The sequence below is a fragment of the Burkholderia sp. BCC0044 genome (assembly GCF_902832955.1).
In the GTDB taxonomy this organism is placed as follows: Bacteria; Pseudomonadota; Gammaproteobacteria; order Burkholderiales; family Burkholderiaceae; genus Burkholderia.
Window position 1 is genome coordinate 1,604,549 of record NZ_CADFDO010000002.1, and the last position, 230,686, is coordinate 1,835,234.

212 protein-coding genes and 11 pseudogenes (2 of these 223 cut by a window edge) are annotated in these 230,686 nt (G+C 61.7%); 118 read left to right on the forward strand and 105 right to left on the reverse strand.

Going from position 1 to position 230,686, the window contains the following annotated elements; genetic code table 11:
• The 4 genes from HWX14_RS15610 to fliE form a co-directional block, all read right to left on the reverse strand.
• On the reverse strand, positions 1–606 hold the 5' portion of the coding sequence (locus tag HWX14_RS15610; protein WP_175883518.1) for an SDR family NAD(P)-dependent oxidoreductase. Its footprint begins 243 nt before the window's first position; the window shows 606 of its 849 coding nt (coding positions 1–606); it begins with the start codon at positions 604–606; its stop codon lies beyond the left edge, outside the window.
• Positions 607–962: 356 nt separating this feature from the next.
• A complete protein-coding gene (locus HWX14_RS15615; protein WP_175883519.1) occupies positions 963–1,991 on the reverse strand; it encodes an AraC family transcriptional regulator in 1,029 nt (342 codons plus the stop codon).
• A gap of 44 nt (positions 1,992–2,035) precedes the next feature.
• Complete coding sequence (locus HWX14_RS15620) at positions 2,036–2,866, reverse strand: oxidoreductase (protein WP_175883520.1); 831 nt, start codon at positions 2,864–2,866, stop codon at positions 2,036–2,038.
• A gap of 471 nt (positions 2,867–3,337) precedes the next feature.
• Positions 3,338–3,673, reverse strand: coding sequence for a flagellar hook-basal body complex protein FliE (fliE, locus tag HWX14_RS15625; protein WP_175883521.1), 336 nt, complete (start codon positions 3,671–3,673; stop codon positions 3,338–3,340).
• Between the two features lie 765 nt (positions 3,674–4,438).
• Here fliE and HWX14_RS15630 point away from each other — a divergent pair.
• The 6 genes from HWX14_RS15630 to HWX14_RS15655 all read left to right on the forward strand — a co-directional run bounded on the left by HWX14_RS15630 (position 4,439) and on the right by HWX14_RS15655 (position 12,640).
• Complete coding sequence (locus tag HWX14_RS15630) at positions 4,439–4,909, forward strand: DUF2147 domain-containing protein (protein WP_175883522.1); 471 nt, start codon at positions 4,439–4,441, stop codon at positions 4,907–4,909.
• A 294-nt stretch (positions 4,910–5,203) separates the two neighbouring features.
• The gene (locus tag HWX14_RS15635; RefSeq protein WP_244130234.1) at positions 5,204–6,196 is read left to right on the forward strand and encodes a patatin-like phospholipase family protein; all 993 of its coding nucleotides are present in this window, start codon (positions 5,204–5,206) and stop codon (positions 6,194–6,196) included.
• 6 nt (positions 6,197–6,202) lie between these two features.
• Positions 6,203–6,934 (forward strand): NAD(P)H-binding protein, encoded by a 732-nt coding sequence (locus tag HWX14_RS15640; RefSeq protein WP_244130235.1) that lies wholly within the window; start codon positions 6,203–6,205, stop codon positions 6,932–6,934.
• 785 nt (positions 6,935–7,719) lie between these two features.
• Positions 7,720–9,393, forward strand: coding sequence for a hypothetical protein (locus tag HWX14_RS15645; protein ID WP_175883523.1), 1,674 nt, complete (start codon positions 7,720–7,722; stop codon positions 9,391–9,393).
• 47 nt (positions 9,394–9,440) lie between these two features.
• Positions 9,441–9,587 (forward strand): hypothetical protein, encoded by a 147-nt coding sequence (locus HWX14_RS15650; RefSeq protein WP_175883524.1) that lies wholly within the window; start codon positions 9,441–9,443, stop codon positions 9,585–9,587.
• Positions 9,584–12,640 carry a TrlF family AAA-like ATPase gene (locus HWX14_RS15655; protein ID WP_175883525.1) on the forward strand — a complete coding sequence of 1,019 codons (3,057 nt, stop codon included), beginning with the start codon at positions 9,584–9,586 and terminating at the stop codon, positions 12,638–12,640. The genes HWX14_RS15650 and HWX14_RS15655 overlap by 4 nt, the downstream gene beginning before the upstream one ends.
• Positions 12,641–12,767: 127 nt before the next feature.
• On the opposite strand, the gene HWX14_RS15660 is transcribed toward HWX14_RS15655, so the two are convergent.
• Positions 12,768–13,661 (reverse strand): TraB/GumN family protein, encoded by an 894-nt coding sequence (locus tag HWX14_RS15660; protein ID WP_175883526.1) that lies wholly within the window; start codon positions 13,659–13,661, stop codon positions 12,768–12,770.
• Positions 13,662–13,730: 69 nt separating this feature from the next.
• Here HWX14_RS15660 and HWX14_RS15665 point away from each other — a divergent pair, with 69 nt between their 5' ends.
• Together HWX14_RS15665 and HWX14_RS15670 are read left to right on the forward strand one after the other, a co-directional pair.
• Entirely contained in the window at positions 13,731–14,405 is a 675-nt protein-coding gene (locus HWX14_RS15665) for a hypothetical protein (protein WP_175883527.1), read from the forward strand.
• Between the two features lie 111 nt (positions 14,406–14,516).
• Positions 14,517–15,209, forward strand: a complete 693-nt coding sequence (locus tag HWX14_RS15670; protein ID WP_175883528.1) for a UPF0489 family protein — start codon at positions 14,517–14,519, stop codon at positions 15,207–15,209.
• Positions 15,210–15,529: 320 nt separating this feature from the next.
• Here the strand turns inward: HWX14_RS15670 and HWX14_RS15675 are convergent.
• A pseudogene (locus HWX14_RS15675) lies at positions 15,530–16,051 on the reverse strand (hypothetical protein); the annotation flags it as partial.
• 127 nt (positions 16,052–16,178) lie between these two features.
• A complete protein-coding gene (locus HWX14_RS15680; RefSeq protein WP_062911871.1) occupies positions 16,179–16,505 on the reverse strand; it encodes an H-NS histone family protein in 327 nt (108 codons plus the stop codon).
• 287 nt (positions 16,506–16,792) lie between these two features.
• On the opposite strand from HWX14_RS15680, the gene HWX14_RS15685 reads away from it, so the two are divergent.
• The 4 genes from HWX14_RS15685 to HWX14_RS15700 all read left to right on the forward strand — a co-directional run bounded on the left by HWX14_RS15685 (position 16,793) and on the right by HWX14_RS15700 (position 19,719).
• Positions 16,793–17,128: a hypothetical protein gene (locus tag HWX14_RS15685; RefSeq protein ID WP_151062582.1), complete on the forward strand. Its 336-nt coding sequence runs from the start codon at positions 16,793–16,795 to the stop codon at positions 17,126–17,128.
• Positions 17,129–18,365: 1,237 nt separating this feature from the next.
• Entirely contained in the window at positions 18,366–18,671 is a 306-nt protein-coding gene (locus tag HWX14_RS15690) for a hypothetical protein (RefSeq protein WP_151062580.1), read from the forward strand.
• Positions 18,672–18,999: 328 nt separating this feature from the next.
• The gene (locus HWX14_RS15695; protein WP_151062579.1) at positions 19,000–19,296 is read left to right on the forward strand and encodes an H-NS histone family protein; all 297 of its coding nucleotides are present in this window, start codon (positions 19,000–19,002) and stop codon (positions 19,294–19,296) included.
• 237 nt (positions 19,297–19,533) lie between these two features.
• Positions 19,534–19,719: a hypothetical protein gene (locus HWX14_RS15700; RefSeq protein WP_151062577.1), complete on the forward strand. Its 186-nt coding sequence runs from the start codon at positions 19,534–19,536 to the stop codon at positions 19,717–19,719.
• A gap of 543 nt (positions 19,720–20,262) precedes the next feature.
• Here the strand turns inward: HWX14_RS15700 and HWX14_RS15705 are convergent.
• Together HWX14_RS15705 and HWX14_RS15710 are read right to left on the reverse strand one after the other, a co-directional pair.
• Positions 20,263–20,550 carry a helix-turn-helix domain-containing protein gene (locus HWX14_RS15705; protein ID WP_151062575.1) on the reverse strand — a complete coding sequence of 96 codons (288 nt, stop codon included), beginning with the start codon at positions 20,548–20,550 and terminating at the stop codon, positions 20,263–20,265.
• Positions 20,543–20,857: a hypothetical protein gene (locus tag HWX14_RS15710; protein WP_012464916.1), complete on the reverse strand. Its 315-nt coding sequence runs from the start codon at positions 20,855–20,857 to the stop codon at positions 20,543–20,545. Before HWX14_RS15710 ends, HWX14_RS15705 begins: the two co-directional genes overlap by 8 nt.
• A gap of 455 nt (positions 20,858–21,312) precedes the next feature.
• On the opposite strand from HWX14_RS15710, the gene HWX14_RS15715 reads away from it, so the two are divergent.
• Complete coding sequence (locus HWX14_RS15715; protein WP_265096721.1) at positions 21,313–22,407, forward strand: XRE family transcriptional regulator; 1,095 nt, start codon at positions 21,313–21,315, stop codon at positions 22,405–22,407.
• Positions 22,408–22,416: 9 nt separating this feature from the next.
• Complete coding sequence (locus HWX14_RS15720) at positions 22,417–22,932, forward strand: hypothetical protein (RefSeq protein WP_175764485.1); 516 nt, start codon at positions 22,417–22,419, stop codon at positions 22,930–22,932.
• 18 nt (positions 22,933–22,950) lie between these two features.
• On the opposite strand, the pseudogene HWX14_RS15725 reads toward HWX14_RS15720, so the two are convergent.
• The 5 genes and pseudogenes from HWX14_RS15725 to HWX14_RS15745 form a co-directional block, all read right to left on the reverse strand.
• A pseudogene (locus HWX14_RS15725) lies at positions 22,951–23,632 on the reverse strand (IS3 family transposase); the annotation flags it as partial.
• Positions 23,630–28,561, reverse strand: a pseudogene (locus HWX14_RS15735) (hemagglutinin); the annotation flags it as partial. The pseudogenes HWX14_RS15735 and HWX14_RS15725, both read right to left, overlap by 3 nt.
• Before the next feature lie 201 nt (positions 28,562–28,762).
• Positions 28,763–29,914, reverse strand: a pseudogene (locus tag HWX14_RS36880) (ESPR-type extended signal peptide-containing protein); the annotation flags it as partial.
• Positions 29,915–30,024: 110 nt separating this feature from the next.
• On the reverse strand, positions 30,025–30,336 hold the full coding sequence (locus tag HWX14_RS15740; protein ID WP_170297399.1) for an H-NS histone family protein: 312 nt from the start codon (positions 30,334–30,336) through the stop codon (positions 30,025–30,027).
• A gap of 420 nt (positions 30,337–30,756) precedes the next feature.
• Positions 30,757–31,821, reverse strand: a complete 1,065-nt coding sequence (locus tag HWX14_RS15745) for an EAL domain-containing protein (RefSeq protein WP_170297398.1) — start codon at positions 31,819–31,821, stop codon at positions 30,757–30,759.
• A gap of 334 nt (positions 31,822–32,155) precedes the next feature.
• On the opposite strand from HWX14_RS15745, the gene HWX14_RS15750 reads away from it, so the two are divergent.
• Positions 32,156–32,743, forward strand: a complete 588-nt coding sequence (locus HWX14_RS15750; RefSeq protein WP_151062569.1) for a recombinase family protein — start codon at positions 32,156–32,158, stop codon at positions 32,741–32,743.
• Between the two features lie 402 nt (positions 32,744–33,145).
• Here HWX14_RS15750 and HWX14_RS15755 read toward each other — a convergent pair whose 3' ends face one another.
• The 6 genes from HWX14_RS15755 to HWX14_RS15775 are packed head-to-tail and all read right to left on the reverse strand — an operon-like array spanning position 33,146 to position 39,361.
• Entirely contained in the window at positions 33,146–34,345 is a 1,200-nt protein-coding gene (locus tag HWX14_RS15755) for an arsenic transporter (RefSeq protein ID WP_244130237.1), read from the reverse strand.
• Positions 34,236–35,021 (reverse strand): cupin domain-containing protein, encoded by a 786-nt coding sequence (locus tag HWX14_RS36510; protein ID WP_151062567.1) that lies wholly within the window; start codon positions 35,019–35,021, stop codon positions 34,236–34,238. Before HWX14_RS36510 ends, HWX14_RS15755 begins: the two co-directional genes overlap by 110 nt.
• Positions 35,018–36,010, reverse strand: a complete 993-nt coding sequence (locus tag HWX14_RS15760) for a succinylglutamate desuccinylase/aspartoacylase family protein (protein ID WP_174904701.1) — start codon at positions 36,008–36,010, stop codon at positions 35,018–35,020. Before HWX14_RS15760 ends, HWX14_RS36510 begins: the two co-directional genes overlap by 4 nt.
• Positions 36,011–36,012: 2 nt before the next feature.
• Positions 36,013–37,491 carry an NAD-dependent succinate-semialdehyde dehydrogenase gene (locus tag HWX14_RS15765; RefSeq protein ID WP_151062565.1) on the reverse strand — a complete coding sequence of 493 codons (1,479 nt, stop codon included), beginning with the start codon at positions 37,489–37,491 and terminating at the stop codon, positions 36,013–36,015.
• 55 nt (positions 37,492–37,546) lie between these two features.
• Positions 37,547–38,470: a glyoxylate/hydroxypyruvate reductase A gene (locus HWX14_RS15770; protein ID WP_151062564.1), complete on the reverse strand. Its 924-nt coding sequence runs from the start codon at positions 38,468–38,470 to the stop codon at positions 37,547–37,549.
• 6 nt (positions 38,471–38,476) lie between these two features.
• Entirely contained in the window at positions 38,477–39,361 is an 885-nt protein-coding gene (locus HWX14_RS15775; RefSeq protein WP_151062563.1) for a GNAT family N-acetyltransferase, read from the reverse strand.
• Between the two features lie 269 nt (positions 39,362–39,630).
• On the opposite strand from HWX14_RS15775, the gene HWX14_RS15780 reads away from it, so the two are divergent.
• The 9 genes from HWX14_RS15780 to HWX14_RS15820 all read left to right on the forward strand — a co-directional run bounded on the left by HWX14_RS15780 (position 39,631) and on the right by HWX14_RS15820 (position 49,340).
• Positions 39,631–40,245 carry a cupin domain-containing protein gene (locus tag HWX14_RS15780; protein ID WP_151062562.1) on the forward strand — a complete coding sequence of 205 codons (615 nt, stop codon included), beginning with the start codon at positions 39,631–39,633 and terminating at the stop codon, positions 40,243–40,245.
• Between the two features lie 348 nt (positions 40,246–40,593).
• A complete protein-coding gene (locus tag HWX14_RS15785) occupies positions 40,594–42,087 on the forward strand; it encodes an aldehyde dehydrogenase family protein (RefSeq protein ID WP_151062707.1) in 1,494 nt (497 codons plus the stop codon).
• Positions 42,088–42,222: 135 nt separating this feature from the next.
• Positions 42,223–43,029 carry an ABC transporter substrate-binding protein gene (locus HWX14_RS15790; RefSeq protein ID WP_151062561.1) on the forward strand — a complete coding sequence of 269 codons (807 nt, stop codon included), beginning with the start codon at positions 42,223–42,225 and terminating at the stop codon, positions 43,027–43,029.
• Positions 43,030–43,261: 232 nt separating this feature from the next.
• Positions 43,262–43,918, forward strand: a complete 657-nt coding sequence (locus HWX14_RS15795; RefSeq protein ID WP_151062560.1) for an amino acid ABC transporter permease — start codon at positions 43,262–43,264, stop codon at positions 43,916–43,918.
• 8 nt (positions 43,919–43,926) lie between these two features.
• Positions 43,927–44,703 carry an amino acid ABC transporter ATP-binding protein gene (locus tag HWX14_RS15800; RefSeq protein WP_151062559.1) on the forward strand — a complete coding sequence of 259 codons (777 nt, stop codon included), beginning with the start codon at positions 43,927–43,929 and terminating at the stop codon, positions 44,701–44,703.
• 36 nt (positions 44,704–44,739) lie between these two features.
• Complete coding sequence (locus HWX14_RS15805; protein WP_151062558.1) at positions 44,740–46,068, forward strand: FAD-binding oxidoreductase; 1,329 nt, start codon at positions 44,740–44,742, stop codon at positions 46,066–46,068.
• A 213-nt stretch (positions 46,069–46,281) separates the two neighbouring features.
• Positions 46,282–47,694 carry a threonine synthase gene (gene thrC, locus HWX14_RS15810; protein ID WP_151062557.1) on the forward strand — a complete coding sequence of 471 codons (1,413 nt, stop codon included), beginning with the start codon at positions 46,282–46,284 and terminating at the stop codon, positions 47,692–47,694.
• Positions 47,695–47,723: 29 nt separating this feature from the next.
• On the forward strand, positions 47,724–48,701 hold the full coding sequence (locus HWX14_RS15815; protein ID WP_151062556.1) for a homoserine kinase: 978 nt from the start codon (positions 47,724–47,726) through the stop codon (positions 48,699–48,701).
• Between the two features lie 156 nt (positions 48,702–48,857).
• On the forward strand, positions 48,858–49,340 hold the full coding sequence (locus HWX14_RS15820; RefSeq protein ID WP_151062555.1) for an Lrp/AsnC family transcriptional regulator: 483 nt from the start codon (positions 48,858–48,860) through the stop codon (positions 49,338–49,340).
• A gap of 71 nt (positions 49,341–49,411) precedes the next feature.
• On the opposite strand, the gene HWX14_RS15825 is transcribed toward HWX14_RS15820, so the two are convergent.
• From HWX14_RS15825 to HWX14_RS15850, 6 genes are all read right to left on the reverse strand, one after another.
• Complete coding sequence (locus HWX14_RS15825) at positions 49,412–50,116, reverse strand: ABC transporter permease subunit (protein ID WP_151062554.1); 705 nt, start codon at positions 50,114–50,116, stop codon at positions 49,412–49,414.
• Positions 50,116–50,832, reverse strand: coding sequence for an ABC transporter permease subunit (locus HWX14_RS15830; protein ID WP_151062553.1), 717 nt, complete (start codon positions 50,830–50,832; stop codon positions 50,116–50,118). The genes HWX14_RS15825 and HWX14_RS15830 overlap by 1 nt, the downstream gene beginning before the upstream one ends.
• Positions 50,833–50,917: 85 nt before the next feature.
• Positions 50,918–51,724, reverse strand: a complete 807-nt coding sequence (locus tag HWX14_RS15835) for a transporter substrate-binding domain-containing protein (protein WP_151062552.1) — start codon at positions 51,722–51,724, stop codon at positions 50,918–50,920.
• A gap of 60 nt (positions 51,725–51,784) precedes the next feature.
• Entirely contained in the window at positions 51,785–52,552 is a 768-nt protein-coding gene (locus HWX14_RS15840; protein WP_151062551.1) for an amino acid ABC transporter ATP-binding protein, read from the reverse strand.
• 72 nt (positions 52,553–52,624) lie between these two features.
• Entirely contained in the window at positions 52,625–54,016 is a 1,392-nt protein-coding gene (locus HWX14_RS15845; RefSeq protein ID WP_212139451.1) for an aminotransferase, read from the reverse strand.
• 51 nt (positions 54,017–54,067) lie between these two features.
• Positions 54,068–55,495, reverse strand: a complete 1,428-nt coding sequence (locus tag HWX14_RS15850; protein WP_208455057.1) for an NAD-dependent succinate-semialdehyde dehydrogenase — start codon at positions 55,493–55,495, stop codon at positions 54,068–54,070.
• A gap of 104 nt (positions 55,496–55,599) precedes the next feature.
• Between HWX14_RS15850 and HWX14_RS15855 the strand changes: the two genes are divergently transcribed.
• From HWX14_RS15855 to HWX14_RS15880, 6 genes are all read left to right on the forward strand, one after another.
• Positions 55,600–55,830, forward strand: a complete 231-nt coding sequence (locus HWX14_RS15855; protein WP_151062549.1) for a hypothetical protein — start codon at positions 55,600–55,602, stop codon at positions 55,828–55,830.
• Positions 55,831–56,079: 249 nt separating this feature from the next.
• The gene (locus HWX14_RS15860; RefSeq protein WP_151062548.1) at positions 56,080–56,433 is read left to right on the forward strand and encodes a cupin domain-containing protein; all 354 of its coding nucleotides are present in this window, start codon (positions 56,080–56,082) and stop codon (positions 56,431–56,433) included.
• 84 nt (positions 56,434–56,517) lie between these two features.
• Positions 56,518–57,873: an FAD-binding oxidoreductase gene (locus HWX14_RS15865; RefSeq protein ID WP_151062547.1), complete on the forward strand. Its 1,356-nt coding sequence runs from the start codon at positions 56,518–56,520 to the stop codon at positions 57,871–57,873.
• Between the two features lie 116 nt (positions 57,874–57,989).
• Positions 57,990–58,373: a transposase gene (locus tag HWX14_RS15870; protein ID WP_012337400.1), complete on the forward strand. Its 384-nt coding sequence runs from the start codon at positions 57,990–57,992 to the stop codon at positions 58,371–58,373.
• Positions 58,370–58,708, forward strand: a complete 339-nt coding sequence (gene tnpB, locus HWX14_RS15875; RefSeq protein ID WP_012337401.1) for an IS66 family insertion sequence element accessory protein TnpB — start codon at positions 58,370–58,372, stop codon at positions 58,706–58,708. The genes HWX14_RS15870 and tnpB overlap by 4 nt, the downstream gene beginning before the upstream one ends.
• A 63-nt stretch (positions 58,709–58,771) precedes the next feature.
• Positions 58,772–60,325: an IS66-like element ISBcen19 family transposase gene (locus HWX14_RS15880; protein WP_012337402.1), complete on the forward strand. Its 1,554-nt coding sequence runs from the start codon at positions 58,772–58,774 to the stop codon at positions 60,323–60,325.
• A gap of 76 nt (positions 60,326–60,401) precedes the next feature.
• Here HWX14_RS15880 and HWX14_RS15885 read toward each other — a convergent pair.
• From HWX14_RS15885 to HWX14_RS15905, 5 genes and pseudogenes are all read right to left on the reverse strand, one after another.
• Positions 60,402–60,607: pseudogene (locus tag HWX14_RS15885) on the reverse strand (ubiquinone-dependent pyruvate dehydrogenase); the annotation flags it as partial.
• Between the two features lie 96 nt (positions 60,608–60,703).
• Positions 60,704–61,833, reverse strand: a protein-coding gene (locus HWX14_RS15890) for an IS3 family transposase (RefSeq protein ID WP_151062544.1) whose coding sequence is annotated in 2 segments (ribosomal slippage) — positions 60,704–61,572 and positions 61,572–61,833 — 1,131 coding nt in all. Because the reading frame shifts where the segments join, the coding sequence is not laid out codon by codon here.
• 78 nt (positions 61,834–61,911) lie between these two features.
• The gene (locus tag HWX14_RS15895) at positions 61,912–62,304 is read right to left on the reverse strand and encodes an aldehyde dehydrogenase family protein (RefSeq protein WP_151062543.1); all 393 of its coding nucleotides are present in this window, start codon (positions 62,302–62,304) and stop codon (positions 61,912–61,914) included.
• 111 nt (positions 62,305–62,415) lie between these two features.
• A complete protein-coding gene (locus HWX14_RS15900) occupies positions 62,416–63,006 on the reverse strand; it encodes a thiamine pyrophosphate-dependent enzyme (protein ID WP_151062542.1) in 591 nt (196 codons plus the stop codon).
• On the reverse strand, positions 63,006–63,539 hold the full coding sequence (locus tag HWX14_RS15905) for a thiamine pyrophosphate-binding protein (RefSeq protein WP_151062541.1): 534 nt from the start codon (positions 63,537–63,539) through the stop codon (positions 63,006–63,008). The genes HWX14_RS15900 and HWX14_RS15905 overlap by 1 nt, the downstream gene beginning before the upstream one ends.
• 117 nt (positions 63,540–63,656) lie before the next feature.
• Between HWX14_RS15905 and HWX14_RS15910 the strand changes: the two genes are divergently transcribed.
• The 3 genes from HWX14_RS15910 (at position 63,657) to HWX14_RS36520 (ending at position 65,401) form a co-directional block, all read left to right on the forward strand.
• Positions 63,657–64,658 (forward strand): LysR family transcriptional regulator, encoded by a 1,002-nt coding sequence (locus HWX14_RS15910; RefSeq protein ID WP_151062540.1) that lies wholly within the window; start codon positions 63,657–63,659, stop codon positions 64,656–64,658.
• Between the two features lie 111 nt (positions 64,659–64,769).
• The gene (locus HWX14_RS36515; RefSeq protein WP_233629362.1) at positions 64,770–65,054 is read left to right on the forward strand and encodes a hypothetical protein; all 285 of its coding nucleotides are present in this window, start codon (positions 64,770–64,772) and stop codon (positions 65,052–65,054) included.
• Entirely contained in the window at positions 65,015–65,401 is a 387-nt protein-coding gene (locus tag HWX14_RS36520; protein WP_233629361.1) for a hypothetical protein, read from the forward strand. The genes HWX14_RS36515 and HWX14_RS36520 overlap by 40 nt, the downstream gene beginning before the upstream one ends.
• Before the next feature lie 205 nt (positions 65,402–65,606).
• On the opposite strand, the gene HWX14_RS15920 is transcribed toward HWX14_RS36520, so the two are convergent.
• The 7 genes from HWX14_RS15920 to HWX14_RS15950 form a co-directional block, all read right to left on the reverse strand.
• Positions 65,607–66,752: a branched-chain amino acid ABC transporter substrate-binding protein gene (locus HWX14_RS15920; protein WP_151062539.1), complete on the reverse strand. Its 1,146-nt coding sequence runs from the start codon at positions 66,750–66,752 to the stop codon at positions 65,607–65,609.
• A gap of 264 nt (positions 66,753–67,016) precedes the next feature.
• The gene (gene ansP, locus HWX14_RS15925) at positions 67,017–68,519 is read right to left on the reverse strand and encodes an L-asparagine permease (RefSeq protein WP_151062705.1); all 1,503 of its coding nucleotides are present in this window, start codon (positions 68,517–68,519) and stop codon (positions 67,017–67,019) included.
• A gap of 53 nt (positions 68,520–68,572) precedes the next feature.
• Entirely contained in the window at positions 68,573–69,379 is an 807-nt protein-coding gene (locus tag HWX14_RS15930) for an alpha/beta hydrolase (RefSeq protein ID WP_151062538.1), read from the reverse strand.
• Between the two features lie 78 nt (positions 69,380–69,457).
• Positions 69,458–70,675, reverse strand: a complete 1,218-nt coding sequence (locus tag HWX14_RS15935; RefSeq protein ID WP_151062537.1) for a pyridoxal phosphate-dependent aminotransferase — start codon at positions 70,673–70,675, stop codon at positions 69,458–69,460.
• Positions 70,672–71,316, reverse strand: coding sequence for a dimethylmenaquinone methyltransferase (locus HWX14_RS15940; protein WP_151062536.1), 645 nt, complete (start codon positions 71,314–71,316; stop codon positions 70,672–70,674). Before HWX14_RS15940 ends, HWX14_RS15935 begins: the two co-directional genes overlap by 4 nt.
• A 3-nt stretch (positions 71,317–71,319) precedes the next feature.
• Positions 71,320–72,000, reverse strand: coding sequence for an RraA family protein (locus tag HWX14_RS15945; protein WP_151062535.1), 681 nt, complete (start codon positions 71,998–72,000; stop codon positions 71,320–71,322).
• 27 nt (positions 72,001–72,027) lie between these two features.
• On the reverse strand, positions 72,028–72,687 hold the full coding sequence (locus HWX14_RS15950) for an RraA family protein (protein ID WP_151062534.1): 660 nt from the start codon (positions 72,685–72,687) through the stop codon (positions 72,028–72,030).
• A gap of 191 nt (positions 72,688–72,878) precedes the next feature.
• Here HWX14_RS15950 and HWX14_RS15955 point away from each other — a divergent pair, with 191 nt between their 5' ends.
• Complete coding sequence (locus HWX14_RS15955) at positions 72,879–73,793, forward strand: LysR substrate-binding domain-containing protein (RefSeq protein WP_151062533.1); 915 nt, start codon at positions 72,879–72,881, stop codon at positions 73,791–73,793.
• 115 nt (positions 73,794–73,908) lie between these two features.
• Here HWX14_RS15955 and HWX14_RS15960 read toward each other — a convergent pair whose 3' ends face one another.
• A complete protein-coding gene (locus HWX14_RS15960; RefSeq protein ID WP_151062532.1) occupies positions 73,909–74,817 on the reverse strand; it encodes a LysR family transcriptional regulator in 909 nt (302 codons plus the stop codon).
• 397 nt (positions 74,818–75,214) lie between these two features.
• On the opposite strand from HWX14_RS15960, the gene HWX14_RS15965 reads away from it, so the two are divergent.
• The 8 genes from HWX14_RS15965 (at position 75,215) to HWX14_RS16000 (ending at position 82,020) form a co-directional block, all read left to right on the forward strand.
• Positions 75,215–75,862 (forward strand): DUF4286 family protein, encoded by a 648-nt coding sequence (locus tag HWX14_RS15965; protein WP_151062531.1) that lies wholly within the window; start codon positions 75,215–75,217, stop codon positions 75,860–75,862.
• Positions 75,863–75,930: 68 nt separating this feature from the next.
• On the forward strand, positions 75,931–77,190 hold the full coding sequence (locus HWX14_RS15970) for an MFS transporter (RefSeq protein WP_233629366.1): 1,260 nt from the start codon (positions 75,931–75,933) through the stop codon (positions 77,188–77,190).
• A 68-nt stretch (positions 77,191–77,258) separates the two neighbouring features.
• Complete coding sequence (gene pxpB / locus HWX14_RS15975; protein ID WP_151062529.1) at positions 77,259–77,966, forward strand: 5-oxoprolinase subunit PxpB; 708 nt, start codon at positions 77,259–77,261, stop codon at positions 77,964–77,966.
• On the forward strand, positions 77,966–78,943 hold the full coding sequence (locus HWX14_RS15980; RefSeq protein WP_200076937.1) for a biotin-dependent carboxyltransferase family protein: 978 nt from the start codon (positions 77,966–77,968) through the stop codon (positions 78,941–78,943). Before pxpB ends, HWX14_RS15980 begins: the two co-directional genes overlap by 1 nt.
• A 43-nt stretch (positions 78,944–78,986) precedes the next feature.
• The gene (locus HWX14_RS15985) at positions 78,987–79,760 is read left to right on the forward strand and encodes a 5-oxoprolinase subunit PxpA (protein WP_151062527.1); all 774 of its coding nucleotides are present in this window, start codon (positions 78,987–78,989) and stop codon (positions 79,758–79,760) included.
• Positions 79,761–79,767: 7 nt separating this feature from the next.
• Positions 79,768–80,220 carry a biotin/lipoyl-containing protein gene (locus HWX14_RS15990; RefSeq protein WP_175883529.1) on the forward strand — a complete coding sequence of 151 codons (453 nt, stop codon included), beginning with the start codon at positions 79,768–79,770 and terminating at the stop codon, positions 80,218–80,220.
• Between the two features lie 7 nt (positions 80,221–80,227).
• Positions 80,228–81,592, forward strand: a complete 1,365-nt coding sequence (accC, locus tag HWX14_RS15995; RefSeq protein ID WP_151062525.1) for an acetyl-CoA carboxylase biotin carboxylase subunit — start codon at positions 80,228–80,230, stop codon at positions 81,590–81,592.
• A complete protein-coding gene (locus tag HWX14_RS16000) occupies positions 81,589–82,020 on the forward strand; it encodes an acetyl-CoA carboxylase biotin carboxyl carrier protein subunit (protein WP_151062524.1) in 432 nt (143 codons plus the stop codon). The genes accC and HWX14_RS16000 overlap by 4 nt, the downstream gene beginning before the upstream one ends.
• A 23-nt stretch (positions 82,021–82,043) precedes the next feature.
• Here the strand turns inward: HWX14_RS16000 and HWX14_RS16005 are convergent, their stop codons facing one another.
• The 6 genes from HWX14_RS16005 to HWX14_RS16030 form a co-directional block, all read right to left on the reverse strand.
• Positions 82,044–82,637: a TetR/AcrR family transcriptional regulator gene (locus HWX14_RS16005; RefSeq protein WP_151062523.1), complete on the reverse strand. Its 594-nt coding sequence runs from the start codon at positions 82,635–82,637 to the stop codon at positions 82,044–82,046.
• Positions 82,638–82,718: 81 nt separating this feature from the next.
• On the reverse strand, positions 82,719–84,503 hold the full coding sequence (locus tag HWX14_RS36765; protein WP_175883530.1) for an amino acid ABC transporter permease/ATP-binding protein: 1,785 nt from the start codon (positions 84,501–84,503) through the stop codon (positions 82,719–82,721).
• A gap of 59 nt (positions 84,504–84,562) precedes the next feature.
• Positions 84,563–85,921: an LLM class flavin-dependent oxidoreductase gene (locus tag HWX14_RS16015; RefSeq protein ID WP_151062521.1), complete on the reverse strand. Its 1,359-nt coding sequence runs from the start codon at positions 85,919–85,921 to the stop codon at positions 84,563–84,565.
• A 7-nt stretch (positions 85,922–85,928) separates the two neighbouring features.
• The gene (locus HWX14_RS16020; RefSeq protein WP_151062520.1) at positions 85,929–86,987 is read right to left on the reverse strand and encodes an LLM class flavin-dependent oxidoreductase; all 1,059 of its coding nucleotides are present in this window, start codon (positions 86,985–86,987) and stop codon (positions 85,929–85,931) included.
• A 48-nt stretch (positions 86,988–87,035) separates the two neighbouring features.
• Positions 87,036–87,974: an ABC transporter substrate-binding protein gene (locus HWX14_RS16025; protein WP_174904699.1), complete on the reverse strand. Its 939-nt coding sequence runs from the start codon at positions 87,972–87,974 to the stop codon at positions 87,036–87,038.
• 66 nt (positions 87,975–88,040) lie between these two features.
• Positions 88,041–88,595, reverse strand: a complete 555-nt coding sequence (locus HWX14_RS16030) for a GNAT family N-acetyltransferase (protein ID WP_151062519.1) — start codon at positions 88,593–88,595, stop codon at positions 88,041–88,043.
• A gap of 344 nt (positions 88,596–88,939) precedes the next feature.
• Between HWX14_RS16030 and HWX14_RS16035 the strand changes: the two are divergent.
• Positions 88,940–89,050, forward strand: a pseudogene (locus tag HWX14_RS16035) (IS3 family transposase); the annotation flags it as partial.
• A gap of 12 nt (positions 89,051–89,062) precedes the next feature.
• Positions 89,063–89,195: pseudogene (locus HWX14_RS16040) on the forward strand (transposase); the annotation flags it as partial.
• Between the two features lie 60 nt (positions 89,196–89,255).
• Here the strand turns inward: HWX14_RS16040 and HWX14_RS16045 are convergent.
• From HWX14_RS16045 to HWX14_RS16060, 4 genes and pseudogenes are all read right to left on the reverse strand, one after another.
• Positions 89,256–89,933, reverse strand: a pseudogene (locus HWX14_RS16045) (IS3 family transposase); the annotation flags it as partial.
• Positions 89,864–90,355, reverse strand: a complete 492-nt coding sequence (locus tag HWX14_RS16050) for an efflux RND transporter permease subunit (RefSeq protein ID WP_235349550.1) — start codon at positions 90,353–90,355, stop codon at positions 89,864–89,866. The gene HWX14_RS16050 and the pseudogene HWX14_RS16045, both read right to left, overlap by 70 nt.
• Entirely contained in the window at positions 90,352–91,482 is a 1,131-nt protein-coding gene (locus HWX14_RS16055) for an efflux RND transporter periplasmic adaptor subunit (protein WP_151062518.1), read from the reverse strand. The genes HWX14_RS16050 and HWX14_RS16055 overlap by 4 nt, the downstream gene beginning before the upstream one ends.
• Complete coding sequence (locus tag HWX14_RS16060) at positions 91,479–92,288, reverse strand: efflux transporter outer membrane subunit (RefSeq protein WP_151062517.1); 810 nt, start codon at positions 92,286–92,288, stop codon at positions 91,479–91,481. Before HWX14_RS16060 ends, HWX14_RS16055 begins: the two co-directional genes overlap by 4 nt.
• Before the next feature lie 118 nt (positions 92,289–92,406).
• Here HWX14_RS16060 and HWX14_RS16065 point away from each other — a divergent pair, with 118 nt between their 5' ends.
• Positions 92,407–93,537: an IS110 family transposase gene (locus tag HWX14_RS16065; RefSeq protein ID WP_048984156.1), complete on the forward strand. Its 1,131-nt coding sequence runs from the start codon at positions 92,407–92,409 to the stop codon at positions 93,535–93,537.
• Positions 93,538–93,751: 214 nt separating this feature from the next.
• Here HWX14_RS16065 and HWX14_RS16070 read toward each other — a convergent pair whose 3' ends face one another.
• The gene (locus HWX14_RS16070) at positions 93,752–94,516 is read right to left on the reverse strand and encodes a TolC family protein (protein ID WP_151062516.1); all 765 of its coding nucleotides are present in this window, start codon (positions 94,514–94,516) and stop codon (positions 93,752–93,754) included.
• A 167-nt stretch (positions 94,517–94,683) separates the two neighbouring features.
• Between HWX14_RS16070 and HWX14_RS16075 the strand changes: the two genes are divergently transcribed.
• Both HWX14_RS16075 and HWX14_RS16080 read left to right on the forward strand, forming a co-directional pair.
• A complete protein-coding gene (locus HWX14_RS16075) occupies positions 94,684–95,370 on the forward strand; it encodes a response regulator transcription factor (protein WP_151062703.1) in 687 nt (228 codons plus the stop codon).
• Positions 95,371–95,373: 3 nt separating this feature from the next.
• Positions 95,374–96,450: an ATP-binding protein gene (locus HWX14_RS16080; protein ID WP_151062515.1), complete on the forward strand. Its 1,077-nt coding sequence runs from the start codon at positions 95,374–95,376 to the stop codon at positions 96,448–96,450.
• Between the two features lie 118 nt (positions 96,451–96,568).
• Here HWX14_RS16080 and HWX14_RS16085 read toward each other — a convergent pair whose 3' ends face one another.
• Complete coding sequence (locus tag HWX14_RS16085) at positions 96,569–97,456, reverse strand: LysR family transcriptional regulator (protein ID WP_151062514.1); 888 nt, start codon at positions 97,454–97,456, stop codon at positions 96,569–96,571.
• A gap of 112 nt (positions 97,457–97,568) precedes the next feature.
• Here HWX14_RS16085 and leuC point away from each other — a divergent pair, with 112 nt between their 5' ends.
• The 3 genes from leuC to HWX14_RS16100 all read left to right on the forward strand — a co-directional run bounded on the left by leuC (position 97,569) and on the right by HWX14_RS16100 (position 101,035).
• Positions 97,569–98,981, forward strand: a complete 1,413-nt coding sequence (gene leuC, locus HWX14_RS16090) for a 3-isopropylmalate dehydratase large subunit (RefSeq protein ID WP_151062513.1) — start codon at positions 97,569–97,571, stop codon at positions 98,979–98,981.
• Positions 98,974–99,612 carry a 3-isopropylmalate dehydratase small subunit gene (gene leuD, locus HWX14_RS16095; protein WP_151062512.1) on the forward strand — a complete coding sequence of 213 codons (639 nt, stop codon included), beginning with the start codon at positions 98,974–98,976 and terminating at the stop codon, positions 99,610–99,612. The genes leuC and leuD overlap by 8 nt, the downstream gene beginning before the upstream one ends.
• 100 nt (positions 99,613–99,712) lie before the next feature.
• A complete protein-coding gene (locus tag HWX14_RS16100) occupies positions 99,713–101,035 on the forward strand; it encodes a 2-hydroxycarboxylate transporter family protein (protein ID WP_151062511.1) in 1,323 nt (440 codons plus the stop codon).
• A gap of 281 nt (positions 101,036–101,316) precedes the next feature.
• On the opposite strand, the gene HWX14_RS16105 is transcribed toward HWX14_RS16100, so the two are convergent.
• From HWX14_RS16105 to cyoA, 5 genes are all read right to left on the reverse strand, one after another.
• The gene (locus tag HWX14_RS16105; protein ID WP_151062510.1) at positions 101,317–102,762 is read right to left on the reverse strand and encodes a carotenoid oxygenase family protein; all 1,446 of its coding nucleotides are present in this window, start codon (positions 102,760–102,762) and stop codon (positions 101,317–101,319) included.
• Positions 102,763–102,996: 234 nt separating this feature from the next.
• A complete protein-coding gene (gene cyoD, locus HWX14_RS16110) occupies positions 102,997–103,329 on the reverse strand; it encodes a cytochrome o ubiquinol oxidase subunit IV (RefSeq protein ID WP_006759069.1) in 333 nt (110 codons plus the stop codon).
• Entirely contained in the window at positions 103,330–103,938 is a 609-nt protein-coding gene (gene cyoC / locus HWX14_RS16115; protein ID WP_151062509.1) for a cytochrome o ubiquinol oxidase subunit III, read from the reverse strand.
• On the reverse strand, positions 103,938–105,944 hold the full coding sequence (cyoB, locus tag HWX14_RS16120) for a cytochrome o ubiquinol oxidase subunit I (RefSeq protein WP_174904698.1): 2,007 nt from the start codon (positions 105,942–105,944) through the stop codon (positions 103,938–103,940). Before cyoB ends, cyoC begins: the two co-directional genes overlap by 1 nt.
• A 3-nt stretch (positions 105,945–105,947) precedes the next feature.
• Complete coding sequence (gene cyoA, locus HWX14_RS16125) at positions 105,948–106,835, reverse strand: ubiquinol oxidase subunit II (RefSeq protein ID WP_151062702.1); 888 nt, start codon at positions 106,833–106,835, stop codon at positions 105,948–105,950.
• A 202-nt stretch (positions 106,836–107,037) separates the two neighbouring features.
• Here cyoA and HWX14_RS16130 point away from each other — a divergent pair, with 202 nt between their 5' ends.
• Entirely contained in the window at positions 107,038–108,033 is a 996-nt protein-coding gene (locus HWX14_RS16130; RefSeq protein ID WP_151062701.1) for an AraC family transcriptional regulator, read from the forward strand.
• A gap of 244 nt (positions 108,034–108,277) precedes the next feature.
• Here the strand turns inward: HWX14_RS16130 and HWX14_RS16135 are convergent, their stop codons facing one another.
• From HWX14_RS16135 to HWX14_RS16155, 5 genes are all read right to left on the reverse strand, one after another.
• Entirely contained in the window at positions 108,278–109,291 is a 1,014-nt protein-coding gene (locus tag HWX14_RS16135) for a transporter (protein WP_151062700.1), read from the reverse strand.
• A gap of 124 nt (positions 109,292–109,415) precedes the next feature.
• Positions 109,416–110,309 carry an acetoacetate decarboxylase family protein gene (locus HWX14_RS16140; RefSeq protein WP_151062699.1) on the reverse strand — a complete coding sequence of 298 codons (894 nt, stop codon included), beginning with the start codon at positions 110,307–110,309 and terminating at the stop codon, positions 109,416–109,418.
• A 30-nt stretch (positions 110,310–110,339) separates the two neighbouring features.
• Positions 110,340–111,797 carry an aldehyde dehydrogenase gene (locus HWX14_RS16145; RefSeq protein WP_151062698.1) on the reverse strand — a complete coding sequence of 486 codons (1,458 nt, stop codon included), beginning with the start codon at positions 111,795–111,797 and terminating at the stop codon, positions 110,340–110,342.
• Between the two features lie 45 nt (positions 111,798–111,842).
• The gene (locus HWX14_RS16150; RefSeq protein WP_151062697.1) at positions 111,843–112,706 is read right to left on the reverse strand and encodes a fumarylacetoacetate hydrolase family protein; all 864 of its coding nucleotides are present in this window, start codon (positions 112,704–112,706) and stop codon (positions 111,843–111,845) included.
• Between the two features lie 35 nt (positions 112,707–112,741).
• Positions 112,742–113,671: a VOC family protein gene (locus tag HWX14_RS16155; RefSeq protein WP_151062696.1), complete on the reverse strand. Its 930-nt coding sequence runs from the start codon at positions 113,669–113,671 to the stop codon at positions 112,742–112,744.
• A 199-nt stretch (positions 113,672–113,870) separates the two neighbouring features.
• On the opposite strand from HWX14_RS16155, the gene HWX14_RS16160 reads away from it, so the two are divergent.
• From HWX14_RS16160 to HWX14_RS16175, 4 genes are all read left to right on the forward strand, one after another.
• On the forward strand, positions 113,871–114,614 hold the full coding sequence (locus HWX14_RS16160; RefSeq protein WP_151062695.1) for an FCD domain-containing protein: 744 nt from the start codon (positions 113,871–113,873) through the stop codon (positions 114,612–114,614).
• A 142-nt stretch (positions 114,615–114,756) separates the two neighbouring features.
• Positions 114,757–116,001: an MFS transporter gene (locus HWX14_RS16165; RefSeq protein WP_151062694.1), complete on the forward strand. Its 1,245-nt coding sequence runs from the start codon at positions 114,757–114,759 to the stop codon at positions 115,999–116,001.
• Positions 116,002–116,057: 56 nt separating this feature from the next.
• Positions 116,058–117,659 carry a bifunctional 3-(3-hydroxy-phenyl)propionate/3-hydroxycinnamic acid hydroxylase gene (locus HWX14_RS16170; protein WP_151062693.1) on the forward strand — a complete coding sequence of 534 codons (1,602 nt, stop codon included), beginning with the start codon at positions 116,058–116,060 and terminating at the stop codon, positions 117,657–117,659.
• Positions 117,656–118,060 carry a DUF4440 domain-containing protein gene (locus tag HWX14_RS16175; protein ID WP_151062692.1) on the forward strand — a complete coding sequence of 135 codons (405 nt, stop codon included), beginning with the start codon at positions 117,656–117,658 and terminating at the stop codon, positions 118,058–118,060. Before HWX14_RS16170 ends, HWX14_RS16175 begins: the two co-directional genes overlap by 4 nt.
• 8 nt (positions 118,061–118,068) lie before the next feature.
• On the opposite strand, the gene HWX14_RS16180 is transcribed toward HWX14_RS16175, so the two are convergent.
• Positions 118,069–118,938, reverse strand: a complete 870-nt coding sequence (locus HWX14_RS16180) for a ribonuclease activity regulator RraA (protein ID WP_233629274.1) — start codon at positions 118,936–118,938, stop codon at positions 118,069–118,071.
• Positions 118,939–119,011: 73 nt separating this feature from the next.
• Between HWX14_RS16180 and HWX14_RS16185 the strand changes: the two genes are divergently transcribed.
• The 7 genes from HWX14_RS16185 (at position 119,012) to HWX14_RS16215 (ending at position 125,834) form a co-directional block, all read left to right on the forward strand.
• Positions 119,012–120,595, forward strand: coding sequence for an IclR family transcriptional regulator C-terminal domain-containing protein (locus tag HWX14_RS16185; protein WP_151062691.1), 1,584 nt, complete (start codon positions 119,012–119,014; stop codon positions 120,593–120,595).
• Between the two features lie 36 nt (positions 120,596–120,631).
• A complete protein-coding gene (locus HWX14_RS16190; protein ID WP_151062690.1) occupies positions 120,632–121,582 on the forward strand; it encodes an aldose 1-epimerase in 951 nt (316 codons plus the stop codon).
• A gap of 90 nt (positions 121,583–121,672) precedes the next feature.
• Complete coding sequence (locus tag HWX14_RS16195; protein WP_151062689.1) at positions 121,673–122,125, forward strand: nuclear transport factor 2 family protein; 453 nt, start codon at positions 121,673–121,675, stop codon at positions 122,123–122,125.
• Positions 122,122–123,564, forward strand: a complete 1,443-nt coding sequence (locus tag HWX14_RS16200) for an aldehyde dehydrogenase (NADP(+)) (RefSeq protein WP_151062688.1) — start codon at positions 122,122–122,124, stop codon at positions 123,562–123,564. The genes HWX14_RS16195 and HWX14_RS16200 overlap by 4 nt, the downstream gene beginning before the upstream one ends.
• Positions 123,561–123,854 carry a Dabb family protein gene (locus tag HWX14_RS16205; RefSeq protein WP_151062687.1) on the forward strand — a complete coding sequence of 98 codons (294 nt, stop codon included), beginning with the start codon at positions 123,561–123,563 and terminating at the stop codon, positions 123,852–123,854. The genes HWX14_RS16200 and HWX14_RS16205 overlap by 4 nt, the downstream gene beginning before the upstream one ends.
• 85 nt (positions 123,855–123,939) lie before the next feature.
• Entirely contained in the window at positions 123,940–124,740 is an 801-nt protein-coding gene (locus tag HWX14_RS16210; RefSeq protein WP_151062686.1) for an NAD(P)-dependent oxidoreductase, read from the forward strand.
• On the forward strand, positions 124,737–125,834 hold the full coding sequence (locus HWX14_RS16215) for a mandelate racemase/muconate lactonizing enzyme family protein (protein ID WP_151062685.1): 1,098 nt from the start codon (positions 124,737–124,739) through the stop codon (positions 125,832–125,834). Before HWX14_RS16210 ends, HWX14_RS16215 begins: the two co-directional genes overlap by 4 nt.
• 100 nt (positions 125,835–125,934) lie before the next feature.
• Here HWX14_RS16215 and HWX14_RS16220 read toward each other — a convergent pair whose 3' ends face one another.
• The 6 genes from HWX14_RS16220 to HWX14_RS16245 form a co-directional block, all read right to left on the reverse strand.
• A complete protein-coding gene (locus HWX14_RS16220) occupies positions 125,935–126,894 on the reverse strand; it encodes an alpha/beta hydrolase (protein WP_151062684.1) in 960 nt (319 codons plus the stop codon).
• A 99-nt stretch (positions 126,895–126,993) separates the two neighbouring features.
• Positions 126,994–128,274, reverse strand: a complete 1,281-nt coding sequence (locus tag HWX14_RS16225) for an MFS transporter (RefSeq protein ID WP_244130238.1) — start codon at positions 128,272–128,274, stop codon at positions 126,994–126,996.
• A gap of 144 nt (positions 128,275–128,418) precedes the next feature.
• Complete coding sequence (locus HWX14_RS16230) at positions 128,419–129,588, reverse strand: porin (protein WP_151062716.1); 1,170 nt, start codon at positions 129,586–129,588, stop codon at positions 128,419–128,421.
• Between the two features lie 738 nt (positions 129,589–130,326).
• Entirely contained in the window at positions 130,327–131,868 is a 1,542-nt protein-coding gene (locus HWX14_RS16235; protein ID WP_244130239.1) for an altronate dehydratase family protein, read from the reverse strand.
• Positions 131,869–131,932: 64 nt separating this feature from the next.
• Positions 131,933–133,108 (reverse strand): UxaA family hydrolase, encoded by a 1,176-nt coding sequence (locus HWX14_RS16240; RefSeq protein ID WP_170297409.1) that lies wholly within the window; start codon positions 133,106–133,108, stop codon positions 131,933–131,935.
• A gap of 136 nt (positions 133,109–133,244) precedes the next feature.
• Positions 133,245–134,288: a LacI family DNA-binding transcriptional regulator gene (locus tag HWX14_RS16245; RefSeq protein ID WP_170297408.1), complete on the reverse strand. Its 1,044-nt coding sequence runs from the start codon at positions 134,286–134,288 to the stop codon at positions 133,245–133,247.
• A 273-nt stretch (positions 134,289–134,561) separates the two neighbouring features.
• Between HWX14_RS16245 and HWX14_RS16250 the strand changes: the two genes are divergently transcribed.
• The 4 genes and pseudogenes from HWX14_RS16250 to HWX14_RS16265 form a co-directional block, all read left to right on the forward strand.
• Positions 134,562–135,938: an MFS transporter gene (locus tag HWX14_RS16250; protein ID WP_151062681.1), complete on the forward strand. Its 1,377-nt coding sequence runs from the start codon at positions 134,562–134,564 to the stop codon at positions 135,936–135,938.
• Between the two features lie 22 nt (positions 135,939–135,960).
• The gene (locus HWX14_RS16255) at positions 135,961–137,148 is read left to right on the forward strand and encodes a mandelate racemase/muconate lactonizing enzyme family protein (RefSeq protein WP_151062680.1); all 1,188 of its coding nucleotides are present in this window, start codon (positions 135,961–135,963) and stop codon (positions 137,146–137,148) included.
• 222 nt (positions 137,149–137,370) lie between these two features.
• A complete protein-coding gene (locus HWX14_RS16260) occupies positions 137,371–138,357 on the forward strand; it encodes an amidohydrolase family protein (RefSeq protein ID WP_170297407.1) in 987 nt (328 codons plus the stop codon).
• Positions 138,358–138,509: 152 nt separating this feature from the next.
• Positions 138,510–138,722: pseudogene (locus tag HWX14_RS16265) on the forward strand (transposase); the annotation flags it as partial.
• A 695-nt stretch (positions 138,723–139,417) separates the two neighbouring features.
• Here HWX14_RS16265 and iolG read toward each other — a convergent pair.
• The 4 genes from iolG to HWX14_RS16285 form a co-directional block, all read right to left on the reverse strand.
• Entirely contained in the window at positions 139,418–140,404 is a 987-nt protein-coding gene (iolG, locus tag HWX14_RS16270) for an inositol 2-dehydrogenase (RefSeq protein WP_151062678.1), read from the reverse strand.
• Positions 140,405–140,484: 80 nt separating this feature from the next.
• Positions 140,485–141,315 (reverse strand): TIM barrel protein, encoded by an 831-nt coding sequence (locus tag HWX14_RS16275; protein ID WP_151062677.1) that lies wholly within the window; start codon positions 141,313–141,315, stop codon positions 140,485–140,487.
• Between the two features lie 36 nt (positions 141,316–141,351).
• A complete protein-coding gene (locus HWX14_RS16280; protein WP_151062676.1) occupies positions 141,352–142,386 on the reverse strand; it encodes a xylose isomerase in 1,035 nt (344 codons plus the stop codon).
• 141 nt (positions 142,387–142,527) lie between these two features.
• Positions 142,528–143,592, reverse strand: a complete 1,065-nt coding sequence (locus HWX14_RS16285; RefSeq protein WP_151062675.1) for a LacI family DNA-binding transcriptional regulator — start codon at positions 143,590–143,592, stop codon at positions 142,528–142,530.
• A gap of 238 nt (positions 143,593–143,830) precedes the next feature.
• Between HWX14_RS16285 and HWX14_RS16290 the strand changes: the two genes are divergently transcribed.
• Genes HWX14_RS16290 through HWX14_RS16300 form a run of 3 tightly spaced genes read left to right on the forward strand, consistent with a single transcriptional unit; the run spans position 143,831 to position 146,453 of the window.
• Positions 143,831–144,853 (forward strand): fatty acid desaturase family protein, encoded by a 1,023-nt coding sequence (locus HWX14_RS16290; protein ID WP_233629511.1) that lies wholly within the window; start codon positions 143,831–143,833, stop codon positions 144,851–144,853.
• A gap of 36 nt (positions 144,854–144,889) precedes the next feature.
• Positions 144,890–145,198: a non-heme iron oxygenase ferredoxin subunit gene (locus HWX14_RS16295; protein WP_011657860.1), complete on the forward strand. Its 309-nt coding sequence runs from the start codon at positions 144,890–144,892 to the stop codon at positions 145,196–145,198.
• Between the two features lie 4 nt (positions 145,199–145,202).
• A complete protein-coding gene (locus HWX14_RS16300; RefSeq protein ID WP_151062673.1) occupies positions 145,203–146,453 on the forward strand; it encodes an FAD-dependent oxidoreductase in 1,251 nt (416 codons plus the stop codon).
• A gap of 25 nt (positions 146,454–146,478) precedes the next feature.
• On the opposite strand, the pseudogene HWX14_RS36535 reads toward HWX14_RS16300, so the two are convergent.
• Positions 146,479–146,684, reverse strand: a pseudogene (locus tag HWX14_RS36535) (aquaporin family protein); the annotation flags it as partial.
• 343 nt (positions 146,685–147,027) lie between these two features.
• Complete coding sequence (locus HWX14_RS16310; RefSeq protein WP_151062672.1) at positions 147,028–147,990, reverse strand: D-glycerate dehydrogenase; 963 nt, start codon at positions 147,988–147,990, stop codon at positions 147,028–147,030.
• 313 nt (positions 147,991–148,303) lie between these two features.
• On the opposite strand from HWX14_RS16310, the gene HWX14_RS16315 reads away from it, so the two are divergent.
• The 4 genes from HWX14_RS16315 to HWX14_RS16330 all read left to right on the forward strand — a co-directional run bounded on the left by HWX14_RS16315 (position 148,304) and on the right by HWX14_RS16330 (position 152,197).
• Positions 148,304–149,062 carry an SDR family oxidoreductase gene (locus HWX14_RS16315; protein ID WP_151062671.1) on the forward strand — a complete coding sequence of 253 codons (759 nt, stop codon included), beginning with the start codon at positions 148,304–148,306 and terminating at the stop codon, positions 149,060–149,062.
• 89 nt (positions 149,063–149,151) lie between these two features.
• Positions 149,152–150,438: an MFS transporter gene (locus HWX14_RS16320; protein WP_151062714.1), complete on the forward strand. Its 1,287-nt coding sequence runs from the start codon at positions 149,152–149,154 to the stop codon at positions 150,436–150,438.
• 58 nt (positions 150,439–150,496) lie between these two features.
• Complete coding sequence (locus HWX14_RS16325) at positions 150,497–150,889, forward strand: VOC family protein (protein WP_151062670.1); 393 nt, start codon at positions 150,497–150,499, stop codon at positions 150,887–150,889.
• Positions 150,890–150,949: 60 nt separating this feature from the next.
• Entirely contained in the window at positions 150,950–152,197 is a 1,248-nt protein-coding gene (locus tag HWX14_RS16330) for a citrate synthase (protein WP_151062669.1), read from the forward strand.
• Positions 152,198–152,740: 543 nt separating this feature from the next.
• On the opposite strand, the gene HWX14_RS16335 is transcribed toward HWX14_RS16330, so the two are convergent.
• The 8 genes from HWX14_RS16335 to HWX14_RS16370 all read right to left on the reverse strand — a co-directional run bounded on the left by HWX14_RS16335 (position 152,741) and on the right by HWX14_RS16370 (position 162,584).
• On the reverse strand, positions 152,741–153,742 hold the full coding sequence (locus tag HWX14_RS16335; RefSeq protein WP_151062668.1) for a LysR substrate-binding domain-containing protein: 1,002 nt from the start codon (positions 153,740–153,742) through the stop codon (positions 152,741–152,743).
• Between the two features lie 313 nt (positions 153,743–154,055).
• On the reverse strand, positions 154,056–155,549 hold the full coding sequence (locus HWX14_RS16340; RefSeq protein ID WP_151062667.1) for an aldehyde dehydrogenase: 1,494 nt from the start codon (positions 155,547–155,549) through the stop codon (positions 154,056–154,058).
• Positions 155,550–155,565: 16 nt separating this feature from the next.
• A complete protein-coding gene (locus tag HWX14_RS16345) occupies positions 155,566–156,897 on the reverse strand; it encodes an FAD-binding oxidoreductase (protein WP_151062666.1) in 1,332 nt (443 codons plus the stop codon).
• A 6-nt stretch (positions 156,898–156,903) separates the two neighbouring features.
• Positions 156,904–157,791, reverse strand: a complete 888-nt coding sequence (locus HWX14_RS16350) for a dihydrodipicolinate synthase family protein (RefSeq protein ID WP_151062665.1) — start codon at positions 157,789–157,791, stop codon at positions 156,904–156,906.
• Positions 157,792–157,953: 162 nt separating this feature from the next.
• Entirely contained in the window at positions 157,954–159,249 is a 1,296-nt protein-coding gene (gene glyA, locus HWX14_RS16355; RefSeq protein ID WP_151062664.1) for a serine hydroxymethyltransferase, read from the reverse strand.
• A 126-nt stretch (positions 159,250–159,375) separates the two neighbouring features.
• Positions 159,376–160,257 (reverse strand): glycine betaine ABC transporter substrate-binding protein, encoded by an 882-nt coding sequence (locus tag HWX14_RS16360; protein WP_151062663.1) that lies wholly within the window; start codon positions 160,255–160,257, stop codon positions 159,376–159,378.
• Positions 160,258–160,410: 153 nt separating this feature from the next.
• Positions 160,411–161,298, reverse strand: a complete 888-nt coding sequence (locus tag HWX14_RS16365) for a proline/glycine betaine ABC transporter permease (protein ID WP_151062662.1) — start codon at positions 161,296–161,298, stop codon at positions 160,411–160,413.
• A complete protein-coding gene (locus HWX14_RS16370) occupies positions 161,295–162,584 on the reverse strand; it encodes a glycine betaine/L-proline ABC transporter ATP-binding protein (RefSeq protein WP_151062661.1) in 1,290 nt (429 codons plus the stop codon). The genes HWX14_RS16365 and HWX14_RS16370 overlap by 4 nt, the downstream gene beginning before the upstream one ends.
• Before the next feature lie 608 nt (positions 162,585–163,192).
• Between HWX14_RS16370 and HWX14_RS16375 the strand changes: the two genes are divergently transcribed.
• The gene (locus tag HWX14_RS16375) at positions 163,193–163,783 is read left to right on the forward strand and encodes a dimethylsulfonioproprionate lyase family protein (RefSeq protein WP_151062660.1); all 591 of its coding nucleotides are present in this window, start codon (positions 163,193–163,195) and stop codon (positions 163,781–163,783) included.
• Between the two features lie 448 nt (positions 163,784–164,231).
• Here the strand turns inward: HWX14_RS16375 and HWX14_RS16380 are convergent, their stop codons facing one another.
• The 4 genes and pseudogenes from HWX14_RS16380 to HWX14_RS16400 form a co-directional block, all read right to left on the reverse strand.
• Entirely contained in the window at positions 164,232–164,624 is a 393-nt protein-coding gene (locus HWX14_RS16380) for a colicin immunity protein (protein ID WP_233629285.1), read from the reverse strand.
• On the reverse strand, positions 164,591–164,932 hold the full coding sequence (locus HWX14_RS16385) for a colicin E5-related ribonuclease (protein ID WP_151062659.1): 342 nt from the start codon (positions 164,930–164,932) through the stop codon (positions 164,591–164,593). Before HWX14_RS16385 ends, HWX14_RS16380 begins: the two co-directional genes overlap by 34 nt.
• Positions 164,933–165,691: 759 nt before the next feature.
• Positions 165,692–166,594 (reverse strand): annotated as a pseudogene (locus HWX14_RS16395) (nucleotidyl transferase AbiEii/AbiGii toxin family protein); the annotation flags it as partial.
• On the reverse strand, positions 166,578–167,399 hold the full coding sequence (locus tag HWX14_RS16400; RefSeq protein ID WP_151062658.1) for a type IV toxin-antitoxin system AbiEi family antitoxin domain-containing protein: 822 nt from the start codon (positions 167,397–167,399) through the stop codon (positions 166,578–166,580). The pseudogene HWX14_RS16395 and the gene HWX14_RS16400, both read right to left, overlap by 17 nt.
• 683 nt (positions 167,400–168,082) lie before the next feature.
• Between HWX14_RS16400 and HWX14_RS16405 the strand changes: the two genes are divergently transcribed.
• From HWX14_RS16405 to HWX14_RS16415, 3 genes are all read left to right on the forward strand, one after another.
• Positions 168,083–170,218 carry a phage integrase family protein gene (locus HWX14_RS16405; RefSeq protein WP_151062657.1) on the forward strand — a complete coding sequence of 712 codons (2,136 nt, stop codon included), beginning with the start codon at positions 168,083–168,085 and terminating at the stop codon, positions 170,216–170,218.
• Positions 170,219–171,285: 1,067 nt separating this feature from the next.
• Positions 171,286–171,945 (forward strand): AAA family ATPase, encoded by a 660-nt coding sequence (locus tag HWX14_RS16410; RefSeq protein ID WP_151062656.1) that lies wholly within the window; start codon positions 171,286–171,288, stop codon positions 171,943–171,945.
• Positions 171,942–172,973 (forward strand): ParB/RepB/Spo0J family partition protein, encoded by a 1,032-nt coding sequence (locus tag HWX14_RS16415; protein ID WP_151062655.1) that lies wholly within the window; start codon positions 171,942–171,944, stop codon positions 172,971–172,973. Before HWX14_RS16410 ends, HWX14_RS16415 begins: the two co-directional genes overlap by 4 nt.
• Positions 172,974–173,090: 117 nt before the next feature.
• Here the strand turns inward: HWX14_RS16415 and HWX14_RS16420 are convergent, their stop codons facing one another.
• Positions 173,091–173,972 (reverse strand): replication initiation protein, encoded by an 882-nt coding sequence (locus HWX14_RS16420; RefSeq protein ID WP_151062654.1) that lies wholly within the window; start codon positions 173,970–173,972, stop codon positions 173,091–173,093.
• Positions 173,973–176,035: 2,063 nt separating this feature from the next.
• On the opposite strand from HWX14_RS16420, the gene HWX14_RS16425 reads away from it, so the two are divergent.
• From HWX14_RS16425 to HWX14_RS16490, 14 genes are read left to right on the forward strand one after another with little or no spacing between them, the layout of a single operon-like run.
• A complete protein-coding gene (locus tag HWX14_RS16425; protein WP_062911797.1) occupies positions 176,036–176,752 on the forward strand; it encodes a type IV secretion system protein in 717 nt (238 codons plus the stop codon).
• Positions 176,749–177,624 carry a TrbG/VirB9 family P-type conjugative transfer protein gene (locus HWX14_RS16430; protein WP_151062652.1) on the forward strand — a complete coding sequence of 292 codons (876 nt, stop codon included), beginning with the start codon at positions 176,749–176,751 and terminating at the stop codon, positions 177,622–177,624. The genes HWX14_RS16425 and HWX14_RS16430 overlap by 4 nt, the downstream gene beginning before the upstream one ends.
• 6 nt (positions 177,625–177,630) lie before the next feature.
• Complete coding sequence (locus HWX14_RS16435) at positions 177,631–178,905, forward strand: TrbI/VirB10 family protein (protein ID WP_151062651.1); 1,275 nt, start codon at positions 177,631–177,633, stop codon at positions 178,903–178,905.
• Positions 178,902–179,708, forward strand: a complete 807-nt coding sequence (locus HWX14_RS16440; RefSeq protein WP_151062650.1) for a transglycosylase SLT domain-containing protein — start codon at positions 178,902–178,904, stop codon at positions 179,706–179,708. The genes HWX14_RS16435 and HWX14_RS16440 overlap by 4 nt, the downstream gene beginning before the upstream one ends.
• The gene (locus tag HWX14_RS16445) at positions 179,705–180,970 is read left to right on the forward strand and encodes a TrbG/VirB9 family P-type conjugative transfer protein (protein WP_151062649.1); all 1,266 of its coding nucleotides are present in this window, start codon (positions 179,705–179,707) and stop codon (positions 180,968–180,970) included. The genes HWX14_RS16440 and HWX14_RS16445 overlap by 4 nt, the downstream gene beginning before the upstream one ends.
• 26 nt (positions 180,971–180,996) lie before the next feature.
• Positions 180,997–181,392: a lytic transglycosylase domain-containing protein gene (locus HWX14_RS16450; protein ID WP_062911873.1), complete on the forward strand. Its 396-nt coding sequence runs from the start codon at positions 180,997–180,999 to the stop codon at positions 181,390–181,392.
• Between the two features lie 2 nt (positions 181,393–181,394).
• Positions 181,395–181,952: a toxin co-regulated pilus biosynthesis Q family protein gene (locus HWX14_RS16455; protein WP_151062648.1), complete on the forward strand. Its 558-nt coding sequence runs from the start codon at positions 181,395–181,397 to the stop codon at positions 181,950–181,952.
• A gap of 5 nt (positions 181,953–181,957) precedes the next feature.
• Positions 181,958–183,562: a type II secretory pathway protein gene (locus HWX14_RS16460; protein ID WP_151062647.1), complete on the forward strand. Its 1,605-nt coding sequence runs from the start codon at positions 181,958–181,960 to the stop codon at positions 183,560–183,562.
• A 2-nt stretch (positions 183,563–183,564) separates the two neighbouring features.
• On the forward strand, positions 183,565–184,893 hold the full coding sequence (locus HWX14_RS16465; protein ID WP_151062646.1) for a hypothetical protein: 1,329 nt from the start codon (positions 183,565–183,567) through the stop codon (positions 184,891–184,893).
• Positions 184,880–185,458 carry a hypothetical protein gene (locus HWX14_RS16470; protein WP_151062645.1) on the forward strand — a complete coding sequence of 193 codons (579 nt, stop codon included), beginning with the start codon at positions 184,880–184,882 and terminating at the stop codon, positions 185,456–185,458. The genes HWX14_RS16465 and HWX14_RS16470 overlap by 14 nt, the downstream gene beginning before the upstream one ends.
• Positions 185,455–187,761 carry an ATPase, T2SS/T4P/T4SS family gene (locus HWX14_RS16475; RefSeq protein WP_151062644.1) on the forward strand — a complete coding sequence of 769 codons (2,307 nt, stop codon included), beginning with the start codon at positions 185,455–185,457 and terminating at the stop codon, positions 187,759–187,761. Before HWX14_RS16470 ends, HWX14_RS16475 begins: the two co-directional genes overlap by 4 nt.
• Entirely contained in the window at positions 187,758–188,891 is a 1,134-nt protein-coding gene (locus HWX14_RS16480) for a type II secretion system protein (protein WP_151062643.1), read from the forward strand. Before HWX14_RS16475 ends, HWX14_RS16480 begins: the two co-directional genes overlap by 4 nt.
• A gap of 11 nt (positions 188,892–188,902) precedes the next feature.
• A complete protein-coding gene (locus HWX14_RS16485) occupies positions 188,903–189,496 on the forward strand; it encodes a type 4 pilus major pilin (RefSeq protein ID WP_151062642.1) in 594 nt (197 codons plus the stop codon).
• A gap of 10 nt (positions 189,497–189,506) precedes the next feature.
• Positions 189,507–190,709: a hypothetical protein gene (locus tag HWX14_RS16490; protein ID WP_151062641.1), complete on the forward strand. Its 1,203-nt coding sequence runs from the start codon at positions 189,507–189,509 to the stop codon at positions 190,707–190,709.
• A gap of 877 nt (positions 190,710–191,586) precedes the next feature.
• Here HWX14_RS16490 and HWX14_RS16495 read toward each other — a convergent pair.
• From HWX14_RS16495 to HWX14_RS16520, 6 genes are all read right to left on the reverse strand, one after another.
• On the reverse strand, positions 191,587–192,600 hold the full coding sequence (locus HWX14_RS16495) for a CAP domain-containing protein (RefSeq protein ID WP_151062639.1): 1,014 nt from the start codon (positions 192,598–192,600) through the stop codon (positions 191,587–191,589).
• Between the two features lie 222 nt (positions 192,601–192,822).
• Positions 192,823–193,188, reverse strand: a complete 366-nt coding sequence (locus tag HWX14_RS16500) for a hypothetical protein (RefSeq protein ID WP_151062638.1) — start codon at positions 193,186–193,188, stop codon at positions 192,823–192,825.
• A gap of 7 nt (positions 193,189–193,195) precedes the next feature.
• Positions 193,196–193,393 (reverse strand): hypothetical protein, encoded by a 198-nt coding sequence (locus HWX14_RS16505; protein WP_062911812.1) that lies wholly within the window; start codon positions 193,391–193,393, stop codon positions 193,196–193,198.
• Positions 193,383–194,582, reverse strand: coding sequence for a FlhC family transcriptional regulator (locus HWX14_RS16510; protein WP_062911813.1), 1,200 nt, complete (start codon positions 194,580–194,582; stop codon positions 193,383–193,385). The genes HWX14_RS16505 and HWX14_RS16510 overlap by 11 nt, the downstream gene beginning before the upstream one ends.
• A 52-nt stretch (positions 194,583–194,634) precedes the next feature.
• Positions 194,635–195,870: a hypothetical protein gene (locus tag HWX14_RS16515; protein ID WP_062911814.1), complete on the reverse strand. Its 1,236-nt coding sequence runs from the start codon at positions 195,868–195,870 to the stop codon at positions 194,635–194,637.
• Positions 195,871–196,100: 230 nt separating this feature from the next.
• The gene (locus HWX14_RS16520) at positions 196,101–196,802 is read right to left on the reverse strand and encodes a nuclease-related domain-containing protein (protein WP_151062636.1); all 702 of its coding nucleotides are present in this window, start codon (positions 196,800–196,802) and stop codon (positions 196,101–196,103) included.
• 425 nt (positions 196,803–197,227) lie between these two features.
• On the opposite strand from HWX14_RS16520, the gene HWX14_RS16525 reads away from it, so the two are divergent.
• From HWX14_RS16525 to HWX14_RS16550, 6 genes are all read left to right on the forward strand, one after another.
• Positions 197,228–197,590, forward strand: coding sequence for a hypothetical protein (locus tag HWX14_RS16525; protein WP_062911816.1), 363 nt, complete (start codon positions 197,228–197,230; stop codon positions 197,588–197,590).
• A gap of 112 nt (positions 197,591–197,702) precedes the next feature.
• Positions 197,703–198,152 carry a hypothetical protein gene (locus HWX14_RS16530; protein ID WP_062911817.1) on the forward strand — a complete coding sequence of 150 codons (450 nt, stop codon included), beginning with the start codon at positions 197,703–197,705 and terminating at the stop codon, positions 198,150–198,152.
• A 2-nt stretch (positions 198,153–198,154) separates the two neighbouring features.
• Positions 198,155–198,979: a hypothetical protein gene (locus tag HWX14_RS16535; RefSeq protein WP_333975574.1), complete on the forward strand. Its 825-nt coding sequence runs from the start codon at positions 198,155–198,157 to the stop codon at positions 198,977–198,979.
• 11 nt (positions 198,980–198,990) lie between these two features.
• The gene (locus tag HWX14_RS16540) at positions 198,991–199,545 is read left to right on the forward strand and encodes a single-stranded DNA-binding protein (protein WP_151062634.1); all 555 of its coding nucleotides are present in this window, start codon (positions 198,991–198,993) and stop codon (positions 199,543–199,545) included.
• A 435-nt stretch (positions 199,546–199,980) separates the two neighbouring features.
• The gene (locus tag HWX14_RS16545) at positions 199,981–201,123 is read left to right on the forward strand and encodes a toprim domain-containing protein (protein ID WP_151062632.1); all 1,143 of its coding nucleotides are present in this window, start codon (positions 199,981–199,983) and stop codon (positions 201,121–201,123) included.
• Positions 201,124–201,217: 94 nt separating this feature from the next.
• A complete protein-coding gene (locus tag HWX14_RS16550) occupies positions 201,218–201,445 on the forward strand; it encodes a hypothetical protein (protein ID WP_211195073.1) in 228 nt (75 codons plus the stop codon).
• A gap of 46 nt (positions 201,446–201,491) precedes the next feature.
• On the opposite strand, the gene HWX14_RS16555 is transcribed toward HWX14_RS16550, so the two are convergent.
• From HWX14_RS16555 to HWX14_RS16570, 4 genes are all read right to left on the reverse strand, one after another.
• Positions 201,492–201,746, reverse strand: a complete 255-nt coding sequence (locus HWX14_RS16555) for a hypothetical protein (RefSeq protein WP_062911821.1) — start codon at positions 201,744–201,746, stop codon at positions 201,492–201,494.
• A complete protein-coding gene (locus HWX14_RS16560; protein ID WP_170297405.1) occupies positions 201,743–201,892 on the reverse strand; it encodes a hypothetical protein in 150 nt (49 codons plus the stop codon). Before HWX14_RS16560 ends, HWX14_RS16555 begins: the two co-directional genes overlap by 4 nt.
• Before the next feature lie 118 nt (positions 201,893–202,010).
• Positions 202,011–202,349, reverse strand: coding sequence for a hypothetical protein (locus HWX14_RS16565; protein ID WP_062911822.1), 339 nt, complete (start codon positions 202,347–202,349; stop codon positions 202,011–202,013).
• 9 nt (positions 202,350–202,358) lie between these two features.
• A complete protein-coding gene (locus HWX14_RS16570) occupies positions 202,359–203,363 on the reverse strand; it encodes a PRTRC system protein D (protein ID WP_062911823.1) in 1,005 nt (334 codons plus the stop codon).
• 1,467 nt (positions 203,364–204,830) lie between these two features.
• Here HWX14_RS16570 and HWX14_RS16575 point away from each other — a divergent pair.
• On the forward strand, positions 204,831–205,973 hold the full coding sequence (locus HWX14_RS16575) for an integrase domain-containing protein (RefSeq protein ID WP_151062631.1): 1,143 nt from the start codon (positions 204,831–204,833) through the stop codon (positions 205,971–205,973).
• Between the two features lie 88 nt (positions 205,974–206,061).
• On the opposite strand, the gene HWX14_RS16580 is transcribed toward HWX14_RS16575, so the two are convergent.
• Positions 206,062–206,433 (reverse strand): hypothetical protein, encoded by a 372-nt coding sequence (locus HWX14_RS16580; RefSeq protein WP_151062630.1) that lies wholly within the window; start codon positions 206,431–206,433, stop codon positions 206,062–206,064.
• A gap of 924 nt (positions 206,434–207,357) precedes the next feature.
• Here HWX14_RS16580 and ltrA point away from each other — a divergent pair.
• Positions 207,358–208,647 carry a group II intron reverse transcriptase/maturase gene (gene ltrA / locus HWX14_RS16585; protein ID WP_170297404.1) on the forward strand — a complete coding sequence of 430 codons (1,290 nt, stop codon included), beginning with the start codon at positions 207,358–207,360 and terminating at the stop codon, positions 208,645–208,647.
• Positions 208,648–208,725: 78 nt separating this feature from the next.
• Here the strand turns inward: ltrA and HWX14_RS16590 are convergent, their stop codons facing one another.
• The 7 genes from HWX14_RS16590 to HWX14_RS16620 form a co-directional block, all read right to left on the reverse strand.
• Positions 208,726–209,307 carry a cold shock domain-containing protein gene (locus HWX14_RS16590; protein ID WP_151062628.1) on the reverse strand — a complete coding sequence of 194 codons (582 nt, stop codon included), beginning with the start codon at positions 209,305–209,307 and terminating at the stop codon, positions 208,726–208,728.
• 81 nt (positions 209,308–209,388) lie between these two features.
• Positions 209,389–210,060: a Lar family restriction alleviation protein gene (locus tag HWX14_RS16595; RefSeq protein WP_151062627.1), complete on the reverse strand. Its 672-nt coding sequence runs from the start codon at positions 210,058–210,060 to the stop codon at positions 209,389–209,391.
• A gap of 110 nt (positions 210,061–210,170) precedes the next feature.
• A complete protein-coding gene (locus tag HWX14_RS16600) occupies positions 210,171–210,590 on the reverse strand; it encodes a hypothetical protein (RefSeq protein ID WP_151062626.1) in 420 nt (139 codons plus the stop codon).
• Positions 210,591–210,643: 53 nt separating this feature from the next.
• Positions 210,644–211,873, reverse strand: coding sequence for a DUF1173 family protein (locus tag HWX14_RS16605; protein WP_151062625.1), 1,230 nt, complete (start codon positions 211,871–211,873; stop codon positions 210,644–210,646).
• Complete coding sequence (locus HWX14_RS16610; RefSeq protein WP_151062624.1) at positions 211,870–212,205, reverse strand: hypothetical protein; 336 nt, start codon at positions 212,203–212,205, stop codon at positions 211,870–211,872. The genes HWX14_RS16605 and HWX14_RS16610 overlap by 4 nt, the downstream gene beginning before the upstream one ends.
• A 66-nt stretch (positions 212,206–212,271) precedes the next feature.
• Positions 212,272–212,592, reverse strand: a complete 321-nt coding sequence (locus HWX14_RS16615) for a hypothetical protein (protein WP_062911832.1) — start codon at positions 212,590–212,592, stop codon at positions 212,272–212,274.
• Between the two features lie 24 nt (positions 212,593–212,616).
• The gene (locus HWX14_RS16620; protein ID WP_151062623.1) at positions 212,617–213,069 is read right to left on the reverse strand and encodes a hypothetical protein; all 453 of its coding nucleotides are present in this window, start codon (positions 213,067–213,069) and stop codon (positions 212,617–212,619) included.
• A gap of 449 nt (positions 213,070–213,518) precedes the next feature.
• Here HWX14_RS16620 and HWX14_RS16625 point away from each other — a divergent pair, with 449 nt between their 5' ends.
• The 19 genes from HWX14_RS16625 to HWX14_RS16710 form a co-directional block, all read left to right on the forward strand.
• Entirely contained in the window at positions 213,519–214,307 is a 789-nt protein-coding gene (locus tag HWX14_RS16625) for a hypothetical protein (RefSeq protein ID WP_151062622.1), read from the forward strand.
• A gap of 70 nt (positions 214,308–214,377) precedes the next feature.
• Positions 214,378–217,509, forward strand: coding sequence for an SNF2-related protein (locus HWX14_RS16630; RefSeq protein WP_233629406.1), 3,132 nt, complete (start codon positions 214,378–214,380; stop codon positions 217,507–217,509).
• 507 nt (positions 217,510–218,016) lie between these two features.
• Positions 218,017–219,690, forward strand: coding sequence for a PRTRC system ParB family protein (locus HWX14_RS16635; RefSeq protein ID WP_151062621.1), 1,674 nt, complete (start codon positions 218,017–218,019; stop codon positions 219,688–219,690).
• A gap of 77 nt (positions 219,691–219,767) precedes the next feature.
• Positions 219,768–220,202 carry a PRTRC system protein E gene (locus tag HWX14_RS16640; protein WP_062911835.1) on the forward strand — a complete coding sequence of 145 codons (435 nt, stop codon included), beginning with the start codon at positions 219,768–219,770 and terminating at the stop codon, positions 220,200–220,202.
• An 8-nt stretch (positions 220,203–220,210) separates the two neighbouring features.
• Positions 220,211–220,429: a PRTRC system protein C gene (locus tag HWX14_RS16645; RefSeq protein WP_046424183.1), complete on the forward strand. Its 219-nt coding sequence runs from the start codon at positions 220,211–220,213 to the stop codon at positions 220,427–220,429.
• A 99-nt stretch (positions 220,430–220,528) separates the two neighbouring features.
• A complete protein-coding gene (locus HWX14_RS16650; RefSeq protein ID WP_151062620.1) occupies positions 220,529–221,671 on the forward strand; it encodes a PRTRC system protein F in 1,143 nt (380 codons plus the stop codon).
• Between the two features lie 11 nt (positions 221,672–221,682).
• Complete coding sequence (locus HWX14_RS16655) at positions 221,683–222,411, forward strand: PRTRC system protein B (protein ID WP_062911837.1); 729 nt, start codon at positions 221,683–221,685, stop codon at positions 222,409–222,411.
• Positions 222,408–223,043: a PRTRC system protein A gene (locus HWX14_RS16660; protein WP_151062619.1), complete on the forward strand. Its 636-nt coding sequence runs from the start codon at positions 222,408–222,410 to the stop codon at positions 223,041–223,043. The genes HWX14_RS16655 and HWX14_RS16660 overlap by 4 nt, the downstream gene beginning before the upstream one ends.
• Entirely contained in the window at positions 223,043–223,870 is an 828-nt protein-coding gene (locus HWX14_RS16665) for a PRTRC system ThiF family protein (RefSeq protein ID WP_151062618.1), read from the forward strand. Before HWX14_RS16660 ends, HWX14_RS16665 begins: the two co-directional genes overlap by 1 nt.
• Positions 223,871–224,138: 268 nt before the next feature.
• Positions 224,139–224,600, forward strand: a complete 462-nt coding sequence (locus HWX14_RS16670; RefSeq protein WP_151062617.1) for a hypothetical protein — start codon at positions 224,139–224,141, stop codon at positions 224,598–224,600.
• Positions 224,601–224,686: 86 nt separating this feature from the next.
• On the forward strand, positions 224,687–225,079 hold the full coding sequence (locus tag HWX14_RS16675; RefSeq protein ID WP_151062616.1) for a hypothetical protein: 393 nt from the start codon (positions 224,687–224,689) through the stop codon (positions 225,077–225,079).
• Positions 225,080–225,087: 8 nt separating this feature from the next.
• Positions 225,088–225,561 carry a hypothetical protein gene (locus HWX14_RS16680; RefSeq protein WP_124680441.1) on the forward strand — a complete coding sequence of 158 codons (474 nt, stop codon included), beginning with the start codon at positions 225,088–225,090 and terminating at the stop codon, positions 225,559–225,561.
• Entirely contained in the window at positions 225,558–225,689 is a 132-nt protein-coding gene (locus HWX14_RS36770) for a hypothetical protein (RefSeq protein WP_257737063.1), read from the forward strand. The genes HWX14_RS16680 and HWX14_RS36770 overlap by 4 nt, the downstream gene beginning before the upstream one ends.
• Before the next feature lie 88 nt (positions 225,690–225,777).
• Positions 225,778–226,173: a hypothetical protein gene (locus HWX14_RS16685; protein ID WP_151062615.1), complete on the forward strand. Its 396-nt coding sequence runs from the start codon at positions 225,778–225,780 to the stop codon at positions 226,171–226,173.
• Positions 226,174–226,251: 78 nt separating this feature from the next.
• Positions 226,252–227,772 carry a hypothetical protein gene (locus HWX14_RS16690; RefSeq protein ID WP_151062614.1) on the forward strand — a complete coding sequence of 507 codons (1,521 nt, stop codon included), beginning with the start codon at positions 226,252–226,254 and terminating at the stop codon, positions 227,770–227,772.
• A 14-nt stretch (positions 227,773–227,786) separates the two neighbouring features.
• A complete protein-coding gene (locus tag HWX14_RS16695; protein WP_151062613.1) occupies positions 227,787–228,251 on the forward strand; it encodes a hypothetical protein in 465 nt (154 codons plus the stop codon).
• Between the two features lie 256 nt (positions 228,252–228,507).
• Entirely contained in the window at positions 228,508–228,759 is a 252-nt protein-coding gene (locus tag HWX14_RS16700; RefSeq protein WP_151062612.1) for a DUF3717 domain-containing protein, read from the forward strand.
• Between the two features lie 119 nt (positions 228,760–228,878).
• On the forward strand, positions 228,879–229,904 hold the full coding sequence (locus tag HWX14_RS16705) for an ATP-binding protein (protein WP_151062611.1): 1,026 nt from the start codon (positions 228,879–228,881) through the stop codon (positions 229,902–229,904).
• A gap of 99 nt (positions 229,905–230,003) precedes the next feature.
• Positions 230,004–230,686, forward strand: the 5' portion of a protein-coding gene (locus tag HWX14_RS16710) for a hypothetical protein (RefSeq protein WP_151062610.1). Its footprint extends 247 nt past the window's final position; the window shows 683 of its 930 coding nt (coding positions 1–683); it begins with the start codon at positions 230,004–230,006; its stop codon lies off the right edge, out of view.

Here is a 230,686-nt window from a genome sequence, read left to right on the forward strand (position 1 = left end):
CGCGTATGCGTCGATGCCTGCTGCAAGCTTTAGCGATGCCTGGCTCGAGAAAGCGGTCGCGTATGGGCCGGGTTCTAGCAGCGTGACCTTGATCCCGAATTCCTTGACCTCTTTCGCGAGACTCTCATGCATTGCCTCGAACGCCCATTTCGAGGCGTGATAAAAGCCGACGATCGGTCCCGCCACGATGCCGGCCACGCTGGATACGCCGATGATGTGACCGTGGCCCTGCTGGCGCAAGAACGGCAGCGCGGCGCGTATCACACGCCAGGTGCCGAAGAAATTCGTTTCGAACTCGGCGCGAACCTCTTCCTCATTGGCTTCCTCGATCGCGCCAACGAGCGCATAGCCTGCATTATTCAGGACGACATCGAGTCTGCCGAAGTGCGCATGAGCCTGAGCGACGACGTGAGCTGCCTGAGCGGGATCGGTGACATCGAACGCGAGCGGGAGCACGGATTCGCCATAGCGCTCCACCAGTTCATTAAGGCCGCCCGGCTGTCGCGCCGTTGCGGCGACCCTGTCGCCCCGCGCGAGCGCGGCCTCTGCCCAGATGCGACCGAAGCCACGTGATGCGCCGGTGATGAACCACACTTTATCTGCCATGGAATGCCTCTCAAAATGGATAAGGGATGCAGGGAGATTTTTACCCCCTTGCCTTGTCGTGAGCATTGGCAAAGGCCGCCAGGCTTGTCGCGTCCGGCGCCAATGGCAAATTGAATTAGCGCTGCAATTCGGTTGCCACTTGAGGAGAGGGATGGCGGCAGACCATGAAATCGACCGCAGGCAAAGTCCTTGCTGTTTGTTGCGACGACGTGGACTAGATCCAAATCTGGCGACGAGTCCGCCGCGGTTCACAGCGCGCAATGGGACGGCTTCGACCATCGACCTCTGCGTCGCAGGTACCGATCCGAACGTTCAGTGGAGCTCGAGAAAATCAAGTGTATTGATCCGTGTACGCGTCAGACCGGTTCGGCAGCAAAACCGCGCGAGTTAAGTTCGCGCCACCTGTTTGGGGTGACGCCTTCCCAGTCCCGAAATGCGCGATAGAACGAGCTCGTGTCCTGATAGCCGAGCAGGCAGGCCACCTCGTCAATGCTGGTGGTAGGGTCCGAGAGTAGCCGCCGCCAGAGTTCCTGCCGCGCCTGGGCAAGCAGGTCCCGAAACGTAGCGCCTTCATCGGTGATCCGACGCTGCAAGGTGCGCTCGCTCATTCCGAGATCGTGCGCCACGCCTGACAGTTCGGGGCGTCCACTCGCGAGGCATCGCTTGAGCACGACCTTTACTTGCTCCCGAATCGAGCTGCGGTCCTCGATCTCCCCCAGTGCGGCGGTAAGCGCGGGGGTAAGCATGTCCAGCAGTTCGGGGTTGTGGCCGGGAAATGGTCGATCCAGATCGGCCGGCTTCAGCACAAGCGCATTGCGCGATGCGCCGTAGCGGATCGGGCAACCAAAATACTCGCGATAAACGTCGTGTTTCGGCCCAGTCCGAACGAACTCCACGCGGCGTGGCGTCAGGTGTTGCCCCGTACCGCGCCGACCGAGTTCGAGCAGTGTTGCGAACGCGACGTCAGTCGCGATGACGGGTTCGCGTTCGGTCGCGTAGAGCCATTCCGAGGTGAGCGTGAATTCAGCGCCCGCCTCGGCGATGTGCAACTGTTCCGGGGTGCAGAGCCGCTTGAAACGGGCGATCCGTTCCAGACCATCGCGATAGTCCCGGGCATGGAAGGCGGCAAGGATGGCAGGTGGATGGGTCGAGGTATCGCTTTGCGTCACGAGCCTGATACCGAACCCGGGCTCCTGTGCAAGCAGTTCGACCGCTTTCCAGAGCGCAAAGTAATGCTCTGTGCTCACGAGCGCCTGCGGATTGAGGTGCAGCGTGGCCGGAAGCCGGGCCTGCCGCAGCACTGCGGACGGCGGCACGCCGGCATGCGCAATCGTGCGCCAGAACGCCGACGGTACCTTGCATTTGTCTGCCATGACTGCGCCCATCGCTGCTCCTGCGTCAATTAACCCTTGCTGCCTGCGCGCCCATCCTAGCGCATCTGGCTCATGATCACGCGGTCGAACATGCGGTCGCCAAACCAGGCGCGGATCAGGATCATCGGCTTCGCGTACTTGCCGGCGACGTATCGTGTGCGCGGCTTTCTTGCGCGAACGGCCTGCGACACCACGTTGGCGATGACGCCCGGGTCCGTGCCTTGTCCGTTACCGTAGGCTTGCTGCGTGGATTTTGCGACGGCCTGAGTCTGCTTCGCGTACGCACCACTGCCCGAGCGCGCCAGCAGTCCGCGCGAAACCACGTCGCCAAATCCGGTCTCGATCAGGCCGGGCTCCACAATCACGACGCGGATGCCGAATGGTGCCAGTTCGAGCCGCAGGCAGTCCGACCATCCTTCGAGGGCATGCTTCGTCGCGTGATACCACGCGCCGAGCAGCGTATAGATCTTGCCGCCCATCGACGTGATGTTGACGATCGTGCCGCCTCCCTTCTCGCGCATGGCAGGCAGGAGCAACTGCGTGAGGCGGGCCGTGCCGAACACGTTGACCTCGAACTGGTATCGCGCCTCCTCGATGCCGATGTCCTCCACCGGACCGTACAGCCCGAACCCGGCGTTGTTGACGAGCACGTCTACTCCCCCGGTTTCCTTGAGAATCCTCTCGACGGCCGACACGATCTCTGCTTCGCGGGACAGATCCATGCGCAGCGGCCTTGCGCCGAGGCGCTCAAGATCGATCATCCTGTCCACTTGCCTTGCAGCCACGTAGACCTGAAAGCCATCGCGGATCAGTTGGCGTGCGATTTCCTTGCCCATGCCTGAGGAGGCGCCCGTCACGAGGGCCGTCTTCTTGCTTCTATCAAACATCGTGGTCTCTCAGCGAGTTCTGACAGGAACCAAAGATACTCGCCACATGCCGCCAGCACACTAACGGACGGCGCCACACTAATTGCAATTTGCGCCACGGTTGGTGGTGTCCTTGGCGATGGGGCTAGGTGGTCGACCTCGAAGTGAGCGACGATAGTGGCCGCACAGGAGCTCTAACGGTATCGATCGGTATGGCGGCGCAGAACGCCCAGCATGGCTGCAGTATGCGAGAGCACCAGCGTCTCGTGAGAAAACGTCGAGACCACGGACAACGCAATGTTCTGTGCCATGCAAAACGGCCTCAATCATGTGGACGTATTCGGTCAGAGGGCCGACTGACCCTTTCCAGCAAGATCTTGCCCGTGCGGCCGCGTGTTGCGGCCGGCGGGTTTTATCGCCGCCAGTGACCGGTACTCCTGACCTTGCTCCCGGGCCGCGCGGACTGCCCGTCCACGGGGGAGTGGAGACTCCCTAGACAGAAATCTGCATGATGGAGCCCAAGCCGGACACCAGCTTGTTGCGCACTTGCAACCCCAACTGAAGATCGACGTTCGCCTTTTGCTGGTCCACCATGACATCGCTCAACGAGACGTTTGATGCTCCGAGCTCGAAGGATCGCCCTTCGCCAATTGCCTTTTGCTGGCTGTTGCTGATCCTGTCGATCGATGCCTTGAGGGCCGACGCGAAGCTGGAAGTACCAGCCTCGCCGGGGTTGTTCACTGCCGGGTCACTGCCGCCGGCAGCCTCAGCCGTCATCGTCTGGATCTGCTGCAGTGCGGACGAAATCGGGTTTACCGGAAAAATCATGTTGCCTCCGCAAAAAAAAGGACCGTGAGACGCCGAACCGATCGGCAAACCAGCCACCGCAAACAATCTGCCGTCTTCGGGGTGGCATCTTTGATGTGCGTCGCATGCGAACGCAAGATTCCAGACAGTGATACGGGCCTGTCGCAACTGCAGGCGCATACCGATAGCGCGGGAACAGCGCCATCATTGAAGCCCATCCGCCGCGAATTCATGTCGGGCACATTTCGCAGTTGCTATTGCCTTGTGCGTTCGTGCACTTCGATGCTAACTGGTCAACCGCGGCGCAATGGAAGCCTTTTGCGTCAGCTTGCTTGCGGAAAGCGCCATTTCTGCGGCCGCTGTCGAGTGGCAGCTTTGGCGACAGGCGCACCTGGGTCCAGTGCCGGACCGGATAGGCAACTGAAGCGCCGTTACGGCAACAGCTCCTGGCGTATCGATTTCGCCCGATGACATCGAGAAGCCCCCTACGCCTCGGTTCAACGTGTCGTTGAAGTGCTGCTGTTTTGAGACCTTCGGAAGAAGGAAAGCGGATGCCGCTCCGCCAAAAAAGGATGGCGCCACTTGCAACTGGTACGGCGTCATTGGCCAATGCGCGATCCAGTCTCCATCCTTACGATGCAGTCGTCCCTTGCAATCGTGATCACGCCTCGTGTGTGAGTCCGGTGCTGTCGAACTTGGTGTGCCAGCTGCTGCAAAATGCGCGTGCCAGTTGGATGCCCGTATCAAGGTTGCACGTCGAAAACCCTCTAAGCAAGGATCACTGTCATGAACTCAAGCCTGGTCTTACGTCAGTCGGCCGTCTCCATGATGCTCTTCATCATGAGCCTGTTCTTCGCGGTAACGGCACATGCGCAGCAGGCCCCCGCCGACGAGATCGTTGGAATATGGGAGGCCGATGATGGCAGCGTGAAGCTCGACATGTACAAGGCGGCTTCCGGATTTGAGGCGCACCTGCTGTACGGAAATCAGGTGGTGGAATCTGACAACGTCACATTCAAGCTCGACGCCCTGAACCCCAACCCTGCGCTGCGTTCCCGCTCGCTGAAAAACATTGTGTTTCTGTCTGGCCTTCGCTGGGAGAACGGCGAATGGGCAGGAGGTTCTCTCTACGACGGATCCTCCGGCCGCACGTATACCTGCAAGGCGACCATCAAGGACGGAAAAATGTATCTGCGCGGCTACATCGGCATATCGGCCTTGGGGCAAACCAGGGTGTTCCATCGTGTCAACGGATAACGAGACTCAGCAAGCCTTTGCTGCAACCAATATCGCGTCAATAACCGGCAGTAACTCACCGTCTATGAAATCGACCCCAAGCGAGACCAATTCATTGGCAGTCAGAGTGTGGTGGTTGCCACCAGTCAGGTCATGGCCGCCATCGGCGCTTTCTTCCTGATCGCTGCAGCAGCGGTATGGCTCGCGCCCAAGCAAGCCAGGCAAATCGATCCGACTACATTGGGTCATTGAAAAGACATGAGGGACGACCCGGATGCCATGGATATCCGCTGAAAGACTCTTCGGGGTGCGTCGATGAAGCCGTCATCGAAATGCCTGGTGCCTGCGCTGTTGTGCGCTCTCCTGGTGGCTTCCTGTGCGAGGCTCTCCACCACGAACGAGCTGGCGCGTGACAAAGGTCTTTCCGGCATGACGCTCGAGGAAGTGCGTGCCGATGCAAACAAGACCATGAAGCCTCTCCGTCGCCGGCCCATCGTCGCAATCGTCCTCGGAGGCGGCGGCTTGCGCGGCTATGCCCATATCGGGGTATTGCAGGCACTGGGGGAGATCGGTTTCGATCCCGACATCGTGGTCGGGACATCCATCGGCGCTATTGTCGGCGCACCTTATGCTGCCGGTGCTTCGCCGGGCGAGCTATGGACCAGCGCGGAAGACACCAGGGTCTATTCGCTCGCGGATCTCACTGCCGCTGGAACGGGCTTCGTCAAGGGAGAAGCGCTCGCCCGCTGGGTCGACTCGCTTGTGGCAGGCGAGCCCATCGAACGTTTTCCGAAGCGATTTGCAGCCGTAGCGAGTGATATCGAGCGCTCCATACCCGTCATCCTGACGCAGGGAGACGCAGGTGAGGCCGCGAGAGCGTCTGCGTCGATCCCCGGCGTGTTTGTCCCGATGCGATACCGGGACGGTATGCTCGTGGACGGCGGGGTCACGTCTGTCGTGCCCGTTCGCGTGGCGCGGGCCATGGGTGCCGACATCGTCGTCGCGGTAGACATCTACTGTCATAGTCCCCGCTATCCCACAACCTCAATCATGTCGATGGTGCTGAGGACCACGCAGGTCCAGAGCTGTCTGATCGCACAAAATGAACTGGCTGAAGCGGACGTCCTGATCGCGCCGGCCGTTTCACCCGCAGGCGCACAGGACGCAGCCGGACGAGAACGTGCGCGGCAGGCGGGTTACGACGCGGCAAAGTCCGCCGCTCCGCAACTAGAGGCTCTTCTCCGGCGGAGGCAGCAGGTGCTACGCTCCGCACCGGATGCGCCGATTTCCAACGCAACACTTCGTTGACAGATTATGCAGAACCCGTTGCAGCAGTCGTCGTTCCATCTGGCGCATGTACGCCAGCTGCCGGCTCATCGTAGGGCTGTGGTTGCCGGTGCTACCGGGCTTGTAGGAGCCAACATCCTTCAGCAGCTGCTCGAGGATCCTTCCGTGGCGGAAGTTCATGCCCTATGCAGGCGCGAACTTGATGTGCGTAGTCCAAAGCTAACGGTTCACCTGGTTGATTTCCGATCGATTCCGGCTTTGCCGCCAGTCGACGAGGCGTATCTGGCCCTTGGTACAACGATCAGGCAGGCAGGGAGCCGCCTCGCATTTCGCGCCGTGGACTTTGAAGCCAATCTTGCGGTTGCGCAAGCCAGCTTGGCGGCTGGGGCAAGACGGTTTGGCGTGGTCAGCGCCATCAGCGCGAATGCGCGGTCAAAAGTGTTCTACAACCGGGTCAAGGGCGAACTCGAAGATGCTATTGCCGCGCTAGGTCCCGAAGCCCTCGTCGTGGTGCGGCCTTCATTCTTGCTTGGAGACCGGAAGGCCCTGAAACAACCCGCTCGTTACGGCGAAAAGATCGGCATCTGGGTGAGCCAGTTGCTGAGACCCCTGCTTCCCGCAGACTTTCGTCCTGTCGAAGCGCATCGTGTTGCGCGAGCCTTGGTTTTGGCCGTGCCGGCAATCGGGGGAAAAGCCATTGTGCCGTCGGGTTCCATCGCGGATTTCGAACTGAATTCGCTCTTTGTCCCCAAGCGGTAATCCTGACGACCTGGGCGCGCATAGGGATATGGATTGTGAGTGCGCGACGCGCCGCAGGGATGCGTGGTCGCCGTTGTCAGCTCACCCGCGCGGCAGTTGGTGTGCAACATCCAAACTGTCGCGAAAACTAACGGCCGGTTCGCGACTGGAGCCGACGTTTGTATGTCGACGCGATGCTACGATCGGATGACGCCTTATGGCCCAACTGAGTCAGACGACTCGCTGCTGTCTGCTTGGTCTAGTCCAGCCTTATACACGTGATCTACACGGACTCCACCACGCCATCAGCATCATGCCCCACGCGCGCGCGAACGGGGAAACGGCCAGGCTGAGTCGCCTACGGCGATCTGTTCCTCGGTGAACTTGCTCTTCTTCACGGCATGACCTCCTGGTCTTGATGACAACGTCATGCCGGAATTTTCCACTTCCAAATGGGACAGTTTTGTGGGCTAGGGTCACCGGTCCGACTGCACAACGCCCTTGAAGTCCCGTTCGTTCTTCAGCACCGTGGTCAGCAGATACAGGCTCTCAGCAAACAGTGCCCTCCCGGTCTTATCTCATACCGCAGGCAGAGAGTTGACAACGTCAGGTGCTTTTGCTTACGATTCTCGTGCGATTCAAGCCGAATCGTGGGCAAGTTGGCGCCTGTCAGTGCACGCACCGGACCCTGTCCGGCACGGCAAAGCCAGTTCGTTTGAGATATCTCTTTTCCTCCGGCTAGATGATCTCCACTAGGAGAGCCGGACAACGCGTGCCGTCCCTCGATGCTCTCCTGGAGTTCATCCATGGCAGCCACTACTGCATCGACGGCGCACACCGCTCCCCCTCAAGACCTGCAGGCGACCGCCGCAGCTCTGTGGACCTTTGTCCATCTCAGGGTCCCGCGCTTCACGTCAGAGGCCGCGCTCAAGGTGGTCGAAGGCCTACAACCCAAACCCGACGAGGCCCCCAAGGCACTGGCCAAGCGGCTGCGCAAGGCTTTGAGCAGCGCCGGCATCTCACTCAAGCACACGGCAGCGTTGGACGCTGCGTCCCGCATCCTTGGTCACTCGAGCTGGCATGCCTGCAATCGGGAACCCGCCGTGCTGAAACTCAAGCTCACCATGGTGGTCAAGGCGCCCGAGGAGCAGTTTTCGAGCTGGCATGAACTCGCGCCAAGACTAGCCGAATGGCTGGAGGCCTGGCATCAGGTCAAGCAAACCAAGGTGTTCGAAGTCCGCGTCGGACGTGACTTCATCTTGATCTGTACGCCAGAGCCGAAGAAGGACAGCCAGGCGGGCGAGACCGAGATAGTGCCCGCGCTGGCCATCAACCCTATCGGCGAGGTCAATGGCTGGCTGATCGAGGCACCGTCCGCTTTCGAAATGGTCCGCCGGCGGCTGGAAGAAACCGAGACGGCCATCTTGGACGGGGTGACCACGTTCCAGGTCTGCGGGCGATACGGGCCCGAAGTCCTGGCGAAGCTGCCGGCCGCACCCCAGCCAGTTACGCCGGATGACATCTCCAACTCCGAACTGGTCCTCCTTCGGGAGGACAACGAGCTGATGCCCGGCGATGGGTTTGAAATCGCCCGTGGTGATGAGATGACTTGTTGGTCCCAGCTCGAGCTGGCCATCAAGGACGAGGCCAAGGATCAATTGCTGGAGATCACTTTGGAGGAAGGAGCTTGGCGCGTGGGGAAAGGCCGCTACGTGTGGCAGATGACAACCCTGCACCCTGATGACTATGTTCCCGGCCAGGTTCACACGATGCTCAACGAGGCTGAAGCCGAGAAACTCCTTAGGCGCTATCGTCTGGCCAAGCGCATCCTCGGCGGCAAGGTGAAGCACCACCACGTCACGAAGCAGTTGAAGTACCTGAGCGGTCCGGACGACACCTACCGCGTCGACCTCCATCGGGTCTTCCGCGCACTGAACGACGCTGGCCATGACTGGGACTCGTTCTGCGCCGAGACAGGTCTAGAGCAGGAAAAGGCCCCCGACGTGAAAGTGGGTTTCGTCATGACGCTGGCTGAGCACCTCAAGCTCAAGGACCCCAACAAACTTTTTGCTTCGCCGCCTCGTGCAAAGCTAGTCAAGGCAGTCGACGATACCCTCATTCGCTCGCTGATGCCGCGCGTGGACTTCGTGCGATACCGAACGCCGCGTGACTTGAATCCCGACCAGGTCGATGGCATTCGCGATGCCATCGAGGACTTCAGTTCCGCCATCCGCATCCAGAAAATGCAGCAGTTCGGACAGTTCATCGACGCCGACGATCCGTTGCCGTACCTCTGCTTCTCCGGCGACGGCGAGGAGTTGAGGTTGAAGCTCGACGCGCTGGGTCTTGAGATGTATGTCGGCGTGATGCCCCACCTCGTTGCCACCGAAGGCATCATCGAGACGCTGCCCGGCATGTGGTCATTCGCCTTTGGTCACGCCATCTATCTGGACATCGATCGTATCGAGGAAGAAGCATGAGCACGAGACCGAGGCAGAGGCCGGGGGCAACGACCGCGGCTGCGGTTATGACCAATGTCATCGCCACCGAGCCGGATGTGCAGCTGGCACGTCGTTTGGCTGAAATGCAGATGTCGAAATCGATGTGGTTTGGAACGACACGTGGTGCCAGCGGCGAAAAGTCGAGCGATATTCTGGAGAAAAGAACACCATGAACCAGGGCGCAACCTGGGGCAAGTGGGATTTGCATATCCATACGCCCGCCTCGTATCAATGGAACGGCAAACGCCTGCGCGATGCCACGACCTCTGCCGAACGGGACGACCTGCTCAAGCAGGTCGTTGATGGAGTCAACAAAAGCGGCTGCGTAGCCGTCGCCGTCATGGACTACTGGACCTTCGACGGCGTCCTGAGCCTCCGGGAGTACCTCGGGCGTCCGGGGGCGACGAAATGCTCGGCGACCATTTTTCCTGGCATCGAGCTGCGGATGGTCTCTCCGGGGGACTTCCGCCTCAACGTCCATGTTCTGCTCAATCCTGATCTGTCCGACGACAAGCTGAATGCCTTCAAAGCGCAGCTGAAATTGAGCCTGTCTGGCAAGCCTCTGACGGACGGCTACTTGGTGGAATGGGCTCGGCAGCACCTCAGCGTGGAGCGTCTCAAGGAGCTTGGAACGACGCAGCAGATCACTACAGCCAACGATGCGGCCGCGCTGTTGGCTGCTTCAAAAGCCGCCGAGGTCACTCCTGAGTCCGTGGCGGAGGCCCTGAAAATTTTCGGCGAGCGCGACGCAATCCTGTTCGTGCCGTTCGACACCAGCGATGGCGTCAACAAGATTCGCTTCCGGGAACACTACGCCTACCCGCGTGAAATCCTCGCGATGGAGGCGATTTTCGAGGTCGCCAACCCCGCTACGCGAGATGCTTTCATCGGCGTCCGCACGCCGGCCAACGTTAACTTCTTCGATGCGTTCTCTACAGCCATCAAGCATCCGAAGCTAGCCGTACGTGGCAGCGATGCCCATCGAGTTGCAGACTACGGGCAGTTCCCAGGCGGGAATGCGACCTGGATTAAGGCACTTCCGACTTTCGCCGGCCTGCTGCAAGCATGTCGCGAGCCCGCGAATAGGTCCTACGTGGGCGCGCTGCCGCCGAAGGTCGACTTCGTTCAGAAGAATCCGCAGCTCTTTATCAAGTCGGTCCATGTACGCAAGCGCGCCGGCGCTCCGGAACCCGGTGTGTGGTTCGATAGCGCGACGCTTTCGTTGAGCCAAGACCTTGTTGCCTTGATTGGCAGGAAGGGCAGCGGGAAGAGCGCTCTTGCCGACGTAATTGGGGTGTTGGGGGATACACCCAACGAGCGCTACTTCTCCTTCCTCTCGGATCAGCGATTCCGTCTCCCGAAAGACAACAAGGCGAACTCTTTCGAGGCGCAGCTCGAATGGGTACAGGATACCAAGCAACCGGAGTGGCGTGCCCTGTCCCAGAACCGATCAAGTAGCTCGGTGCCTCGGGTCAAGTACCTACCGCAGCGGTACTTCGAAGAGCTGTGCAACGACCACGTCAAAGGGGATGACAGTTTGCTTCAGGGCGAACTGCGAACGGTTATCTTCTCCCACATCCCCGTCGAAGAAAGGGATGGGGCGGATTCGCTCGACGAGCTCATTAGACTGCGTACCGACGTCATTGAGCGAGAGTCTTCGGGACTGCAGGCGAGTTTGAAGACCATCAACGCGCGCATCATTCAGGTAGTCGAGCAAGTCGATCAAGCTGCACGAGACCGGGCTCGAGAGTCTGTTCGGCTGGCGCTGGTTGGGCTGCGTGCGCTGCACGATAAGAAGCCGAAGGTTCCTCCGGCTCCCCAGGCGGATGACGAGACCGCTAAGGTCGCTGCAGGCGCTATCGCCGAGTTGAACGCTCGCATCACCGAGCTGGAAACCCAACAAGCTACCGCCCAGGTCGAAGTTGAGGTGCAACGCGCGCGTGCTCGCTCCATCGAGGACGTGCTTCAGCGTGTTGCCGCCCTGCAGAGGTATATTGAGGACGGTCGCGAGGACTTGACGAAGCGGCTTTCACCCCTTGGCCTCAAGATGGATGACATTGTTCAGCTCAACGTCAACACTGCACCGCTGTCGGATCTGCAGGAGACGACGAAGACCAAACTTGCCGAGCAGCAAGCTCTGCTTCAGCCTGATTTGGAAGGCGCTCTGCCAGCACAGCTCGCCAAACTAAAAGCTGACTTGGCATTGGAACAGTCCAAGCTTGACGGACCGATGCGCGAGCATCAAGAGGCGCTGACTGCTCAGCGTACCTGGGAGGAGGAGTGGGCTGCCGCTGTCGGCGGGCCGGACAAGGATGAGTCCTTCCGCGGCAAGTGGCATCGCCTCAAGAGCATCCCGGTCCAGCGTGTGGAGCTGTCCGAGCTGCGGAAGAAGCGCGTTCAGCTATCTGTGTCGATTTTGTCAACCCTGCACAAGCGCGCCGAGATCCTGAAGGGGCTCTTTGCCCCGGTGCAAGCCTTGGTGGATGACGAGCCGCAGATTCGTGAAGCACTCGGGGTTCAGTTCTCTGTGCGCTTCTCATTCGACGCCTTCGCCTCGCGACTGTTCGACTTTATCAAGCAGAACGTTGGCTCGTTCGTCGGCCTGGAAGAGTCCAAAGCTCTGGCCAGCAAACTCCTGGCATCGCACGACCTCACGACCGAGGACGGCCTGACTGCCTTCCTCGCTGAAGTTGACGAGGCGCTGACCCATGACATTCGTGGCGGGCAGCACCGACAGGTGTCCACAGCGACGCTCCTACGCGCGGACAGAACACCCGCGCAGCTTTACGACTTCCTGTATGGACTCGACTACGCGGACCTCAGCTACGGCCTGATGTTGGGCAGCGTTGAACTCGAACGGCTGTCTCCTGGTCAGCGCGGCGCACTGCTGCTCATCTTCTACCTTCTCGTCGACCGGGACCGCGTTCCCATCATTTTGGACCAGCCCGAAGAGAATCTCGACAACGAGACGGTCTACAACCTGCTGGTTGGCGTCATCACGAAGGCAAAACAGCACCGGCAAGTCGTGATGGTTACCCACAACGCCAACCTCGCCGTTGCCTGCGACGCCGAGCAGGTGATTGTCTGTTCCATGGAGCGGGACGGCTCCAACAAGATTTCCTACGAGGCTGGCGCAATCGAGGAGCTGAACTTGAACCAGTCCGTTGTGACCATCTTGGAGGGGACGAAGCCGGCCTTCGAGAACCGTCGCCGCAAGTATTTGTGAGGCCCGTACCGAGAGGATGTCATATCAAATCCTGCGCTACACCGGCGAGTCGTCAAGTCCAGGTCATCCCTTCCGCGTTAGCGGCACGAGCAACCAAGTGCCGTTGCTTTGGCACCGCCGCGAGAAACTAACGCCCGCTTCCAGCCGGCAACAGGATCGGCACAACGGTAAAACCGCGCGCGCGGAGGCCGGAAATTAACCCATCCGCCCCCGGAAGGTGGCTGGCACCCACGAGGACGAATGCTCCACCATTCTCAAGTAAACCGGGTAACGTCTTCATCCATTCCTCATTCCGGTGCCGCACCATGATCGCGTGAACTTGTTTCGGGTCGTCGCCCGCCAGCCGTTGCGATTCCTCCGACGCGGCCGCGACATCGGCAAAGTCGCCGCGGTTTAATGCATCGACCACGCGCGCCTTGAGCAGCGTTGCCGCCGGCGAGAATGCTGCATCGAAATTTTGCTTCACATTGTCGGCTGGCAGTTGCAATCGCAGTCGGCCGACTTCTTCGTCCGTTTCCAGGTAGCGGAGCGGCACGTGGCGAATCACGGCGCTCGTCTGCACAATCTCGTCGCGAGACCGATAACCCACTGAATCACAGGTCTCGTAGGCAAGCTGATTGGCTGCGGTCGGGGTTGGCTGTTCGAGGTAAGCCTTCAAGCCCCGTTCGATGTCCGCCGCTTTCAGCAATGGGAAGCGACATTGCAAACGGCTTCGCAACTGCGCGATCTGGTCTGCACTCAGTGCCGCCACCCATCCCGGTGTGCTGGCGAGCGCCCCCAAACCGGGGTGCTCAAGCACCACCATCTGGAACCCATCCAGCACGCTCGGATCAGGCTGCAGTAAATTGGGATCAGCCACGTGGAGCGTCCCCAACAGAATGCTACGGCCACCGCTTGGGGATTTCACTTCAAGGGCGGGCACACCGGTCGAGCCGTGAGCGGACACCGGAAAAAGCACAACGTTAGCGACAACGGCAAGAGCGGCAGCAACGGACTTGATCAAGGAAGGGGGGAACGTCATGATGTACCTATCTTGAGACGGATCGAACGGCCCCATAGATATCATGAAATGCCCTGCACGGAGGCACGAATGGCAGCATCTACACCGGACGACACCGTTGATTTTCCCTACACGCCACACTCGGCACCAAGCGCGATCGCGATGAGCCAATTGGATGAGGCACACCATTTGCCGGCCGCAATCCAGCAACGAATTGGAGCGCTGATTGTCTACTGCAATTTCCTAGAAACTTTGGCCGAAAAGGTCTTGTGGGTGCTTAGGCAGGAAGATGTGCGTGGCCAAGTACCGTCCACGTCTCAATATAAGGCTGGCCAAATAATCGACAGCCTTCGCAAGATGGCCGTCGGTCAAGAAGCCAGCGTCCACACCGCCATCGAATTGGCGTGCGATACAGCCCGGCACGTGCTCGAGTACCGCAACTGCGTCGCGCATGGAGAACTCTTGTCCATTGGTAACGCGACCCAGTTCGTATCCAATCCGGGACTGTGGGGCGAGCGCAAGCGTTCGACAGACGCGATGGCGTTGATCAGCGAGAGATTTCTCGATACCGCGATCGATGCTGCGGCGACGGTCCACCAAACCTGGTTGCGGATCGCCCTCGAGGCCAGCGGCCCAAGCGCGGGACGCCCTGGCTCAATGACCGATACGCTCGACAAGCTCACAGCAGTCCGTCACGCAATCGTCGAACTTTGCCGAAGTGAGGCGATCCGAGATTTGCACCTCAACGGCAATCTTGCCGAATAGGAAACTATGTGACCAAAGCGGTGCGCGGACACTCATGCGAGATGCGGCAAAGTCAAACACCACAACGATTGATCAAAGCCGAATGACACGCGACAACGACCGAGGAACGAGATGGACGAAAGCGAGATTGCGCAACTGCAGCCGGACGATGAATATTTGGTCGCCCTGAGCGAGGACGTTTGGCTCATGGACGATCATCGGTGGGCCTTGCTCGTGTGGGAACAATTCGCGCAAGCGCGGGGCATCCGGCCGTTCTCGCTCGTGCACGCCGATTATCACTGGGATGCGATCAACGATTTCCACCAGAACGTCGAACAACGAGACGCACTGCTGGCGGCAGAACCACTCGAACTGTGTGCGCTGATTCGCGAAGGCAATTGGATCCGCTATGACTCATTCATTGCCCCCGCGGTGATCCGCGGACTCGTCAACGATGTGCACTTTTTCTGTATGCAGGACGACGATGAGCCCGGGCTTGACTCGGAATTGTTAAGCTCAACTGGCGCACGACAAACCCTGTATGGGGACGCCGTGGCACTTTCGCAGACGAATTTCGATGCGCCGCTGATCTTCGATCTCTGCCTCGACCTATTCAATCGATCCGACGAGTTCTATACGAGCGACCTGTGGAGCGACGCCGAAATAGTGACGTTTCTTGAACACGTGCGGCCGTTCATTGAGCAGGCAATGGTCGTTACGGTGTCGCTGTCGTTCGGATACTCCGGGTCCGAAGCAGACACACGGCGGCTGGCGGCGCTCGTCTTGCCCCACCTTGAACAATGGCGTTCCGCAAGGCAAGCATGACAGGAGCCGTTTTACGACCGAGGCGGAACAAAAGCGGTTGTCACGGTACGAGAAAAAACGCAGTCTGCACATGAAGCGATTCGCCCCTATTTGTAGCCGAAGCCTCCCGGACTAAAATGCGGAGAGAAAAAATTGATGCGGGATCGCGCGAGGCTTGCTCTTCGCGCCTGAAATAATAAAGGGGACACTTTCATGTCCCTTTCGAGTCCAGAGTGTTGTGCATCGTTGAGAGGCGCCCCACCATTTTCATCGGTGATACGGTCGAAATTGGACTTCGGTACAATGTACTAGCCCTAACTGGTTAGGAAGGTTCCAGAAGGATTGTACGAACCGTCCTTGGCACGCTCGTCCGTTTCGGTCCAACCGGGAATGCGGCATCGATACCGCATCGGTACGATCAGGCGCTTGCCGTCGAGCTCGATCAGCACGGGCGCATACCAACCGGGGAAGATCCGCGAATCGCGCTCCTGTAGGTCCTGCCGGCGAAGATCGTCGAGCCCGCGCGTTGCCGCATCGATCTTGTTCGTGGCGATTCGGACGTCCTCGCTGGCCTTCTTCGTGATCTTCACGGCGAGCTTTTTCTCGGCCGCGACGAGCCGCGCTCGCTGCTCGAACAGAGCGGTCTCCAGCTTTCGTGTCCACCGGCTCCGATACGCGGCGATCGCGGCCGAGATTTCGTCGTCGACACCAGCGAACGCGGCGTCGACCGCTTTCGGGATCTTGATGTCGCTCCCGGCCGCACGCGCGAAGAAGATGCGCCTGAACGTCTCGATGTCCATGTCGGCGCCATAGCGCCGCACATACTCCCGGTAGTTGGCTTGGATCTTTGCGGAATAGCACATTGCCGTGCCCCATAAGCAACCGTTCAGGGACAGGGTACCGCAAGCTTTGAGCATGGACCTACCACTGTCGCTACGGTCGGCCGACCGCCGAACGTTCTCCCGGCACGATCGACGCGGGGATGAGTCGTCAGGCATCCTCTCCCGGCCACCACGGTTTTGCAGCACGCTCGATCAGATAGTCATCGAGATTCTTGCCTTCCAGCCATTTCGGTCGCGGCCCGAATCCAGACCATTGCTTACCCGACGAGGGATCGTAGTACTTCGCTTGCGCCCGTGGTTTGCGGGATTTCCGGAAACCTGCCGCGCGCAGAAGTTCATCTTCGGTGATACCGTAGAGCGCCACGCGCTCCTGGATATCTGCCAAATACGCCTGCTTCTCGTCCTTCTTCAGATCCGCGAGCCGAATGTTCAATTCACGGAGTTGGGCCTGTAGGTCTTGTAGTTCATTGATCACGATCATCGCCGGGTTATTGCAACACGGCGGAATGGTAACGGATGATCGGTTCGTTGCCCGATTTTTCCCACCGGTCTCTCAAGCTTGAATCACAACTGCCGATATAGGATCTGATGTGTACAACAGCTCCGTGGTCCCGCCCGGGCCCCGGCTACTACTACAAGCTGCCAGCCTGTCGCAACCCTCGAAAGAGGGCCTATTTCATGCAGCTTTTGGAAAAACGAGCGCACACGAATGGACTACCATCGCGTTGTTCCAATCCGATTCGAGTTACGGAGAAACTGAGAATGTCAAACACGACCACGATGAGCAAGAGAATTTTTGCGACCATGGATGGCGTTCGGGTCGGGGGCGTGACACGCTTGATCGCACTCTCACTTCCGATTTCGACATTCATAGTGATGTTCTCGATCGGCTCAATGTTTGGGCACCCGATGCCGAAGAACGGTGTCGCGGCCTTTCTGACGCTTACTGTTGCCTACCTAGCCGCGACGGCATTCACCGTAACCGTCTGGAACGAAAACGGCCCATTGAGAGAAGGTGATCGGTTCGTCTTGATCGCGGCCGCAACCGCCAGCGTAGCGTTGGGACTTCTTGCCGCTTCATACTTCTGGGTCATGTAACCGGTGGACGGGATAGCGACAGGAAAACTCAGTCGAATATGGTCTTTCAGCGTTGGGGCCATAGTCACAATTTTGCTTATCTACGCAAGCGCGACTGCAGCTTATCTCTATCCGGCGTACCGCGACCCTGCGCTCATGTTAGTGGCGTCAGCTTGGCTTTCCGTTCCGGTATCGACGGTCATTCACGAGCTTGGGCATCTGCTGATGGGGATCGCCTTCGGCATGCCCGCTTCGGAGCTTAGACTTGGTGGCGGAAAGCTGCGCTTGGCCCTTCAGTTCGGCCCGAATTTCCGGCTCCTGCTTGGTTGGTTGCCATTCACCGGTCACGTCGAATTCAAATGGCTGCCAATATCCCGGCCACGGCGCATCGCGGTGTACGCTGCAGGGGTGGGAGCAACGTTTCTGGCAGCGGCGGTAGTTTGCTTCTTTCCACTCCAGGGACAGACCGCCTCGCAAGCAGGGGTCCTGCTTGTCGTCGTTTTGTCTGGGCTCGAGAACCTCGCAGGACGCCATCCGCAAAGTGATCGATGGTCGGATGGAGAGGCTATTCGGGGCCTGTGGGCATACAAAAAATGCTCAGTGAGTACGATTAGCGTCACACGACGCCCCTAGCAACCCGATGAATCGTTGCGATCTTACCTTTGGGCCGTCACATGTTTCGACACATCGACAAGTTCCTCGAAGAATTTTCGCCATGGTCCTACCTTGCCTTTTTGATGGTATCCATCGGCTGCATTCTTCTCGCGAGAACCGGCGTCATCCCGTGGCCGGCAGGCATGGCGCTCAACATCGCTCTGTTTGGGTTCGCTATTCACGGCATTCTCGCGGGTCGAGATCGGCACTAGCGCTCGAAATCGAACGCGAACGATAGGGACAATCAGCGAGAGCACGAATGAAGACGATTCGATGGATCTTGGCGACGTATTTGCCAATGCCTTCAGTATTGGCTGAGGCGATTGACGACGGTAGAGTGCGTACCTCCGTCAATGAGGAACGGCGCACCGCATGCTTCATCGGGCCCCGGGTCGCAGACAAGGCCTCAATTCGCCGAGCAATTGCTCAAAGAAAGATGTGGGAAGTCCTAGCAGTGTGCGCTTTCGGTACCGTAATCGGAACCGCGGCGGCAGGTATCGTCGAATTCGTTTCGATGTGATCGACACACTGCACGCAGACCTGCCTTGCACCGTCGGGATTTGATACTGGAAAACGCGAAAATTATGCGTCATATGAGATGAACGTGGCAAATCAGAATAGTGAGGACAGTATGGGTAAATCGAATAGGCGACTTCTCACCGGCAACAACGCAAGCGCCGATATTGGCATCCAGTTGAAAAGCGAGAATTCTCTCTACAGGGTTTTCGGCTGCGCAGATATGTCAGGCGGCGAAGACGGCGCTGTCCCACGTGGTTGTGTAGAACACTTGATTGGGCATCGTCAATGGAACGTCGTACGACGTTATTTGAAACAGAATCGAATCCCGTACAAATGGCGGCCCATTGTCCTCGGCGCGGAGTTTGAATCTCGTAACGGCGCGAGCTGGTGACTCGGAAAACAACATCAAGCCGCGGCATCGTCCATGTCTGCGCGCCGGATGCGACATTAAAACTTTGCTATCGCAATGAAAAATTCGCTAGATACAATTTTGTGAATCCTAACTCGGAATGCAATTTAACCGCTCTTCGAGAGCCGTGTGCAGCTCGAATAGGCGGTGGTCACGGGGGCTGCCCATGATCGCCATGCACCCCGATGAAACGGTCTTTTTTCCTCATCGCAGGAATATAATGTGTCGGTTGTGGACAGAGGGTTTGCATCTACGCTCCAAGCCATCTCGACCACTGGCCAACCTTCTAAGTCGGAGTTCCTTCACATACATGGCTACCTATCTCGAACTGAAAGCTCAGGCAGAAGCACTGGCGCAGCAAGCGGAAGAAGCACGCGTTGCCGAGCTGGAAAGCATCATCGCAATCATCCGTGAGCAGATCGCCGAATATGGCATCACGCCTGAGCAACTTTTCGGACGTCGGCGCGCTCCGGTGTCGGGGACGCGGGCACCGGTCGCGCCGAAATATCGCGACCCGAAAACGGGAGCAACCTGGAGCGGGCGTGGCAAGGCACCTCACTGGATTGCAAACGCGAAGAACCGCGACCGGTTTTTGATCGAGCAGTGAGTGGGGTTGAGCTCGACGCCGTTAACCCTGCATGATGGAAATTATCGGGCGATATGCCGTGAACGGACGGTCTTGGCGGCCAAGGCAATGGGACACGGCGAAGTATTTCCGTACGCTGAGATGATCGTCAAGGATGGATGGGCTACCTTCACCCGAAACGGCGTCGAAGTGTGGAACTGCAGCGCGCGGTATGCTGCGGCTCACTTCGACATTCAATCCGCTTAGGAACATCCGCAGATGAGCGAACTTGTGCAGATTGCACCTGGCGTTGTGTTCTCGTCCGATGTGCTTGGCGCCGATTGGGTACGGAAGCATCAATCGGGCGCCGAGGGCACTCAGTCCACGAACCAGCAGAGCTCAGCTGCAAAAGAAAGCAATCAAGCAGGCCGCCCAGGCATCCCGGGTCAGTTGTCGTTGTTGTAGAGAACTGACGATGACAGACATCTTACGGTTATCGGCTTTCGCGTTACCACCGACGTTCCCTCCTGAGTCGGTGCCCGACGCCTGCTCCCGTTTCGTCCGCGAGTGCGTGCCGGGTCTGACCAAACGTCAATTACTAGCGCGTACGCGCGCGCGAGGTTGGGCGCCAGCGTGGCGCCCTCTGACGCATCTTGTCCGGGAGGGGTTCGAAGCGTTTGCCTTCGACTTAATCGTTGATGGGACGCGCGTCCCCGTGATTGCCTGGATGCAACGTCTCGGGAAGGATGTCGACTGCATCTCGGTAGCCACACGAGATCCACGCCAACTCTCCCTGTTTTAATAGCGGTGCACGATTACAGTCCTCGCGCGCGTTAAGGTCGAGACATTCGAGGCGTCGATCGAGCTCATTGCACAGCGGTGCTCATCGGCGTTGCCAGTGATCGTCGTCATCGCGTAGACCAGGTTGTCGCTGTGTTCACACCGTCATCGGTCGTCGCACGCGAAAGCCCTGTTCGGTAGGATCTCCTGTCTTGTCCGCTGTGGCGATCAGCCGGCCAGCTGAAGATCCTTCAGGGCTTCGGGGTGCTGCACGGCGACGCGCAGCAACGTCTGCGCCGCGCCGGTTGGGTTGCGGCGGCCCTGTTCCCACTGTTGGTAGGTGCGTACCGATACGCCGAGCAGGCTGGCGAACTCCGATTGCGACAAGCCGACCTTTGCGCGCGCAATGGATGCCTCAGTCGGCTGTACGCGCGTCGTGCGGCCAGCAACACCAGCCTTCATTTGGCGGACCGACTTCAGCAGGTCCGCTTGAAACTGTTCCATTTCCTTATCCACGATCGATTTCCTCACGAAGTTGATTGAGAAAGCTCGTCGGCAGGTTGTCGAACTTCGCTTTCGTGTACGCAATCAGTAGCCAGATTTCGCCGTCATCGAGCAGGTTGTAGTAGATGACGCGCGAACCGCCGCGTTTCCCCATCCCGGCGCGCGACCAGCGCACTTTGCGCAGTCCCGACGTGCCGGGAATCACGTCGCCGGCTAGAGGATTGTCCGCGAGCCAGTTGATGAACGCCTCTCGCTCGTCGTTGCGCCAGATTTCATCTGCGTACCGCTGAAAAATCGGGGTTTCGATGATGGTGTACATGGCGAATACTATACGCCATTGGCGCATAGTTGGCAAGTCAACCGCTATGTCGATATGCTGAAACCGGTCGGCGGCCCGTGGCCGGTGCCATCAAAAGTTCGCGATACGCGCCTCTACGGTCTCGACGCGCAACCGGAGTTCGAACCCGACCTTGGCCGCGGTGGCCGTTGCGACGAGTTACAGCGGCCGAGGGGAAATGTGTCGAGGGCGTGGAAATGCGCGAGGTCGCCTCCAGAGAGGCGAATAATCCTTCCGACCCCATTTAATCGATAATGTTAATTATGTCAACTTTAGGTCGGACAGTTTCGACATCTGTACCAGCGGGCGCGACAAGACAACTTCACTGCTCCCTCATTAAGCGGATCGCCACCACAAATCTTGCAAAATTTATGGTGCAAGATTATCATGCGTGAATGAGTACGCACGAGCATATCCTTCAAGACTCCGCCCGTAGGATGGGGGCACGCATTCGTGCGGCCCGCGAATCCGCGGGTATGACGCAAGCACAGCTTTCAGAGGCACTTGGCTTCGCAGATCGGCAAACGCTTTCGACTATCGAAAATGGCGATCGACGTGTGCAAGCTGCGGAGCTCGTGCGGGCAAGTCAAGTACTCGGTCACGCGATTGACTGGTTTATTGACCCATTTGTTGTCACCGGTGAGGCTCGCTTTTCGTGGCGAGTTGCACAAACGGTGCCTGACGCGCTCCTAGACGAGTTCGAGTCTCGTATCGGCCAACTCGTCGGCCTTATGCGGCATCTCAAAGTTGCACTTCACGGTCCCTCCAGAGCACTCACGCCGATGCTTCGCATACCTCCCCATCCCACATTCGAGGATGCTTGGGCTTGGGGGGAAGCGGTGGCTCAGGAGCTAGAACTGGGAACTATTCCGTCTGAGAAGCTGGTCGATCACATCGAACGCAAGCTCGACATTTCTGTGCTCTTCATTGACGCAGAAGTCGCTATGGATCCCAAAGATATTTCGGGAGCGATGTGTCGCTTATCAGATCTAGGGGTGATCGTCATTAACCGTCAGGAGTCGACCGTACGCCGCAATTTCGATGTGGCGCACGAGTTGTTTCATGCGCTCACGTGGGACGCCATGCCGCCGGATCGGCGCGATCCAAGTGATCAGCCTGCTGGAAAGCGTGTCCCACGCATCGAGCAACTCGCAGATAATTTCGCTGCCGCGGTGCTAATGCCCAAGGCTACTCTCGACAAGCTAATCCCGCAGGAGCATCTGACAGATGCGGCGTATCTAGCGAGCGTTGCGCGTGAGTTGCAGGTTTCCACCGGTGCACTCGCCTATCGGTTGCTCAATGCGAAGATGATCGACAAATCAATCTGTGATGCGTTGCGCGAGGTTTACACCCCGAAGGCTCGTACGGAAATGCCGAAGCTGCTCTCTGCTTCGTTCGCTACTCTGTTGCACGACGGAATCGCACATGGTCACGTTTCTGCTCGTAAGGCCGCCAAGGCGCTTTCGATGAGACTTGATCAGCTTGCAGAACTGATGACGGAGCATGGGAAGGCCGTGCCGTTTTCGATGTAGGTCCTGTAAATGGCTAAGCCGCGAGTATTGGTTGACACATGCGTGATCATTGAGGCTTTTCGCATCAATTGCTGGAAGGCACTATGTCACCATTTCGAAGTTGAAACCGTCGAATGCTGTGTAATTGAATGCTGCACTGGGGACCCGCTTCAGCCCGGTCGCGTACAGATTCCTCGCCCCGAACTCATTGGTGGCTTGGCGCGAGTGCATGCCGTTGATGACACAATGCTGGCAATGCTCCGGCTCGATTGCCCGCATCTTCCTGCACTGGACGACGGTGAGCATCATCTAATGGCTTGGCTCCATGCGAATCCCGACGATGCCGTTCTGACCGCAATTTCCACGGCTGACCGCGCCGCGATACGTGCCACACACGTGCTAACACTTTTGGATCGGGTAACATCTCTGCAGCAACTCGGACAAAGTGCGGGCGTTGGGCGCAAGCAGTTGGACAACCTGCAGCCCCATTTCCAGGAAGACTGGCTGAGCACCCTGCGTCTTCAATTGAGAATGAATATCCTGTAAGGATGTCCTATGTAGTGGTCAACTAATCCCGGACACTGCGTTAAGTTTTTCTTCCGCAACCGCCGGCGCCAGTCCGTCATTGAACTGATGCGGTCGTATCCAGTTGTACCGGTGCATCAGGTAGTGGCTGATGTCCCGGTGTGCCTCCTGCGCCGACATGTAGCCCACTGACGGTAGACATTCGGTCTTGAAGCTGCGGAACAGCCTCTCCATCGGGGAGTTATCCCAACAATTTCCTCGACGGCTCATGCTCTGCTGTATCCGATAGCGCCAGAGGCGCTGACGGAATTTCCGGCTTGCATATTGGCCGCCTTGATCCGAGTGAAACAGCAAGCCTTGCGGTCGACCACGACGTTGCTCATAGGCCATCTCCAACGCCTGCACGACCAGATCGGCATCAGGGCGTGTCGAGAACGCCCAGCCAACAACCCGACGCGTGAACAGGTCGAGTACTGCGGCCAGATAATGCCAACGGCCCTGCGCCCAGACATACGTGATGTCACCACACCTGATTCGGCGTACCAACCTCGAATTCGCGATTGAGATGGTTCGGGATATCGATCCGCTCGACCGTGGCCTGCTTGTAGGCATGGCGGCCCGGCTGCTTGCAGATCAACCCGAGTTCTTCCATCAAGCGGCTGACCTTGAAGCGGCCAATCGCCGTACCTTCCTCGCGCATCATGCCCATGATGCTGCGACTGGACAGCGAGCCGATGCCGGTCGAGGTCGACGTGGACAGCGAAGCCACGTTGCTGTTCGTCGCGCTCAGGCCCGTCGACAGCGAGTTGATCGCGGTCGAGGTCGACGTGGACAGCGAGGCCACGTTGCTGTTCGTCGCGCTCAGGCCGGTGGACAGCGAGTTGATGCCCGTCGACAGCGACGCGACGTTCGACGCGGTCGACGTCGACAGCGCATTCACCGCGTTGTTCGTCGCGTTGAGCTGGCTGCCGTTGATCGCGTCCGTGCTGCTGGCCGAGATCTGGCCGGCGGCGACGTTCGTGATCTGGCGTGCCTGGCCCTGTGCGCCGACGCTCACCACGCCGACCGGCGAGCTGCCCGCGAAGAAGTACGTGACACCGCCGATCGTGGCGCTCGACGTCGGGTTCGCGGTGCTCGTGACCGATTTCGCGCCGAGTGCGATCGAGTTGGCGACGTTGGCCGTTGCGCCCGAGCCGAAGGCGAGTGCGTCGGCGGCGGTTGCCTGCGCAGCCGAGCCGTAGGCCTGTGCGCCGACAGCGTTGGCCGTGGCCTGGTTGCCGAGTGCGATCGTGTTGTCGGCGAGCGCCTGGTTCGATCTGCCGAGGGCGAGCGCGCTCGCGCCGTTGGCCGTGTTCGCGTTGCCGAGCGCCACTGCGCCGTTGCCGGTCGCCGTGTCGTTCGCACCCATCGCCACCGCGCCGGTACCCGTTGCGATGCTCGGGTCGCCGATCGCGACTGCGCCGTCGCCGCTTGCCGTGTTGCCGGAGCCGATCGACACGGCCTTGCCGCCCGTTGCCGATGCGTTCTGGCCGATCGCGACCGCGCCTGCCGACTGTGCGTTCGAGCCGTCGCCGACTGCCACGCTGCTGTTGCCTGCCGCGCTGGCGTTCACGCCGGCTGCGAGGGCGTTGGTGCCCGTCGCGCCGTCGTTGGCGTAGTTGCTTTACTGCACGCCGTTGTCGTTGACGCTGTAGTAGTGCGTCTTCGCGGCGTTGATTGCGGTCGAGGTCGAGGTCGACAGCGACGACACCGAGCTGTTCGTGCTGCTCAGGCCGGTGGACAGCGAGTTGATGCCGGTCGAGGTTGAGGTCGACAGCGACGTGATCGAGCTGTTTGCCGACGAGAGGCCGGTCGAGGTCGAAGTCGACAACGAACTGATCGAGCTGTTAGCCGACGAGAGGCCCGTCGAAGTCGAGGTCGAGAGCGAGCCGATTGAGCTGTTGGCCGACGAGAGGCCCGTCGAGGTCGAGGTCGACAGGGAGCCGATCGAGCTGTTTGCCGACGAGAGGCCCGTCGAGGTCGAAGTCGACAGGGAACTGATCGAGCTGTTCGCCGACGAGAGACTCGTCGAGGTCGAGGTCGAGAGCGAGCCGATCGAGCTGTTGGCCGACGAGAGACCCGTCGAGGTCGAGGTCGAGAGCGAGGTGATCGAGCTGTTCGCCGACGAGAGGCCCGTCGAGGTCGAGGTCGACAGCGAATCGATCGAGCTATTGGCGGACGACAGACCCGTCGAAGTCGAAGTCGACAGCGACGTGATCGAGCTGTTAGCCGACGACAGGCCGGTCGAGGTCGAGGTGGACAGCGAATCGATCGAGCTGTTAGCCGACGAGAGGCCGGTCGATGTCGAGGTCGACAGCGAGGTGATCGAGCTGTTCGCCGACGACAAGCCGGTCGAGGTCGAAGTCGACAGCGAGGTGATCGAGCTGTTGGCCGACGACAGGCCGGTCGAGGTCGAGGTGGACAACGACGTGATCGAGCTGTTAGCCGACGACAAGCCGGTCGAAGTCGACGTGGACAGCGAATCGATCGAGCTGTTAGCCGACGACAGGCCGGTCGAGGTCGAGGTCGACAACGACGTGATCGAGCTATTCGCCGACGACAGACCGGTCGAGGTCGAGGTCGAGAGCGAGGTGATCGAGCTGTTCGTCGACGACAGGCCGGTTGAGGTCGAGGTCGACAGCGACGTGATCGAGCTATTCGCCGACGAGAGACCCGTCGACGTCGACGTCGACAGCGACGAAATGGCGCTGGTTGCGGTACCAACCTGTGCGGCGACCGAATAGAGCTGACTGCCGTTGATCGCGTCGGTACTGGTCGCAGTGACTTGGCCGGCGGCGACGTTGGTGATTTGTCGTTCCTTGCCCGGTGCGCCGACGCTCACCACGCCGACCGGCGAGCTGCCCTGGAAGGAGTACGTGACACCGCCGATTGTGGCGCTCGACGTCGGGTTCGCGGTGCTCGTGACCGAGTTCGCGCCGAGTGCGATCGAGTTGGCGACGTTGGCCTGCGCGTTCGCGCCGAAGGCGAGTGCGTCGGCGGCGGTGGCCTTCGCAGCCGAGCCGTACGCCTGTGCGCCGACGGCGTTGGCCGTGGCCTGGCTGCCCAGCGCGATCGTGTTGTCGGCGAGCGCCTGGTTCGAGCTGCCGAGGGCGAGCGCGCTCGCGCCGTTGGCCGTGTTCGCGTTGCCGAGCGCCACTGCGCCGTTGCCGGTCGCCGTGTCGTTCGCGCCCATCGCCACCGCGCCGGTACCCGATGCGACGCTCGGGTCGCCGATCGCGACCGCGCCGTCGCCGCTTGCCGTGTTCGCAACACCGATTGATACCGCCTGGCCGCCAGATGCTACCGCCGCCTTGCCGATCGCGATCGCACCATCCGAGCTTGCCGTCGCAGTATCACCAAGCACCACGCTGCTCACGCCCGATGCCGTCGCATTTGAGCCAATCGCAACTCCGTTCAATTGTGTGGACGCGTTCGTACCCACAGCAATCGCATTATCGCCTCCTAACGCTACACTCTGGCCCAACCCGACGGTCCCTGCCACATTGCTGGCAACGTTAGCACCTGTCGCTATCAGCACATTGCCAGACGCATTGTTGCCGACCGTATTACCCGCTCCTGCGACGAAGTTTTGCGTGCCGCCCGAGCCAACGGCATTGTTGTTGCCGACGGCGTAACTATTTGCGGCGCTCACAGTGTTTGACTTGCCTATGGCGCCGGACGATGCACCACCGACCTCGTTACTGTATCCCACTGCGTTGCTCATGGTGCCGGTCACACCATTTTCGTTACCGAATGCCGCGCTATTATCTCCACTTACATTGTTTGCATTCCCAACGGCAGCGGATTGACGCGCTGTGGCAATGTTGTATGAGCCAATAGCCTGTGCGTCCCAGTTTTCTGCACGATTGTGGAAACCGACTGCAGCAGCAGTGCTTGCAGACGCATTATTTTCTCCTCCGATTGCCAGAGAATCGCTGCCGCTCGAACTGTTGTAAGCACCTATCGCCATGGATTCATTCCAACTGGCGACGTTGTTATGCCCTATCGCAATGGCATTGTTCCAGGTGGCACTATTGGTGTTGCCCAACGCAACCGCACCATCAGCGCTGGCTGTCGTATCGTAGCCGACCGCAGTGGAGTTGGCACCGCTAGCGCGGGCGTTCACGCCGGCTGCGAGGGCGTTGATGCCCGTCGCACCGTCGTTGGCGTAGTTGGCTTGCTGCACGCCGTTGTCGTTGACACTGTAGTAGTGCGTTTTCGCGGCGTTGATCGCGGTCGAGGTCGACGTGGAGAGCGACGTCACCGAACTGTTCGTGCTGCTCAGGCCAGTGGACAGCGAGCCGATACCGGTCGAGGTCGACGTCGACAGGCTCGTGATGCTCGACGTCGTCGTGCTTGCAACCGCGTAGAGCTGGCTACCGTTGATGGCGTCGGTGCTGGTCCCGCTGACGAGGCCTGCCGCGACGTTCTGGATGCGGCGCTCCGCGTTCGGCTGGCCGACGCTGACAATGCCGCCCGCCGGCGTCCCGGCCTGGTAGCTGCCGAACGTCTGGCCGCCGATCGTGGTGCTGCTGACCGCGGTGTTGCCGCCGGTCGTTGTCGACGCGGCGCTGCTCGTCACCGAGTTGCTGCCGAGGGCGATCGAATTCGCGACGTTCGCGGTCGAGCCCACGCCGATGGCGATGGCATTCGAAGCCGAAGCATGGGCGTTCTGTGCAAACGCGACCGAACCCGCCCCCGACGCGGTCGAGTTCGAGCCGAGGGCCGTCGCATAGTTGTTCGAGGCCACGGCGGCGGAGCCGACGGCGACCGAGCCGGACGCGCCGCTGGCTGTCGAACCGTTGCCGAGCGCGATGGCGTCTGCGCCTGTCGCACGCGTGGTGGCGGCAAAGCTGCCGGCGGTGCCCATTGCAATTGCACCCGTGCCTGTCGACGTGGCGGAACTGCCGATTGCGATGGAGCCGTTCGTGCCCGTCGCGTTTGCGGAACTGCCGATTGCAACCGCGCTGCTGCTTGCCGTGCTGGTGTTGCCCAGCGCGACGGAGCCGGTGCCGCTCGCCGAATTGCCGTTGCCGAGCGCAAGCGCACCGGAACCGTTCGACGTGTTGTTCGCACCGATCGCCAGCGCACCCGTGCCGGTTGCGCTGTTCGGATCGCCGATCGCAACGGCGCCATCGCCGCTTGCATTCTGCCCCCGACCGATCGCGACCGCACCACCATTGGACGTTGCGGAATTTGCGACAGTCCCCGCCGAGCCGATCGCCACATTCTGGCCTGTGGCGCCTGACGACACCCCATCGCCCTGCGCGATTCCGTAAGCGCCATTGACGGTCGCGCCGCGGCCCAGAGCGATGCCGGAGGTCGCTGCGGAAGCGACGGATGATTGACCGCCGATAGCAATGCCGTCCGCGGCCCCCGACGTTGCGCCACCGCTTGAATTGCTGCCGATCGCAATCGATCCTGCATTCGATGCAACGGCATTGGTGCCGTACGTCGTGGCGTATGCGCCGGTCGCCGAGGCGGCAACACCGATTGCTTGCGCGCCTGTCGCATTGGCGACAGTGCCGTTGTTGCCGATGGCGAGGGAATTCATTCCGCTCGCGGTCGTCTGCGCGCCTATTGCGTTCGAATCCTGGCCATTGGCAATTGCCCTGGTGCCGAAAGCGATCGAATCGCCCTGACTGCTCGTCGACGACGATGAGGCCGACGCTTCATAGCCGATCGCGATCGTTGTTGCGCCCTGTGCCGTTGCGATCGCGGATTTGCCGATCGCGATCGACCCGACATTCGCTGCCGTCGAACCGAAACCGACGGCCGCCGCGTTGGCACCCGACGCAACCGCGCTTGTGCCAAGTGCAACGGCATTACTCGAACCTGTCGCCTGGGCCGAATCCCCCAATGCAATCGAAGAACTACCGGTCGAACTGGAACCCGACCCGATGGCGATCGCCCGGGTACCGCCAGCCTGTGCGCCTGCCACGGCGACAGGAGAAGCCGCGCCGCCTTCGGCAACGAAATCCTGCGCGCCGAGCGCGATCGAGTTGTTTCCGCCAGCGCCCGCACCGCCGCCGATTGCCGTCGCGCCTACACCGCTCGCCGTCGCGCCTACGGTCGTAGCCGACGTCGAGTTTTGAACCGCACCTATCGCAGTCGCACCGGTATTGGTCGCCTGGGAATAGGTTCCCAAAGCAGTGGCAGCGACCTGCGTCGAGGCGGAACTCTCCCCCAACGCGACTGTCCGCCAAGCCGACGTCACGGCACCCATCCCAATCGAGACCCCGCCTCCGGCGGTGCTGGGCGCGGTCGCTTTTGCTCCTTTGCCGATCGCAATGGTGTTCGTCGAATTGGCCGTCGTCGCTTGGCCGATCACGATCGAATTTCCTCCAGTCGCCGACGCAGCCGATCCAATCGCAATCGCCTGACTTCCCGACGCAACAGTAGCCGCGCTGGAAGATCCGTCCGAACCAGAGGACTGTGCAGAACCGATTGCGATCGCATTCGTACCTGCGACGCCATTCAGCGTGGCGACGCTGCCAAGTCGCATTGAATAGGTACCACCGCCAATGTCCGTAACCCCGATCCGTCCGGAATTGACGAATAGCTGGCCACCCAGGCTAAGACCGTAAGATGCGTGGCTGCCACTGATGGTTGTGCCTGCAGGCCCGAAGAACAGAGACTCGTTCGTCTGTGTTGCCGGGTCTAGCGCGCAGTTTGCATTGATCACCTGCCCTGCCGACCCGCCGTCAAAAATACCCCAGCAAGTACTGTCCCTTCCATCATTGACGTACAAGCCACTGGACTGCGCAAGTGTTGGCGCCGCCCCGCCCGCCAACCCGATCGACGCCAAGGCCAGCACCAGCGACTTGAGAGACAACCGCTTCGACACGGCCCCCACGGTTCCTTGCCCGTTGGTTGCCCCGGCACTGTCGCCGCGCGCCAACTCCGACGCCACCACCAACTGTCCCAGCGCCCGATTCCAAACCGTCCGATAGATTCGATTCATTTTAGTTTTCTCCAGACCGCGCACCCCGGCGCAGCGATTCCTGTTCTGTTTTGCCCCGCGCCGACACACGTCTGTTTTCGTGGCGACACACCCCTCGTCACATCTCTCAATCAATCGCCGCCTGTCGGCAATCGATAGTCATCCAGATTTTTTCCCTGCAGCCACGTCGGCGTACGCCCCACACCTGCCCACGTCTTTCCGCTCTCCGGATCCAGGTATTTGGGTGCGCGCCTACGGCCTTTCCTGCCCGAATCCCGGCCCGCGTACAAAGCCATCGCGATGTCGTCGAGCGATATTCCATACGTCGTCATCCGATGCACTATTTCTTGCAGAACACCGCACACCTCCCGCCGCCTGGCCAGATCGATCGTCGATTGCAACCTTTCCTTCTTCTTAAGCAGCTCTAAATAACTGCCATCCATCGGACCGCTCATAACCTGCACCCTCGACCATTTCTCGCGAGCTCTCCGGCCTTTCAAGTCGGCAATACTTCGCCTCTTCGGATTGCCCTCCCGTGCTGAACTCCAAGGCAATAAATCGTCAATATCATTCGCCTGTATTCCCGGCGTGACCGAATCGACCTGAGGGCGCCTATCCTTTCCCTCATCCGTCTTCGTCCGAGCTGCGCGACCGCTGCCTGCCCTCCGTAGAATCCGCCGATCAAACCGCCGCTATAGGCACCATCCACATCGTCCAGCAGCTGTCCGCTCGCAAACTGCGACAGCACCCGCTTCGTGCTCTCCTGCAGGAAGTAAAGCATCCCCTCGCGCAGCACCGCATCCTTGCTCGTCCCTTTAACTTGCATATGCCTTCCTCGCGTCTCCTGAGCACACGTCGGGGATCTATATCCGGGTGCCGAACGGACAGGCGAAATAGCCCCCCTGTATCCAATGCGCGCCCGCCTCTCCGGCCATATGCAAATCCATTTCGGATTCCACACCATCAACTACAACAATCGACGCGAGCTCGCTTGCGAGCCGAACAAGGCCACGCAGCCTCCGCACCCCCGTTTCCGACGCCCGACGCAGGATCGAACTGTCGATTTTCACGATATCCGGCTCGCGCAACTCGATACTGGACGACAAGCCGAATCCGGCGCCAAAATCATCGATCGCGACCCGGCATTTCAGATGCCTCAATCGGTTGCGAAAGCGGCGCGTATGGTTCGGCACACATTTCGCTCGCTCCGATATTTCTATCGTCAACCGGCATGCCACATCAGGGAATTTCTCCAGAGAAATAAACAACGGCTCCCACCATTTGGTCTCTACCGCGCTTTTCCCTGAAATGTTCACACCCAGCGCCAAATCCGGATTGCTCGCCAAGCTGGCAATTGCCATCTCTACGACGTGACAATCAATCCGATTCGTCAGCCCAAGACGCTCCATCGCGGAGAATATGTCCGCCGACCGAAAGGGGCCGTCACTTGATTTAAACGAAAGGTGCGTTTCACACTCTTGATAAAGAACTTTCGTTGGATCACCGAGACCGCGGATCGGCCGACGCCGCAACACCACATCGCCTCGGCTCAGCGCTTCATAGGCCGCTGTTGCGATGTGCAGGTCGCGACGCACACTCGCATCCAGATCGCAACCCGGCACAGCGTTATCGAACTCGCTTCCTTTGGAACCGCCGTGCGCCATCGGCGTGTATTGCGACACACCGCGCCCGAGCGTTTGGACCCATTCGCGGGCGAGCAGATACCGCTGCCTCCCTTCAAGGTCGCTGCCTGCACCGTAGCCGCCCTCCTCAGACAGGACGAATGCACGCTCAGCCAGGTCCCGCGCAATCTGTTCAAGCGCACCGCCGCAACGCTCATGCCACGCGGTCCTTCCATCTGCCGACGAAAACATTTCACACCCCGTGCCGGTAAGCCGCATCGCTCGTTCAACGTCGGCACCGCTCACACATGTTGCGTTCATGAACGCCGACCCAAAAAGGAACCTTTGTGAGAATCTACGAAGAAGGTCACCGCCCATCGACTAAGCCATTGTTTCGATAAGAGTTTTGCGTGACCCGGCCGGGCCGGACAAAAAGGTTCCTTTTTGTCCACTACAATATCGTCGTCGTTAACACTTCTTTTCATTTCCCAATCAACAACCGGCCCGTCAAATTCAAATCAAATGAAGAACGACACCGCAAACGTTTGCAATTGTTTTCTCGATTTTTCATGCATAGTTCAGCCATGTTTGAGAATGGCCTGTGTCAAGTCGTCGTCATTCAGAACCGCGTGAGTTCACCGTGAAAATTGGATACGCACGCGTCTCGACTCAAGAGCAGAACCTCGCCCTTCAGAAAGACGCTCTCCGCCGCGCAGGATGCGAGATCATTTACACCGACCAGGGCTTGTCCGGATCGGGATTCAGCCGTCCAGGACTCGATCAGGCGCTCAAACACTTGAAGGCCGGGAGCACGCTTGTCGTATGGCGGCTCGATCGGCTCGGCCGATCTTTATCCAAGTTAGTCGACCTGATTTCGTATCTCGAACGACACAAAATCAAGTTCGCGTCCATTACCGAAGCGATCTCGACCGACTCATCCGGGGGAATGCTCGTATTCCATATGATGGCGGCACTCGCTCAGTTCGAGCGGGCCCTGATCAGCGAGCGCACGCGTGCCGGCATGGCCGCGGCACGGGCCAGAGGCACAAAGCTCGGACGAAAACCCGCGCTGACCGAATCGCAGGAGCGCCAGGCACTTCGTCTGCTCGAAACACATTCCGTTACTTCGGTAGCGGAACGCTTCCACGTTCATCCACGCACACTTCGGCGCTTATGCGTGCGACATCAGGCGGCGCAAACGCAATCCGGCAGGTCGGAAAAGCGTTGAGTCTTCAGATGGAACGGGGGCGCTGATTTTCGTGCACATGAAGCACGTTTCGCATCATTCTCGTTCCGGCGCCCCCAGCCGGCGGCAACACGGCCGGCATGCGGCCAACGGCAGCGATGCCTGTCGGGCCGCACAACAACAGCAACCGGGCCCCGTGCATCACTGAGTAGACGCCTGCATGGCGATGCACGGGTGACCAGCCTGCTCCCTGCCGTAACGTAGCGAAACCCGGAGTTCTCGGCCCCGAGCCGGGACGGCAGTTCGATTGCTGCTTTGCCGATCCGTTTCAAGATAAGAAAATCTTGCTCAAACGAGAATTGTATGGTACCCCGCGCCTCGAAAGCGCAGAGCCCTGGTTTCCCGTATGTTCGCGTTCGCCGATTCCAACGCACTAGTCGCTTGTCAGGCGCCAAGCGTGAGCCGTGTCACCAGCGCGGCCACCAAGGCCGGCAACATCACGCACACCCCGACCGCGAGAAATTCCCCGAAGCCGACCCGCTGCCCTTCGCGCCGGATCGCCGCGAGCCACAGAATCGTCGCAAGCGATCCGGTGACGGACAGATTCGGGCCCAGGTCGACGCCGATGAGAATGGCGCCGATCACCGTCTGCGGACTGTGCGCGGCGCCGATCGTCGAACTCGCGATCAGTCCGGCGGGCAGGTTGTTGACCAGGTTCGACGCGAGCGCGATGCCCGATGCGGCTGCGGCAGCCTGCTCGCCGCTGGCCGTCCACGCGCGCAGCAGCCCGGCCAGTGAGCGCACCGCACCGTTCCGGTCGAGCGCCTCGACGAGCACGAACAATCCCGCGACGAGCGGCAGCACGCTCCATGAAATTTCGCGAACGATCGGCACGCACGCCGCGCGATCCCGATACAGGACGCACGCGGCGGTGACGCATCCCGCGACCGCGGTCGGTAACCCGAGCGGACGATCCATCATCGACACCGCCATCAGCGCAACGGCCGTGACCGCGATGCCGGCCAGCGCAATGCGCGCGCCGCCGGTGAGCGGCAGCACCGGCAAACCCGACGCGCAACGGCCGCGAAGCGCATGTCGCTGCGTCATCCGAAGCATCACGAACGTGCACGCGATCGACGCGACGGACGGTAGTGCGAAATGGGCCAGCCATTCGCCGAGCGCGGGCATGCGCGAACCGTACAGCACGAGATTCGCCGGGTTCGAGATCGGCAGCACGAAGCTTGCCGCGTTGGCGACGAACGCACAGATGTACAGCAGCGGCATCGGGTCGGCCTTGGCGCGACGGGCGGCCGCGAAGACGGCCGGCGTCAGCACGACCGCGGTTGCATCGTTCGACAGAAAAATCGTCGTCACGGTGCCGACCAGATAGACGAGCGCGAACAATCGCCGGGGCGACCCCTGCGCGAGATTGACGACGTGCGTCGCGACCCAGTCGAACAGCCCTTCACGACGCGCGACTTCGGACAACAGCATCATGCCGGTCAGGAACAGATTTTGCGGACGATTCGCGCCGTCACGCCGGACGAAAAATCGCGTATACCTTTGCGACGTGCCCAAGACTTTCCCAACTGCACTTCGCACCTTGCTCGACGAGAAAGATGTCGCCGCGAGAAAACGTTGCACGGCGACCTGCTTCGTCGACAAACGTCACACTGCCTTCGAGCAGGTACATGAGTTCGTAATGGTGGTAAAGCATTGCGGTCCGATGATAGGGAGTTGAATCCCAGGTCCCGCAGGTAAATTGCCCGTCGGCCGAACGATAGTCGGTCTGATTGCGGCATTGGGGAGTCGGCGTGAGTAGCAGTTCCGCGAGGGGCGCGCCCGATGGCGCTAACTGCGGGGCACCGTCGATCGGCACGATGGTGCCGTCGGCACTGCCGCCGTTCTGGTAACGCATGAATATGATTGATGTGGGCCCTGTCGCTGCCCAAGAATACGCCGCTCCCTGACGTAGCACCGCGCTATCGCCCGGCCGCAGCATGAGCGCGTGCTCACCTTGCGTGAAGGTTACCGCTCCTTCCGAGACGACGACGAATTCGTCTGCTGGCTGGAACGACACTGTCCCACTGTCTTGTGCGAGCGTAATGGCACCAGCGGTTACCAGGCCTGGTGGCAAATCCAGTAAGCGGCGGCTGGACTGGAAGCGATCATCACTAGGCAAATCGCAAGATGCGACACCCTGGCTCGCATCCGACGCGAATACTTTCATATCGATGAAGGATCGAGGGCGGCTTTGCAGCGCTGCTAGTCGCTGCATTTCGGGCATGGCACCGTTGGATAGGTCTCGTTCAACTTTCACTTTACTTCCTCCAGTTTGCGCACCGAATGATCGATGCGCTGTAAGGTTCGGCCAAGTCTCACGACGGTCACACCCGGCCGCAATTGACGCAGAGACGGCATGACGAGGACGCAGTCGTCGTACGGCGTGGTAACGGCCTGTCCGTCTGACCAACCGATCACCGTACCGGTCTTCGAGAAGACTTCGAGGCCCGTGTACGGCCCCGCGAAACGAAAATCCATGCTCTGCGCAACAACCGGTTCCGTCACACGCACAACGGACATTGCGTCGGGAAGCGCTACGAGCCATCCGGCCGGCAAATCGTTTTTGTCGGCCACACCTGTCAGCAAGAGAAATCGAGCGGTACAGTCGCGGGCCACCGTGACCGCGCTCCTCTCCCAGTGCTGCCCGCATTCGATGAGGAGGGCGCTTTTCGCGCTTGTTTGATCGCCGAAGCCTCCGTAATCGCGCATCCTCCGTCCTTCGGGATGGCCTTCGTCACAGATGACCGTGCCTGGCGTGCCCAAATCTATCGCGAACTCGGTGCCCTTTCGCAGCGGGCCAGCCACGATCAGCGGCGCGCTCTTTTCGTGCATCGAGTGCAGATCGAGCAGCAAATCGACGGTGTCGAGCACTGGCCGCATTGCGCGGGCGCGATCAAGCTCCGACGAGCGCATCGCGAGATCGTCGAGCGTCGAAGCGGCCCATACCCGATTAAAGTCCTGGTCGACAAAACGGGCCTTGTCCGGCACTGCGGGATCGAAACGCGCATAGGCGGCCACGTTCGCAAACGACAGCGTCATGCTGCCGCGACGGGGCCGTAACCGCGCGCGCAACAGTTCGTCGACGACGATCGCGCCACACACCTCGTTACCGTGTGTCAGAGCGTTGATCATCACGTGCGGGCCGGTTACACCGGAATCAAACGTATAGACGTAAGGGACGCCCGTATTACCAGAGGCATGTGCGGAGATATCGGGAAAGTCGATTTCGATCGGATAGGCATCCATCGTCATTCCAGGCCGCCCTGACATAGATATTTGATCGACAGATAATCGTCGAGTCCATACTTCGACCCTTCGCGGCCATAACCCGATTCCTTCACGCCGCCGAACGGTGCCGCTTCCGACGCCAGCGCGCCCTCGTTGATACCGACGATCCCGGCCTCGAGCGCCCGCGAGACGCGATCGATGCGACGCATATCCTGGCTATAGAAGTACGACGCGAGGCCGAACGGCGTATCGTTCGCGGCCTGCACGGCCTGTTGTTCCGTATCGAATGGAAAGAGCGGCACGACCGGGCCGAACGTTTCCTCGTTGAAAAGCAGCATGTCCGATGTTGCGTCGGCGAGCACCGTTGGTGCGTAGTACCGCGGTCCGAGTTCAGTGAGCGCCTTGCCGCCCGTCAACACGCGCGCACCGTTTGCGACTGCATCATCAACGTGCTGTGCGATTTTCTCGATTGCACGCAAGTTGATCATCGGACCGATCTGCGAAGTCGCATCGCTGGCGGGACCAACGCGCAGTTCGGCTACCTTTGCACTCAACAGGGTAGAAAAGCGCGCGTAGACGCTACGCTGAACGTACACGCGGTTAGGGCTGACGCAGGTCTGGCCGCCGTTTCGGAACTTAGCCGCAAGGAGGCCCGCCACCGCCGCGTCGAGATCCGCATCCTCGAATACGATAAACGGCGCGTTGCCGCCCAACTCCAGGGAGGCCTTCTTCAGCGTGGTGGCCGACTCACGTGCGAGATACTTACCCACCGGCGTGGAGCCAGTAAAGGTGATCTTGCGCACGCGCCCATCCGCGAGCCATTCGCCAACGGCCTCGACGGTCGACTCGCGCGACGCTGAAATCAAATTGAGCACGCCGTCAGGCACACCCGCCTGATGAGCGAGCATGACCAGCGCGATCGCGGTGAGCGGCGTATCTTCGGCAGGTTTCGCGACGACGGTGCAGCCGGCGGCCAACGCCGGCGCGATCTTGCGCGCGATCATCGCCATCGGGAAATTCCACGGCGTAATAGCCGCCACGACACCGACCGGCTCTTTGATTGCGCTCATGCGCTTGCCGCGCTGCTGCTGAGCAATGAGGTCGCCGTAGATGCGCGTGGCTTCGTCGGCGAACCACGCGACGTACGAAGCGCCGTACGCAACCTCGCCGCGCCCCTCGGCGAGCGGCTTCCCTTGTTCGAGAGAGATTAGCGCGGCAAGCGCATCTTGCTGCTCAACGATGAGAGCATGCCAGCGGCGCAGTATGGCCGCGCGTTCCTTGGGTAGCATCGCGCGCCACGCAGGCAACGCCGCGGCGGCGGCGTCTGCTGCGGCACGCGCATCGGCGGGGCCGCTATCGGCTACCTCGGCGATCAGTTTTCCAGTAGCGGGATCAATCACCGCGAAGCGACGTCCACTCGCCGCGGCGGCCCATTGCCCATTGATGAAATTCTCCGCGCGAATCAGTGCGCGCGCTTGCTGTTCGAGATTGATGCTCATTGGAACGCTTCCTGTGCATGAGTTTGTGCTGCGTGGCAACAGCAGTTCGATGGCCTTAATATCCGCGCGCCCGATCGATTTCACCGATCATCGGTTTGCGCGCCCAGTGACGGCGCAGGTTTTCCAGCACTGCGTCGGCGGCTGTAACGGCGCACGTCGCGCTCGCGATATGCGGTGTGATGCGTACCCGAGGCTGAATCCAAAGCGGGTGGTCTGGAGGCAAGGGCTCCGGATCAGTTACGTCGACGACCGCACTATGAATGTGACCGCGCTCCATTGCATCGAGCAGATCGCCCGCTACCAGCTGCGGCCCGCGGCCTACATGCACGATCGACGCGCCTTCGGGTAACTCGGAAAAAATGCGTTCGGAAAGCAAACCGCGTGTCGCGTCGGTGAGCGGGACCAGGCAAACGAGCACGTCGGTGCGCGCGAGAAACGCATCGAGTGCGGCGTCGCCAGCGAAGCATTCAACGCCCTCGATGTCCCGCCGCGAACGGCTCCATCCGGCGCATGCGAACCCGAAGAGTCGCAGTCGTTCGAGTACCGCGGTCCCGAGCACGCCAAGCCCCAGCACACCAACGCGCCGTGTGGCGGCCGGCCGCAGCGGCATCGGCTTCCAAACGCGTACCTGTTGCTGCAGCGCGTAATCGAACAGATCGCGATGAATCGCGAGCACCGCTTCCGTGACGTACTCGACCATGCCGTCGACAATGCCTGGCTCGATCATGCGTACGACGGGCAGATGGGTGGGAATGCGGGTGAGATCGAGCTGGTCGACGCCCGCACCAATTGAGAACACGACTTCCAGATTGGGCAGCGTGACGGGGAGATCATCCGGTTGCCAGGCAATTAAATAGCGGATCGCGGATGGGTCGCCGATGTCCGGCCATATGCGAAACGCAAGGTCTGGGGCGAGTTGAGCGAAGCGCTCGGCCCATACCGCACCTCGCACCGGATCGGACTTGTATAGCACGGTCATCGCCGCTTACCCCATCGCCTGATTGATGATGCCGAATACGCCATATATCGCGTCCGGTTTGCCGCTGTGCCGCTCTGCCGGCTCATTGCGCACCATCTTCACAACCGTGTCGATGCGCTTCACGCCAACCGCGTTCAACCAATCGGTGAGGCCGCCCTCCCTTGGCACGTCGATGCGCACGAATTCGCCGGAGTACATCGCGAGCCAGTGGGCGATCAGCGCCTTCGCTCGCCCATCGCCTGGCGAGTGTGCTGCCACGACGGGACCAATTGCGTAACCGCGACCAAAGCGGCGAAACAGCGCAAAACCCACTAATTCACCGGCGCGTTCGAGCACGACACCCTGCGCAACATCGAGCAGTACGGGGATGATTTGGCTGCGATCCAGCCCGCTCGCACGCGACGCAAGTTCGATGACCAGTGGTACGTCGTCGCGTTTCAGCGAACGCAGTTGCTCTCCAGCCGGGGGCGTGACGCGCGGGACATTGCTGACGGCGCCTTGATGCTGATCGACCGTGCCGCACGCTTCGAAACCGAGTCTTTCGTAGAGCGGCTTGCCGGCGGGCGTAGCATGTAGGAACGTGACGCGGTTACCGAGCACCTCGAGCACCAGTTCCATCAACTGCCGGCCGATACCGCGCCCCTGCGCTTCGGGAGACACAATGACCAGGCCGAGCGTGCCACCATCGGTACCGCACTGCCAGCAGAGTGCCGTGCCGATCACTTCGCCGTCATCCTGCGCGACGAACCCGCTGCCGGCGGCGAACATCAATTGCCAATCTTCCGCTCGATGGGGCCAGCCGGCGGCCAGTGACAGTGCATGCGCAGCAATGATGTCGGTGGACTCGAAAGCACGGTAGGTCGGTGCATTCTTTACGGATAGTGTGGACACGAGAACTCCTGCAGCGGCATGTCGGCCTCGACAGATCCATCGCCGCGAAGCGGGTCGGTGCATCGTTGTTAACTGCGATAGAGTCACAGTCGAGTGTTCGGCAAAATATGGCACTATTCAATATAATGATCAAGAGATTCTTCCCGTTCATCGCGCTGACGGGAGGTCGCGCCGCCTCGGGTCGAATGCCGGCACGAGCGAGCCAGCGAATGAAGGTCAACTGCGATGCGCCCCGGGAAGGGTATTGAACCGTTTCAACAGAGGTTTGCATGAAGCCAGCACCGGTGAGGAAGAAAGACGTAACTGAACTGCATCATTCTGACGTCGGAGGCCGCCTACGGGCCCTGCGCATCGAGCAAGGATTGTCCGTCAACGAACTTGCCATGCGCGCCGGTGTGTCGGTCGGTACGGTGAGTCAGGTCGAGCGCAACAAGGCGAATCCGTCGGTGCGAATTCTCGAGCGCCTAAGGCAGGCGTTGTCGGTACCGCTTTCCGCGCTGCTGGAGGACGATGACGCAGCGTCGGATCCGATCGTCGGCGACTTCGTGCGCAAGGCGACCGAGCGGCCGCTGTTCGACGTCGGCAAGCAAGGCGTGCAAAAAGAGCTACTGTCGCCGCACGGAAATCATGACCTCAAGATGATGATCATCCTGCTCCCAGCAGGAGCAGGGTCCGATGAAGTGCTCGTTGGCGTGGGTGAAAAAGCAGGGCTCGTGCTCGAAGGCACAATCGTCCTGAATGTCGGTGACCGCCGCGCCGTGCTGCGCGCTGGCGATAGCTTCCAGTTCGAGAGCACTGTGCCGCACAGCGTGCGCAACGAGAGCAACGAGATGGCGCGCGTGCTGTGGGTCATGAACACGCAGCCACCAGTCGTTCATTTGTGAGTCCCGCGCTCTTGCTCGTGAGGCACCGGAGTCGGGCACGACGACTTGCCGCATCGCCGATTCGCCTTGCGACGCAGCGCACGATGGTCAGTCTCAACTGACTGTCGCCATTGCCGCGTGAGCGGCATTTGGATTGACTGGCGGCAAACGAACCCTACCGCACCGCACAACGAAAATTTCCCGATTTCTTTTTTGATCGCTAGCAATTCACTGAACGATCAATATAATGAACGCCATCAGATGCTTGTTCATTGCATGTCCCGCGCCTGACAAGCCGTGCAACTTGCGGTGACGTGGGGAATGAAACCTGGCGTCGCCGCTACTCCAGATTTTGAGGTTAGGTCGAGCATGTCTACCCCGCCACTCGATTTTGATCCGGCTACAGTCTCGTTGCCTCAGGGGCATTTCATTGGCGGCAGGTACTATTCAACCAATGAGACGCCGATCGCTGTTTACCGACCTTCCGACGGTCAGTTGCTCGGCCATATCCCCGATGCCTCCGCAGACACTATTGACTATGCGGTGAGCACCGCGGTGCAGGCATGGAAGACGAGCGACTGGGCAACGCAACCGCCACGCGAGCGAGCGAGAGTACTGAGTCGCTGGGCAGATTTAATCGATCGGAATGCTGTGAGCCTCGCGCAGTTGGAGGCGGTCAGCTCGACGCGCCCCGTCGCCGAGGCGTACGCATCCGATGTGCCATTTACCGCAGAGGCGATCCGCTTTTTCGCTGAGCTCGCCGACAAACTTGGCGGCGAGTTCGCGGCAACGCGCCGCGAAAGTGCGGGATTCGTGACATCGGAACCCTATGGGGTGATCGGTGCAATCACACCGTGGAATTTCCCGCTGTCGATGTGCTCCTGGAAGTGCGGACCCGCGCTCGCCGCCGGGAACGCGGTCGTGTTGAAGCCGTCGGAACTGACGCCGTTCTCTACGCTCAGGTTGGCGGAACTGGCAGTCGAAGCGGGCATGCCGCCCGGCATCTTCAACGTGGTGAACGGCCGTGGTGCAACGACCGGAGCCGCGATTACCCGCCACCCCGATATTTCGAAGATCAGCTTCACCGGTTCCACGCGAACCGGTGCTGCGATCATGAGCGACGCGGCTTTGCATGGCACGAAGCCCGTGACGCTCGAGCTGGGCGGGAAAAGCCCCCAACTCGTGTTCGAACAAGTACCGGACTTGGAGCACGCAGCGCGCTGTATAGCGCGAGGATTCACCAGCAATGGGGGCCAAGCATGCGTTGCCGGTACGCGGCTTATCGCGCACAGGCGCATCGCCGAGCCGCTGCTCGAAGCGGTACAGCGCAACTTGGCGAATATCGCCCCAGGGCCACTATGGCGGAGCACGACTCACTATTCACCCATCATCAGCCGAAGCCAAGCTGATCGGATAGAGTCCCTCATCGACGAGAGTCTAGCGAGCGGCGCCGAACTCATCTTCGGAGGTGGCTACTTCGAAGATACAGACGGCGGCTATTTCCACCGACCGACCCTCCTGGCGAATGTGACCGATTCGACGCCGGCGGTGCAGCAGGAATTGTTCGGTCCGGTGCTGACCGTTCAGACCTTTGAGGACGAGGATGAAGGCATCGCACTTGCCGGCCACCCGACATACGGGTTGTGTGCGGGTGTCCATACGAGCGACATTGGGCAAGCGATGCGCGCTATGCGCCGAATTGCTGCTGGTACCGTCTGGATAAATCGCTATGGTCGCAGCGGGGACATGATTATTCCCACCGGGGGATTCAAACAGTCGGGTATCGGGAAAGATCTCGGGCGCCAAGCGCTGGAAGCCAGCATGCGATACAAGAGCGTGCTGATCGATTTTGATCGAATGTGACGGTGGGTAGAAGTTGATCGACACCGCAATGAATGGTTTTGCTCGTTGCTTGACACCGGGGTGTGAAGGAGGCCGAACGTCTTGTATGCATGCTTTTGCCGCACGTGGATGAAGCAATTTTCTCAAGGATAGACCATGTTCCAATATACGCCGCAAAGTGCTTCGGGGAAGCACGTCCGTTTCTTCCAGCGCATTCTCGTTGCTGCCGCCGTAGCCGTAGCAACGGTCTGCGGAGCCAGCCAGGCATGGGCAGCGCAAATCAACGTTTCCGCCGGAACCACGCCGTCCAGCGTTCCCAACGCGTTCTTGAACATCAAGACAAATCAGATTGAAGGCGTCATGCCGGATGTCATTCGCGCAATTGGGCAGCGCGAGGGCTTCGACGTGTCGTTCAATGTCATTCCATTCTCCGCATTGATCCAGTCAGTCGTTTCCGACAAGATCGACCTCATCGTGGCCGGTATGACACCGACGCCGAAGCGAGAAGAGGTGATCGCTTTCTCTCAACCCGTGGCTTTTTTTGGCAAGGGGATCATCGTCAGCGCCTCCGATAAGAATACCTATCGGACAATTGACGATCTGAAAGGCACGGTGATCGGCGCCGGCGCCGGCGAGGAAACCTCGGACGAGCTTGTGAAGCTCGGCATCTTCAAGGAAGTGAAGTTGTATAACACTGCCGCCGATATGGCCCGTGATGTCACGCTTGGTCGCATTACGGCAGGATTCAATGATTATCCGATCTGGAAGGCACAGGAGGCTGCCGGTACGCTGCAGGGTTGTCGTGTCGTCGATGGCTTCAAACCGCTTCGAAAGGTACCGATTGCATTCGGCGTCAAGAAAGGAAATGCCGCCTTGCTGTCAAAGATCAACGACGGGCTGGCCAAGATCAAGGCGGACGGAACGTTGGACAAGATCCTGAAGAAATGGAATTACGTGGATTGACGTGCCGGATGTCGATGGACGATGACAGGAGGGCATAGTGATGCGCGTCTTCGGTCGGATCGAATGGGACTCGATCCGACTTGCCAGATGCGCATGAGTATGACCGTTGGGTAAGGAGACGGCCGGTCTGCCGCATAGTCCGAGCGTAGCTATCGAGATCATCCGCTCTTGATAGCTACAATTAAAAACGGCGCCGGTCTTTAAGTACAAACGATTATTGGAAAGGCGAAACATGCGTTGGAGCGACATGGTCGATTTTGTCCCCATCCTGCTGCAAGGGGCCGGGATGACCGTCTTTATCACGATCAGCTGCCTGATTCTCAGTACCGTGCTGGGTCTCGTTTGGGCGCTTCTGAAGATGTCGCGGCACGCGCCGGTCAGGCGCGCGGCCACCACGTTGATCAACGTGGTGCGGGGGCTGCCGATGATCGTGTTGCTGTTTTATATCTACTTTGTACTGCCCTCGATCGGGCTACAAATGAGTGCCTTGCAGGCGAGCATCATCGGCTTGGCGTTTGGGTACTCCACGTACGTCGCCGAAATCATTCGATCCGGCATCGAATCCGTTGATCCGGGTCAATACGAAGCAGCCCAATCCATCGGAATGGGGCGCATCAAGACGATGACGCGGGTGATTCTTCCCCAAGCCATCAAGGTCGCCTTGCCGCCTTATAGCAACACGCTCGTGTCGATGCTCAAGGATTCGTCACTGGCATCGACGATCACCGTCTCCGAGATGACGCGTCAAGGCTCACTGATCGCGGCCGCGACCTTCCAGAATCTTGAGGTCTACACGCTCGTGGCGATCGGATATCTCGCCATGAGCCTTCCGTTGATGAGTTTGACGAAGGCGCTCGAGCGGCGCTTCGGTAAACACAAGGTGAAGTGAGGCGGCAAATGATCGAGATCAAGGACGTACATAAGAGCTTTGGCGACGTGCCTGTGCTCAAAGGCATTACGTTGAAGGTGAACGAGGGCGAGGTGGTGTGTCTGATCGGGGCATCGGGCTCCGGCAAGTCGACGCTGCTTCGATGCATCAATGCCCTGGAGTCGTACGATTCGGGCGAGATCAAATTGCTGGATCAGATAGTCGAGCAGCGCTCACGCCATATCAATCAGCTTCGCACTCAAGTCGGCATGGTGTTCCAGCGCTTCAACCTGTTCCCGCACCGTACCGCCGTGGAAAACGTGATGGAGGGGCCGGTGCATGTCAAGCGCGAGCCGGTCGAGCAGGCGCGACGCGAGGCGATCGAGTTGCTGCATAAGGTTGGACTCGGCCAGAAAATCGATGCTTATCCCCATCAACTGTCGGGCGGCCAGCAGCAACGGGTGGCGATCGCGCGATCGCTGGCGATGAAGCCGAGGGCCATTTTATTCGACGAGCCCACTTCAGCGCTGGACCCCGAACTTGTGGGCGAAGTGCTGAGCGTGATGCGCACGCTGGCGCGCGAAGGGATGACAATGCTGGTCGTCACGCACGAAATGGGCTTTGCCCGTGAAGTGGCCGATCGCGTGTGCTTCCTGCATGCTGGCCTCATCATCGAAGAGGGCAATGCCAACGACGTACTGGGTTCGCCACGCGAAGCGCGGACCCGGGAATTTCTGCGGCACGTATTGACGCACCGCGCCGAGGACCCGCACGCGCATGACGGTGGCACCGGAGCCGTGGCATGAACGGGTACGCTGTCAATCGAACGATGGAAGTTTGTGATGCTTAGAATCGAAGAGGTGTACGACACCCCTGAATTTACGGGTGCAGCCGAGGTGGTTGTGATCGGCGCCGGGATCATCGGGACATCCACCGCGTACGAATTGGCGCGACGCGGTGTCTCTGTCGCACTGGTCGACAAAGGCATCGTGGGCGGGGAGCAATCCGGGCGCAACTGGGGCTGGGTGCGCCAGCAGAACCGCGACATCTTCGAACTGCCTCTTGCGATGCGCAGCCTTCGTCGCTGGAGTGAATTGCGAGACGAAATTCAGATCGACCCGGGCTTTCGCCGCGAAGGTATTTTTTATGTCAGCGACGACGCAAAAGCCATCGCTCAATGGGAAGCCTGGTGCAGGCAAGCGCGCGAGATCGGGTTTGTCAGTCATATGCTCAGTTCGAGCGAGGTCAACAGCCGTGCGCCCCAGGGCGGTCCTCGGTACGCTGGTGGGGTTTGGTCGCCCGACGACGGCCGCGCTGAGCCTTCGCGTGCAGCCCCGGCCCTTGCCGAGGGCGCGAAGCGCCGGGGTGCCCTGCTCTATCAAAATTGCGCGGCACGTGGTTTGGAACTCAGTGCAGGGCGCGTTAGCGGTGTGTGGACAGAGCGCGGCCTGATCAAGGCGAGCACGGTGGTATGCGCCGGAGGTGCGTGGAGTTCACGCTTTTGCAGGCGTCACGAAATCGACCTCCCAGCCGTCAACGTCATTGGAACGGCTATGCGTACGTCCGTCGCAGCAAACGTGGTCAACGGTTGCTTCAGCGGTCCCGGGTTTGCACTTCGTCGCCGCCTGGATGGCGGATATACGCTGGCTGTTCCGGGTTTTGGGCGCATCGACTTGGCGCCGCTTGGCCTGAAACACGCGTTGCGGTATTACCGCAATTATCGGAACGACATTGGCAAGAAGCTCAAGTACCGCCTTGCAACGCCCTGGTTCGAAGGTCCCGAGGCATCGGCAACTTGGCAATTCGACCAGACCTCTCCGTTTGAACGCTGCCGTGTGCTCGACCCCAAGCCCGATCTCGAGTTCGTGAAAGTTGCTTTGGACAACGTCAAGCGCGCTATCCCACAGTTGGGCGACCTGCGGGTGGTGCATGCTTGGGCCGGGGCGATCGACACGACGCCCGACCTCATTCCCATCATCTCCGATATCGCGACACTTCCGGGATTCTACGTCGCCACCGGATTCAGCGGTCATGGGTTCGCGTTGGGCCCGGCGGCTGGAGAACTGGTTGCCGATATGGTCACGGGCGCGAAACCCTTGATGGATGTTTCTCCTTACCGATTGAGCCGTTTCACGGACGGCACGTCCATCAAGATTCCGGAAATGATGTGACAGCGCATGTTGTTGGCACTGTTCCGTTAGTCGCTTACGACTCGCGGCGGGTGCGACGGACCCGCCCTTCGCCATGTCGAGCGTTCTCGCACGGCCCTCATCAAGCGCGCGCATGACCATTTTGGCGGGGCCTCGACGGTTGTTGAATACAACTGCCACATCCCGCTGTAAAGCGTTTCCGTTTTATTGAAATCTATTAACAGGAGCGATGTCATGAGGTACGTCTCGACCCGAGGCGCCAGCGCCGATCGGCGGTTTTCCGAGGTCCTGATGGAAGGGTTGGCACCGGACGGTGGCCTATACGTGCCCGCCGCCTACCCCAAGGTCGATGACGCAACGCTCCGGCGTTGGCGCGACTTGACGTATGTCGAACTCGCCTTCGAGATTCTCTCGCTGTATATCGACGATATTCCGGCCGACGAACTACGTGCCATCATCGGCCGCACCTACACTCCGGAAGTCTTCGGCTCGGCGCAGATCGTTCCTTTGCGCACGCTCGACGACTCGATCGCCTTGCTGAACCTGTCCAATGGCCCGACGTTCGCCTTCAAGGACATGGCAATGCAGCTTCTCGGAAACCTGTTCGAATCCGAGCTGGGGCGTCGCGGCGTGCAGCTCAATATCCTCGGCGCGACCTCCGGCGACACCGGCAGCGCGGCGGAATACGCGATGCGCGGCAAACGCAATGTCCGAGTGTTCATGTTGAGCCCTCATGGCCGCATGAGTCCGTTCCAGCAGGCGCAGATGTTCAGCCTGCAGGACGAGAACGTCCACAACCTCGCGATCGAGGGCAGCTTCGACACGTGTCAGGACATCGTCAAGGCGGTTTCCGCCGATCTGGCCTTCAAACGGCAATACAGCATCGGCACGGTGAATTCGATCAACTGGGCGCGCCTGCTCGCGCAGGTCGTCTATTACTTTGCCGGCTATTTCCAGGCAACGAATGAGAACAGCGATCGCGTCTCGTTCTGCGTCCCGTCCGGCAATTTCGGCAACATCTGCGCCGGCCACGTCGCCCGCATGATGGGCCTGCCCATCGATAAGCTGGTGTTGGCGACCAATGAGAACGATGTGCTCGACGAATTCTTCAAGACCGGCCGATACCGTGTTCGCGCGAGCAGCGAAACAATGGTGACGTCCAGCCCGTCGATGGACATTTCAAAAGCATCGAACTTTGAACGCTTCGTATTCGACCTGCTGGGCCGGGATGCTCAACGTGTCGCGCAGTTGTTCGGCACGGCGCTTGCGCAGCGTAGCCAGTTCACGCTCACCGCAGAAGAGACATCGCGCATTTCCAGCTACGGTTTTGTGTCGGGCAAGAGTACGCATGCGGACAGGCTGCGCACCATCGCCGAGACCTGGGAACACCATCGCACCATTATCGACCCGCACACCGCCGACGGCGTCAAAGTTGCGCGCGAACATCTTCGGCCGGGCATTCGCACGGTAGTGCTGGAGACCGCATTGCCGCTGAAATTCGCAGACATCATTCACGAGGCGATCGGCCAAACCGTGCCGCGGCCGGCAGCGGTGGCCGACCTCGAACGACGCCCCCGGCGCTGTGAGGTCATCGCGCCGTCGGCCGACGAGGTGATGGCATTCATCGCCCGGCATTGGAACGCCTGAGGCCGTTGATCCGTTGAGAGAGGGTTGCCATGGCTGTATTCACTCCGGTCTCCGAGGAAGAAGCTTCAGCTTTCATCGCGCCGCTGGCACTGGGAGAGGTGATATCGCTGCGCGGTATTCCAAGCGGAATCGAAAACACCAACTATTTTCTGACGACGCGCGCCGGTGAATTCGTGCTCACGCTGTTCGAGCGCCTGGGCGATACGCAGTTGTCGTTCAGCCTGCTTTGGATGCAGCACTTGGCACGAAAGGGAATTCCCGTACCGGAGCCAAGGGCCGATGACGACGGTCGTATCGTGTTCGAACTGAACGGGAAACCCGCTTGTCTCGTGACCAAACTGGATGGGCGGCATTGCCTCGACCCGGAGCGGCAACATTGTGATCAGGTCGGCGAGATGCTGGCGCGTATGCATCAAGCCGGTCACGACTTCTCAATGGAGCAAATCCCCTCGCGAGGCTATGACTGGTGGTTCTGGGCCGCTGATCGGATCGCACCGTTGCTTGACGACGAAAGACGCGACGTTCTTCTCGACGAGCTGCAATTCCAGCGCGCGCTGGCCAATGATAGTCATTACCGGGGACTACCTCGAGGCCCCGTACACGGTGATCTTTTCCGCGATAACGTCTTGTTCGCGCGTGCGGCAGAGACCGGCCATGCAACAGGGGCCGAGAAGCTGACGGGTTTCTTCGACTTTTACTTCGCGGGAACCGACGTAGTGATATTCGACGTGGCGGTGTGCCTGAACGACTGGTGTATCGATCTCCGGTCCGGGGCACTGCTGCCCGCCTTGTCCCGTGCGTTCGTCGAAGCGTACGAGCGCGTCCGCCCTTTGACATCGCTGGAGCGGCATTACTTGCTCGCAGTGCTCCGAGGAGCGGCATTGCGGTTCTGGCTATCGCGCTTGGTGGACCTGCATTTCCCCCGCGATTCTGCGCTGCTCCACGCGCATGATCCAGAGCACTTCTTTCGTGTCCTCTGCCATCACCGCCGCGCGTCGGCGTTTTGATAGCGGAGGCGACGGCTCAACGACGAGATGCCGATGTGACTTTCGCAGTCAAGTACGCAAGCCTCTGTTGTGCGTGTCCATTTGCTTTTCGGTGAATGCACACTCGACAAAATGACCGGACCCGGTCGAATTCCCGCTTTCCGAAGGCCAAGACAGATGTCTATCGACCGCATCGACGCCAACATACTCAGCCTACTCCAGCACAATAATCGCCTGACGTCCGAGGAAATCGGCAACGCAGCCGGGTTATCGCCGACGGCCGTGCAGCGTCGCCTCAAGAGACTTCGCGCGGACGGCGTGATTGAAGCGGATGTGTCGATTGTTCAACCCAAGGCCGTGGGCAGACCCATTTCGATCGTGGTGATGGTAACGCTGGAGCGGGAAAGAGCGGACATTGTCGATCGCTTCAAGCAGTCGATCCGGCAGACCCCCGAGGTCATGAACGGATTTTACGTGACCGGCGATTCCGACTTTCTCCTGATCGTCACGGCCCGAAGCATGGAGGACTATGAGCAGTTCACGCGCAAATTCTTCTATGAAAATCCCGATATCAAGGGATTCAAAACCATGGTGATCATGGATCGGGTCAAGGTCGGCTTCTCCGTGCCAATCGACTTTTCCGACATCGTCGATGAATAGTGGCGAAGCGCTCCCCAGCGTTCCAGATTGCTGAGGCGCCTGCCACGCCACGTCGCGAACTGACTTCGCGCTCAAATTATTGCGGGTCGGTGCGCCGTTGCATCGCTGTTTGAAAGCTGTCGCTCGACAAGTCGTACCGCAAGCAGCGCGAAAAAATTAATCAGCAGGTACAACGCCGAGGCTATCGCGAAGATTTCGATAATGGCGAAGGTCTCGCTCATCAGGCGTTTCGCCTGCCCCGTGATTTCCAGTACTGTAATGGTCGACGCCAGACTGGACTCCTTGATCACAATGGCCACCTCATTGCCGTATGCCGGAAGCGCCTGGCGTAGCGCAAGCGGATACATGATCCGACGCAAGACAGTGCCAGGCGACATGCCGGATGCGAGGGCGGCTTCCATTGCCCCCTTGGGCACCGCGAGAAATGCACCGCGGAAAATCTCCGAGGTATATGCCACGGTATTCAGAAGCACTGTCATCATCGCGCAGTGCAGGCTGTCACCGAATAGCCACCACAGGACAGTCGTATCTTGCACGAACTGCACCTGACCGAAGCCATAGTAGATGATAAAGATCTGGACGAGCATCGGCGTGCCGCGAAAAAATGCGCTGTATGCGTCGCCCAATGCCGCAAGCATGCGCCGAGGACCGATCCGCAAAAGCGCAAGCAGCACCCCGAGGGGAAAGCCGGCAACGACGCCAGCCAGGCCAATCATCAAGGTGACCTTTGCTCCCTGAAACAGCAAGGGCAAGGACATGGCAATCAGTTCATCCATCACCTACCTCCTACAAATCCACGGTTCAGGCTTCGCTCGAGAAAAGCGAACGCTCGTTGGCTCGTCCAGGTAATGAACAGGAAAACAAAGCCGGCGATCATGTAAAACAAGAGCGGACTGTGCGTAATACCCGCTGCAATCGCCGAGATCCGCATGAGCTCCTGCAAACCCACGACAGAAACCAGAGACGTGTCCTTTATGGTCATCTGCCAAACATTGTTCAGGCCGCTCAGTGCATAACGGAACATGAGTGGTGCGATCACACGCCGATAGGTCGTCAGGCGAGAAAAGCCGAGCGCTCGCGCTGCCTCGATAGCCCCGGGTGCAATTGCCTGCAGCGCTCCTCGCAGTACCTCGATCGAATAGGCGGCTGAAATCGCAGCAATCGACAGTGTTCCCATGATAAAGCTGTAGGCTGAACGCAATTCGTCTCGAAAGCCAAAAAAGGCGCCAATTCGATCTACTGTTTCAACCGAACCGAAAAACAGTAAATAAATTACCAGTAGCCCTGGAATGCTGCGAATCACTCCAGTGAAAGCATCGACCCCAGGAGACAGAATCGGAATCCTTCGCCATCGGGCAATTGCGAGTGGTACCGCTATGGCGATGCCGATCAGCATGCCCAGTAGTCCAAGAAGGATGGTGACAATACTGCCCTTGAGAATCGATGTCAGCCAGCCTTGTTGAGTCAGCAACTTTAGGGTTTCGATCAGCATCGCGGCGGGTCACGTCCAAACTTTTATTGATCGTATGCAGGCGGAACCAATAGATCACACCCGCGAGTCCGGTTTGCTTTAAACGTCAAGGCGCACACGGGATCGTGTAATCTTCCTGAAACCATTTGATGCTGATTTTCTTCATCGTGCCATCCTTGATCAACGTGCACAGCGCAGTGTCCACGCGCTTCTTGAACTCAGCATTGCCCTTCCGGATTCCAACACCCATCCCCGTGCCGAGAATTTCAGGATCTTCTTTCTGCCTGACAGCAACAGGGACACGCGTAATCGCCGCGCCGCTCGGAGTCTTCATCACGTCGGCCCACGTCGGGGAATCACTGAACGCTGCATAGAGCCTGCCGCTTTTCAGGTCGCTTACCATCTGATTCACCGAGTCGTAGGATTTGATGTCGGCATTGGCGAAGTGTTTAGCCACATACTTCGCGTAGGTCGTGCCATTGACGACGCCCACGGATTTTCCGTCGAGCGCTTTTCCTATCGCGTCGAGCGACGTTGCCTGCAGGAGGGGCGAACCCTTTTTGACCGCGAAGTACTTCGTGACGCCCGCATAGGGAATCGAAAAGTCGATCTGCTTCTTGCGCGCGTCCGTTATTCCCAACCCTGAGATGACCACGTCGAATTCACCCGCCGAAAGCGAGGGAATCAGCGTATTGAAGGACTGGACAACGAATTTGCACTGCATTTTCAATTCAGTGCAGATCGCACTCGCGACGTCGGCGTCATAACCGGTTACGTTACCACTGGCATCAGCCATGCTGAAGGGAGGTGCGTCGCCCTCTGTCCCGACTGACAAGGTAGCTGCCTGAGCAGGGGCATAAGTCGAGACCAATACTGCGGCGCCCATAAGGAGCGAGAGAAAAGACCATTTCATACAGTTTTCTCCAAACAGTGATCAACGTTTTAATATTCACCAGGCCAATCAGATTAGCGGCTAGTGTTGCGACAAAAAATTACGCACTCGACCAGATTTTGCAGAGGTGAAGATCGCCTCCGGCGTATCGTCTTCCTCAATCTTCCCCTGATGCAGAAAAATCACTCGGGACGATACTTCACGGGCAAAGCGCATTTCATGGGTGACCAGCAGAATCGTATTGCCTTCATCCGCAAGCTTGCGAATGACCTTGAGGACCTCGCCCACCAGTTCCGGATCGAGAGCGGAAGTCGGTTCGTCGAAGAGCACGACACCCGGCTTCATTGCCAAGGATCGAGCGATGGCGACGCGCTGCTGTTGCCCGCCCGAAAGCTGGGATGGGTAGGCGTTGCGCTTTTCTGCCATCCCGACCTTTGCCAACATTTCCATGGCAATCACCTCCGCTTCGCCGCAGCTCATTTTTTTGACAAATCTCAGCGCTTCGGTCACGTTCTGAATCACGGTTCGATGTGGCCAGAGATTGAAGTTCTGGAAGACCATACCGATCTGTTTCCTGAACTCGGGAATCGCCGCTGAATTGACCGATCTGAAAACGCCTTTACGGTCGGCCTCCATCTTGACGGTCTGGCCGCGCAAACTAATCGATCCGGAAGTCGGCATCTCGAGAAAATTGATGCAGCGAAGCAGTGTGCTTTTACCCGACCCAGACGATCCGATCAGAGAAATGACTTCGCCCTGCTTCACCTTTAGATTGATACCGTTCAGAACCAGATCTGCTGCGAAGCGTTTTTTCAGATCGTGGATTTCGAGAATAGGAGTGGCTGTCATGTTCAAGGTCACGTTGATGGAACGAATCCTGGGTCAGGTAAATTTCCAATCTGATCCCGCGACTTATCAAAGTCAGCTTGATTTGCTCAGCTCGCGCGTGACTTGATCGATAGCCCTCCCGGTGATGTCGACCATCTCGTCGATTTCGCTTCGGGTCATCGTCAGCGGCGGCGCAAAACCGAGAATATCGCCGTGAGGCATTGCGCGCGCAATCAGTCCGCGATCGCGCGCTGCCTGCGAAATGCGTGCACCGACTTTCAAGGCCGGATCGAAACGCAGCTTCTTTTCTGGATCAGAAACGAACTCGATCGCGGCCAGCATACCGACGCCTCGCACTTCGCCCACGAACGGCAAATCGCCAAATCGATCCTTGAAGCGATCGAGCATGTAGGCGCCGTTGGATGCCGCCTTCGCGGGAATGTTTTCGGCCTCGACAATGTCGAGAACAGCGTTTGCGGCAGCCACGCTGATTGGATGGCCCGAATAGGTGTAGCCATGCGAGAAGCTGCCAACGCTCGACGTCGCACCTTCCATGACTGCATACACCTTCTCGCTCACAATGCTCGCCGACAACGGGGCATAGGCTGAAGTTAGCCCTTTTGCCACCGTGATCAGATCCGGCTCGATGCCATAAAGCGTCGAACCGAACATTTGTCCGGTGCGCCCAAAACCGGTGACGACTTCGTCTGCAATCAAGAGCACGTCGTACTTCTTCAGCACTGCCTGAATAGCCGGCCAATAGCCATCGGGGGCAGGTATGATGCCCCCCGTGCCAAGCACGGGCTCGCCGATGAATGCACCCACCGTTTCCGGGTCTTCACGCAGAATCATCGCCTCCAGTTCGGCGGCCCGGCGTGCCACGAAGGCCGCCTCGCTTTCCCCCTGCTCCGCCCCCCAGTAATGGTGCGGAACACCCGTGTGAAGGATGCGCGAAGTGGGAAGATCCATGTGGTCATGATAGAAACTCAATCCGGTCATCGACCCCGATACGACCGAACAACCGTGATATCCCCGTTCGCGAGCGATGATTTTCTTCTTCGTCGGCCGGCCGCGTAGATTGTTGTAGTACCACACGAGTTTTGCCTGTGTTTCGTTGGCATCCGATCCAGACAGTCCATAGAACACCTTCGACATCTTCCCTGGAGCCATCTTCACGAGACGGTCCGAAAGCTTCGCCAGTTGCTCCGTCGTATGCGACGCATAGCTATGGTAGTACGCGAGCTTATACGCCTGACGTGCGATGGCCTCCGCCACTTCGGTTCGTCCGTATCCGATGTTGACGCAATAAAGCCCAGCAAAGCCGTCGATATACTCGCGACCAGTTGCGTCCTTGATGCGCACACCATTCCCCGTCTCGACGATAACCGGATCACTCGCACCCGTCGCGTAGTCCTTGAGATAGGTGAACGGGTGCAGCACTGAGCGTCGATCCATCTCAGCAATCTGATCGATATTTTCCACAATAGTCCTTTCGTAATGGGTCTATCAAAGCTTTACTGTCGGCAGCCGGCCACTTCAGACACGTGCGAGATCACCAAAGCAAACGTATTTCGGCTCGAGGAATTCATCGATCCCAAACGTAGAGCCTTCACGGCCAAGGCCAGATTCTTTCCATCCACCGAAGGGGACGGGCGGCCCAGTGAACGAAGCCGTATTCACGGCGACCATTCCGTACTCCAGCGCTGAAGAACAACGAAGCGCGCGGTTCAGGTCGGCAGTAAAGACATATGCGGCGAGGCCCATTTCCGACGCATTCGCGCGCCGGACGACTTCCGCCTCATCGTTGAACGGCAGGATGGCCGCAACGGGTCCAAACGTCTCTTCGCGCGCAATCAGCATGTCGTCGGAGACATCGCACAAGGCAGTGGGCGTGACAAACTTGCCGCAGATGCCCGAACTGCCTCCTGCCAGAACACGCGCCCCCTGATGAACCGCGTCATCGATATGCGACCTGCACTTGTCCGCGACAGTCTGCTTGGTCATGGGGCCGATATCGGTGTCGGGAGAAAGACCCGGGCCTACCTTTAATGCACTGACTCGCCTCGCGAACCGGTCGCAGAATGCGTCGTAGATGCCACGTTGGACATAGATGCGATTTGCCGCGAGACAGTCCTGACCCGACGTTGCGAATTTGGCTGACATGCAGCTATCGACGGCGGCATCGAGATCGACGTCGTCGAAAACGATGGCCGGCGCATGTCCGCCCAGTTCCATCGAAATCTTTTTCACTGTTGCGCCGGACTGCGCATAAAGCTTTTTTCCGATCGCAGTCGAACCGGTGAAGCTCACTGCGCGCACGCGGCAGTCCGCCGAGATGACATCGGCAAATTGCTCACCGTCGCCGTGGAGAACTTGAAAAACACCATCGGGAAAGCCAGCGTCTTTGGCCAGCGCGTAGAGCGCAAAGGCAGACAGCGGCGTTTCCGGTGCGGGTTTGACGATGACCGGGCAACCGGCCGCCAATGCCGCTGCCGCCTTGCGCGCAATCATCGCCATTGGGAAATTCCACGGCGTGATCGCGACCGTGATGCCGACTGGCTGCTTCGAAACCCATCCAAGGCTCGACGGCTTATGGGCCGTCATCGATTGACCGCAGATCCGGATCGCCTCGTCTGCAAACCAATCGATGAATGCGACACCGTAGGCAATCTCGCCTACAGCTTCGGCTAGCGGTTTTCCCTGCTCCGCGCTAAGGACCTGCGCCAATACCCGACTCTCGCGACGAATGGCCTCCGCCCATGCGCGCAGCAACGTGCGGCGCTCCTCCGCCAGACGACTCCGCCAAGCGGTAAACGCACGATCAGCCTCATCGATCGCTGCACGCATCGCGTCTTGACCGTGATAAGTGACCCGGGCCAGACATTTACCCGTAGCGGGGTCTCGAACCAGCTCCGCCTCGTCCGAAGGCAGGCTGTGTCTTGCATCGGGTTCTGTCGGCAGCAACTCGATTCCTAGGGCCGAGCACGCAAAAAGCCGATGTACCTCAGTGCAGTCAAGCGCTGCACACGCAAGATTTGCAACCACGATTCACCTCGTTTCGTTTCGACGTGAAAATTTTATTCACGCAATATTTTCGAAAAGAAACGTTGAATGAATTCTTGGCGCAGTTTTTCTGCAAATTTATCGAGCAAATCGATGTTTTTCGACGCGCAGCCAAGGAGCGGGCAACTCAGGCTTGTGCCCTGTCCCCCGTTCGCGAGCAGGGCGAGGTGCGGGTGTGTGGCATGTCAGGCATCAGCGTGGATGCCGACTCAACTCGGAACGATGCAGCCAACTGAATATAAGGGTCACAGATAGCCGGCTCTCGCAGTATCTGGTGCGCTGTTCCATGCCTATGCTGACCAGCGTCGGCTAAGCGTGCGAAACGCCTACCGGAATCCCGATATCAAGCAGAGATCCTGCGTGATATCACAGAAAACGCAGCTTTTGAGTGATTGAACCTCCGTTTTCGCTGTCGTCCGGAAAATTGACGCTCATAAACTTCCCGCATTGCCATCCTGCAATCGTTGACCTCCTGATCTACTGATATGTCGTCATTCATCCGCTTCGACTTTGAAAATCTCGGCACGCCTCGCATCGGGGCTCCTCTTCCTGAGCGCGCAATCGAAGGCTCGCAAGTATTCTCAACATGGGATATCGACCAGGCGAATACCGGCGATGTCCGCACGGGCGTTTGGGAAGTTACGCCCGGTGCCTATCGCTCGATCAAAGGGTCGACCTGGGAACTTTGCGTCATCCTCTCCGGTGTTTCTGAAATCACCGAAGATGGGCAAGCACCCATCGTTGTGAAAGCGGGCGATACCTTTGTGATGAAGCCAGGCTTCGAGGGAACATGGCGGGTCATCGAGACGACCCGCAAAATTTGGGTAACCAAAGACTGAGTGCTGGAAGCAGGTAATGGAGAAAAGGCTGTATGCCGTTCATGCATCGCATCGGCCTGTATCTATTAAACGAGGATTTTTCCCATGATCGCCAAACCAACGCCAACAATCAGACAACCGCTCGAGCGAATTCACGCCAACGACCCGCTTCCGGTGAAAGCTGACGTTGTCATAATTGGTGCTGGCATCATCGGCGCAAGTGCAGCCTGGGAGCTCGCATCACGTGGCGTAAAGGTCGTCCTGCTGGAAAAAGGATTGATCGGCGCAGAACAGTCCAGTAGAAACTGGGGCTGGTGCCGACAACAAGGTCGTGATCCCAAGGAGCTCGAACTGGCCCGCCTGAGTTTGCAGATATGGCCCAGCCTTTCGGAGAAGCTCCGAAAAGATATCGGATTCAAACAGTGTGGCGTAACGTTCCTCACGGACAGCGAGGCCGAAGCCGCTACTTGGGTCGAATGGATGAAAGAAGCGCGCCCGAAAGGAATCGCCAGCAGAATGCTCAGCGCAGAAGAAGCGCAACGTGTGGCGCCGGGTAACTCGAGCATTAAATGGATCGCGGGCCTTACGACGGACTCCGACGGTCGTGCAGAGCCTTCTCGGGTTGCGCCTTTTTTGGCTCAGGCAGCGAGAGAACTCGGTGCAACAGTGGTCGAGTCATGTGCAGTAAGAGACGTTGAAAGAACGAACGGCCGCATCAGCGGCGTTCAAACCGAAAAAGGCTTCATTGGATGCACTTCCGTCGTTGTCGCTGCGGGTGCATGGACGGCGCTCTTTCTACGTAAGCTTGGCGTTTCATTCCCCCAGGCTTACGTGAACGCATCGGTTGCAAAGACACGGGCCACGGACGTTTCCATCGACAGCTGCCTTGCAATGCCTGCTGTCTCGGTACGCAGCGGAGAAGATTCAGGACTCGTCGTGGCGAAAAGCGGACGAGGAACGGTCGATATCACTCCATCGATGATTCGCAACGCCTTCAGATTCTTTCCGACGTATCTGTTGAGAAGAAAGGCAGTCAAGCTGCGCCTCTCGACAGAATTCTGGAGGCAGTGGAGGATGGAACACGCGTACATGTCAAAAAGCATATCGCCGTTTGAATCCAAGCGCGTGCTAGATCCTGCTCCGGATCTCGCATTACTTAACAGCGCGCTTGAGGAAGTCAAGAGGGCCTACCCCGCGTTGGCGCATCTCACTATTGAAAGGACTTGGGGCGGTGTGATCGACTCAATGCCAGATGCGGTACCCGTGATTTCGGCGGTTGACTCCGTACCGGGTCTTGTCGTCGCATCCGGATTCAGTGGTCACGGGTTTGGCGTCGGTCCAGGAGCCGGGAGCGCGATCGCGGCGCTGGTACTCGGCAACCGTTCTTCTATCGATTTGAGTCCATTTCGTTATAGCCGGATCACGGATGGCACGAAATTGCAGCCTCATCCAATATTCTGAGAGTGCTATCCCCAATACAACCAGGTTCGCATCTACCGTAAGCGGCCAGCTAACCCGTCTTGAGTTTGGTCGAGGCGCTTGGGAGTATCGTGTCCACTTAACGAATAAGCGGACACGTGAACACTTTCGAATCGGAATCACTCCCGGAGCGTCGTCGTCGGCAACGCTATAGCGAGGAGTTCAAGGCGCAGGTGGTAGCGGCCTGCCAGGGAATCGGCGTATCGGTTGCGGCGGTCGCTCTGGAACACAGGCTCAACGCGAATCTGCTGCGGCGCTGGATCGATCAGGCGGAAGGCCGACTTCCCAAGAGACCGCTGGGCCGTCCGCCGGCCACGCCACCGTCGCTGCCAGCCTTTGTGCCGGTGGCATTGGGAGCGTCGAGTCCGCATTCGCCGGAGATCCGCATTGAGATGCGCCGAGGAGATCAGTCGATCACGGTGAGTTGGCCGGTATCCGAGGCAACCCAGTGTGCCGTCTGGCTGCGCGAGTGGCTGCGGTGATCCGTGTCGACGAGATCTGGCTGGCGGTCGATCCACTGGACATGCGGGCCGGTTTCGACACGGCCCTGGCGCGTGTGGTCAAGGTGTTCGGCGCTGCGCGCCCACACCATGCCTATCTGTTCGCCAATCGGCGCGCCAACCGCATGAAGGTCCTGATTCACGACGGGATCGGCATCTGGCTGGCCGCGCGACGCCTGAATCAAGGGCAGTTCGCGTGGCCGCACATCGGCAGCGAACCGCAGCAGCGTGTCTTGACGCACGAACAACTGGCCGGCCTGGTGCTGGGCTTGCCCTGGCAACGCATCGGCGAGGATGGCGTGATCCGCGTCGTCTAAATCCGGCGGGGAGGTAAACAGTCGCGCTTCCTCCGTCGGCAGGGTTCTGGCAGACTGGCCTGCATGAACCCCGCGGACCTCGACGCACTCAACCCGGAACAGTTGCGCGCCCTTGCCGCGCAACTGATTGCCGAGGTCAAGGAGAAGGAGCGGGAAGCGAGTGAACGAGACCGCGAGCTACGCTTCCGGCAGACCCGTATCGATCAACTCACCCACGAGGTCTCGATCCTCAAGCGCCAGCAGTTCGGCCGGCGCAGCGAACAGCTCAACAGCGAGCAGATGAACCTGCTCGACGAGGCGATCGATGGCGACTTGGTTGCCATCGAGATGGAGCTCGAGCAACTCGAGCCGACGCGAGCTGAACGGCAACGCGAGCAGCCGAAACGGGCACCGCTGCCGCCGCAACTGCCACGCACCGACGTCCATCACGAACCGGACAGCACAACGTGCCAGTGCGGTTGCGAACGCATACGGATCGGCGAGGACGTGAGCGAGAAGCTGGACTACACGCCGGGCGTGTTTACGGTGGAACGGCACATCCGCGGCAAGTGGGTGTGCAAGACGTGCGAGACGCTGATCCAAGCGCCGGTTCCACCGCATGTGATCGACAAGGGCATGCCCACCGCCGGGTTGCTCGCGCAGGTGCTGGTCGCCAAGTACGGCGACCACTTGCCCCTGTATCGCCAGGAACAGATCTTTGGTCGTGCGGGACTGGCCATCCCGAGATCCACGCTGGGTGCCTGGGTGGGCCGGTGTGGCGTGCAATTGCAGCCGTTGGTCGACGCACTCGGCCAGGCCATCCTGCAACAGGCGGTGTTGCACGCCGACGAGACGCCGGTGCAAATGCTCAGTCCCGGCAAGGGCAAAACGCACCGGGCATACCTGTGGGCGTATACGTCGACTCAGTTCAGCGAACTGCGCGCGGTGGTCTACGACTTCGCCGAGAGCCGCGCCGGCGCGCACGCTCGCACGTTCCTGAAGGGCTGGCACGGCAAGCTGGTATGCGACGACTACAGCGGGTACAAAGCCTCGTTCCAGCACGGCATCACCGAGATCGGATGCGCGGCCCATGCCCGACGCAAGTTCTTTGAATTGCATGCCAACCACAGCAGCCAGGTTGCGGGGCAGGCCCTGCCGTTCTTTACCGCGCTCTACGACATCGAACGCGAGGCCGCAGCACTGGATGCCGACGAACGGCAGCGGCTTCGACAGCGTCGGGCCAAGCCGGTGTGCGACGCCCTCTATGAGTGGCTGATGGCGCAGCGCAAACTCGTTGCGGAGGGCTCGGCGATTGCGAAGGCGTTGGACTACAGCCTGAAACGATGGGGCGCACTCACGCGCTATCTCGATGACGGGAATGTTCCGATCGACAACAACTGGGTCGAAAACCAGATCCGTCCGTGGGCAGTCGGCCGGTCCAATTGGTTGTTCGCCGGATCACTGCGTGCGGGTCAGCGCGCGGCCGCCATCATGAGCTTGATCCGCTCGGCACAACTGAACGGGCTCGAACCACTCGCCTATCTGAAGGACGTGCTGACGCGCTTGCCGACCCACAAGGCCAACGACATCGACGCGCTGCTGCCGCATCGCTGGCAGCCACTCTCGGCCGCCACCTAAACTCGCTCGTCAAGACGGGTTGGCTGGCCGCTTACCATCTACCGAACGCAACCGCTATTTCACCTCCGGCCCGCTTGCGATACGGGAAATAGGTGCCGAGCATCACCAGCGTGTCGCAGGATTTCAGCGCATGATAGCCGGAGCTGAAGCCGATCAGGCCCGTCATACCGACATCGAACAGATTGTTCCATTCGACATGCTCCTTGCCGCGCCGAGCGTGTCGGCCAGCGCGACCTCCTCCTCGTGCGCGCCAGCGCAGCCGCTGTCGCACAACAGCGCGACGCGCTTCGAGCTATCGTATGAGGCTAGCCCAATTTCCGTCCCAGTCTTAGTTGGAAAATTCCGGCTCTTGAGGCTAGCCCAATTTCCGTCCCAGTCTTAGTTGGAAAATTCCGGCTCTTCGGGGTGGGCCGAACCGGCCCGATCGGTGCACTGGCGGGCGAATTCCGCCGGTGTCATCCACTGCAGCGCAGAGTGAGGGCGCGCCTCGTTATAGTACTCGCGCCAGACTTCGATTTTGCGTCTGGCGTCTTCAAGCGACAAGAACCAGTGTGCGTTGAGGCACTCCTCCCGAAAGCGTCCGTTGAAGGATTCATTCTTCGCATTGTCGGTCGGCTTGCCAGGACGCGAGAAGTCAATCTCCACGCCATTCTCGTACGCCCATTTGTCGAGCGCCTTCGAAATGAACTCGCTGCCATTGTCTGCCTTGATATAGCGGGGAAGCGGACGATGATGCGCGAGCCGAGTCAGCGCGGCGACAACGTGCTCGCCCCGCAACGAGCCGTCGACTTCAATCGCCAGGCATTCTCGCGTGTAGTTGTCCACGATCGTGAGCGTGCGCAAGCGCCGACCATCAAACAGCGCGTCAGCGACGAAGTCCATACTCCAGATTTCGTTGATTGCGCTTACCGACTGCTTTGGCTGTCGTCGCCGAGCCGACTTGTTTCGTCGGGGTCGCTTGTGGCGCAGCGAAAGACCCAGTTCGCGATACACGCGTTCTACTCTCTTGTGGTTGTCTCTCCAGCCTTCCCGGCGAAGCATCACGTACACGCGAGGCGCACCGTAATGCACTCGCACTTCCGTGATCTCCTTGATGCGCATTTCCAGGGCGCTTTGATCCCGCGCGACCGACTCGTAGCGGTAGACCGTGCGGGACAGCTGCAACAACGCGCAGGTCTGCCGCTGGCTTGCGCCGAAACGCTGCATCAAGTCCGTGACAAGCTCACGGCGCCGAGAAGGCTTCAGAGTTTTTTTGACAGCACATCCTGCAGCATGGCCTTGTCCAGCGACAGATCGGCTACGAGCCGCTTGAGCTTCGCGTTCTCCTCCTCAAGCTGCTTCAGCCGGCGCAGTTCCGAGGGCGACAGCCCGCCGTATTTCGTCCGCCAATTGTAGAACGTCGCGTCGCTGATCCCCATCTTGCGGCACACCTCCGCGACCGGCGTGCCCAGCTCGGCCTGCTTCAACGCGTAGGCGATCTGTTCCTCGGTGAACTTGCTCTTCTTCACGGCATGACCTCCTGGTCTCGATGACAACGTCATGCCGGCATTTTCCACTTCCAAATGGGACAGTTTTGTGGGCTAGGGTCACTTGTCGAGAGGGATGACGCTCCCCTGCACCTTGTCCGCAAGACCGCCGTAGTAGTAGAACCACTGCGGCAGGTAGTTGAGCTGCGCGTGCATTTCGGAGTACAGCTTGCCGTTGTCGCGCACCTCGATCCCGGCCAGCCGCGCAGCCTCTTCGGCCAGCCGATCGCCTAGCCGGTGCAGCAGCAGGCCCCGCGCGCTCGCGCCGAGCGCAGGCCAGTTTCCCGAGGTGAACGCGCGGTGAGCGGCGTTGACCGCCCGGTCGACGTCGGCGGCGTTGCCGCGAGCGACCTCCGCCCACGGCTGCCCGGTAAACGGGCTTTCACTTTCGAACCACTCACCGGAAGCCGGTTCGCAGCGCTCTGCGTCGATGTAGTGACGATAGCGTTCCATCAGATTCTCTTCCCAGTGTTTCAGGCATATCGACCTGCGATGTCAGGCAAGCGCGCAACGCCACGCGATGAGCACGTGCAACCCACGCCTGTTTGCCTGAGATACGCGATGTCAGAACGGTGCGTAACCGAGTGATGCGCGGAAGCGGTTCTTGACGAAGACCCCGTCGCGCGGAGGAAGCGCGCGCGGCGGTTCGTTTGCAGCGATGAAAACCTGCGCGAGCGTGGTACCGTTCTTTGCGCGTACGCGCTCGACCACAGCCGCGACGCCATCGAGGCGATCGACGACAAACGCGTCCTGAATGCCGAATCCTTTTGCGACCGCGACGAGGTCCGTGCCAAGACTCGTGTGGCTGCGCTGCATCCCCGTCTCGCCGAAATGGCCGTTATCGAGAACCACGATGGTCAGGTTCTTCGGCTGCTTCACGCCGACCGTCCCGAGGCTGCCGATACCCATCAGCTGCTCGCCATCGCCCGTCACGACCACGACAGGCTTGTCGGGCTGCGCCAGTGCAAGACCGAGACCCAGCGACGCGGCGCCCCCCATGGCACCCCAGAGATAGAAATTCCTGTCATGATCGCCCGCGGCGAACACATCGTACGAGGCCGAACCGAGTCCCGTCACGACGAGCGCTTCGGGCACGGACTCGAGCAGGCTCGCAACGAACTGGCGGCGATCGACAGCGTTAGATGGCTTGGACATTACTTTCTCTCCCATTTCTTGCGGCCGATAAGGCTTTGCGACAGCAGTACCGCGACCTGTTCACCCGCTTCGAAGGCGGCATCAAACCCCGCGCTGACGATTTCGCCCACCTGATCGGGGTCGTCCGCACGCAGCACGGTGATACCCATCAGTTCGAGCGCCGCCTGCGTCTGCTTGCCCATCGGTCCCTGCCACGGATTGAATTCGGCGTACTCGCCGCGCATCGTGACTAGCGTGAAGAACGGAAAGCGGCAGCTTTGCAGCAGCGAAAACATGTTCACGCAGTTGCCGACGCCACTGCTCTGCATCAGCAGGACGGCGCGCTGACCGCCGAGCCACGCGCCGCTGGTGACGGCCACACCTTCCTCTTCCGTGGTCAACACCACGTCCTCGATGTCCGGGTCGGCAATCACGCTCCGGATCACATGCGAATGGCCCGCATCCGGCACATAGGCGACCTGTTTGACGCCACCTTCCTTTAGCACCTCGAAAATGGCCTGCTGCCAGGCTGGCGCCTGAACTGACGTACTCATAAATTCGTCTCCATGGACGCAACGATTTGGTGCAGGAATCATAGTTTGCTTTGTGATAACCCCAGAAATAGAATTATTTGATTCCTCTATACGGTTTTGGTATTGGGCGGGGTTTTCATGGATATCAAGCAGCTTCGAGCATTGCTCGCCGGCGCCGAGACGGGAAGCGTCACGCGGGCGGCCGCATTGCTGCACATCGTGCAGCCGGCCGTTTCCCGGCAACTACGACTCCTCGAGGAGGACATCGGCACGCCGCTTTTTTCGCGCGGCCGCTACGGCATGGATCTCACGGAAGCTGGCGAAATCTTTGTCGAACACCCGCGGCGCGCGCTGGCCGAACTCGATCGCGCGAAATCCGAAATGCAGCCTTCGCGCGGCGTGAGCGGCACCGTGACGGTCGGCCTGTTGCCCAGCACATGCGACCTGCTTGTAAGCGAACTGGTGACTTCCGTCGCATATCAATTTCCCGCCGTACGCATCCGGGTTTCGATGGGGTACACGGGTCATCTGCAAAATTGGCTGGAAATCGGCGAGGTGGATGCCGCACTACTCTACGATCCCAAACCGTCTCCGATACTCCAGGTTACGCCGCTCGTCGAAGAGAAGCTGTGGGTCGTCGCACGTCCGGATGCCGGGTACAGCTCGGGCTCTCCTGTGCATCTCACGCAGGTCGCACACTTGCCAATGATCCTGCCTAACGCGCCGCATGGCATCCGCACGCTCGTACAGGAGGCGTGCATCAGCGCAGGAATCGGGTTGAACGTGGCGGCCGAGACAAACGCGATGAGCGTCCAGAAAAGCCTCGTCTTAGGCGGAGTCGGCATCACGATCCTGCCGGGCATTGCCATCCCGGATGATGTCGCACGGGGCGCGCTCCGTGCGGCGCCCCTCGTCGATGCCGGTCTGCAGCGCAAGATCGTGCTTGCATTGCCGCAAAATCGACGTATCCCCGTGGCTGTGCGCTGTGTCGTCGATGTGCTCGTTGCGCAGATTTCGGACGCGGTGCGACGCGGTATCTGGACGACCGCACAATTGCTAACCGACGAGGCACGCCTTTCCGCTCGACCGGCTTACGCTCCCCAAGAAAATGCGCAAAAAAAGGAAGACGAGCCGCAATAGGTTTGACTTATGACCGCGACTTGAAACTGTTATTTCCGCGCGTCAGAACGTTCACATAGAGTCTCCGTATCGAAAACGAATCCGCCGGCCCAGGCCGCGTCGGAGACACGCATGAACGACCAGGACACGGGAGTCGGCGAGCGTAGGGAAAACGCCAGCGATATCCTCACTCAGACATCTGCAGCCGCCCTGAGCGCGACACTGGGCCACGAGACGCCTCCCCAAGTCGGCGAAGCGCTCCCCCATCTCTGGCACTGGATCTTTTTCAGGCCGACCGTGCCTCAGCACCTCATTGCAGAAGACGGGCATCCGCAAAAAGGCGGCTTCCTCCCTGATCTCGGGCTGCCACGACGCATGTGGGCAGGCGGCCGTTTGCGTTTTCTGTCTCGCTCATAGTCGGTAGCGAAATCAGCCGCGAGTCGAAGGTTCTGAAGGTCAGCGAAAAGGAAGGCCGAAGCGGAAGACTGAGCTTCGTCACCGTCAGCTATCAGATCCGGCGCGCGCACAAACTCGCCATCGACGAAGAACACGACATCGTCTATCGCGAGCCAGCCGTTCGCGGTGCACCGGCGCCCGCACCCACCGCTGCGCCCGATAACGCCTCGTGGAAAAGGGAAATCGTCCCGACGGAAGTGTTGATGTTCCGTTACTCCGCGCTGACTTTCAACGGACACCGCATCCATTACGACAAGCCGTACGCCACGCAGGCGGAAGGCTATCCGAATCTGGTCGTCCATGGGTGACACCTCTTCATGGCGGACATTCTCGCCTAAATCAGTGTCCGGATTCATTAGACCACTACAGACAGGTTCCCGTCGGCCAGCTGAAGCGCAGCGGGCAGAGTGCATATGACTGAGCGATCCCACGCTAGACCGTTGAAATAGCGAAGTACTTGATGACAGGCCGCCTAGAGGCGACCCGTCTCAGCGCGCTAGCTCGCCCACCAAACTACATCTTCACAACGTCAAGCAGCATCTTCTTGCCTGCCTTATAGTCGTAAAGCGAAATCACGCTGTGCTTGAGGTCGCCCTTCGAGTCGAACGTCGTTTCCCCGATCACCCCGGTGTAATCTGTCCTCGGCATTTCTCGCAGAATCTTCGCCGGATCGGTCGAATTCGCGCGCTTCATCGCATCGACAATGATGTACACGGCGTCATAGGTGAAAGGTGCGTAGATCAGAATTGGCTGATGGAAGCGCGCTTCGTATTTCTGCTGGAATTCCTTGCCCGCTGCCATTTTCTCGAGTGCCAGCCCCGCTTGCGAGCAGATCACGTTGTCGGTTGCAGAGCCGGCCAGATCCGCCAGGTTTTCGGTGCACAGACCGTCGCCGGCGAGTACTTTCGCGCGCAGCCCCAGTTGTTTCGACTGCTTCGCGAACGGACCACCCGTCGCGTCCATGCCGCCGTACATGATCACGTCCGGATTTTCACCCTTGATCTTCGTCAAAATCGCACGGAAATCCACCGCCTTGTCGTTCGTCGCATCGTGCGATACGACCTTTACGCCGAGCGCCTTCGCAGTCTTCTCGAACTCGTTCGCGAGCCCTTGGCCATACGCGGTCGCATCGTCGACGATGGCCACCGACTTGACCTTCAGATTCTTCACCGCGTAGTTGGCAAGCGCCGGCCCCTGTTGCGCGTCTGTCGCGACCATTCGGTACGTCGTCTTGAAGCCTTGCTGCGTCAAGATCGGATTGGTTGACGAGGGCGATATCTGCACGATGCCGGCATCGCTGTAGATTTTTGATGCCGGAATCGAGGTACCCGAGTTCAGATGCCCAACTACCGCGACGACGTGGTCATCGACCAACTTTTGAGCGACCTGGGTCGCCTGGCGCGGGTCGGCCGCATCGTCCTGTGCATCGAGCATCACCGTAATCTTCTGACCGCCAATAACGAGCCCCTTCTTGTTAATCTCCTCGACAGCAAGTCTCGCGCCGTTCTCGTTGTCCTTCCCGAGGTGGGCGATCTGGCCGGTCAGCGGCGCGACATGGCCGATTTTGACAATTTGATCGGCCTCAGCCTGTGTTGCAATCGTCGCGCAGAACATCGCAGCGGCCGCGAGGAGCGCGTGCTTTTTCGTCGTGAAATTCATCGTGGTCTCCACCATTAGTCTCCAAGGTAAAGTCATCTCTGACTGTACCGAACACCGTCTCATTGCCAAGCGCGAGTGAACGGTCGATCGAGATTTGTCGACTTACATACAGTTAAAATAACGCGGCTGCACCATACAACCGCTGCGCTCTCAGGATGAGTCAGTACACTTGAAACACGGCGGTAATCTTCTAGAACAGCTTTGGAATTGTTCTATTTTTTGACGATACTGACTCGCAAACGCGACCGGTATCGCGCACGTCTTTCAGTATTTTTCGCTCTCCAGCCCGTTCTCCGTAAGCACGGCCGACGACATTGAGTGCGTCAGTACGCCTCGGTGCGTACGCCTGCTCATCCACATCCAACCAACGACGAGAAGCAATGCAAGAACCGGAATAGACGCGACGGTCCACGTGCCCCCCGGATAATCGAACGCCATCAGTACGAGCACACCGACCAGGAACAGCAATGTGAGCCATGACGTGACGGGCGCCCCCGGCATCTTGAACGGAACATCCTCCGCATCGCCGCGCGCGACTGCTGCGCGGAACCTCATCTGGCATACAACGATGAATCCCCACGTGCTGATGATGCCGATCGATGCAACGTTGAGAACTATCTCGAACACGCTGGTCGGCACTAGATAGTTCAGCATGACACCGACGAGATATATTGCGACCGTTACGAGAATCCCGGCATATGGCACCGATTGCGTGCTCATTCGCGCTAGAAATTTCGGCGCGGACCCGCCCATTGACAGCGAGCGCAACACACGGCCGGTCGAATACAACCCGGAGTTGAGGCTCGACAGTGCGGCCGACAGCACAACGATATTCATCACTGAACCCACGCCGGAAATGCCGAGCGCGCTGAAGAAAGTAACGAACGGGCTCTGTCCTGCCTTGTACGCGCTCCAAGGCAGAAGGCATACGAGCAATACAATCGACGCAACATAGAACAGCGCTATCCGCCAAATCACACTGTTGATTGCACGCGGCAGCACGCTTCGTGCATCCTTGCACTCGCCTGCAGCAGTTCCCACCAGCTCGACACCAGCAAATGCAAATACAACTCCCTGCACTAACACCAACGCCGGCATCATTCCGTGCGGGAAAAGGCCGCCGTTATCAGCAATCAGATGCATACCCGTCGCGCTGCCCGCTACCTCCCCCCCGCCGCCGAGGATCGCGGTCCCGACGATCAAGAAAATCACGATCGCCGCAACCTTGACCAAGGCGAACCAGAACTCCATCTCGGCAAACCATTTCACGCCAATCAAGTTCATCGCCGCGACGATGAATAGCGCAATCAACGCGAACGCCCACTGCGGAACAGCTGCGAACGCACCCCAGTAGTGCATGTACAGCGCGACCGCGGTGATGTCGACAATGCCTGTCATCGCCCAGTTCAGAAAGTACATCCAGCCAGCGACGAATGATGCCTTCTCACCCAGGAATTCGCGTGCGTACGATACGAAGCTGCCGCTGCTTGGCCGATGCATCACCAGCTCGCCGAGGGCGCGAAGAATGAGAAACGAAAATCCGCCGCACACAAGATAAACGATCGCCAGCGAGGGGCCAGCCGCTTGCAGGCGCGCGCCCGCACCCAGAAAAAGGCCGGTGCCGATCGCTCCACCGATCGCAATCATCTGCACCTGTCGATTACCCAGGGTCTGGTGATATCCGGACTCGTGAGACTCGAGCCAAGCTTTGCGGCTGGCTCCCTCCCCTTGCCCAACTACTACACCTTCTTTTCTCTTTGAATTCATCATTGTCTCCGCCGTCAGCCTCTGGTCCGACGTCTTTTCTTCAAGCCGCCATGTCAGCTTGATCGCTTTTGAAACGCTGCAATCGCCTCCCACATCAACACCGGATTGGAATACATCGGAAAATGTCCGCAATCTGGTATTTCGGCCAGTTCAACCCCGTTCTCCTGGATGTGCTTCAGATAGGAAAGGGATGCATTCTGCTCGCCATACATAAACATCCGAGGCATCGGCAGACCGAGGAACTTCGTCATAAGATCGCCGTTATCCGACAGATCGACCATCGATCGAAAAATACCGCCGACGGCTTCGGCGCGAACCTTGTGGCGCAGACTCGCCGAATATAGGGCGCTTGCATAAGCAGGCGCATGCAGCGTGCGTTCAATGAAGTCGTCAAAAAACCGTTGGGCGTCGTCCCGTGCATGGTCGACGATCTGTCGGCTGAGAAAGCAGTCTTCCGGAGCGATGTTTCCTTCAATATCGACAAAGCTTAGAACACGCTCGGGCTGCTGGTGTGCGAACATCAATGAGGTCAAACCGCCCATCGAATGCCCGATCAGATGAAAGCGATCGAAACCGATATGGTCCAGAACAGCTCTGGCAGTCTTCACAAGAAACGGGATATTGATCTGCGACAGATCGGCACAACGGGTCTCGCCGCACCCCGGTGCGTCATATGCAATAAACGGATGCCCGTCAAATGCGGCATGACGCACGATATCTGCGTAGTCCTCTTTCGTGGAACCGAAGCCGTGCAGGAACACGATCGGCGCTTTTTCGCCGTCACGATGAATGGCCGAAACGTCCAGCGCCGTGCCGTCGACGTTAAACCGGAACTGCGACCGGGTAAATTCACGAGTCATCTAAATCACCTTGCACTAATATCGCCGCGGCGCGGCCTCGATTCACCGAAGGTAACGAGCCCGCGCACGCGACTACGTTCAATCCGCAAGCGTCGTGCAGAAATCCTGAATGGCCGCGCAAGCGCGCGCCAGGGACTTGTCGTCGAGGGCGTATGCGATGCGAATGTAAGGCCCAAGACCGAACGCGCTGCCATGCACGGTGGCGACACCGGCCTCGTCGAGCAGCGCGTTGACCACCGCCTCGTCGCTGTCGAGATGTACCCCCGCACGCGTCGTCTTGCCGATCAGGCCTTCACATGACGCAAACACGTAGAACGCGCCCTGTGGTACCGCGCAACGCAGACCCGGCGCTTGGGCGAGCTGTTCAATGACCAGTTCACGCCGGCGCTGGAATGCGATGCGCGAGTGTTGGATGAAGTCTTGCGGTCCCGTCAATGCGGCGACCGCGGCATGCTGCGAAATAGTTGATGCACCCGACGTCTGCTGCCCTTGCAGCTTCTCCATCGCTTCGATCAACCAGCCGGGACCCGTGCCGAAGCCGATACGCCAGCCCGTCATCGCATACGCTTTGGATACGCCGTTCATCGTCAGCACGCGGTCGCGTAGACGCGGCTCGACTTGGGCGAGCGTAAAAAACTCGATGCCGTCGAAGATCAAATGCTCGTAAATGTCATCTGAGAGCACCAGCACCCTCGGGTGCGCGAGCAGCACCTCCGCCAACGCCTGCAGTTCCGCGCGGCTGTAGACCGCACCTGTCGGGTTCGACGGCGAATTCAGAATCAGCCAGCGCGTGCGCGGCGTGATCGCCGCTTGCAACGCGTCGGCCGTAAGTTTGAAACCGCTTTCTGCCCCGCATGGAACGATCACAGACATCGCGCCGCAGAGCTGTACGATTTCAGGGTAGCTGACCCAATACGGCGCCGGCACCACAACCTCGTCGCCCTCGTTAAGCGTGGCGGCCAATGCATTGAAGATCACTTGCTTGCCACCATTGCACACGAGCGTGTCGCGCCAGTCGACGTTCAGACCGTTCTCGCGCTCGAACTTCGCGGCGATAGCCTCACGCAGCGCGCGCAGCCCCGCGACCTGCGTGTAGCGCGTATGACCTGCCCGGATCGCCGCGATGCCAGCTTCGCGAATGTGTTCCGGAGTATCGAAATCCGGCTCGCCGGCGCTCAGCGAGATCACCGCCGCACCACTGGCGCGCCGTGCGGCCACGCGATCCATCACCTTATACGTGGCCGACGGACGGGCTTCGGCCAGGAAGCGATTCAGAACTTCTGCTGGTACGGTCATTGCGCGGCCCTCCAGCTGGTGAGCCCCATCAGCTCCAGCGTGCTGCGCCCTTCACGCAACGCGTCCATCATCTTTGCTTCCTTCTCGGCACGGATCTGCCCCTGAGCCAGCGTCTCTCCGACGTGTGCCGCCGGGATCACGAGGACACCGTCATCGTCAGCAATGACCAGATCCCCAGGCGCCACCGGCGTGCCGGCAAAGCTGATCGGCTGCCCAACCGACGGTGCACTGGCCTTGATCGTGCCGCGCATGCAGATACCGCGGGTGAACACGGGAAACCGCCGGTTGATCAGGGCCGCGATGTCCCGCACACCTCCGTCGATGACCAGACCGACGACACCGGCAGCCTCGGCCGCCACGGTCAGCACTTCGCCCCAGTAGCCCGACAAGAAGCCACCGGTCGATACGACGAGCACACTCCCCCTCGGCACCTGTTCCATCGCAATGTGGATAGACAGGTTGTCGCCCGGGGAACATTCCAGCGGATACGCAGGCCCGGCAATCGAGGCCCCCTGCCATACTGTGCGAATCGCGGGATCGACCGAGCTAGTAGCAAGACCGGACGCTTCGTGCAGCGTCGATGTACCAAGCGTGCACGCTTGCGCCAGCAGAAGCGGGTCGTACGAACGGGCGTTGATCATGACTCAACCCTTGGTTTGAAGTTTGTGATAGCCGAGTGCGGCGCGTGCGTCGCCGAGGGACTTGCCTTCCGCGATCAGCTCGCGGATCCGCGACTCGACTTCCTCGATCGTGCGGGCAATTTCGGCTACTTCACGGGCGCGGCCGCGCGGCACGACGACGACACCGTTCGCATCTGCCACCACAATGTCCCGCGCCGCCACGCGGACGGTTCCAATCCCCACCGTGGTATTCACCGATTCGACCTGCACGCGGTCCTTGCCTGTCCGCATGAAGCGACCAGCCGTAAACAGCGGATAGTTGTCGGCCAGCGCCGTGTTCACGTCGCGACAGACACCGTCGATCACGGTGCCGGCGATCTCACGCAGCCCTGCGTACTGGGTCATGATGTCGCCCCAGACCGTGCAATCGGTGCGACCGTCGTTGTCGATGACGACCACGTCTCCCTCCGCGACCTCATCAATGAAGTCCCCGACGGTGCCGGGCGGATCGCTGGCCGGCACGTACTTGACGGTAAATGCCGGCCCTACGACCACCTTCGTATAGTTCGCCAGCGGCATGATGCCCAGCGACTGCCCGTGCAAGCCCAGCTTGTCCATGGCGTCGGAGACACCGGGGGTGTCCAGCCCGGCGAACAACGAGACCAATTCCCGATCTTCCTCGCTCGCTCTGTTCGGATTCGTCATACAAAAAAGCTCCCCAATGGTGTCGAATCAGCGGGCCGCGATGGCCTCGAATTCCTTGTCATGCATGACCTCGGCAACGGACCTGCCGGCGCGCACGGCTGCGACCATGCCATCCTGCCGACGCGCAATGCGCTCGCCGAGATCCAGCACCTCCTCGATACGCGCTGCCGGCACGAACACCGTGCCGCAGCGATCGGCAATGACGTAGTCCCCCTCGTGCACGGTGACGCCCCCCATCTGGACTGCTTTGCCGGAGTCAACCTGGATCACGCGATTGCGCGCGCTGATCATCGTCACGCCGCGACCGTAGACCGGATAGCCGATCGACTCGCTGCCCTCGATGTCGCGGCTCAGGCCGTCGATGACGGATCCGCGGATTTGCTTTGCCGTGGCGGCATTGGCGAGAATGTCGCCCCAGCACGAAATTCCGTCAGCACCGCCCGCAATCACCAGCACGCGGTCGTTCGTGGTTACCGCATCGATGACAGGCGAGATCAAATGCACGGTGGGCTTGGCATCCGCTTTGGGACCAAGCTGAATCGTGCTCGCGCGGCCAACGATCTTCGGGCAGTCCCACAAAGGGCGAAGGCCGTAAGTCGCGCCCGGGAGATCGAGAAAATCGAGCGCATCGGAAACGGTGTTGGTGTCGAGCGCGGCGAGGCGGTCGAGGATCGAGGTGAGGTTCATCGCGGTTGCGTTCGTTGACAGGTGGCACAATCGTCGCGTTGCCACGTTGATCTGTAAATTTCTAATTTCGTATCTGGCTGATACCATTTTCGAATCAGCGAAAACCTGTGTTTTGGGGTCAGGCGAGCGGAAAATGTGCACCTTCCTGCGAATTTTTCTATCGCCGAACATTCAGGACGGAGAAAACCCGCATGAGCAATACGATCGACTTCAGGCTAATTCGCCAGCTGTGGATGTTTCTGGCCGTTGCCGAAGAACAGCACTTTGGACGAGCGGCGAAGCGCTTGAACGTATCTCAGCCGCCATTGACGGCTCAGATAAAGATCCTCGAGCAATCGCTAGGGCTTCAGCTTTTTTATCGCTCCCGCCAGGGCACGCAACTCAGCCCCGCCGGCGCCGCGATCCTGCCTGCCGTACAACAATTCACGAGTCAGGTCGAACGGCTAGAGCGCGTCGTCCGTGAGGTCGCATCGGGACGGTCCGGGGTCCTGCACGTGGGAGCCATTACGTCCGCGATGCTCGAAACTGTCCCGCCCCTGCTGGACGAGCTCAAGCGGGCTCATCCGGATCTGACGGTTTTCGTGAAGGAAATTGACAGCGTCGACGCAATTCCCGCGCTCGAAGCGGGAGAGCTGGATCTCGCATTCGTGCGCGTCGACAGAGAGGTCGGAAACGGCATCCTTACGATGCCGCTTGCCGAAGATCGCCTGGCCGTCGCGCTTCCCAAGGATCACGCGCTTGCGTCGTTGCCGAGAGTACGATTGCGATCCTTGGCGGGTGAGCAAATGGTCGTTTCGTCGCGACAGGTCGCGCCGGACTATTTCGACTTGCTGATGTCCGTTTGCCGATCCCATGGGCTGGCACCTCGCGTCATGCACGAGGTCCGATCGATTACGTCACAGGTCGCGTACGTCGGTTGCGGACAAGGTGTTGCCCTGGTGCCGTCGTCAATGCGCAAGCTGGTACCCGGAAACGTCGTCGTGAGACCTTTGAAAGAAAGGGTGATGGTGATAACGGCGGCACTGGTATGGAACTCGAACCGCTACCACCCAATGGTGGACGCAGTGGTTGCTTTGTTGAAACAACAGCCGGCCCGCCGCCTCTGAGCCGTCACCATGCCGGTGAACTGCCCCGATGCTGTTCGCTGTATTGCGAGCCGATGCCACGTTGGGAAACCGGGAGGCGGCATGGCCGATTCCCACGTCCTCTCGACTGCAACGTTCAAACCTGCGAGAACGGCACGGGTAACGAACGGGTGAAGCGATCAGCCTCCTGACAGGCGAGATCCGCGACAAAGCGGATTGCATCGGATGCTCGGCTTTCCATGTAGCTGACGACCAGCCCTTGAGGCCGCAGGGGCAATCCAAAGGGGATGATCTCGACCTCCCCGCGCTCCACCTGATCCCGCACCGGCGGCAACGGAATCAGCGCGTTGCCGAAACCGCTCTTGACCAGCCTCACGATGGCATCGATCGAGTTGGCGCAATGGACTTTTCCCATCGGCACGTCCGCGCGTTTGAAGACGTCCCGGAGTACGAGATAGGGCTGCGATCCACGGCTCATCGAGACAACCGGTCGCGCGAGCAGTTCATGGACGTCCATACCGACCGACGCCGAGCCGGGCCTGCCGATCCATCCCATTGCCATCGGCAGACAGGCCTTGCTGTACATCCCCTGCCCGATCAATTGATCAGTCTGCAGCGCAACGTCCACATCTCCATCGCGCAGACTCCGATTGAGCCGCTCCGACGATTCCGCGCTCAACTGAACCTCGATCCCGGGATACGTCGACTGCAGATGCTCGACAAATCCAATAAGCCAGGTGTGAACAATGGTATCGATCGCGCCGATACGCACGCTCCCGAGCAGTTTCCGGTCAGTTCGCCCAAGTTGCATGATTTCACTTTGAAGTTCAAGCATGCGCTCGCCATACTGAATCAGCCGCACGCCGACCGGAGTAAGGCGCATCTCACGTGAATCCCGATCGAACACGCGCGCACCGATCTCTTCTTCGAGAGCCGCGATGCGATTCGAGATGGCCGCCTGAGTGACGTGCAAGCGCTCGGCGGCTGAGCGAAAGCTGCCAAGCTCGACGGCAACGAGGAAACTTTCCAAAAAGCGGGTGTTCATGGGGAAGGAATCCTGGCAAACGTATGCGAGTAAGCCGCCGCGCGAAAGCGCTTGGTGCGGATATAGCAGACGGACTTTCGCCCGAAAATTTTTCCGTGTAAATCCCCGGAAACCGCAGACGAATACGACGCCCCACTGGCGATCAAGTACCGGACACCCATCCGTCCCCTCTGCCGTTATCGCCTACATTGCCGGTATCACGTGCCCGGGGAAAACCCGCCCCAGCTGCCACGTCGCCAGATGCGGCAATCACCGCTACTGCCCGTTCCGGCGTACCCGGGGGCCCCGTCAACAAGAAAAACTTATCAGTTTTACCAACAAATTCCCGGTTGCCCAGCATTTATTGGGTAGAGACGATGAACCGGTCTAATCCATTCGGAAACTCAAGGAGACAAGTATGGAGCCGCGCGGGTTGCTGTTCGTCGCATCCGATGTCGATGCGCAGGACGAAGAGGACTTCAATCGATGGTATGACAGCGAACACCTCGAGGATCGAGTCAGGATGGACGGCGTTTTGTCCGCGTCGCGTTACGTCGCCGTTAGCGGTGGCCGGCGCTACCTGGCGCTGTACTGGGCGCGTGCGGTATCTGCCTTCGACTCTCCTGCATACGCGCACGCGTTTCGTCACCAGACGCCATGGTCCATCGACGTACTGTCGAAGATGCGCTCACCAGTGCGGCGGATCGGCACCCTGCACGCCGAAATCGGCAAAGGGTCCGGCGGATGGCTGGCGATTTTGCAGCTGGGCATGTCGGACGAAGCCGAGCGACTCATTGAACAATGTATCAAGCTCGGACACACGCTGTCGCAACGCACCGGTTTCGTCCGCTCATACCTGCTTCTTCCGAACGACGAGTTAAGCAGGCCTCTGCCGCTAGAGGACATGTCTTGTCGCCAAATGCGACCGATTCTGATCATCGAGAGCAGCAGCGCGTCATCAAGCGAATCGGCACTGCAAACTGCCATCAACGCGCTTAACGGCTCGATGGCGGATACCGCAAGGTATTGCCTTGCATGGAACCTCGATGCCAAGGAGTGTGCGTAATGGAAAACTCGACGACGTTCGCGCAGGACAAGCATGCCTCGCATGAGGGTTCCATCCTCAAGCCGCGCATGGGCCGTCTCGCCGCCGCGAGTTCAATCGGCACTACGCTCGAATGGTTCGATTTCACCATCTACAACCTGATGGCCGCGCTGGTGTTCAACACGATCTTCTTTCCGTCGTTCGATCCGATGACGGGCACCATCCTCGCCTTCTCAACTTATGCCGTTGGCTATCTGTCGCGCCCGTTCGGTGGCATCGTATTCGGTCACCTGGGGGACAAGCTCGGCCGGCGATTCGTGCTTGTTGCAACACTCGTCATGATGGGCGCGGCAACTGGAGCGATGGGATTGTTGCCGACTTATCAGGTGTGGGGTATCTGGAGTCCGATCTTGCTGGTCGCCCTGAGGTTCCTACAAGGCGCGGCAATTGGTGGCGAATGGGCGGGCGCCGTTCTGTTGTCCATGGAACACGGCGATCAACGTCACCGCGGACTCAATGCGTCGTTTGCCCAGGTCGGGCCGGCGTGCGGCACATTGCTCGGCGCGGGATTTCTTGCCATGTGCTCGACGTTGTTGTCGACTCACGATTTCCAGTACTGGGGATGGCGTATTCCGTTTCTCTCAAGCGCCATTCTGGTGGCGTTCGGCCTGTGGTTGCGGCGCGGTGTAGATGAAACGCCCATGTTCAAGCAACTGGAACGCCACAGTCAAAAGGCACAGCTTCCGATCAAGGAAGTCGTTGCCGGACATTGGCGACGATTGCTGATCGCCGGCAGCGTGCGCATCGGTTCCGATCTCGTCTACGGCCTTTTGATCGTCTTCTCGCTTACCTACATCACGACCATTCTGCATCTGCCACGCTCGCTCGCACTCACCGCGACGATGCTCGGGTCTGTATTGCATGCAATTTGTGTCCCAATCTTCGGTGGCTTGTCCGACCGGCTGGGCCGACGCATTGTATATGGTTCGGGCGCCGTGCTGTCGATCGCATGGGCGTTCGCATACTTCGCGCTGATGGATTCGCGTCAGCCTGCAAGCATCTGCGCCGCGGTGGTGATTGGCATGCTTTTCCAGGCAATGATGTATGGGCCGCAGGCTTCATTCGTGACGGAACAGTTTCCGACCCGTGTCCGGTATGCCGGCGCTTCGCTCGCGGCAACGCTCGGCGGCATCGTAGGTGGTGCGTTCGGGCCGTTGGCCTTCGCCGCTCTATACAAGGCGTATCTGTCTGTCGTGCCAATTGCGCTATACGTCGGCACCGGCCTCGCCATCACGCTCGCCGCCCTGTATGCGGCCCGGGAAACCGCCCGCGACCCGCTCCAGGAATGAACGAAGCGAACCGCGGCACATGCCGCCCACTCCTCCGAACGAGCAAGCTGAGCGACGAAATGAACCGAATGACCTCTCCTGCTGAACTCGTGGCGTCCGATCGTCGGTCTGCCGCTGAACCTCGCGTTCATGCAGCCGGGGCTGGCGCGATTCTGTTCGATCCATCGAACGGTCCCTTCGATCCCATATTGCAGCAGCGACTTTTTGCGCTCGCACAGCGAATCCGCTCGTTAGGGGACGCGAAACGATCGCAGGAGCTGGTATTGGGCGTCAACAATCTCCTGTTCGTTTTCGACCCGCTGTCGCTTGCTCCCAGAGAGGCCGGCGATTTGATGGTCCGACTCTGGGAAACGACGGAACCCCTCGTTCAGCTCGGCCGGGAGATCGAGATTCCCGTCGTATATGGTGGTGATGCCGGTGAGGACTTGCGTCAACTGGCAGCGGGCGCGCTGATGGATGTCCGCGAATACATCCGGCGTCACGCTGAAGCGGAGTACAGCGTGGCCAGCATCGGCTCCATGCCGGGTTTCGCTTACATGACGGGATTGCCGCCGGAATTGAGGGTGCCAAGACGGAAGGTTCCGCGGATCAAGGTCCCGGCCGGCACGGTGATCGTTGGCGGCGCGCAGGCCGGCGTCATGCCATGCACGGCGCCGTCCGGATGGCATCTGCTAGGTACGACCACGCTCGAAATGTTTAACGTCAAACGTGACCCGGTCTGCTTGTTGTCGCCGGGCGACCGGGTTCGATTCAGCGTAGCGAGGATTGAACTGTGATGGAAGTACTGTCGAATGGTGCCGCGAACCTTATTCAGGATCTCGGTCGGCGCGGACACCTTGAGAGTGGGATCAGCCGTGGCGGTGCGATGGACACCATGGCGCTCACGCTCGCAAACGCTTTGGTCGGCAACGATCCCGGCGCGGCCGGTATCGAGGTCAATATGTTCCCGTTCCGGCTGCGCTTTCAGCAGGATACCGATTTCGCGACGACCGGGGCCGACTGCACCGTTCGCCTCGATGATCTGACACTCGCGCCATGGTGGCGCCGCTCGGCCAAGGCTGGGCAAACTGTCGTGATTGAACATCCCAGGAGAGGGGCGCGCGCGTATCTCGCAATCGGCGGAGGAATCGATATCGAGCCAATTTTGGGATCCGAAGCTACCGATCTCAAAGGCGGTTTCGGTGGGATGGAGGGTCGAGGCCTGAAACGCGGCGACGTGCTGAAGGTGCGAAGCCGCCGCACTCCTCCAGTCAGCAAGGCATCCGGGCTTGGCATTGTTCCGCAACGCCTGGCTTCATTCATGCAGGAACTATCAAAAGGCTGCGTGACCGTCAGATTCTTGCGGGGCGCCGAATATGACCGCTTCACGGAATCGGCCCGCGCTGAGTTCGGGCAATCCGAATATGAAGTGACGGCGGAAGCCAATCGAGTGGGATATCGCCTCAGCGGCCCAATGCTCCCGCTGACCGAGCACGTCGAACTGCTGTCGCACGGGATCGTCCCCGGCACGGTTCAGGTTCCGTCATCCGGACAGCCGATCGTTCAGATGGCGGAAGCCAATACATGTGGCGGATACCCGAAGATTGCGACCGTCATCGAGGCCGATCTCTGGAAACTCGCGCAGGCGCCGGTGGGATGCCAGGTCCGCTTCCAGGTAACGGACGTCGAAACGGCCGTTAACGCATTGCGCGAACAGGCCGATGAATATGCCCGCATCCGCGGCAATCTTTCAATGATGGCCGATCGAGACTGACAACGACGCTCGTCAATGAAGCTTTCCGAAGAGGACATGAAGTATGAACGCTAGACAACACATTGAAGTTGACCTGAATTCCGACATGGGCGAAGGATTTGGCCGCTACCGAATGGGCGATGATGACGCCATCCTGAATATTGTGACGTCGGCCAATATCGCGTGTGGCCTGCACGCCGGCGATCCGGAAATCATGGCACGCACGTTTGCGATGGCCAAAGAGCGCGGTGTCGCCGTTGGTGCGCACCCCGGTTTTCCCGACGTATGGGGTTTCGGCCGTCGCGTCATTCCATTCAGCACCGGTGAAATCGAGCGCCTGATTGCGTATCAGATAGGTGCCGCGGACGCACTGGCTCGATATGCCGGTCACCGGATCACCTACGTAAAGGCACACGGAGCACTGGGGAACATGACACAAACGGACGAGGATGTCGCAATGGCAATCGCACGTGCGATCAAGTCTGTCAATTCCGAGCTGATCTGCATGACGTTTTCCGGTGCCGTGATGGAGCGCGTGTGCCGCGACATGGGGCTGCGTGTGCGTAGCGAGGTGTTCGCCGATCGCGCCTACGACGAGGAGGGCCATCTACTACCGCGGAAATTGCCAGGCGCTGTCCTGCATGATGCCGGCCAAGCTGCTGCGAGGATGCTACGGATGATTCAGGCAGGTGCGATCGAGACAGTATCCGGCCGGATGCTGAAGGTACCGATCGATACGATCTGCGTGCACAGCGACACACCTGGGGCAATTGACATGGCCGCCCGTGTTCGCGACACGCTCGAACAGGCGGGCATTTCCGTCAAGGCATTTAGCTGAGGCGCGCATGAATCTGGACATTATTGACGACTTTGTTGCGCTGTTTGACCGCGCGTCCGTCAGCGTGATTGACTATACGAATGGTGACCAGCGGATCAGGCTCGTGCGCGGCCAGCGCGTTTGCGATTCGGCCGCGAATACACCAGCAGCGCTGCCAGCTCAGAACATCGCGAGTACGGTTGTCGATGCAAACGCCCAGACTGGCGCCGTCGGTTCACACCCGCATACGATCGCCGCAGGCATGATCGGAACCTTCTATCGCGCCTCGGCCCCGAACCAACATCCATTCGTGTCTCCTGGTGATCGCGTCCATGCAGGCATGACGCTGGGACTCGTCGAGGCGATGAAACTGCTGAATCCGATCGAAGCCGACCGCGACGGACTGCTAGTCGAAATCCTCGCCGCGGACGGCGCACCCGTCGCACGCGATACCCCGCTTTTCGTCATTGACCCAGCATAGAGATCCAATGTTCGATACCGTACTGATCGCCAACCGCGGCGAAATCGCATTACGCGTGCTGCGCGCGTGCCGCGCCCTGGGCCTGAAGACTGTCGCGATCCACTCCGAAGCCGACGCGGATCTCCGCCATGTTCAATTGGCCGACGACGCGCTATGCATCGGGCCACCACCGTCGTCCCGGAGTTATCTTCGAGCTAGCGAGATTCTCATCGCCGCGCAATTGACGAACGCGAATGCAATCCACCCGGGCTACGGTTTCCTGTCCGAAAACGCCGATTTTTCCGCAGCGGTCGAGCGGGCCGGACTGACCTTCATTGGGCCGAGCTCGACAGCCATTCGCATGATGGGCGACAAGGTCAGTGCGAAGCGCGAGATGCAAGCGGCCGGCGTGCCATGCGTACTTGGCTCCCCGGGCGCATTACCGACGGATGAGCGACTCATCATTGAGATGGCGGACGCTGTCGGCTATCCGTTGATCATCAAGGCGGCCGGCGGTGGCGGCGGCAGAGGAATGCGCGTGGTCCGCGAGCCCGCTGAGCTGCTGCTAGCCGTGTCGACGACGCGAGAGGAAGCTGCAGCAGCCTTCGGAAACTCCGAGGTCTACCTCGAGCGATTTCTAGAACATCCGCGTCATATCGAAATTCAGGTAATCGCCGATATGCACGGCCACGTGATCTGGCTCGGCGAACGAGATTGTTCGATGCAACGGCGTCATCAGAAAGTGATCGAAGAATCGCCAGCGCCGGGCGTTTCCCGAGACGACATCGCACGCATCGGCACCCTGTGCACGCAGGCATGTTTGCGCATCGGCTATCACGGTGCAGGCACCTTCGAGTTTCTCTACGAAGATGGCGCGTTCTACTTCATCGAAATGAATACGCGCGTGCAAGTCGAACACCCAGTCACGGAAATGGTGACTGGCGTCGACATCGTAACTGAACAGATCCGAATCGCAATGGGCCTGCCTCTATCTTTCTCACAAGAAGACATTCAACCGCGCGGTCATGCGATCGAATGTCGTGTGACGGCCGAACATCCTTGGACGTTCGCACCGTCGCCCGGACGCGTCGACTCGTGGCTCGCGCCCGGCGGCCCCGGTATCCGCGTTGAATCGCATTTGTATCCCGGATACGAAATCCCGCCGCACTACGATTCCCTGATAGCGAAGCTGCTCGCCCACGGACGTACGCGTGACGAGGCCATCGCACGGATGCGCGTCGCACTGGACGAGATCGTGATCGGTGGAGTCGACACGTCGATCCCGCTTCATCAGGCGCTGATGAAGGAGCGATCGTTCTCAGAAGGCGGATTCGATATCCATCATCTCGAGCGCGTCCTCGCAAACGGCACATTACAGGGAGCGGTACGATGATGGACCTTCAGCGCATTGAGCGACTGATTGCGACACTGCAGCATGCGGGAGTCGCGGAATGCGTTTATACCATTGGAAATCAAACTATCCGGCTGGAATTCGATTGTCACACAAGTCCGATTGCGAACGAGGATCGCGGGTCTTGGGGCACTCATATGTCAGGAGACGGTGATCCTTCGTTTAGCTATGTTCGTGCACCGTGCAGCGGACATTTTGCCCGCGTCCATCCGTTCCGTGATCAGCCAGTGGCCGGTGCAGACACCGTTGTGAACGAGGGGCAGCATATCGCCTACATCGAAGTCGATTCCATGCTGTTCCCAGTTGTCGCACCGTTTCGCGGCCGTCTGGGCAAGATAGCCGTCGCGGACGGCGACAGAGTGGGCTTCGGGGCGGCATTGATCGAGATCGAGCGAATTGCCGTGAAATAAGGGGATGATGAGTCGCCCGATCTTCAGGATCGGGCGGTAGTGCCATGATCTGCGCACAACACCGCGAGCGCCGCGCGCCGCGCGAACTCGATCGCGGCGATATCTTGCTGGACCATCACGACCGCCAAAGCGCCGTCGTAGATCAGTGCAAGGATAGCCGCCAGTTCGCGCCGCTGAGTTCTCGTGACGGGAAAATCGGCAATGGCCTCCTCGAATACTCCCTTGATGGCGTCCTTGTGGGACTTGACGACCGCATGAATTGGTCCGGACTCGAGATGTTCCGCCTGCGCGCGCAAAAAAGCGCAACCACGAAATCCGTGCCGCGCCACGATAGCCAATCTGTCGAAAATACTAACTGCACGCCTAACGGGGTCGTCTCCAGCCGCTGCGATCGTGTCGCGGATCGCCGATAACGCCGCGGCCCTCCTCCCTTCGAGATAGGCCAGAACAAGTTCCTCCTTGTTGGGGAAGTGACGATAAAGCGTCGCCTTCGCAACTTCAGCATCCTTGATCACCCAATCGACTCCTACAGACCGGATCCCGTGCTCGTAAAATAGTCCGCTCGCTACAGCGAGGATATGGTCACGTATGCTGGAAGACGCGTTCATCGAATGCATAGACAGAGATCGTGAGCGGCAATTGTACTTCGGCCAAAGTTGAATATAGCGGGCGGTTGATGAATCCACCGTTTGCGTCGCCTACAACACTCGCGACAGAAACGCGCGCGTGCGCGGATGGGCCGGCGCGTCGAGCACGACGGCGGGCGGGCCCGACTCGACGATGCGGCCGCGCTCCATGAACAGCACGTTGTCCGCGACTTCGCGTGCAAAGCCGATCTCGTGCGTGACGATCACGAGCGTGGTGCCAGAGCGCGCGAGCTCCTTGATCACGTCGAGCACTTCGTTGACCAGTTCGGGATCGAGCGCCGACGTCGGCTCGTCGAACAGCAGCACCTTCGGGCGCAACGCGAGCGCCCGCGCGATCGCGACGCGCTGCTGCTGGCCGCCGGACAGCTGGCGCGGGTAGGCATCGGCTTTGTCCGCGAGGCCGACGCGCGCGAGCAGCGTGCGAGCGGTGCGCTCGGCGGCCTCGCGCGTGATGCCCGCGACGGCGACGGGCGCTTCCACCAGGTTCTCGAGCACGGTCAAGTGCGGAAACAGGTTGAAGTTCTGGAACACCATGCCGACCGCCCTGCGCCGCTTCAGCACGTCGCGCTCCTTCAGCTCGTGCAGCACGTCGCCGTCGCGCCGATAGCCGATCAGCTCGCCGTCGATATCGATGAAGCCGTCGTCGACGCGTTCGAGATGGTTGATCGTGCGCAGCAGCGTCGACTTGCCCGAACCGGACGGCCCGATGATCGCCGTCACGCTGCCGCGCGGGGCGACGAACGACACGTTGTCGAGCACGCGCTGCATGCCGAACTGCTTCGATACGTTGTGCACGGCGACTTCGCCGCCGGCGCTCGGTAGCGGAGCGGTCGCGTCGTCGCCGCGGGCCGTTGCGGTGGCTGTCGCGTGGCGTGCCGCGGCACGCCGCCACAGCGCACCGATGCGCGCCAGCACGAACGTCAGCGCCGACGGCGGCGGGTTGCGCAGCGCGCCGCGCGCGTAGTGGCGCTCGACCTGAACCTGGATCGCCGACAGCACGGTCAGGATGATCAGGTACCAGACGGTCGCGACCATCAGCAGCGGAATCACTTCGAGATTGCGGCGATAGATCACCTGCACCGTATAGAACAGCTCGGGCATCGCGAGCACGTACACCATCGAGGTGCCTTTCGCGAGCGAGATGAGATCGTTGAACGCGGTCGGCAGGATGGCGCGCATCGCCTGCGGCAGCACGATCCGCGTGGTCTGGCGGCCGCGCGGCAGGCCGAGCGCCGCGGCGGCTTCGAGCTGCCCCTGGTCGACCGCGAGAATGCCGCCGCGGATCACCTCGGCGGAAAACGCCGCGTGGTTCAGCGTGAGGCCGAGCACGGCCGCGAGGAACGGGCTGATCAGGTCGGTGGTCGGCGTGTCGAACCACACGATGTCGGTGAACGGCACGCCGAGCCGCACGTGTTCGTACAGGTAGCCGATATTGTTGAGGATCAGCAGCAGCACGATCAGCGGAATCGACCGGAACAGCCACACGAAGGTCCACGCGCTCGCGGCGAGCAGACGCGAACGCGACAGCCGCGCCAGCGCGACGAACGCGCCGAGCGCGAAGCCGAATACCGCGCCGAGCAGCGTCAGCACCAGCGTGCGCGCGAGCCCGGACAGCACCGGCGGCGACAGAAACCATTCGGCGAATACCGGCCAGCCCCATTGCGGGTTGCCGAGGATCGAATGCAGCGCGAGCGCGATCAGCACGAGCGCGAGCACGGTGCCGGCCGTGCGCGAGCGGTGGCGGGCCGGCACGATGCGCAGGCGCGTGCCGGCGTCGCGGACGCGGGACGAAGGAAGCGGCGGCAGTGCGCCGCCGAGATGGGTCGTGTCGCTCATGTCGGTGAAGGTCCTCGATCGGGTCGGTCGGACGCGCCGCGCGTAGCGGCGCGTCGGCGTCACGCGTGCGCTTCGGCCGCGTCGTCCTGTTTCTGCACCGCGCCGGGCGCCGCATGGCGGCTCGCCTTGCGCGGCAGGCCGAGGTGGTCGCGCAGCGTGCTGCCCGGCAGGTCGCGGCTGTAGCGGCCGCGTGCCTCGAGTACCGGAATCACGAGGTCGACGAAGTCGTCGACGCCCTGCGCCTGCACTGGAAAGCCGAGGATGAAGCCGTCGCCGGCGCCCGCGTCGTGCCAGCGGATCAGCTCGTCGGCGACATGCTCGGCCGTGCCGATGAAGTTCGGGCGCGGCGTCGCGACGGCGAGCGCCGTCTCGCGCAACGTGAGCTGCTTGCGCTTCGCGTCGGCCTTGATCCGGTCGGTGGTCGAGCGAAAGCTGTTGCGGCCGAGGTCGCCGAGTTCGGGGAACGGCGCATCGAGCGCGTACTGCGTGAAATCGTGGTGATCGAAATAGCGGCCGAGATACGCGAGCGCCTCGTCGATCGTCAGCAGGTCGCGGATCGCCTGATATTTGTCTTCCGCCTCGGCGGCCGTGCGGCCGACGATCGGGCCGACGCCGGGGAAGATCTTCACGTCGCCGGGCTGCCGCCCGTGCTCGACCGCGCTCTGCTTCACGCGCCGCGTGAACGCGGCCGTTTCGTCGAGCGACGGCGAATGCGTGAACACGGCATCCGCATACTTGCCCGCGAGCCCGATGCCCGTGTCGGACGAGCCGGCCTGGAAGATCACCGGCTGCCCCTGCGGCGAGCGCTGGATGTTCAGCGGGCCCGCGACCTGGAAGAAGCGGCCGTGATGGTCGAGCGTGTGGAGCTTGTCGCGATCGAAGAAGCGCCCGGTCGCGCGATCGCGCACGAACGCGTCGTCGTCCCAGCTGTCCCACAGCCCCTGCACGACGTCGAGGTATTCGTCGGCGATCTCGTAGCGCAACGCGTGCTCGGGATGCGCCTTGCCGAAATTCTTCGCGGTGCCTTCGAGCGGCGTCGTCACGACGTTCCAGCCCGCGCGCCCGCCGCTGATCGCGTCGAGCGACGCGAGCTGGCGCGCGACCGTGAACGGCTCGCTGTACGACGTCGAGATCGTGCCCGCGAGCCCGATCTTGCTCGTCGCGACCGCGAGCGCCGACAGCACGGTCAGCGGCTCGAAGCGGTTCAGGAAGTGCGGGATCGACTTCTCATTGATGTAGAGGCCGTCCGCGACGAACGCGAACGCGATGCCGGCGGCTTCCGCCTTGCGCGCGATGCCGATCGCGAAGTCGAGGTTGATGCTCGCGTCCGGCGGGTTGCTCGGGTGTCGCCACGCGTTCATGTGGCTGCCTGCGCCTTGCAGCATCAGGCCGAAGGGAATCGATCGTCGGGTGGTCATGGGCGCGTCACGTGTTCTGGTCGGGGGAAAGGGAATGGTCCGAATGGTCGGCCGCGAGGGCCGCCTGCAGCGGCGTGATCGACTGCGCGCCGCCGAGCCATTCGGCCGACGCGAGCCGCGCCGCATAATCGGTCACCGGCGAGTCGATCACGAACGCGTCGACGTCGAGCCGCCGGCTCAGCGCGTCGAGCGCGCGGTGCACGCGCTCGGGCGTGTCGGCCAGCACGGCCGGGCGCAACTCGTCGATCCGGTAGTCGGATGCGCCGCTTTGCCGCGCGAATTCGGCGGCGGCCTGCGCGCTCGCCAGGTTGAAGCTCGGGCCGCCGGCGAATTGCAGCTTGAATATCTTCAGCGGCCCGATCAGTTGCTCGGCCTCGTCGCGGGTCGGTGCGGCGACGGCGTACAGCGCGACGAGCGGGCGCGTGCCGCCTGCGTCGCGGTACGCGGCCAGCGAGCGTTCGAGATTCGCATCGTCGCCGTTGAAGTGCCCCGCGTAGCAGAAGCGCCAGCCGTTGCGGGCGGCGAGCGCGCCGCTATCGGGCGAGCCGCCGAGCAGGATGCGTTCGGGCGCGTGCGGCGGCACCGGCATCGCGACCGCGCCGGCGAGCGGGTGATCTTCGGCGACGCCCCAGCCGAGGAACGCGTCGAGCTCGGCGAGCTGGCCCGCGAAGTCGGGTTTCTTCGCCTTGTCGTGAAACCACTGCAGCGCGCGCGTGGTCAGCGGCAGCCCGCCGGGCGCCTTGCCGATGCCGAGATCGACGCGGCCCGGCGCGAGCGCGGCGAGCAGCTTGAACGTCTCGGCGACCTTGAACGGGCTGTAGTGCTGCAGCATCACGCCGCCCGAGCCGACGCGAATGCGCGACGTATTCGCGAGCAGGTGCGCGACGACGACCTCCGGCGCGGAGCTCGCGAAGCCCGGCGCGCCGTGATGCTCGGCGACCCAGAAGCGCGCGTAGCCGAGCTGTTCGGCACGCTGCGCGAGGGTCGTCGTGAAGCGCAGCGCGTCGGCGGCGGTCGCACCGTCGGCGATTGGGCTCTTGTCCAGCAGGGAAAGTGAATATGTCATAAGACGTGACTGAAGTTCAGTTCAACTGGTCACCAAGCACAAAACCGATCATTGCTTAGGGAGTCCGGGAGGATTTGTCTGTGCCGTGTCAATGGCTTCGGATGCAAGGCTCCATCGGTCCAGGACCTGACGGTACTTGCCATCCTTGATCAAATCGTTTAGCACCAGGGTCAGGGGCTCAGCCAGCCGGCTTCCCTTGCGAGACGCTATTGCAATATCGGCCGTGCGCGGCCAGCCGCCGTTGACGGTACCTACTAGACGGATATCTCCCCGAAGCGCAGCCTGGTAGGCCAGTTGTGCATTCACGCTGAAGATTGCGTCGGCTCTCCCTGCCCTCAGCGCTACCCCGGCAGTCGCATAATCGTCGTAGTACTGGATCGAGATCGGCTTCAGGCCGTGCGTAACATTTTGACGATCCCAGTCGAGCAGGATCTTCTCCTGATTTGTGCCGGCGTCCGTGATGACTCGCAAGCCCGCAACGTCCTTCGGCTCACGAATCGCAGGGATCTTGCTGTTCGACTTCACATAGAATCCGAGCTGATCCCTCCTGTACGTCGAAAAGTCGAATTTCTCCTTCCGTTCCTCGGTGACTGTCACGTTGTACAGTACGATATCTACCTTCCCCGATTCGAGGGCCAGCGGCCAGTCCGCCCATGCGACCGGGACAATCTTCAACTTGCGTCCGAGACTGTCTGCTACAAGCTGTGCTAGATCGGGATCGAATCCGACCACGGTACGCGCATCGGTAGCGTATGTGCTCAGAGGGGGCAAGTACGCACCGATCGCTACCGTCAACGTGTCCGGTTGCGCAAACTTAGCTGTAGCGGGCAACGCACGCAGGGCAACCGGGTCTACTGGGGCTCGAGGCCGGCCGTTCTGCTCCGGACTGAGATCGAACGTTGCTGCCGTTGCAGCGGCACTAACACAAATCATCGCGAAAATCGATGTTCTCGCCACGATACCGGCGATCCATTTCTTTTTTGTCATATGTATTCCTTAATTTTTAATGCTCTGTTCAGCACATTTTTTTGATGGTGAGTAAAAGAACGTGTATCAGCGCGTCGCTTTCTGGAACCCCCGTGCGGTCAGATCGGAAAGCGAATCAGTCCGCTGGGGATCGAGGAGATCCTTGCCAAACGGGAGACTGACATCGATTTCAGGTACGTTGGAAACGTCGAAGAACGGTGTGTAACCGGTATCGACATAAAGCGCCCACGCTTCCGGTTGCCTGACACCCGTTGTCAGATACGCGCGACGATACCCTTGCTCCTTTGCCCGCTGCTCGAGCGCTGCGACGATCGTCCGCGCCAGCCCTTGTCGGCGCCACTCAGGGTGTGTCCATACCCGCTTCAGTTCGACCGTCTGCGCATCGTACCGCTTGAAAGCGCCGCCCCCAACGGTTTCCCCATCGCGGATGACAAGAATGAACGCGCCGTCGGGTGGTAAAAATAGTTCGGCCGGATAACGCGCCAGTTCGTGCTCGGCCTCGCCCCGACTATCTACCCGGTACGGCGCATAACGAGTCGAATACTCGTCGATCAATGCTTCAATCAACGGCCGTGCACGATGATCGGCAGGCGTGGTGTCGACAATGATGAAATCGGACATGACTTCTCGGTCTTTCAATGCTGAAAACAGCGATTCAAATCAATCCGCTCCCGCATGCGGGGTATCGCTGCCATCATGCGATGCCAAACAAGAAGAAAGACCGGTCTGTCTTTATTCTTCGGGAGCGAAACTAGCGCGTGCCTATGAAACACTCACGTAGGCTCTGATGGCCAACTATACGTTTCCATTGCCAAATTTCTAACAAAGCAATTCTGCAAAGGTTATCGTCGTTGTCTCTAGCTCAACTCAACATGCCCTGGGACGTTTCTTGTAGCCATCCGGCCAGTGAGTTCTCTCTTACCCTAGAAATCAGAAGAACTTGATGAAGACTCGGTGGGGGCGCACGCAAGGCATGTTGCTACCCGGGAGTGCGCCGCCGGGTAGCGACCTATACGGTTAAGCAACCGGAGAAGGATCGAAGTCTGGGCGAGCAATTGATTGCAGCCGCGCACGAGGAGCAGCGCTGGCTATCAGAGCAGCCGTATTATCGATGGAAGAAGCAAGTACGCGGGCCTGGAATCGAACCAGGTCCGCGTACTGAAGCAACTCGAGGATGAGAACGAGCGGCTCAAGGAGCCGGTCGCGAAGCTGCGTCTAGAAGACACCCCGCAAACGACATCCCCGTTTGCCTGCTTGGACCGGCCAGAGTTTCATAGACACTCACGAGCCGTTTAGCGCGTAGCGCCGCTCAAACTCTACAGGTGACAGGTCGCCGGCGGAACCATGCCGGCGAATCGGGTTGTAGAACATCTCAATGTAATCGAATACGTCCGTGGCAGCAGTAGCCCTGTTCGGGTAGATGCGCCGCTTAATTCGCTCCTTCTTCAATGCGCTGAAGAAGCTTTCGGCAACGGCGTTGTCGTGGCAATTACCGCGACGACTCATGCTCGGCACCATATGGTGAGCCCTCAGGAATGACTGCCAGTCATCGCTGGTGAACTGACTGCCCTGATCCGAATGCACCATAACGCCGAGGCCCGGTTTGCGTTTCCAGACTGCAGCCAGCAAAGCCTGCAATACCAGGTCGCTGGTCATCGTTGATCGCGTGGCCCAGCCGACGATCTGACGCGAGTACAGATCCATGACCGCCGCCAGATACAGCCAGCCTTCATAGGTTCGGATATACGTGATGTCGGTAACCCAGACCCTGTTCGGCGCGTCGGGGGCGAACTCCCGATTTAGGACATTGGCCACCACGCCGACCGGACCGCCACGATAGCGAGGCTTGCTGCCGTAGCCAACCTCGGCGCGCAAACCTTCTGTCCGCATTAACCGGAACACGCGGTGACGGCTGCACGTCTCGCCCGATTCTCGCAAATCCACCGTGATTTTGCGGTATAAGTCAGTAGTGCCGAGCCTGCGGCATCGTTCTTCGACACCGTCGGGGCAGCCATCTCGCCGGGCAAGTCGGCACGCGCGCTATCCACGGCGTTGCGCACTTCGCTGAGGGCAGCCTGCGGGTCTTTCTCCAGCTTGAATGTCACACTGATGCTGACCGAGCCGTCGGTGATCTTGGTGGTGATGTGGTCTAGCTTCGACAGCGAAGTCAGCTTGTCTTCGATCTTGCGCGCCACCTCGTTTTCCAACTGCGACGGCGCAGTGCCCTCCAGCGAAGCAGAGATGTTGATGGTCGGCAGATCCATGTCAGGAAAATCCTGGATCTGAAGTTTGTGAAATCCGATCAACCCGAAGACGGTCAGTAGAGTGAAGCACAGCAACGCGGGGACGGGGTTGCGGATCGACCACGACGAGATGTTCACAGCAGCCCCCCCTGCCCGCCCCCGGCATCCTTCTGCGTCGACACCCTCACGTGTGCGCCATCCGACAGAAAACCGCCTCCGCTAGCCACCACCCGTGCGCGTGTGCCCGCATCGAGTCCGGAGAGGATTTCGGCACGCCCATCTTGGTGACGTCCGGTGACGACGGTGCGCCGAGTCACCGTGGCGCCGTCGGAATTGAGCACGTACAGGTCGGTGCGGCCATCGCGCGGCACCAGCGCCGATTCCGGCAACGTCAGCGCCGGCGTAGTACCCAGTGCGATCCTTCCGCCTGCGAACATGCCGGGCTGGGCGTCATGCCCGTCCAGCGCCACGTAGACGATGGCGCGGCCAGTACTGGTCGACAGCGTGGGTGACACCAGCCGCACCTTGCCGTCGATCACTTTGCCACCCGGCAAGGTCACGCGCGCAGGTAGGCCCGGGCGAATTCGCGCCAACTGTTGCGCATCGACCTCGGCTTGCCATTCGATCCGCCCCTGCCGGATGAGCCGGAACATCTCCGTCCCGGCGCTGACAACGTTGCCCAGCAGGGCCGCGCGCGACGAAATGATGCCATCGTCTACGGCCATGATGCGCGTTTGCGACAGCACGGTTCGCTTGTTCTGCAACTCGGCCTCGGCCGACGCCAGCGCGGCCCGATCCACCGCTTCCGTGATGCGGTATTCGTCGAGTTTCTGAGCGGCCACGGCGCCGCTATCGGCGACTTGCCTGGAACGCTTCAGATCTGCCTGGGCCTGCTCCAGGTTTGAGCGGGCCTGAGCGACGGCTGCCTCCTGCTTGCGTAGGTCTGCGGTTGCCGTGGCATCCGCCAAACGCGCAAGCAGTTGACCGCGCTTGACCTCGCTGCCGACATCCACGCGCAATTCCGTGATGCGCAGGCTGCCGATCTCGGCGCTGATCACCGCTTCCTGCCAGGCGGTCGTAGTGCCATTGGCCTCGATGGTCTGCGGCCAGTCCTGAGAACGGGGGGCGACCAGGCTGACGGTCAGCGCGGCCGGCGGCGGTTGCGTTTCAGCGCGTGCGAGCGCGCCAGACCTCAGCCACCACGCGGCGGCTCCGGCAACTATGATGAAGGCAGCCAATGCGGCGCTCCGGGGAGTCAGCTTCACGGGGTGGTTCCTTGCAAGAGGGCTTGAACGTCAGGGGCGATCGCGGCGGCCTCGGCAGCAGCAGTCGACGTCGAAGCGCCGCCGGTTTGCCAACCGCCGCCCAGCGCCTTGTAGAGCGCGATCCAGCTCCGGACGCGATCCCGCTGCAGTTCGATATAGGAGATTTCCGCGCTGGTCAACGAACGTCGCGCCTGCTCCAGCGTCAGTAGTGTGTCGAAGCCGCCGCGCCAGTTGGCTTCCGTGGCCCGCTCGTAACGGCGGTATTGTTCGACTGAACGTCGCGCATCATCGCTACGATGGGCCGCGCCATCGAGATCGACCAGCGCGGTCTCGACCTCTTTAATCGCTGTGAGCACGGAGCTACGGTAGTCGGCAAGTTGCGCCTCATAGCTGGCCCTTGCCGAATCTACCGCTGCTTTGCGCTTGCCAGCGTCGAACATCGGGATTGACAGGCTCGGCCCGAGCGACCAGGCTGAAAGTGGAGAAGTCAGATTGGTGGCGGACAACGTGACCGAACCGGACAACGAAATATTCGGCAAGCGATCCGCGCGGGCTTTCCCGATCTCGGCATAGGCTGAAGCCAGCGTACGTTCTGACGATGCGAGGCTCGGCCTCTGTCGAACCAGATCGATCGGGATGGTTTCCACGCTGAAGGCTGCCGACTCCGGCAATTCGGGGGCGCCCGGCCGGTCGATAATTCCGCGCAAGGTCGGCTCGTCGGCCCCCGTGAGCGCCGCCAGCGACTTGACCAGTTCCTCGCAGGCTACCTTCTGCTGCGTAGCCGTGGCATTCGCGCTAGTCAGTATGACTCCCGCGGGGCAAAGGCTGGCCTGCCGTGAGGAATCAAGCGCGGGTTAGCATTGCTGCCAGAGCCGCACGGTGCGGACAGGGCCGCACCTGGCGATTTCCGGCACGGAGGCCAGCATGGAACACGATAGCACGCTGTACGTCGGGCTCGATGTCCATAAGGAGTCGATCACGGCCGCCTATGCGTTCGGCATGGGCGAGGTTGAACTGCTCGGCAAGGTTGGCACCACGAAGACGGATATCGATCGCTTATGCAAGCGCCTGCAATCGAAGGCGTCGCGTATCTGTATTGTCTATGAGGCGGGCCCATGTGGTTACGGACTTTACCGTCAACTTCAGCAGAAGGGAATCGACTGCATGGTGTGTGCACCGTCTCTGATTCCAAGGAAGCCGGGGGAACGCGTAAAGACCGATCGGCGTGACGCGATCAAACTGGTGCGTTCTCTCAGGGCTGGCGACCTGTCGGAGGTCTTTGTCCCTACCGTCGAAGACGAAGCCTTTCGCGATCTGGCACGGGCATGGGTGAGTGCCAAGGATGATCTGAAGCGTGCGCGGCAGCGGCTGAAGTCCTTTCTGCTTTCGCATGGGGTCAGCTATACCGGCCGCGCCGACTGGAGGGCAGCACACCGGCGCTGGCTGAGCACGTTTGCGTTCGACAGCACATGGCAGCAGTTAGCGTTCGAAGAGCATCGACGCGCGATCGAGGATCGTCTTGCGCAATGCGATCGACTGGAAGCTGCGCTGCGCGAGGCCGTGGTTGCCTGGCGTTTTTATCCGGCAGTACTGGGTCTGCAAACGATGCGCGGCATGCAGTTCACCACGGCGGTCGGCATGCTTGCTGAGTTGGGTGATCTGTCACGCTTCACTCATCCGCGCCAGTTGATGGCGTGGCTGGGGGTAACACCGAGCGAACACTCGTCGGGCGAGAAACGCCGTCAGGGCAGCATCACCAAGAACGGCAACAGTTACGCGAGAAAGCTGCTCGTCGAATCGGCATGGAGTTATCGGCATCCGGCGCGCGTGAGTCCCGAGATTCAGCGCCGCCACGAAGGGATTCCTAAACCCATCGTGGATCGATCTTGGGATGCGCAGGTGCGCCTGTGTCGACGCTATCGAACGCTTGTGGCACGCGGTAAACAGAAGAACATCGCCGTGGTCGCGGTCGCCCGCGAACTAAGCGGGTTTATCTGGGACATTAGCCAACTCGCCATGTCACTTGCGTTGCAACCGCAGAAGCACGCGGCTTGAGCAGGCGAGCGAGAGTCTTTACCCATCAATCAAGGAGTTTCCTGAGGGCGGCGTAGCCCGGCACACGAGTAACCCGCGCCACGGCTACGCAACGGATCCAATTCGATTTGCGTCCCTAGATAGCGGCAGGCTCATCAGGCGGACCTCTGTAATGCGGTAGCCAACCCGCGGATATCAGCGTGATCCACCGTCGAGACGTACTGCTGCGCCGCCCTCAGGAAATTTGAACAATAACGCGTGGAAAACCCGAACACCAATCCCGATTGACAGCGGGAGTCATATCAGCCGTGTTGGCTTCCGCAAGGTAGCCATCCGAGGCTGCCGACATGCCGGCTGTGACCGCCGCGTTCGTCGATTTTTCGGTTTTCGCATACGACGCCGCCGACTGTTGGTAGGCACGCACGAGCTGGCGGCATGCACGATATTGCACATAATCGTCCGCCGCCTCGGCAGCCAGAGAGATACGAGCATCGTGCCAATCGTCGATACGGGCTTGCAGGAGCGCCTGCGACGATTCGCGCGCCGAGCGTGCCTTGCCGAAAAGATCGAGTTCCCACGACGCGTCCAGCCCGCCGCTGCGAGTGGTCGCCAGGGTAGTAAACGTGGCGCTACCCGTGGAGACGTTGGACTTGGCCCGCGCGATGGAGGCGCTGCCTGTGAGCGTCGGCCACGCATCGGCGCTGTTCGATGCCAGGGTGGCACGTGCACTGCTGATACGGGCTACCGCCTTGGCCAGCGTCGGGCTGCCGGCCTCGGCCACGCGGATCAACTCGCCCACCGCTGGGTCGTCGAAACGGCTCCACCAGTCGATCAGGTTTTCAACCTTGCCGCCGTGGGCCACTTCGGCGTGCCAGCCGGTGGCCGTGGTCGTCGGCGGCGGCAGGTAAGCCGGCTGCAATGCGCAGGCGCATACTCCCACACTGCCGATGACCATGCCTAGCCAGATGGCGAGGGGCCGTCGTCGCTCCAATTCTCTCATCAATGCAAGCTCCCCGGCCCGGTCCTGAGCCGATGCACGCCATTGTCCGCAGCGGAAGATTCAGTGCCGTAAGGCTGGGTTAAGTTGGGTAAAAATCTGGCGCTTAGCTATGATCGGCATCACTAACATGGCATCCTGACCATATGACGAACGCTGTCCCCTCCTCCTTGACACCGGTGCTGCTGGTCGACGACGACGCCGAGCTGACCAGCATGCTGGCGCAGTATCTGGCCAACGAAGGTTTTGCTGCCGAGATTGCGCACGATGGAGAAACCGGCGTGGCCCATGCGCTGTCGGGGCGTTTTGCCATCGTGGTACTCGACGTGATGATGCCGCGACTGTCGGGCATCGAGGCACTGAGCCGCATCCGCGTGGCTAGCCCGGTGCCGGTGCTGATGCTGACTGCTCGCGGCGATGATATCGATCGGATTTCCGGCCTCAATCTCGGCGCCGACGACTATGTGCCCAAGCCGTGTACGCCCGGCGAACTGGTCGCCCGCCTGCGAGCAATTCTTCGGCGAGCGCGGGGCGCGAGCGCGGCCGGTGCCATCGGCCCGATCCACGCCGGTCCGCTTTCGCTGTGGCCCTCCAATCGCAGCGCCACCTGGCAAGGTATGCCGCTCGATCTGACAGGAACGGAATTCAGCCTGATCAAGGTGCTGGCCCGTCATGCTGGCCGACTTGTCAGTAAGGAAGAAATTTCGTTGCAGGCATTCGAGCAGCCACTGACGCGTTTCGACCGACGCATCGACGTGCATATAAGCTGCATCCGCCAGAAGCTTGGGCCGCGCCCCGACGGCCAGCCGTGGATTGTCAGCGTGCGCGGCATGGGCTACCAGCTTCTGACGGACTAAGCCATGCAATTGCGCTTCAGGCACCTGTTCTGGCCTATCTTCTTCCTGCTCTGGCTTGCGGTGATCATGGCGTTTGCATTCGGTGGACTCTATCTCTACGCAAGCGGACACCACCCGCCCGACGATCGATCGCCTTCAATGGCGCTAATCCTGCTGCTTGCCGGTGCCACAGTGAGCCTACCCGTCGCGGTCGGATTGGCATGGTATATCTCCACGCCGGTGCGCCATTTGAGTCAGGCACTGAGAGACGCTGCTCAGGCTCGCTTCGACGTGCGCGTCCTGCCCGCGCTCGGAAACCGTGGCCCTCATGAGTTCACGTTCCTGGCCCGCGAGTTCGATGAAATGGCCGCGCGCCTGCAACATGCCTCGATGCGGCAGCGGCAACTCTTTCATGACGTGTCGCACGAGTTGCGCTCCCCGCTGGCCCGCATTCAGGCGGCGATCGGCCTCATGCAGCAGGACGCGAAATCAGCGCCCGGCATGGTAGAGCGCATTAGCCGCGAAACGGAGCGGCTCAACCAACTCATCGAAGAACTACTGACCCTGCACAAACTGGAGGTCGGCGCGATGTCGCCTCCGCGCGAGCGTGTTGACATCATAGAACTGCTGGCTGATATCGTGCAGGATGCCGCCTTCGAGGCCCAGTCACGCGGCTGCATCGTGACCTTAGATGCACCCGTCAGCTTTGTGGCGGAAGTCGCCGGAGAACCGCTCTATCGCGCACTCGAAAACGTCGTGCGCAATGCAATCAAGTACACCGCGGCCTGCACCGCCGTCGAAGTATGCGCACGTACGTTGACGTCATTCGAGGCAGGCGAGAAATCCGACTGGCTCGAAGTCCGCGTGAGCGACAGGGGGCCGGGCGTACCCGCCGGGTCCTGCGAAGACATCTTTGAACCATTCCATCGCCTCGAGCCGCAGCAACGAGATGCAATCATGCAATCTGTGTCGGGTACCGGCTTGGGTCTAGCGATCGCCCGTCGCGCAATCGCATTGCACGACGGTGATATTCATGCCGCGCCGCGCGAAGGAGGCGGTCTCACGGTCATTGCACGCTTGCCGCGCTGCCGAATCAACTAGCTATCAGTTCGGCCGCCGCTTCAGTCATCGTCACTCGTTCCGACGTATCGTGCGATTCTCGAGCCGACCTCCTGTTCATCGCAGCCGCACGTCACATGCATCTCTCGAATGCCGCGATCTACGGCTTGATGTGGGTCTCCAGGAAATCGACAAACACGCGGACCTTTGCCGACAGGTTCAACCTCTCCGGATAAGTCGCATAGATGTCCGCCGACGGTAACGACCAGTCGGCAAGTACGCGCGTCAGCTTGCCGGAATCGATCGACGTCTGTACGTCCCATTCGGACCGGACCAGTATTCCATGACCGTCGATGGCCCATTGGAGCGTGACCTCCCCATCGTTGCTGCTCATCGCGCCGTGCACTTTGACAAGTTCGTGGCGCTTGCCCTTTGTGAAGTGCCAGGTGCCATACGCGGTATCGTTTTCCCTCAGGACGATGCACATCTGGTTGCGCAATTCTCCGGGGGTTTTCGGGATGCCGTGTTTCTTGAGGTACGTGGGGGACGCGCAGACGAAGCGCCGGTTCGACGCGAGCTTTCTGCCCACGAGCCGCTGATCCGGTAGCTCTCCGAAACGAATGCCGACGTCATAGGCCAGTTCGGCCAGGTTCATCGGGCGATCGGTCAGTTCCAGTTGAACATCCACTTCCGGATACTGCCGCCGAAACTCGGATAGTGCGGGAGCGATGTGGCGTCGTCCAAAACCGAATGTCGCATTGACCTTCAACAGGCCTTGAGGCTGCTCGCGACTGCTCGACACCATCCGCTCCAGTTCCTGAACCTGCTCGAGCAGCTTCGATCCAGTCGAAAGATACAACTCTCCCTCGTGCGTCATCGCAAGCCGACGCGTGGTCCGATTCAGCAGCTTCACGCCCAAACGGCGCTCCAGTTGACTCAGTCGCGCGCTCACGGCCGGCGGCGTCACACCGAGATCGCGAGCCAACGCGGACAGACTGCCCTGTGTCACCAGCCGTGCAAAGAATTCGAGGTCTGCGATTGGGTCCATTTTAAAGTTATATTTAATAATAGGTTAAGTGGTCATCCATTTTACTGCTCCAGTCGCCCAATTACACTTCGTTGGACATCCGCATCAACGGGATACGGAGACTGGAGGAAAGATGGGACAGACGCTTTACCAGAAGATCGTGACACGCCATACGGTCTTCGACGTCGACGAGCAGCACGTCGCCCTGTACGCCGACCTGCATATCATGAACGAGTACACGAGCCCCCAGGCATTTGCCGGGCTCGGCGAAAAAAAACTCTCCGTCCGTTGTCCGGAGAAGCAGATGGGCATCGTCGACCACGTGATTCCGACGCATCCGGTGCCGGTTCAGGACCGCACCATCCTCATCGATGCAGCGGCGCATCAGGCGGCCAATTTCACGCGCAATTGCCGGGCACACGGCATTCATTTGTTCGACGTACAAGACCGCGAGCAAGGCATCGAGCACGTAGTCGCGCCGGAGCTCGGCCTAATCCGGCCCGGCATGGTGGTGCTGTGCGGCGACAGCCACACGACCACCTATGGCGCGCTCGGCGCATTGGGCTTCGGTATCGGGACGTCTGAGGTCGAACACGTACTCGCGACGCAGACATTGATCTACCGCGTCGCACGCGACATGCGCATCCACGTGGAGGGGGTTTTGCCCCGCGGCACGACGTCGAAGGATCTGGTGCTCTACATCATTTCGAAGATCGGCGCTCAGGGTGCGCGAGGTTTTGTCGTCGAATACTCTGGGCCCGCGATCGCGGCGCTGAGCGCGGAAGCCCGCATGACCCTGTGCAACATGACCGTCGAAGCCGGGGCACGCGGCGCGCTGATCGCACCTGACGACACAACGGTGACCTACGTCGCGGAACGCATCAAGGATCTTTCACCAACGGAGCTCGCCCGTGCGACCGAACAGTGGAAGGAGCTGAAGTCTGACGCCGACGCGACCTTCGACGTGTCGCATAGTTTCGACGCAAGTGACGTCGCGCCATTCGTCACCTGGGGCACCAGTCCCGATCAGGCCATCGCGGTGACCGAACAGATCCCGCCGCTGTCAGATGAACCTGTCGAGCGCGGCAACGCATCCAAGGCACTCGCCTACATGGGCCTCGATGCCGGACAACCCATCGACGGCCTCCCAGTCGACCATGTATTCATCGGCTCCTGCACCAATGCGCGAATCGAGGATCTGCGCGCCGTCGCGGAGATCGTGCGAGGGCGAAAGGTTGCGCAAGAGGTGCGTGCAATGGTCGTACCCGGTTCAGGCCTTGTTCGCGAGCAGGCCGAGCGCGAAGGCATCGCGCAGATCCTGATTGACGCCGGATTTGAATGGCGCCAACCCGGCTGCTCGATGTGCCTCGCGATGAACGACGACATTCTTCAACCCGGCCAGCGCTGCGCATCGACGACCAATCGAAACTTTGAGGGCCGTCAGGGCCGCGGGGCACGCACACATCTGATGAGCCCCGCGATGGCGGCAGCCGCCGCGCTGGCCGGACGCATCGTAGACGTACGCAAGGAATTCAGCCATGACTAAACACGTGTCCATCAGAGGCGTTGCGGCACCGCTTCCGCTGAACAACCTCGATACCGATCAGATCATGCCGAAGCAGTTCCTATTCGGCATCGACAAGTCAGGTCTTGCACGCGGGGTTCTTTACGACCTTCGTTACGAGCCATCCGGCGAGCCACGACAGGACTTCGTGCTGAACCGTCCCGGGTATGAACGTGCAAACATCCTCGTGGCGGGAGCAAACTTCGGGTGCGGCTCTAGCCGGGAGCATGCGGTATGGGGCCTGCAACAGGCTGGCTTCGAGGCGGTTATCGCACCGAGCTTCGGCGAAATCTTCTATTTCAATGCGCTCAACAATCGGTTGCTGCTCATCATGCTGGCCCCGTCCGTCGTGTCGCAACTCATCGAACGGACCGAAAACGCCGCAACGGCCGCGCTGACGATTGATGTGCAGCGTCAAGTAGTCCGGACCTTCGACGGCAGCGAGTACCCGTTCCAGTTGCCGGCCCGGCAGAAGCGAATGTTCGTCGAAGGGCTAGACATGATCGGCATGACGCTCAGCGAGGAGGATGCCATCGCTGCGTTCGAACGCCGCCACTACGCAGATCATTCGTGGATGAAGATCGACCTGCCCCGGCAGCAACGCACCGCCTGACCGGATTCCAGCCAGGTGCGTTGTGCATAGACGCACTGAGATGCTGTTCCGCCTGGCTCTGCTAGCCAGGCGATGTAGATATAAATATTGGAGACATCTGATGGAATCCTCTCGTGCCGATACAAGCTCTCCGCCGATAGCGCGACGCTCGACGGTCGTCAACTTCAGAATCGGCGGCATGCCGGCTCCGATGTTCGCCGTGCTTGTGGTTGTCACTGCGGCGGCGGCCATGACGAAGAAACTGCCCAACGACATGATCGGTGGCTTTGCGGTGCTCATGCTATCAGGAATGCTGCTCGGAGAAATAGGCCGGAGAGTTCCGCTTCTTCGGCATATAGGCGGTCCTGCCATTCTCTGTCTGTTCGTGCCATCAGCTCTGCTTGGCTACAAGCTCATGGACGAGGCCGCGATGAAGGCGATCACAACTACCATGAAGACCGCCAATCTTCAATATCTCTATATCGCCTGTCTTGTCGCGGGCAGCATCCTAGGAATGAACCGGAAGATCCTGATTCAGGGCTTCCTGAAGATGTTCGTGCCGCTCCTCGTAGGAACCATTGCAGCGATCGCAGCGGGCGTCGCTGCCGGCCTGATGTTCGGCTACGACCCGAAGCACACGTTCTTCTACATCGTTATGCCGATTCTTGGTGGCGGCATCGGTGAAGGCATTCTGCCGCTTTCCATCGGCTATTCGGAGATTACCGGCGCAGCCCAGGGGCATCTCATCGCGACTATGGTGCCAGCTGCGCTGATCGGCAACGTCGTTGCCATTCTCTCCAGCGGTGTTCTCAGCCGATTCGGCGAGAAACACCGTCATTTCAGCGGAGACGGAATGCTGGTGAAAACCGGCGAGGACCAGGAACTGCTGAAGGCGCAGAAAGCGGAAGCTGCATTGGATTTGCGACTGATGGGGTTGGGTTTGCTCCTCTCCTGCACGCTCTTTATTGTGGGTGGCCTTCTTGCACCGCTGACCGGAATACCCGGCCCCGTCCTCATGATCATCGCCGCAGCACTACTGAAAGTGTGCCGCGCGATTCCCGAGTCGATGGAAGTCGGTGCGTATCAAATGTACAAGTTCATGTCGACGAATCTCACTTTCTCCATTCTGGTTGGGCTCGGTGCGTTGTTCGTCTCCTGGGACAAGCTCGTTAGCGCCTTCTCGCCCGGCTATTTTGTGATCTGCACATCGGTTGTCCTCTCGATGGTCGCTTCCGGTTTCTTCGTCGGTGCTTGGCTCAAGATGTATCCAGTAGAGTCCGCGATTGTCACCGCATGCCACAGTGGACTGGGAGGAACGGGAGACGTGGCGATCTTGTCATCTTCGAATCGAATGGGCCTAATGCCCTTCGCGCAGATTTCCACACGCATCGGCGGTGCGGCGATGGTCGTCTTCGCGACTATCTTGATGACGTGGCTGCACTGAGAAACTTTAACAGACGGTGCGCGCATTGGGAGTTCGGCGTGATTCCCCTCACGCCTCAGCTACATACGAGTAAGCCGAGATTGCGTACGCTGCACCGGTGCAATGCGGCACGGGTTCCCAATCAATTGATCCAATACGGTCACGAGCGGAGTGGGATGGCTGTTGTCGATTGGAGCAGCGGTGCCGATTCTGCCATGAACGCGGCCGCCGCTGCATAGCGAGGAGACTTGTCACCGCTTCCATTTTCAAACATCAGAATGGAAGCGGTTTACAGTGGTGGGTCAGAGCGGTGACCAGGTGCCATGCAATGACATTCGCAGCCGGAACGGGATTTTGATACGCGCTACAGGCCCCGATGACAATTTCATCGCGTCAAGTACCACAAGTTCGGTCGTTTTAGATCGCAGGTGGTTGAGAACGCTCATGACAAATCCGTCACCTTCGGGCGCGTCCGGGCTGCGCGGGACGAAGATCGGCTCTTGGAAACACTCCGCGTCGCCGGCGAACCACGCCTCAGTATCGCCCGATACGACATCGACTCGCGCCAGCGTGTTAAAAAACTGGAACGGGGGTGCGCCAAGCGACTTCCCATCATATGGCAAGGACGGATCGAATTTGAGCACAAACCCGTGTCGATATGTTTTTCCCATGTATCGAGGATCGCAGCGCGGAAACTCACACGGGAAGTCCGTCAGCGCTTCGGGTTCAACGTCATCGATCTCCGATTCAAGATCGAACGTCCAACGCATCAATGACACCTTGAGGGTCTCGAGTGGCGGGAATGAGCCGTCTTCCTGCGGGAAAAAATAAAAAGCGTTCCCGTCCGCGACCGGCATGTCCACGAAAACGCGGCTTCCTTCTTCGAAGGAGTTCAGCGTGTGTCCCTGAAACCCATTTGCCGGCCCGTAATACCAACGCACATCTCTTTCGTTGCCGCGTCTAGGAAGAACTCCAAAGAGTTGCGGAAGGTCGGGTTGCCACTGAAAGTGCTGGCCACCCCTTTTCATTCGCTCGAGATCGACAGTTAAAGGGATCACCGGAAATACGACGTAGTTCTCGGTAACGGCGAAATCGTGAATCATTGCAGCATACGGCGCTTTGAACCAGACTTCGCGCTTCACCTCACCTGACGCGGCGATCTCGTAGTACGCGATATCCGGTGTACCCTCGCCCTTGGCCTCGTAGGCGAAGCACAGCAAGTCACCGGTTTCCGGGTCCACTTTGGGATGGGCAGTAAACGTGGCCGATCGCACCTGCCCTCCGAAATCCCATACGCCGATGGTTTCAAGAGTGTCGGGATCCATCGCGTATGGAAGGTTGTCTTCCTTGAGCGCCAACAGGACACCATTGTGCTTCACCACTGTCGTGTTGGCAGTGCTGTTGTTCCGCGCTGCCAAAGGGTCGTTCGTAAAGACGTTACGATAAACCCCGGTGAGGGAACGGTGTTCCCGACGTTGGGCAAGCAATCTTTCGGTTTGCACGTAGCGCCGTTTCAGACTGACTTTACCGTCACTGAACCGAAATGCGCTGACGGCACCGTCACCGTTAAAGAAGATATCGGCGCCAAGCATCGGGGGATACTGCGGATCGGGAGCCACTTGGTAGAAGACTCCTTTGATACTCTCCGGCAGAGATCCTTCGACCTCAAGATCCACAACGTCGGCCTCAACACGGCTTGGTTCGTAAAGCCCGACAAATTCAGGTGTCGTCGGAAACAGCATACTCATATGACTCTCCTTCAGAACATATCTGTACTGCGTCTTCACGTGTTGCCCAAGAGCTGGTGATCGGTTTAACTGACGAACCATAGGGACTACACGTGGTACTTGGGATAAGCTCAAGGCTAGGCGTCGAGGTCTTGCCGGCCAGTTGCGATGATTTCGCCCAACGGGCATCTATTGCCGCTAGGTCGGATCAGCCATTTTTTGGTCAAACAGGTCTGCCGGTGCGTCGTCGCAATGTCAACGCGACATCATGTTCATGCTGACGTTGTGCATCACCCACAGCGTGCCGACGATCAGGATCGCCGCGGTCAGCACGGTGTAGCTGAACGCCATCACGTTCCAGCGCTGACCCGACGAACCGTTCATGTGCAGGAAGTACACGAGGTGAACGACGATCTGCACGAACGCGAGCGCGGCCAGCGCGATCAGCGATGCGTGCGGCGACAGCACGCCGCCCATCACGAGGCCGAACGACGCGGCCGTGAGCAGCACCGACAGAATGAAGCCCGCGACATAGCCGCCGACGCTGCCGTGCCCTTCTTCGAGTTGAGACGAATGCGAATGAGCCATTTAGATCACGCTCGCGAGATAGACAAAGGAAAACACGCAGATCCACACGATGTCGAGGAAGTGCCAGAAGAGGCTCAGGCACGTCAGGCGCCGCAGGTCGCGATCGGTCAGGTCGCCGCCGCGCAATACGATCTGCCCGGCGAGCACGATCATCCACAGCAGGCCGGCCGTCACGTGCAGCCCGTGCGTGCCGACCAGCGTGAAGAACGCCGACAGGAACGCGCTGCGCTGCGGGCCCGCACCTTCCGCGGTCAGGTGCGAGAACTCGCGCAGCTCCATCGCGAGGAACGCCGCGCCGAGCACGAACGTCACCGCGAGCCATGCGAGCAGCGCGCCGCGCCGCTGCTTGTACGCGGCCAGCATCGCGAAGCCGTACGTGATGCTCGACAGCAGCAGCGCGGCGGTTTCCACCGCGACGCCCGGAATGTCGAACAGGTCCTTCGCGGTCGGACCGCCCGCGTACTGGTTGCCGAGCACCGCGAACGTCGCGAACAGCGCCGCGAAGATCACGCAGTCGGTCATCAGGTACAGCCAGAAGCCGAACACCGAGTGCGACGGCGGATGGTCGTCGTGTTCGAGCAGGGTTGCGCTCAAGGTTTTCTGCAACATCAGTTGGCCTCCAGTTCCACGTCGTCGACACGCGTGGCCACGCGCGCCGCCGGTTGCTTCTCTTCGATCTTGCGCACCTTCGTCGCCGGGATGTAGTAGCCGTCGTTGTCACGCGAGCTGTAGATCACGAGCGTCGCGACGATGCCGACCAGGCCGCCGATCGCCATCCACCAGATGTGCCATACCAGCGCGAAGCCCAGCACCAGGCTGAAGATCGCGACCACGAGGCCCGCACACGTATTCGACGGCATGTGGATGTCGCGGATCGCCGCCGGGTTCGGCCGGCCATCGCCGCGCGCCTTCATGTCGGCGTACGCGTCGAGCGTGCGCACTTGCGGGATCACCGCGAAGTTATAGTCGGCCGGCGGCGACGAGGTCGCCCATTCCAGCGTGCGGCCGCCCCACGGATCGCCCGTGGTGTCACGGTACGCCGGCAGGTTCCGATTGCGGATGCTGACGACCAGTTGCAGCAGCTGGCAAGCGATGCCGATCGCGATCAGCACGGCGCCGAACGCGGCGACCAGCAGCCACGGATGCCACGCCGGGTTGTCGTAGTGGTTCAGACGCCGCGTCATGCCCATGAAGCCGAGCACGTAGAGCGGCACGAACGCGACGTAGAAGCCGACCTGCCAGAACCAGAACGCAGCCTTGCCGAGTTTCTCGTTCAGCTTGAAGCCGAACGCCTTCGGGAACCAGTAGTTGAAGCCCGCGAGATAACCGAACAGCACGCCGCCGATGATCACGTTGTGGAAGTGCGCGATCAGGAACAGGCTGTTGTGCAGCACGAAGTCCGCGCCCGGGATCGCCATCATCACGCCGGTCATGCCGCCGAGCGTGAAGGTGACCATGAAGCCGATCGTCCACAGCACGGGCGTCGTGAATTCGATCCGGCCGCGATACATCGTGAACAGCCAGTTGAACACCTTCACGCCGGTCGGGATCGCGATGATCATCGTCATGATGCCGAAGAACGCGTTCACGTTGGCACCCGAGCCCATCGTGAAGAAGTGGTGCAGCCACACGAGGAACGACAGCACCATGATCGCGCAGGTCGCGTACACCATCGTCTTGTAGCCGAACAGCGGCTTCTTCGAGAACGTCGCGATGACTTCCGAGAAGATGCCGAACGCCGGCAGGATCAGGATGTACACCTCCGGATGGCCCCACGCCCAGATCAGGTTCAGGTACAGCATCGCGTTGCCGCCGGCTTCGTTCGTGAAGAAGTGCATGCCGAGGTAACGGTCGAGGCCGAGCAGCGCAAGCGTCGCGGTCAGGATCGGGAACGACGCCATGATCAGCACGTTCGTGCAAAGGGCCGTCCACGTGAACACCGGCATCTTCATCAGCGTCATGCCGGGCGCGCGCATCTTGATGATCGTCACGAAGAAGTTCACGCCGGTCAGCAGCGTGCCGACGCCCGAGATCTGCAGCGCCCACAGGTAGTAGTCGACCCCTACCCCCGGACTGAACTGCAGCTCCGACAGCGGCGGATATGCGAGCCAGCCCGTCTGCGCGAACTCGCCGATCACGAGCGAGATGTTGATCAGGATCGCGCTGACGGCCGTCATCCAGAAGGAGAGCGAGTTGATGAACGGGAATGCGACGTCGCGCGCACCGATCTGCAGCGGCACGACGAGGTTCATCAGGCCGACCATGAACACCATCGCCATGAAGAAGATCATGATCACGCCGTGTGCCGTGAAGATCTGGTCATAGTGGTGCGGCGGCAGGTAGCCGGGCGCGTTGTAGGCGAGCGCGAGCTGCATGCGCATCATGATCGCGTCGGCGAAGCCGCGCAGCAGCATGATCAGCGCGACGATGATGTACATCACGCCGAGTTTCTTGTGGTCGACCGTCGTCAGCCATTCCGTCCACAGCCACTTCCAGCGGCCGGTGATCGTCAGCGCGGCGAGGATGCCCAGCACGACCAGCCCCATGAAGGCGCCGGCCACCATGATGATGGGCTGATCGAACGGGATCGCCGATAGTGTGAGTTTGCCGAACATGCGTTACCCCTTCGTGCCGCAGGCGGCGTCCTTCAGATCGAGGACGTGGCCATCGTTGTATTTCGCGATGATGTTGTGGAAGAGCCGCGGATCGACCGACGAGAAGTAGCGCACGGGCGCCTTCTCGCTCGGCTGCGCGACGGTGCCGTACACGGTCGCGTCGAGCCGGTCGGGCGAGGCCTTCACCTTCCGCACCCAGGCGTCGAACTGCTCACGCGGCTCGGCAAGCGTGCGGAATTTCATGTCGGAGAAGCCGCGGCCGCTGAAGTTGGCGGACGTGCCCGCATAGTCGCCGGCTTCGTCGGCGATCAGGTGCAGGCGCGTCTGCATGCCGGCCATCGCGTAGACCTGGCCGCCGAGCTGCGGAATGAAGAACGAGTTCATCACCGAATCCGACGTGATGCGGAAATTCACCGGTGTGCCGACCGGAATCGCGAGCTGGTTCACCGACGCGATGCCGAGTTCCGGATAGATGAACAGCCACTTCCAGTCGAGCGCGACGACCTCGACGTCGATCGGCTTCACCGACGACTCGAGCGGCTTGTATGGATCGAGTTCGTGCGTGGTTTTCCACGTGAGCACGCAGAGGAACAGGATGATCAGCGTCGGCACCGTCCAGATCACCACCTCGATCGCGGTCGAGTGCGACCAGTTCGGTGCATACGTGGCGTTGCGGTTCGACGCGCGGTAGCGCCACGCGAACCATACCGTCAGCAGGATCACCGGCACGACGACGATCAGCATCGCCCATGTCGAGGTGGCGATCAGCGCCTTCTCGGCGGCTCCGACGCTACCTTTAGGATTAAGGATGTCCCCGCTACAACCTGAAAGAGCCAATGCCGCGATGATTGAAATCGACGCCGACAGACCTCGACAGACCTCTCTTTTCATATTGCGGCCCAAGCTCCGGGTTGGAACAGGGCGATACGCAAACTGATACCGCGTTGGGGATTCGACTGTCGATAAAAATTCGCAGATGAATTTGTCATATAGCGCGACGGCATGCACTCAGGAACGCGTATGATGCCGGTGGATTTGGTCGTCGGTGCGTACTGATCGTTCAGAGAAGCACCGCATTCGTTCGAGAGTAGAAATGGACTCGGTCAGTGAAATATTGGCGTCGCTTTCGCTGGGCTCAGCGGCCATCGGCACCATCAGTCTGTGCGAGCCTTGGAGCCTGCGCTTTGTGGACGCGCCCTCCGTCGCGAGCTATACCGTCGCAAGTGGGGGAGGATGCTGGTTGCGATACGGGGATGCGATACCACAGTGGTTGGAGCCGGGCGCAACTGTGCTGCTGACCGCAGGGAGCGATTCGGTGGTGCTCTGCAGTAGCGATGATATTCCGCCTACGGACATCGGTGATCTGTTTCGTCGAGTACGGCTCGATCACCTGCGCGACATGGAGCCTGACAGGCCGGTGACTCTAAATTGGGGCGGCTCGGGCCAGTCCACTGTGTTGCTGGGCATAGCGTTCGGGATGAAGAGCGAGCTACGCCACCGCGTGCTGAGCGCACTTCCGGAACTGATCATGTTCCGGGCTGATGATCCGCATATATCTCCATGGACGGCAGAATCGCTTCGCTTCCTCGCACGAGAATGTGCGAATGAACTGCCGGGTTACACAGCCATGGCACGCGCTGTTGCGGAGACAGTATTGCTCAGTGCTGTTAGAGGCTATCTAGTCACGGAGTCGAGTGATCGACCGGGATGGGTGCGCGGACTAGGCGACTATCGTATTGCGAAAGCATTGGCAGCAATGCATAAGGACCCCGGTCATGCGTGGACAGTCGCCGGTCTCGCCGCCCATGCGGGAATGTCCCGCACCGCCTTTGCAGTCCGCTTTGCGGCGATCGTCGGCAGTTCGCCCATCGATTACTTGACGGAATGGCGTGTCGACCTGGCGCGCCTGAGGCTAAAGAGCGGTCATTGCAACATTAGCCGTCTCGCCGAAAGTCTCGGCTATACGTCAGAGACAGCGTTCCGTCGCGTATTCAAGCGTATCTGCGGCGTTCCGCCGAGCCAGTTCGTGAGTAAGGGAAAGCAGGCGACTGCGGACGTCCAACGATCCTCGGACGGCCAGACGTCATGAAGCGTGTACAAGCTGCTCGTGCGTGAACCCTCTGCGTCCCGCCATGAGTTCCTCGTTGTCGTCTCAACAACATCCCGCAATTTTCCAATTTTTAACGGACAGTTCTGTGCGGCAGGATCGCCCGAAGCGGGGGCACGTGATGCGACGAGGCCGCATTTGTACGTTCCCCCGCTCATTACGTATCCGATGATGTCACCGGTTAGGGATTCTCGTGCGAACTTGGCGCAATCGCACGAGCGTTTCATCAAAACGGAGTCGCAAGTTGCGCCTGTACGATGAGGCTGTTGCGCGTGCGGTTTCGCACGGCGGTTTCGGTATAGGCATTGAGCCAGAGCGCCCGATTACCTTTCATCTGCCAAAAGATGCCCGGACCGATACCCAACACTTGTTCCCGCCCAGCCACCGATGTGCCATTGATCCGGTGGTCCGTTAGCTGCCGCAAATAATAGCCGTTGATGCCGAGATGCATGGATGGCGTAAGCGCGTAGGATGTCGTGAAGTTGAGCCAGGCTGCCTGACCCGCTTGCGTATCACTGACCGGCTGGTTGTCGAACGCGAGCGGATAACTTGCGGCCGGATCGTGATTCTTGAAGTTGTACAGGTAATGCAGCCGCCAGCTGATCTCGATCTTGGGGAGCGGAAATAGCGAAGCTGCCCAGTACGGATTCAGGGAAAAATACCCGGAACTCTGGTTGAGATCAGCGTTGTGCTTGTACTGTCCGGTAGGTGCGATCACGTCTAACTCGAAGCGCTGGACAAACAGAGGCTGCCCCGAAGAGCCGAGAATTGGCGCGTACTGAAGTTGCGGTCCGAACGTAATATCACCAAGCGCCGTGCCGCCGCCCGACAAGCTTGCTCCAGGCCGGTCGAAACTCCCATGCAGCCGAGTCACCGGAACGATGACATTGAAGCCCAATGTCCCCCCCGCCAAGTGCCATGGGGATGTGAAGGCCACGTGATTGATCCACGTAAATGCTTCGACACGGGGATGACGAAACGCGTTGTTCGTACTGCCATCTGCGTTCTTGATCGAATCTGCAGTCGAGTAGCGAGCTTCACCGAGGTACGACCAGCCTGCCAATCCCGAAAATCCGTCGAAGAAGCTGGTGGATCCGAGATTGAGGCCCGATGGCTCCGACACCGTCGGCGGACGTCCTACCGCTGTCTGCGAAAATGCCGGGCCGGCTAATGAAGTCGATAGTGCGATCGCGATCCAGCATAAAAGTCGCAATATTAAATCAGTGATCCGAAGTATCATGCTTGTCTCCAAACGTACCGGATGATACCGGCCTTCGTTTTTATAGATAAACTACGCTGTCATACACTTTCATATTGCGGCGGGCCATTCTTCCTGCCCGCGCTCATATCGATCGTTTTTTTAACTAATCCCGCGGTAGCAGCGGGCGAATCACATTCGCGGACACAGCCAGCCCAGGTGCGGAAAACTGCACCATTTCGGCACCCAGATATTCGAGTATGTCGAGGTCGGCAACTCCGTTGACGACGTGGAATGTGGTGGGCAATTGCTCGAACGTCGCCCGATACCAGTTCACTGATCCGCCCGACGCTTTCCATGTCCTGAACTCCGCGCCGCCGAACTTGATCGGTGACGTATCGCCCGCGGCGCCGGGCTCGGGCTGAGAGGTAGTAGCGTAGGCGACATCGCAGCCGCCACGACCGAAGCTACCCGTGCGCGGCATGTACTTGTAGAAGAGCGCCGCCCCGCCCGGCCCGGGCAACTTAGGCTCTTCGTGCACTTCAACCAGGCCGTGAAGCGCGATCTCGAAGAACTTGAAGTCGAACCACGAGGCCGATCCGCCAGCTGTGCCGAGCGAATGGTCAATTTCGAGGGCAGGAATGTCCGCGAACAGCTTGGGGAAACCGAGCTCCTCACGCCCAGTCATGATTGCATCGGGTACGCCTTCCCAAAGCACCGGACAGAACGCGCCGTTGATGGTTTCTGCCTTGCCGTGGTAAGTGGCAGGAATCTCAATCATCACGATCCCATAGCCGCGCCCCGCCAGCCAGTACAGGTTGCTGAAGAACGCGAGCGACGCGTGAACCTCGGCCTCGCCTTGTAACTCAAAGCCCGGCGGCAGGATACGCTCCAGTTGCTCGCGGTGAGTGCGGTATTTGACTGTCATCCATGAGGCATTCATGGTGCCGGCTTCCCCGGGCGTCCACAGCGTCCCATCGGCTTTTTGGCGCGGCCCCGGCGCGGGACCGAACACGGCAGGCATGCGGTAGCGCACGCCCGGTTTGAATTCGACGGTCATGATCGAATGTTCCTTGTTGGGTTGACAGGTTTAGAACGGGTAGTGGCGCGGTGCTGTCTGCACCGTCAACCAACGCAATTCGGTGAATTCATGTACGCCGGCACGACCGCCGAAGCGGCCCAGCCCGCTTCCCTTGACGCCTCCAAACGGCATCTGCGGCTCGTCGTGCACCGTAGGCCCGTTGACATGACAGATGCCGGAGTCGATGCGCCGCGCGACGTCAAGGACGCGGCTTACGTCGCAGCCGAATACCGCCGCAGAAAGGCCATACTCGTTGTCGTTGGCGCAGGCGATCGCCTCTTCCACGCCATTGACGCGCACGATGGGCTTCACGGGGCCGAACGATTCCTCACGGTAAACTTTCATCGCAGGCGTCACATGGTCGAGCAAGGTGGCAGGCATCACCGTGTTCGATGCCTTGCTGCCGCACAGCAGCGTTGCGCCTTTCGCGAGCGCGTCGTCGATCAACGCGTTGCAACGCTCCACGGTGGCGATGTCGACCACGGCCCCCAGCACGACGGGTGCATCTCCACGCGGGTCACCCATGGGAAGCGAGCGGACCTTGGTCGCGAGACGCTGCACGAAGTCGTCGGCAATCGTGGCATCCACGATGATGCGTTCTGTCGACATGCAAATTTGCCCCGAGTTTGCGAAGGCGCCGAAGGCAGCGGCGTTCACCGCAGCATCGAGATCGGCGTCGTCGAGCACCACCAGCGGCGCCTTGCCGCCCAGCTCCAGCACGGCAGGCTTCAGGTACCGCGCGCAGGTGGATGCAACGATGCGCCCCACCCGCGTCGAGCCGGTGAAGTTGACTCGCCGCAGCGCGGGGTGCGCGATCATGGCTTCCACCACCGCGGCAGCATCCGTGGCCGCATGCGTGACAAAGTTCACAGCGCCCGCCGGCAAGCCAGCATCGAGGAAGCTTTCGGCAATCAGGCTGTGCGTGTAAGGACACAGCTCCGAGCCCTTGAGCACGACGGTATTGCCGCACGCCAGCGGCACAGCCACGGCACGCACCCCGAGAATCACGGGCGCATTCCAGGGCGCCATGCCGAGGACAACGCCGGCGGGCTGTCGGACGGCCAGCGCAAGGCAGCCGGGCACGTCGGAAGGAATCGTCTCGCCGCTCACTTGGGTCGTAAGCGATGCGGCTTCGCGCAGCGTGGCCGCAGCGACCTGCACGTTGAATCCCGCCCACGCGGCGGTGGCGCCGGTCTCGGCGCACATGGCCGCGGCGAACTGCTGCGCCTTCGCCTCCAGCGCATCCGCTGCCGCATTCAGCCGTGCCCGCCGCTCACTCGGGCCGAGCGCCGACCACACGGGAAACGCCGCGGCGGCGGCGTCGACCGCTGCCTTGGCGTCACTCGCAGTGCCCGCTGCAGCAACCGACACCACTGCGTCCGAGAGCGGGTTGCGCCGTTCGAACGACATGCCGGACGACGCCTGCATATCCTTTCCACCTACTAGCAGATTGACTTCATACACCATGGGGATGGACCTCCTGTCTCCAGTAAACGACACTCGTCGCGACGCTCACGCGTGCTCGACCGCGATGGTGTTCTCGATGTGACCAAGGCCCTCGATCTCGACCTTGATCACGTCACCTAGCTGGAGGAACTTGCCGAGCGCAATGCCGACATTCGCGCAAGTGCCGGTCGCGATCAGGTCGCCCGGCTCGAGCGTCATCACTTGCGAAAGCTCGTGAATCTGTTCCCAGATGCTGTAGATCATTCCGCCCGTGCTCGCGCTCTGGCGCAGCTCGCCGTTGACCCACAGCTTCATCTGAAGCGCATGCGGATCGGCTATGTCGTTGGCCGTGGTAATCCACGGGCCGATTGGCCCGTGCGTGTCGAACGATTTGCCGAGCGTGAATGTGGGACTCTTGAACTGCCAGTCGCGTGCGGTCACATCGTTCGCAACGAAGTAGCCGCCCACCACGGACGGCGCTTCCTCCACACTGACGTAGCGGCAACGCTTGCCGATCACCACGCCCATTTCGGCCTCGTAGTCCATCTTGTCCGTCACGCGCGGTTTCACGACCGGATCGAACGGGCCGGTGATGCAGCTGACTTGTTTGTTGAACCACAACTGATGGGGCGGAATGGTGATGCCGGCGCGCGCCGCTTCGTCGGCATGGTCCTGATAGTTCATGCCGATGGCCAGGTATTTCTGGGCATCCGGAATGGGGGCCTCGAGCCTGACGCGCGCCAGCGGCACGCCGTCTTTCACGTCGCGAAGCGTTTGCTCGAGACGGCTGACGAATGCAGGCCCGGCGGCCAGAACTTCACGGATCGAAGCGGGTGCGGAAGGATCCAGCGTCGTCAACGCGACGACTCGATCGCCGTCGACGGCGCCGATGGTGGTCACACCATCATGGGTGTAACGGGCAAGTTTCATACAAAGTGCTCCTACACATAAGAAGAGAAATGGGCTCAGGCAAAAAATTCGGGCGCAAGCGGCGGCGCCCATTGGCGCAGTTCGTCCTCTGACAATTGGGTGTGCCCCACCGGCGTGCTGTCGTTCACCAGATCGCCGTCGGTCCAGTGCTCGATCTTGTTGCCGAACGGGTCGCGCCAGTAGTCGAAGATCTGGCTGCCCTGCACGTGGCGGCCCACACCCCACGAATGCTGGTAGCCGCGCGCCCTCAGGTACTCGCCGCCCAGCATGACGTCGTCGATGTCCAGTACTTCGAACGCGGTGTGGTCGAAGCGCGCACGGCCGTCCTGCGCAGAAATCAGCGCAATCGTGTGGTGGTCCGTCCACTGCGCACCCAGACCGCAATGCAGGAATGCGGCAATGGTGTTCTGCTCGCTGCCGACCCAGTAGGTGTCCGAAGCGCGAAAGCCGAGAACGTCGCGATAAAACGCCAGCATGGCGGGGAAATTGCGCACCTGGAGCGCGACGTGGCCCAGCCGCATTACGGCACTCGGACGCGGCTGCAGGCGCACTGGCGTGCCCAAACGCCGCCGCGCGCCGCTGCAGTTCATGGCGATCGGGTCGCGCAACGGCAACGGTGCGTGCCGCGCGGCCCCGTGCAGCACGTCCACGACAAAGCCGTCCGGGTCGCGCAAGCGCGCGCGGCGCCCGCCGCCCGGCTCCGGGTTGTCTTCCACCTGGACGCCGTGATGCGCGGCCAGCCGGTCGAGGTCCGCTGCTTCGGCCGCATGCAGGCCGAAGCCTACGGTAGCGTTATCGGGACCGAGTTCGCTCACATGCACATGATGTGCAGTGGCGGCGGCACGCATGTACAACGCATGCTCGCTGCGGGCCGCTCGGTGCAGACCGAAGTCGAGCAAAAAGTTCTCCATGCGATCGAGGTCGGTGACCTGATACCGCACGAAGGCAATGTCTTGCACAGTCATCACGAACGCGTCTCCTAGTTTTGCGTCAGTCGTTGCAGCTCAGCTGCCGTATCGCCGCACAATAAATCCACAAACACAACGATCAAAGATTAACCTCAATAAAATCGATAAAATATAGGGAATTCCATAATCTTGACGAACGTCGATGACGAAAGAGAGAATCGTGGCAAGCTCCCTACACGTAAGAACGCTTGCATTCATGGATACGACCCTCACCTCGCCCGGCGCAAAAAGCCTGACTTCGCTCGCAGTCGAGCGCCTCCGCGGCGACATCCTTGCCGGACAGCTGCGTCCCGCAGAACGGCTGCGAATCCAGGCTCTCTGCGAGCGGTACGGCATCGGCGCTACGGCCATACGGGAAGCGCTGTCGCGCCTTGTCACAGACGGCCTCGTGGATTCCGAAGACCAGCGCGGCTTTTGCGTCACGCCTGTGTCCCGGGAAGACCTCACCGACCTAACGCAAACGCGCGTCGAAGTGGAATGCAGCGCGCTGCGGCTCGCGCTCGAGCACGGCGGCATCGACTGGGAGTCCACCGTGCTGTCGGCATTTCACCGGCTGCAACGTACGCCGCCGCCCAGCTCCCCCGAGCTGCACGACGCGTGGGCGGCAGCGCATCGCCAGTTCCATGAGGCGCTCATCGCGGGATGCGCGTCGCCGTGGATGCTGCGGCTGTGCCGACTGCTGTACGACCAGTCGGAGCGCTATCGGAATCTGGCCGAGCAGTACACGACGGAGAAGAACCGCGACGCCGCGACCGAGCATCGCGAGTTGATGGAAGCCGCCATGGCGCGCGACGCCGAGCGTGCGGTCCAATTGCTCGCCGGGCATTTTTGGGAAACTACCGGCATCATCCTGAAGGCCGTGTTCAACGACGACGCAACCGCGCGCACGGCCAAACGCGGCCCCGGCCGCAAACCGCGCAGCAATCGCGGCGAGACGTAAGCGCGGGAGGCATTAGTCCGCCTCGCTGACGGCGCGGACCTGCCTGCGAACTATCCCCGATCAAGATACAGATGCTGCGCACGACGCGGCAGGGGCGGACTTTGCCGCAGCAAACCGCTCACAAACAAAAGGAGACAACGAGATGCAACCTCACACAACTCCGGTCCACCACCGGGCATCCGAGTTCAAGGCCGTTTGCCTGCTTGCGTTGGGACTCGGCATGGTCGGACTCGACCGCTTCATCATCAATCCGCTGTTCCCGGTGATGCAGAAGGAACTCGGGCTGAGCTACCAGGACCTCGGCGTTATCTCGGCCGCGCTGGCGCTTACGTGGGGCGCGGCGTCAATCGTCAGCGGACGGCTCGCGGACCGCCTGGGTCCAAGCCGGGTGTTGATCGCCGCGATGGCCGCCTTCTCGTTGCTCGCGGCGACGACCGGGCTTGCAACAGGTCTTGCTAGCCTGCTCGTCATTCGGTCGGTCATGGGTCTGGCAGAAGGTGCTTACGTACCGGCCAGCATCGTAGCGACCGTGAACGCTTCGAAGCCGTCGCGCGTCGGTCTCAACATCGGGCTGCAACAGATGGCTCAACCGCTCGTCGGTCTGGGCCTGGGCCCGATCATTGCGATCAGCCTGCTCAAGGTGCTGCCAAGCTGGCATTACGTGTTCGCCGCGGTCGCCGTGCCCGGCTTGCTGCTTGCGGCCGTCATGGCTCGCGTGCTGCGCGATCCTGCTCGTATTGCGGGTACGCCGCGCGACGACGCGCACGAGTGGCGAACCGTCGCTACGAACGGCGCCGTGCGCGTAAATACGGCGACCATGCTCTGCTATCTCACCTGCGTGATCCCGCTTTCCACGTTCATGCCAAGTTACCTCACTGACTACCTTCGGCTAAACCTGGACCAAATGGGTATGGTGCTCACGGGCCAAGGCGCGGGCAGCCTAATCGGGATGGTGGTCATTCCCGCGTTGTCCGACCGGTTCGGGCGCAAGCCGCTTCTGATCGCGGCACTACTGGCGGAACTCGTAGCGCTCTGGATGTTTCGGACGATCGGCGCCGAGCCGATCAAGCTGTTCTCCGCCTTGTTCGTCATCGCATTCATGAATTCCGGCGCCATCGCAATCACGGTGGGCCCGCTCACTAGCGCGGCCGTTCCCCCCCGCCTTGCGGCTTCCGCCACGGGTCTTGTGGTGGGCGTCGGCGAAATTGTGGGCGGGGCAATGGCGCCCGCCGTCACCGGCGCACTAGCCCACGCAATGGGCATTGCGGTGATTCCCGTCGTCGCTTTGATCGCGATTGCCATGGGCACCGCCATCGTGGCGTTCGGCGTCCGCGAACCGACACTATTGGCGGATATCGAAGAACATCCCGTCAGCACGCGGCCCTGAGCCGGGACAAGGACGGGGCTCTCACCGAATTCACGACATTCCATTGGAGACACGAAGTGACATCCGTATCGCACAACCAGGACGACGGCACGTCGGAAAACCTCGCCGATGTAGCGATCGTAGGTTACGGGCCGGTTGGCCAGGCGCTCGCCTTGAAGCTTGCGCTCGGCGGACACCGCATCGTCGTGATAGAACGCTGGCCGCAGTTGTATGGTCTGCCTAGAGCGGTTGGGCTCGATCACGAGGCGATGCGCATTCTGCAGTCGCTCGGGATCATCGACGAATTCGAAGCCAGCACGTGCCTGAGCCACGTCTACGAATGGCGCAACGGCAACGGCGAATTGCTGGTCGCCTTTCCAGGTCTCGACGAAATAGCTGAGTCCGGCTGGCCAAGACAATTCGGATTCAGCCAGCCCGCGCTCGAACGTCTGCTCGACGATCGCATTGGCGGTGTCCACGCGGATCGCGTCACGGTGCACCGCAACCTCACGGTGGTGGCCGCCACCGAGCACCCCGATAAGGTGGTGCTCGAAACGCGGCCTACCGGAGATATCGACGGCGAGCCCCGCCTCATCGCCGCGCGCTATGTGGTGGGATGCGACGGCGCCGGAAGCTTCGTACGGGGCACAATGGGCGCGGCGCTCGTGGACCTGGGCTTCGTTGCTGACTGGCTCGTGGTCGACGTGCAGCCGCGCGACCCATCGCAATGGAGCGCGGACGTCATCCAGGTCTGCGACCCGCAGGGCCCGACGACGATGGTGCCCGGCGGCCCGGGACGCCGTCGCTTCGAATTCATGATGCTCGAGGGCGAACACAAGAACGAGCAGAACAACCCGCAGGCCGCATGGGTCCGGCTGGAACGGTGGGGCTGGACGCCCGCCAACGCGATTCTCGAACGCCATGCGGTCTACACGTTCCGCGCCGCCGTGGCCGACCGGTGGCGGCGCGGGCGACTGATGATTGCCGGCGACGCCGCCCATCTTACACCGCCCTTCGCCGCTCAGGGCCTCTGCGCGGGCCTGCGCGACGTGATTGCGCTCGCGTGGCGGCTCGACGCCGTGTTGCGCGGCGAAGCCAACGAGACGCTGCTCGACTGCTATGGACCGGAACGGCAGGTGCATGCCACTGCGCTCATCGAGTTCGCCGTGATGCTCGGCAAGATCATCTGCGTGCTGGACCCGGCCAAAGCGGAAGAGCGCGACCAGCAACTGCGCAACGACGCCGGACGCAGCGAACAGAAGTGGCCGGCGCCGCGCCTCGGCAGCTCGCCACTCCTGCGCGAAGACGACCCGTGCTCTGGATGGCTCAGTGTGCAAGGACGCGTGCATCTTGGCGACCGGACGGCCCGCCTCGACGACCTGATCGGCTCGGGCTTCGTACTGATCGGGCACGGGCATGATCCGACGAATACGCTCACCGCCGAGCAGTGCCAGTTTCTCGCCCGCATCGGCGCAACGGCGATCGGCATCGGTGGATCCGAGGCAGCCCGCGACATCGACGGCACCTACGCACGCTGGTTCGATCAGTTGGGCACTACCGCAGTGCTCGTGCGGCCGGACTTCTACGTATTCGGGAGCGGTGACGCGCCCGTGCTCGTCGCCGACCTTATGACCGCCTGGAACCGTGGCTTGTCGGCATTCGACGCGGAGGCCGCGTGAACGGGGACGTGGCACTGCGTCATGCCACGCTCGCGCGGCACGGCGAGCGCATCCGTCGGCTAGTTGACGGCGACCTCGCCGGTATCGACGACCTGCTGGACGACGATCTGATCTATGTTCATTCCACTGGTCTCGTACAGCGAAAAGCCGAACTGATCGATTTCTTGACGCAGACGCTGCACGTGCAGGACATTCAAACGCGCGTTGTCCATGTCGCGGAAGGCAGCGACATGGCGTGCATCGGGCTGTTTCTGCGCATGCGCGCGCAACTGAAAACGGATCCGCCGCGCGAGTTTTGCACGTACAGCTACGTAACCGAGGTGTGGCGCCTTGGCGGCGGCGACTGGCGTTTGCTGAATTTCCAGTCCACAGCAGTCCGTGAAGAGGCGACACTCCTCTGATCAATGATTCAACGCAGCACGCTGCCGCGCCCGCGCGCCACCCAAGCCTCGTAATCGGCATAAGCTTGCGCGCTCGGCGGATAGACGCCCCACAGCGGTTCACCGGCCGCGATGCGCAAGGCAAGATATGCCTCGATGTCGTCCTGCTTCTCGCAGATTTCAGCCAGTTCCTCCGCCAGATGCGCGGGCACCACCGTGACGCCGTCGCGGTCACCGACGATCACATCGCCAGGATAGACGGCCACGCCCGCACAGCCGATCGGCACTTGAAGATCAGCGACATGGTGATACGAAATTCGCGTCGTCGCGGTCACCTCACGCGCATAGGCGGGCAACGGCATCGCGGCAATCTCCGATCCGTCGCGTAACGCACCGTCGGTGACAATCGCGCGCGCACCGCGCGCCAGCAGACGCGTGACAAGGATGTTGCCGGCGGACGCCGCGCGCGGATCGTCGCGGCTGTCGATGACCAGCACGTCGCCATCGCGCACCTGTTCGATGCCTTGCCATTGCAGGTTGTCCGCGTTCGGCCGTGTCGTCATCGTGCCGTAGGTGTCGATGTCCTCTCGCGCCGGAATGAACCGCATGGTGTACGCACGACCGGCGAACGGCTTGACCTCGTGGTTCAGCGCGCGCAATCCGACCAACGCCGGTTGGCGAAAACCGCGTTTGAACAACTGCGTTGTCAACGATCCGCTGCTGACCTTCGCCAGGCGCGCAAGCGTTTCGTCGCTCACGTGAGCGGTGCGGTCGATCTCCCGATCGAGTCCCTCGGAATACGAATGAATGGTCACGTTGTGTCCCCATGCTGAAACGAAGAGATGAACGAGTTCCAGATAATGGAACTCGGCCAGCACCATGGCCGGTACGGAGTTCATGCTACTGATAAAGTCTGGGACATGAACTATGCCGATCTGCCAATCAGGCAGACGAATCCCAGAAGGTGGAAATATGGGTATTGGAGACGGAACCGCATCCCTCGGTAAGGCGCTGACGGTGCTCGAACTGGTAGGGGCAGCGCCGCGCGGAATGACGAACGCCGAACTGCTGGAAAAGGCGGGGCTTCCGAAGACGACGCTGTATCGCATTCTCGCGACGTTGATCGAGCACGGACTGTTGCGCCGCGAGGCCAGCCATCGCGTTTACCGCCTCGGGTTCCGCTATCTGGAACTCGTGCGCAACGCGTACCTGATGCCGGACCTCGTTGCCGCGGCGACACCGGAACTGCGCGCGCTGCGCGATCTCACCGGGGAGACGACCTATCTGGCCGCGCTCGACGGCAACGAGGTGATCTCACTCGAACGTTGCGACGGTGCGCATTCTCAACGCTCGGCAGCCGCCCTGGGCCGCAGCAAACCCGTTTATTGCACGGGTCAGGGCAAGGCAATCCTGTCACGCATGGGTCGAGACGAGCGCGATGCACTGCTTCGCAGCATTACGCTCGCGCCCCTCACCCCGCGCACGATCACCGACCGTCGCCAGCTGCAAAACGAGTTGCGCATCACCGCGACGCGCGGCTTCGCGTTCGACGACGAAGAGATCGTGCTGGGCGTGCGCTGTGTCGCGGCGCCAATCGTCGATACCGAGGGCCACGTTCGCGGCGCGCTGAGTGTCGCAGGGCCCGCTTACCGGATGTCCGTCGCTCGCCTGGAACTCCTAGGTCCCGAACTGGCGGAAGCGGCACGTCGCGTCGGCAGCCAGTTGCTCCCGGCACGCGCAGCCGCCGAACCCCAGGAGGTTGAGGCAGCTAGCCGCACCTGGGCATTCCACGGCGCACATCCCGTGTACCTCGCCGCGCGCGGGCTGCTCTATTGGGCCGACACGCTCGCGCCCGCCGTCCATGCATTCGACGGAACGACGGATCGGATCGTCGCGCATCTCGACGCACCGATTGCCGGCATGCAGGCCCATCCGCAAGGACTGCTGGTGGTGCAGGCCGACCGCCATCTATTGCTCGACGGCCGACATGAGCCCATCGCGCATGACCGGCCGAGCGTCTGGTGCGACCCGGCAGTGACATTGCTGGCTGCCGACCCGGCTGGCCTGGTGTGGGGCTGGCTGCAACGCGATGGCGGCGGCCATCTCGGTTTCATCAACGATGCGGAACGCTTCGACGCACGCTGGCAGTTCAACGAGACGATCGATGCACTGGCGTGGTCTGCGGATGGCGCAACGGCGTACGCGACCGCCTCCGCTTCCGGCACGGTCTATCTGCTGCAGCGTGGCGTCGCGACCGTGCGTCGGTTCACATCCATGCCACCCGGCTCCGGACGGCTGTCCGGCATCGCGCTCGACGATCGCGCCGGCATCTGGGTCGCACTGAAGGACGGCTGGAGCCTCATGCGCTTCACCGACGACGGCGCATTGGACCGGATCGTCAGCCTGCCGGTGGCGGCGCCGACCGGCCTCGCGTTCGTCCGCAACGCTGCCGGCGCATCGATTTACATCACCAGCGACCGTAATCACCAGCCGATCGAATCGCTGGCCAGTGCGCCTCTGTCGGGGCACCTGCTCCGACTGAAAATCGATGGCTGATGTCCATCGGCTTCATGATCTCCTTCCGGTTCAACGATGACTTCACCCTCCTGCCTCACCATCGTGAATGATCGGCTTCGTGCCGACATTGCGCCGCACCTCGGTGCACGCGTTACCCGCCTCGTCGCCGTCGATAGCAATACCGATCTCGTCGTTCCGCTCGACGCATGGAATGCACCCCCGCACGGATGGCCGAAAGCCGGCGCGTATCCGCTGATTCCGTATTCGAACCGGATCGCAGGCGCGCAGCTCGCATTCGGCGACGAAGTCCACGCGCTGCCTCCGCATCCACTCGATCTGCCGAACACGTTGCACGGGATTGCACACGCGCTTCCGTGGCGTCTCGTCGTCCGTGCCGCGGACACCGTCGAACTGGCGCTGCACTACGAAGGCGAGCACTGGCCCTGGCCTTTCGACGCGCAACTCGGTTTCCGGCTCGAACGACGTACGCTTCACGTGCGCATGTCGGTGCGCAACGCAGGCGAACGCCCCATGCCGGCCGGGCTCGGCTGGCATCCGTTCCTGGCGGCTGAAGCCGGCGCCGTGATCCGCTTCGACGCCTGGCGCCGCTGGATGCTGGATTCGCGCTTCATGCCGACGGGCACTTCGATAATCACCCCGCCCTCCATCACACTCGACGCACAGGACTGGCTCGATGGCGACTGCGTCGTCTATGCGAGCGACTGGCGAGGCGAAGCGGTCGTCGAACGGTCGCGCGGACGTGTCCGGCTACGTGCCGGCGAGCCACTGACGCACGTCGTCGCGTATGTACCGCGCGGCGCACCGTACCTATGTGTGGAACCGGTCAGCCACGTCGCAAACGGCTTCAACCTCGCCGCGGCCGGTGTCCGCGACACCGGCACGCGTGTGCTGGTGCCCGGTGCCACACTCGAAGCCCACGCCTCGCTCGAATGGGAGCCGGCGGCCGAACCCACCTCGTTCCAGATGCTGGAACTCGCGGACTCTGCTCCCAATTCTAATCGGTGACGGTAGGACACCTCACTCCTACACTCGGTGCGTGATTCCACGTGCGGCGTGCAGTGTCGCCGCCGCACCATTCCAGGAGGAGGCCATTCGATGGCAGCATTCGATCCCACCCGATACGCAGCACTGATTCGCCGTTACTTCGACGCTTGCAACGAAGCCGATTACGACAAACTCGTGTCGTGCTTCACGCCCGATGCTATCCATTACTTCCCGGCGGGATTGCCCGATATTCCGTGGCGCGGCGCGGATACCATCGCGCGCAAGTGGCAATGGTGCGTCGCCGAGCTGGGCTCGCGCTGGACAATCGAGAAGATCCTCGTTTCGCACGATTCTCACGAAGCGGTCATCGAATGGACGCACTGGAAGACGAAGCTCGGCACAGCGCTGCGCGGCGATGAGTGGTACGTCTTCGAGCCTGAATCCTGCCGGATCAAGGAAATCCGCGCGTATTATGCAGCGCCGGCGGACAAGACGGTCGCGATCAACGAGATCGTCGAATTCGACTACGCAGGTCGCGGCTATCATCTGGAGCCGCAAGCATGAACGCGGTCGTTGATCCCATCGCCAATCCCGCGATCGAGCGCGCCGTCGCGCTCGCTCGCGAGGCTCAGCCCGTGTATGCCACCGCCCCCGCGAATGTACGCAGCGCGCTCCTGCGCGGCCTCGCCGACGCGCTCGAGCGGCATGCGGCCGAACTCGTCTCGCTTGCCCACGACGAAACGCATCTTGGCCATGCGCGGCTGAACGGTGAACTCGCGCGCACGGCCTTTCAGTTGCGCGGCTTTGCCGAGCGGGTTGACGCCGGTGTGCCGTTCGAGACGATCAATGATGTAGCCGTACCCGGCACGCCGCCTGTCGGCCGTCCGCGGCTGACGCGGGTGCAGGAGCCGCTCGGGCCGGTCGCGATGTTTTCCGCCAGCAATTTTCCGTTCGCGTTCTCCGTGTTCGGCGGCGATACGGCGTCCGCACTCGCGGCCGGCTGTGTCGTCATCGTGAAACCTCATGCGGGCCATCCGGAGCTGTCGCGGCGCGTGCATGCGCTTGCCGCCGACGTGCTGCTCGAACAGGCCCTGCCGGCCGGTGTAATCGCGTTTGTCGACCAAGTGCCGCGTGACGCGGGCACTGCACTCGTATCGCATCCGGCGATCGCCGCCGTCGCGTTCACCGGTTCGTATCAAGGCGGTGTCGCGCTATGGCGCGCAGCGAATGCGCGCCCGCGTCCGGTGCCGTTCTATGGCGAACTCGGTTCGATCAACCCGCTCGTCGTGCAACCCGCCGCGCTCGCCGATGGCGTCGACGCGCCAGCCGCAACGCTCGCCGCATCGATCACGCTCGGCAGCGGCCAGTTCTGCACGAGCCCGGGGCTGCTGCTTGTGCGCGACGACGAAGACGGCGAGCACTTCGTCGTCGCGCTGGCAGACGCACTCGCAAAACAAGCGCCGCACCGGATGTTGACGCCGGGCATGCGCGCCGGCTTCGAGCACGCGTCGAGCGCGATCGCCGCCCAGCCGGGTGTGCACACCCGGCTCGCACCAGCCGATGCTGATGATGCGATACCTGCGCCACGCCTCTACGAGACGACTGCAGAACAATTCGTCGCGCAGCCCGCGTTGCAGGAGGAAATGTTCGGACCGGCCGCACTCGTCGTCCGCGTGCACGACAACGCCGACGTGCTGCGGGTCCTGGAGGCGATCGGCGGCTCGCTCACTGTCACGCTGTGGGGTGCGACCGACGACACGCCTGAGAACCGCGCGCTTGCAGCGGCAGCCGCACGCATCGGCGGCCGTGTGCTATTCGGCGGGGTGCCCACGGGCGTCGCCGTATGCGACGCGCAGCAGCACGGCGGCCCGTGGCCCGCGTCGACGAACCCGCAATCGACGTCTGTCGGCTACGCTGCCGTGGCACGCTTCCTGCGCCCAGTCGCGCTGCAGGACCCGCCGGGCTGGGCGATCGACGCATATCGTGGAGGGCTGCCGTCATGATGCAGCATGTCGTGATGTTCCGACGTCTGCCGCACGTTGCCGCGGACCCGGCGCGCGAAGCTGCGCTGGTCGAGCGCATGCGTGGCCTCGACCGCGAAATCTACTTCATCCGCGCGTGGCGGGTGTCGGCTAACGAACTGGACCGGCCGATCTGCTGGGATTACCTGCTCGAGGCGACGTTCGACAATGCGGCTGCCGTCGGGCGCTACCTGCCGCATCCCGCGCACCAGGCGTTGATCGCGGAACTGAAGACGTATTTCGAGTGGGTCGCCTGCGACTACACTCGATGAATGCAGAAAGGGCGGAGCCCTTTCCCGCCGGTCACGCCCACGCGTGACCGGCGCCTATTCGAATGATGATGTGAGACACGCTCAGATGAAAACCCTCCTTGTGACCGGCGCAGCCGGTGGCGTCGCCACGCGGGTGCGCCCCTACTTGCGCGACCACTACCGGCTGAAGCTACTCGATATGCGCGAACCGACCGATCTTTGCGCCAACGAGACGGCGCTGACCGGCGACATCGCCGATCCCGCCCTTGTGCACGAAGCCGCTGAAGGCGTCGACGGCATCCTGCACCTCGCTTGCAGCTACGGTCTGGACATCGACTTCGAGGCGACGCTGGATGCGAACTATCGTGCCCAGCTCCTTTTGCTGGATGCTTGTCGTGAGTTCGGCATCGCGCGCTTCGTCTTCGCTAGCAGCCACCACGTGGTCGGGCATCATCGGATCGACGGCTTCGCCGGCGACGACGCGCCGATCGCGCCAGACGGTTTCTACGCATTGAGCAAGGTGTTCGGGGAAGCGGCATGCGCGCTCTACGCACATCGACACGGCATCAAGGCACTGTCGATCCGGATCGGCAATGCCGATGTCGAAGTTGCCGACGGACGCCGTCAGCATATCTGGGTCAGCGGACGCGACCTTGCGCAGTTGATCCGGATCGGGCTCGAGCACGATGCCATCACGCACGACATCGTATATGGCGTATCGCGTTGTCCCGCACCCTTTTTTGCCAACGCGCGCGCGATCGCGCTCGGCTACCTGCCGCAGGACGATGCCAGCGCGCATCTCGCCGAAACCTTCGTGCCGCGAGATCGCATGCCTGCCGACAGTGGGCCGGAATTCGTCGGCGGGCCTTACGTTCCACAATCGCTGATCGTCCGGAGGCCGGTATGAAGATTCGGTCGGTCGAAGCGCGCGTCGTCGAGATTCCGTTCGAAGATGGCGGCAGCGGGTTCGGCATCACGCCGTCGGCGTGGAAGACGCTCGAAACTGTGCTGATCCGCGTCGAGGATACCGACGGCAACGTCGGCTGGGGCGAGGCATTCGGATACTTCGTCGCCGATGCGACGCGCAGCGTCGTCGAAACGCGCGTGAAGCCGCTCGCGGAGGGCGCGACGATCGAGTCGGTGGCCGACTGGACGCGGCAAACGCAGCAGCAACTGCACATCTTCGGCCGCTACGGGATCACGATGTTCGCGATCTCCGGCGTCGACATGGCGCTGTGGGATCTCGCGGCGAAATGCGCGCGCATGCCGCTCTACCGCTTGCTGGGCGGCACGACGCCGGCGTCGCTAACTACTTATGCAAGCCTCGTGCGCTACGGACACGCGGATGCGGCCGCAGCGATGTGCCGGCGTGCGCTCGACGACGGCTTTCGCAACGTCAAGCTGCACGAGATCGCGATGCCGGTGATCGAGGCGTGCCATGCGGCGATCGACGGGCGCGCGACCGTCTCGGTCGACGTGAATTGCGCATGGGACGATGAGACCGCACTCGCCAATCTCGCGCGGCTGCGGGAACTCGGCGGGATCGAATGGCTCGAGGAGCCGGTGTTCCCGCCCGAGGATTTTGCGCGGCTCGCGCAACTGCGCGGCCGACACGTGCCGATCGCGGCCGGCGAAAACTGGTGTACGTCCGTCCAGTTCCGGCACGCGATCGAAGCAGGCGCCGTCGACTATCTGCAGCCGAGCGTCAGCAAGGTCGGCGGCGTAACCGAATTTCTCGATATTGTTGGGCTCGCACGCGATTCCGGACTCGGCGTGCTGCCGCACAGCCCGTACTTCGGCCCTGGCTTTCTCACGACACTGCATCTCGCGACCGCGTTCCCCGAAATGATGCAGCTCGAGTATCTGTACGTCGAGCCGGCGGCCCAGTTGATCGACCTTTCGCCGATCCGCGATGGCCACCGCTTCGAGGTCGGTGACGCGCCCGGCATCGGGCTCTCTCCCGACGAAGACGTCGTCACGCGCTTCCTGCGCGCACGCTGAGCCTGAGCCTCGCACGCGCGTGCATCGTTGCGTGGAAGCGCCGGCTTACTGAGCCGGCGCCTGTTCTTCTGCCTGTTCTTCTTCCCGAGTTTCCCTCCGTCTACCGCGCGCGTTCGTCCACGCAACCGCGCGCCACCGCCAGTCCGCGTTCGAGCAGAAACGCCGCACTGCGCGCATACATCGCATCGACTTCGGGCAACCACGGTGCGCGCAGGCACGCGTGCACCAGCCCGTCGCCGTGCCATGCGACTGACTCGCCGCCGGCCGCCGCCAATCGTTGCGCATACGTGAGCCCCTGGTCGCGCAGCGGGTCATATTGTGCGACCGCGACGAGCGCGGGGGCCAGTGCGCCGCCGTCACCTTCGAGCGGCATCGCAAGCGCGTCCGACCGGTCGACCTCGCGTGGCACATACAGCGCGATCGAATCGGCAAGCCCGCGCGCGGTAAGCATCGGTGCGTGCGCGTTCTCGCGAATCGATCCGAATTCAGTACGCGCGCTCAGCACCGGATACAGCAGCAGTTGCGCGGCCGGCTGCGCTGCACCGCGCCGTTTCAGCGCAATGCACAGTGCGGCGGCGAGCGTGCCGCCCGCGCTGTCACCGCCCACGGCTCGCCGCGTGGGGTCCAACGGCAACCCCGCCGACGACATCGCGTCCCACACCGTGAGACCGTCCACGATCGGCGCAGGAAAGCACGCATCAGGCGCGAGACGGTAGTCAATCATCAGCACCGCAACATCGATGCGGGCCAGCAATGCGTATGCAAACCAGTCGTGCGTCGTATGGTCGCCAGCAGTCCAGCCTCCCCCGTGAAAGAACACGAGCACAGGCCAGCCATTCACTGGCGCCGGGCCGTGCGGTAGGATGCAGCGCGTACGCACGCCGCCGAGCGTGCGATCGACGGCCGTCACGCCATCCGGCGCCGGTGGCGTGAAATGCGCACATTGCCGCGCGAACGCTGCCCGGCGTGATGGCCAGTCGTCGCGCTCGCTGGCAAACGACGATGCGGTGTCGATAAAGGCGCGCATCCCCGCACTGAGGTTCATGGTGTCGGGAATCATCCGGCTTCCTTCCAGAAAAAAAGCGCATGTCCAGACAGGACATGCGCGTTCGGTGCCATCACGCTCGCCGTCCGAACGCGACGGTGATCGAAGACGTGCTCAGGCGAGCGAGGCCGCCGGCGTCGCGCCTGGTCGTCCGACGAAGACGGCCAGAATCAGCGAACCGATCAGACCGAGCCCGCCGGCCAGCGCGAATGCACTCACATAGCTGCCGGTACCCTGGATCAGGAAGCCCGTCGCTGCGGGCCCGACGATCCCCGATACGTTCGCGAGGCCGTGCATGAAGCCGCTCGCGGTGCCGACCTGGTGACGCGGCACGCTGTCCTGGATGATTGCCCAGTACGCGGGCGCCGCGAGCATCAGAAAACCGATCGCCACCGTCATCACGCCAACGGCCGTCGCCGCCTCGCTGACCATGCCGGTCAGCCCGATGCAGACCGCGGCGATCAGCAGCGACGTCACCAGCACGACCTTGCGCGAAAACATCCGCTTGCCCGTGCGCCGGAAGATCGCGTCGACCAGGAAACCGCCCGACAGGAAGCCGATCGCGCCGGTCACCCACGGCAGCGAACTGACGAGACTCATGTCCTTCAGACTGATGCCCTTTGCGTCGACCAGATAGCTCGGAAACCAGGTGATGAAGAAAAACAGGATGTAGTTGTAGCAGAACAGCGAAATGCCAGTGGTCAACACGGCGCGCGTCGAGATCACTTCAAGGATCGACACGCGAGCACCGTCGGCCGCCGTCACCGGATCCTGCCCTGCATCAATGTCGGCTAGTTCGGCCGGCCCGACCTTCGGGTGTTGCCCCGGCGTTTCAGTCACGAGCCGATACCAGCAGAACGCCCAGGTCAAGCCGAGCACGGCCATCACGATGAACGCAGCCCGCCAGCCGAACGACAGCGCCATGAAGCCGATGACCGGGCCCGCCAGCGCGCCACCGATCGGGCCGCCTGCCTGATTGACGCCGGCCGCGCTCGCGCGCTCGCTGATCGGGAACCAGGTATTGACGACCTTGTTGGCCGTGGCGGAGTTCGGTCCTTCGCCGGCGCCGAACGCGATCCGTACCAGCAACATCGACCAGAACCCGGATACCGTCGCAGTCAGCCCGCAGGCGATCGACCAGAACGTCATCGAGATGCCCAGCACGCGCTTGCCACCGAAACGATCGGAAAAATACCCGCCGAGGAAATTGAACAGCGCATAGCCGACTGAGAACGCGCTGAAGATCAGCCCTTTCTCGCCGGCGGTCAAATGAAAATCGCGCGTGATGAACGGCATCGCGATCGACAAAGCCGCCCGATCGATATAGTTGATGATCATTGCGGCCATCAGCATCGCAAGGATCGTGGTCCGGTACTTCCGGTAGGGTTGGGTCACTTCGAGTCTCCATCCATGTTGCTTGCATCCTCCATCCGCTCGCGCGGTTCGGGACACTGTTCGCTTATCGTAGGCATTGCCGCTCGTGACGAATACGACGTGCGAGCGAACGCTTGCTGCAAATTCTCAGGATCTGGAACCGCGTCAGAAGCTGTGGCGCAGCCCGAGTGCTGCCGCCACCTGGCTCGACGTCCTCGAGGCGGTAAACCCGTAGATCGATGCAACGGCACTGCCGCCCGTTGAATCGTGGCCGGTCGCGTGCTGCCAGATGCCGACGAGATACACGTCCGTGCGCTTCGACAAGAAATAGTCGACACCCGCGTTCGCCTGCAGGTAGCCCGCGCCACTTGCGTTTCCGGCGACGTGGCTTGCGCGCGTGTACTGCACGGACGTACCGAACATCGTCGTGGTGTTCCACGTCTTGCGCAGATTGAGTTCCCACGTGTTGAACACGGCGCTGCCGACGTAACCGCGCGTGTTCAGGCCGGGTTCGGCACCGAGATCGCGCAACCGGGTGTTCGTGTAGATGACGCCCGCGGTCCACCCGCCGAGCGTGTAAGCGCCGGCGGCGCCGAGTATGCGCAATGCCGCAGCAGACGCATAACCGGAAAAGATCGGCGATGCAGTCATATTGTTGCCGGTCGTGCTGGAAGACGGGTTGTTGCCGTAGAACGAGAAATTCGGATCCTGCGCATTGAGGTATGCGGCGCCGAGTTGCAGCGGACCGTTCGTGTAGCCAGCGCCGAGTGAAAAGATGCGCTTGCGACGGAAATCGCCTGCTACGCCGCCCGTGCTGAACACGCCGCCGAATGTCAAGCCGCCGATGCTCGGGCTCGCGTACTTGATCGCATTGTTCACGCGATAGTTGTTGCCCGTGTTGTCGAGATCGCCGGGGTGGTTCGCATACGCGCCCGCGGTATCGCCCCCTGCCTTCAACACACCGACGTAATCGACGATGGAATCGTACTGGCGCCCGGCGGTGATCGTACCGAAGCGGGTGCCGAGGCCTACATATGCCTGCCGGCCGAACATCGAGCCGCCCTGACCAAGCGAACCGTTGGCCGCAGAAAACCCGTTCTCGAGACGAAACAGCGCCCGCATGCCGCCGCCTAGGTCCTCCTTGCCAACCAGCCCGAACCGGTTTCCTTTCAGCGGCCCCGCGCTCAACGCTGTTGCTGCCCCACCGCCAGCGTTGTTCACGTAGGTCACCGCCGTGTCGACGATCCCGTAGAGTTGCACGCTGCTTTGCGCATGTGCGGCAGCCGGCAATGCCGCGGCCAATGCCGCCCCGGCGCCGAGAATTGTCAGCGAAATAGGTTTCACCCGTCGTCTCCATCTTTCGTGTTTTGAGTCCGACGGATGGTAGCGACGCGGCTCGCAGATGGATACAAGGGGCGCCGCGAAGCATGGCGCCGAAGTCTCAGCATGCGGGACTCGATGTCGCGCGACACAACGGTGCACAGATCGCTTCCCGTCCGACTGCCTCCCCGGCGCCGCTCATCCGGTACACCTTGCCGCCGTATGCTCCTGCCGAATCTCTTTCGCATACCGAAACGCCACGCTGCCGGAGAAAGAACCGGCTTCCAGAGTGCGTCGGTCGCGTGCGGGTGCCGCTCAACGCGTTAGGAATCGCGTGTCGGCATCGTTGGCCGTGCCGGCAGACATCCGGTCGATCGCATCGCGGAATGCCTCTGAAGGGCTCTGGTGACGGTATAGATATGGGAGCGACGCTGGCAGATCGAATGGAACTGATCCTCACCGCTGACTTTCATGACGAAATGGTGCTTATACGAGCCGATCAAGGCGATGATGACCAACTCGCCACGCACCGCCCTCTTTCAAGCCGCCGAGCTGCCACTTAGGGCGTCCAGTGGCTTCAATGAGGTGACCTTTCGGCATCGATGCAATGTGCCATGCGATCGTGCAAGCTCCGCGCTATCGTCTGGTCCACGGAAGGAGGCAACGTCGTCACGCACGAGAAGCGGCCGTTGCTCCACGTCACGAGCGGACCGCCACTTGCAATCGCTCGGTATGAAATGACCACACTATGCGTCAAACGGTGATCCCGAGCGGCCACGGCACGAATTCATTGGCGCCGACACCGAGTGCCTCGCTTTTCGTCGGCTTGCCTGACGCGTGCCGCACGATCTGCTCGAAGATTGCGGCGCCCATTTCCGCCACGCTCGCTTCTCCGTCTATCACCGGGCCGCAGTTGATGTCCATGTCGGCTTCCATGCGCACGAACATCGGTGTATTGCTGGCGAGCTTCATCGTCGGCGCCGGGACCGACCCGAAACACGATCCCCGTCCCGTCGTGAAGCAGATCAGATTCGCGCCGCCCGCGATCTGCCCGGTCGCGGACACGGGATCGTAGCCCGGCGTGTCCATGAACACGAGCCCGCGCTGCGTCACCTGCTCGCCGTATTCATACACTTCGATCAACGGCGCATTGCCGCCCTTTTTCGCACCGCCGAGCGATTTTTCCAGCACATTCGCGAGACCACCCGTGTTGTTCCCCGGGCTAACCTCCCCGTTGATCTGCGTGTCCCGGCCCTCGTTGTACCTGAGCCACCAGTCGATCCGCGCGACGAGGCGCTTGCCCACCTCGATCGTGCGTGCCCGTGCGGTGAGCGTGTGCTCGACACCGTAGATCTCGGACGTCTCGGAGAGAATCGCCGTTCCACCGTTTCGGATGAGGATTTCCATTGCAACGCCCAGCGCCGGATTCGCCGACAATCCCGAGAATCCATCCGATCCGCCACACTGCAACCCGACCTTGATGTGCTCGACGGACACCGGTTCGCGTTCGACCCGATTCACCACCGGCAACATCGCACGTACGATCTCGATGCCTTGCGCAATTGCCGCGCGCGTGCCGCCTGCCGTGCCGATATCGAGGATCTGCAGCCGATCGCACACCGCAAGTCGCTGATCCGCAAGCAGCGCATCGGCGCCGTTGTCCTCACCGTCCGCGGCGATGATCAGCGCGGCCGCGGTGTTCGGATGAGCGACATAGCCACCGATCGTCCTGCGAAGCAGCCGCATCGGCTCGCCGCTCAGCTCCATTCCGGCGCCGTGCTCGTGCGCGAAAGGCGCGACGCCGTCGACGCGGGGAAAGACGGCCATTTCGTCGGTATCGAAGAACGCCGCGATCTTTCGCGCGACGGATGCACCTCGATGACTCAATGCGAAAACGCCGACGTAATTCCGGGTCGCGATGCGCCCGTCCGCACGCACGTACCCCATGAACCTGACCCGCTCAGCTTCGGGCAGGAGCTCGGTGGCCACGTAATCCTCGCCGTACCGGTAGTCCTTGACGAGCTCGCCGAAGCTGATGTTATGGCTGTGCATCCACGTTCCCGCGGCGACGTCTTCGCTCGCGAAGCCGATCGTCGTGTTGTACTTCAGGATTGCTCCGCCGCGCCGGATGTCGCGCGTCGCCACCTTGTGTCCGGCCGGCACCTGCTGCAACGTAACAATGCCTTCGGCGGCAATCGTCGTGCCGGGCGGAACGTCGATGCGCGCGACAACCACGTTGTCGTTCGGATCGAGACGAATGAACGGATTGATCAGCACTTTCGCCGACGGCACCACGTTCGACGTAATGTTGAGCGCCTTGGGTCCGACTGTCGTTGCTGCCATTTTCCTGAATCTCCTGTTATGCAAGCACGCCGATCGACCACGGTACGAACTCGCACTCCCCGATCCCCAGTTCCTCACTGCGCGTCGCGTCGCCGGACGCGCATGCCAGCCAGCGATTGAAAATCGCGTCGCCCAGTGCTTCGATGCTTACAGAGCCCGCGTCCACGACGCTTCCGTCGATATCGAGGTCGTCGCTGTAACGAGCGAACTGCGCGGCGCTGACGGCAAGCTTGAGCGTCGGGGCGCCGGTGGCGCCAAAGATGCTCACGCCTCGCGACGCGATTCCAATCATCGTCGCGCCCGACGCAACCAATCCAGAGGACGCCGCTGCTTCATGTCCGGGACAATCCATCAGCACGAGGCCCTTTGTCGCGACGGGTTGTCCATAGGAAAAGACCGCCTGCAATGGCGTAGAGCCGCTGTGAGGGAGCGACGATGGCGCTTCGCGCACCGGCTCAATGTCTGGAATCGGCGTGTCGCGATTCGCGGTGTACCTCGTCCACCAGTCGATCCGCTGCTCTAGCGCGTTTCGCACGTCGCCTGACCCGCTGCGCGCAGCGAGCCTGGGCGCGTTCCGCGCCGTATCCGTCACGATAGCCGTACCGCCTTCGGCAACCAGTCGATCAACCGCATGGCCCAGTGCCGCGTGCACATTGCAGGCATCGAGATCCGGCTGCGCGAGCAGTCCGACCACGAGGTGTTCTACCGATGCGCGCGTGCGCACGAACCGGTTGGCCGCGATGAGCATGTCTTCGACCGCGGCAATCCCGCCGTCGATCGCCGCGCGCGTGCCACCGACTTCCTGCAGCACCATCGTCTTCAGCATCGGACCGGGCTCCAGACCTTCCTGTTCGAGAAATCCATAGATATTGTTGCGCTCGCAACCGAGTGCCATGACAACCGCGCCGGCGAGGTTCGGATTGCGGATAGAACCGCCGAGCGTGCGTCGCAGCAGGTCCATCGGCTCGCCGCTCTTTTCCATCCCGCAACCGAGCTCATGGACGAACGGAACGACGCCGTCCACGTTCGGATATGCGGCCAGCCGCTTCGGTGTGAACCACGCCGCCACCTGACGCGCCGCCGTGGCCGCGCAGTTGCCGACCACCAGCACTCCGATGTAGTTGCGCGTACCGACCCGACCGTCTTCGCGCACGTATCCGTTGAAGGTAGATGGAAGTACTGAAGCGTTCATGGGTGAATCGTCCGAATTTCCTGATGATCGATTTTCTGCTCGCGACGCCCGTGCGGCAACGGAACACTTCACGTTTCCCGAACAGCTGTTCCAGAATATGGAACCCCATCCCGTCGGTCGATGCAACACCCGCCGGTCATGCGGTCCCACGCGGCACGATCTCGAACCCGACATCGACGGAACTGTCGGCATCGGCGTAAGCCGGTTCGCTGCCGAGACGCCGCAATAGGATGGCGGCAGCACACGCGCCGATCTTTCGCGCATCGACGCGCACGGTCGTGAGCGGCGGCTCGAGATCCGCCGACAGTTCCAGATCGCCGAAACCCATGATGGCCAGTCCGCGAGGCACCTCGATTCCACGGCTCTGCGCTTCGATCAGTACGCCGTGTGCGAGCAGATCGATACTGCAGATCATTGCGTCGGGCTTCCTCCGCGCGTCGAGCAATCGCGAGCAAGCTCGCCGGCCGTCACGCACGCTCACCGGAACCGGGACGATTTCGGTTCCGACCACCTTGACGCCCGCTCCCGCAAGCGCCGTCACGCATCCCTTGCGGCGCAGCTGCGCGCGGACGTCCCCGCTCCAGATCAGGCCGACTGCACCGTAACCTTTGCGCGCCATGAATTCACCCATCGCGCGCCCGACCGCGACGTGATCGAACCCGACCTGCGCATCCACCGGATGCTCGTGCAACTGCCACGTTTCGACCACGGGTATCCCGCGTCGCTTCAGCATCGACTTCAACGGCTTGCTGTGAAGCGGCGTCGTCAGGACGATCGCATCCGGACGGCGCATCAAAATGGACTCGACCAACGAGGCCTCGTGGTCACCGGAGTACCCTGATTGACACACCAGCAGTTGATAGCCGCCTTTCTCGAGCGCGAGACCCAGCTCGGTCAGCGTGCTGATGAATGGGCGGTGCGCAAACGTCGGAATGATCGCGATCACTAGCCGGCTGCGCTGCATGGCCAGCCCTCCCGCGAGCAGGTTCGGCACGTAGCCCGTCTTCCTGATGGCCGCGCGCACGCGCTTCGCGGTGCTCACGGACACCTTTTCCGGGTGGTTGAGGACGCGCGATACCGTCACGAAAGACACGCGGGCGAGTTCCGCCACATCGCGCAAGGTCGCCGGCCGCGTCGCCGAATTTAGCAGTGCATCAGGATTGTCGAAGGTGTCGGCCATCAGGTTGGGTCGTCGTATCTTCCCGGCATCGCGCCGGATTTCCATCATCTGGGTCTGGTCGCCAGAATCGCGCCGTTGAGCACGGATCTGTCGTTGACTTGAGATTACCGCATTTCTACGCTGTGTAAACGCTGTCATATGAAAGCGTTGTCATCGGGCCTCGGCAGCGAAGCGCTGGCGGCATGCAAGCTGCGGGGCAGATCGGTGCGCGCCACGCCGCGGAGCCGATCCGCCGAACGGCAAGGCATTTGAAAATAATCATGGAGACGTTCTATGAGCGGTAACGAAAGAACCTGGCCGCCTGCGGCCGACATCTCAGGCGTAGACGCCGCTGGCGCGGCCCGCGGCCGGTGGCGCTTCGGTATGCTGGCGCTGATCACGATCGTGCTCGCGCTGAGCAGCGGGGACCGGGCAGCACTTTCAGTCGCTGGCACGGATATGGGCCGTGAACTCCGCATTACAACCATCGAGATCGGATACCTGTTTTCGGCATTCAGCTGGGCCTATGTGCTGTTCATGATCCCGTCCGGGTGGCTCGCTGACCGGATCGGCTCGAAGAAGTCGATGTTCTGGGCCGTCGCGATCTGGTCAGCCTTCACCGTTTGCATGGGACTGGTCGAATTCGTCGGTGTGATCTTCCCGTTGCTGCTGGCATTGCGCTTCCTGCTCGGCGTGGCAGAGTCGCCCGTCGGACCGGCCTCGACGCGGGTCATCGCCTCGTGGTTCCCATCTTCGGAGCGCGGCATCGCTGGGGCCATCTTCAACAGCGCGCAGTACTTCTCGCTGGCCGTATTCACGCCCTTCATGGGTTGGGTGTGTTACGCCCTCGGATGGCAGTACGTGTTCATCGCGATGGGCTGCGTGGGCTTTGTCATCGCAGCGCTGTGGTCCCGTTACTATTTCCTGCCGACTGACCACCCGCGCCTGACGGAAACCGAGCTTTCGTATATCCGCGACGGTGGTGGCCTGGTGGATCTGCGCAGCCGCAGCCGTGCGCGCACGGGCGAGGCGCAACGTTCGCAGATAGCTGAAATCGGCCTGCTGTTTCGCAGCCGCATGCTGCTCGGGATGTTCCTTGGCCAGTACTGCGTCTCCGCGATTACCTGGTTCTACGTGACGTGGTTCCCTATCTACCTCGTCAAGCAGCGCGGCTTCGACATCCTGCAGGCCGGGTTCGTATCGTCGATTCCCGCGCTATGCGGCCTGATCGGCGCGATCGCCTCTGGCTTCGCCTCGGACGCACTGCTGCGGCGCAGCGGCTCACTCACCGTAGCACGCAAGACCCCCATCGTGACGGGCGTGCTGCTCAGTTCCTCGATGATCTTGTGCAACTACATCGACACGCCGTGGATTGTGGTGGCCGTCATGAGCCTCGCGTTCTTTGGCAAGGGTTTTGGCAACCTCGGTTTCAGCGTCGTGGCCGACACCGCGCCGCGCGAAATGGTCGGCGTGACGGGCGCCGTATTCAATGCGCTTGGCAACGTCGCCGGCATCGTGACGCCCGTAATCATCGGCTACCTGCTGCATGCGAGCGGCTCATTTAACTCCGCCCTGCTGTATGTGGGTGCACACGGCCTGATCGCAGCATTCGCGTACCTCTTCATCGTACCCACGATTCACCGTCTCAGTCTTGACGAACTGAGCCGCTAAATTTCTGCCCGGAGATTCGAGGATGTCCACGCAAACACAAACATTCAACTCCCAGGCGCTCGCGGCGCTGCAACCCGGCGAAGCGACGACCGACCGCATTTCGTCGGTCAAGGTGTCGCTGACTTTCTTGCCGCTCGAGGCGCCCATCAGCGACGCAAAGGTACTCACAGGCCGGCAAAAGCCGCTCACGGAAATCGCCTTCATCTTCGCGGAGATGCGCAGCGAGCAGGGACACTCGGGCATCGGTTTCGGCTACTCGAAACGAGCTGGCGGCCACGGCATGTTCGCCCATGCGAAGGAACTGGCACCCGCGCTAATAGGTGAGGATCCGAATGACATTGCAAAAATCTTCAACAAGCTGCTGTGGGCAGGCGCATCGATGGGCCGCAGCGGCCTGACCACGCAGGCCATCGCTCCGTTTGACATCGCGCTGTGGGATATGAAGGCCAAACGCGCGAACCTGCCGCTCGCGAAGCTCCTTGGGGCGCATCGAGACTCGGTGCAGTGCTACAACACCTCGGGCGGCTACCTGTCCACGCCGCTTGAGCAGATACTGGAAAACGTAAAACGGTCCCGAGAAAGCGGCATCGGCGGCATCAAGCTGAAAGTCGGCCAGCCAGACCTGCACGAAGACTTCCGGCGTGTTTCGGCCGTGCGTGAACTGCTGGGCCCAGATTTCCCACTGATGGTCGACGCGAACCAGCAGTGGGATCGCCTGAAGGCGCAGCGCGCCTGCCGCGGGCTCGAAGAACTCGAGCTCACATGGATCGAGGAGCCGCTAGATGCGTACGATTTCGAGGGGCATGCCGCGCTGGCCGTGTCGCTCGACACGGCGATCGCCACGGGCGAAATGCTCACGAGCTTCGGTGAACACGCGCAACTGATCGAGGCGCGCGGCGCGGACTTCGTCCAGCCGGACGCGCCACGCGTCGGTGGCATCACGCCGTTCCTGCAGATCATGCAGTTCGCGAGCCTGAAGGGCCTAAGACTCGCGCCCCACTTCGCGATGGAGATCCATCTGCATCTGGCCGCCGCGTTCGAGAACGAGCCGTGGCTCGAGCACTTCGAGTGGCTGGAGCCGCTGTTCAACGAACGGTTGGAACTGCGGGGTGGCCGGATGTATGTACCGAACCGCCCGGGCCTCGGCTTCAGCCTCAGCGAACAGGCCCTCGCGTGGACAGTCGCCAGCGAGGAATTCCGCGCCGCCTGATGCAGCCTTCCGCATCGGCATCCGCACCGGTACCGGCTGGCGGCCGGTTAGACCCCGTCCTTTCGCAAACTGCTGCGAAAGGACGCCTGCCGCATGCATGATCCGCTTCCGGCCCCCTATCCGTGCGCCGCTCCGTGGCTTTCTGCCTGGCGTCCTTCTTGGCACGTCGGCAGGTCCGTCCGCGGGATTGACCCATTCATGCAACGCAGCCGCAACTGTCCCATGACAAACCCCTCCTTGTCCCGCCGTGACATCCTCAAGCTCGGTGCATCCCTTGCTCTGGCCGCAACGGGAAGTGTTGCGCGGGCGACCGGGACCGGCGCGCCCACCGTCCGAACGAAGCTTGACTTTGCCGTGCCCGCACACGCATGCGACGCGCACTGCCACGTATTCGACCCGGCGCGCTTTTCCTATGCCGCAAAGCGAACCTACAGCGCGCCGCCCGCGACGGCCTCCGATCTGCGCAGGCTGCATTCGGCGCTTGGTATCGGGCGCGCGGTGATCGTCACGCCATCGCCGTATGGCACCGACAACCGCGTGACGGTGGACGCAATCGCCCAGTTGGGCATGGATCGCGCACGCGGCGTTGCACTGATCAACGGCAGCACCTCTCGTGAGGAGATCGAACGCTTAGACACCGGCGGGATACGCGCGGTCCGTGTGTTTCTCGGGCTCACAGCCGACGTCGATCCCGCCGAAGCAGTGCGGCGCTTCGCGGCGACCTCGCGCCAGATCAGTGGCCTGCGCTGGCACCTGCAAACGTATGCACGCCTGCCCGTCCTCAATGCGCTGAAGACGCAGCTCGCGGATCTGCCCGTGCCACTCGTCCTCGACCACTTCGCCGGCCTTGACGCGTCCGCTTCGCTGGACCAGCCGGGATTCCCAATGGTGCTGGACCTGCTGCGTTCGGGCCGGATATACGTCAAGATCTCCGGGCCCTACTACTCGTCCGACGACCTTCCCGATTACCGCAACATCGCGCCGTTTGCCCGGGCACTCGTGGCGGCCAATCCCGAGCGCATACTGTGGGGCAGCGACTGGCCTCATCCGGGCAGCGCACCCGTGGCCGGCCGCAAGCCGACGGATGTCGCGCCGCCGCGCGACATCGATGATGGGGGCGGACTGAACAGGCTGGCCGAATGGGTTCCCGATGCATCCACCCGCAAGCTGATACTCGTCGACAATCCGCAGCGTCTTTTCGGCTTCTGAAGAAGCCGCGGTCCGTCCGGTGCGACACCATGCCGGCAGGCGGGCGCCTGTCTTCGTAGTCTGCCACTCTTCTCGCGTCGTGCTGGCGGTTCCTGGTCGGCTCGTGGCATCTGGGTGGCGACAACCCATGAAATCATGGGAGACGCCACATGACCTTCAACGGACGTTTTCGGGAGGAATGCCTCAACGCACACTGGTTCTTGTCGCTCGAGGACGCCAGACGCAAAATTGAAGTCTGGCGCGAGTACTATAACGAGGCGCGCCCTCACTCCGCGCCGCAGTGGATGACACCGGCGGAATTCGCCCGCCAGTGCGCCGATCGGGCCGGTTCGGCCCGCCCCGAAGAGCCGGAATTTTCCAGCTAAGACTGGGACGGAAATTGCGCCAGCCTCACGAGTCGGAAATCTCCGCGTCCAGCCGGGACCAAATTCTGGTTCAGGGTCATGTTGCTTAACGAATAGTGACGGATATGCCAACCATGCCCGTCGACAGAGGGAATCGCTATCTGTAGATGTGCTCCCGGCTCGAATGTCGGAAGCTACGTTCCGTTCCGGTCGCGCAACCCAATCGACATAACATCAAAAGCTTCGGCTCGATTGGTGTTGAAGTCAATTCTCAGCAGCTTCGCGAAGTACCCCATGTAGACGGCGATGACGCAGAGCTCGTAAGCATTGGCGTCGAACACCGTGCTGATCCCTCACAATCGCCTTTAGCCGCCCATCCTGCAACGTCGGATGCACTCGCTCCTCGCGTGCGTGGGCCGAACTGCTGCTCATATAAGACGCAGCGAATTTAAATTGTCACAGCGCCCAGCGTCACCAAGATCAGTAGCAGCTCCCCTGGGCCGCTAGCAGCCAACTGCCGAGCGTTGTGCGGAACCGGAGTTCGAATGGACGATCGCTGCGTAATGGCACGGTTTCTTTCACGGCTCCGCCGCGCGTTCTCCAGCAAGCCATCCGGCGAGCCGCCCCAACCACCCGCCGGATCCTGTGTATCGGGTTCGCGCCGACAGTGCCACAAGGCCACAGTGACGTGTCGCCGCCGGCCGCCGCCGCGTCCATTACAGCTCGACCACGCGCCCCGTGCGCCACGATGTCATCGCGGCCTCGGCCAGCTCGAGCGCGGCGAGCCCGTCGTCGATCGTGGTCCTGAGTGCCGTGCCGTCGCGCAGCGCATCGACGAAGTGCGCGATCTCGGCCGCGTACGCGTGCCGGTAGCGCTCGAGGAAGAACGGCTCCGGCACGTCGGTCGCGATGCCGTTCGCCGACCATGCGGTGACCTCGGTCGGCCGCACGTTGCCGGCCTGCAGCATCCCGTTGTTGCCGAGCAGCTCGAAGCGCTGGTCGTAGCCGTACGCCGCGCGGCGCGACGTGTTTATCTGGCACAGCAACCCGCGCCGCGTGCGGATCGTGTCCGCGGTCGAATCGATGTCGCCGGCGTCGCGCACGGCCGGATCGGTCAGGCAGCTGCCGGTCGCATGCAGCGTTTGGGCTTCGTCGCCCAGGATCCAGCGGAACACGTCGAAGTCGTGGATCAGCATGTCCTTGAAGATGCCGCCCGAGCTGCGGATGTAGTCGACGGGCGGCGCGCCCGGGTCGCGGCTCGTGACGATCAGCATTTCCGGCGCGCCGATGTCGCCGCGCTCGACGCGCGCCTTCAGTGCGGCGAAGGTCGGATCGAAGCGACGCTGGAAGCCGATCATGCAGGTCACGCCGCGGCGGCGCACGACCTCCGCACATTCGCGCGAGCGCGCGACGGTCAGATCGACCGGCTTCTCGCAGAACACCGCCTTGCCCGCGTTTGCCGCCGCGACGATCAGGTCTGCGTGCGTATCGGTGTTCGACGCGATCACGACCGCGTCGACGGCCGCGTCGCCGAGCGCGCGTTCGGCATCGGCGACCTGCGCGCCGTGCGCAAGCGCGAGGGCGTCGGCCGACGGCGCATGGCGGTCGATCACGTACTTGAGTTTCGCGCCGGGGTGGCGCGCGAGATTCGCCGCGTGAATCTTCCCGATTCTTCCCGCACCGAACAAAGCGAATTCGATCATGCCGTTCTCCTGTTGATTCCGTCGTGTCGCGAGCGCGCGGCACGCACCGGCCGCGCCGCCGATCCATGCCGTCGCGACGCTCAGCGAGCGGCCAGCTCCTCGCGGATATATTCGATGCTGGCGCGCAGCCGGTCTTCGATGTCGTCCGCTTCCGCGATTTCGGTCGCGAATGGCTCGAACGAAAATGCGCCGTGATATCCGCGCGCGAGCAACTCGCGCAGTTGCCGGATATTGCCGAGCCGGTCGGCGCCGCCGACCAGCACGCGATGGCTGTCGCGCATCCGGTCGACCGGCAGATCGCTTTCGTCGACGCCCGAGATGTGCACGAGGCCCGTCAGGTTCGGGAAGAAGATGTCCTCATCGGACAGGTGATGGTGGAACGTATCGTGCACGAGCCGGAATACCCGTTCGCCGGCCGCTGCATGGATGCCCTTCACCGCGTCCGACTTGCGGCGCAGCGCGCACTCCTCGAAGCCGAGCGGCTCGATGAAGCCGAGCAGGCCGCGCGCAGCGAGGATCGGCCCGAGCGCCTTCAGTGCGTTCACGAGATCGGCATGGCGTGCGTCGGCGTCGCGCGTGTCGCCGTGGCTGTTGGTCGGGCACAGCACCAGCGCGCGCGCGCCGCATTGCGCGGCGTAGTCGGCGAGCACCGTCGCTTCGTCCGCGCGCTCGGCATTCCATTGCTCGAAGCGCTGCAGCGCATTGATCGTCAGGATCGTCACGCCGCCGGCTTCGGCCGTCGCGCGCACGGCCGAAGCCGGCGTGCCGTCGGTGATCTCGACGCCGTCGAGATCGTTGCGGATCTCGATCGAGTCGATGCCGAGCCGGCGGCACAGCGCGACATAGCGGTCGAACGGCAGGCGCGGCGCGCTCATCCGGTTCAGCGAAAAATGAAAGGCGGGTTGCGTCATCGTTCTTTCCTCGGTGTCGAGTGGGGCTAGGCAGGATTACGTGAGCTCGCGCGCTGTGGGATCGGCCGGCGCATCCGCCGGTTGCGCCGCGAGTGCGCGCCACGTGTCGCGCAGCCATTGCGCGCACGCGACGTTGTTGTCGAAGATCGAATAGCGCGCGCCGCCACCGTAGTCGGGAAACGGGATGAACTCGCAGCTGATCTGTTCGAGCCGTGTCGCCCGCGCGTGAACCTGCCACTGCAGCAGGTGCCGCAGCGCCGTCTTCCACGTGTCGAGCGGCGCCGCGCGCCATTCGCCGTGATACGCGCCCGGTACCGGTTCGACGAACGGGTACTGGATCCCGCGGCCGGGCCGTCCGTCCGCGCGGCGCATCCAGCGGTTCTCCGGATTGTTCGGAATCACGCTGCGCGCATGCGCGTGCCGGACCCAGCCGCGTGCGATCCAGTCGGCGTAGACGGCCGACGGCGAGGCCGGGTCGAGCAGCTGCCGCACGCTGTCGACCGGCCCGCGCAGGCCCGACGCATCGAGTTCGGGGCGATTGCCGATCTTGAACAGCAGGTGCGAATGGTCCAGCGTGATCCGGAACGGCACGCCTGTTTGCTCGACGCATTGCGCGACGCGCGCGATCCTCATGAAATCCTCGCTCCACATGTCGACGTGCACTTCGAGGCTCGGCAGGCAGCCGACCGGCTCGCCGCGTTCGTATGCGCGCAGGTAGAAATCGGCGACTTCGCGGTCCGACAGCGGATGGCCGTCCGCATGGTGCGCATACAGCTGGCAATTGAGCACCGTGCTGCCGAACCGCGCGCCGGCGTCGACGATCTCCGCGACGTGCGCTTCGTCGCGGCCGGCGCACCAGATGCCGCCGATCACGCGGATCGGCAGCGCGTGCCGGTCGACGAGCGCGAAGTACGGCGACAGGTCCTCGCCGCGCACCGGGTTCTTCTCGACGTAGTCGAACACGCCGGCGGCAGCGATCATCCGGAACCGCTCGGCGGGCGTGGGCAGCGGCAGGCCGTCGTGTTCGAGCACGCCGTCGAGGTTCACGCCGATGAGGATCGCTTCAGCCATCGTCTCCATCCGTTCCTGTTCTGGATGGCTGCCAAATGTACGAGCGTGCGGCGCGGCCTGCATGACAAACGTTGACGAAAAATCGCCCATGCGGCGGTCGATTTTTTTTGCGGCGCGCGTCCGCGCGATGCGCGGCGGGCGTCAGGCCGGCAGGTACGCGCTGGTGCGCACGTTGGCCGAGCAGAACACGCGGAATTCGACCGGGTCGCCCGGCGGCGGCTGTTCGACGATGCCGCACGCGTGCAATACGTGCTGCAGCGCGGAAATCGCCTGGCCGTCCGGATCCTGGTCGATCGCGATGTCCATCGAGCCGGCTTCGATGTAGGCGCGGTGCAGGTCGATCATCTCGTGCCCGATCCAGACGACACGCCCGGCCGCGCCCGCCTTGCGCAGCGCGGCCTCGATGCCGGCCGAGCCGGCGCCGCTGTTGTAGATCCCGACGATGTCGTCGGGCGCGTGCAGCGCGTTCGTCACCGCGCGGTAGCAGCGATCGTCCTGGTCGAGCGTTTCGATCGGTGCGTCGTCGCAGCGGAGATCGGGAAATGCTTCCCGCAACTGGTCGATGCAGCCGGCCATCCGGTCGGCGTGCGCGCGGTAGCCCATGCGCCCGCCCAGCAGCAGCACGCGGCCGGGGCGCGCCGCGAGGCGGCCGATGTAGTAGCCGGCCGTGCGTCCGGCGCGGTAATTGTCGATGCCCGCGTAGTGCACGCGGTCGACGCCGCCGATGTCGGTGACCATCGTGACGACGGTCTCGCCGCGCGCGATCGCGCCGGCCAGCGCGTCGCGCACGCGCGGCGTGTCGCGCGCGGTGACGATCAGTGCCGCGCGCCGGTACGCGGGCCGTTCGATCAGCGCGGCCGCGCGCTCGTCGTCCGCGGCGGGCAGGATGGTCCGGTGCACGACCACGCGCCGGTCGAGCATCTGCAGCGAGCGTTGCACCGCCAGCTGCAGCCGCCGGAAGAACGGCGCGTCGGTGTCGGGCAGCAGCACGTCGACGTGAAGCAGCCCGTGCCGCGTGTCGGGCAACTGGCGCGGCACGCCGAGCTGGCGCGCGGCCGCGACCACGCGCTCGCGCGCCTGCGCGGACACGCTGCCGCGCTCGTTCAGCACGCGGTCGACGGTGGTCGTGCTGACCCCGGCGAGCGCAGCGATCTCGTCGAAGCGCGCGGTGCGCTTGCGCCAGCGCGGACCGGTGGGGTCGGCCATGGTCGTCTCCGTGTTTGTCTGTCGTCGCCTGCGGGGTGTGGCGCTGTCCGGAACGCTAAAGCGATGGCGAAATTTCGTCAACGTTTCGATTGAGCGGGTCATGGCCGTCGCCTAATTTCGAACGCATGCGAAGCGTTCGCCGCGCTTCCCGCAAACGAACAACCAGGAGACACGCGTGACCCATACGGACGACCAGGCGCACGACCGCAACGCGGCGGCGCGCCGTCAGGAATACCGAATGATCGGCGGCGCCGCCGAGCGTGCGCGGGCCGCGGGCCTCGTCAACGCCGAGTGGTACCGGTGCCCGGTGCCGCGGCCGCTGATGAAGCAGCTGATGCAGCGCGACGATGCGCGTGCGATCCGCGACACGCTGATCTGGTACGCGGCGATCGTCGCGAGCGGCGTGCTCGCGTGGCTCGCCTGGCGCGCGCATTCCGCGTGGGCGATCCCCGCGTTCTTCGTGTACGGCACGCTCTACTGCAGCCCGGCGGACTCGCGCTGGCACGAGTGCGGACACGGCACCGCGTTCCGCACGCGCTGGATGAACGACGTGCTGTACCAGATCGCGTCGTTCCAGGTGTTCCGCCGCGCGACGGTATGGCGCTGGAGCCATGCGCGGCACCACACCGACACGCTGGTCGTCGGGCGCGATCCGGAAATCGCCGCACCGAAGCCGACCGACTGGCTCGGGCTCGCGCTGAACGTGGTTGCGCTCAAGCATGTGGCGAGCGAGCTGCGCAAGATGGTCGTGCTGGCGTGCGCGGGCCGGCTCGACGACGAGGAGCGCACCTACGTGCCCGAGTCGGAGTGGCCGAAGGCCGTGCGCGAGGCGCGCGTTCATCTGAGCGTTTATGCGATCGTGATCGGCGCATCGTTGTACTGGCACACGATCCTGCCGCTGCTGTACATCGGGCTGCCGAGCCTCTACGGCGCGTGGCTGTACCTGTACTTCGGCCTCACGCAGCACGCCGGCATGCCGGAGAACGTGCTCGATCACCGGCGCAACTGCCGGACCGTGAGGATGAATGCGGTGTTCCGCTTCCTGTACTGGAACATGAACTATCACGTCGAACACCACATGTTCCCGATGGTGCCGTTCCACGCGCTGCCGAAACTGCACGAAGCCGTGGAGGCCGACATGCCGCCGCCGTACCGCAGCACGCTGGCCGCATACGCGGAGATCGTGCCGGCGCTCGTCCGGCAGACGCGCGATCCGTCCCATTTCGTCGTGCGGCCGGTGCCGGACGCGGTGCGGGCGTGACCGGCCACCCGTATTCCAACCCAGGAGACACACATCATGACGCAATGGATCGACACCGGCGCCCTCGACGACATCGACGACGAAGACGTCGCGCGCTTCGACCACGACGGCCGCACGTACGCGATCTACCGGATCGACGGAAACGTCTATGCGAGCGACGGGCTGTGCACGCACGAGCACGTGCATCTCGCGGACGGTCTCGTGATCGATCACGTGATCGAATGCCCGAAGCACAACGGGCGCTTCGACGTGCGCGACGGCCGGGCGCTGTCGGCGCCCGCGTGCGAAAAGCTGCGCACCTACCGCGCGAAGGTCGAGGACGGCCGCATCCTGATCGAGGTGTGACGCGATGGCGAACGAGCGGGTGATGGCGATCGTCGGCGCGGGCCATGCGGGCGGCCGGGCGGCGCAGGTGCTGCGCGAGTGCGGCTGGCGCGGGCGCATCGTGCTGATCGGCGCGGAGGCGCACTTGCCGTACGAGCGGCCGCCGTTGTCGAAGGGTGTGCTGACCGGCGAGCGCAGCGCCGCGCAATGCGGGCTGCGCGATCCGGATGCGTGGCGCGCCGACGGCATCGAGCCGATCGTCGCGACGGTCGAGCGGATCGATCCGGCGGCGCGCGTGCTGCATGTGTCGGGCGGCCGCCGCTTCGACTACGACGCGCTGCTGCTCGCGACCGGCGCTCGCGCGCGCCGCCTCGCGATTCCGGGCGCGGAACTGGACGGCGTATTCGTATTGCGCACGCTCGACGACGCGGCGGCGCTCGGCGCGCGGCTCGTGCCCGGTGCGCGCGTCGTGCTGATCGGCGGCGGCTTCATCGGTCTCGAAGTGGCGGCGTCGGCACGCTCGCGCGGCTGCCGCGTGACCGTGCTCGATGCAGCATCGCGCCTGCTCGGGCGCGCCGTGCCGGAGCCGATCGCGGCACGCGTGCATGCGCTGCATGTGGCGCGAGGCGTCGCGATCGGCCTGAACCGCCGGCCCGTCGCGATCGAGCGCAGGCCGGACGGCGCGCTGGCCGTCGTGCTCGACGACGGCGACACGCTGATCGCCGACACGGTGGTGGCCGGCATCGGGATCGAACCGGCCGACGAACTTGCGCGCGACGCGGGCCTCGTCGTCGAACGCGGGATCGTCGTGAACGCGCGGCTCGAGACGTCGGCGCGCGGCATCTATGCAGCCGGCGATGTCGCGGTGTTCCCGAGCAGGGCGTCAGGGCGGCTCGTGCGTCAGGAAACCTGGCACGGCGCTGAAACGCAGGCGCGCGTCGCCGCACGCAACATGCTCGGCGCCGACGAACCGTATCGCGAGATGCTGTGGTTCTGGTCCGATCAATACGACGCGCAACTGCAGGTGGCCGGAGAACCGGCACTTGGCGTGCGGACGGTCGCGCGTGTGCTCGGCGACGACGCGGAGATCCATTTCCATTTCGATGCAGGTGCGCGGCTCGTCGCCGCGAGCGGCTTCGGCCGCGCAGCGGGATTCGTGAAGGAGATGCGCGTGGCAAGAATGCTGGTCGAACACGGAATCGACGTGACGCCGGCGGCGATTGCAAACGTCGACGTGAAGCTGAAATCGCTGGTGGCGACCGCAGGAGATCGGTAGCGGTGCCCAGGATAAGATGGGCCGGTCACGCGCGGCGACCGCCTAGCACCCGGGCGGTCAACGGCACCTCTGCATAGCACGAATCGCTGTCGCGCTTGCCCGGGATCGGCAGCACCACGTTCATCAGGCGCGGCGACAAGTCGTATTTGGGGTCACCGCATAGTCGAGCGAGACACCGATGCCGAGCGCAAGCAGGTCGACGGACAACGCGGCAAGTGCACCGAAGCCGAGAGGCATCACCGTCAATGTCGTCGCGCCCGACGCGACCGACACGCCGGTCCAGCGTAGTCCGCCGCACACGGCAATGTCTCCCCGCCTGCCGCTGATCGGGCGCTTCTTCACATCTGACGATGTCGCCGCGCTGACCGGCCAGGGCGTCCGTCGTCCCTTGACGAGACAAAAGCGACGCTGGTGCATCTGGCTGCTTATTCGGGTATTCCGCATGGCCTCCGCCCGTTCAGGGCCGCGCACGAGGTGCTGATAGCGCACGGGTTGTTGAAGTAACGACGCGCCGACTGCCAGGGCTCCCGCGATCGGATACCCCGGCATGGACCAGCGCACGCGGCCGCCGTCCTCACAGCGCGTTCGGCGCTCTCCTCCCGTCAAGCACGGCCGCGACATTGTCGAGCGCGGTAAGCCCCATCTTGTCGCGCGTCTCGATGGTCGCACTGGCCATGTGCGGCGACAGAAACACATTGTCGAGTGTGGCAAAGCGCGGATCGATGTTGGGCTCGTTCCAATAAACGTCAAGCCCCGCGGCGAACAGCCGATGCGAGGTCAACGCGTCGTACAGCGCATCCTCGTCGACGAGACTGCCGCGCGCCGCATTCACGAACACCGCACCATCATGCAGCAAGCCGAATTCGCGGCGTGTCATCAACGGCGTGCCGCCGCCGGGCACATGCAACGTGAGGACGTCGCACTGCGGCAGCAGCGTGTCGAGATCCCCGTAATAGCGCGCGCCAGCCTCGATCTCGGGCGCTGCGGGACGCCGGTCGGTATAGACGATCTTCATCCCGAAGCCGCGCGCACGCTGCGCGACTGCACGGCCGATCCGGCCGAAACCGACAATCCCGAGCGTCTTGCCGTTCACGCGCGTGCCGAGCATGTCGGTCATGCCGAACGACTTTCCCCATCCGGCCCGCACGATGCGCTCGTACTCCGACGCACGCCGACACGCGGCCAGCATCAGCAGCATCGTGAAATCGGCCGTGCAGTCGGTCAGCGCGTCGGGTGCGTTGCTGACCACGATTCCGCGTGCGCGTGCGGCGGCGACATCCATGTGGTCGTAGCCGGCGCTCGCGTTCGCGATGATCTTCACGCTCGACGGCAATGCCGCAATGTGCTCGGCCTGCAGTCCTGATTTCTTGCCGATCAGCACCGCCGGCGTCTGATAGCGGTTGCAGAACTCGACGACGGACGGGGCGTCCATGTCGGCGTCCGTCACATAGGCGTTGAATTCGGCTGCCGCGCGTGCGGCCACCGTAGCGGGAACGCGTCGCGCAACCAGCAGCTGGGTGCGATTGTTGTCAGGCATGGTCTCGTCCTTGGTTCGGATAACGGAGCACAGCCTACGAATCGCGGTCGGCGCGGGTCAATCTTGATTGATTCGATCAACATGTCCGCACGGCCGTGCGCGCCGCCGGATGGCCCGAACGCCTCCGGGCATATCCCCGTCGTGCGAGGCAGCGGCAGCGCGCGCGCGGCACCGCCACGAACTCAGGAAAACCCTGATTTGCGCCCGTCAGGACGGGGCAGTTGATGTTGATTGAACGAATCAAGATTGCTGCGGCGTCGCCGCCGCGCAATCCTTTTCTCATGCTCAACGAACCGAACACGAGGTCGTGAAAATGCAGATAGGAAAAAAAATCGCGGCGGTGACGGGCGCCGGCACCGGCATCGGACAGGCCGCTGCAGTAGCGCTCGCGCAAGCAGGTTTCAGCGTCGCGCTGCTCGGCCGGCGCATCGATCCACTACTCGCGACGCAAGAGACCATCGAGCGTGCCGGTGGCGTGGCAGCGACGATTCCGACCGACGTGTCCGACGAAGCATCGGTCGACGCGAGCTTCGCACAGATCGCGCGCACGTTTGGGCGCCTCGACGTGCTGTTCAACAACGCGGGCCGCAACGCCGGCGCCGTGCCGATCGACGATTACACGCTGCAATTCTGGAACGACGTGGTCGCGACCAACCTGACCGGAGTGTTCCTGTGCGCACGCGCCGCGTGGCGCCAGATGAAGCGCCAGACGCCGCAAGGCGGGCGCATCATCAACAACGGCTCGATCTCAGCCCACAGCCCGCGCCCGAACACGATCGCGTACACGGCCACGAAGCACGCCGTCCTCGGCATCACGCGCTCGCTTGCCATCGATGGCCGGCCGTACAACATCGCGTGCGGCCAGATCGATATCGGCAACGCCGCGACCTCGCTCACCGAACGCATGGACCGGGGCGTGCTGCAGGCCGACGGCCGCATCGCGCCCGAGCCGCGCGTCGACGTTGCGCATGTCGCGAGTGCGATCGTGCAGATGGCCAACCTGCCGCTCAAAGCCAACATTCTGAACATGACGATCATGGCGAGCGCGATGCCCTTCGTCGGACGCGGCTGACCGCACGCGCGCACACGGCAAGTGCGCCGGCGCAACCCCCATAAAAATAGGAGACGACATTGAAAACCGCAGAAGAGCAGGTTTCGGCCATGGGCGGACTCGAAGCACACGCCGGCGCCGCAAGACGCTCGAGGGTGCGTTACGGCGTACTGTCGATGCTGCTCGTGGCAACGATCCTCAACTACGTCGACCGCTCGGCGCTCGGCATCGTCGCGCCCGCACTATCGAAGGATCTCGCGCTCACGCGCGTGCAGATGGGCGAGCTGTTCGCCGTGTTCGGCCTCGCCTACTCCATGGCGCTACTGCCGGCGGGCGTGCTCACCGATTGGCTGGGCTCGCGCATGGCATACGCGCTGTCGCTCGTCGGCTGGTCGCTGGCGACGCTGACGCAGGGGCTTGCGCATGGCTACCACATGTTGCTCGGCTCGCGGCTTGCGATGGGTGCGCTCGAGGCGCCCGCATTCCCGTCGAACGCGCGTGTGGTGACGATGTGGTTTCCGGTCCAGGAGCGCGGCTTCGCAACGAGCGTGTACGTGATGGGCCAGTACATCGGCACGCCGCTTTTCACCGGCCTGCTGCTGTGGATCTCGTCGGCATTCGGCTGGCGCGCCGTGTTCTTCGCGACAGGCACGTTCGGCGTCCTGTTCAGCGTCGTCTGGTATCGGCTTTATCGCGACCCGTCGCGCCATCGCGGCGTCAACGCAGCCGAGTTGGATTACATCACCGAAGGTCGTCCGGTGGTGACCGCGCGCGATCCATTCGACTGGCGCATGGCGCTGCGTCTGCTCGGCTATCGGCAGGTCCTCGCGATCTGTCTCGGCAAGTTCTGCAACAACACGCTGCTGGTGTTCTTCACGACCTGGTTCATGACCTACCTGCTCGAGGAACGGCACATGTCGATGATCAAGGTCGGTTTCTTCCAGGCGATGCCGTTCATCGGCGCCACGCTGGGCATCCTGATCGCCGGCTATTTGTCCGATCTTTGCATCCGGCGCGGTGTGTCGATGTCGTCATCGCGCAAGGCGCCGCTCGTGATCGGCACCTTCCTCGGCGCATCGATCGTGCTCGTCAACTTCGTGCATTCGAACGCGTTGGTAATCTCGATCCTGACCGTCGCGTTCTTTGCGCAGGGCGTCGGCTCGATGTCTTGGGCGGCGGTGTCCGAAATCGCGCCCAAACGTTATGTCGGCCTCACCAGCAGCATCACGAGCCTCGCGGCCAATATCGCGGCCGTGACCACGCCGCTAATGATCGGCTACGTGACCCAGCACACCGGTAGCTTCTTCTGGGCGCTGAACCTGATGGGCGCGATCTGCCTCGTCGGCACACTGTCGTACTCCGTGCTGCTCGGCAAGCTCTCGCGCATCGAGCTCTGACCCCATGCAACCGCTTTATCGGCCCCTCCGGGGGCTCATGCACCCACCGACCACGACCATGATCGAATTCAAATGGGATCATCTGCAACTCTGCTCGGCTGATGCCGAGGCCACCGCCGCGTGGTTCGCGCGCTGCCTGAACGCCGAAATCGTGCGGCGCCCGGGCCGCGTCGACCTGCGGATCGGCGCCATCAACCTGTTCATCACGGCGCTGCCGCACGCGCGTTCGGCGATCGTACCGGACGGCGCCCGCGTGCAAGGGATCGACCACTTCGGCGTGCTGGTCGAGGATCTGGATGCGGCCTACGCGCATCTGGTCGACAACGGCGCCGAGATCGTCCAGCCCGTCACGCGGATCCGCGCCGGCGTGCGCGGCTGTTTCGTGCGCGCGCCCGGCGACATCCTCGTCGAGGTGCTCGAGCGGCGCGCGGCCGAGATGACATTCAACTGAACCCGGTCTATAGTCGGCGCAAGCGGCCGCGCACCGGCCGCATCCTCATCACGACTCCCCATGCAGAACTGGATCACCCTGATGGAAGCGGCGCGGCGGCTCGGTGTACGGGCGCAGACGGTCTACGCGTACGCGAGCCGCGGCAGCATCGCCGTGATGCAGGATCCCGACGATCCACGCAAGAGCCTGTATCGCGCCGAGGACGTGGTCGCGCTGTGCCGCAAGAAACAAGTCGGCCGCAAGCGGTCGGCGCTCGCGGCCAGCACGATCTTCGGCGCCGAGCCGTGCATCTACAGCGGCATCACCACGTTCTCGAAGGGCCGCGCGTGGTATCGCGGCCGCGACAGCATTCAACTTGCCGATACCGCCACGCTCGAGGAAACGGCTGCGCTGCTTTGGCAGGCCACCGCACCCGTATCGTTCGACGCGCCGGCGATCGTGCTGCCGCCCGGCAAGCGCGATCGGCAATGCGCGTTCACGATGCTCGCGACGCTGGCCGCACACGACCATTCGACGCTGGGCCGGCTCGACAGCGCGTTGCACATCGAGGCAGGGCAGCTTGTCGCGATCGTGTCACGCGCGTTCGGCGCGCATGACGATGCCGGCGCAAGCCCGCTCTGCACCCATCAGCGGCTCGCGGCCGGCTGGGGCCTCGACAGCCATGGCGCAGACCTGCTGCGCCGCGCGATGGTTCTGGTCGCCGATCACGAGATCACGAGTTCGGCATTCGCCGCGCGCATCACCGCATCGACCGGCGCGGCGCTGGCAGGCTGCCTGCTGACGGGGCTCGCGACGCTGTCGGGGCCGCTGCACGGCGACGCGTCGGGACGCGTGCGTGCGGTGTTCGCCGACGTGCAACGATTGGGCGCCGAGCGCGTCGTCGATCATCACCTGAAGTCCGCGATCCCGCTTCCCGGTTTCGGCCATCATCTTTACCCTGACGGCGATCCGCGCGCGGCCGCGCTGGTCCCGCGACTCGATCCGCCCCCTGAGCTCGCGCACTTCGTCGACAAGGTCACGACGCTCACCGGCCAGCGCCCGACCATCGATGTCGCGCTCGCGATGCTGTCGGTGCAGCTTCGATTGCCGCGCGATGCGGCGTTCGGACTGTTCGCGATCGCGCGCAGCGTTGGGCTGCTCGCGCATTGCATCGAGCAGTTGCGCGTCGGCCGGGTGATCCGGCCGCGCAGCCGTTATACGGGGCCGGCGCTCGACGATCGGCATCTGCGGCCCGCCGCTGAGGACGATGGCAAAGTGCCGAAAGCCGGTGTCATCGCGAAGAACCGCGTGTTCAAGGTGGTGGAGTAACTGGCGTGACAGCCGTAGACCGAATTGAACGCGTCACCGTTTGCATGGCAAGTTTTCATTGGCCGCGGCTTGCGAAGCGCGGTGTCAACTCCCCTGCGACGCAGACAGTGGCAATCACGCGTTGTGCGGAATCTAAGTTTGAACGGGCAATCGCAGCATAGTGATAATTGCATTATCTCGCGGGCGCGTTCATTCGGACGTCACAATCGGCACTCGACCGCAAAGGGCGGTTCTGGGACGACGCGAACGACTCTGAACCCACAACGGTCCCTATCATCCGCACCGTTCTCACCGATTTGTGCGCGTGTTTGCGATGCCTTCTCGTCGCTACCTTTAACGACGAAACGGTCTCGACGCGTCCCAACTAGAGATTTGAGCGGCTGGTCCAGTGGATCAGGCTGCCGATAGCGAAGTCTGGTATCGCCTATCAAGCAGAGGGCCGCCCGACCGAAGCCCAGCGCCGGCTCTTATCACGAGCGACTTTGCTCATTCCGTCGCTCACGAACCACTCGCCCGCGTTGACGAAGGTACCCGGGCAGCGTGCTATCGACCGATTTCGACGCCGGCATCGAGCCAGCCGCGCATCATGATACCGACCTCGTCGCGCAGCCACTGACGGAACAGCCGGTACTCCGGGCGCGGGTGCGCATTCCGGTGCGTGATCAGGTAATGATGGCGGTCACGAAACACGAGGACATCCTGAACCGGCTGAACTAGCACACCCTCTTCGATCTGCCGGTGCACGAGGTGGTGCCAGCCCAGCAGCGTGCCCTCGCCGGCCTCGGCCTGCGCGACCAGCAGTCGGTAGTCGTTGCTTTCCAGATACTTGTTCGCGGCCAGTGTATCGGTGCCGTCGCTCTGCTGGAACCAATTGCGCCACACGCGCCAGTCGACGTGCTCGCACACCTGCGCACGGCCGAGCATCGACAGGTTCAGCGTCGGGCTCGACAGCAGATCCAGCGGCTTCAGCGACCGGCCATGAAAATGCCGCTCGTGAAACGACGGGCTGCACACCGGATACACGATGTCGTGGAACAGCGGCTCGGCTTCGAACTCAGGCTCGCGCGGCGGGTTCTTCGTGATGATCACATCAGGCTCGATGAGCCCGTCGAGCTCCATGAAATGCTCGGTGACGATCACGTGCAGCTGGATATCCGGAAACCGCTCGCGAAACGCGGGCAGCCGCGACGACAGCCACAGCGCGGAGAACGTGTGCGACACGCAGACCATCAGCGCGTGCTTGTCGGTCCGACGCACGGCCTCCGCCGCCTCGGCGATGTTCATGATCGACAGATACGACGCGTTGTACAGAATCCGCCCGGCATCCGTCAGTGCGATATGCCGGCCGGTGCGCTCGAACAGCGCGACGTCGAGCGAATCCTCGAGCTCCTTGATTTGCCGGCTGATCGCGGCCTGCGTCACGCACAGAACCTCGGCTGCCTGAGTGAAGCTCTCGTAGCGCGCCGCCGTCACGAAGCACCGCAGCGCGCGAAGCGACGGCATCTGCGCGAGAAGTCGGTCGGCAAACAATTGCTTCTTCAACATGGCTTTCACTCTCAAAACGGAGGTCGGACGCTGCGTCGACGAACCCGTCGACGGCAGTCCCGCCGGCTGCCCGCAGGCAGTCTCGTCGCAAACCTTGCGATTATCTGATCTTGCAGCTTGCGATTCGGTCGGGCGGCTGGCAAGAGCGGCTCAGCCGCCGCAACGGCGCCCCGCTTACGCCATTTTCGATCGATTGTGCACCGCATCGCTATTATCGAAAGCGATGATGAGCAATGCAAGGCGGACGTCGGCGCCGCCCCCAAACCCGCGTCGGGCCGCGCACGCCCGAGCGCTGCGTGCGTGTCCCAGCCACTTAGTCGAGCTTGAGCCAGGTCGTTTTCAGTTCGCAGTATTGGTCGTGCGCGTAGACTGATTTGTCGCGGCCGCCGAATCCCGACTGCTTGAATCCGCCGAACGGAGTCGACAGGTCGCCTTCGCCAAAGCAGTTCACCGTGACCGTCCCCGCGCGAATCCGCGCGGCGACCTTGTGCGCACTGTTCACGTTGTCGGTCCACAGCGACGCAGCGAGCCCGTAGCACGTATCGTTCGCGATCCGCACCGCGTCATCGACGTCGCCGTACTCGATGAAGCACACGACCGGCCCGAACACCTCGTCGCGCGCGATGCTCATCTCGGGCGTCACCTGGTCGAAGATCGTCGGTTCGACGAACCAGCCGCCGGTTTCCGCGAGAATTGCGTTCCCGCCGCACACCACGTGCGCGCCTTCCGCCTTCGCCTTCTCGATATGGCCGAGAACCTTCTCGTAATGCTTCTGCTCGATCAGCGCCCCGAGCTTCACGTCCGGATCGAGCGGATCGCCGGTCTTCCAACCGGCGAGCACCGCCTGAACCTTGTCCAGCAGTTCCGCCTTGCGGCTCGACGGCACGAGAATCCGCGAGCCGGCGCTGCAGTTCTCGCCCATGTTCCAGAACGCGGCCGCGACCGCCTGCTCGGCGACCGCGTCGAGGTTCGCGACGTCCGGCAGGATCACCTGCGGATTCTTGCCGCCGCATTCGAGCACGACGCGCTTCAGGTTCGTATCGGCCGAGTAGTGCAGGAAGCGCTTGCCGGTCGCAGTCGAGCCTGTGAACGCGACGAGATCGACGTCCGGATGGCGGCCGATCGCCTCGCCGGCCTCGCCGCCGAACCCGGTGACGACGCTGAACACGCCCGGCGGCACGCCGGCTTCCATCGCGAGATCGGCGATGCGCAGCGTCGACAGCGACGTCTGCTCGGCCGGCTTCACGACCACGCTATTGCCCACCGACAGCGCGGGACCGATTTTCCATGCGAGCATCAGCGCCGGGAAATTCCACGGCAGCACGGCGCCGACGACGCCGATCGGCTCGCGCGTGATCATGCTGACGACGCCGGTGCCGGACGGCGACAACGCGTCGTAGCGCTTGTCCGTCAATTCCGCATGCCAGCGGATGCACGCGGCCGACTCGGGAATGTCGAGCCCCAGGCATTCGCCGATCGGCTTGCCGGCTTCCAGCGCCTCGAGCAGCGCGAGTTCCTCCGCGTGCTCGTCGATCAACTGCGCGACGCGCAGCAGCACCGCCTTGCGATGCGCGGGTGCTGCCTTCGACCAGACACCCGACTCGAACGCTTCGCGCGCGGCCGCGACCGCGCGATCGACGTCGCGTTCGCTACAGCGCGCCACTTCGGCGAGCACCTTGCCCGACGCCGGGTTGAGCGTCGCGAACGTCTCGCCCGACGCCGCCGCACTGCGCTCGCCCGCGATGAACGCGCGGCCGTCGAGCGGCAACGCATTCGCCTTCTGCTTCCAATCCTGATGGGTCGTCATGTCGTTTCCTCAATAATCAAAGTTCGGCACCGGCCGAGAATTCCTTCGCCCAGATCGTCGCCGACACGGCCAGGTCGACGAGCGGCCGAACCGGCAGCGGACGCGGATGCGGCTGCTTCAACAACTGCTGCACGAGGCTGTTCGATTCGCCGAGCGCGTACTCGGCGATCAGCTTGCCGGACGACGAGCCGCGGCTCAGCCCGAGGCCGTTGCAGCCGATCGCCTCGTAGAGACCGTCGTCCCGCTTGCCAAACAGCGCGCCGTTGTTCGCGGACAGGCACAGCGGCCCGCCCCACGTATATTCGAGTTCGACGCCACCGAGCATCGGGAAGCGGCGCTCGAACGAGCGCTGATGCAGATGCCGCGCCTTCGCGAGATCCGCAGGCGACACCCTCACGTCCGGCCTGAACGCGAAATGGTTGCGCACGCAAATGCGATCGGTGATCAGGCGCCGCACCGTCGTGCCCATCGGATCGGCCGGAATCACCGCCCACGACCGCGTTCCGCCGAGCTTCGCGACTTCGTCGGCATTCATCTGCCGCGTGAGCGACGCGAACGTATAGACGGGCAGCAATCCGTTCGAATGCATGCCGAATGTCGCCGCGTACGCGTTCGTGCACAGGATCACCTGCTTTGCGACGATCGTGCCGCCGGCGAAGTGCAGTGCGCGTGCGTCGCCGCGCGGCTCGATCCGCGTGACCGGGCTGAGCTCGAACACCGTCACGTTGTCCGGCTGCGTGGCCGCGAGGCCACGCATCAGCGCAGCCGGCTGCACCGTGCTGCAGCCCGGCGTGAACAGCGCGCCCGTGTAGAAGTCGGTGCCGGTCACGGCCTGAATGGCCGGCTGGTCGAGCCATTCGAACGGTTCGCCGATCCGCGACAAACCGTCCGCGAAATGCGCGAGTGCGGCGGCGCCTTTCCTGTTGACCGATGCGTGGAATTTGCCGTCGTCGCGCCAGTCGCAATCGATACCGAAGCGCCGCACGATGTCACGCACATAGTCGATGCCGTGCCGCTGGAACCGCACGTCGGCGCGGTCCTCTTCGATGCTGCGCGAGTAGCTTTCGCTGCTGATGTCGTGCGGCAGGTCGACGAAGAATCCGGAATTGCGCCCGGCCGTCGTGCGGCCGATCCGGTCGGCCTCCACGAGCGCGATCGACGCGCCCGGCGCGAGCTCCGCGAGCCGGCGCGCCGCGCACAGCCCGGTGATGCCGCCGCCGACGACGACCCAGTCGAACCGGCCGTCGGACGTGACGGTTTGGGCTTCCTGCGCCGGCGGCAGGCTCTCCCACCAGCCGTTCATTCCGTCCGACGCAGGAAACCGCGCGAATTCCAGATTCGAACGCATGATGGCTTACCGGTCGTCGCGCAGCAGCGGCTTCACGAGCTTCGCGAACACGTCACGCTCGTCGCCGGACAGCGCGCCGAGCGGTGCGCGTGCGACGCCGACCGGCAAGCCGGCCAGCTCGCAGCCGTAACGCACGTACTGAATGAACTTGCCGCTACGCTCGAGCAGTTCGAGCACCGGCAGCAGTTGCGCCATCAGCTTGCGGCCGGTCGCGAAATCGCGGCGCGTCACGCATGCGTCGAACAGATCGGTATGCGCTTCCGGCAGAAAGTTGGACGCGCCGCCGACCCAGCTGCGCGCGCCCCACGCGAAGAACTCGAGCGCCTGGTCGTCCATCCCGCAGCTCACCACGAGCCGGCCGCTGAAATGCGTAGACAGGTGATGCAGATGCGCGATGTCGCCGGTGCTCTCCTTCATCGCGACGAAATTCTTCCGCTCGAGCAGCGTCTCTAGAATCCCGTCGCCGATTTCGGTGCCAGTGCGGGCCGGGAAGTTGTACAGCATGATCGGCATGTCGAGCACGTCGTCGATCGTGAGCAGGTGCGCGAGCAGTTCCTGCTGCGTCGGCTGCGCATAATACGGCGCCGCCACCAGCAGCGCGTCCAGCCCCGCGCGTTTCGCTTCGCGGCCGAGACGCAGCACTTCCTTCGTCGTCGTCGCGTTGATGCCCGCGGTCAGGAACGTCTTGCCGCCGGCGGCGGCCGCGACCGTGTCGAACGTGCGCACGCGCTCGTCGAAGCTCAACGCGTAGTATTCGCCCGTCGTGCCGCCGATGCCGAGGCCGGACACGCGGCCGGCGAGATCGGCCGCATGCCGGCCCAGCAGTGCGTGATCGATTTCGCCGTCCGCGTCGAACGGGGTGACCAGCGGTGTGTGTACGCCCTCGAAGCTCATTTCAATTCCTCATTCAGGTGAGTGAGTGCCCGGTTCCCGCCGTCGCGCAGGAGCCGGGCACTGGACAATACGTCGACGCCCGCCGCGCGTGTTCCGCGCAGCCACGCCGATCGATTCGTCATGGGGTTCGAACCATGTGTCCGCCCGATCCGGTTCCGGCGCTCAGGCAAACGCGTCCGCGTGTGCGTAGATCGGAAACTGGTTGCACAGATCGCGCACGCGAGTCCGGACCGCGCGCTCGACGCCCTCGTCCCCGTCCGGATTGCGCTCGAGCGCCGCCAGGACCGCGAGGATCATGTCGCCGATCTGCTCGAATTCCGCGGGGCCGAAGCCGCGCGTCGTGCCGGCCGGCGTGCCGAGCCGGATCCCGGACGTGACGGTCGGGTTTTCCGTATCGAACGGAATCCCGTTCTTGTTGCAGGTGATGCCCGCACGCTCCAGCGCCTTCTCGGCCTGCATGCCGGTGATGCGCCGCGCACGCAGGTCGACCAGCAGCAGGTGGTTGTCGGTGCCACCGGTAACGAGCGTCAGGCCGCCGGCCGTCAACACCTGTGCGAGCGCTTGCGCGTTGCGCAGCATCTGGTCGATATAGCGCGCGAACTCCGGGCGCAGCGCTTCCGCGAAGGCCACCGCCTTGCCCGCGACGACGTGCATCAGCGGGCCGCCCTGCAGCCCCGGAAAGACGGCCGAGTTGATCTGCTTCGCGACGTCGGCGTGGTTCGTCAGGATGAAACCGCCGCGCGGGCCGCGCAGCGTCTTGTGCGTGGTCGACGTCACGACGTCGGCGAACGGCACCGGGTTCGGGTGGCGGCCGGCCGCGACGATGCCGGCGATATGCGCCATGTCGACCATCAGCTTCGCGTCGACGCTGTCCGCGATCTCGCGGAACGCGGCAAAATCCAGCGCGCGCGGATACGCGGAATAGCCCGCGATGATCAGCTTCGGCCGATGGCGCTGCGCGAGCCGGCGCACGTCGTCGTAATCGATGCGCAGCGTGTCCGGGCTCACGCCGTACTGCACCGCGTTGAACCACTTTCCCGACAGCGCGGGGCGCGCGCCATGGGTCAGATGGCCGCCCGCGTCGAGCGACATCCCCATCACCGTATCGCCCGGCTTGACGAGCGCGAGCATCACCGCGCCGTTGGCCTGCGCGCCCGAGTGCGGCTGCACGTTCGCGTGGCTCGTGTCGAACAACGCGCACGCGCGGTCGATCGCGAGCGCCTCGATCCGGTCGACATGGTCGCAACCGCCGTAGTACCGGCGCGACGGATAGCCTTCCGCGTACTTGTTCGTCAACACGGTGCCCTGGGCTTCCAGCACCGCTGCGGACGCGATGTTTTCGGATGCAATCAGTTCGATCTGCGTCTGCTGGCGACGCAACTCCAATGCGATTTCGGATGCGATCACCGGATCGCGACTCTGGAGCGTTTCGGCAAAAAAACGGGCGTTCTCGTTCACTGGGTGACTCCGCGACGCGATTCGTTACGTGCTGCGTGGATTCCATGCAGCGCACACTGCAAGGCCGGCGCGCGCGGCTTGCGCGGACGGCGCGAATCGCGCCATCCGCATGGCCGGCGCGCGGCCTTACTGCTGCAGCCAGGCCTTCAGCTTCTCCGGATGGGCGTCGACGAACTTCTTCGCGGCGCTCGCGTAGTCGTTCGTACTGTTGCCTTCGAACTCGATCGCCTCGACGTCGGCCAGCGTCAGCTTCAGGTGCTTGAAAAACACGTCGGCGCGCGGAAACTTGCTCGCGAACTTCTTCGACGCGAACGCGTGGATCTGCTCTTCACCGCCCAGCGTGCCCTTCGGGTCCTTCAGGTACCGCATCTGCCACTTCTGGAACAGCCAGTGCGGGCTCCAGACCGTCGCGACGATCCACTGCTTCGACTGGTACGCACGTGACACGCTGGCCAGCATCCCGGCCTCGCTCGACGCCTGGAGGGTGTAGCCGTCCAGGCTGTAGCCCTTGATCGTCCTCTCCGACGCCTGCATCAGGCCGCCGCCCGGTTCGATGCCCTGGATCGTGCCGTTCAGCTTGCTCTTGACCTCCGGCTTGTTCAGGTCGGCGATCGACGACAGCACCGATTCCGGAACGTAGGTCGGCACGGCCCAGCCGTTCTTGCCGCCGGTGTAGATAACGCCCACATCATCCAGGTCGTTCTTGTACTTCGCGTAGTACGCGCCGTGCGTGACCGGCAGCCATCCGCCGACCATGATGTCGAGATCGCCGCGCGCGACGCCCTGGTACTGGATGCCGATGTCGGCCTGCACGAACTGCACCGGCTGCTTGAGCTGCGTCTCGAGCACGTACTTCGCGACGTTGGCCACCGCGAGCACGTCCGCCCAGTTGGTGACCGCTATCTTGACCGGCTCTGCCGCCGCCGCGGCGCCCACACCTGCGCTGCAGGCGACCACCGTCGATATTGCAAGTTTCGCCAGAAGCGACTTGAACGTATGGGCATTCATCTAGTACTCCTTTTTAATCACGCGAGTCTTTCAAAGGTGAGGAACGCCTTCGATCGGCGTTTCCGGTCTCCACGCACTGCTACACCCGTTCCGCCGCGGCACCGTGGACGCGGCGCTTCATCGTCCTTCAATGATCTTCGACTGCCGTGTCCGTCAGGTCCGTGCCGTGCCGCGCGGCCCTGCCTTGCCGGCACGCGCGAGCGGCCGCTTCACCTTCTTCTTCGCCTTCACGCCGAAGCTCTCGGTCAGGCGATCCAGCACGATCGCGAGCAGCACGACGCCGAGCCCACCTTCGAAGCCGATCCCGATGTCGAGACGCTGGATCCCGCTCAACACGTATTCGCCGAGGCCGCCCGCGCCGATCATCGACGCGACCACCACCATCGACAGCGCCATCATGATCGTCTGGTTCACTCCGGCCATGATCGACGGCAATGCGTTCGGCAGCTGGATCTTCCACAGCAGCTGCCAGTCGGTGCTGCCGAACGAACGGCCGGCTTCGATCAGTTCCTCGCGGACCTGCCTGATGCCGAGCGTCGTCAGCCGCACGACGGGCGGCATCGCGAACACGATCGTCGCGATCACCGCCGGCACGCGTCCGAGCCCGAACAGGATCACGGCCGGGATCAGGTACACGAACGCAGGCATCGTCTGCATGAAGTCGAGCAGCGAGCGCAGGATCATGCCGATCCGGTCGTTGCGCGCACCCCAGATGCCGAGCGGCACACCGATCACGAGGCTGAAGACCGTCGCCGCGGTGACGAGCGCGAGGGTCGACACCGTCTGCGCCCACAGGCCCATGTACTGGATGACGAGCAGCGCGCAACCGACGAAGATCGAAAACACGACGCCGCGGCGCCACAGCGCGAGGCCCACCAGGATCACGACCATCGCGATGAACGGCACGGCGGCGAGACCGTCCTCGAGCAGCTTCACGACCGCGCCGAGGCCCGCGGAGAACGTGTCGAAGCCGCCACGGAAATGCAGAAACAGAAAGTTGACGAAATTCTCCGCGAACTTCCCGATCACCGACGAATTCATGCTGCCCTCCGTTGCATCATCTGCTTGAGTATCGTCCGGCAGGACACGACGCCCGCTAGTCGTCCCACTCCGTCCGTCACCGGCACGTCGTGCTGCTGCGTCAGCGCGATCGACGCGAGCCGATGCAGGTCCGTGTCGATCGACACCGCGTTGAAGTCGTTCAGGAATGCGTCGCGAATCGGCTTCGTGCCGGACCGGTGCAGCGTGGCGGGCGTGACGCAGCCAAGGTAACGGCCGGATTCGTCGCACACGTAGCCGCATTCCGCGCCGCTGTCGATCAGCTGGTTCAGATAGCGGTCGGACGGCGTGAGCGCATCGCAGCGGAGCAGCCCGCGCTCGACCGGCGTCATCATGCTCGACGCCTTCAGGAAGCGCGACACGTCGACGTTGCGGAAGAAGTCCTGCACATATGCGTCGGCCGGCGTCTGGATCAGTTCGGCGGGCGTGCCGACCTGGATCAGGCAACCGTCCTTCATGATGCCGATGCGGCCGCCGATCTTGACGGCTTCCTCGATATCGTGGGAGATGAACACGATCGTGCGCTGCTCTTCCTTCTGCAGGCGCAGCAGCTCGTTCTGCATTTCGAAGCGGATCAGCGGATCGAGCGCGGAGAATGCCTCGTCCATCAGCAGCACCGACGGATTCACCGCCAGTGCGCGGGCGAGGCCCACGCGCTGCTGCATGCCGCCGGACAATTCGCTCGGCAGCAGTTTCTCGTACGAGCCGAGGCCGACGCGCTCCAGCGCCGCGCGCGCGACCTCGTAGCGCTGCGCCTTCCTGATCCCCGCGACTTCGAGCCCGTACGCGATGTTGTCGAGCACGGTGCGGTTCGGCAGCAGCGCGAACGACTGGAACACCATGGCCATCTTCTGGCGCCGGACGTCGCGCAGTTCCGGCGTCGACATCGGCGCGATGTCGCGGCCTTCGAGCACGACCTGCCCGGCCGTCGGCTCGATCAGCCGGTTCAGCAATCGCACGAGCGTCGACTTCCCCGAACCCGACAGCCCCATGATCACGAATATCTCGCCGGCGCGCACGCTCAGGCTCACGTCGTTGACCGCAACCATGTTGCCGGTTTCCGCGAAGATCTCGTTGCGGCCGACGCCGCGCTTCATCATCTCGATCGCACGCTCGGGTTTCGGACCGAAAATCTTCGACAGGCGCTTGACGGTCAGGATGTCCGTTCCGGTTGCGATGCTCGACCGGGCGATCGACGGCGAACCGCCGGTGTGGATTGCCCCGGGGGGCAGTACATCGCCCGGCGCAAACGTCAGATTTGGAGCCATTCTGTCATCCCGACTAACTAGTAAGGGAAGCCGCGAACTTCGTCTGAATCGTCATCGATTGCCCCCATGGCGTAGGCCCGATGCCGCTCCTGCGTGGTTGACGGCGCTGATGCAGTGAATGCAGCGTATCAATCCAATTTCGTCGCTCCAGATACATTTTCTGTGCGCTTTTCCATACCTTTGGTAATGCATCGTTTCGGGGCGAAAAGGCTTGATCGCCGCAAAACGGTGCGAAATAAGCGAAACGCAACGCCGGTGCGGCTTTGCGGAATTTTGCGGGGACGCTGGCCCAGCGGCGCGTGGCGCGCGGAAGCGTCCAGTAGGGGAAAATCCCGACACGGGGACTTAAGGGAAACTACCGATAAATCAGGCCCGTGACTGCGCGAGCGGCGTTGGACGTGATGATCGCGGCCCGCCGCGTCGGCGCGGGCGGAGCAGTGCCCGTGAAGACCGTGCGGTTAGCGGGCAGGCCACGGTCCGAACGGCAACCGCGGCACGCAGATGGCGGCCGATGCCAAGCCGGCCACGCTTTTTCGCCGCCCGCATCGGCAGGTTTCTGCCTAGACTTTCGCTGATTGGCCCACATCACTCAGGGAGCGGCAAGCAGCATGCATGAACGTCCGAAGCACATCGCGGATTTCGTCCGGATCGCCGGCGAACTGTTCCAGTCCGAAAAGCTGCCCGCCGCCGCGCGCGCGTTCGCACCGCATGTGTTCGCACGGTTGCAGCAGCCGTCGGACAACTGCATGCGCAACGCAGTGCGCTACCCCGCATGCGAATGGCTCGGCCCGGCGCTTCAGGGCGTCGCACGCGTGAACCCGACGTTCGCCACCGTCGCGCGGCTGATCGGGTCGCTGGAGCCGGTAGTCGGCTGGACGCGCCGCACGTCCGGAAAGGACGGTAGTCCGAACTACATCGATGGGCACGTGAACGGGATGATCTGCGGGCCCGGCGGTGCGGAAAGCCGTGACGACATTCAACTCGGCTTCTCGCTGATGATGCCCCACGTGCGATATCCCGATCACGGCCATGCACCGGAAGAAGCGTACGTGTTGATGACCGCCGGTGAATTCCGGCAGCAGAATGGCGCATGGTTCGATCCCGGGATCGGCGGCGGCATCTACAACCCGCGCGGCGCGCTGCATGCGATGCGCTCCGGCGACGCGCCGTTCCTCGCGATCTGGTGTCTGCTGAATTGATCCGGCGATCGTCGCGATGTGCCGACGGGTTCGCTTTCCCAAGACGAAAATGAAGTCGTCACCACCTCATCTCGCCGCCGGCACGAAGCGGCGGCGCCGCGCCTCGAGGAATGCCAAACGTCCTACCGCTCGGCCGGTGCCGGCAGGATTCTGCGCGGAATCGCCATGGGCAGCACGCAGCCGGAGACCAAATAAAAGTTGTCGCCGTGTGCGAGTAAAATGTCACTTCGCCGCGTCGCGTCGGCGGTGTCAAGTCCCACGACACTCCGTTGCAACGTCGGCAGAACCTATCGTGCGTTGCGCGAAACCTGAGTTTGAGCACCCAATCGTGCCAAGGTGATAAGGTTCCAAAGAAAGCGTGTCCTGACGGAGCTTTCTGCAATCTCGGTCGCCACTAGATTTCAATGCTTTATCTAGGGGTAGCGTCGCGTAGGAACAACATAGATTGTCAAGGATCGGCGCGCCGTCTGGGTTTCCAGCCTGTCATCGGCGGGGCCGTCACCAAGAAAACGTCATGCGGAGGACTCTCCGACCGAATGAACTCGGCTGCCCTTTGATTATTTCGTTGGGCAGTGTCCACATCAATAGGAGGATCAGCGCCATCCCAAATACAATCGACTCTCGCTTCGAATCCGGGGTTACGCCAGATTCCACCTTCAATTCGAGCGACAACCAAACCTTGTTGGGCTGCTTGCTCGCAAACAGCGATTGCCGCTTCTGTCGTGAGTTTCATCACAATACTGCCGGCAAGGGAGAAAAAATCATTCGATGAATCGTATATGCGGTGATGATCGATATTCATTGTGTTCATTTCCATTTTATCCGACCATCGGGAATCCATGTCGGCTCATTCTTCCCGCTCACCTGGACAACTTCTCCAGTTATGTCATTTACTACGAAATAACCATCCGGTGACCCATACACAGTCGCCGGGTCATTTCTGGGAATACCATCCGGGGTCTTCGATGCCCCCCGATTGTCCATCGTCGTCCCTGCCGGGCCATCGTCAACGGTCGCCTGAACCTCTTTATCCGTCCACCCGCGCTCGTCGATCTGCCGCGCGATTTTGTCGTCGATAATGAGATTGCGTGAGCTTGTGTCAGCAGCGCTATCCGCGTTACGGAACGCGTTGGCGGCGCTCCACGCCATCCGAATCGCTGGGCTCAGGATACACTCCCGGCAAATCGGCTACAGCCCAGGCTCACCCGGCCCGGAGCTACAGGAACCCGGACCTGGCGGATCCCATGGATTGTATGGCCCCATCCCGGGATTGTCCAAGCCGCGTGGATCGTTTAATCCTACCGGATTGCCCGAAACATAGGCGTACAGATTCCCCCCTCGAAACGCTGGTTTCGCCAATCGGATCGCGTGAGAGCCATCGACCCGACACGGGATCGTAGGCCCGGAACATCGTCAGGTATAGACCGCTATCCGCGTTCGCGAACATCCCCGCATACCCGTAGTCGGTCAAGGGCGGATTCGATTGCAACGCGGCACCGTATGCATCGTAGTCGTAAGCCGGTGCACTGCCGGTTGTAAAGGCCCGTCGACCTGATCCGAGTTGATCGAGCGCGTAATAGGCGTATTGCGCCGGACTACCCGGTTGGAATTCGCCCTCGGCGTAGTAGCCGCGTGTCACGGCGTTGCTGATGCCTCTTGCTTGGCAAGGATGCAGACCACACCAGATGTAGGAAGTCGTTACCGTTCCGCCACCGCCCGCCGGCGTGCTGCTAATTGACGTTCTACGTCCCAGCCCGTCATAGCGGAAACTGGTCGCCTTGCCAGACTGGCCAGGTGTTGAAGTTCGAAGTTTGTGCTAATGGCGTCCGCTGCAACGCTAATCGTGTCTGTTAATTCTGCTAACGCAGCCATCTGCGGTCCTTGAACACTCGCTTCTCGCGATAACGGCTGATCCGCCGCACGTTTGGCGTCGCTGCGCTGGGCCAGGTTGAGCAATTTGCGTCGCACGGCTGGCAGCCCGGCCGCGTGCGGGAGTCCGATCAGATCGAAGTCCGGCCGTTCACCCTCCACTGATCGCAGAAATGCGCACGATGGCTCATCCAGCCACCCGGCAACACGCGCCAGCAGGCGCTCATGGATGTCCAGCAGGACCTGGGCTTCGACAGGCTCTGCCGTCATCCCCCTGAAGTGCGCTTCAAAGGTCGCGGCGAAATCCGCAGGCACGCGGGGCGCCAGCATTTCCCACGCAGGCTTCGGGCTGCAGGTTAGGTAGACGAGAAAGGTCCGCCAGAGCGCCTGATCCGCCCGCTCGTCTTCCAGCAACAAGCCGACATCGAAAAGGTCGCGCGGATGCTGTCTCGACAATGCCGCAGCCAGCTTGCCGGCATAAAGGTCGGCGAAGTGCAGCACCTGCACCGAAGCAAAGCCAAATGCCTCCTCGACCCTCGGGCGCACCACCATGTTCCGCGCGGGATGCACCGTGCCGCGCATCACCGGCGTCGTCTCGATCTGCACGCGCGCACGACCGCGACTGGCCACCAGTCGCGTGACGCCTGCGCCCTCGCCTGCCGACAATTGCACCTGCAGTTGCAGAGGCCGGGCGCGCAGCACATCAGCCAGCCGCCCAAGCGCTTCAGCGATGAGCCTTGCGTCCTCGGCATAGTCATGCACCGGCAACCAGGCCAGATCAATGTCCACAGACAACCGGGGCAGGTCGTGCTCGAATAGGTTGATCGCCGTACCGCCTTTGAGCGCGAAGCGCGGCTCTTGCGCCAGCGCCGGCAGAATCTCGACCAGCAGCCGTACGCGGTCGGTATAGCGCCGATCCCAGTGATCAAGCCAAGTGTTCATCGAGGTCTCCCGGCAAGGTGATCTGGTAGACCGGATGCAAGCGGCCGCCAGGCACCAGCGCGCGCTTTCCCCGACCCAGATCGACACCATCCCGCGGCACGTGCGGTAGCCACGCATGCCGATGGCGCTCGGCCAACGCCAGGAACAGCCGCTTGGCTTTGATGCTTCGGCAATGGCGAAGTAACACGCCGACGCGCTGCGGCCGTAACGTGGTCATAGCCTGCATCAGCGCATCCACCTCGTAGATCAAGGCAGCGTCTGAGACGTCATCGCACAGCTCTAGGATGGCCCGTTCCGGCATGGAACAAACCAAGGCATCGGCACCGGGGGCGGCCTGATGCCACGCCAGACCCTGTTCGGACAGGATTGCCGCGGACGCCTCCACCTCGAACGGCATGGGCGGCCAATCGAACGGCCCCTTCCCCAGATACTCGAAACGCTGCGTCAGAGGCAGTTTGCCAAGCCAAGCGGGTGGCCGCTCCGCCCCATACAGGGTGACGGTGCCGGCATCGCCCAGACGTAGATAGTGCTCGTGCCCCTGCAGGTTGAGTGCAAAACGACCTCCGACGTGCAGCGGCGTGCCCTCCCCAACCTGCAGGCTGCGAACCACGCCGTCCCACTGTAGGCGCCCACTCTTGCGCATGTAGACGCCGCGCGCCGGCGACACCAGCCAACCGCTGCTCACGTAGCGCGCGACGAGGCTATTGGAGTAGCCGTGAACCCGCAGCCATCGGCTCGACACCAGGCTCGTATCACCCAGCTCACCTAGCAACAGGTTTAATTTTCCAGGATTTTGTTCACTCATAGTGAACAAAATACACCTTCTGAAAACTTCTGCCAAGGCAGCGTGGTTTGGATTTGAATAAAAAAGATCACTCTTAGTGATCTTTTGCTACGACAAGCAAACCAGACTCGGCCTAGGTGCGCCCGGTACAAGGAGATCCGGAAGGTCCCTCTTCTGATCTTTGCAGCGTCGAGATCGACGACAAATCGATATGTGGGTGGCTTACCTACCACCGAGCGCTCGAACCCTTAATTCTCTCCGCACCGCGGAGAGAATTAAGCAATCTGTCTGGCGAGGCCCTCGCCTTTCGCGACGCTAAATGTAGGCGCTTGCAATTGAGATTCAGCACCGTTTGAGACAAAGCCGCCTCTCCGGCGGTCCCACCCGGATCGAAAGAACCTCCAAGCCCTCGGTGCCCGCGCCAAGCATACAGAAGCACCCCAGCGTAGCGCTTTGGCGCGATGTCCCGAAATGAAGGGTAACATAGCCCTTACTATGTTACCCTTCGCTTTTCTGGACGAATTGACCCGTTTCTGAGGGAACCTGGCGCTCACCCATGCCTGACAAGGCACACCGGGCGGCCGCCGACCATCGGCACGGTTTGTCGTGCGTCTACCCCGGACGAAGCCAAAGCCGACCAAACGGCGCACGCCGCAGGATGTGTATCAAACAACACGCTTTACGTACCGCTCTCGAATCCGCCCATGACGACCGCCGACGATCCTGACGTGCTCGATGTCGAGTTCCGCGAGCTGCCGGCCACGCCGCGCCGCGCGACCACGCCTGCTGCCCGCCGCAAGTCTCGCTCGCGCGCCGCACGCCGCGAAGCGGCCGCCGCGCGCCGAATCGGCCTGCAGCACCTTGCCTTCTTCCGCGGCTATCTGGAAGGACTGGATCTCGCCGAGCTGGCCGACCAGTACCTCGAATTTGGTCGCGACGCGCGCAAGGCGGCCGCCACCCGCACCTGGCTGGTCACGGCCTTCGTCGCCGCGGCCCGCAAGCGCCAGGACTTCGCGACCGCGCGCCTCCTTGCGATTCGTCCGGCCGCCCTTGCCGCGACGCCAGCGGCCGACGCGCCGGCGCAATCCACGCCATCGCTGGACGACTTCGCCGCCGAGCACGATCCGGACGGCTTCTATACCGAGAAAGAGCTGCTGGATCTGTTCGCCGCCCGGCACGCCGTCGCGAACACCGACGCCGGCGCGACCCTACGTCGGCAGCAGCGCAACGCCCGCCTGCGCGCGCGACAAATGGCGGCGCTCGAGGCGCTCGCGCGTCTGGTGGTCGAGGATCCACGCCCCGAGCACCACGTGCTCGGCTGGTTCGATACCGCCGTCGCGCTGCGTCTCGCCGACGTCGGCCTCACCACGATCGGCAAGCTGGTCGAGTCGATCAACGCGCTCGGCTACCGCTGGTACCGACGCGTGCCGCGCCTGGGCGAAGTCGGCGCGCGTCGCATCACCGCGTGGCTCGCACACTACGGGGACGTCTCCGGCCTGCAGCTCGCCGCCGGCGTGCAAATCCACCCGTCCGAGCGCACGCTGGCGGGACCGCAGCTGGCCGCGGCCGGTCCCGTCACTGCGATCGTGCCGCTCGAGCGCTTCTTGCTGCCGCCCGAGCTGGACGGCTCGCATGGCACGCACCGCAATCTCGTCAGGAACAACAGTCGCGCCAACAACGACCGCGAGGCGATTGATTTCTGGCTCGCCGACTACGAGAACCCACATACGCGCCAGCGCTACCGCACCGAAGCCGAGCGGCTGCTGCTGTGGGCGATCTTCGTGAAGCGCAAGGCGCTGTCGAGCCTCGACACCGATGATGCGCGCGACTACATCAACGGGTTCCTGGTCGATCCGCAGCCGGCCAGCCAATGGGTCATGACGGGCACCGCGCATCGCGGCGATTTGGGCTGGCGGCCGTTCCGTGGGCCGCTGTCGATCAAAAGCCGGCAGGATGCGCTGTCCGCGCTGAAGAAATTCTTCGGCGAGCTGGTCGACGCGCAGTATCTGGATCACAACGCATTCGCGAAGGTGCGCGTGTTCACTGGGTCGACACACGACGCCGCCGGCAACGAGCGGCGCGTCGCCGCGAAATCGCGTCTGCAGATCGAGCGCGGCCTGACCTCCGACGCCTGGCGCTTCGCGATGCGCGTCCTCGACGCGATGCCGGACACGGCCGCGGCGACACGCATGCGCTTCGTGCTGAGCTTTGCGTACAGCACCGGGCTGCGACGTGCCGAGTTGTGCGGGGCCTTCACGGACGACGTGCAGGAGCGTTACGCCGGCCCTGAGCTGGGCACGATTCGGTTGCTGCGCGTGGTTGGCAAGCGCGCGAAGGAGCGCTTTGTGCCGCTGGTGCCGGCGGTGCTGGATCTGATGGGCGACCATCTGGAATCGCGCGGGCTGCCGCGCGATCCCCTCGCCTGCCCTGCCGCCACCCCGTTGATCCCGGCGCTGCTGTCGAATGCCGAGATCGGCCGGATCCGGCGCGCGGCGAAGGCAAGCAAAACCGATCCAACGCCCGAACTCGCGGCGCGCGCGCGGCAAACCGGGCCGATCCATCCGATCCAGCTTTATAAGGCGGTTAGGCAGTTTTTTGCGATGGCGACAGCTGCCGCGCTCCGCGAAGACTCACCGCACGCGCGGGCTTTCAGCGCAGCCAGCCCGCACTGGCTGCGACACACTTTCGTGTCTCACGCGCTGGCCAATGGCATGAGTCTTGAAAGTGCGCGGAATTTCGCCGGTCACGATTCGCTCGACACCACATCGATCTATGCGACTGCGGAGCTTGGACGCCAATACCGAGAGGCTGAGACCTTCCTTAGACTAGCTGGAGCTTAGTGCAGCTCGGGTTATCAAAGTCGCTTGATGGGGAGTCGCCCAGAATTGGAAGAAGCTGCGACGCCAATATTACTGATCTGGCTGCCACTCTGAAGGTGATTGACGAAACACCAGCATCGGGAGCGATGACGTCCCACCGTCGACTTCTCCAAGATTAAGTTGGAGTTAGCTCCGTGTGAATTGTCGAACTACCAGATTATCTCCGACTTCCGCCCTTACAGGCCACCGATCTCCCAGATAATCCCGCACATTGCGATCGAGAGTACGCCGCGGCCATCTACGGGTGCGCGGCAGAAAATCAGTATATAAGGAAAACCAAAAACTTTGCACATGATCCCAAACGACGACGTATCACTTGCAATCCGCACAATTCCTTCCGCTGGCAAAGCAGTTCGTTGTCGCTTCCGTCGTGCAAGCTCGTGACAGTTTCAACGTAGAAACTCGAAGGGCCAGCGCCAGATAGCAATTGCCCCTGGTACCGCACCAAAGGCATTGCCCGTAGTTTCAACGTAGAAACTTGGGCCGCGAGCATTCCGCGCGGTCAATATGCGAGCGATGGATGGGTTGCGGTCTGTAATCGCTTATCTCAGCCGGTTTTTAGTAACTGAATCCCTCCCATCGGTCCGAAAAGTCCTCTCCGACGCGCCTCGCATAGGCTTCCCCGCCGCAAAACGTTGCGTGCGCCCGCAGTACGCGATCGCAGTTTCTACGTAGAAACTGCCCGAAGGGAGGCAGCACAATGGGTGAGAAACTGCACGCGACTCAAAATATTGGACGCCAGCGACTGCCCGTTTACGTTCAATTCGCAGATTCCTCCACCACAAAGTCAGGCCACCAAAGACGCCGCTGGCCACACCCTAAGTTTCTACGTAGAAACTGCTCCGGGGCGGCGCACACCAAACTATAGTTTCAGCTGAGTCGTTGCTGCGATTCTAGAACCTCTCGAAATCACGTCGTTTTTCTTGATATTTTCCTGATGTCGTCCTAATATTCCCGGCAGCCGTTTGGCGCGCAGTTTCTACGTAGAAACTGGTCCTGTCCGAGCACTAGTTGCATGAGGAGAACGCATGGCCGCAAAAATTATTGCCGTCTTCAATCAGAAGGGAGGGTCGGGAAAAACGACGACCTCGACCAATATCGCAGGCGCCTTGGGCCTGCGAGGCCACCGGACCATGCTCGTCGACTTGGATGAGCAGGGCACCGCAACACTGTCAGTCGGCGCGGCGCCGGACGATCGACCGTACCCGGCGGCTATCTCGAACCTAGCGCTAAGTCCCCGGCCGGATCGGGAGATTGCAAAATACGTGAATGACTATGATTTTATCGTCATAGACTGTCCGCCCGCCATTAAATCGGCAGCGCCTTCGGTTGCCCTCCTCATTTCCGATCTGGGACTGATTCCCATCGCAGCATCGGGCGGCAATCTCTGGGCGGTTCAGGAGGCAAAAAAACTGGGGATGGAGGCCCAGATCCGCAACCCGGATCTTAAGCTCCGTTCTTTCGCGAACATGAACCAGAACGTCACGATCGTGAAGCAGATCTTTGAAGCTGCAGCTGGAGACGATGAGCTTCCCATGCTTAAAACGAAGCTCGGCTTCCGGACCGCATACAAGGAAGCTGAGGTATCTGGGGCTACAGTCCTTCAACTCCGCTCGGCCAAAGCGGCCCACAAAGAACTGAATGATCTTGTTGACGAAATTCTCGAAGTTCTTGAGGTGCAAGCATGAGCAAAAAGGACTTCTCTGCTGCGATTAATGCCGGCGTAAAGCGGGACAAAACAATGCGAGAGACGGCGACACCTTCGAGGTTCGACCGAGTGGATGAGGCATTGAGCGGTCGAAGCAGCCTGTTGGATCAGCCCACGGAGAACGTCGCTGCCCCGACAAGATCGTCTGCAGAAGCGTATTTGGCAAGCCTGGAACAAGCGGGGAAGGTGCAGGCGCGGTACATAACGATGCCAATAAGTCATATCGACGACAACCCGCTTAACAGTCGCACGATCTACAAAGAAGAGCTCATCGCCGCACGCGCAGCCTCAATGGCGCGAGATGGCCAACTCGTCCCTGTGCTCGCCGGACGCCACCCCGACTTTCCGGATCGCGCAATCTTGATCGACGGCCAGTTCCGAAAGCTTGGCGCGCTCAGGAATCGCTCCGAGACGCTGGATGTGAAGCTTCTCGAAGGCCTGGATCCGATCGATTTCTACCGCCTTGCGCGAGCCGCAAACAACGAGCGCGAGCAGGAAACCATTTTGGACGTCGCACTCGGGTACAAGAAGCTTCTCGATCAAGGTCATGCAAAATCGAATGACGAACTGGCAGTCTTGGTGGAGGAGGGCAAATCCAAGGTCAGCAAAATCCTCGCGCTCCTGGATCTGCCGCAATCCGTCCTGGACGTAATCGGTTCGCATCCCAAACAATTTGGCCTATCGACTAGCTACGAACTCACCCTGTTCCTAAAGGCATCGGACGAGAAGCGCACCTTGGCATTCGCGGAGCGCATTCGTGACGAGGAATTGCCGTTCCAGAAGGTGAAGGCTATCCGCGAAAGTCTCGAGAATGGCCGAGCCCCACGTAAGTCCCTTTCGCGACAGTACAAGGTGTCCACTGTTGACGGGGCCGAGATCGGTGCGATCAAGGAGTGGGGCGATGGGAAGGTCCGTCTGGACCTCGCTCTAGGCTCGGCCGAAAAAGCCGAGGCATACGTTGCCGCCTTCAAAAAGCTCCTTGCCGAAGACGGTCATCAACTGAAGTAGGGACGTGCGATACCTAGGTATGTCTGCCGGCTAGGCACCGCAGCTTAGCTGGCATTCACTCCGTGCCGTCCCCCAAAGCAATGTAGCGCGACGGAACTACTGCGGGACGGTCGCGCTTCAGCTTCCGGCAGTTGCCGCCGCACTGGATTCTTCAAAGGGCAACTCACCGTCCAGCGCCAGGCGGCTTTGCGGATTCTGGATAAACTTGAAATCGAGCGAATTCACAGCGCGACCAAGCTTCACCGGTGTCCAGGAAATCACAAGGTCTGCCTTTGCGTTCAGCTCGTTCACGGCGGTTTCAATTACCCGACGCTTGATGTCGGCAAAGCGGTACGTCGCAGGAATTTCAAGCACATGCCGGAAATCTTCCAACGTTATCAGGAGCCGGCCTCGATCCCGCTCGCGCATCAATAGTTCGAGGAGCCGCCACGAGTAAAGTGACTGTAGCCCTCGGGCAAACTCAAGTTGATACGAGACGAACCGCCGCTGCAACATGAAGATATGGGGCGTTAAATCCGGAGAGAAGGAAACCTCTGCCCATCCTTCTCGTTCGTGGTAAACCGCCTTCCACACCCAATTCAGTACTACCTTCCTCGGGCCATCCATATACGTCAGTTGGCGCTTTTGAAGGCTCGCACAGCCTTCCTTCAGTCCCTCATACGCAGCGGTTGCCTGCTTCTCACCCGACCGCGGAGCAAGTGCTGCAAGGGCGGCGAACTCGTCGGCTCGTACACGAACACTCACATAGCCGTTACCCTTACCATGCAAGTATGGTGACTTCTTGCTGTCTATGCATCGCAGCGCCGCCATCATGACTCGCTTCTCGTTGAGGGTCAGCCCTTGCTGCGCATTGACCAGCGCGCGACTCATGGCAACAGTGCCCCGCACTCGGCCGTCACCGTCCAGAGGCGGTTCGTCCAACGGCTCGATCTTGAGAGGCTCGATCTCAACGATCTCGACCTGAGCGGGCTCGGACTGGTTTTTTGCCTTTTTGTTCACAAAGGTGACCTTCAGCGGTGAGTGTCACAATTATAAGGTGACATGGCCAGGCTGCAAGTCACCGTTGTGGATAACGGTCGAAATTTGTCACTGCCGGCCCGGATTGTGTCTACTTAGGGTCGGATTGCGTCACCTCTAGGTCGGCAAACGTCACAGTTTCATTACTGTGACACCCGGCAAAGCCTTAACTGACAAGCCTGTGCGAGGCAGGGCACAGCGTTTACAAAAGGTTTTACAAACGGTTCTACAAACTGTCTTACAAAGAGCACCGTTAGAAAGTTGCTTCTATACAACAAAATCCACCCCTACACCGACCTCCGGCGTTCGCCGGACATCTGAAAAGTGACAATTTCCGACCCCAATGCGCCTGTCGCGCCCCCGAACCACTCTTGATTGGTCGCAAGCACATGTTTGCCAGCGCTAAAGGTGACGCTTTCCGACCTCAATGGCCGAAAGCTACTAAGTACTCACTCACCTTCAACCGAGCAAGCCCCTGTGCAAACCCTTAGCTTGGGTGCCGGGTCGGAAAACGTCACCTTTACTGCAAGCTAAGACAGTCACTCCTATAACGTGGGGCGGTTCGTCGTCAGAGAAGCTATCTCGCGGGTCGGAAAAAGTCATAGAACGGATGCGATCTTGGGTCGGAAAACGTCACTTTTGGCCCGAAGCCCAGCGTCCGAGAGGGGAACAGAGCGGCGGTCTAAGGTCGGAATATGTCACTTCTCAAAACATCAAAACGGGTCGGAATTTGTCACCATTGACGTCGCCCGCAAGTCGGATCGTGTCACCTTTCGGTGTAGCCCACCGGGTCGGAAAACGTCACTTTCGCGACCCGCGCGTCGGAAGGTCGGAATTTGTCACTGTTCGTGGTAAGTCAGCAGGTCGGAATTTGTCACCTTTGACGACGGTTGCCTCGGGTCGGGAAATGTCACCCCTCGACAGCCGTTGGGTCGGAAACCGTCACCATATGCTCTCGTGGCTTCTCTCGTTCCGGCAGTTTGCCGAAAGTACTGGGTCGGATAATGTCACCGATCGTATGGCAAGTGCTTCGAGGTCGGAATCTGTCACCCACCCGCAAAGCGTCGTCAGCGTCTTCGCGGAAGGACCGACGGAAGGAGAGTGTTCAACAGATCCTGCAGTAGAGGAATATGGGGAACCACGAGGTCGATATGACGCGCATCGATTCTGAGATGCCTACCGTTCGGACCTAGCGACAATCGAAGTTCGACACCGTCTTCGGCTTGAACTTTGCCCGTAGACAGGATCGATATCACTTTCGATGGAGCAAAGTTGGCGGGCACGGTTAGGGCCCTGCGCGTGACAATATCCTTACCAACTTCACGGATCAATTTCGTAGCGATTTCTGCTGTCCGGTATGAGATTTGGCATGGCCCGCCGAAAGAGGAGATCACTTCGGGAGGAAGTAGGGAGGCTTGGATAGACCGTGTGACCATGGCCTTCGACACGTTGAAGTCCGCAGCGAGCGTTGCTTGACTCGGCCAAAGCTGCTGATCCAACTGCTCCCGATAGAAATTGCCCAGTACTACGGGGGGAGAGCTCGCCCCGCGAAGATCGTCATGTCGCGCGATCGCGGCTGAGCGACCTCTCAGGATGGCTGTTTTGTCAGCGGCCGAACTATTACACGAATTGGAAAGGGTCATGGGAGCGGACGATCGTTGATCGTCAATTGTTGTTGTTTCTGAAAAATGCCTCTCAACCGGTTGAGGGGCGGCCCCGGGATTCCTCGAGCGAGGACTGGGTCAAGAATCGTGCGAAAACAATGATTTGCGAATGACCGCCGTTTCATCGGCCCCATAGTGAGGTGTGCAACGCGTGCAACGACAGTGCACTGATTCTATCGACGTAGTAGTAAACGCAAGACCGAAAAGCTCGCGATTTTCATAGGGCTTTTTGCCGTATGCCCCGCAACCGGTTGCGCGGCTTGGCGCCCGTGGCCGGCAATCCTAGCCGTCGCGAAAAGGTCGCTGAAATGACGGCTCTTTTCCCACGAGCCGTTGTCGCCTCGGCTGTTCCAATTGATCCGTACCAATTGGAACCCCGTGATGCGATTCCCTCGACTCTTTCCCCGTAGCAAGAAGCAGGTCGCCCTGTCGCCGGCGCCCGGCCACTACTCGAACGACGATCCCGAAAAGATCATCTTCGACCAGGGGACGCGTCTGCGCATCGAAGCCAATCACTGGAAGACCTTTTGCTTCATCCTCGCGATCATCGCAGGTGGCGCGGTGTACACCCGGCAACCGCCGCCGTCGGTTGTGCGCGCCTATGGTGTCTCGTCGGATGCCGGCGGGAATCCGTTGGTCAAGCAACTGGCCGCGTACAACCCCGACGATCAGGCGAAGCGCACGGCAATCAAACAGGACGTCGAGCACTGGTTCACGATCGAGCCGGTTCTCACCGACGACATTCGAACCTCGCGCCTCGCCAAGAACATCAACGCCGTCAAAGCCAAGATGGTCGGCAACGCGAAGAATCAGTTCGCGTCGTGGATCAGCGACGACAAACCGTTCGACCAGATCACGACCAATCCGAAGCTGGTCCGTGAACCGAAGGTCACCAACGTCTCGCTGCTGGAGGATTCGACCGTCGTCGTCGAATTCACGACCTCGACGCGTCAATCGCCGACAGACAAGCCTGTCGACGTCCGGTTTGCATTGACGATGCGTTACCAGATCATCCCCCCGACCGCGGAGGACGTGCTGGGCACGAATCCGTACGGGCTCTATTACCCGTTCTTCACCCTCCAGAAAACCGGCGCATGAAACGAACACGTTCCCTTCTCAGCTGGGGCGCGCTCGCGTTGATCGCAGCGTCGGTCAATGCGTTCGCTGCAAAGAGTGCGGCGAACCCTGTGTCGCCGATTCCCGGGTTCGATGTCGGCAGCATCATCGGCGACGCGATGAGCCCGGTGAATCCATACAACTCCGGCGCCGATCCCATCACCATGCCCGGCGATGCGCGCATGGCTGTCTTTCCGTACAGCCGCGACCAGATCTACCGCGTGATGACGGCCCCACTCAAGCTCACGACGATCGAGCTGGAGCGCGGTGAGAGCCTGATCAGCGAGCCGGCGATGGGCGACTCGGTCCAGTGGGTCATCGATACGGACGGCGCAAACCACGTGTACGTCAAGCCGACAAAGCCCGGCCTCGTCAACACCCTGCATCTGAGCACGAACAAGCGCGAGTACGAGCTGACGCTCGTCTCGTCACCGCTCGGCGGCCTGTTCTATCAGAACGTCCGCTTCAACTACCCGAACTCGCTGATGGCGAAAGTGCGCACGCGCGCGAATGCCGCGGGCGACGATCGTGATGCTGACCATGCTGGTCAAACGGATTCCGGGCCGATCGGCGTGCCGCCGGACAAGCTGAACTTCGAATACACAGTTTCTGGAACGAGCTCGCTCAAGCCCGAGACGGTCTTCGACGATGGCACGTTCATCTGGATCCGGATGCCGCCGCGTACCCCGTTCGCCGTGCCGACCATCAACGACGGTGGCGACATTGTTAGCCCGAACTTCATCCGCCGTGGGCCGTACATCGTCATTCAGCGACTGGCTGACGAAGTGAAGCTCACGCGACCGGGCGAGGAAGTGACGATCACGCGCGGCCGTCGCGGCCTGTTTGGGTTCTGAGGGCGTATGGCAAAGCAGATCGATCGGACCAGTCCGGAAGAGAAAGCCTTGTTCAAGGGCAAGGTGCCCCGCAACGTCATGATTGCGATCGGCGCGATTGCGGCCCTCGGCATCGGCTCGCTCGGCTTCTACACGCAGACCGTCGAAGCGAATAAGGCAGAGGCAGAAGCACTGAAAGCGAAGCGCGAACGAGCGGCCGAAGCGGTTGACAAGAGCAACGCCGACAAAGCTGACGTCGACAAGATCATCGAGCAGCAACAGGCCGAAGCACGTCGGCGCGCTGCGGAAGCCGCAGCCGCAGCTAGCGCGGCTGCAGCCGCGAACGCGAAGAAGCCGACGCTCTCGGCCGACGCCGTTTTGCCGAGCGCGAGTACCGCGGAGCTGAAGGCTGCGAACGACCAGGACAGTATCTACGTCTCTCCGATCTTCCGCGCGGGCGTCAAGGTCAAGGAAGGGCAGCCGCAGCAGCCGCAACTGCCGAACGGCATCATTTCGCCGCAACAGATGCTGCTCCAGCAGGCAGCGGCCCAGGATGCTGCGATGAAGGAAGCGACGGCGCAGGCTGCTCTGGCTTCGCGCGGCGGGCAAGCTGCGGGACCGATGACGACGCAGCAGCGCGACAACGCGTTCATGCACGACGTCGCGCAGCTGAGCGAAGGCGACAAGGATTTCGCGCAAACCGGATTTGTCGGCCAGTCGCGAGGCTGCACGCTGTCACCGCCAGCGAAGATTCCGGTTCTCTCGAACGAGGCGCTCAACTCCGATCGTCCTGGCACTGCGTCGCTGATCGTCGAAAGCGATGTGTATGCGAACAATGGCGACGGGCGTTGCCTGGTGATCCCGTGGGGCACCACGATCGTTGCGCCCTATAGCTCGGACATTCAGCCGGGGCAGGAGTCGATTCTCGTCGCCGGCGCGGAGATGCGGCTGCCGAACGGCAAGCACGTGCCGCTGTACGGCGCACAAGGTGCAGACGGCGATGGCACGGCCGGCTTCAGTGGTGACGTGAACAACCACTTCATCAAGATTTACTCGACCTCGTTCCTGACGGCCATCCTGGTTAAAGCATTCTCCAACAGCGACCAGAGCACGACGACTGGCCCGCTTGGCGTCACCACGGTGGGCAGCACGGGCGGTCAGATCGCGGCGCAAACCGCCCAGTCGGTGCTCGATCGGTACAAGAACATCCCGCCGACGATCTCGTCGAAGCCCGGCAAACGGCACTTCATGATGAAGATCAATCGCGACATGGTGCTCGAGCCGTACCGGGAGCCCCGATGATCAAACGCATAGCCTTCGCGGCCGTAGTGGCATTGGCGAGCGCAGCCGCGCATTCGGCGGTGATCGCGCAGGTGATCAGCCCGGTGAGCGTCGTCATTCAGGATGGCGCGGTGCGCCGCGTGGCAATGCTGCCGGGCAAGCCGGTCTATTACTGCGGACTCGACGCGTTCGTCGAATGGGCATCGCCGTTGATCGGCCAGCCCGTGCGCAGCTCGAGCGAAGCGGGCCTCACGGTCTCGATCGACGGCCGCGATGTCGCACTGGACGACCTTTTCATCGACCGCGGCTGGCTCCAGCCACCCGTGCTGGATGACGGTGCGCAGGCAGCCCTTGCGGAGCGGCGAGGTGGATGGGCGTGCTCGCGTGCGGTCGTCCCATTCGAGCTGCTGCACACCAACGTCGATCCCAAGATCCTCGCGGGCATCGCGCTGAATGAATCGAACTACCGCGGCCGTGCTTGGCCATGGACCCTGAACGTTGCAGGGCAGGGCTTCTTCTTCAAGTCGCGCGAAGACGCCTACAAGGCGATCGAGACGCTGCTCGCGCGCGAGCGATGCGACTTCGACGTCGGCCTCATGCAGGTGAACTGGTGCTACCACGGCAAGCGCTTCGCCTCGGCATGGGACGCGCTCGCGCCAGCGACCAACGTCGCGGTCGCCGAGGCGATTCTGACCGAGAACTTTGCGCGAACTGACTCGGTGGCGAAGGCGGTTGCCTATTACCACAGCGCGAATCCCAATCCCGGTCGCTCGTACCTTGCCCGGTTCGTTCGACACCTTTCCCTGATCGAGGCAGGCCTGTGAAGCACACGACCAAGATTCTCGCGTGCGTCGCGTCGGCGATTGTGTGTGTGGCCGCATCGGCGGCGAACACGGACCCGTTCGATTTCGACTACGACATCCTCGGCGGCATCTCCGAGCGGCCGGCACTGATCTTCAACGACGGGGCAAAAACCTATATCCAGCCGCGGGCGGGCCAGGTCATCGTCGCCGAAGGGGGGCATACCGAAGGCCCGTACGTCGTCGTGGAAGGCACGCCGGCGTCGATCACGTACAAGGTCGGTGCCCATTCGGCCACAGCCCGCTGGAAGAAGGCGAACACCTTCATCGGCGGCACCGGCGCACTGGCTGCGATGAAGGACGATCAACCAGCCGGATTCGATGGCTTCACGAACCGATTGGTGTTGATCGGCACGCGCTCGGCGCTCGCTCCGGTCCGCGCGCTTCATGCGTCGATGCCGATTGGCAACGTGGTCAAGTCGCTCGTCCCGCAGGGCTGGACGGGTTCCGCGCAGAAGGACGTTGACCTGACGACCTCGGAGCTGTTCGCGACGCGCGACGGCGAGAACTGGATGCAGGCGCTCGATCGCTTGATGACGCAAACCGGGCTGTACGCAGATGTCGATTTCGGCGCGCGGCACGTGCGGCTGCATCGCGACCCGCCGAAGTCAGCGGCGTTGAACTATGCGTCGGCCGGCCCCGATGCCGACGAAGCCGGCCTGAATCGCGTCGTCGCGCGAGTCACGGCAGAACCGCCGCCGGTGTCGCAACTGGCTGAACGCTTTGGCGCTCAGGCGATCCGGGATGGCGACGACACGCATATGCAGATCCGCTTCACGGCGAAACCGGCGAAGGCCGTCACGTTCAAGACACCGGACGGGAAGACGTTGCGTACCAGCTGGGACGAGGCCAAGAGCGTGATGACGATCGACCGCGCCGAACGTTTCATTGTGTCCGATGCGACAAACCGCGTCGAGGTGACGCGGGACGCGAAGACGGTCTACGACTTCGATCAACCGAACCCGGCGAAGCTCGAAGCCGTGTTCGACCGGGAGGGCCGGACGTACTTCAAGTTCGCAGAATCGGTTGTGCGGGTCGGCGTGACGGATGCGCGAAACCTGGGTATCGGCGAGCAGAAGGGCCGCTACTTCATGTTTGAGGGCACCTCCGATCTGTTCACCGTGACCGCAGACGGCAACACGATTCACGTCAAGCGCCGTAAGGAAGTCGTCTATCGCGAAACGCCGGACGCAACGCTGCAGGCGAGCGGAGGGCCAACGTCGTGAAGCACATCGTATCGATCGTTGCCGCGATGATGGCGTTCGCCGTGCTGCCCGCTCGCGCAGATTGCCTTGATGACGCGGCCGCATTTCACCGTGTCAATCCGCGGCTGCTGCGTGTGATCGCGCAGCACGAATCGGGCATGCGGGCCAATGCGGTGAATCGGAACACGAACGGCAGCGAGGACATCGGGCTCATGCAGATCAACACGTCCTGGCTACCCACGTTGGCGCGCTACGGCATCCGTCGTGAGCATCTCTTCAACGGCTGCGTCAGTGCCTACGTCGGCGCGTGGATCCTCGCGTCGAACGTCCGCCGCTTCGGCCCGAACTGGAAGGCGGTCGGTGCCTACAACGCGGTTACGCCATCCAAGCAGCTCGTCTACGCCAGCGCGATCTATCGCCGCTTTATGCAACAGGGCCGGTAACCATGCAGAAGACACATTCGAATCTGGCGCGGATGCGCGCGCTTGTTGCGGCGGGGCTGGCCGTGTTGCATATCGCGGCCCACGCTGCGGCCGATCCCGCCGCGAAGTCCATCGATGCGGACGGCTGGCAGGTGCTCGCCTCTGCGCCGAAGACGCAACCGGCTGCTGTAGAGAATTCGAGGCAGTCACAGCTGCAGCCAGCACCGATCTCCGCGCCGACGAGCATGGCAGCGGCCCCGTCTACCGACGTCGCCGCTGTCGTGTTGCCGGGCGCGGGTGCGCCGGCCGCGAGCGGCACGCTGACGTTCTCAGTGACGCCGGCAGACGTGAATCTGCGCGATGCGCTCGACCGCTGGCTGCAGCAGCAGGGCTGGCAGCTCGCCTGGAAGATTGACGACGACCTGCCGCTCGAGTTCAACGCGTCCTTCACGGGCGACTTCACCTCCGTCCTGCAGCAGGTGATGAAGGCGACCAATCACATGCGCACGCCGACGCGCGCGTGCCGCCACTCGAACAACGTCATCCGCGTGATCGCACGCGCGGGCAACTGCCAGGACTGAGAACCATGCGTGTTCACCTTTTGAAATCCGCTGTCGCGATCGCAGCTGCGCTGATGGCCGCAGGCTGCGCCGTGACGCAGCAGGACGTCAACGACAGCTACGACGCTGCACACCGTACCATCTCGGACGCGCTTGGGAAGGGGCCCGCGCCGATGGCGCTCGTCGAGGACGTGCCGACCGCGTTTCTGGGTGACCGGCTGGTGCCGCTCGCGTACGAAGCGACGCTGCCGGCCGTATTCCGCGACAAGACGGTCACGCTTCCCGCGAACCTCGGCATCAAGCAGATCGCGACGTTGATTTCGACCGCGACGGGCTACCCGGTGCATCTGAGCCCGGACGTATTCGTGCCACGCGACTCGCTGGTGCCGGGCCAAACGGAGTCGAAGGGGCAGAACAATACCGCGAGAACCGAAGAGCCGGTCTACCGCCAGGCATTCACGGGCCGGTCCGGTACGTACATGAAGAACATGACGACCGACCTGGGTCTCGACTGGTCGTTCGATGGCAGCACGATCAACGTGAGTCGGTTCGTCACGCGCATGTACCAGATCGCCGCGATCCCCGGCAAGGTGTCGATCAAATCGACGATGAGCAAGGGCATGGACACGTCGACCGGCAATCAGTCGGGTAGCGGCGGTGGCGGTAGCTCCGGCGGCAACACGGGTTCGTTCTCGGCGCAGACATCGACGGGGCGCGAAGGCGACTTCGATCAGATCGCCGCGATCACGGCCGAAATTGAGAAGCTCAAATCGCCCATGGGCAGGGTGAGCGTGAACCCGCAGAGCCGACTCGTGATGGTGTACGACACCAAGGAAGCGGCCGACAACATCGGGAAGCTGCTGAAGCACGAAAACGCGATCTCGACGCGTCAGGTGGCCATCACGGTCCGCACGATCCAGATCGCGTTGAACCGAGGCAGCCAGGCGGGCATGAACGCGGACGTTGTCTTCAATGCGATGCATGCCGGCCTCGCGCGCTACGCGATCAGCTTCTCCTCACCGACGTCGCTTGCCACGGGTGGCGGCTCGGTCGGTGTCTCCGTGTTGCGCCCGGACGCGCCGTTCTCTGGAACCAATGCGGTCGTGAATGCGTTGAACCAGTACGGTCGAACGGTGCAGGACAACACGATGACCAAGATGACGCTCAACGGCCTGCCGGTCTCGGTTGCGTCGTTCAAGAGCGACGACTACCTGCGATCGACCACGCCGTCGTCCGGCTCGCTGACGGCGACGTCCGGCGGTGTGCCGGGTCTGACGCCGGGCACCATCACCACGGGCGATTTCGTGAACGTCCTGCCCGCGGTCAACGATCACAACCAGATCGTCCTCGCGTACTGGGCGGACAGCTCGAAACTCAACGGTCCGTTTACGAGCGCGGGCGCTGGGTCTGGTCAGACTCAGCAGCAGATCCAGCTCGCACATACGGTTGGCACGAAGGACGACCAGACGATTGCACTGTCGGACGGTCAGACCATCGTCCTGTATGGCGCGATCACGGATCAGGCCGACAGCACGACGAATACCGGCATCGCAGGCATCACGGGTAGCTGGAACAAGGCGAAGACGTTCCAGATCATCATGCTGAAGGCGACGGTCGTCCCGTCGATGTGATCATGATGCACATCACGGAACCCCTGCCGACCGACAAGCGCGCACGCCTTGTGTTCGGCATCGACTGGCGGGCCTACCCGGTAAAGGGCGGAAAGGCCGAACGCCGGCGCTATGCGGATGCCTTCGGCGCGACGCACTACGTCGAGTTCAAAGTTGGTACCGACCTGATCGGCGGCTTTGCGATGCCGGATACCCCCGACGTGAAAGGTTCTCGCCTGTACTCGGGTGCGGCGCGCGTAGCCCTCCATGAGCGCATCAAGAGCCGCGCCGCGGCGCTGGTCCTGCTGCAGGACGGCGCACGCATCTACCTGATCTTCGTGGTGCGCGGCGCGGTGCGAAACGACGAAGTGCTGTCCCCCGAGGCGGCGCAATCGCGGCGTTTGGAGATCGAGCAGGAATGCCTGAGAGGCAATCTGAAGCTCGACACGCTCGGTACGGGCGATCGGATCGGCGACGTTGATGAGCCGTTCCAGGCGAGCGAGCTGCTCGCGAACGGCAAGGTCGGTCGCGTCACGAAGCTTCCGATGTCCGTGCCGACCCTCGTTCCGGTCATCGCGATCGTGGTCGGCGGGTTGTTCGGCGTTCCCAAGCTGATGGATGTGCTGTCTCCGCCTCCGCCGCCTCCCCGTGCTCCAACTTTCGCCGAACGGTACGCGACGGCGGTTCAAGAGGCGTTCGCGCGCGTGCAACCGCGAGCATCCGAACTCGCGCCTGCGTTGCTCGCGGCTGTTGGTGGTAAGGAATCGGTCATCAAGGGGTGGCTGTTCCAGGAGGCGACCTGTCCGTCGTCCGGGTTCTGCACGATGAAGTTCCGCCGGAATGGGGGGACCTTCGCTGGGTTCGCACAGGCAGCGACTGCGGACATGCGTCCGGTGACGTTCGCGCGTGACGGCCTTTCGCTCGAGTGGCGAGGTCCGGCTGTTCCGAAGGTCGCGTCCCTGAAGGAGAGTGAGTCGAAGAGTTGGCCCGCTTTGCAGGCGTTCATCGACATGCTCCAGACGCCACCGCAACGCATGTCGTCCAAGACCCTGGAGCTTCGCGCCTATGGCTACGTCGTCACGCTCGATGAACCGCGGTCTCTGATTGCGGCGCCTGGTGCCGTTGGAGGAGGGCGGATCGGGCCGTTGCTCAAACAGGGCGGCTGGACGATCGAAGGTTTTCGCTGGCAATCACCGCTGCTCGCCAAGCTGCCGCCGAACATGACGATCGAATCGCTGACGGTCGACCTGCGTCTTAATGAAGGTGCGACAGCGACCCCCAACAGGGAAACGGGCGAATCGTCGTATGGCGTTCACTTCACCGCGAAGGGTAAATACTATGTTTTCGATTAAGCACGCACTCATCGCGGCGGGCGTTGGGATTGCCGCGTCCGCTCATGCCGGACCCGTTGGCGCCAGCCTGTCGATCGACGACATTGACCAACTGGCGCGCGCGAATCTTGCCCGCCAACTGGGTGGGGGTGCGCCCGGCGTTGGTATGTTGCCGCCCGGTGCCATGTCGCAGCCGCAGCCGGGCATCGTCGCGAGCGGAGTGACAGGCGACGCTCAGCCGAAACCGGTAGAGAAACCGCTCCGCCCGCCGCGTGCGCATGCCGAGCCGGTTTCGTTCCTCGGTGCGTTCAACGACGAAACCGGAGCCCATGTCCTGTACTCGTTCCGCGATGCGATCTACCCGGCGCGGGTCGGTGCAACGTTGCTCAACGGCTGGAGCGTCAAGAGCGTCGACGGCTACGCGGTCACGGTGGCCGAAGGCAAGCGGACGTGGAAAGAGCCGATTCGCGGCGCCGCGCCGCTCCAGTCGCCGGCGACGAACGCCGTTCGTTCGCTCGTGGATCTGGGTTCGCCGTTGCCAGCCGGCGCACCGTTGCCGGGTATCCCGCTCGGAGGCACGCAATGAGCCTCTTTGCGGAGATGGAGTCGCAGGAGCCGGAGAAGCGCGGTTTGTTCGGCCGGCTCAAGGCATTCAAAGCGGGCTTTACCGATAGCTCGTCGAGTGCGATGCCGATCGTCGGTCGAGAGCCGGTGGACGGCGGCGAATCAGCCGTTGAAGTCGATCGCCCGCGCGAGCCGCGTTTCAAGACGACGAGCAAACCGGTGAACCCGCGGCAGGCCAATCACGGTCAACCGATGACGATGGGCATGATGCTGCGTCGCGCGCAGGATGAAATCGAAGACGTGTCGGTGTTCGAGGAGGACGTTGCGTCGCCGCGTGCTGTCGCCGCCGATGCTCCGCCGGCTCACGATGCTAGGAGTGCCACGCCCGACAACATGCGTACGACCGCGAGTTCCGATATTCCGCCTTCGACGGTCGAGATGAAGGCCGACACGGCAGTTTCGTCGGAACCCGAGGCGGGCCCGGCGGCTGCGCGGGCGGATGCCGCGGCGCATGAGGCAGCACGTGTGCCCGAGCGGTCCGAGTCGCAGGACGCCGACGCAGTGAATGGGCGCGAAGCCGCATCGTCGCGTCCGGCTGGATACGACGACCCGCCGACGGTGCGCCGAATCGGCACGGTCGTGACCGAGGCGCCGGAGGTTTCGATCGAGACGGGTCGGCCGCGTCTGGTGCATGCAGACGCGCTGACGTTCAAACGGGTGTTGTGCCAGCGCGATGAAAACGCTGCGCTGGCCGTCAGCGAATCGGCACGCCGCGAGTTCATTGCGGTCGAGCTGCAGGCAGGAATCTCGATCGTTGTGTCGACGCAGCGCTTCCACGAAAGCCAGTTGTACGCGACCTATCTGAAGGACCTCGCGCGCGCGGATATTTCCGTGCACGAAGAGATGGTCGCTGACGAGGAAGTGATTGCGGCGCTCTACAAATCGGAAAAGCAGCGGGCGACGTCGAACGTACCGGAGTCGTCCCGGGCCATCGGCGCGTTCCGGGATGTGATCGAGGCGGCGACGGCGTACGGCGCGGGAGACGTTCACTACGAGTACCGGGAATACGCAGAAGACGTCGAGCTGCGTTTGCGTGTCGACGGAGAAATGTATTCATACCGGAAGATGCCGAAGGCGCTGGTACGCCGGGCACTCTCGGCAACCTATCAGGACCTCGTTCAACGCAATACGAACTCTGGCGAGACGTTCCAGCCGTCGGCACCTCAGTCCGCGATGATTCCGCTCGTCGCGCATATGAACCTCGTCAATATCCGTTGGCAGAGTGCGCCGCTTGTCGGCGGGTTCGATGTCGCGCTGCGCTTGCTGGACGGCAACTTCAAACATGTGAAAGTGCTGCTTCCGCACGAGATGGGCCTGGAGGCGACCCAACTGGAGATCCTTGAGAGTCTCGGCAAGGTAACCGGCGGCGCCACGTTCCTGACCGGCGAAACCGGGTCAGCGAAGACGACGTTGCTGCGCGCGATGTCGTATCTCGTGCCGAATCGTGACCGCATCAAGCAGTTCGCGGTCAACGAGCCGTCTGAGGTTCCCGCGCCGTGGCTGTCGGACATTTCGATCCAGCGCCGGCCGAACGAAACGGAAGAGGACGCCAACCGAAAGATCGTCGAAGTCGTTCGCACGCTGATGCGAATGGATCCCGACGACCTGACGATCGGAGAAGTTCGCGACTCTGTCCTTGCCGGTCTGGTCGCCGAGCTCGCGCTGACCGGCCACCCGGTGCGCACGACGCTGCACGGAAACAGCATTCTCGGCGCGGTGATGCGATTGGTCGGTGGCCGGCTCAAGCTGCCGATGGACGAGGTGGCGTCCGGTAGTTTCCTGAATGCGGTCGGCAACCAGAAGTTGATCCCGGTTCTTTGCCCGCACTGCAAGCGACCGGCGCGCGACGTGCTGTCGCCGCAGCAGATCGCGACGCTCGAGCGTAAGTTCGGCCTGGACACGTCCGGCATGGCATGCCGGGACGAGGACGGGTGCGAGCACTGCCGCCGGCCGGGGCTTTTCACGCGTACTGGAAAAGTAGCGGCGGGCATCAAAGGGCAGACGCTCGCGATGGAACTGTACCGACCTTCGCCCGAGTTCCTCGAGCGTGTTTCCGTGCGTGATTGGCGGGGCGCCGAGCAGGTGTGGCGCAGCAGCCGGAAGAGCGATTTCGCAGACGCCGACATGACGGGCAAGACCGTCTACGAGCACGCGCTGTACAAGGCGTCGCGCGGCCTCATCGATCCGCGATTCATCGATGAGTCGATGTGCAGCTTCGACGCATATCGCGTGACCCCTGACGCGGATGGAGTGTTGCCATCGTGATCAAGTCGCTCATCTACTCCGTCTTCGTGGTACTTCCGGCGAAAGAGCGACTGCGCCTTGCAACGCTTCGATTCCGGGCAATGCGTGAAATGTTCTTCCGGGAGACTCGTCTCGATATCGCCAAGAAGGGGCTGCGCAACAGCGAGACCTTGCTCGAACGGCTGACGACGCTCGAGGTGCGCCATCGCTCGCGGAAAAGCTTCTCGTGGCCGGTGTTCCAGAAGATCGCCCAGCGTATGCGCGCCGGTGATGATTTTGCGACTGCGATCAAGCCGTCTATCCCGAACGACGAATTCGTGTTGCTCGAACTCGCGGGGCAGTCGCCCCGTGACGATGCCGCGATCCGAGGGCTGGAGCTGGCCGAGATGGCGGCGCATGCGAAGCGCGTGCTGTCGGCGACAACGTCGCTGCAGATGGCGTATCCGGCCTTCCTGCTGGTCTATCTCTATTCGTTTTGTGTGCTGTTCGGCGCGCACATTCTGCCGGCGACGCTGGACGTTAAGCCGCTTGAGAAGTGGTCGGCGTTCGGCCAGTTCATCTACGCGTTCGACACGTTTTGCGCCGACTACTGGTGGCTGACGTCCGCTGTCGTCGTGGGGTTGGTTGTGGGGTATTTCCAGACACTGAAGCATTGGACGGGCGAGTTTCGGAACCGCGTCGACGCAATGCCGCTGATGTGGCGCAATCGCCGGGATCTGCGTGCGGCATTGCTGATCGTGTCGTTGGCGGGCTTGTTCGACTCGGGCCTCACCCTGCGCGCTGCCCTCGACAAACTCACCAAGTCGGCTGACCCGTGGATGCGTTGGCATCTGCGCCGGATGAGCGCGCGGCTGACTGCGAACCCCGACCAACCGATGCTCGCACTCGATACCGGGATCTTCTCGGAAACCACCATCGACATTCTGACCGACGCGGCCGGCCGGGACCAGTTTGTCGAGGCGGTGAAGGATCTTGGGCAGACGTCGCTCGAGCGTGTCGTCGAGGCGGTCCGACGAAACGCAAAGATCACGCACTACGTGCTACTCGCTGGCGCGGTGCTGGCGTTCCTTGTATTCGGCCTGGGATCGTATCTCGCAACGGGTGCTGTCGCTTTCGATAGCGCGCCGACCTCTATCAACCAGAATTTCTAGGAGCCAACGACATGAACGAACACAACAAACAGCAGCCGCGCAAGCGTCCCTACATCGGGAAGGGCCGTCGCAAGCAGAAAGGGGAGCTGTCGCTGGTCGAGGCCGCGGGCGTGATGGCGGGCGGCGCACTGATCGCGCTTCTCGTCTACATGGGCTGGGGATACGTGATGGACCGTATTCATGCGATGCAGTTCAAGAGCGAGGCGCAGTACTTCCGGAGCGGGATTCAGGACGCGACCGCGAGCGAGATCGACTTCTCGTCCGTCACGATGCAGTCGCTTACGCAGGGGCGAGCATTCGATACCGCGGGTCGACGCCTGAACAAGACGTCAGGTGCCTTGACGGGACTCTTCGGCGGGAGCGTTTCAGCAGCGCCTGCAACGGTGACGGCAACGAATGACGCGGTTGCCGTAACGTATCCCGTGCCGGCGACAGTTTGTGCGCTTTCGGCCGATACGGTCTCAGCGGCGTACACGATGGTCAAGGTGAACAACACGACGATCTCGAGTCCGACGACCGCCTATAGCTCGGCCGCTGCGAACACGGCGTGCTCATCGGCGGGCGCGACCGCCAGCATTGTGATGTACGCGACGAAGAGCAACTAAGGACAGACCGATGCTCAGCATTATTGAAGTCGTGGTCGTGCTGGTCGCTGCAGGGCTCATGACATTGCAAGCCATCCAGCGTGACGTCGAGACGCGCCGGCATGACGTGCTGAGCGTCGAAGGCAAGAACCAGGCGGCGATCAACACTGCTTTGTCGAACTGGGTGACGGACAAGTACGGCACGTTGGTGGCACAGATGGTTGGCGGGAAGTCCACGCCGATCACACCGCCGACGTTCGCCGAACTGCGCGCTGGTCAATACCTGAAGGCGGACTACGCGGCCGGGCCGTTCTGGGGCGGCTCCTACATGATCCAGATGAGCGTTGGTCCGGACGACTGCGGCACCAGCACGACGTCGTGCAAGGTCAGCTACGTCTTCTATTCGTCGCAGCCCGTAACGAGGCGCGGAACTCCGGACGTGGCCGGCGCGGGGGTAGTCGCGCAAGCAGCTGGCACGGGATTCGGGTTCTCGACGAGTCAGAACCCGGCGACGATCAAGGGGCTGAATGGTTCTTGGACTGCGACGAATCCCGTTCCCGGCGCGCCGGCCGGCATCGTGATGGCAACGAACGGCCCGTCATCGGACGGGAATGCCGTTTTCATCCGGCGCGACGGTTCGCTGAAATGGACGGGCAGCCAGGACGTCAACGGTGTCGATTTGCACAACGTCGGCAACATCGACGCGACCGGAACGATCGCCGCGCCGACGCTTGCTGCGTCGAACGTTGCGGTCAGCAACGCGGTGCGAAGCCCGGGGACGCTGGTCGTGCAGAACGCGGATGGGTCTGCGCCGGCGCCGATCTCGACAGGCGACAGCACCGTGAATGGCCAGCTGCAGGTGACGCAGACGATCACACCGGGTGCGGTTGCAACGCCGCGCGCGTGGTGTCCGACAAATGGCGCGATGGCACAAAACAGCGACGGTCGTGGGCAGATGCTGTCGTGTCAGGATCACGCCTGGTTACCGATTGGTGGGCCAGCGCTCCGGCACGGGTACTTCATGGTCCAGAACGGTTGGGGCGTTCCGGCGCCGAATTGCGCTACCGGTGGGACGCCGCAAATCGTCTTCAGTCCGGTGAGCTTCTACGTAAATCCGACGGCGACCGTTAATGTTTCCGCTTCGGGCAGCGGACCCTGGACCGTGTTCATTACCGACGGCAACGGTAACGGGATCAGCGGTACAGCCGTCGTCGAAACTTATTGTTCGTATTGAGGGAGAGGTAAGTGAAAAGCTGGATGAAGTGGGCATTGGCAGCGCTGATGTCCGTCGCTGCGAGCAGCGCATTTGCTGACGGATCGTGCCAGCCGGGGTTCGGTCTTCGGTCGTATCCGTTCTACGACAAGGCCGGTGCATATATCGGAATGCGGCAGGCATGCGCGCCGATCCCTTGCACCCCGGGCTATCAGGATTCCACGTGCGCGGCTCCGTTGCGTAACGGGGCGATTCCGCAGCCGCAGTGTCAAACAGGCGCGGGCTGGACGACCGTGGTCTCCTCAGTTTGGCAGGGGGCCCGATGGTCTGAACCACAGTGCAGTTATGCGGCTCAGCCGCAGTGTCCGGCAGGCTTTGACACCTCTGTGCCGTCGTCCTGGACCGGCTCAAGTTGGACTCAGCCAGGATGCACCAAAATTACCCCGCCGCCTCCTGTAGTTGTCGATCCAAATCAGGTCTGCACGGCCGTAGCGAATGGCTATAGGATGAGCGATGCAGATAAGACGAATTTTTATAACCAAGACGGGCAAATAACGCAGAACGCCCCGTTCCGAGTCAGTAACCAGTGGAGGGACTGGACCAGCATACCCGGCAAGAACCCTAACTACCCATATGGCGGCGGCTTCAGCGCGGATCGGTATGTGGTTTTCTATGGCGGATTGACCGGCCCGTGGTACTTGTATCAGCTCGCATGCCACCAGAGCAACACGTGGGAAGCGTTCTGCTATGTGAATCGGTCGACGGGGAGCGTCGATAACTTCTGGATCAATCCGACCGGTGCACCCAACGGCCAATGCAACCACTAGGCTCAGTGTTCGACAAATAGAAAGCGCCCGAGAGGGCGCTTTTTCGTTGGAGCCGAAGGCTTGTTATACGCTTACGCTCCGGTCGTGAAGCTGAAGCTTCGAGAGAAAGCTGTCCCGTTCACTGTACCGTTGAGCGTCACGTTGTAGGTGGTGTTGGGCTGCAACGGGGAAGTCGGATAGGCTACAGCTTGGTACTTGCCAACGAGTTTATTCGGATCAGAGTCGGAATTCAGCACCTGAATTGCGACTGCTCCCGAAGATCCGGTTACCGATGCCGATTGCAAAACGATTACGTCGGTGAGGTTCCCCATCACCGTGATTGGCGTGCCCCAACCGGACGAAGACACGCTCGGAGGGGTAGGGACTTCGCCGATGCCACGGTAGGGAACGCCCGTTACGCCATCGCACGGAAACGTCTTCGGGCCACCCTGGAGCGTTTGCGCTTTGGCGCTATACATGCTGACCGATTGCCACGACTCAGTAAATGTGTAGGATCCGGAGGTGGTCTGCGTTTCCGATTCGCCAAAGCCCGCGAGATCAACCGGGAAGGTCGCTACGACGGCGTGATATGCGCCCCCTAAGAGAGAGTCGACAAACTGCTGACCGGCAACAGTAGCGTTGAAATTGGTAGTGAAGACAGCGTTCGCTCCGCTCGCCCCGATTCCGATCACGCCCACTGGAAATCCTGCGGCGACTGCCCGATCTGCATAGGTTGCGCCAGTGTACCCAGCATTGCCCGACACCTCACTATCCGTAACCGCGTTGTTGAGGCCGATGTACTTGGCATGTGCCTGCGCAGCTTGGTCAAGCACGGTGTTTTGCTTGAGCGCGGGAAACCCGCATTGCGTGCGGTACTGATTCAGCATATTCAGCGCCGCGAGCTGCGCGCTGCCGGCCGCATATTGCGGGCTGTCGACCGTGCCCGGGACCGTCGTCGACGGCGTGCCGGGGTTGGACGGATTCGGATTGTTGCCCGTCGAGCCGGTGTTCGTGCTGCCACCATCGCCACCGCCGCCGCATGCGGCGAGCGCGAGCAGCGATGCCGCTGCGAGTGCGGAAAGACTGATGGTCGTGATCTTCTTCATTTGTTGGTCCTCGTATTGTTGTTGGGCTCGCCCACCGCGAACCCTTGATTCCATCCTACCGACGTGGCCGCGAAGTCAAGTCCGCGTGGCCGACGGCCCAGTTTTCGAAATGGCTTGGGCGAGCCAAAAAAACGCCAATTCTAAATTACGGTTAAATTTCATCAGACTTAATGGCGAGTCGGCAAAAAAATCCCGCCATCAGGCGGGAGTCAAGGTCTGCCGTCATCGGGACTTGCGCCGCTTCCAGTGGAATATCCGCAGGCCGATGAACGCCACGCCCAGCAACGCGGTTGATTTATACGGGATTGCCATTGACACGGCGGGGACGGCTGCAGCACCGACGTACATGCAGGTGAGGGCGACCAGCACCTTACCGAACCACGGTTTGGCCAGCATTCCAAGCACCGGCGGAGGCTGACTTCCAACCCAATCGGGATAAGCCTCATTGATCTGCTCGAGCTCGAACGACCCCGCCCTTGTCTCCCGCTGCGCTTGATAGAACCGTTCGTAGCGCTCGAATCGGCCATCGCCGCGGCCGTCGAGCCACGCGGCGTTGCTTTCGGCGACCAGGTAGGCGAGATCGTCCATGTGCCCTCTAGTGAACATAGACCGCTGCCCACGGCAGCGCAGCTTGGACGTCGACGATGACGCGCCCGTCGGCCTCGGAGTAGTACTGCTCGGTTTCGGCGTCATACCATGCGAACTGCGGCCGGCGATCGCCGTTGATCACGATCAGGCTTGCCGGCAAGTCCGGAAGGGCGTGAGGCGCCGCGCAATTATCGTCATTCGCCATTGCGCGTCCTCGCCTTGGTGCTACGTCGCTTCGCGCCAAGCTGTCCCGTGCAGGCGGGGCAATCGAAGCTATGGTGCATTTCGATCTTGGTATCGTTGTTGCTGACGATGTATTCCGTGCGGCAGGTCCGGCACGGTGCGATCGTGAGCCGGTTATCGGCGGCCATCGCCCGCGTAAGGTTGCAGCCGCGGTCGACGGAGATTGCGTGTTGGCCACCGAAGATCTGCTGGTAGACGTCGTTGGTTGCGATCAGCGCTTGCGGTGCGTTGGCGCCTGAAGCGAGCGCCGCGCGGTACAGCCACGTGAAGATCGTGCCGTGCAGGCGATTGGTCGGCGTCTCGACAAACCAGTTGAGCGAGTTCGGCGTGTTGCCGCACGGTGAGCTGGTGCCATGCATTTCGACATACCGTTGGCGCATCGCGTTCTGATTCAGGCGAAACAGGCTGGCGGCCGTGGACGCGCGGCATCCATATGCCATCAGGGCATGTGCGTACGTCTCGTTCTTCTCGCGGGGCAAGCGCAATTCGCTCCAGCCGGCCTTGCCGGGCGCGCTGTTCATCCTGATCGGCGAAGTCGCCATGATCTGGTGCGCCACCATCTCGTCGGTCAGATCACTGGCGGTGAACTGATACCAGAAGGTCGGCGTGTTGAAGCGCCAACGAAACAGCGGCAGTCCGTTCATTCGGCCGAGTGCGATCCGCAGCTTGTAGGTCGGTACGGACGCGAGGTAGGCGACCACCTCGGTCGTAACCCCGAGAAGCGGAGCGGCCAGTACGCTGAGGTGAATGACGCTCGTGACCAGATCAAGGAAGACCCGGTTGTGCTGTTCGACAGAGAACTTCGCGAGCGCGTCCAGCGGGGGAAGCTTGCGCATCAGCTGGTCGACCGCGATGGTCGTGGGGGTGTCGTCGACGAAGCAGCGCCAGTCCTCGACCGACTCGAGGGTCGGCGCGACCATCAGGAACGGCGTGCGCAGTAGGTTGCGCAACGACTCCTCGTTATGTTTGACGTGGTCGATCTCTTTGCGCTCGACGGCGAGGATGTCGTTGAAATCCCCATTCATTTCGAGCAGCCATCTCATCTGATCGACGAGGTCGAAGTTTGTCACCTGGATGCGCTCGGCCAACCAGTTGGGTACGTACAGTCGCTCGATCGAACGGTAGGTCTCGCGCGAGTTTTTCTTGTCCATTTTTCTGAGTCTCTCTTCTACTGCACAACAATAAAGCGTGGCCCGGGCGAAATCAGGCGCGTACGGCCGCCGTCACCTCACCGTGGAACTTGCCGATCAGGTCACTGAAGGCCTGGAACAGCGGCTTGAAGCGGGCCGGGTTTCCGTCTGCTGTCGCGAGCAACTGCGCGCTGTGATAGTCCTGCACGAATGAGCTGAAGGTGTCGATCAGGCCGCGGATCTTCTTTTCGAGCACCTCGCTCGCTTCGATCGCTGCGCGCTGCTCGTTCGCACGTGCCTCGAGGTCAGACAATTCCGCCTTGGCTTGTTGAAGTTGAAGGTCGATGGCCTCGTGTTCGGCGAGCTTGTCCTTTACCGCTTCCTGAAGGCTCGTGTAGGACTCGGGCAGGGTCGGTACCGGCACTTCAGTCTTCACCGGGTTCGCCTTGAGCCTGACGATATCGGCGGTGAGCTGCTCGACCTCGCGCTCTTTGTTGGCGAGCGTCTGTTGTAGCGTCGCGACCTGTTTGCCGGTCGATGCGAGGGAAACCTGCGTCTCCTGGGCTCTCACTTTCTCGCGAGATTGCTCCTGCCGAACGTTGCTGAGTTCGGCCGACAGGCGGTCGATTTCCTTCTGAGCGTCGTCCAGCCGGCCGATGGTGGCATGCAGTTGCGAAGTTGCCTCCTCGATGCTGTTGTCCTTTCCGGCGATTTGGTCTTCCAGCGTCGCGATGAGCTGTTTGACTTCGCTCTTCGTGAGCGTCGGGTCATCGCGCTTCGCTTCGATCACCTTCTCGATGATGTCGTCGCCGATGTGGTTGTGCACCAGCAGCGACATATCGCTGTACGTCAACATTTCGACCGCGCCGATGTTGCTCGAGAACTTGTTGTAGACACGGATGTACAGGCTGACCGACGACTTCGACTTCTGGAACACCTTGGTGAGGAAAGAGTAGACCAGCTCGGCCGCCCGGTTCCTGACCTTCTGGTTGTCGCCTTGCGTGCTGACGAAATGGCCGATGACGGATGCATGGATGTGGGCGAAATTGCCACCGATCCGCATGTGCTCCTGCAGGATCTTGCGCGTCGAGTGGGCGACTTCCTCACTTTCCTGAATGATTGTTCTAATCAGGCTGTCCGGCAGCCCGGTGAACATCTCGCGGGCGGCGGTGGTGAGTTCAAGCTGGTCCGGCACATGCGCGAACGTGGCTTTCAGTTCGAGATCGCCGTCCGCCGACGTGGCATTGTCAGGAACGGTCGGGTTGAAGTTCTCGTCGTCTTCGGGCTTCTTCGGCGGCTTCTTGGACAAAGCGCTCTCCAGTAGAGGTTGGGCCTTCCCTGGCACGGGTTCGGCGGATTGCCGGATCGGGTGACGCCCCGTCCGACGGAATTGAGACCTGGCGGCCTGCACCAGCTTACGCGGCGCTTTTCAGTGCCAAGAAGCGAAAGCTGCACGAAACAATGTGTCTTTCGCCAAATGGCGCGCGTCAGCGATCTGAAACTAGAAGTTACAGACTGTAAGAAAATGTAAACCGGTGGTCATATGTTTACGGATGAATCTGCGGCAACTTTATGGCGGTGAGCCGATAGCGCCGATCCGGTCGGGTCGTCCACGCTCAGGCGGCGCACGACGCTCCACGCGGCCCGCACGTTGATGTTCGGATTTCCGGACTTCGCGTGGCGATCTCGTTGGGTACGCAACCAGTAGCCCAGATCGGGCAGAGTGACGAGCGCAAGCGGCAGGTTGGGGGAGAGCGAGCGGTTGTCGTTCGCGAAGACGCCGAGGCCCTGGACGTTCCAGACGGAGGGCAACGTGCCGCGGAGGAAGGCAACCTTGGCCCGGTTTTGGCTGATCGGCGAGCGCCGTTCCTCGAGCTTGCCGCTCGGCAGGTGGCACACGACCGTATCGGCGCTGCTGCCAGGCGTAATGGTGCCGGCCCAGTTCTTGGTCTCGATCACGAAGATGCCAAACGGCGTGACAACCAGATGGTCGACTTCGGCGGTCGGGAACTCGGTGCCAGGCGCGTGGAGCAGCAGCAGCGCAGTGGGGTGGACGTAGAAGTCGTTGCCGCAGAGCTGCGACAGGACGCGGCGCAGCTCGCCGAGCACGCGCGCCTCGCCAGCATCGCCCGATGCCTGGCTCCTGGTAACCGGGGGAGGCGATTGGCGACGGGGATGGGCCTTCGCGTAGTGCTTGACCAGTGCCCAGACACTGGCGACAACGATGAGAATCCAGAACATTGGGATGCGCCTCGGTTGATGAAGTGACGCGTCCAGTTTGTCTCCGATTTTTCGAAGTCAAGTTCCGGAGAAAGCTATACGATTTTCTGGAGCATTCTCGGTTTTGCCCCACAACCGGTTGCGTTCGGACGGTTCGGCCAAAGCTGTACGCGATTGGCGAGCATTCCGAGTGCACCGTGCGTTGGTGCGGCTTACCCTACTTCTATCACGCGTTTCCGACGCATCGACCTTCCTGAGCCATCCGGCTCTGCCATTTCGCGGCTTGCCCGCGCCTTCCCAGTTAATCGGCCTTGAGCGATTTCGTGTGTTGACCAACGAGGTCGCAGACGAAAGCGCTTTGCGCCGATTTCCTTGCTCGTTCCGAGCATCGAAACCACCGGGCGTTGTCCGGACATTCCCTTGTTCGATTTTCTCTGGAGAGAAACATGTTGAAGTCCCTTTTCAGCGGCGCGTTCAAATCGCCGGTCAAGTTCCTCGCACTGTGCTTGGCGGTCTACATCGCGGCGCACTCGATCATCGTCGCGCTGTTGATGGCGGGTGCTGCGTACAACCACTTCAAGAATGGCGCGAAGAAAGCATCGCATCAGCCCGAGCGTGATAGCGCCGATCGTCACGATGCTGACGAGAGTCCGCGGCACGCGAACCGAAGTGCCGTCGCACCTGTGCATTCCGATGGGAAGGCACCGGTTGCCCCGCAACGTCAGTATGCGAAATCCGCAGTTGTCATCCCCATCAAGGCTTCGTCGAACCAGACGAATGCCCACCATCTGAAAACTGGCACGAAGTAAGTCGCCCCAGTCCGACCGTGCGAAGCAATTCGCATGGTCGTCCTATCTCCCACCGGGAACCACGTTCCCGGTAAGGGGAATGAGGTGCCCGGTTGATATCCGGAGCACGCTCATGAAACCGCAAGTTGCTGGTTGGCAGCTCGACATGTTCGGCGGTGATTCGCCGATTCTCATCACTCCACCCAAACCCGATCCTTTGCCGGATCCCGATCGCTGGGAGCCGCACGTGCGGGAGAAGCTCGCCGAGGCCGTGGTCTTCTTCGCTCTCGACAGCCGGCATAGCGACAACGTCCCCGAGGCGTTGATCGACTGCGCCGAAATGCTGCATCAACGGCTGTGCAACCGGCCGGTCGACAAGGTCGACTACTACGCGACGCTCGGCTGGATCATGGAGCTATGGACCGGGGCGATTCCCTACTCGATCGTCTGCGCACTCGGTCGTGTCCGACCGCGCGCGATGCAGGACGCGATCCGCGATGTTCCGTTGCTCAACTATGACTTCAACCGACTCAATCGCTGGTGCAGCGGTCAGCTTTCGCTGGAGGCGCAATGGGCGGTGTAGCCATGTTCTTCACGCGCGTGCTCGCTCAGGCCTTCCCGGGCAGCCCTCGGGCATCGGTGTCGGCGGTCGAACCGCGCTCGTCAGCATGCGGCAGCGCGAAAGCTGTCGGCACTGGCGCGGACAACGAGACGCTCGTGACGATCGAGGGAGTCATCCATCTGTTCGTCGACGAGGGCGACTGTGTCGTCGAGTTCGTGCCCGCGTTCGATGACGCACCTGGCGACACGATGTTCGGCACGAAGATCCTGCCGGCGCTCGCGCCGCACTGGGCGATGCTGCATCAGCACTCGGTCTCGCTGAAGGACGCGATAGCGACCGCGATCCGCCGCGCAAGCGTGCCGGCGTCTTCTGCTTTGGGAGGCGCTTCAACCGCTGCAGGCTCGGACGGTTGGTCGCCTCGGGCGTTAGATGCGCAGCAACCGGCAACTGACGCCGAAGACGAGCGGCACCACGCAGAGTCCACAAGCGAGTCCAGTAGGTTTCGAACTCATCGTACTCGCAGCGATGACGTGGGCCAATCAGCCGCCGTCAAAGGCCGGATTACCGGCTGGGGAGAAGAGGAGTTTCCCAATCGTCGTCCCGGAAGGGCTTCCACCTACACGTCTTTCGCGCTGCGTCTCGATACGCGTAGCGGCGAGCGTGTTCTGCAGGGAGAAGGCTTGAAAGAGGCGATCAACGAGTGCGGTTGCCGCGTCGGTGAAATCGTCACTGTGAAGCGCCTCCGCAAGATCAAAGTGCCGGCCTTCCGCAAGGAAGACGGCTCCCCCATTCTGAAAAACGGCCAGCAAGTCATGTGGGACAAGTGGCTGTGGTCGATTACCACGTGAAGGAGTTCTAGGTGGCATCTGTTAACAAAGTGATCATCGTCGGCAATCTTGGCGCCGATCCGGAAGTGCGATATCTGCCCAGCGGCGACGCGGTCGCGAACGTTCGCGTCGCGACGACCGATCGCTATAAGGACAAGGCGAGCGGCGACTACAAGGAAATGACCGAGTGGCATCGCATCTCATTCTTCGGCCGATTGGCCGAGATCGTGAGCGAGTACCTGAAAAAGGGCAGCTCGATCTACGTCGAAGGCCGCATCCGCACTCGCAAATGGCAAGGCCAGGACGGGCAGGATCGTTACTCGACCGAGATCGTCGCCGACCAGATGCAGATGCTCGGCGGCCGCAACGGCGGCGGTCGCGGTGACGGCGGTGGCCACGGTGGCGACAACGAGTTCGAGCAGGGCACGCGTCGTCATACAAGCGCCCCGGCCTCACGACAGCCGTCCGGTCAGTCGCCAGCAAACGCTGCGGCGCGTCCGCAACACTCGGCACCCCCGCCGGCTCAGTCGCAGTCGTATGGCGGTGGTGGTGGTTTCGACGAGATGGATGACGACATCCCTTTTTAGTATCAGACCCTAATTAAATCGGTCTGATTCGAAGGGTTTCCCGCAAGGGCTCACCATCCCGATTCTCCCTCCCGTTTTTTCTCACCTATAGCGTGCGACGTGCCTTCGGGCACATCGCACGCCGTCTTCCTTCCCTCCCGCATTTTCCTGTTCCGCTGACGTTGCTGAACCAAGCCGACGCGCCCGCGCGCGGCTTCGTTGAGCAAGCGTTTCTGCGCCTGTCTCAGGCATCGAAAAACCCGCAGTCCAACTGGAGAGATCCGTGAACGTGAAGTGTTTTTGCCTTTCGTCCCGCGCGGGGCTCTGCCTGTCGCGTCGATTCGACGTCCCGTTGGAGCTCGCGGCGGTAGGAAGGTTTGTTGATTCAACAGTGCCTGCTATCCGATGGGTGGCGGATGCACGCGTTTTCGCCGTTGTGCGAACGGAGGACGAATCATGGGAGAGCTGAAGAAGCTGGATCTCGCGGCCATCGACTGGACCAATGTTTTTCCGCATTACATCGACAGCCGATTTTTGAGTGGAAAAGGGCGGTGGTGGACCTGTCCGCTTTGCGATGGCGAGGAGACCTTCCGGATCTTCCCGCCTGAACGAGACCCCAACGGGGGTTGGCATTGCGCCCGCTGCCTGAAGGGTGGAATGGGGGCGACGCTGATCCATGAGGTGACGGGCAAGCCGTATCGCGAGATCTTCTACGAGCTCGAGACCGACAATTACAACGGCGGGATTCCCCCCGCGATGGTGCGCAAGGCGAAGCCTGTCCCGGTCCGGCCCGAAAAAACCGACGAGCAGAAGTGTCGCGACATGCAGGCTGCGTGGGACGGTGCCGCTCCGGTGACGGTCGACTCGCCCGCGTGGACCTACCTTTCGACGCGGATTCCCGGGCTACGGCTCGAGTGGATCGGGCGCGACGTGCGCTGTCACCCTGGGATGGAGTACGTCGACGCCTTTGGCAAAAAGCAGGGGAAGTTTCCCGTGATGCTTCAGCGAGCACGGTCGCAGGCCGGCAAGCCGCGGCGTGTCCATCGCACCTACCTCACGGCCGACGGGGAGAAGGTTCCCTTTCTCACCAAGAATGGGAAATCGCGAGCGAAGTTGGAGATGAGTGCGCCGGCCGGCAGTTTTGGGTCATCGGTGCGGCTTAACACGACGAGGTCTCGCACCCTGGCGCTGGTGGAGGGCGCCGAGACTGGCTTTGCGGTCGTCGCACGGTACGAGAATCGCATCGAAGTCCGCTGCCTGCTGAATTGTGGTGGCCTCGAGCGCGCCGACATCAACTGGGACGATTACGACCACGTGATCATCTACGCCGATCGCGACAAGGTTGACCAACGGCGCGGCGTCAGGCCGGGCGAACATCATGCGCAGCTTCTTGCAGATCGCATTCGTGCGCTTGGCAAGCGCGTCTCGATCGTTAAGTCAGTGGTCGAGGGCGTGGATTTCTGCGACGTATGGAAACTGCAGCACCAGCGGCGGGCCCAAAAGCGTGATCTCGTGCGGGCCAGGCAACTGGCACGCGAAGAATCGCGGAGGCGGAACCTGTCGCGTACCGGCAGTAGCGGAATGTGTGCAGCGATGTGATTTCGACGCCGGCATTCGTCGGCACATTTTTATCTTACCCGGTGGGGATACGTCCCCTCCGGGCCGTATTGCGCCGGGCCACATCACGAGGTGAATGATGGGCGCGTTTCGACTGGTGCTGGATGAGTTTGAAGTGATCGAGGTGACGGCCAGGGTGGCGTCAGAGGGGGCGGCGGACGTTTCCGAAGGTCCGCGCTTCGATGTGATCGACCGGCAGCTCGAAGGCGACGATCGCTATATCCTGCGGGATGAAGCGTTTCAGCCGGCGGTCGATTTTTGCATGGCGTGGCTTGAAGAAAAAGAGAAGAGCCGGACGCACTAAACCTGACGACAAGCGACTTCCCTCGGGAAGTCGCTTTTTTTTTTGCTTAGTCGCCCACGATAACCAGGACGAGAAGGAGGACGACCTTGAAGACTCGCCACGCCCCGGCAGCCCAAAGGGTGCCGATCGCGCCAACAAGAAGAAACAGACTGGCGATGTCGCCCGCGCCATGGTTGTGCATGAAAGCGCCGGCCGTGAAGACCAGCGAGTACACCAAGACCAGAACGAGGCGGCGCAAAACGAAAGGCAATGCCCTGTAGCCGCTGGCGATGGTGGAAGGGAGACCGCCGATGATGCTCATTCGTCACCTTGGCGTTGCGCCGATCTGAGCGCGCCCGCGCAGTAGTAGCCCGCGATCATGAACGCTGCAGCGCACGCGAGAAATAGCGGCGACGTGAGCTTGTCCACGATTTCACCCGTCCGAATCCACCCGATCAGTTCCAGCATTTTCTTCTCCTTTTCTATCGATGCAAGACGCGTCACACGTTTTGAACACCTACCTCGTACTGCAATTCTCTCAGGTCTATGCAAAAAGCAAGCCACGAAAAAACGAGCCGATGGGTTGTCACGCCCATGCCCCCAGCTGATCGTGAAGCGAGTCGTCGAAGCCCGCGCCGTCAAGGCTCCCATCGCCAACACTGAGTACCTGAAACGCGTCGTCGTCGTGGGCGCCGGTCGCGCGCGCTTGCGTGGCCAGGGGTGATGCGGGCGTGACGGGAGGCGCGGCCACTGCAGGCGTTACGATGCGCGCCTGCCCGGTCAATTCCTGACGAAGCGCTGATTCGGCCAATGCTTTGAGGACGGCGGCCCGGCGACGGGCCGACGGACACGTGCGCAACCGCTCGAACAGGAGCGGCGACACGAGCTCGTTGATCGTGATGGTCATCTCGATCTTGTCGCTCATGTCCGCTCCTTATCGGCGTTCGCGAGCGACGCTGGATTCCCCGACCAGCAGGAACCCCCGAACGTTCGCGAGGCACGGTGCGTCAATCACCTCGATGACGACTCGCGGGAACGCTTGACGAATGACGGACGCATAGAGTGCCGCGCCTCCACCGGACAGGATGATCGATCGAACGTTCGCCAGACGGCCGACGTTGTTTTGCATTTCCTTCACGACGCCCGAAATCAACGGCTGCGCTTTCTCGAGATAGGGCGCGAGATCGATGTCGTTCCCGTAGAAGAAGAACGGCGTCTGCTCGCGCAGCGCTTTGTCGATCCGCTCGATGTCCTCGACCGCGTCGCCCTGGTCGCGTGCAATTAACTGGGCGATGCGCTGATAGATCTGCGATGCGCCGCCCGGCATGCCACCGCTGCGCTTGTCATCCATCGCGAAGCCGCTCGCGTATACCCAGTCGGTCGTGAAGTAGCCGACGTCGACGACGAGATGTTCAACGTCCCGGCCAAACCCGCCTTTCCGGTTGCTGGAGGCAAGGACGAGCGAGCCGAGCGGCTGCGGGATCACCATGACCTTGTCGATCTTCACGCGTCCAGCGCCGAAATCCAGCGTGCCGGTGAACCGCTCCATCAACGCGCCCGCGTACTTCTTCAGGTTGTGAACCGGCAGGCCGAGCACCAGGCGTTCGATATGGGTCACGCCGGAAAAGTGGATCGCCCCGAGGAGCAACGCAGCGTAGTTGTTCGTGAGAATGTAGTCGTCCGCCAGCGCGCGGCCGGTGTTGCCGTACGCGGCAGTCAGGGAAACGTCCGGGCCGACCTCGTACTCGACTTGGTCGATCACGATCGTGGCTACTTTGCGGGCCGTCAATACGCTGTCGCCGTATCCGGCGATCGAGCGACTCGCCGCAAGCGGCGCGAGCGACGGAAACATTCCGGAGGCCACGGCGTTGTTCGCGGCACGGTGCGCGTATTTCGTATTGCCGTAACCGACGTCGATAGCGAAGACTGCAGTTTTCAAGGGCGACTCCTTTGGTGTCTGTTTCAGGGAAGGCGAGTGCAACGTCGAACCCCGAGTCGAACTTCGGCACCGTCGCTTCACGAAAGTCCTGGATAAAGTCGGACATTGAGAATGGGCCGTTACCGAAGTCGGACATAGAGTGGGAGATTGCAACGGCGAGCCCTTGAATCTCCCGGATAAAGTCCGAGATTGCGTGATTCAGTCTATCGAGCGGTACGCAAAGTCAAGTTTTGGAAAGCGGCGCACTTCCCGACAGCTTTCGCGCTGCTAAGCGTGACGAAAAGGCCTATTCTGGGCATCACCTACCGCGTCATCGACGCATCGAACCGGAGCGCCTGGCGCTCACACGTCCCTTCTGGCCCCGTTCAGGGCCTCCAACGCAGTGAAATGTCCGGGCCGCACATTGACGCGGCCTTTTTCTGAAGCAAATCAAGTACACAGTGGTCCACCTTGAGGACCCCTGGACAGTGCGATATCCATACGATCGGCGGCGGTTTGCCGCAATGGGACGCAATGAGGACATGTGGACACCGGACACCGGACAGTCCACGCGACCTCATTTGCGTCTACTCACGCCCTTTCAGCGAACGAGCTGGGTGCGTTCAGGAAGCCCGACACACCGCGGCCGACATGAACGTGCTTGGGGGCGGGGGAAGTCTTGCGAACCGGAAAAACCGGTGTCGCGATTCCCTGATTGGAAGAACGAACGGTAGGCGCAGCCGTAACCCAAATGCGCAACAGGAATTGCCCGGCACATAGCCCGGCGCCGGCGACCGCCAGGTTCGTCGACGCCGAGACGCGTGAGCGTCAGGCTGGCAGGGTAGCCACGAAGCTGGACTGGGCGGAGCGAATCCGCGCAGCGCGTCCGACAAGCGGGCGCGAAATGGTCGGCGACCGTTTGCGCGAAGCGCGGACTGCGTCGGTCATTGCAGCGGGATGGACAGTCGGATTGCATGCTCTTCCCATGCAGCGGGCTGATCGGATGGAATCGCTAAAGGACAGGAAGCAGCAAGACCGCGCCGGCGGATTCCGGCGGAGCCATTCGCGCGAGCGAGGGCGAAAGAAGTAGCCGTTGGCGCGTCAGGTAGGGGCGCGCAACGGACGGAAAAGGTGAACGCCTATGGGTCGCCCCGAGCAATCCAGACCGGCTTGTGTCGGCTGACGTGGGGAGCGTTTGCGCGAAGCGATGGCCGCCGGCGGATCACGGACTGATCGCGTCTGCGGAACCGACCGTGGACCGACTGGGCAGCGCAGAGCGGTTCTTGACCGAGCGGCCGCGCATCGTACGATGGGTTCGCGAATGGCGTCGGTACCGATCCTTGGGATCGTGGCCGGCGATTTCGCGGAGCGCGATTGGCGGACGGGCGCATGCGGATGCATGCGGCGCTCCGGATGATCGATTGACGATAGGAAGAGGCGGGCGGGTTGCGCCTGGTGGGAGCGGTATCGACCGCAAGGAGTAATTGGATGGCTGCGATCCTCAACGTTCGGTCTGTTGTGGGACGCTATCGACTGTCGCCCGAGTTTCGCGACGCGTTGCTGGTGCTGTTCGATCAGCATGTCGCCGAGATTCATAGCGCGACGCGGATCAGCAAACGGGCGCTGTCGATCAAGACGCAGGAATATCGGGCGACGGCGATCTGCAAGGCATTCGTCGAACTGCGCGAGGGTGGGTTCGCGCTGCAGACGCCATGGTCGCTGAAGACCAAGCACGTCGAGTACCTCGTTGACCGATGGGTCAAGGATAAGCAGTCGGGCGGCACGATCGAGAACAAGCTCACGTATCTGCGAGCACTCGCCCAATGGCTGGGCAAGGCGAATCTGGTCGGGACGCTCGGCGACTACGTCGATCGCCGTGAAATGGGCCTTGAGCGCAGCTACGTGGCGACGGAAGACAAGTCATGGGCAGTGAACGGAGTGGACGCGGTCGCGAAGATCGAAGAGATCGCGCAAACGTGTCCGTACACCGCGGTGCAACTCAAAATGCAGGCGGCGTTTGGGTTGCGTGTCGAAGAAAGCTTCATGCTGCGCCCGGCAGAAGCGGTGCGCGATCCGCACATGCTCGCAGTGACGCGCGGAACGAAGGGCGGGCGGCCGCGGGAGGTGCCGATCGAGAAGAAGGTCGCGATCCTGGAGGAAGCGGCGCGCTTGAGCAACGGTGTTACGGGATCCACGATTCCGGCCGGACGAACGCTGAAGCAGTGGCGAGACTGGTACTACTACGTGCTCGCGAAGCATGGCGTAACCAAAAGCGGCATCGGCGTGACGAGCCACGGGCTGCGTCACGAATATCTGCAGACGCTCTATGAACAGGTGGCCGAGGTGCCGGCGCCGATCAAGGGTTCGCCGGCACGTCCTGATCCTGCCGCGCATGAGGACGCGAAGCGCCGGGTCGTCGAGGCCGCCGGCCACAGCCGTCCGTCGAAGGCGAACGCGTACCTGTCGACGTTCGCCCGGCAGACGGAGCTGAAGAAACCGTTGCCGAGCGTTGCCGAAGCGAAGGCCGCGCTCGAGGCGGCCGCCGGCAACAAGAGCCACGCTGCGGCGGCGCTGGGGATTTCGAGGCAGGCGCTGTATAGACTGCTTGCGTCGCCGTCGCCACGTAAGTGACGGTCGCAGCGGGTTCTTGTCGGGTTGACGCGGAGGCTGTTGCCGGCGTCGATAGGACGACGCCGCAACATGCAATATCCGTTGCGGATCAGGACGGGTCGAAGGGGAGCGTCAGGACGTCGTAGCTCTCCCGGCGGGAGAGCGGCGCGGCCGGATGCGTTTGTTCCCAGGTGCGGTCCAACTCCGTCCAACGGTCCCATTCGTGTTCAGGCGCGTCTATCCCAGGAGGAAGGGGGCGCGCTTCTTCGTGGTCGCGGCACATTTGGGCGAATGCTTCGGCGGATTCTCTGGTGGCGAACGCGCGTACCGGGTCGCTGCCTTCGCACATCGTGGACGCGTGAACGACGAAAATCTCCTTGTCCGGCACGGGGCCGTTCGCCGACGGCTGTTGCCGGAGTCTCTCTGCAGAGTTGAGGTCGGTCGGGACATCAACCGGGTGTTTCCTATCGACAGCACTCATTCACTTTCTCCCGTTACTGCATCGTCGAACAGGTCGCCAATCGCTCTTCGTGCCCGGCGCGTGGCTGCGACTCTGGCACATCGATGCTCGGCGCCATGGGCAAGGCGGCAGCGCTGACAGAGCACCTTGAGATTGTCGTCGCTGGTGTGCTCGGGCGCATAGGCGATGCGTGCGGAGTCTTCAAAGCAACTGACGTCCGAGCGCCAAACGCGCCGGATCGCAAATGCAGGTCGCGAAGCGGGGGTGCGCCCGCTTGTCGAGGCTAGCGTTAGCCGGAGCATCGGAGAATGAGGCGAGAAATAGTCGGTGTAACGCCTGCTGGAGGAAAGACGGGCTCGGTAAGATAGCCTTGTCTCTCAGGTTCTGGCACAGGCCCTCGGAAATCGCTAGAACCTTCGTTAAGCCGGCGCAAGCCGGCTTTTTTTTAGTGCGCCGAGCATGCGCAACAGCTTGGGGGTGTAAGTCCCCTGTCCAGCCTGATGGGGCGAAGGATTAGTGAAACGCAAGGGCGTCGTCGCGAGGCGGGGTCTGAAGGAAGCGTGTAGCAAAGCCATGACCTGACGAACAGAAACCAGATATGAGGCCTACCCGGCCGGACGAGCGAGCTAATGATCGCGAAGTCCCCAACCATCAAGGGCTGGGGTGGTAAATCTGGCAGGTGTGTGGTGAAGGCGGTTGTGCTTACCTCGGGAGGCCTGCCCGGCGTCCTGGAATCAGGACTGAACGGACCGCAAGGGGCGTTGATCGCCGTGCAGGAGTCAGCAGCGGGCATATTAGGGCGGCGACGCCTGAAGGCCCAAACGGAAAGGAGTGGCAAGTAAGCCGGTGAACTCGACATGGGAGCGCAGCAGAAAACGCATCGCGTCCTCGGGGGGCGGAGATAGGGGTGAAGCCCCGAAGGACGACGCTCGAGGGGCTGAACCTATGGCGGCGAACTTCGAGTCTGAAAGCCCGTCGGCTTGCGACCGACTGATGGAAGAAGTCTGCGAAAGGGAGAACCTGAAGCAGGCGTTGAAGCGTGTGAAAGCGAACAAGGGTGCACCGGGCGTGGACGGCATGACGGTTCAGGAATTACCGGCGCACTTGCGTGAGTATTGGCCGTCGATACGGACCACACTGCTGAACGGCACGTACAGACCGCAACCTGTAAGACGCGTCGAGATACCCAAGCCGGATGGGGGCGTGCGCAAGCTCGGCATCCCGTGCGCGCTTGATCGATTCGTTCAACAGGCGGTGTTGCAGGTGCTGCAAAGGCAATGGGACCCGACGTTCTCGGATGCCAGTTACGGCTTCCGTCCGGGGCGCTCGGCGCATCAGGCTGTGGAGCGCGCGCAAAGCCACATTCAAGCGGGCCTGCGCTGGGTTGTGGATTTGGACCTCGAGAAATTCTTCGATCGCGTGAGCCACGACATCCTGATGTCCCGGGTAGCAAAGCGAGTCAGCGACAAGCGAATGCTCAGGCTGATCCGCGCGTTCCTGACGGCGGGCGTGCTGGAAAACGGGCTGGTTGGCGCGACGGACGAAGGTACGCCCCAGGGCGGTCCGCTGTCACCGCTGCTATCCAACCTGATGCTCGACGATCTTGATCGGGAGCTTGAGCGACGCGGACTGCAGTTCGTGCGGTACGCGGACGACTGTAACGTCTACGTGCGGAGTGAACGCGCGGGTCAGCGGGTGATGTTAGGTCTGAAGGCCTTCCTCACCAGCAAACTGAAGCTGAAGGTCAATGAAGCGAAGAGCGCCGTTGCACAGCCGCACACGCGCAAGTTCCTTGGGTTTACGTTCACTGTGCATGCCCAAGCTAGAAGGCGCATTGCGCCCAAGGCTCTGGAACGCTTCAGGGAACGCATCCGGGAACTAACCCAACGCACGCGAGGGACCAGCGTCGACCAGATGATTGGCGAGCTGAAACGATATCTGACCGGGTGGCGGGGCTACTACGGCTTCTGCGAAACGCCCTACGTACTCCACAAACTCGATGAATGGATCCGCCGCCGCCTTCGCTGCTTCTTCTGGAAGCAATGGAGGCGTGGTCGAACCCGATTCGGGGAATTGGTCGCGCGGGGCGTGAACCGCAACCTCGCTGCCCAGACGGCAGGTTCGCCACACGGTGTATGGCGCCTTAGCTGCAGCCCAGCGTTGAACAAGGCGCTGTCGAATCGTTACTTCCTCTCGCTGGGTCTGCCGTCGGTCGGGCCAGTGCCGATCAACTGATCCGAACCGCCGTGTACGGACCCGTACGCACGGTGGTGTGGGAGGGGTCGAGTCGCGAGGCTTGCCCCTATCCCGATTTCAATGCGAGCGCCGCCGAACTCTGCGAACGACTGCGTCGAGTATTGGCTTGATGTGATGCGCGAGCTTCGGGTGCGCATGGAGGAATCGCGCGAGCGGTGGCGATACCTGGTAGTACATTCGGATCGCCCATCGGCCCGGCTTCGTGGTCCGGAGGACATTGTCTCGGAATCCCCTGAGAGCAAGGACTTCCGGTGCGTTGTAGTCGCCATAGACCGCGGACGCGATGAAGCACATGCCGAACCGTTTGAACGTCGCTGCGCAGTACGGACACACGGAGCGCTCAGGCCGCCCGCGATGCGTGATGATCCGGGGGACCATTTTCTTCTTGCATGCAATGCATTCGACGCGATCATCGCGATGTTGCGAGGCGGACGCTCGCGATTGCCTTTCGACGATTCGCACTTTGGCCGCGCGCGGACCTCGATTGTTCGTAGTGGCGTCGAATTCGACGATGTCACCGTCGCGTGGCGCCTCGGCTCCGATGACGTCGCTGACGTGAAAGAAATAGTCAGTGGCTGCTTCCCCGTGGATAAAGCCGTGGCCCTTATCCTTCGAGAACCACTTTATTGTTCCTCGCATGGTTCTGATTTTGTAGTTGGTCGAGTACGTAATGATATCCGTCCGGCGCCTGATAGCCCGACATGTCGCGGCCTTCGCCTGCTACCAACGGTCACGGTCCGGCATGGCGTCGACCGCGATCGCGATCCGGTCTTCAAACAGAAAATCTCGATGCTCGTTCGGCGAATGGATTTTCGGGAACTGAACGTAGTCCCGGCCGTCGACCTCGATCCACTTCGCCAGCTGGACGAGCTTTCGATATCGTGCCGCGTCTTCGAGCACGGGTGCGATCGGCCACGTGTCTACGGTGACGACGGTAGCATCGACCAGGCGCTGCGCCAGCATCTTGAAGATCGGACCGATCTCGTCCCAGTCCCCTTCTACGCGGGACAACATGTCGAGCACCAACTGCGTATCGCAGGCGCCGAGCTCTCTCTCGATCAGGTTTCGTAGGTCCTCAGCCGTTGCCTTCGGGCGGCTCAAGCGTCGGTTCCATGTTTCGGCGCATCGGTCTTTCGCGGCCGCTTCGTCATCGCCGATCGCTTCCCACGGCGTCGACATGCCGCAACCAGTGCAGTAGATGCAGACCAGGGGCTCGGTCCGAGGCGCCTCGGGTGGGCGAGCTTGTACGTCACCGATGCGTGGTGGGCCGCCGAAGCGGCCGAACTGGCTAAAGTCGAATAGGCGGTTGTCATCGCCATCAACGAGTCGCTGCGATCGGCCGACGGTCGGCCGGCCGCCGCAGTGCTCACATGGATAGAGCTGTTCGATCATTTGTCGGAAGGTTGTAAGTTTCTCGTCGCCGGCATTATTGCTGTTTTTGCAGCGCGGCAATACCGAGAAAAGCGCGAATATTCCTTCCGGTTATTTCTCACCAGTCTGAGTTAATCGCGTGAAGCTCGCAGTTCCGCAATGCGAATAAGGGACAGGAGCGAGTCGGTCGACGTGTTGGATGTGTGGCTTGATTCGGAGGATGCGACGACGATTTGCCCGGAATCGGTAGGAAATACTCGTCGCGCGGATTGCGGATCGTCAACGAACCAGAAATGCCATGCCCGCGCGTAATGCCACCAGGTGCCGGCGCGTTCCAGTTCGTCCCACGACGCGCGGAACTCGAGGATGGCGCCGAAGTTCGTGAAGGCTGCGCATCGCAGTCCGCGAGCGTCTGTCACCGCGACGGCGAGCTGCCGCCCACCGGAGAAAGAGTCGGGGTGGCGGCATGCCATGGAGAGGGCGGGAAACTGCGGCCCCCACTGATCGGTGCGGGAGACCGCGCGATGGAGGAAAAGCGACTTGCCGTGCATAGGAGGCGTCCAGGCTAAGAGGATGCATTCATCTTGCCGGCCGCACGACGATGTCAAGGTCCAGCCCTTCGCCGCGCAATGGGAGGGAACCGGACATCGGCCAGCTGAAATCGGTCGATATCCCACTCCACTGCCTGGATGCCGCGCGCGGTGCGAAGGCGTTGCTTTTCCCGCTTGCGAGCCTCGTACTCGGTCAGGCCATTCATCCCATAGACCTCGATGTGGGTTGGTTCCGCGGTGTCCGTTAGGACGAAGTCCGGCAGCATGTCGGTGCCCTCGTTTAGCCGGATCGGCTTGTCGAAGGCGCGGCCTTCGGCAACGAGCCGATTTGCCATAGCGACTTCGTGGATCGAATCGCACGTGATGTACGTGGACGAGCAAAGCATTGCGGCGAGATCGACCACGATGTGATGGCCCTTGGACGTGCGCTCGATCAGGAGAATCGTGACGACTCGCGCGGCACGGTCGCCGAGCGCGCGTAGCGCGTGGCCGTATCGCTTCTCCGCGAGGGCGATCAAACCGGAGCTGCAGTAGTACGGCTTCTTGCTCTGGCGCAAAGTGATCGACCGGCCGTAGGGCGTCGTGCCGATTTCTGAGATCTCGCCGACGACCAGGCCGCGATGGTTCGTTCCATCTCGCTGGCCGACGCGGCCAAGGAAGGCATCGAATTCGGCGTTGATCGCAACGCGATCAGCCTCCTGGAAACGACGCATGACGTGCAGCACCTGCTCGGCGGGCTCGCCGTTGATCACGGCGTCACCGAGCTCGGAGAGGACGCGCGCATTGCAGACACCCCAGTTCCGCGTCCCCTCTGCGCGAGACCAGCGATTGAGGCCGGCGACGTTCCAGAGCGCCTGCAGGAAGCCTAGAAGAGGGGCCGCGCGGCGTGAGGTTGTCGGACCGCTAGCTTGCCGGGCGGACTTGGAGGCGGTGCGGACCGTGCGCTGAGTGAGGGCAACGTCGAGCTTTGCGCGCAAGCCCGCGGCGGTCGCGACGATGCCCGGCAGGGTTTTGCCGGCCTCGTTTTCGCCTTCGTTCGGTGCCTTGTGAAACGAACACGATTGGGCGTCGTGCATCGGCCCTTCATCCGGCCACCCAGCGAGGTGCAGCAGACTGCCGTATCGGCGGATCTGGAGGCGGAGAGGGCGCGCAGCACCCAGGCAAAGGCACTGCGCGTAACCCGGATTGATCTTCGCGCGCTCGAGCTGGCGTACAAAAGCAGCCGGGTGCTCTTGGACATCATTAAGCGGCACGGTAAGGCCGGAGAAGAAGACGTTGTTCATCGGGTTTCCTCATTGGTGCCGGGTGCCGTAACTCCGACCCTGGCCCCGCCCTTGTATTCGCGTCCGGTTGCCTTTTCGGTGAGGAACCACTCCCCGCTCGATAGGAGCGTCACGTGGCAAAACGGATAGCGCTGCTCCATAGCGACTTTTTCGTCTTCGTCGCGTCGTATTCTCCCGCCTTCGCGCCGGCGTAACAGGCGAGAGTACGTCCAGCAGATCGCGAGGAAGACCGCGACTGCACAGCCGCTGATCACCTTGTTGTCGACACTGAGCCTTGCGAAGATCGCCGCAAGGGTGAGGATCATCAGTGGAATCGGAATGAACAGGTTCATGGCAGGTGGATTGAGCGGTCGGATCTATCACCGGCAGTGCTGGTGTTCCAGGACGTGAATCTGCGGCTAGATCCATTCATTGATTGGTGGGTGTTCGAGCGGTGGCGGCACGTATTCGGTGCCGGTGTCTTTGTCGATCAAGAGCCACTGCCCCTTGGAAAGCCGTTTTACGTGGCAATGCGGATGGCGTAGCTGCATGATGCGAACAGCGCGGCTGCGCTCGTATCGACGGATTGCCGCAATTACGACGCGGACTGTGTTGACGACTGCGATGAGCAGGGCCGCAACAGTCCCAATGGCGATGTATGGCCACGCGCCGGTACTGGCGAGCTGAGCGACCAGGTCGACGGCGATGGGGCTGGGTACCGCTAGAGTCTGGAGTAACACTTTCGATAACGCCAGCGGCCGGATTTAGCTCTCTTGCCGCCGGCGCCCGCGGTGAGCATTGAGGAATGGCCCGAAGACGATTGCGAGTCCTGCCGCAAGTGCCACGACGACCGCATACGCCCACGAGAGGCGCTCGCCTACCTCCCTCGCCAGTGCTTCGATCGGTCGCTGCTCGAGACCTTTCGACTTGCAGATCGGAGAAGCCGGAAGCGCATAGTCAGGAACTTTGTCCTTGCAAACCTGGATCCAAAGCGAGCCATGCTGCGCGGGCGGATTGGCCGCTGTCTGCGCGGCGAACTGCAAAACCTCACGCGGAATCGTCTGGAAGGAGAAGTTGCTGTAAAGAGCGAGCACGCCACCTACGATTACGCTCGGAAGCACGAAGAAAACGTAGAAGGCCCATTTGCCCACGAACAAGGCTTGGCTGAAGAGATATTGCGCGTAGCTGAGAGAGACGCGTTTGGATAGATCGATCATTGTGTGGTTGCCCGGTTGGAGTGACAAGGGCGACGGATGTGCCCACCTCAACCATGCAGCCGGTGGGCGCAGGAGGTGACCGGGAAAGGCCACCATTTTTCAGGAGCTTTCTTCCAAAGCCCCCTCAACCGGTTGCGTCCGCCCGTGATGCCTAAAAATTGAGCATCTGGTCGACGGTCCCAGCACTAAAGGGTCTGCGCCCGTTCTCCACAAGGTTGTCCAACGCTTTTGGGGAAAACTTGGTCCCGTCAACAGAGATGAAAGCAGCACGCAAACAGTCGTGATTTCCACCTTGTGGCCCGAAATGATGCGGCTACGATCGTCGTGTACTCCGCGTCTTCGACGCATCGACAACCAGCCACCTCGCGTGGCACCAAATCTTCCTACACAACCCGATCGGGGCATTCCCGGTCCGGGCGGTGCTCCGTCTTCTACTGGTGGAGCACATCATGTACAACGCTTTGATCGAGCAGTTCAAGTCGGCACAGACGAGAGCGGCCGACGCCTATCGCGCAGTTGCAGACGCAGAAATCGCCCTGTTTCCTGGCTGCGAAGATTACGAGCGTGCCACACGCTCGCGACACGAATACAAGGTCGAGCGAGAGTTGACGAAGTTCTGTGTCGACCTCTCCGAAGTAGTAGTGCGAGTCGCGCGGCGCGAAGTGGCGCCCGCCGGCACGCGTATCGAGATCGACCGAGCCGCCGAGTTGGAAGCGGCAGGCATCGATATCGGCGAAGCCATTCGATCAGGCACAACGCCGGATCTGGACGCATTCTGGTCGCATCTCAAGCAGAAGTTCGCAGGAGATGCCGGCGCATCGATCGCGTATCAGCAAGCCGCCAAGGCGATCATCGACGGGCTTTGGTTGAAGCCGACGACAGAAATGAAGCGCACCAACAGCGGCATTGTGATCGAGGCGTCGGTTGGAAGCGAAGCTTCCTTCAGCAGCAGCGGGTGGCGTCGCGTTAGCTACTACTCGCAAAGCCGCGTTGCAGCACTGGTGACGGGCCTCACGACATTTGCCGTGAAGTCTGGTTGTGCGGCACTTGCAGGCGAGCTAAGGCATTGCCGCCTCGTGAGTGACGAGTATCGCTCGCGAGACAAGGAGAGCTTCACTGGCCTGGAAATTGTCCGCTACAACGACAAATGGCAGTTCAAGTTCGCGCACGCGATCGGCGATGCGCTGTCGATCTTCATCAGCGAGTTCGGAGCCGAACATCTCGCATCGCGCGGATAGTTCGGTAGCTCCAACCTTCCTTTTTCGGCCCGCCTCGGCGGGCCGTTTCTATTTCTATCGAGAGATTTCTATGCAGACTGCATTCGATTTCGAAGCCAGCGACTGGTATGCGCCGCTACGGGCAATGAAAAGCCTCGGTTCGCTCGATGTCGGCGTGGCCCACCACGGTGAGCTGGCCGCAGCGCGACGGCGCCACCTCGGACAATTTTTCACGCCAGACGAAGTTGCCCGATATATGTGGGGATTCGTAGAGCGCTTTAACCCGAAGCGCAAGGTCCATGTTCTCGACAACTCGATCGGCTCGGGGCGCCTCCTGCAGTTCGGTGATCCGGAGCGGCATTCGATCTACGGCGTCGATGTACACGATCCTGCGGTGGCGGCATGTCAGTCGGCATTCGAGGGAGCGGGTTTCAAGGTATCGATTCGTCGGGCTGGAATGGAAGAAATCCGACCGTCCGGGTTCGACGTTGCGATGATCAATCCGCCGTTCTCGCTGCACCTCGAGTCGCCGCACCTGTATCCGTTCGAGTGCACCACGATCGGACGATATGGCCCGAACACCAGCGCGTTGTCCCATGACTATGCACTGGCTCAAGCTCTGAAAGCTGCTAACGTGGTCGTTGCCTTGTTACCGGCAACGATGGCCGAAGCAATCGCCGGTGCGACTTTCGGAAAGCCGTTTCACTACTACGGGGCCGCAAAACGGTTGGCCGGCTACTTCGAGCTGCCGGACGACGCATTCCAGCTGGAGGGCGCAAACGTCCGGACGGCAGTGCTTGTCTTCGATCGATACAGGACACGGCCGGGCGACTTCGTCCGTGCAGCTGCTGACCTCGGCCGACCCGCACCGCTCCTAAGCCTACATTGGGAGGAGCGGTCGTTTGATCGGCCACGGCTGCAGTTGCAGACGCTCGACGATTCCATTCCTGCAATCACACGACCGGTAACCGGAGACGCCCGCGTTGGCGTGGCGCATGACGGTCGCTGGATTCGACTGGGTTTCAGGTGCGGATTCACCGAAGCGATGGTGCTGAACGCTATCTACGATCACCGCATTTTCTCGACGGATGGCCATCGGTTGCCGCGCGGGTTCCGATATGCGGGTCAGGGGCTACTCGACCTGGAGGTGTATCTGGTACAGGACGATCCGCAAGGCGCCTTCGAGAGGCTGATCGAGCGTATCCGAGCCGCAGGCGGAGAACCTAGCGTCGCGCCCGGCCTGCGTGAGCACCTCGCCGCGCGATCCCGGCGATCACTGCGGCAGCAGACACCGTTGCGGCACGTTGTGTATTCGGCGGGAGCCGGATCGGCGTCGTCGGTGGTTGGCAGGGCGCGTGCGACGCATAAGGTTGACGACCGGATGTGGGCGAGCCCGCTCATCAAGGCAGGAGACGAAGTGGTGTTCGAGCGGGAAGCCGATGGCACGTACGCGTACGTGTTCAAGGGCGCGAAGTACCGCCTCGCGGTCGACGAGCTGAACGCGCGATTCGCGGTTGAAAACGTCGCTCAGGTATGGGAGGTTGTCCACGAAGGGTTGGCGGCGCGCTTTCCTGATCACGCCGCGGCGCTTCGTTCCCGCGTCAGTACACTCGGGATTCCCACGTGGTTGGACTGGGAATTCCAGGTCGACGATCTTATCGAGACGCTGATGAAGCCGTCGGGATGCGTGATCGCTTGGGAGCAGGGCTGCGGCAAGTCGCGGCTCGCGCTCGCGTTGATTCTGGCGGCCGGCGTCAAGCATGGGCTGATTGTGGTGGAAGCGCGTCTGGTCTCGGAGCTGTTGGCCGAAGCTGCGCTAACGCCGATTGGTATGGACGAAATCAAGGTTATCGAGTCGCCCGCCGATCTGGATGATCTGCGCCGCTTCAACCTGATCTCGTATGAGCGCTTGCGTATGGTGGTCGATCCGTCGCAGTCGAGACGGGCGACGTATGCGCACCGCCTGCGGCGTCGAATTGGGCTGCTGGTCGCTGACGAAGGGGAGCGTCTAGCGAACCCGACAAGCGAGCAAAGCCGTGCGCTGTGGCGATTGTCGGCACGCCGGCGGTACGTGCTGACGGGTAGCCCAATTCCGAACTACCCGCGAGACGCGTTCGGTCTGATCGCATTTGCAGGGGGTGATGGCACCGCTGCTCAACCGTACGGGTATCGTCGCGGCTATCTCGAACAGAGCTGGCTCCAGTCAGTAGAGTACGCCGACCGCGGCATAGATCGATTCCGAGACGATTTCGTCGTGACGGAGTGGGTCACGTGGCAATTCGCGGAGAACTTGCAGGATGGGGCGAAGCGCGAAGTGCCGAAGATAGGAAATCTGTCGCTTTACCGAGCGATGCTCGCGCCGCACCTCAAGCGTCGCTTGGTGTGCGAGCCGGACGTCGCGAAATACATCCAGATCGAGGCGCCGGAAATCCGCGTTCACACAGTGGACTGGGAGCCGGATCATCTCGCGATGTACTTGCGCGCGGCCGACGACTTCGCATCGTGGTACCGAGATCGCCAGAAGGACGGTACATCCTGCAATCTGGTGACGATCCTTGCGAGAATGCGGGCGGTGCACTTCGCCGCAAACTATCCGCAGTACGGGATGGAGGGGATCGAGCGCCGCAGTGGGCTGACCAGCAAACAGCGTGCCGTGATCGACCGGATGCGGGAGATTGCAGCCGAAGGTAAGCAGGCGATCGTTTTCGCCGAAAACCCCGGCGTGCTGAATCTGATCGCCCGCGAGCTCGACGTTAGCAAGATCGACACGGTGCTGTTCCATGGCGGTGTCCCGATAGCCAAGCGGGTGAAGGCAAAGGACCAACGGTTCCTCACCGGACTCGCAACGGGCCTGCTTTCAACCAAGGAGTCGGGTCGGGCAGGCTATAACCTCCCGAACGCGGACTATGTCTTGTTCTACGACCGGTCGTGGACCTGGCGTGCGGAGTACCAGGCGATGCGGCGGGCCTTGCGGTGGAATCGCAAGGGGCGGTTGAGTGTCGAGTACTTCCACTTGCCCGGAAGCATCGATGTCTATCAGGACCAGATGGTCGCGCACAAGCGTGACGCGATGCAGGCAGGTCTGGACTGGGCGACACCCGAGCTCGAAGACGAGGCGTTTCTGCACATGGACACCTTGCTGGATGCGTTCGTCGAAGACATTGCACGGCTTCACGGTGAAAAGACGTACGACATGCGTAAATTGTTGAAGGAGGCAGCGTAATGAAAGCGGAACGGCGCGTGACTGTTGCGATTGGCGATGGCGTGGTGACGATCAAGCGGGATGGGTCGAGCACCGCAACCGTTGCGGGAGTTCTCGGAAAGGTGACGAAGGGCGGTGCGGAAGTGGTATGTCTCGATCGCCTTGTCCACCAACCGTACGAGACCGAGTTTGTTGGATGGATGGTCAGCGGCGCTGTCACGACGTTGCTCAGTCGCTCCGTCAATGGAGAAGGTGCAGCGTAGCGTTCAGTGGACGCCCCAGTTCCTTTGCTCAGGCCCGGTCATTTGATCGGGCCTTTTTAATTGATGCGCGCGGCGGGCGCACGCGCTTGAAAGCTGGGTGTTTCTTTCGGGCTTTCCGCGGCAGTCCCGCGAATTCAGGCGGTATCTTTTCCTCATCTACCGCGTCTCTGACGCATCGACTCAGCCGGCGTCGCCGGCATTCCTTTCCAACCCCATCGGGAACCACTCCCGATCGGGGGCAGGTTCCCACTTCGGAGGACCTGACATGCAACACGCACATCTGCAGCAACCCACCGTCAAGCTGCGCCGGATCAAGCTCGGGCGAAACCCCCGAACGTACTTCGACGACGCCGAGATGGAGGAGATGAAGGCTACGGTCCGCGTAAGCGGCGTCCATACCGCGGTCATCGTTCGGCCGCTCGACGAAGAGTACTTCGAGCTGATAGCCGGAGGCCGTCGGTACAAAGCCGCAATGGAAACGCGCGGTGAAGACTACGACATGCCGGTTACGGTGGTGTTTGTCGACGATGCCGAAGCTGAAGACATCGCTCTCATCGAGAACATCCAGCGGTCGAACCTTTCCCCCGGTGAAGAAGCAGTTGACGCAGCGCGACTGCTCGGCCGCTGCAAGGGCGATCGCGAAGAGGCTGCCAGGCGAATCGGCTGGAGCCTTCCCACGCTCAACAGTCGTCTCGCGTTGCTGAACTGCAGTAACGAAGTCCTCATCGCCCTGAATACGCGCCAGATTCTTCTTGGTCATGCGGAGCTGCTGGCCGCGCTCTCCAAGGAAAATCAGGATCGCGTTCTTCCGGTGATCATCGCCGAGAAGAAGTCCGTCACCGACGTGCGAAAGCTGGTCGAGAGCGCGGCATGCTCTCTGTCCGCCGCTATCTTCGACAAAACCGATTGCGCGGCGTGCCCACACAACTCGGCAACGCAATCCGAGATGTTCGGCGAGTCGATAGCGACTGGTAACTGCACGAATCGCCAGTGCTACAACGGAAAGACCGAAAAGCAGCTCGAGGCGATTGCTGACGGCTTGCGGGACGAATTTCCGACCGTACGGATCGTGCGCGCCGGTGACAACCACACGCGCGTCCAACTCGCGGTCGAAGGGCCGAACGGGGTGGGCGAGGCGCAAGCGAAGGCGTGCCACGGCTGCCAGAACTACGGCGTCGCGGTCAGCGGGTTGCCGGACTCTCTCGGCAAGACCTTCCGCGGCCAGTGCTTCGACACTGTGTGCAATATGCGCAAGGTCGCGGACCGGATCACGGCTGAGAAGGCGGCGGCGAAAGCCGCGACCTCTGACACCAAGGGTTCGACCGTTTCGACTAAGGCAGCTGGTAAGGGCGGATCCGATACGTCTGCGCCGACGGCGGTAACCGTCGTCGCTGAGTCCGACCGGGTGAAGCAGTACCGCGAGGCACTTTGGCGCAAGGCTTTGCGGCGGGACGTCGGCAAGAACGCGGCGCTCGCGCGACAGTACCTGATCGCAATCGTCCTCGCGGGATACGCGCGCCAGATCAAGGAGGACGTTTTCCGATCCGTCTACGAAAAGGTGACGGACGAGAAGGCTCCTGCAACTGATCTCTCGAAGGCCCTTTTTCTCGCTTGCGCCACGTCGGATGAGCAGGCCGCGACGCTGGTCACCGGCATGTTCGTCGCGGCGATCGAAGGCCTCGACGTTCCGTATCTCAAGCAACTCTGCAAGCACCACAACCTCGACCTGACGCAGTACTGGAAGCTCGACAAAGAGTTTCTGGAACTCGTCACCAAGGCCGAGATGATGGTGATCGCGGACGAGCTCGGGCTGCGCACGGCGATGGGCGACAACTTCAAGAAGGTGTTCTCGAAGGCGAAGGCTGATGTCATCACGGCGTTGCTCGCCGTCGAAGGGTTCACCTACGAGGGCAAGCTCCTGAAGGTTCTCAAGTTCTAAGTAGCGGGCGGCTTATGGCCGAGCCGCATCAACATTCTTCGCCGCCTCGTGCGGCGCATATTTTTTTGGAGATTTAAATGTTTCAAGCACTCGAACCGCTGCTTCGTTCCGCGGAAAAACTCGTCTTGTCGCTGACGATGGATGGCGACAACATCGTTGTGTTTTTGACGCCGGCCGGCGGTAAGGACGCGATGTTGCGACAGCCGTTGATCCTGAAAGCGACGGCCAGCGAGCTCGACGAGGGTTTCGCGGCGGCGATCGGTAGCTTTACCGCGGCGCACCAGTCGCTCGGCGAACAGGTGGCGGCTACCAACGCGATCCTGGAAGCCCAGCAGCAGACGCAGGCGACGAAGGCGCAGAAGGTCTTGGCGAAAGCATCGATGCCGACGGCCGCAGACGCGGGCGCAGGCGACGCCGACGACGAAGACGGTGCGACCGCCACACCGGCGGATGTCGCGCCCGCTGCCGCTGAGAAGCCGGCCGGCACGGATCTGTCCTCGTTGATTCTGTGAGGTAAATCATGTCGATCAGCATTGCTGCACTGGTACGCGAGTTCACCTACAACGGTATGGCGCTCATGGATCCCGGCCCGGCATTCTCGCCGGATCAGGTTCGTGACCTGTACACCGCTCAGTATCCGGAGCTGACGACCGCTGCGGTCGACGGCCCGGACATGAAGGGCGAGGTGGCGCACTACAAATTCGTCCGCGCAGCGGGTGCCAAGGGTGCCCATGCGTAAACGCGATCTGCTCAAAGCCCTGTCCGCTCCGGATGGTGGCTTCAATCAACAGGAACCGGCCGAAAGGCCGGTTTTTTTATATGACGAGGAAATGCGGAAATGTTCTTCGATCCTGCACTCCCTGATTCAAGCATCGCAGCTGGCTCGGCCGCGCGCTGGCAACCGCCACGCGCTGCCGCTGCCGGACGTCGACCTGCCGCTGATCTTCTGACGCTTCCTTCCTTCTCGACGGAGGTGCCGGGCGCGGTGCGGTTGAAGTGGCGCGAAAACGTGAACCTGTCCGATTTGGTCCTTAAGCATTTCCAGTACGGGCCGTTACGCGCAGGCGATGTTCATGATCCGGCCGACGCCGGCGACGCGTTCCAGCAGGCGTTTCATGCGTGGACGCGACGTCAGCATGGGCAGTTTTCCCGGCTGCGATTCACGCCGCATCTATTCGACGCGCATGCGGTTCGTGATGTTCTCGATGGCCTCGGTAACGGGAACAACGATGAGGATCCGACGCCGCTATTTTTCGGATTCGGTCTTGAAGACGAGTGGGTCTACTCGCTTGAAGGGGCGATCGAGACACTGCGGTCGGCCCACCCGTTGCTCTTCCGAACGGTGATGGCCGCGGTGTACCGCGCATCGGCCCGAACGATGTTCATCCGCCTGCCTGACTGGTTCATATACGAATTTTCGTGCTGGTATTGGGACGGCGATCCGAACATTTCAGACAAGGATGCGGACGAAGCGCTGAAGGAACGCTTCGAGGACGACACAGAAACACGCTCCGCGTATCTGCCGTCGGTTGTTCGGCCACAGCTTTGCCCGGACGACGCTGATCCGTGTGTGTTTAGCGGCGGTAAGTGGCGTGATCGGCGCGCCATGACCGACCCGGAGCTGGTGCGGCTTCGCGCTCGCAGCAGGGGCATGCCTCGGCGCGTATGCACCGAGGTTCTCAACCTCCGGGCGCTGATGCGCCGTAGCCGAACGCGAGATCTGTTTCACGTGAGCTACGACGCAAATCCCGTCTATGGAATTTGTTCGGTGATCGTCGAGGACAACGCGTTTGTTGGCGACCTTCTCGACCATCACTTTGACGGTGCCGCTCAATGCGGGGATGCAACGACCTATAGCGGGTTCTCCCGGCTGGAGTCGACTCCGAAGGCTATCCGCCGCCAGTACGCCGACCTGGCACTGGCGTTTCGAATTCTCACGCATCTCGACCGACTTCTCGCGCTGGTGAGCCAACCTACTTAAAGGAGTGTGTTATGTCTGGTATCTCGGCCGGTAGAACCGGCTCTGATGTCGCGTTGTCGCAAGCGCTGTTGCTCTATACGGGCAAGGATGGCGCGCACTTTGCGACAGCCCACGCTGTCATCGCTGACCGCAAAAGCGGTCGACCCGTCATTGGCGCCGGTCGTCCGCTTGACCGGAAGGTGCTTGTTCAAACGCTTCAGCATCTCGCCGAACACGTTGCCCCGCGGGCGGAGTTTTTGCCAGCGACGGTGCTCGGGGTCTCGCCAGAAGCAGTCACGTGGTGGTGTCCGCCAGCGATGCGCCGGGTGTTCTTCGAATGCGAGAGCCTCGGTAAGCGAAGCGCCGTGGTTCCGAATCCCGGGTTGGTGTTCCAGGCCTCGAATCAGGGTTTTTCCGTGTTTGCGGTGGCATGCAGCGATCGCCCCGTACGCGAGACGCCGCTGTTCGAGCCGCCGTACTTCAACACCTGGGACATGGGTCGGATCTGCATCGGTAGCGCGCGGGTTCCGAAGCGTGTGGATGTGGCGTCGATCGATGGCTGGGAAGCCGGGTTCTTCGACTCGGCCTTCACGCATCCGAACGCCGGCGGTAAACGCATCGAGTACAAGGACGGCGAGTACGCGTTCTGGCGGGACATGCTCGACGGCAAGTTCGGCGAGACGTTTCCGCTCAACGCGCTGGTCCCGATGAGGCGGACGCTCGAGCAGCTGGTGAACGGCCAACTCGGGAGGAATGCATGAATCCGCTCGATACCGTTCTTCAGCAGTCGTTCCCCTCGGTGATGGTTCCGTCGCGGGAGGCCGTTGTCCCGATGGCGCGTTCGGGTGAGCGTCTGCTCATCGCATCGGATGGCGTCTATCTCGAAATCTCGCGTCCCTGGGTGCACGTGGTGCGTCGCATCGCGCAGTACGCGGTCTCGACGGCTGTCCCGTACGGGAACGTCGAAGAGACGACGGTGCTCTTGTGCGGGCAGATTCCCGTCACGCTCGTCGCGGAGTTTCATGCGATGGCCCGGGCGGCGTTGCCAAACGAGGTCGGCGCGTGGATTGTCTGGAACAGCGTGACCGGTGAGTTCCGTATCGTTGCGTTGCCTTCACTGTCGCACGGGCCGGGGCATCTGGTCTATGAGCGTCCGCGACTGGCAGATGACGAATGGCTGGTGGTGGATTGCCATTCCCATGGCACCGGCCAGGCGTTCTTCTCGCGCACGGACAATCAGGATGACAAGCACGACGTGAAGTTTGCGCTTGTGCTGGGCGATTGCGATCGTACGCCGTCGGTCGCGCTGCGGCTTTGCGCGAAAGGAATCTTCGAGAAGTTCGAACGCGTTCCCGAGTCATGGGCGGCCGCGCTGACGACGGAGGTGGTGTGATGAGCGAGGTGATCACTCACAGTATTCCGGCCGACATGATCCGTCGGCCGTGGCGTGTCGTGGTTGTTGGAGCCGGCGGGACCGGGAGCGCATTTCTTCCCAGTCTCGCGCGGTTGCATCACGCCATGATCGAGCTCGGCCACCCTGGCGGGCTCGAGTGCACGGTGTACGACGATGACACGGTAAGCGAGACGAATGTCGGGCGGCAGGGGTTCTATCCCAATGACGTCGGGCATTACAAGGCGCTGCTGCTCGTGAATCGGCTCAACAACCTGATGGGTACCAACTGGGTTGCGGAGCCGCGGCGTGTCGATTCGTCGGTGCGGATCATCGCCGACATCGTGGTGGGTTGCGTCGACTCACGTCGCGCGCGGCACGCCATTGTGCGGGCAGCGAAGCGGGGGAGTTGTCGTTACTACCTCGACTGCGGGAATGAGACGGATCGCGGCCAGGTCATCCTTGGCGAGCTCGGCCGGGCCCGGCACGACAGATTGCCCCATGTGGGTGATCTGTTCCCGGACCTGCTGAACGCCGAGAACGACAAGGACGACGACGCGCCGTCCTGCTCGATGGCTGATGCCCTGCGCAAGCAGTCCCTGGTCATCAATCAGGCGATCTCGGTACAGGCCTACAACCTACTCTGGACGCTTTATCGGACGGGGTCGCTGAAGTATTCGGGCAGCTTTGTGAACCTCGAGACGGGGCGCACAAGCCCGATACCGATCGATCCTGTCGCGTGGGCGCGCTTCGGATATGACGCACCAAAGCCGAAGAAGTCGAGGCGGCGCAAGGGCGCGGATCCGATGGACCCGGATATCCCGTGGTAGATTGCCAACCCAACTTCAACCAGCGCCTCCCGAGTAATCGGGCAGGCGCTTTTTTTTCGTCCAGTGGAAAGCGGGGCCGTTTTCTCGATGATTCTGGCGCGCGGCGCCGGCGCGCGGTCCTACACTGAATCTGTTTCTCGCGCATCTGCGCATCGACCCAATCGCATCGGCTCTGTCCGTGCGCATTTCTCTCACCGACAACGTGTCGGCTCCCCTGTCAGGGCAATCTCCCTGACGGGCGATTGCCCTCTTTTTTGAGGCAATCGTCATGCTCAAGCTTCTCATCTCTGTCCTGCTTCTCGCGTCCCTGACCGCATGTGCTTCGTATGACTTCGGCTCTCCCGACGTCTACCAGCGCTACGACGTTCAGCGCGCGGGTGAAATCGAGGCGGCCACCGTCGTCAGCGTGCGCGGCATCACGATCACCAACGAGTCGGACCGTTCCGGCCTGGCGTCGCTGTTGAGCGCGGGTGTCAGCGCATTTCTCGGCTCCCGCACGATCGGTGGCGGCAACGGGCGGTACATCGCCGGCGCGCTTGCTGGCGCCGGTGCGGCCTACGTCTCGCAGCGTCTGTCGGAATCGCTTGCGCGTCACGCCGGCCTTGAGGTCGTCGTACGCACGGGATCCGGGCGGACGTTGGTGGTCGTTCAATCCGACGAGCAGCGCTTCGCCCCCGGCGATCGCGTGATGCTCGTCAGCAGTTCTGCCGGCATGCGCATCACGCGCTGAGCCGTTTAATCGCCGGCAGCCGCCGGCTTCTTCCTGCATAGCGAGGTTCCCGTCCGGGGCCTCGCTTTTTTTATTCCGAGGGCAAGATGTTCAAGGTACCGAAAGTTTTGTATGCGGATCGGCGCGCGGGCGGCGTCGCGTCCGATGCGGCGTTGACCCAACATGCAACGCGAATGCTTTACCGTGTTGCGCGCGATCTGCGGTTGCGCGCGGGCGAGCACGAGGTGGTGGCTGAGCCGGCGAAGGCCGGCCGCGGCTGCCGCGTCACCCTGCGCACCAGCCGGATGATGCTCGAGGTTGCGGATTCGACGTCGCGCCAGCATGTCGCGGTGTCGTTCCGCACCCGGCGCGGTTGCCGTGACCTGTCGGGCGGTGGCGACAACGTCGTGCCGCTCGCGCAGCTCGACACGGACGAGGGCTACCAGGCATTTCTTGGCGGCCTGCGGCTCGTGGATGGTCTCGATAGCGACAGGCGATAGGGGGCTTGATGCAATTCGTCGACGTCTGCATTGAGTACCCTTCGGGGGTGACGATCATCGATCGCGGGTCCTATGACGCGGATCTGGGCATGGTCTATGTCTCGGCCCGCGTCCGTGCCGTCCTGGCGGTAGTGCACGACAGCGAGCCGCCGCCGACGATCACCGCATCCTGGGATGGGAATGAGGCCAAGCTCATTCAATCGACTGGGGATAGCTTTGCTGTCGTCTCGGTGGTGCCGCCGGCGGCCTCGTCGCGGTCCCGCTTGGGTACGCGGCTTGTTCGCGCGTCCTGGTCGAAGGACCAGCGGCAGCAGTTCGGGCGGTTCTGCCACACGCTGACGGTTTCGTCGATCGTGGGCTTAGTCGGCTACGTGCACGCCATCTCGGAGTTCTCGATCTGGACCGCGATGAACGTCGCTGCTCTGGTCGTGATCGGTGTGATAACCTACATCGTAGGCATGGATTCCATGAACGGAGAATGAATATGTACTTCGGTCCTGTTGCACTGCTTCTGACGCTGGTGTTCTGCGGCTACGGCATCGTCGCATGCGAACGCGGTCGCAAGGCGGAGCGCGACCAACGTCGTTCTCTGCGTCACCACACGCATTAAATCGAACTGACGGCCGACCCTCTGGGCGGCCACCTTCCTATCAAGGGCTACACCTTTCGGTGTGGCCCTTTTTATTTTCGGGGTTTCCATGTCTGAAGTACTGGATTTGCCGGTCGAACTGGCGAGCGTGCCGTTCGAGCCGGTCGGCAAGACGGTGGGTGAGGTCGCCGCAGAAATCGACGGTGCGTTGCGAAACGGCGGCCTCGAGCCCGAATGGGTATTGCCTGCCAACCAATACGCGACTGCACCCGAAGAACTTTGCGGGCTCCGTGCAACATCGGCGTGGCCGAAAGCACCTTATCTGGCAGGGCAGACCTGCGTCTCGGTAGTTCGGTTCGAATCGGCGACTGGTGTGCAAGTGAACTTGATCCGAGCGATGGACGGGCATAGGCGCATCCAGCCGGTGATTCGCATCGGCGCGCGCTCGCGGTCCGATGCCTGGGCAATTGCTGCCGCCGTATCGCGATTGTTCGACCTCGACTGACGCATCACCCTCTCTCTCTCCCAATCCGGGGCAACTGCCCGGATGGGGTGGTTGCCCCTTTTGCAAGGACGACCACTCATGTACACGATTCACACCCCTAACGCAGCAATTCAAGTCGACACCCTGGCGCACGTTTTCCACGTGTTCTTCCACGACGCATCGCTGTCCGCTTACGACACGACGGAAATCTCGTTGACACGTGGTGGTACCGCGCTGCCGATCCTGCGCTACAACGGGATTTTGACCGTCCGTCAGCCGGGCACCGCGCACGCGATCTTCACGTCGATCTTTGCCGAACTTCGTGACCGCTGGTTCACCAAGGACGGAAGGCAGCTGCAGCCATGGCAGATCACCCGCAAGCGCTGGGAAGTTTTCCAGTTCGTGTTCGAGCTGGCGAAGCGGCCGGCGTGGATGCTGTCAGGCGAGCAACTGGAGGCCGAGGTAGAGACTGCGCGTGCCGCCGGATCCAATTTTCGCCTACCCGATGTTTGCGATCAGGTCGCCGTCGACCTCTTCGGCTACACATCGCAAGGACCGCGTCTCTCGCTGTCGGGCGGGGTCAACGGTCGACACGAGCTCCACGTCGCCTATGCGCTGTTCCAGGATCAGCCGATTCCTGACGCGGTGTTGGCGGACTATCGTGGCGACACAAAACACTTCCGGTACGACCTGGAGTGGTTCCCCGTCCTTCTGGAGGTTCCCGTTCTTCGTAACTCGCTTCCGTACAACGTCATGCAGTCTGCGGTGGCGATCTTCCGTCACGAAAAGCGGACGATCGACGCGGCGCTCGGCGCGAGGGTCGTCGAGGCGTTGCGGACCGCTCCGGCGAACAGCACGTATGTCGACGTCGACGACAGGCTGTTCGCCGATGGCCTCGTGGACAAGCCGGCCCTTCCTGAGCAATACCAACGCCCGTTGGATGTTGGTATAGGGATGTCTCCTGTCGCTGAGCGCTTGCGTGAGCTGATTGGGGACGCGGTCCTGAGGAAGGCGCTGGACAGTCTCGAATCTGACCGACAGAAAGGGCGGATCTCGCAACGGCAGTATGACCTGAGGACCGATATGGCGAGGTTGGATCGAGGGCGTACGACGTTCGAAAGGCCGAACCAGTTTGCGGCCGCCGTCGAGGCCCGTGACGTCGCCACCCTGCTGAAGTTTCTGGATCACCCCGACGGTCGGAACGACCAAAGCAAGCAGGTGCTTCGCGAGCAGTTTGGGCTGTCGTTGCGCGGGCTGAATTCGGCCCGCCGGTGGCGCGCGATCTTTGCGTTCTGCGGCTTCGATGAGGCGGCACAAGCCGAGTGGCAGGCGAAGCAGGACGCCGCCAAGGCGCAACGTCTCGCCGAAGAGGTCGCCAACGACGCGAAGCAGCAGGCCGGCCTCGCGCGGTATCGGACGCCCGACAACACCGTCATCACCGGTGTCGAACACGTCGATCGCGCGATCGCTGACGGCTATTCCGAGATCCGCAGTTTTCGCCATGGTGCGGCGACGCGCTACGCGTTGGCCAAGCCGGGTTCCACGGAGGCGCGGACGCTTCACGCGACGAATGGCACGCTGGACTATGCGCGGTCGCGGCTCACGTCGTTCGCCGGTTGATCGAGGAGCGAAAGATGCGATTCGATCGAACCGTGCGGTACGGAGACTACGTCTGGACCCGCCGAAAGGAGCAGGCGTTTCTCAATCGGCACATACGTGTTGCTCGGAAGCTCGAGCGTGACTGCCCGCTGTTCGCGGATCAGCTTGCGCCGGCACCCGAGACGGACGTCGACGCGGAGAAGGCGCTGCGTATCGACAGGGCCCGCCAGAGCGAGCAGCTAATGCGTGATCTCGACGCAAGGCAATGGCGCGCCGGTCGTGCGTCCTATTTCGCGTGCGAGCCGGAGATTCGTGCGCGAATCATGGCCGAATGGACCGCGTGGCGGGGACCGGCAACGCCGCTGTACTTCATCTATGTGGTTGAGAAGCACAACGGTGTCGGCGAGGAGCGAACGCGACGGATGCGTGAGCGCGATGCTGAGATCCGGGAGGCAGTCCTTCCGATGGTGAACGTTCAGGGCGACCTGCTTGGGACGTAAGAGGTGGTTCGCCCACCGATGTTGAACAACCGGCGCCACGTGCGCCGGTTTTTTTTCGTCCGTACGGAACGGGATGGTTTCAAAGCCCCGCGAATTTCTCGATCTTTCCGGCCGACCCAAAGAATTGCGACTCCTACACTGGCTTTACTCACCGCGTCATCGACGCATCGAATCCGCCGCAATGCGGCCACCTACAGCCCCAGGGGATCATGCCCCGCAGGGCGTCGTTCACGGGGCGATACTTTCGAGGTCACCCATGAGCCAACCTGACGCGTCAACCTCCTTGCGATTGGACGCCGTTTCGATCGCGGAGATCGAAGGGGCCATTAACGTGTGGCGCAATCGCTCGCCGGTGCCGACTGGCCCCGATGAGCTGCTCGTTCTCTGCGCCGAGGCACGCGTTCTCGCGGACGTCTACGGCGTCATGATCGTGAACCGCTCAAGCAGTGTCCCGCGATCGTCACTGACGCCGAAGCAGGCCGCGGCGCTGCTCGGCGCACGCGCGTAAGTACAAACCGGCGTCCCAGGACGCATCGATTCGCCGCATCGCGGCATCTTCAATCGCCCCGCAGGGTCACGTCCCTGCCGGGCGCGGTTCCCGTGGGGCTCTTTCAATTCAGGAACCCCATGAAACTCTCTCCCGCACGTCTTACCAAGCTGCTTGCCGCCTATATCCCGAATCGCTTCCCGGTCCTGGTCTCCGGCCGGCCGGGTATCGGCAAATCTGACATCGTCGAGGCTGCCGCCAAGGCGGCCGAGCACGACCTCCTCATCAGCCACCCGGTTGTCGAAGACCCGACGGACTCGAAGGGGTTGCCGTTTCCGTCGTCAGACGGCACGCATGCTCGATTCTTACCTTTCGGGGACCTCGAGAGGGCACTGTCGGCGACGCGTCCACTGGTCTGGTTCTTCGACGATCTCGGCCAGGCTTCGCCGGCGGTGCAGGCCGCCAAGATGCAGCTGTTGCTGGCGCGTCGAATCGGCGAACACCAACTGCCGGACTGCGTCACGTTTGTCGCGGCGACCAATCGCCGCGGAGACAACGCTGCGGTCAACGGGATTCTCGATCCCCTGATCTCGCGCTTTGCGGCTGTCGTCGATCTTGAAGCCACGGTGGATGACTGGACGACCTGGGCGGTTCAACAGAACGTGCCGCCCGAGCTGATCGCGTTCCTTCGTTTCAGGCCCAGCCTGCTCTGGGAGGAGCGTAGTAGTCGCGACATCGTTGCGTCGGCAAGTCCCCGCAAATGGGGATTTCTGGCCAAGACGATGCAAGCTGTCCCGGCGGATATGCTGCCTGATGCGATCAGTGCGACGGTCGGCGAAGCTGCCGGCACCGAGCTGCTCAGCTTTCTCGCGATCTACCGGGCGCTGCCTTCGGTCGACGCGATTCTCCTGAATCCCGATTTGGGCCCCATCCCGGAAGAGCCAAGCATCCTGTACGCGCTCACCGCCGCGCTCGCACACAAGGCGAGCGACGGCAATTTCGAGCGGGTACTGCGATATGCGGATCGCCTCGTAGATGCCGGCCATCGCGAGTTTACGGCGCTGCTGGTGCGTGATGCCACTGCGCGCACGCCCGAGCTGGCAAACCACCATGCGTTCATTCGTGCGCAAGGCGGCGAGATCGGCAAGATCATTCGCGGCGAGTAACCGTCTTCAAACCCCGTAGTGCCTTTCCCTGTTGCCACGGCCGATTCCGGTCCGTGGTTTTTTTTCGTCTCGACATTTTCTGTCTATCTGGAGCTATTCATGAACATCACCGATCTGCAGTCGAAGGTCATGTTGTCATCCCTCGCAATTTCCACGTGGGTTGCCCGTCGTTACGACGGGAAAGTCACCGAGGAGGTCGAGAAAAGCCACCGCGCGCGCGGTATCGGACGCTTCAATAAGCGCCTGCTCCCCGAGCACGCGCCGAGCTATGCCGAAGTGCTGTCGATCGGCAACAGGATTCGCTCGCACTACTATGGCCGGACGCTGAAGTACGACCAGCTGGGCGTGCGTTTGCTGCCGACCAGGGTCTACATGGAGCTGGCCGACCGACTGCGTGCGATGAAGGACGAGTTCGATCTCGCGGTGTCGATCTTCCTGACGAACTACCTCGACCTGAAGGAGCAGGCGAGGGCGGAGATGAACACCCTGTACAACGAGGCGGACTATCCGAGCCTGGCAGAGCTGAAAGGCAAGTTCGGCGTCAAGTTGTCGGTGCTGCCGTTCCCGGACGCCAGCCAGTTCGGTGTGGACCTGCCGAACGATGTCCTGACTACGTTGCGCACGGAGATCGACGAGCATGCGATGGCGTCGATCCAGACCGCAAACCACGACCTGGTCGGGCGGCTGTACGAGGCTGTCTCGACGATGGCTTCGCGTCTGTACGCGTCCGGTAACGTCCGCCTCGACGTCGCGAATCACGTACGCGAATTGTGCGATCTGTT

Coding starts and splice junctions, on each gene's coding strand:
- HWX14_RS15615 (WP_175883519.1), bottom strand. CDS start 1,991: ATGGGCGCAGTCATGGCAGACAAATGCAAGGTACCGTCGGCGTTCTGG.
- HWX14_RS15620 (WP_175883520.1), bottom strand. CDS start 2,866: ATGTTTGATAGAAGCAAGAAGACGGCCCTCGTGACGGGCGCCTCCTCA.
- fliE (WP_175883521.1), bottom strand. CDS start 3,673: ATGATTTTTCCGGTAAACCCGATTTCGTCCGCACTGCAGCAGATCCAG.
- HWX14_RS15630 (WP_175883522.1), top strand. CDS start 4,439: ATGAACTCAAGCCTGGTCTTACGTCAGTCGGCCGTCTCCATGATGCTC.
- HWX14_RS15635 (WP_244130234.1), top strand. CDS start 5,204: ATGAAGCCGTCATCGAAATGCCTGGTGCCTGCGCTGTTGTGCGCTCTC.
- HWX14_RS15640 (WP_244130235.1), top strand. CDS start 6,203: ATGCAGAACCCGTTGCAGCAGTCGTCGTTCCATCTGGCGCATGTACGC.
- HWX14_RS15645 (WP_175883523.1), top strand. CDS start 7,720: ATGGCAGCCACTACTGCATCGACGGCGCACACCGCTCCCCCTCAAGAC.
- HWX14_RS15650 (WP_175883524.1), top strand. CDS start 9,441: ATGACCAATGTCATCGCCACCGAGCCGGATGTGCAGCTGGCACGTCGT.
- HWX14_RS15655 (WP_175883525.1), top strand. CDS start 9,584: ATGAACCAGGGCGCAACCTGGGGCAAGTGGGATTTGCATATCCATACG.
- HWX14_RS15660 (WP_175883526.1), bottom strand. CDS start 13,661: ATGACGTTCCCCCCTTCCTTGATCAAGTCCGTTGCTGCCGCTCTTGCC.
- HWX14_RS15665 (WP_175883527.1), top strand. CDS start 13,731: ATGGCAGCATCTACACCGGACGACACCGTTGATTTTCCCTACACGCCA.
- HWX14_RS15670 (WP_175883528.1), top strand. CDS start 14,517: ATGGACGAAAGCGAGATTGCGCAACTGCAGCCGGACGATGAATATTTG.
- HWX14_RS15685 (WP_151062582.1), top strand. CDS start 16,793: ATGTCAAACACGACCACGATGAGCAAGAGAATTTTTGCGACCATGGAT.
- HWX14_RS15695 (WP_151062579.1), top strand. CDS start 19,000: ATGGCTACCTATCTCGAACTGAAAGCTCAGGCAGAAGCACTGGCGCAG.
- HWX14_RS15700 (WP_151062577.1), top strand. CDS start 19,534: ATGAGCGAACTTGTGCAGATTGCACCTGGCGTTGTGTTCTCGTCCGAT.
- HWX14_RS15710 (WP_012464916.1), bottom strand. CDS start 20,857: ATGTACACCATCATCGAAACCCCGATTTTTCAGCGGTACGCAGATGAA.
- HWX14_RS15715 (WP_265096721.1), top strand. CDS start 21,313: ATGGGGGCACGCATTCGTGCGGCCCGCGAATCCGCGGGTATGACGCAA.
- HWX14_RS15720 (WP_175764485.1), top strand. CDS start 22,417: ATGGCTAAGCCGCGAGTATTGGTTGACACATGCGTGATCATTGAGGCT.
- HWX14_RS15740 (WP_170297399.1), bottom strand. CDS start 30,336: ATGGATGGCAGTTATTTAGAGCTGCTTAAGAAGAAGGAAAGGTTGCAA.
- HWX14_RS15760 (WP_174904701.1), bottom strand. CDS start 36,010: ATGGATGCCTATCCGATCGAAATCGACTTTCCCGATATCTCCGCACAT.
- HWX14_RS15765 (WP_151062565.1), bottom strand. CDS start 37,491: ATGAGCATCAATCTCGAACAGCAAGCGCGCGCACTGATTCGCGCGGAG.
- HWX14_RS15770 (WP_151062564.1), bottom strand. CDS start 38,470: ATGACCGTGCTATACAAGTCCGATCCGGTGCGAGGTGCGGTATGGGCC.
- HWX14_RS15780 (WP_151062562.1), top strand. CDS start 39,631: ATGAAGCCAGCACCGGTGAGGAAGAAAGACGTAACTGAACTGCATCAT.
- HWX14_RS15785 (WP_151062707.1), top strand. CDS start 40,594: ATGTCTACCCCGCCACTCGATTTTGATCCGGCTACAGTCTCGTTGCCT.
- HWX14_RS15790 (WP_151062561.1), top strand. CDS start 42,223: ATGTTCCAATATACGCCGCAAAGTGCTTCGGGGAAGCACGTCCGTTTC.
- HWX14_RS15795 (WP_151062560.1), top strand. CDS start 43,262: ATGCGTTGGAGCGACATGGTCGATTTTGTCCCCATCCTGCTGCAAGGG.
- HWX14_RS15800 (WP_151062559.1), top strand. CDS start 43,927: ATGATCGAGATCAAGGACGTACATAAGAGCTTTGGCGACGTGCCTGTG.
- HWX14_RS15805 (WP_151062558.1), top strand. CDS start 44,740: ATGCTTAGAATCGAAGAGGTGTACGACACCCCTGAATTTACGGGTGCA.
- thrC (WP_151062557.1), top strand. CDS start 46,282: ATGAGGTACGTCTCGACCCGAGGCGCCAGCGCCGATCGGCGGTTTTCC.
- HWX14_RS15815 (WP_151062556.1), top strand. CDS start 47,724: ATGGCTGTATTCACTCCGGTCTCCGAGGAAGAAGCTTCAGCTTTCATC.
- HWX14_RS15820 (WP_151062555.1), top strand. CDS start 48,858: ATGTCTATCGACCGCATCGACGCCAACATACTCAGCCTACTCCAGCAC.
- HWX14_RS15825 (WP_151062554.1), bottom strand. CDS start 50,116: ATGGATGAACTGATTGCCATGTCCTTGCCCTTGCTGTTTCAGGGAGCA.
- HWX14_RS15830 (WP_151062553.1), bottom strand. CDS start 50,832: ATGCTGATCGAAACCCTAAAGTTGCTGACTCAACAAGGCTGGCTGACA.
- HWX14_RS15835 (WP_151062552.1), bottom strand. CDS start 51,724: ATGAAATGGTCTTTTCTCTCGCTCCTTATGGGCGCCGCAGTATTGGTC.
- HWX14_RS15840 (WP_151062551.1), bottom strand. CDS start 52,552: ATGACAGCCACTCCTATTCTCGAAATCCACGATCTGAAAAAACGCTTC.
- HWX14_RS15860 (WP_151062548.1), top strand. CDS start 56,080: ATGTCGTCATTCATCCGCTTCGACTTTGAAAATCTCGGCACGCCTCGC.
- HWX14_RS15865 (WP_151062547.1), top strand. CDS start 56,518: ATGATCGCCAAACCAACGCCAACAATCAGACAACCGCTCGAGCGAATT.
- HWX14_RS15880 (WP_012337402.1), top strand. CDS start 58,772: ATGAACCCCGCGGACCTCGACGCACTCAACCCGGAACAGTTGCGCGCC.
- HWX14_RS15895 (WP_151062543.1), bottom strand. CDS start 62,304: ATGGAACGCTATCGTCACTACATCGACGCAGAGCGCTGCGAACCGGCT.
- HWX14_RS15900 (WP_151062542.1), bottom strand. CDS start 63,006: ATGTCCAAGCCATCTAACGCTGTCGATCGCCGCCAGTTCGTTGCGAGC.
- HWX14_RS15905 (WP_151062541.1), bottom strand. CDS start 63,539: ATGAGTACGTCAGTTCAGGCGCCAGCCTGGCAGCAGGCCATTTTCGAG.
- HWX14_RS15910 (WP_151062540.1), top strand. CDS start 63,657: ATGGATATCAAGCAGCTTCGAGCATTGCTCGCCGGCGCCGAGACGGGA.
- HWX14_RS36515 (WP_233629362.1), top strand. CDS start 64,770: ATGAACGACCAGGACACGGGAGTCGGCGAGCGTAGGGAAAACGCCAGC.
- HWX14_RS15920 (WP_151062539.1), bottom strand. CDS start 66,752: ATGAATTTCACGACGAAAAAGCACGCGCTCCTCGCGGCCGCTGCGATG.
- ansP (WP_151062705.1), bottom strand. CDS start 68,519: ATGAATTCAAAGAGAAAAGAAGGTGTAGTAGTTGGGCAAGGGGAGGGA.
- HWX14_RS15930 (WP_151062538.1), bottom strand. CDS start 69,379: ATGACTCGTGAATTTACCCGGTCGCAGTTCCGGTTTAACGTCGACGGC.
- HWX14_RS15935 (WP_151062537.1), bottom strand. CDS start 70,675: ATGACCGTACCAGCAGAAGTTCTGAATCGCTTCCTGGCCGAAGCCCGT.
- HWX14_RS15940 (WP_151062536.1), bottom strand. CDS start 71,316: ATGATCAACGCCCGTTCGTACGACCCGCTTCTGCTGGCGCAAGCGTGC.
- HWX14_RS15945 (WP_151062535.1), bottom strand. CDS start 72,000: ATGACGAATCCGAACAGAGCGAGCGAGGAAGATCGGGAATTGGTCTCG.
- HWX14_RS15950 (WP_151062534.1), bottom strand. CDS start 72,687: ATGAACCTCACCTCGATCCTCGACCGCCTCGCCGCGCTCGACACCAAC.
- HWX14_RS15955 (WP_151062533.1), top strand. CDS start 72,879: ATGAGCAATACGATCGACTTCAGGCTAATTCGCCAGCTGTGGATGTTT.
- HWX14_RS15960 (WP_151062532.1), bottom strand. CDS start 74,817: ATGAACACCCGCTTTTTGGAAAGTTTCCTCGTTGCCGTCGAGCTTGGC.
- HWX14_RS15965 (WP_151062531.1), top strand. CDS start 75,215: ATGGAGCCGCGCGGGTTGCTGTTCGTCGCATCCGATGTCGATGCGCAG.
- HWX14_RS15970 (WP_233629366.1), top strand. CDS start 75,931: ATGGGCCGTCTCGCCGCCGCGAGTTCAATCGGCACTACGCTCGAATGG.
- pxpB (WP_151062529.1), top strand. CDS start 77,259: ATGACCTCTCCTGCTGAACTCGTGGCGTCCGATCGTCGGTCTGCCGCT.
- HWX14_RS15980 (WP_200076937.1), top strand. CDS start 77,966: ATGGAAGTACTGTCGAATGGTGCCGCGAACCTTATTCAGGATCTCGGT.
- HWX14_RS15985 (WP_151062527.1), top strand. CDS start 78,987: ATGAACGCTAGACAACACATTGAAGTTGACCTGAATTCCGACATGGGC.
- HWX14_RS15990 (WP_175883529.1), top strand. CDS start 79,768: ATGAATCTGGACATTATTGACGACTTTGTTGCGCTGTTTGACCGCGCG.
- accC (WP_151062525.1), top strand. CDS start 80,228: ATGTTCGATACCGTACTGATCGCCAACCGCGGCGAAATCGCATTACGC.
- HWX14_RS16000 (WP_151062524.1), top strand. CDS start 81,589: ATGATGGACCTTCAGCGCATTGAGCGACTGATTGCGACACTGCAGCAT.
- HWX14_RS16005 (WP_151062523.1), bottom strand. CDS start 82,637: ATGCATTCGATGAACGCGTCTTCCAGCATACGTGACCATATCCTCGCT.
- HWX14_RS36765 (WP_175883530.1), bottom strand. CDS start 84,503: ATGAGCGACACGACCCATCTCGGCGGCGCACTGCCGCCGCTTCCTTCG.
- HWX14_RS16015 (WP_151062521.1), bottom strand. CDS start 85,921: ATGACCACCCGACGATCGATTCCCTTCGGCCTGATGCTGCAAGGCGCA.
- HWX14_RS16020 (WP_151062520.1), bottom strand. CDS start 86,987: ATGACATATTCACTTTCCCTGCTGGACAAGAGCCCAATCGCCGACGGT.
- HWX14_RS16025 (WP_174904699.1), bottom strand. CDS start 87,974: ATGACAAAAAAGAAATGGATCGCCGGTATCGTGGCGAGAACATCGATT.
- HWX14_RS16030 (WP_151062519.1), bottom strand. CDS start 88,595: ATGTCCGATTTCATCATTGTCGACACCACGCCTGCCGATCATCGTGCA.
- HWX14_RS16065 (WP_048984156.1), top strand. CDS start 92,407: ATGGAACACGATAGCACGCTGTACGTCGGGCTCGATGTCCATAAGGAG.
- HWX14_RS16070 (WP_151062516.1), bottom strand. CDS start 94,516: ATGAGAGAATTGGAGCGACGACGGCCCCTCGCCATCTGGCTAGGCATG.
- HWX14_RS16080 (WP_151062515.1), top strand. CDS start 95,374: ATGCAATTGCGCTTCAGGCACCTGTTCTGGCCTATCTTCTTCCTGCTC.
- HWX14_RS16085 (WP_151062514.1), bottom strand. CDS start 97,456: ATGGACCCAATCGCAGACCTCGAATTCTTTGCACGGCTGGTGACACAG.
- leuC (WP_151062513.1), top strand. CDS start 97,569: ATGGGACAGACGCTTTACCAGAAGATCGTGACACGCCATACGGTCTTC.
- leuD (WP_151062512.1), top strand. CDS start 98,974: ATGACTAAACACGTGTCCATCAGAGGCGTTGCGGCACCGCTTCCGCTG.
- HWX14_RS16100 (WP_151062511.1), top strand. CDS start 99,713: ATGGAATCCTCTCGTGCCGATACAAGCTCTCCGCCGATAGCGCGACGC.
- HWX14_RS16105 (WP_151062510.1), bottom strand. CDS start 102,762: ATGAGTATGCTGTTTCCGACGACACCTGAATTTGTCGGGCTTTACGAA.
- cyoD (WP_006759069.1), bottom strand. CDS start 103,329: ATGGCTCATTCGCATTCGTCTCAACTCGAAGAAGGGCACGGCAGCGTC.
- cyoC (WP_151062509.1), bottom strand. CDS start 103,938: ATGTTGCAGAAAACCTTGAGCGCAACCCTGCTCGAACACGACGACCAT.
- cyoB (WP_174904698.1), bottom strand. CDS start 105,944: ATGTTCGGCAAACTCACACTATCGGCGATCCCGTTCGATCAGCCCATC.
- cyoA (WP_151062702.1), bottom strand. CDS start 106,835: ATGAAAAGAGAGGTCTGTCGAGGTCTGTCGGCGTCGATTTCAATCATC.
- HWX14_RS16130 (WP_151062701.1), top strand. CDS start 107,038: ATGGACTCGGTCAGTGAAATATTGGCGTCGCTTTCGCTGGGCTCAGCG.
- HWX14_RS16135 (WP_151062700.1), bottom strand. CDS start 109,291: ATGATACTTCGGATCACTGATTTAATATTGCGACTTTTATGCTGGATC.
- HWX14_RS16140 (WP_151062699.1), bottom strand. CDS start 110,309: ATGACCGTCGAATTCAAACCGGGCGTGCGCTACCGCATGCCTGCCGTG.
- HWX14_RS16145 (WP_151062698.1), bottom strand. CDS start 111,797: ATGGTGTATGAAGTCAATCTGCTAGTAGGTGGAAAGGATATGCAGGCG.
- HWX14_RS16150 (WP_151062697.1), bottom strand. CDS start 112,706: ATGAAACTTGCCCGTTACACCCATGATGGTGTGACCACCATCGGCGCC.
- HWX14_RS16155 (WP_151062696.1), bottom strand. CDS start 113,671: ATGACTGTGCAAGACATTGCCTTCGTGCGGTATCAGGTCACCGACCTC.
- HWX14_RS16160 (WP_151062695.1), top strand. CDS start 113,871: ATGGATACGACCCTCACCTCGCCCGGCGCAAAAAGCCTGACTTCGCTC.
- HWX14_RS16165 (WP_151062694.1), top strand. CDS start 114,757: ATGCAACCTCACACAACTCCGGTCCACCACCGGGCATCCGAGTTCAAG.
- HWX14_RS16180 (WP_233629274.1), bottom strand. CDS start 118,938: ATGAACTCCGTACCGGCCATGGTGCTGGCCGAGTTCCATTATCTGGAA.
- HWX14_RS16185 (WP_151062691.1), top strand. CDS start 119,012: ATGGGTATTGGAGACGGAACCGCATCCCTCGGTAAGGCGCTGACGGTG.
- HWX14_RS16190 (WP_151062690.1), top strand. CDS start 120,632: ATGACTTCACCCTCCTGCCTCACCATCGTGAATGATCGGCTTCGTGCC.
- HWX14_RS16195 (WP_151062689.1), top strand. CDS start 121,673: ATGGCAGCATTCGATCCCACCCGATACGCAGCACTGATTCGCCGTTAC.
- HWX14_RS16200 (WP_151062688.1), top strand. CDS start 122,122: ATGAACGCGGTCGTTGATCCCATCGCCAATCCCGCGATCGAGCGCGCC.
- HWX14_RS16205 (WP_151062687.1), top strand. CDS start 123,561: ATGATGCAGCATGTCGTGATGTTCCGACGTCTGCCGCACGTTGCCGCG.
- HWX14_RS16210 (WP_151062686.1), top strand. CDS start 123,940: ATGAAAACCCTCCTTGTGACCGGCGCAGCCGGTGGCGTCGCCACGCGG.
- HWX14_RS16215 (WP_151062685.1), top strand. CDS start 124,737: ATGAAGATTCGGTCGGTCGAAGCGCGCGTCGTCGAGATTCCGTTCGAA.
- HWX14_RS16220 (WP_151062684.1), bottom strand. CDS start 126,894: ATGATTCCCGACACCATGAACCTCAGTGCGGGGATGCGCGCCTTTATC.
- HWX14_RS16240 (WP_170297409.1), bottom strand. CDS start 133,108: ATGAACGCTTCAGTACTTCCATCTACCTTCAACGGATACGTGCGCGAA.
- HWX14_RS16245 (WP_170297408.1), bottom strand. CDS start 134,288: ATGGCCGACACCTTCGACAATCCTGATGCACTGCTAAATTCGGCGACG.
- HWX14_RS16250 (WP_151062681.1), top strand. CDS start 134,562: ATGAGCGGTAACGAAAGAACCTGGCCGCCTGCGGCCGACATCTCAGGC.
- HWX14_RS16255 (WP_151062680.1), top strand. CDS start 135,961: ATGTCCACGCAAACACAAACATTCAACTCCCAGGCGCTCGCGGCGCTG.
- HWX14_RS16260 (WP_170297407.1), top strand. CDS start 137,371: ATGACAAACCCCTCCTTGTCCCGCCGTGACATCCTCAAGCTCGGTGCA.
- iolG (WP_151062678.1), bottom strand. CDS start 140,404: ATGATCGAATTCGCTTTGTTCGGTGCGGGAAGAATCGGGAAGATTCAC.
- HWX14_RS16275 (WP_151062677.1), bottom strand. CDS start 141,315: ATGACGCAACCCGCCTTTCATTTTTCGCTGAACCGGATGAGCGCGCCG.
- HWX14_RS16280 (WP_151062676.1), bottom strand. CDS start 142,386: ATGGCTGAAGCGATCCTCATCGGCGTGAACCTCGACGGCGTGCTCGAA.
- HWX14_RS16285 (WP_151062675.1), bottom strand. CDS start 143,592: ATGGCCGACCCCACCGGTCCGCGCTGGCGCAAGCGCACCGCGCGCTTC.
- HWX14_RS16290 (WP_233629511.1), top strand. CDS start 143,831: ATGATCGGCGGCGCCGCCGAGCGTGCGCGGGCCGCGGGCCTCGTCAAC.
- HWX14_RS16295 (WP_011657860.1), top strand. CDS start 144,890: ATGACGCAATGGATCGACACCGGCGCCCTCGACGACATCGACGACGAA.
- HWX14_RS16300 (WP_151062673.1), top strand. CDS start 145,203: ATGGCGAACGAGCGGGTGATGGCGATCGTCGGCGCGGGCCATGCGGGC.
- HWX14_RS16310 (WP_151062672.1), bottom strand. CDS start 147,990: ATGCCTGACAACAATCGCACCCAGCTGCTGGTTGCGCGACGCGTTCCC.
- HWX14_RS16315 (WP_151062671.1), top strand. CDS start 148,304: ATGCAGATAGGAAAAAAAATCGCGGCGGTGACGGGCGCCGGCACCGGC.
- HWX14_RS16320 (WP_151062714.1), top strand. CDS start 149,152: ATGGGCGGACTCGAAGCACACGCCGGCGCCGCAAGACGCTCGAGGGTG.
- HWX14_RS16325 (WP_151062670.1), top strand. CDS start 150,497: ATGATCGAATTCAAATGGGATCATCTGCAACTCTGCTCGGCTGATGCC.
- HWX14_RS16330 (WP_151062669.1), top strand. CDS start 150,950: ATGCAGAACTGGATCACCCTGATGGAAGCGGCGCGGCGGCTCGGTGTA.
- HWX14_RS16335 (WP_151062668.1), bottom strand. CDS start 153,742: ATGTTGAAGAAGCAATTGTTTGCCGACCGACTTCTCGCGCAGATGCCG.
- HWX14_RS16340 (WP_151062667.1), bottom strand. CDS start 155,549: ATGACGACCCATCAGGATTGGAAGCAGAAGGCGAATGCGTTGCCGCTC.
- HWX14_RS16345 (WP_151062666.1), bottom strand. CDS start 156,897: ATGCGTTCGAATCTGGAATTCGCGCGGTTTCCTGCGTCGGACGGAATG.
- HWX14_RS16350 (WP_151062665.1), bottom strand. CDS start 157,791: ATGAGCTTCGAGGGCGTACACACACCGCTGGTCACCCCGTTCGACGCG.
- HWX14_RS16360 (WP_151062663.1), bottom strand. CDS start 160,257: ATGAATGCCCATACGTTCAAGTCGCTTCTGGCGAAACTTGCAATATCG.
- HWX14_RS16365 (WP_151062662.1), bottom strand. CDS start 161,298: ATGAATTCGTCGGTGATCGGGAAGTTCGCGGAGAATTTCGTCAACTTT.
- HWX14_RS16370 (WP_151062661.1), bottom strand. CDS start 162,584: ATGGCTCCAAATCTGACGTTTGCGCCGGGCGATGTACTGCCCCCCGGG.
- HWX14_RS16375 (WP_151062660.1), top strand. CDS start 163,193: ATGCATGAACGTCCGAAGCACATCGCGGATTTCGTCCGGATCGCCGGC.
- HWX14_RS16380 (WP_233629285.1), bottom strand. CDS start 164,624: ATGGATTCCCGATGGTCGGATAAAATGGAAATGAACACAATGAATATC.
- HWX14_RS16385 (WP_151062659.1), bottom strand. CDS start 164,932: ATGGCGTGGAGCGCCGCCAACGCGTTCCGTAACGCGGATAGCGCTGCT.
- HWX14_RS16400 (WP_151062658.1), bottom strand. CDS start 167,399: ATGAGTGAACAAAATCCTGGAAAATTAAACCTGTTGCTAGGTGAGCTG.
- HWX14_RS16405 (WP_151062657.1), top strand. CDS start 168,083: ATGACGACCGCCGACGATCCTGACGTGCTCGATGTCGAGTTCCGCGAG.
- HWX14_RS16410 (WP_151062656.1), top strand. CDS start 171,286: ATGGCCGCAAAAATTATTGCCGTCTTCAATCAGAAGGGAGGGTCGGGA.
- HWX14_RS16415 (WP_151062655.1), top strand. CDS start 171,942: ATGAGCAAAAAGGACTTCTCTGCTGCGATTAATGCCGGCGTAAAGCGG.
- HWX14_RS16425 (WP_062911797.1), top strand. CDS start 176,036: ATGCGATTCCCTCGACTCTTTCCCCGTAGCAAGAAGCAGGTCGCCCTG.
- HWX14_RS16430 (WP_151062652.1), top strand. CDS start 176,749: ATGAAACGAACACGTTCCCTTCTCAGCTGGGGCGCGCTCGCGTTGATC.
- HWX14_RS16435 (WP_151062651.1), top strand. CDS start 177,631: ATGGCAAAGCAGATCGATCGGACCAGTCCGGAAGAGAAAGCCTTGTTC.
- HWX14_RS16440 (WP_151062650.1), top strand. CDS start 178,902: ATGATCAAACGCATAGCCTTCGCGGCCGTAGTGGCATTGGCGAGCGCA.
- HWX14_RS16450 (WP_062911873.1), top strand. CDS start 180,997: ATGATGGCGTTCGCCGTGCTGCCCGCTCGCGCAGATTGCCTTGATGAC.
- HWX14_RS16455 (WP_151062648.1), top strand. CDS start 181,395: ATGCAGAAGACACATTCGAATCTGGCGCGGATGCGCGCGCTTGTTGCG.
- HWX14_RS16460 (WP_151062647.1), top strand. CDS start 181,958: ATGCGTGTTCACCTTTTGAAATCCGCTGTCGCGATCGCAGCTGCGCTG.
- HWX14_RS16465 (WP_151062646.1), top strand. CDS start 183,565: ATGATGCACATCACGGAACCCCTGCCGACCGACAAGCGCGCACGCCTT.
- HWX14_RS16470 (WP_151062645.1), top strand. CDS start 184,880: ATGTTTTCGATTAAGCACGCACTCATCGCGGCGGGCGTTGGGATTGCC.
- HWX14_RS16475 (WP_151062644.1), top strand. CDS start 185,455: ATGAGCCTCTTTGCGGAGATGGAGTCGCAGGAGCCGGAGAAGCGCGGT.
- HWX14_RS16485 (WP_151062642.1), top strand. CDS start 188,903: ATGAACGAACACAACAAACAGCAGCCGCGCAAGCGTCCCTACATCGGG.
- HWX14_RS16490 (WP_151062641.1), top strand. CDS start 189,507: ATGCTCAGCATTATTGAAGTCGTGGTCGTGCTGGTCGCTGCAGGGCTC.
- HWX14_RS16495 (WP_151062639.1), bottom strand. CDS start 192,600: ATGAAGAAGATCACGACCATCAGTCTTTCCGCACTCGCAGCGGCATCG.
- HWX14_RS16500 (WP_151062638.1), bottom strand. CDS start 193,188: ATGGACGATCTCGCCTACCTGGTCGCCGAAAGCAACGCCGCGTGGCTC.
- HWX14_RS16505 (WP_062911812.1), bottom strand. CDS start 193,393: ATGGCGAATGACGATAATTGCGCGGCGCCTCACGCCCTTCCGGACTTG.
- HWX14_RS16510 (WP_062911813.1), bottom strand. CDS start 194,582: ATGGACAAGAAAAACTCGCGCGAGACCTACCGTTCGATCGAGCGACTG.
- HWX14_RS16520 (WP_151062636.1), bottom strand. CDS start 196,802: ATGTTCTGGATTCTCATCGTTGTCGCCAGTGTCTGGGCACTGGTCAAG.
- HWX14_RS16525 (WP_062911816.1), top strand. CDS start 197,228: ATGTTGAAGTCCCTTTTCAGCGGCGCGTTCAAATCGCCGGTCAAGTTC.
- HWX14_RS16530 (WP_062911817.1), top strand. CDS start 197,703: ATGAAACCGCAAGTTGCTGGTTGGCAGCTCGACATGTTCGGCGGTGAT.
- HWX14_RS16535 (WP_333975574.1), top strand. CDS start 198,155: ATGTTCTTCACGCGCGTGCTCGCTCAGGCCTTCCCGGGCAGCCCTCGG.
- HWX14_RS16545 (WP_151062632.1), top strand. CDS start 199,981: ATGGGAGAGCTGAAGAAGCTGGATCTCGCGGCCATCGACTGGACCAAT.
- HWX14_RS16550 (WP_211195073.1), top strand. CDS start 201,218: ATGATGGGCGCGTTTCGACTGGTGCTGGATGAGTTTGAAGTGATCGAG.
- HWX14_RS16555 (WP_062911821.1), bottom strand. CDS start 201,746: ATGAGCATCATCGGCGGTCTCCCTTCCACCATCGCCAGCGGCTACAGG.
- HWX14_RS16560 (WP_170297405.1), bottom strand. CDS start 201,892: ATGCTGGAACTGATCGGGTGGATTCGGACGGGTGAAATCGTGGACAAG.
- HWX14_RS16565 (WP_062911822.1), bottom strand. CDS start 202,349: ATGAGCGACAAGATCGAGATGACCATCACGATCAACGAGCTCGTGTCG.
- HWX14_RS16575 (WP_151062631.1), top strand. CDS start 204,831: ATGGCTGCGATCCTCAACGTTCGGTCTGTTGTGGGACGCTATCGACTG.
- HWX14_RS16580 (WP_151062630.1), bottom strand. CDS start 206,433: ATGAGTGCTGTCGATAGGAAACACCCGGTTGATGTCCCGACCGACCTC.
- ltrA (WP_170297404.1), top strand. CDS start 207,358: ATGGCGGCGAACTTCGAGTCTGAAAGCCCGTCGGCTTGCGACCGACTG.
- HWX14_RS16590 (WP_151062628.1), bottom strand. CDS start 209,307: ATGCGAGGAACAATAAAGTGGTTCTCGAAGGATAAGGGCCACGGCTTT.
- HWX14_RS16595 (WP_151062627.1), bottom strand. CDS start 210,060: ATGATCGAACAGCTCTATCCATGTGAGCACTGCGGCGGCCGGCCGACC.
- HWX14_RS16600 (WP_151062626.1), bottom strand. CDS start 210,590: ATGCACGGCAAGTCGCTTTTCCTCCATCGCGCGGTCTCCCGCACCGAT.
- HWX14_RS16605 (WP_151062625.1), bottom strand. CDS start 211,873: ATGAACAACGTCTTCTTCTCCGGCCTTACCGTGCCGCTTAATGATGTC.
- HWX14_RS16610 (WP_151062624.1), bottom strand. CDS start 212,205: ATGAACCTGTTCATTCCGATTCCACTGATGATCCTCACCCTTGCGGCG.
- HWX14_RS16620 (WP_151062623.1), bottom strand. CDS start 213,069: ATGATCGATCTATCCAAACGCGTCTCTCTCAGCTACGCGCAATATCTC.
- HWX14_RS16625 (WP_151062622.1), top strand. CDS start 213,519: ATGTACAACGCTTTGATCGAGCAGTTCAAGTCGGCACAGACGAGAGCG.
- HWX14_RS16630 (WP_233629406.1), top strand. CDS start 214,378: ATGCAGACTGCATTCGATTTCGAAGCCAGCGACTGGTATGCGCCGCTA.
- HWX14_RS16635 (WP_151062621.1), top strand. CDS start 218,017: ATGCAACACGCACATCTGCAGCAACCCACCGTCAAGCTGCGCCGGATC.
- HWX14_RS16640 (WP_062911835.1), top strand. CDS start 219,768: ATGTTTCAAGCACTCGAACCGCTGCTTCGTTCCGCGGAAAAACTCGTC.
- HWX14_RS16645 (WP_046424183.1), top strand. CDS start 220,211: ATGTCGATCAGCATTGCTGCACTGGTACGCGAGTTCACCTACAACGGT.
- HWX14_RS16650 (WP_151062620.1), top strand. CDS start 220,529: ATGTTCTTCGATCCTGCACTCCCTGATTCAAGCATCGCAGCTGGCTCG.
- HWX14_RS16655 (WP_062911837.1), top strand. CDS start 221,683: ATGTCTGGTATCTCGGCCGGTAGAACCGGCTCTGATGTCGCGTTGTCG.
- HWX14_RS16660 (WP_151062619.1), top strand. CDS start 222,408: ATGAATCCGCTCGATACCGTTCTTCAGCAGTCGTTCCCCTCGGTGATG.
- HWX14_RS16665 (WP_151062618.1), top strand. CDS start 223,043: ATGAGCGAGGTGATCACTCACAGTATTCCGGCCGACATGATCCGTCGG.
- HWX14_RS16670 (WP_151062617.1), top strand. CDS start 224,139: ATGCTCAAGCTTCTCATCTCTGTCCTGCTTCTCGCGTCCCTGACCGCA.
- HWX14_RS16675 (WP_151062616.1), top strand. CDS start 224,687: ATGTTCAAGGTACCGAAAGTTTTGTATGCGGATCGGCGCGCGGGCGGC.
- HWX14_RS16680 (WP_124680441.1), top strand. CDS start 225,088: ATGCAATTCGTCGACGTCTGCATTGAGTACCCTTCGGGGGTGACGATC.
- HWX14_RS36770 (WP_257737063.1), top strand. CDS start 225,558: ATGAATATGTACTTCGGTCCTGTTGCACTGCTTCTGACGCTGGTGTTC.
- HWX14_RS16685 (WP_151062615.1), top strand. CDS start 225,778: ATGTCTGAAGTACTGGATTTGCCGGTCGAACTGGCGAGCGTGCCGTTC.
- HWX14_RS16690 (WP_151062614.1), top strand. CDS start 226,252: ATGTACACGATTCACACCCCTAACGCAGCAATTCAAGTCGACACCCTG.
- HWX14_RS16695 (WP_151062613.1), top strand. CDS start 227,787: ATGCGATTCGATCGAACCGTGCGGTACGGAGACTACGTCTGGACCCGC.
- HWX14_RS16700 (WP_151062612.1), top strand. CDS start 228,508: ATGAGCCAACCTGACGCGTCAACCTCCTTGCGATTGGACGCCGTTTCG.
- HWX14_RS16705 (WP_151062611.1), top strand. CDS start 228,879: ATGAAACTCTCTCCCGCACGTCTTACCAAGCTGCTTGCCGCCTATATC.